The sequence below is a fragment of the Polaromonas vacuolata genome, from assembly GCF_012584515.1.
Taxonomy (GTDB): domain Bacteria; phylum Pseudomonadota; class Gammaproteobacteria; order Burkholderiales; family Burkholderiaceae_C; genus Polaromonas; species Polaromonas vacuolata.
In genome coordinates, this window is sequence record NZ_CP051461.1 from 2,526,664 (window position 1) to 2,757,349 (window position 230,686).

General features: G+C 51.6%; 201 protein-coding genes, 8 tRNA genes and 3 pseudogenes (2 of these 212 running past the window's edge). 77 read left to right on the forward strand and 135 right to left on the reverse strand.

Annotated elements, in window-relative coordinates:
* From secG to HC248_RS11540, 6 genes are all read right to left on the reverse strand, one after another.
* On the reverse strand, nt 1-145 hold the 5' end (the start) of the coding sequence (gene secG, locus HC248_RS11515; RefSeq protein WP_168922598.1) for a preprotein translocase subunit SecG. It extends 275 nt beyond the left edge of the window; only the first 145 of its 420 coding nucleotides appear in the window; its start codon is at nt 143-145; the stop codon falls past the left edge of the window.
* Nucleotides 146-185: 40 nt separating this feature from the next.
* Nucleotides 186-941, reverse strand: a complete 756-nt coding sequence (tpiA, locus tag HC248_RS11520) for a triose-phosphate isomerase (RefSeq protein ID WP_168922599.1) — start codon at nt 939-941, stop codon at nt 186-188.
* A 15-nt stretch (nt 942-956) separates the two neighbouring features.
* On the reverse strand, nt 957-1,943 hold the full coding sequence (locus HC248_RS11525; RefSeq protein WP_168922600.1) for an NAD(P)H-quinone oxidoreductase: 987 nt from the start codon (nt 1,941-1,943) through the stop codon (nt 957-959).
* A gap of 83 nt (nt 1,944-2,026) precedes the next feature.
* The gene (gene pnp, locus HC248_RS11530) at nt 2,027-4,162 is read right to left on the reverse strand and encodes a polyribonucleotide nucleotidyltransferase (protein WP_168922601.1); all 2,136 of its coding nucleotides are present in this window, start codon (nt 4,160-4,162) and stop codon (nt 2,027-2,029) included.
* A gap of 225 nt (nt 4,163-4,387) precedes the next feature.
* Complete coding sequence (rpsO, locus tag HC248_RS11535; RefSeq protein WP_168922602.1) at nt 4,388-4,654, reverse strand: 30S ribosomal protein S15; 267 nt, start codon at nt 4,652-4,654, stop codon at nt 4,388-4,390.
* 128 nt (nt 4,655-4,782) lie between these two features.
* Entirely contained in the window at nt 4,783-5,997 is a 1,215-nt protein-coding gene (locus HC248_RS11540; protein WP_168922603.1) for a pyridoxal phosphate-dependent aminotransferase, read from the reverse strand.
* 89 nt (nt 5,998-6,086) lie between these two features.
* Here HC248_RS11540 and HC248_RS11545 point away from each other — a divergent pair, with 89 nt between their 5' ends.
* Nucleotides 6,087-7,598 (forward strand): NAD(P)H-hydrate dehydratase, encoded by a 1,512-nt coding sequence (locus HC248_RS11545; protein WP_168922604.1) that lies wholly within the window; start codon nt 6,087-6,089, stop codon nt 7,596-7,598.
* A gap of 42 nt (nt 7,599-7,640) precedes the next feature.
* Here HC248_RS11545 and HC248_RS11550 read toward each other — a convergent pair whose 3' ends face one another.
* Both HC248_RS11550 and rnr read right to left on the reverse strand, forming a co-directional pair.
* Complete coding sequence (locus HC248_RS11550; RefSeq protein WP_168922605.1) at nt 7,641-8,201, reverse strand: YggT family protein; 561 nt, start codon at nt 8,199-8,201, stop codon at nt 7,641-7,643.
* Nucleotides 8,202-8,419: 218 nt separating this feature from the next.
* Complete coding sequence (gene rnr / locus HC248_RS11555; protein ID WP_168922606.1) at nt 8,420-10,729, reverse strand: ribonuclease R; 2,310 nt, start codon at nt 10,727-10,729, stop codon at nt 8,420-8,422.
* A 255-nt stretch (nt 10,730-10,984) separates the two neighbouring features.
* Here rnr and HC248_RS11560 point away from each other — a divergent pair.
* Nucleotides 10,985-11,069: transfer RNA gene (locus tag HC248_RS11560), tRNA-Leu, on the forward strand.
* Between the two features lie 302 nt (nt 11,070-11,371).
* Here HC248_RS11560 and rimO read toward each other — a convergent pair.
* From rimO to HC248_RS11585, 5 genes are all read right to left on the reverse strand, one after another.
* A complete protein-coding gene (gene rimO / locus HC248_RS11565; RefSeq protein ID WP_168922607.1) occupies nt 11,372-12,790 on the reverse strand; it encodes a 30S ribosomal protein S12 methylthiotransferase RimO in 1,419 nt (472 codons plus the stop codon).
* Nucleotides 12,791-12,852: 62 nt separating this feature from the next.
* Nucleotides 12,853-13,341: a polyhydroxyalkanoate synthesis repressor PhaR gene (phaR, locus tag HC248_RS11570; protein ID WP_238342817.1), complete on the reverse strand. Its 489-nt coding sequence runs from the start codon at nt 13,339-13,341 to the stop codon at nt 12,853-12,855.
* A 650-nt stretch (nt 13,342-13,991) separates the two neighbouring features.
* Nucleotides 13,992-14,068: transfer RNA gene (locus tag HC248_RS11575), tRNA-Val, on the reverse strand.
* 92 nt (nt 14,069-14,160) lie between these two features.
* Nucleotides 14,161-16,428: a RelA/SpoT family protein gene (locus tag HC248_RS11580; RefSeq protein ID WP_168922609.1), complete on the reverse strand. Its 2,268-nt coding sequence runs from the start codon at nt 16,426-16,428 to the stop codon at nt 14,161-14,163.
* 6 nt (nt 16,429-16,434) lie between these two features.
* A complete protein-coding gene (locus HC248_RS11585) occupies nt 16,435-17,355 on the reverse strand; it encodes an alpha/beta fold hydrolase (protein WP_168922610.1) in 921 nt (306 codons plus the stop codon).
* A gap of 305 nt (nt 17,356-17,660) precedes the next feature.
* Between HC248_RS11585 and HC248_RS11590 the strand changes: the two genes are divergently transcribed.
* The 4 genes from HC248_RS11590 to HC248_RS11605 all read left to right on the forward strand — a co-directional run bounded on the left by HC248_RS11590 (nt 17,661) and on the right by HC248_RS11605 (nt 20,799).
* On the forward strand, nt 17,661-18,443 hold the full coding sequence (locus HC248_RS11590; protein WP_168922611.1) for a 3-hydroxybutyrate dehydrogenase: 783 nt from the start codon (nt 17,661-17,663) through the stop codon (nt 18,441-18,443).
* Between the two features lie 628 nt (nt 18,444-19,071).
* Nucleotides 19,072-19,737, forward strand: a complete 666-nt coding sequence (locus tag HC248_RS11595; RefSeq protein ID WP_168922612.1) for a CsgG/HfaB family protein — start codon at nt 19,072-19,074, stop codon at nt 19,735-19,737.
* Nucleotides 19,738-19,774: 37 nt separating this feature from the next.
* Nucleotides 19,775-20,143, forward strand: a complete 369-nt coding sequence (locus HC248_RS11600) for a DUF4810 domain-containing protein (protein ID WP_168922613.1) — start codon at nt 19,775-19,777, stop codon at nt 20,141-20,143.
* The gene (locus tag HC248_RS11605) at nt 20,140-20,799 is read left to right on the forward strand and encodes a DUF799 domain-containing protein (protein ID WP_168922614.1); all 660 of its coding nucleotides are present in this window, start codon (nt 20,140-20,142) and stop codon (nt 20,797-20,799) included. Before HC248_RS11600 ends, HC248_RS11605 begins: the two co-directional genes overlap by 4 nt.
* A 48-nt stretch (nt 20,800-20,847) precedes the next feature.
* Here HC248_RS11605 and HC248_RS11610 read toward each other — a convergent pair whose 3' ends face one another.
* Together HC248_RS11610 and clpB are read right to left on the reverse strand one after the other, a co-directional pair.
* The gene (locus HC248_RS11610) at nt 20,848-22,314 is read right to left on the reverse strand and encodes a coniferyl aldehyde dehydrogenase (protein WP_168922615.1); all 1,467 of its coding nucleotides are present in this window, start codon (nt 22,312-22,314) and stop codon (nt 20,848-20,850) included.
* A gap of 27 nt (nt 22,315-22,341) precedes the next feature.
* Nucleotides 22,342-24,942 (reverse strand): ATP-dependent chaperone ClpB, encoded by a 2,601-nt coding sequence (clpB, locus tag HC248_RS11615; RefSeq protein WP_168922616.1) that lies wholly within the window; start codon nt 24,940-24,942, stop codon nt 22,342-22,344.
* Nucleotides 24,943-25,107: 165 nt separating this feature from the next.
* Between clpB and HC248_RS11620 the strand changes: the two genes are divergently transcribed.
* Nucleotides 25,108-25,698 (forward strand): hypothetical protein, encoded by a 591-nt coding sequence (locus tag HC248_RS11620; protein ID WP_168922617.1) that lies wholly within the window; start codon nt 25,108-25,110, stop codon nt 25,696-25,698.
* Between the two features lie 37 nt (nt 25,699-25,735).
* Here the strand turns inward: HC248_RS11620 and HC248_RS11625 are convergent, their stop codons facing one another.
* The 3 genes from HC248_RS11625 to HC248_RS11635 are packed head-to-tail and all read right to left on the reverse strand — an operon-like array spanning nt 25,736 to nt 27,770.
* Nucleotides 25,736-26,209 carry a molybdenum cofactor biosynthesis protein MoaE gene (locus HC248_RS11625; protein WP_168922618.1) on the reverse strand — a complete coding sequence of 158 codons (474 nt, stop codon included), beginning with the start codon at nt 26,207-26,209 and terminating at the stop codon, nt 25,736-25,738.
* Nucleotide 26,210: 1 nt separating this feature from the next.
* Nucleotides 26,211-26,462, reverse strand: coding sequence for a MoaD/ThiS family protein (locus HC248_RS11630; RefSeq protein WP_168923809.1), 252 nt, complete (start codon nt 26,460-26,462; stop codon nt 26,211-26,213).
* 27 nt (nt 26,463-26,489) lie between these two features.
* Nucleotides 26,490-27,770 (reverse strand): molybdopterin molybdotransferase MoeA, encoded by a 1,281-nt coding sequence (locus HC248_RS11635; protein ID WP_168922619.1) that lies wholly within the window; start codon nt 27,768-27,770, stop codon nt 26,490-26,492.
* A 390-nt stretch (nt 27,771-28,160) separates the two neighbouring features.
* On the opposite strand from HC248_RS11635, the gene HC248_RS11640 reads away from it, so the two are divergent.
* Entirely contained in the window at nt 28,161-29,822 is a 1,662-nt protein-coding gene (locus HC248_RS11640; RefSeq protein WP_168922620.1) for a sensor histidine kinase, read from the forward strand.
* Nucleotides 29,823-29,840: 18 nt separating this feature from the next.
* On the opposite strand, the gene mobB is transcribed toward HC248_RS11640, so the two are convergent.
* From mobB to HC248_RS11660, 4 genes are read right to left on the reverse strand one after another with little or no spacing between them, the layout of a single operon-like run.
* The gene (gene mobB, locus HC248_RS11645; RefSeq protein WP_168922621.1) at nt 29,841-30,392 is read right to left on the reverse strand and encodes a molybdopterin-guanine dinucleotide biosynthesis protein B; all 552 of its coding nucleotides are present in this window, start codon (nt 30,390-30,392) and stop codon (nt 29,841-29,843) included.
* 39 nt (nt 30,393-30,431) lie between these two features.
* The gene (thrC, locus tag HC248_RS11650; protein ID WP_168922622.1) at nt 30,432-31,856 is read right to left on the reverse strand and encodes a threonine synthase; all 1,425 of its coding nucleotides are present in this window, start codon (nt 31,854-31,856) and stop codon (nt 30,432-30,434) included.
* Nucleotides 31,856-33,193, reverse strand: a complete 1,338-nt coding sequence (locus HC248_RS11655; protein WP_168922623.1) for a homoserine dehydrogenase — start codon at nt 33,191-33,193, stop codon at nt 31,856-31,858. The genes thrC and HC248_RS11655 overlap by 1 nt, the downstream gene beginning before the upstream one ends.
* 30 nt (nt 33,194-33,223) lie before the next feature.
* Complete coding sequence (locus HC248_RS11660; protein WP_168922624.1) at nt 33,224-34,447, reverse strand: pyridoxal phosphate-dependent aminotransferase; 1,224 nt, start codon at nt 34,445-34,447, stop codon at nt 33,224-33,226.
* Nucleotides 34,448-34,622: 175 nt separating this feature from the next.
* Between HC248_RS11660 and HC248_RS11665 the strand changes: the two genes are divergently transcribed.
* The 3 genes from HC248_RS11665 to HC248_RS11675 all read left to right on the forward strand — a co-directional run bounded on the left by HC248_RS11665 (nt 34,623) and on the right by HC248_RS11675 (nt 37,659).
* On the forward strand, nt 34,623-35,015 hold the full coding sequence (locus HC248_RS11665) for an Mth938-like domain-containing protein (RefSeq protein WP_168922625.1): 393 nt from the start codon (nt 34,623-34,625) through the stop codon (nt 35,013-35,015).
* Between the two features lie 257 nt (nt 35,016-35,272).
* Nucleotides 35,273-35,749, forward strand: a complete 477-nt coding sequence (locus HC248_RS11670) for a peroxiredoxin (RefSeq protein ID WP_168922626.1) — start codon at nt 35,273-35,275, stop codon at nt 35,747-35,749.
* A 188-nt stretch (nt 35,750-35,937) separates the two neighbouring features.
* Nucleotides 35,938-37,659: a PhoH family protein gene (locus HC248_RS11675; protein ID WP_168922627.1), complete on the forward strand. Its 1,722-nt coding sequence runs from the start codon at nt 35,938-35,940 to the stop codon at nt 37,657-37,659.
* A 123-nt stretch (nt 37,660-37,782) separates the two neighbouring features.
* Here HC248_RS11675 and HC248_RS11680 read toward each other — a convergent pair whose 3' ends face one another.
* From HC248_RS11680 to HC248_RS11695, 4 genes are all read right to left on the reverse strand, one after another.
* Complete coding sequence (locus tag HC248_RS11680) at nt 37,783-38,763, reverse strand: IS30 family transposase (RefSeq protein WP_168920864.1); 981 nt, start codon at nt 38,761-38,763, stop codon at nt 37,783-37,785.
* Nucleotides 38,764-38,967: 204 nt separating this feature from the next.
* A complete protein-coding gene (locus HC248_RS11685) occupies nt 38,968-39,582 on the reverse strand; it encodes a histidine phosphatase family protein (RefSeq protein WP_168922628.1) in 615 nt (204 codons plus the stop codon).
* A gap of 134 nt (nt 39,583-39,716) precedes the next feature.
* Nucleotides 39,717-40,280 carry an ankyrin repeat domain-containing protein gene (locus tag HC248_RS11690; RefSeq protein WP_168922629.1) on the reverse strand — a complete coding sequence of 188 codons (564 nt, stop codon included), beginning with the start codon at nt 40,278-40,280 and terminating at the stop codon, nt 39,717-39,719.
* Between the two features lie 114 nt (nt 40,281-40,394).
* The gene (locus HC248_RS11695) at nt 40,395-41,960 is read right to left on the reverse strand and encodes a catalase (RefSeq protein WP_168922630.1); all 1,566 of its coding nucleotides are present in this window, start codon (nt 41,958-41,960) and stop codon (nt 40,395-40,397) included.
* Nucleotides 41,961-42,198: 238 nt separating this feature from the next.
* Here HC248_RS11695 and HC248_RS11700 point away from each other — a divergent pair, with 238 nt between their 5' ends.
* Nucleotides 42,199-43,179 (forward strand): IS30 family transposase, encoded by a 981-nt coding sequence (locus HC248_RS11700; protein WP_168920864.1) that lies wholly within the window; start codon nt 42,199-42,201, stop codon nt 43,177-43,179.
* A gap of 113 nt (nt 43,180-43,292) precedes the next feature.
* Here the strand turns inward: HC248_RS11700 and HC248_RS11705 are convergent, their stop codons facing one another.
* From HC248_RS11705 to uvrB, 11 genes are all read right to left on the reverse strand, one after another.
* Complete coding sequence (locus HC248_RS11705; RefSeq protein WP_168922631.1) at nt 43,293-43,871, reverse strand: DUF2889 domain-containing protein; 579 nt, start codon at nt 43,869-43,871, stop codon at nt 43,293-43,295.
* Between the two features lie 243 nt (nt 43,872-44,114).
* Nucleotides 44,115-44,189 (reverse strand) — tRNA-Val (locus HC248_RS11710).
* A gap of 72 nt (nt 44,190-44,261) precedes the next feature.
* Entirely contained in the window at nt 44,262-44,972 is a 711-nt protein-coding gene (gene dnaQ / locus HC248_RS11715) for a DNA polymerase III subunit epsilon (RefSeq protein ID WP_168922632.1), read from the reverse strand.
* A gap of 39 nt (nt 44,973-45,011) precedes the next feature.
* Complete coding sequence (gene fdx, locus HC248_RS11720) at nt 45,012-45,350, reverse strand: ISC system 2Fe-2S type ferredoxin (protein WP_168922633.1); 339 nt, start codon at nt 45,348-45,350, stop codon at nt 45,012-45,014.
* 22 nt (nt 45,351-45,372) lie between these two features.
* A complete protein-coding gene (gene hscA, locus HC248_RS11725; RefSeq protein WP_168922634.1) occupies nt 45,373-47,235 on the reverse strand; it encodes a Fe-S protein assembly chaperone HscA in 1,863 nt (620 codons plus the stop codon).
* Nucleotides 47,236-47,272: 37 nt separating this feature from the next.
* Nucleotides 47,273-47,791, reverse strand: a complete 519-nt coding sequence (hscB, locus tag HC248_RS11730; RefSeq protein ID WP_168923810.1) for a Fe-S protein assembly co-chaperone HscB — start codon at nt 47,789-47,791, stop codon at nt 47,273-47,275.
* Between the two features lie 173 nt (nt 47,792-47,964).
* A complete protein-coding gene (iscA, locus tag HC248_RS11735) occupies nt 47,965-48,288 on the reverse strand; it encodes an iron-sulfur cluster assembly protein IscA (RefSeq protein ID WP_168922635.1) in 324 nt (107 codons plus the stop codon).
* Between the two features lie 36 nt (nt 48,289-48,324).
* The gene (gene iscU, locus HC248_RS11740; protein WP_168922636.1) at nt 48,325-48,723 is read right to left on the reverse strand and encodes a Fe-S cluster assembly scaffold IscU; all 399 of its coding nucleotides are present in this window, start codon (nt 48,721-48,723) and stop codon (nt 48,325-48,327) included.
* Between the two features lie 49 nt (nt 48,724-48,772).
* Nucleotides 48,773-49,990, reverse strand: coding sequence for an IscS subfamily cysteine desulfurase (locus HC248_RS11745; protein ID WP_168922637.1), 1,218 nt, complete (start codon nt 49,988-49,990; stop codon nt 48,773-48,775).
* Nucleotides 49,991-50,084: 94 nt separating this feature from the next.
* Entirely contained in the window at nt 50,085-50,621 is a 537-nt protein-coding gene (gene iscR, locus HC248_RS11750) for a Fe-S cluster assembly transcriptional regulator IscR (RefSeq protein ID WP_168922638.1), read from the reverse strand.
* Between the two features lie 267 nt (nt 50,622-50,888).
* Complete coding sequence (gene uvrB / locus HC248_RS11755) at nt 50,889-52,988, reverse strand: excinuclease ABC subunit UvrB (protein ID WP_168923811.1); 2,100 nt, start codon at nt 52,986-52,988, stop codon at nt 50,889-50,891.
* Nucleotides 52,989-53,178: 190 nt separating this feature from the next.
* Between uvrB and HC248_RS11760 the strand changes: the two genes are divergently transcribed.
* On the forward strand, nt 53,179-54,375 hold the full coding sequence (locus HC248_RS11760; RefSeq protein ID WP_168922639.1) for an amino acid aminotransferase: 1,197 nt from the start codon (nt 53,179-53,181) through the stop codon (nt 54,373-54,375).
* Between the two features lie 17 nt (nt 54,376-54,392).
* Here the strand turns inward: HC248_RS11760 and ygiD are convergent, their stop codons facing one another.
* Complete coding sequence (ygiD, locus tag HC248_RS11765) at nt 54,393-55,247, reverse strand: 4,5-DOPA-extradiol-dioxygenase (RefSeq protein WP_168922640.1); 855 nt, start codon at nt 55,245-55,247, stop codon at nt 54,393-54,395.
* Nucleotides 55,248-55,556: 309 nt separating this feature from the next.
* On the opposite strand from ygiD, the gene HC248_RS11770 reads away from it, so the two are divergent.
* Both HC248_RS11770 and HC248_RS11775 read left to right on the forward strand, forming a co-directional pair.
* Nucleotides 55,557-57,185: a polyhydroxyalkanoate depolymerase gene (locus HC248_RS11770; protein ID WP_168922641.1), complete on the forward strand. Its 1,629-nt coding sequence runs from the start codon at nt 55,557-55,559 to the stop codon at nt 57,183-57,185.
* Nucleotides 57,186-57,306: 121 nt separating this feature from the next.
* Nucleotides 57,307-57,912, forward strand: coding sequence for an RnfABCDGE type electron transport complex subunit B (locus tag HC248_RS11775; protein WP_168922642.1), 606 nt, complete (start codon nt 57,307-57,309; stop codon nt 57,910-57,912).
* A gap of 65 nt (nt 57,913-57,977) precedes the next feature.
* On the opposite strand, the gene cuyA is transcribed toward HC248_RS11775, so the two are convergent.
* From cuyA to scpA, 8 genes are all read right to left on the reverse strand, one after another.
* Nucleotides 57,978-59,015, reverse strand: a complete 1,038-nt coding sequence (cuyA, locus tag HC248_RS11780) for a D-cysteate sulfo-lyase (RefSeq protein ID WP_168922643.1) — start codon at nt 59,013-59,015, stop codon at nt 57,978-57,980.
* A 43-nt stretch (nt 59,016-59,058) separates the two neighbouring features.
* Nucleotides 59,059-59,208, reverse strand: coding sequence for a hypothetical protein (locus HC248_RS11785; protein WP_168922644.1), 150 nt, complete (start codon nt 59,206-59,208; stop codon nt 59,059-59,061).
* A gap of 158 nt (nt 59,209-59,366) precedes the next feature.
* Nucleotides 59,367-59,855: a VOC family protein gene (locus HC248_RS11790; RefSeq protein ID WP_168922645.1), complete on the reverse strand. Its 489-nt coding sequence runs from the start codon at nt 59,853-59,855 to the stop codon at nt 59,367-59,369.
* Nucleotides 59,852-60,130: a cupin domain-containing protein gene (locus tag HC248_RS11795; RefSeq protein WP_168922646.1), complete on the reverse strand. Its 279-nt coding sequence runs from the start codon at nt 60,128-60,130 to the stop codon at nt 59,852-59,854. Before HC248_RS11795 ends, HC248_RS11790 begins: the two co-directional genes overlap by 4 nt.
* A 14-nt stretch (nt 60,131-60,144) precedes the next feature.
* Nucleotides 60,145-62,193, reverse strand: coding sequence for an acetyl-CoA carboxylase biotin carboxylase subunit (locus HC248_RS11800; protein ID WP_168922647.1), 2,049 nt, complete (start codon nt 62,191-62,193; stop codon nt 60,145-60,147).
* Nucleotides 62,194-62,279: 86 nt separating this feature from the next.
* Complete coding sequence (locus HC248_RS11805) at nt 62,280-63,812, reverse strand: acyl-CoA carboxylase subunit beta (protein WP_168922648.1); 1,533 nt, start codon at nt 63,810-63,812, stop codon at nt 62,280-62,282.
* A 42-nt stretch (nt 63,813-63,854) separates the two neighbouring features.
* Nucleotides 63,855-64,880 carry a methylmalonyl Co-A mutase-associated GTPase MeaB gene (gene meaB, locus HC248_RS11810; protein WP_168922649.1) on the reverse strand — a complete coding sequence of 342 codons (1,026 nt, stop codon included), beginning with the start codon at nt 64,878-64,880 and terminating at the stop codon, nt 63,855-63,857.
* A 46-nt stretch (nt 64,881-64,926) separates the two neighbouring features.
* Nucleotides 64,927-67,107 (reverse strand): methylmalonyl-CoA mutase, encoded by a 2,181-nt coding sequence (scpA, locus tag HC248_RS11815; RefSeq protein WP_168922650.1) that lies wholly within the window; start codon nt 67,105-67,107, stop codon nt 64,927-64,929.
* A gap of 253 nt (nt 67,108-67,360) precedes the next feature.
* Between scpA and HC248_RS11820 the strand changes: the two genes are divergently transcribed.
* Nucleotides 67,361-67,996 carry a GntR family transcriptional regulator gene (locus HC248_RS11820; RefSeq protein ID WP_168922651.1) on the forward strand — a complete coding sequence of 212 codons (636 nt, stop codon included), beginning with the start codon at nt 67,361-67,363 and terminating at the stop codon, nt 67,994-67,996.
* 100 nt (nt 67,997-68,096) lie between these two features.
* Here HC248_RS11820 and dusA read toward each other — a convergent pair whose 3' ends face one another.
* Complete coding sequence (gene dusA / locus HC248_RS11825) at nt 68,097-69,119, reverse strand: tRNA dihydrouridine(20/20a) synthase DusA (RefSeq protein ID WP_168922652.1); 1,023 nt, start codon at nt 69,117-69,119, stop codon at nt 68,097-68,099.
* Nucleotides 69,120-69,654: 535 nt separating this feature from the next.
* Between dusA and HC248_RS11830 the strand changes: the two genes are divergently transcribed.
* From HC248_RS11830 to HC248_RS11850, 6 genes are all read left to right on the forward strand, one after another.
* On the forward strand, nt 69,655-70,170 hold the full coding sequence (locus HC248_RS11830; protein ID WP_168922653.1) for a Csu type fimbrial protein: 516 nt from the start codon (nt 69,655-69,657) through the stop codon (nt 70,168-70,170).
* 38 nt (nt 70,171-70,208) lie between these two features.
* On the forward strand, nt 70,209-70,619 hold the full coding sequence (locus HC248_RS11835; protein WP_168922654.1) for a hypothetical protein: 411 nt from the start codon (nt 70,209-70,211) through the stop codon (nt 70,617-70,619).
* A complete protein-coding gene (locus HC248_RS11840; protein ID WP_168922655.1) occupies nt 70,619-71,356 on the forward strand; it encodes a fimbrial biogenesis chaperone in 738 nt (245 codons plus the stop codon). The genes HC248_RS11835 and HC248_RS11840 overlap by 1 nt, the downstream gene beginning before the upstream one ends.
* Before the next feature lie 182 nt (nt 71,357-71,538).
* Nucleotides 71,539-73,671, forward strand: coding sequence for a fimbria/pilus outer membrane usher protein (locus HC248_RS11845; protein ID WP_238342612.1), 2,133 nt, complete (start codon nt 71,539-71,541; stop codon nt 73,669-73,671).
* Complete coding sequence (locus HC248_RS17715; RefSeq protein ID WP_238342613.1) at nt 73,668-73,916, forward strand: FimD/PapC C-terminal domain-containing protein; 249 nt, start codon at nt 73,668-73,670, stop codon at nt 73,914-73,916. The genes HC248_RS11845 and HC248_RS17715 overlap by 4 nt, the downstream gene beginning before the upstream one ends.
* Nucleotides 73,913-74,824, forward strand: coding sequence for a hypothetical protein (locus tag HC248_RS11850; protein ID WP_168922656.1), 912 nt, complete (start codon nt 73,913-73,915; stop codon nt 74,822-74,824). The genes HC248_RS17715 and HC248_RS11850 overlap by 4 nt, the downstream gene beginning before the upstream one ends.
* 115 nt (nt 74,825-74,939) lie before the next feature.
* On the opposite strand, the gene HC248_RS11855 is transcribed toward HC248_RS11850, so the two are convergent.
* Nucleotides 74,940-76,418 carry a SulP family inorganic anion transporter gene (locus HC248_RS11855; RefSeq protein WP_168922657.1) on the reverse strand — a complete coding sequence of 493 codons (1,479 nt, stop codon included), beginning with the start codon at nt 76,416-76,418 and terminating at the stop codon, nt 74,940-74,942.
* A gap of 449 nt (nt 76,419-76,867) precedes the next feature.
* On the opposite strand from HC248_RS11855, the gene HC248_RS11860 reads away from it, so the two are divergent.
* From HC248_RS11860 to HC248_RS11875, 4 genes are all read left to right on the forward strand, one after another.
* Nucleotides 76,868-78,079, forward strand: coding sequence for an acyl-CoA dehydrogenase family protein (locus HC248_RS11860; protein WP_168922658.1), 1,212 nt, complete (start codon nt 76,868-76,870; stop codon nt 78,077-78,079).
* A gap of 67 nt (nt 78,080-78,146) precedes the next feature.
* Nucleotides 78,147-79,976: a M14 family metallopeptidase gene (locus tag HC248_RS11865; RefSeq protein WP_168922659.1), complete on the forward strand. Its 1,830-nt coding sequence runs from the start codon at nt 78,147-78,149 to the stop codon at nt 79,974-79,976.
* 30 nt (nt 79,977-80,006) lie between these two features.
* The gene (locus tag HC248_RS11870; RefSeq protein WP_168922660.1) at nt 80,007-80,639 is read left to right on the forward strand and encodes a 2-hydroxychromene-2-carboxylate isomerase; all 633 of its coding nucleotides are present in this window, start codon (nt 80,007-80,009) and stop codon (nt 80,637-80,639) included.
* A gap of 108 nt (nt 80,640-80,747) precedes the next feature.
* A complete protein-coding gene (locus HC248_RS11875) occupies nt 80,748-81,638 on the forward strand; it encodes a dienelactone hydrolase family protein (RefSeq protein WP_168922661.1) in 891 nt (296 codons plus the stop codon).
* A gap of 59 nt (nt 81,639-81,697) precedes the next feature.
* On the opposite strand, the gene HC248_RS11880 is transcribed toward HC248_RS11875, so the two are convergent.
* The 3 genes from HC248_RS11880 to HC248_RS11890 all read right to left on the reverse strand — a co-directional run bounded on the left by HC248_RS11880 (nt 81,698) and on the right by HC248_RS11890 (nt 82,633).
* Nucleotides 81,698-81,928 carry a DUF3820 family protein gene (locus HC248_RS11880; protein ID WP_168922662.1) on the reverse strand — a complete coding sequence of 77 codons (231 nt, stop codon included), beginning with the start codon at nt 81,926-81,928 and terminating at the stop codon, nt 81,698-81,700.
* A gap of 4 nt (nt 81,929-81,932) precedes the next feature.
* Nucleotides 81,933-82,289: a translation initiation factor Sui1 gene (locus tag HC248_RS11885; protein WP_168922663.1), complete on the reverse strand. Its 357-nt coding sequence runs from the start codon at nt 82,287-82,289 to the stop codon at nt 81,933-81,935.
* 86 nt (nt 82,290-82,375) lie between these two features.
* Nucleotides 82,376-82,633 (reverse strand): hypothetical protein, encoded by a 258-nt coding sequence (locus tag HC248_RS11890; protein ID WP_168922664.1) that lies wholly within the window; start codon nt 82,631-82,633, stop codon nt 82,376-82,378.
* A 127-nt stretch (nt 82,634-82,760) separates the two neighbouring features.
* Between HC248_RS11890 and HC248_RS11895 the strand changes: the two genes are divergently transcribed.
* Nucleotides 82,761-83,366: a 3'-5' exonuclease gene (locus HC248_RS11895; protein ID WP_168922665.1), complete on the forward strand. Its 606-nt coding sequence runs from the start codon at nt 82,761-82,763 to the stop codon at nt 83,364-83,366.
* Nucleotides 83,367-83,395: 29 nt separating this feature from the next.
* On the opposite strand, the gene HC248_RS11900 is transcribed toward HC248_RS11895, so the two are convergent.
* The 4 genes from HC248_RS11900 to HC248_RS11915 form a co-directional block, all read right to left on the reverse strand.
* Nucleotides 83,396-84,037, reverse strand: coding sequence for a glutathione S-transferase family protein (locus tag HC248_RS11900; RefSeq protein ID WP_168922666.1), 642 nt, complete (start codon nt 84,035-84,037; stop codon nt 83,396-83,398).
* Between the two features lie 113 nt (nt 84,038-84,150).
* A complete protein-coding gene (locus tag HC248_RS11905; protein WP_168922667.1) occupies nt 84,151-86,544 on the reverse strand; it encodes a penicillin-binding protein 1A in 2,394 nt (797 codons plus the stop codon).
* A gap of 133 nt (nt 86,545-86,677) precedes the next feature.
* Nucleotides 86,678-87,910 (reverse strand): MFS transporter, encoded by a 1,233-nt coding sequence (locus HC248_RS11910; protein WP_238342614.1) that lies wholly within the window; start codon nt 87,908-87,910, stop codon nt 86,678-86,680.
* A 123-nt stretch (nt 87,911-88,033) separates the two neighbouring features.
* The gene (locus HC248_RS11915; RefSeq protein WP_168922668.1) at nt 88,034-89,248 is read right to left on the reverse strand and encodes an aminotransferase-like domain-containing protein; all 1,215 of its coding nucleotides are present in this window, start codon (nt 89,246-89,248) and stop codon (nt 88,034-88,036) included.
* A 115-nt stretch (nt 89,249-89,363) separates the two neighbouring features.
* Between HC248_RS11915 and nth the strand changes: the two genes are divergently transcribed.
* Nucleotides 89,364-90,002: an endonuclease III gene (nth, locus tag HC248_RS11920; RefSeq protein WP_168922669.1), complete on the forward strand. Its 639-nt coding sequence runs from the start codon at nt 89,364-89,366 to the stop codon at nt 90,000-90,002.
* On the opposite strand, the gene lgt is transcribed toward nth, so the two are convergent.
* Nucleotides 89,999-90,817 carry a prolipoprotein diacylglyceryl transferase gene (gene lgt, locus HC248_RS11925; RefSeq protein WP_168922670.1) on the reverse strand — a complete coding sequence of 273 codons (819 nt, stop codon included), beginning with the start codon at nt 90,815-90,817 and terminating at the stop codon, nt 89,999-90,001. The two genes, nth and lgt, sit on opposite strands and share 4 nt — an antisense overlap.
* Before the next feature lie 112 nt (nt 90,818-90,929).
* Nucleotides 90,930-91,064, reverse strand: coding sequence for a hypothetical protein (locus HC248_RS17845; protein ID WP_272953614.1), 135 nt, complete (start codon nt 91,062-91,064; stop codon nt 90,930-90,932).
* A 97-nt stretch (nt 91,065-91,161) separates the two neighbouring features.
* On the opposite strand from HC248_RS17845, the gene ilvD reads away from it, so the two are divergent.
* The gene (gene ilvD, locus HC248_RS11930) at nt 91,162-92,856 is read left to right on the forward strand and encodes a dihydroxy-acid dehydratase (RefSeq protein WP_168922671.1); all 1,695 of its coding nucleotides are present in this window, start codon (nt 91,162-91,164) and stop codon (nt 92,854-92,856) included.
* A gap of 116 nt (nt 92,857-92,972) precedes the next feature.
* Here the strand turns inward: ilvD and HC248_RS11935 are convergent, their stop codons facing one another.
* Complete coding sequence (locus HC248_RS11935) at nt 92,973-93,215, reverse strand: TIGR04438 family Trp-rich protein (protein WP_168922672.1); 243 nt, start codon at nt 93,213-93,215, stop codon at nt 92,973-92,975.
* A 201-nt stretch (nt 93,216-93,416) separates the two neighbouring features.
* Here HC248_RS11935 and HC248_RS11940 point away from each other — a divergent pair, with 201 nt between their 5' ends.
* The 5 genes from HC248_RS11940 to HC248_RS11960 all read left to right on the forward strand — a co-directional run bounded on the left by HC248_RS11940 (nt 93,417) and on the right by HC248_RS11960 (nt 101,383).
* Nucleotides 93,417-93,731: a c-type cytochrome gene (locus HC248_RS11940; RefSeq protein WP_168922673.1), complete on the forward strand. Its 315-nt coding sequence runs from the start codon at nt 93,417-93,419 to the stop codon at nt 93,729-93,731.
* A 430-nt stretch (nt 93,732-94,161) separates the two neighbouring features.
* Nucleotides 94,162-94,470, forward strand: a complete 309-nt coding sequence (locus tag HC248_RS11945) for a hypothetical protein (protein WP_168922674.1) — start codon at nt 94,162-94,164, stop codon at nt 94,468-94,470.
* A 258-nt stretch (nt 94,471-94,728) separates the two neighbouring features.
* The gene (locus tag HC248_RS11950; RefSeq protein ID WP_272953615.1) at nt 94,729-95,442 is read left to right on the forward strand and encodes an aminotransferase class I/II-fold pyridoxal phosphate-dependent enzyme; all 714 of its coding nucleotides are present in this window, start codon (nt 94,729-94,731) and stop codon (nt 95,440-95,442) included.
* Between the two features lie 279 nt (nt 95,443-95,721).
* Nucleotides 95,722-97,395, forward strand: a complete 1,674-nt coding sequence (locus tag HC248_RS11955) for a ShlB/FhaC/HecB family hemolysin secretion/activation protein (RefSeq protein ID WP_168922676.1) — start codon at nt 95,722-95,724, stop codon at nt 97,393-97,395.
* Between the two features lie 88 nt (nt 97,396-97,483).
* Entirely contained in the window at nt 97,484-101,383 is a 3,900-nt protein-coding gene (locus HC248_RS11960; protein ID WP_168922677.1) for a two-partner secretion domain-containing protein, read from the forward strand.
* A 74-nt stretch (nt 101,384-101,457) separates the two neighbouring features.
* Here HC248_RS11960 and HC248_RS11965 read toward each other — a convergent pair whose 3' ends face one another.
* From HC248_RS11965 to acs, 7 genes are all read right to left on the reverse strand, one after another.
* Nucleotides 101,458-102,021, reverse strand: coding sequence for a hypothetical protein (locus HC248_RS11965; RefSeq protein ID WP_238342615.1), 564 nt, complete (start codon nt 102,019-102,021; stop codon nt 101,458-101,460).
* A gap of 59 nt (nt 102,022-102,080) precedes the next feature.
* Nucleotides 102,081-102,722, reverse strand: a complete 642-nt coding sequence (locus tag HC248_RS11970; RefSeq protein ID WP_168922678.1) for an SCO family protein — start codon at nt 102,720-102,722, stop codon at nt 102,081-102,083.
* A gap of 34 nt (nt 102,723-102,756) precedes the next feature.
* Nucleotides 102,757-103,380 carry a c-type cytochrome gene (locus HC248_RS11975; RefSeq protein ID WP_168922679.1) on the reverse strand — a complete coding sequence of 208 codons (624 nt, stop codon included), beginning with the start codon at nt 103,378-103,380 and terminating at the stop codon, nt 102,757-102,759.
* A 15-nt stretch (nt 103,381-103,395) separates the two neighbouring features.
* On the reverse strand, nt 103,396-104,016 hold the full coding sequence (locus HC248_RS11980; protein WP_168922680.1) for a cbb3-type cytochrome c oxidase subunit II: 621 nt from the start codon (nt 104,014-104,016) through the stop codon (nt 103,396-103,398).
* On the reverse strand, nt 104,009-105,658 hold the full coding sequence (locus HC248_RS11985; RefSeq protein WP_168922681.1) for a cbb3-type cytochrome c oxidase subunit I: 1,650 nt from the start codon (nt 105,656-105,658) through the stop codon (nt 104,009-104,011). The genes HC248_RS11980 and HC248_RS11985 overlap by 8 nt, the downstream gene beginning before the upstream one ends.
* A gap of 245 nt (nt 105,659-105,903) precedes the next feature.
* On the reverse strand, nt 105,904-106,884 hold the full coding sequence (locus HC248_RS11990) for an IS30 family transposase (RefSeq protein WP_168920864.1): 981 nt from the start codon (nt 106,882-106,884) through the stop codon (nt 105,904-105,906).
* Nucleotides 106,885-107,277: 393 nt separating this feature from the next.
* Nucleotides 107,278-109,284, reverse strand: coding sequence for an acetate--CoA ligase (acs, locus tag HC248_RS11995; RefSeq protein ID WP_168922682.1), 2,007 nt, complete (start codon nt 109,282-109,284; stop codon nt 107,278-107,280).
* 198 nt (nt 109,285-109,482) lie between these two features.
* Here acs and HC248_RS12000 point away from each other — a divergent pair, with 198 nt between their 5' ends.
* Nucleotides 109,483-110,085 (forward strand): TIGR00645 family protein, encoded by a 603-nt coding sequence (locus HC248_RS12000; protein ID WP_168922683.1) that lies wholly within the window; start codon nt 109,483-109,485, stop codon nt 110,083-110,085.
* Nucleotides 110,086-110,128: 43 nt separating this feature from the next.
* On the opposite strand, the gene nhaA is transcribed toward HC248_RS12000, so the two are convergent.
* The 3 genes from nhaA to HC248_RS12015 all read right to left on the reverse strand — a co-directional run bounded on the left by nhaA (nt 110,129) and on the right by HC248_RS12015 (nt 114,382).
* Nucleotides 110,129-111,313 (reverse strand): Na+/H+ antiporter NhaA, encoded by a 1,185-nt coding sequence (gene nhaA / locus HC248_RS12005; protein WP_168922684.1) that lies wholly within the window; start codon nt 111,311-111,313, stop codon nt 110,129-110,131.
* A gap of 189 nt (nt 111,314-111,502) precedes the next feature.
* On the reverse strand, nt 111,503-112,903 hold the full coding sequence (gene fumC, locus HC248_RS12010) for a class II fumarate hydratase (protein ID WP_168922685.1): 1,401 nt from the start codon (nt 112,901-112,903) through the stop codon (nt 111,503-111,505).
* Between the two features lie 498 nt (nt 112,904-113,401).
* A complete protein-coding gene (locus tag HC248_RS12015) occupies nt 113,402-114,382 on the reverse strand; it encodes an IS30 family transposase (RefSeq protein ID WP_168920864.1) in 981 nt (326 codons plus the stop codon).
* 124 nt (nt 114,383-114,506) lie between these two features.
* Between HC248_RS12015 and HC248_RS12020 the strand changes: the two genes are divergently transcribed.
* The 3 genes from HC248_RS12020 (at nt 114,507) to murI (ending at nt 118,484) form a co-directional block, all read left to right on the forward strand.
* Nucleotides 114,507-115,772 carry an APC family permease gene (locus HC248_RS12020; protein ID WP_168922686.1) on the forward strand — a complete coding sequence of 422 codons (1,266 nt, stop codon included), beginning with the start codon at nt 114,507-114,509 and terminating at the stop codon, nt 115,770-115,772.
* Between the two features lie 304 nt (nt 115,773-116,076).
* Nucleotides 116,077-117,627 (forward strand): fumarate hydratase, encoded by a 1,551-nt coding sequence (locus HC248_RS12025; protein WP_168922687.1) that lies wholly within the window; start codon nt 116,077-116,079, stop codon nt 117,625-117,627.
* Between the two features lie 17 nt (nt 117,628-117,644).
* A complete protein-coding gene (gene murI, locus HC248_RS12030) occupies nt 117,645-118,484 on the forward strand; it encodes a glutamate racemase (protein WP_337778948.1) in 840 nt (279 codons plus the stop codon).
* Between the two features lie 86 nt (nt 118,485-118,570).
* Here murI and HC248_RS12035 read toward each other — a convergent pair whose 3' ends face one another.
* From HC248_RS12035 to HC248_RS12045, 3 genes are read right to left on the reverse strand one after another with little or no spacing between them, the layout of a single operon-like run.
* Nucleotides 118,571-120,028, reverse strand: coding sequence for an efflux transporter outer membrane subunit (locus tag HC248_RS12035; protein ID WP_168922688.1), 1,458 nt, complete (start codon nt 120,026-120,028; stop codon nt 118,571-118,573).
* A complete protein-coding gene (locus tag HC248_RS12040; RefSeq protein WP_168922689.1) occupies nt 120,021-123,185 on the reverse strand; it encodes an efflux RND transporter permease subunit in 3,165 nt (1,054 codons plus the stop codon). The genes HC248_RS12035 and HC248_RS12040 overlap by 8 nt, the downstream gene beginning before the upstream one ends.
* Nucleotides 123,186-123,197: 12 nt before the next feature.
* Nucleotides 123,198-124,490 (reverse strand): efflux RND transporter periplasmic adaptor subunit, encoded by a 1,293-nt coding sequence (locus tag HC248_RS12045; protein WP_420371985.1) that lies wholly within the window; start codon nt 124,488-124,490, stop codon nt 123,198-123,200.
* A 169-nt stretch (nt 124,491-124,659) separates the two neighbouring features.
* Here HC248_RS12045 and HC248_RS12050 point away from each other — a divergent pair, with 169 nt between their 5' ends.
* Entirely contained in the window at nt 124,660-125,301 is a 642-nt protein-coding gene (locus HC248_RS12050) for a TetR family transcriptional regulator (RefSeq protein ID WP_168922690.1), read from the forward strand.
* Nucleotides 125,302-125,318: 17 nt separating this feature from the next.
* Here the strand turns inward: HC248_RS12050 and HC248_RS12055 are convergent, their stop codons facing one another.
* Nucleotides 125,319-125,957, reverse strand: coding sequence for a DUF6806 family protein (locus HC248_RS12055; RefSeq protein WP_168922691.1), 639 nt, complete (start codon nt 125,955-125,957; stop codon nt 125,319-125,321).
* 853 nt (nt 125,958-126,810) lie between these two features.
* Here HC248_RS12055 and HC248_RS12060 point away from each other — a divergent pair.
* Entirely contained in the window at nt 126,811-127,923 is a 1,113-nt protein-coding gene (locus HC248_RS12060; protein ID WP_238342616.1) for a DUF2325 domain-containing protein, read from the forward strand.
* Nucleotides 127,924-128,290: 367 nt separating this feature from the next.
* Here HC248_RS12060 and HC248_RS12065 read toward each other — a convergent pair whose 3' ends face one another.
* The 27 genes from HC248_RS12065 to HC248_RS12195 form a co-directional block, all read right to left on the reverse strand.
* Nucleotides 128,291-128,485, reverse strand: a complete 195-nt coding sequence (locus HC248_RS12065; RefSeq protein WP_168922692.1) for a hypothetical protein — start codon at nt 128,483-128,485, stop codon at nt 128,291-128,293.
* 449 nt (nt 128,486-128,934) lie between these two features.
* Nucleotides 128,935-129,132: a hypothetical protein gene (locus tag HC248_RS12070; RefSeq protein ID WP_168922693.1), complete on the reverse strand. Its 198-nt coding sequence runs from the start codon at nt 129,130-129,132 to the stop codon at nt 128,935-128,937.
* Nucleotides 129,133-129,513: 381 nt separating this feature from the next.
* On the reverse strand, nt 129,514-132,603 hold the full coding sequence (locus HC248_RS12075; protein ID WP_168922694.1) for a type I restriction endonuclease subunit R: 3,090 nt from the start codon (nt 132,601-132,603) through the stop codon (nt 129,514-129,516).
* A 6-nt stretch (nt 132,604-132,609) separates the two neighbouring features.
* Nucleotides 132,610-134,163, reverse strand: a complete 1,554-nt coding sequence (gene drt4 / locus HC248_RS12080; protein WP_168922695.1) for an antiviral reverse transcriptase Drt4 — start codon at nt 134,161-134,163, stop codon at nt 132,610-132,612.
* A complete protein-coding gene (locus HC248_RS17720) occupies nt 134,160-135,500 on the reverse strand; it encodes a restriction endonuclease subunit S domain-containing protein (protein ID WP_238342617.1) in 1,341 nt (446 codons plus the stop codon). Before HC248_RS17720 ends, drt4 begins: the two co-directional genes overlap by 4 nt.
* A complete protein-coding gene (locus tag HC248_RS12090; RefSeq protein ID WP_168922696.1) occupies nt 135,490-137,046 on the reverse strand; it encodes a class I SAM-dependent DNA methyltransferase in 1,557 nt (518 codons plus the stop codon). Before HC248_RS12090 ends, HC248_RS17720 begins: the two co-directional genes overlap by 11 nt.
* A gap of 401 nt (nt 137,047-137,447) precedes the next feature.
* Nucleotides 137,448-137,714, reverse strand: a complete 267-nt coding sequence (locus tag HC248_RS12095; RefSeq protein WP_168922697.1) for a hypothetical protein — start codon at nt 137,712-137,714, stop codon at nt 137,448-137,450.
* 7 nt (nt 137,715-137,721) lie between these two features.
* Nucleotides 137,722-137,874, reverse strand: coding sequence for a hypothetical protein (locus HC248_RS12100; RefSeq protein WP_168922698.1), 153 nt, complete (start codon nt 137,872-137,874; stop codon nt 137,722-137,724).
* A 233-nt stretch (nt 137,875-138,107) separates the two neighbouring features.
* Nucleotides 138,108-138,410, reverse strand: coding sequence for a hypothetical protein (locus HC248_RS12105; protein ID WP_168922699.1), 303 nt, complete (start codon nt 138,408-138,410; stop codon nt 138,108-138,110).
* Nucleotides 138,407-138,700: a hypothetical protein gene (locus tag HC248_RS12110; RefSeq protein ID WP_168922700.1), complete on the reverse strand. Its 294-nt coding sequence runs from the start codon at nt 138,698-138,700 to the stop codon at nt 138,407-138,409. Before HC248_RS12110 ends, HC248_RS12105 begins: the two co-directional genes overlap by 4 nt.
* Complete coding sequence (locus tag HC248_RS12115; RefSeq protein WP_168922701.1) at nt 138,687-140,576, reverse strand: DUF927 domain-containing protein; 1,890 nt, start codon at nt 140,574-140,576, stop codon at nt 138,687-138,689. Before HC248_RS12115 ends, HC248_RS12110 begins: the two co-directional genes overlap by 14 nt.
* On the reverse strand, nt 140,570-141,484 hold the full coding sequence (locus tag HC248_RS12120; RefSeq protein ID WP_168922702.1) for a toprim domain-containing protein: 915 nt from the start codon (nt 141,482-141,484) through the stop codon (nt 140,570-140,572). Before HC248_RS12120 ends, HC248_RS12115 begins: the two co-directional genes overlap by 7 nt.
* The gene (locus tag HC248_RS12125) at nt 141,477-141,743 is read right to left on the reverse strand and encodes a hypothetical protein (RefSeq protein WP_168922703.1); all 267 of its coding nucleotides are present in this window, start codon (nt 141,741-141,743) and stop codon (nt 141,477-141,479) included. The genes HC248_RS12120 and HC248_RS12125 overlap by 8 nt, the downstream gene beginning before the upstream one ends.
* Nucleotides 141,740-142,063, reverse strand: coding sequence for a hypothetical protein (locus HC248_RS12130; RefSeq protein WP_168922704.1), 324 nt, complete (start codon nt 142,061-142,063; stop codon nt 141,740-141,742). The genes HC248_RS12125 and HC248_RS12130 overlap by 4 nt, the downstream gene beginning before the upstream one ends.
* Nucleotides 142,060-142,545: a hypothetical protein gene (locus tag HC248_RS12135; RefSeq protein ID WP_168922705.1), complete on the reverse strand. Its 486-nt coding sequence runs from the start codon at nt 142,543-142,545 to the stop codon at nt 142,060-142,062. The genes HC248_RS12130 and HC248_RS12135 overlap by 4 nt, the downstream gene beginning before the upstream one ends.
* Before the next feature lie 8 nt (nt 142,546-142,553).
* Nucleotides 142,554-142,856 carry a helix-turn-helix transcriptional regulator gene (locus tag HC248_RS12140; RefSeq protein WP_202882380.1) on the reverse strand — a complete coding sequence of 101 codons (303 nt, stop codon included), beginning with the start codon at nt 142,854-142,856 and terminating at the stop codon, nt 142,554-142,556.
* Nucleotides 142,857-142,975: 119 nt separating this feature from the next.
* Complete coding sequence (locus tag HC248_RS12145) at nt 142,976-143,539, reverse strand: hypothetical protein (RefSeq protein ID WP_168922706.1); 564 nt, start codon at nt 143,537-143,539, stop codon at nt 142,976-142,978.
* A gap of 115 nt (nt 143,540-143,654) precedes the next feature.
* The gene (locus HC248_RS12150) at nt 143,655-144,872 is read right to left on the reverse strand and encodes a tyrosine-type recombinase/integrase (RefSeq protein ID WP_168922707.1); all 1,218 of its coding nucleotides are present in this window, start codon (nt 144,870-144,872) and stop codon (nt 143,655-143,657) included.
* A gap of 176 nt (nt 144,873-145,048) precedes the next feature.
* Nucleotides 145,049-145,141, reverse strand: a tRNA-Leu gene (locus HC248_RS12155).
* Nucleotides 145,142-145,208: 67 nt separating this feature from the next.
* A tRNA-Cys gene (locus HC248_RS12160) sits at nt 145,209-145,282 on the reverse strand.
* Nucleotides 145,283-145,351: 69 nt separating this feature from the next.
* A tRNA-Gly gene (locus tag HC248_RS12165) sits at nt 145,352-145,427 on the reverse strand.
* Nucleotides 145,428-145,663: 236 nt separating this feature from the next.
* Nucleotides 145,664-145,739: transfer RNA gene (locus tag HC248_RS12170), tRNA-Gly, on the reverse strand.
* A 63-nt stretch (nt 145,740-145,802) separates the two neighbouring features.
* Nucleotides 145,803-148,232 (reverse strand): endopeptidase La, encoded by a 2,430-nt coding sequence (gene lon, locus HC248_RS12175; protein ID WP_168922708.1) that lies wholly within the window; start codon nt 148,230-148,232, stop codon nt 145,803-145,805.
* Between the two features lie 183 nt (nt 148,233-148,415).
* A complete protein-coding gene (gene clpX / locus HC248_RS12180) occupies nt 148,416-149,681 on the reverse strand; it encodes an ATP-dependent Clp protease ATP-binding subunit ClpX (protein WP_168922709.1) in 1,266 nt (421 codons plus the stop codon).
* Nucleotides 149,682-149,843: 162 nt separating this feature from the next.
* Nucleotides 149,844-150,497: an ATP-dependent Clp endopeptidase proteolytic subunit ClpP gene (clpP, locus tag HC248_RS12185; protein WP_168922710.1), complete on the reverse strand. Its 654-nt coding sequence runs from the start codon at nt 150,495-150,497 to the stop codon at nt 149,844-149,846.
* Nucleotides 150,498-150,603: 106 nt separating this feature from the next.
* Nucleotides 150,604-151,917, reverse strand: coding sequence for a trigger factor (gene tig / locus HC248_RS12190; protein WP_168922711.1), 1,314 nt, complete (start codon nt 151,915-151,917; stop codon nt 150,604-150,606).
* 88 nt (nt 151,918-152,005) lie between these two features.
* Nucleotides 152,006-152,092: transfer RNA gene (locus tag HC248_RS12195), tRNA-Leu, on the reverse strand.
* A gap of 120 nt (nt 152,093-152,212) precedes the next feature.
* Between HC248_RS12195 and hpnC the strand changes: the two genes are divergently transcribed.
* The 3 genes from hpnC (at nt 152,213) to hpnE (ending at nt 155,337) form a co-directional block, all read left to right on the forward strand.
* On the forward strand, nt 152,213-153,070 hold the full coding sequence (gene hpnC / locus HC248_RS12200; RefSeq protein WP_168922712.1) for a squalene synthase HpnC: 858 nt from the start codon (nt 152,213-152,215) through the stop codon (nt 153,068-153,070).
* Between the two features lie 70 nt (nt 153,071-153,140).
* Entirely contained in the window at nt 153,141-153,983 is an 843-nt protein-coding gene (hpnD, locus tag HC248_RS12205; protein WP_168922713.1) for a presqualene diphosphate synthase HpnD, read from the forward strand.
* 85 nt (nt 153,984-154,068) lie between these two features.
* Nucleotides 154,069-155,337, forward strand: a complete 1,269-nt coding sequence (hpnE, locus tag HC248_RS12210; RefSeq protein WP_168922714.1) for a hydroxysqualene dehydroxylase HpnE — start codon at nt 154,069-154,071, stop codon at nt 155,335-155,337.
* Nucleotides 155,338-155,354: 17 nt separating this feature from the next.
* On the opposite strand, the gene HC248_RS12215 is transcribed toward hpnE, so the two are convergent.
* Nucleotides 155,355-156,053: an HAD-IA family hydrolase gene (locus HC248_RS12215; RefSeq protein ID WP_168922715.1), complete on the reverse strand. Its 699-nt coding sequence runs from the start codon at nt 156,051-156,053 to the stop codon at nt 155,355-155,357.
* A 35-nt stretch (nt 156,054-156,088) separates the two neighbouring features.
* Here HC248_RS12215 and hemH point away from each other — a divergent pair, with 35 nt between their 5' ends.
* Nucleotides 156,089-157,192: a ferrochelatase gene (gene hemH / locus HC248_RS12220; RefSeq protein WP_168922716.1), complete on the forward strand. Its 1,104-nt coding sequence runs from the start codon at nt 156,089-156,091 to the stop codon at nt 157,190-157,192.
* A gap of 46 nt (nt 157,193-157,238) precedes the next feature.
* Here hemH and HC248_RS12225 read toward each other — a convergent pair whose 3' ends face one another.
* From HC248_RS12225 to HC248_RS12250, 6 genes are all read right to left on the reverse strand, one after another.
* Nucleotides 157,239-157,928, reverse strand: a complete 690-nt coding sequence (locus HC248_RS12225) for an ABC transporter ATP-binding protein (protein WP_202882381.1) — start codon at nt 157,926-157,928, stop codon at nt 157,239-157,241.
* 47 nt (nt 157,929-157,975) lie between these two features.
* Nucleotides 157,976-158,737, reverse strand: a complete 762-nt coding sequence (locus HC248_RS12230; protein WP_168922718.1) for an ABC transporter permease — start codon at nt 158,735-158,737, stop codon at nt 157,976-157,978.
* Between the two features lie 83 nt (nt 158,738-158,820).
* Entirely contained in the window at nt 158,821-159,753 is a 933-nt protein-coding gene (locus tag HC248_RS12235; protein WP_202882382.1) for an ABC transporter substrate-binding protein, read from the reverse strand.
* 228 nt (nt 159,754-159,981) lie between these two features.
* A complete protein-coding gene (locus HC248_RS12240) occupies nt 159,982-161,493 on the reverse strand; it encodes a tripartite tricarboxylate transporter permease (protein WP_168922719.1) in 1,512 nt (503 codons plus the stop codon).
* Nucleotides 161,494-161,496: 3 nt separating this feature from the next.
* Complete coding sequence (locus tag HC248_RS12245) at nt 161,497-162,003, reverse strand: tripartite tricarboxylate transporter TctB family protein (RefSeq protein ID WP_168922720.1); 507 nt, start codon at nt 162,001-162,003, stop codon at nt 161,497-161,499.
* Nucleotides 162,004-162,966 carry a Bug family tripartite tricarboxylate transporter substrate binding protein gene (locus HC248_RS12250; protein ID WP_168922721.1) on the reverse strand — a complete coding sequence of 321 codons (963 nt, stop codon included), beginning with the start codon at nt 162,964-162,966 and terminating at the stop codon, nt 162,004-162,006.
* 174 nt (nt 162,967-163,140) lie between these two features.
* On the opposite strand from HC248_RS12250, the gene HC248_RS12255 reads away from it, so the two are divergent.
* The 3 genes from HC248_RS12255 to HC248_RS12265 are packed head-to-tail and all read left to right on the forward strand — an operon-like array spanning nt 163,141 to nt 165,718.
* Entirely contained in the window at nt 163,141-163,836 is a 696-nt protein-coding gene (locus HC248_RS12255; RefSeq protein WP_168922722.1) for a response regulator transcription factor, read from the forward strand.
* Nucleotides 163,837-163,842: 6 nt separating this feature from the next.
* The gene (locus HC248_RS12260) at nt 163,843-165,276 is read left to right on the forward strand and encodes a sensor histidine kinase (RefSeq protein ID WP_168923820.1); all 1,434 of its coding nucleotides are present in this window, start codon (nt 163,843-163,845) and stop codon (nt 165,274-165,276) included.
* A 28-nt stretch (nt 165,277-165,304) separates the two neighbouring features.
* Nucleotides 165,305-165,718, forward strand: coding sequence for an RNA-binding S4 domain-containing protein (locus HC248_RS12265; protein ID WP_168922723.1), 414 nt, complete (start codon nt 165,305-165,307; stop codon nt 165,716-165,718).
* 5 nt (nt 165,719-165,723) lie between these two features.
* Here HC248_RS12265 and HC248_RS12270 read toward each other — a convergent pair whose 3' ends face one another.
* Nucleotides 165,724-166,269, reverse strand: a complete 546-nt coding sequence (locus tag HC248_RS12270; RefSeq protein ID WP_202882383.1) for a DUF1415 domain-containing protein — start codon at nt 166,267-166,269, stop codon at nt 165,724-165,726.
* A gap of 2 nt (nt 166,270-166,271) precedes the next feature.
* Entirely contained in the window at nt 166,272-167,933 is a 1,662-nt protein-coding gene (gene ettA, locus HC248_RS12275) for an energy-dependent translational throttle protein EttA (RefSeq protein ID WP_168922724.1), read from the reverse strand.
* 307 nt (nt 167,934-168,240) lie between these two features.
* Here ettA and HC248_RS12280 point away from each other — a divergent pair, with 307 nt between their 5' ends.
* The 3 genes from HC248_RS12280 to HC248_RS12290 all read left to right on the forward strand — a co-directional run bounded on the left by HC248_RS12280 (nt 168,241) and on the right by HC248_RS12290 (nt 171,028).
* Nucleotides 168,241-170,100: a DEAD/DEAH box helicase gene (locus tag HC248_RS12280; RefSeq protein ID WP_168922725.1), complete on the forward strand. Its 1,860-nt coding sequence runs from the start codon at nt 168,241-168,243 to the stop codon at nt 170,098-170,100.
* A 355-nt stretch (nt 170,101-170,455) separates the two neighbouring features.
* On the forward strand, nt 170,456-170,740 hold the full coding sequence (locus HC248_RS12285) for a CopG family ribbon-helix-helix protein (protein ID WP_168922726.1): 285 nt from the start codon (nt 170,456-170,458) through the stop codon (nt 170,738-170,740).
* 3 nt (nt 170,741-170,743) lie between these two features.
* Nucleotides 170,744-171,028: a type II toxin-antitoxin system RelE/ParE family toxin gene (locus HC248_RS12290; RefSeq protein WP_168922727.1), complete on the forward strand. Its 285-nt coding sequence runs from the start codon at nt 170,744-170,746 to the stop codon at nt 171,026-171,028.
* A gap of 59 nt (nt 171,029-171,087) precedes the next feature.
* On the opposite strand, the gene HC248_RS12295 is transcribed toward HC248_RS12290, so the two are convergent.
* The 6 genes from HC248_RS12295 to HC248_RS12320 all read right to left on the reverse strand — a co-directional run bounded on the left by HC248_RS12295 (nt 171,088) and on the right by HC248_RS12320 (nt 175,961).
* Nucleotides 171,088-171,858, reverse strand: a complete 771-nt coding sequence (locus HC248_RS12295) for a FadR/GntR family transcriptional regulator (protein ID WP_168922728.1) — start codon at nt 171,856-171,858, stop codon at nt 171,088-171,090.
* 14 nt (nt 171,859-171,872) lie between these two features.
* Entirely contained in the window at nt 171,873-172,253 is a 381-nt protein-coding gene (locus tag HC248_RS12300) for a cupin domain-containing protein (protein ID WP_168922729.1), read from the reverse strand.
* Nucleotides 172,254-172,378: 125 nt separating this feature from the next.
* Nucleotides 172,379-173,146, reverse strand: coding sequence for an SDR family NAD(P)-dependent oxidoreductase (locus HC248_RS12305; protein WP_168922730.1), 768 nt, complete (start codon nt 173,144-173,146; stop codon nt 172,379-172,381).
* 2 nt (nt 173,147-173,148) lie between these two features.
* Nucleotides 173,149-174,219 carry an ABC transporter ATP-binding protein gene (locus HC248_RS12310; protein ID WP_168922731.1) on the reverse strand — a complete coding sequence of 357 codons (1,071 nt, stop codon included), beginning with the start codon at nt 174,217-174,219 and terminating at the stop codon, nt 173,149-173,151.
* Between the two features lie 18 nt (nt 174,220-174,237).
* Nucleotides 174,238-175,092 (reverse strand): carbohydrate ABC transporter permease, encoded by an 855-nt coding sequence (locus tag HC248_RS12315; RefSeq protein WP_168922732.1) that lies wholly within the window; start codon nt 175,090-175,092, stop codon nt 174,238-174,240.
* On the reverse strand, nt 175,089-175,961 hold the full coding sequence (locus HC248_RS12320; RefSeq protein ID WP_168922733.1) for a carbohydrate ABC transporter permease: 873 nt from the start codon (nt 175,959-175,961) through the stop codon (nt 175,089-175,091). Before HC248_RS12320 ends, HC248_RS12315 begins: the two co-directional genes overlap by 4 nt.
* On the opposite strand from HC248_RS12320, the gene HC248_RS12325 reads away from it, so the two are divergent.
* The gene (locus HC248_RS12325) at nt 175,960-176,121 is read left to right on the forward strand and encodes a hypothetical protein (RefSeq protein WP_168922734.1); all 162 of its coding nucleotides are present in this window, start codon (nt 175,960-175,962) and stop codon (nt 176,119-176,121) included. The two genes, HC248_RS12320 and HC248_RS12325, sit on opposite strands and share 2 nt — an antisense overlap.
* On the opposite strand, the gene HC248_RS12330 is transcribed toward HC248_RS12325, so the two are convergent.
* Both HC248_RS12330 and HC248_RS12335 read right to left on the reverse strand, forming a co-directional pair.
* A complete protein-coding gene (locus HC248_RS12330; protein ID WP_168922735.1) occupies nt 176,118-177,491 on the reverse strand; it encodes an ABC transporter substrate-binding protein in 1,374 nt (457 codons plus the stop codon). The genes HC248_RS12325 and HC248_RS12330 overlap by 4 nt on opposite strands.
* A gap of 128 nt (nt 177,492-177,619) precedes the next feature.
* Nucleotides 177,620-178,597: a 2-hydroxyacid dehydrogenase gene (locus HC248_RS12335; protein WP_238342618.1), complete on the reverse strand. Its 978-nt coding sequence runs from the start codon at nt 178,595-178,597 to the stop codon at nt 177,620-177,622.
* 86 nt (nt 178,598-178,683) lie between these two features.
* Between HC248_RS12335 and HC248_RS12340 the strand changes: the two genes are divergently transcribed.
* The 7 genes from HC248_RS12340 (at nt 178,684) to gloA (ending at nt 184,594) form a co-directional block, all read left to right on the forward strand.
* Nucleotides 178,684-180,444: an IlvD/Edd family dehydratase gene (locus HC248_RS12340; protein WP_168922737.1), complete on the forward strand. Its 1,761-nt coding sequence runs from the start codon at nt 178,684-178,686 to the stop codon at nt 180,442-180,444.
* Nucleotides 180,444-181,349 (forward strand): 2-dehydro-3-deoxygalactonokinase, encoded by a 906-nt coding sequence (locus HC248_RS12345; RefSeq protein WP_168922738.1) that lies wholly within the window; start codon nt 180,444-180,446, stop codon nt 181,347-181,349. The genes HC248_RS12340 and HC248_RS12345 overlap by 1 nt, the downstream gene beginning before the upstream one ends.
* A gap of 8 nt (nt 181,350-181,357) precedes the next feature.
* Nucleotides 181,358-181,996 carry a 2-dehydro-3-deoxy-6-phosphogalactonate aldolase gene (locus HC248_RS12350; RefSeq protein ID WP_168922739.1) on the forward strand — a complete coding sequence of 213 codons (639 nt, stop codon included), beginning with the start codon at nt 181,358-181,360 and terminating at the stop codon, nt 181,994-181,996.
* A complete protein-coding gene (locus tag HC248_RS12355) occupies nt 181,993-182,781 on the forward strand; it encodes an SDR family NAD(P)-dependent oxidoreductase (protein ID WP_168922740.1) in 789 nt (262 codons plus the stop codon). Before HC248_RS12350 ends, HC248_RS12355 begins: the two co-directional genes overlap by 4 nt.
* A gap of 35 nt (nt 182,782-182,816) precedes the next feature.
* Nucleotides 182,817-183,473 carry a DNA-3-methyladenine glycosylase I gene (locus HC248_RS12360; protein WP_168922741.1) on the forward strand — a complete coding sequence of 219 codons (657 nt, stop codon included), beginning with the start codon at nt 182,817-182,819 and terminating at the stop codon, nt 183,471-183,473.
* A gap of 4 nt (nt 183,474-183,477) precedes the next feature.
* Nucleotides 183,478-184,032, forward strand: a complete 555-nt coding sequence (locus HC248_RS12365; RefSeq protein ID WP_168922742.1) for a PaaI family thioesterase — start codon at nt 183,478-183,480, stop codon at nt 184,030-184,032.
* Between the two features lie 145 nt (nt 184,033-184,177).
* On the forward strand, nt 184,178-184,594 hold the full coding sequence (gene gloA / locus HC248_RS12370) for a lactoylglutathione lyase (RefSeq protein WP_168922743.1): 417 nt from the start codon (nt 184,178-184,180) through the stop codon (nt 184,592-184,594).
* Between the two features lie 137 nt (nt 184,595-184,731).
* On the opposite strand, the gene HC248_RS12375 is transcribed toward gloA, so the two are convergent.
* Both HC248_RS12375 and HC248_RS12380 read right to left on the reverse strand, forming a co-directional pair.
* The gene (locus HC248_RS12375; RefSeq protein ID WP_168922744.1) at nt 184,732-185,370 is read right to left on the reverse strand and encodes a 3-oxoacid CoA-transferase subunit B; all 639 of its coding nucleotides are present in this window, start codon (nt 185,368-185,370) and stop codon (nt 184,732-184,734) included.
* A 3-nt stretch (nt 185,371-185,373) separates the two neighbouring features.
* Nucleotides 185,374-186,081, reverse strand: a complete 708-nt coding sequence (locus HC248_RS12380) for a CoA transferase subunit A (RefSeq protein ID WP_168922745.1) — start codon at nt 186,079-186,081, stop codon at nt 185,374-185,376.
* A 140-nt stretch (nt 186,082-186,221) separates the two neighbouring features.
* Between HC248_RS12380 and HC248_RS12385 the strand changes: the two genes are divergently transcribed.
* The 4 genes and pseudogenes from HC248_RS12385 (at nt 186,222) to HC248_RS17725 (ending at nt 188,677) form a co-directional block, all read left to right on the forward strand.
* Nucleotides 186,222-186,782 carry a LuxR C-terminal-related transcriptional regulator gene (locus HC248_RS12385; protein WP_168922746.1) on the forward strand — a complete coding sequence of 187 codons (561 nt, stop codon included), beginning with the start codon at nt 186,222-186,224 and terminating at the stop codon, nt 186,780-186,782.
* A gap of 101 nt (nt 186,783-186,883) precedes the next feature.
* Nucleotides 186,884-187,498, forward strand: coding sequence for a peroxidase-related enzyme (locus HC248_RS12390; RefSeq protein WP_168922747.1), 615 nt, complete (start codon nt 186,884-186,886; stop codon nt 187,496-187,498).
* A gap of 415 nt (nt 187,499-187,913) precedes the next feature.
* A pseudogene (locus tag HC248_RS12395) lies at nt 187,914-188,529 on the forward strand (glutathione S-transferase family protein); the annotation flags it as partial.
* A complete protein-coding gene (locus HC248_RS17725; RefSeq protein WP_238342844.1) occupies nt 188,507-188,677 on the forward strand; it encodes a hypothetical protein in 171 nt (56 codons plus the stop codon). The pseudogene HC248_RS12395 and the gene HC248_RS17725, both read left to right, overlap by 23 nt.
* A 127-nt stretch (nt 188,678-188,804) precedes the next feature.
* Here HC248_RS17725 and HC248_RS12400 read toward each other — a convergent pair whose 3' ends face one another.
* From HC248_RS12400 to ptsP, 3 genes and pseudogenes are all read right to left on the reverse strand, one after another.
* A complete protein-coding gene (locus HC248_RS12400) occupies nt 188,805-190,610 on the reverse strand; it encodes a PTS fructose-like transporter subunit IIB (RefSeq protein WP_168922748.1) in 1,806 nt (601 codons plus the stop codon).
* Nucleotides 190,611-190,651: 41 nt separating this feature from the next.
* Nucleotides 190,652-191,638, reverse strand: a complete 987-nt coding sequence (gene pfkB, locus HC248_RS12405; protein ID WP_168922749.1) for a 1-phosphofructokinase — start codon at nt 191,636-191,638, stop codon at nt 190,652-190,654.
* A pseudogene (ptsP, locus tag HC248_RS12410) lies at nt 191,635-194,109 on the reverse strand (phosphoenolpyruvate--protein phosphotransferase). The gene pfkB and the pseudogene ptsP overlap by 4 nt, the downstream one beginning before the upstream one ends.
* Nucleotides 194,110-194,291: 182 nt before the next feature.
* Between ptsP and HC248_RS12415 the strand changes: the two are divergent.
* A complete protein-coding gene (locus HC248_RS12415) occupies nt 194,292-195,323 on the forward strand; it encodes a LacI family DNA-binding transcriptional regulator (RefSeq protein WP_238342619.1) in 1,032 nt (343 codons plus the stop codon).
* 150 nt (nt 195,324-195,473) lie between these two features.
* Here HC248_RS12415 and HC248_RS12420 read toward each other — a convergent pair.
* Nucleotides 195,474-196,739 (reverse strand): annotated as a pseudogene (locus tag HC248_RS12420) (NAD(P)/FAD-dependent oxidoreductase); the annotation flags it as partial.
* A gap of 481 nt (nt 196,740-197,220) precedes the next feature.
* On the opposite strand from HC248_RS12420, the gene HC248_RS12425 reads away from it, so the two are divergent.
* The 5 genes from HC248_RS12425 (at nt 197,221) to gcvP (ending at nt 204,680) form a co-directional block, all read left to right on the forward strand.
* Nucleotides 197,221-198,906, forward strand: a complete 1,686-nt coding sequence (locus tag HC248_RS12425; protein ID WP_168922751.1) for an electron transfer flavoprotein-ubiquinone oxidoreductase — start codon at nt 197,221-197,223, stop codon at nt 198,904-198,906.
* Nucleotides 198,907-199,010: 104 nt separating this feature from the next.
* Nucleotides 199,011-200,012: a D-erythronate dehydrogenase gene (gene denD / locus HC248_RS12430; RefSeq protein ID WP_168922752.1), complete on the forward strand. Its 1,002-nt coding sequence runs from the start codon at nt 199,011-199,013 to the stop codon at nt 200,010-200,012.
* 103 nt (nt 200,013-200,115) lie between these two features.
* Nucleotides 200,116-201,264 (forward strand): glycine cleavage system aminomethyltransferase GcvT, encoded by a 1,149-nt coding sequence (gene gcvT, locus HC248_RS12435; protein ID WP_168922753.1) that lies wholly within the window; start codon nt 200,116-200,118, stop codon nt 201,262-201,264.
* Nucleotides 201,265-201,377: 113 nt separating this feature from the next.
* Nucleotides 201,378-201,743, forward strand: a complete 366-nt coding sequence (gcvH, locus tag HC248_RS12440; RefSeq protein ID WP_168922754.1) for a glycine cleavage system protein GcvH — start codon at nt 201,378-201,380, stop codon at nt 201,741-201,743.
* Nucleotides 201,744-201,785: 42 nt separating this feature from the next.
* Complete coding sequence (gcvP, locus tag HC248_RS12445; protein ID WP_168922755.1) at nt 201,786-204,680, forward strand: aminomethyl-transferring glycine dehydrogenase; 2,895 nt, start codon at nt 201,786-201,788, stop codon at nt 204,678-204,680.
* Between the two features lie 130 nt (nt 204,681-204,810).
* Here the strand turns inward: gcvP and HC248_RS12450 are convergent, their stop codons facing one another.
* Nucleotides 204,811-205,371: a universal stress protein gene (locus tag HC248_RS12450; protein ID WP_168922756.1), complete on the reverse strand. Its 561-nt coding sequence runs from the start codon at nt 205,369-205,371 to the stop codon at nt 204,811-204,813.
* Nucleotides 205,372-205,652: 281 nt separating this feature from the next.
* On the opposite strand from HC248_RS12450, the gene HC248_RS12455 reads away from it, so the two are divergent.
* Nucleotides 205,653-206,024 carry a YgiW/YdeI family stress tolerance OB fold protein gene (locus tag HC248_RS12455; RefSeq protein ID WP_238342620.1) on the forward strand — a complete coding sequence of 124 codons (372 nt, stop codon included), beginning with the start codon at nt 205,653-205,655 and terminating at the stop codon, nt 206,022-206,024.
* A gap of 791 nt (nt 206,025-206,815) precedes the next feature.
* Nucleotides 206,816-208,759, forward strand: a complete 1,944-nt coding sequence (locus HC248_RS17730; protein ID WP_238342845.1) for a hypothetical protein — start codon at nt 206,816-206,818, stop codon at nt 208,757-208,759.
* 1,357 nt (nt 208,760-210,116) lie between these two features.
* Here HC248_RS17730 and HC248_RS12465 read toward each other — a convergent pair.
* The gene (locus HC248_RS12465; protein ID WP_168921001.1) at nt 210,117-211,073 is read right to left on the reverse strand and encodes an IS30 family transposase; all 957 of its coding nucleotides are present in this window, start codon (nt 211,071-211,073) and stop codon (nt 210,117-210,119) included.
* Between the two features lie 480 nt (nt 211,074-211,553).
* Here HC248_RS12465 and HC248_RS12470 point away from each other — a divergent pair, with 480 nt between their 5' ends.
* A complete protein-coding gene (locus tag HC248_RS12470) occupies nt 211,554-213,560 on the forward strand; it encodes a hypothetical protein (RefSeq protein WP_168922757.1) in 2,007 nt (668 codons plus the stop codon).
* An 18-nt stretch (nt 213,561-213,578) separates the two neighbouring features.
* Here HC248_RS12470 and arfB read toward each other — a convergent pair whose 3' ends face one another.
* The 7 genes from arfB to HC248_RS12505 all read right to left on the reverse strand — a co-directional run bounded on the left by arfB (nt 213,579) and on the right by HC248_RS12505 (nt 218,902).
* Entirely contained in the window at nt 213,579-213,998 is a 420-nt protein-coding gene (gene arfB / locus HC248_RS12475) for an alternative ribosome rescue aminoacyl-tRNA hydrolase ArfB (protein ID WP_168922758.1), read from the reverse strand.
* 27 nt (nt 213,999-214,025) lie between these two features.
* The gene (gene aroQ / locus HC248_RS12480) at nt 214,026-214,484 is read right to left on the reverse strand and encodes a type II 3-dehydroquinate dehydratase (protein ID WP_168922759.1); all 459 of its coding nucleotides are present in this window, start codon (nt 214,482-214,484) and stop codon (nt 214,026-214,028) included.
* Nucleotides 214,485-214,605: 121 nt separating this feature from the next.
* Nucleotides 214,606-215,703, reverse strand: coding sequence for a chorismate synthase (aroC, locus tag HC248_RS12485; RefSeq protein WP_168922760.1), 1,098 nt, complete (start codon nt 215,701-215,703; stop codon nt 214,606-214,608).
* Between the two features lie 171 nt (nt 215,704-215,874).
* Nucleotides 215,875-216,327: a CBS domain-containing protein gene (locus HC248_RS12490; protein ID WP_168922761.1), complete on the reverse strand. Its 453-nt coding sequence runs from the start codon at nt 216,325-216,327 to the stop codon at nt 215,875-215,877.
* A gap of 280 nt (nt 216,328-216,607) precedes the next feature.
* A complete protein-coding gene (locus HC248_RS12495) occupies nt 216,608-217,096 on the reverse strand; it encodes a hypothetical protein (RefSeq protein WP_168922762.1) in 489 nt (162 codons plus the stop codon).
* A gap of 146 nt (nt 217,097-217,242) precedes the next feature.
* Nucleotides 217,243-217,617 (reverse strand): thioredoxin family protein, encoded by a 375-nt coding sequence (locus HC248_RS12500; RefSeq protein ID WP_168922763.1) that lies wholly within the window; start codon nt 217,615-217,617, stop codon nt 217,243-217,245.
* Nucleotides 217,618-217,690: 73 nt separating this feature from the next.
* Nucleotides 217,691-218,902, reverse strand: coding sequence for a YihY family inner membrane protein (locus tag HC248_RS12505; RefSeq protein WP_238342621.1), 1,212 nt, complete (start codon nt 218,900-218,902; stop codon nt 217,691-217,693).
* 127 nt (nt 218,903-219,029) lie between these two features.
* On the opposite strand from HC248_RS12505, the gene HC248_RS12510 reads away from it, so the two are divergent.
* The 5 genes from HC248_RS12510 to HC248_RS12530 are packed head-to-tail and all read left to right on the forward strand — an operon-like array spanning nt 219,030 to nt 222,849.
* Nucleotides 219,030-219,467: a DUF2069 domain-containing protein gene (locus HC248_RS12510; protein WP_168922765.1), complete on the forward strand. Its 438-nt coding sequence runs from the start codon at nt 219,030-219,032 to the stop codon at nt 219,465-219,467.
* Nucleotides 219,467-220,882 carry an FAD-binding oxidoreductase gene (locus tag HC248_RS12515; RefSeq protein WP_168922766.1) on the forward strand — a complete coding sequence of 472 codons (1,416 nt, stop codon included), beginning with the start codon at nt 219,467-219,469 and terminating at the stop codon, nt 220,880-220,882. The genes HC248_RS12510 and HC248_RS12515 overlap by 1 nt, the downstream gene beginning before the upstream one ends.
* Before the next feature lie 41 nt (nt 220,883-220,923).
* Nucleotides 220,924-221,751, forward strand: a complete 828-nt coding sequence (locus HC248_RS12520) for a thymidylate synthase (protein ID WP_168922767.1) — start codon at nt 220,924-220,926, stop codon at nt 221,749-221,751.
* A gap of 11 nt (nt 221,752-221,762) precedes the next feature.
* Nucleotides 221,763-222,266, forward strand: a complete 504-nt coding sequence (locus HC248_RS12525; RefSeq protein ID WP_168922768.1) for a dihydrofolate reductase — start codon at nt 221,763-221,765, stop codon at nt 222,264-222,266.
* Nucleotide 222,267: 1 nt separating this feature from the next.
* Nucleotides 222,268-222,849 carry a DUF4337 domain-containing protein gene (locus HC248_RS12530; RefSeq protein ID WP_168922769.1) on the forward strand — a complete coding sequence of 194 codons (582 nt, stop codon included), beginning with the start codon at nt 222,268-222,270 and terminating at the stop codon, nt 222,847-222,849.
* Between the two features lie 199 nt (nt 222,850-223,048).
* Here HC248_RS12530 and HC248_RS12535 read toward each other — a convergent pair whose 3' ends face one another.
* From HC248_RS12535 to HC248_RS17850, 4 genes are all read right to left on the reverse strand, one after another.
* Nucleotides 223,049-223,660 (reverse strand): hypothetical protein, encoded by a 612-nt coding sequence (locus HC248_RS12535; RefSeq protein WP_202882384.1) that lies wholly within the window; start codon nt 223,658-223,660, stop codon nt 223,049-223,051.
* On the reverse strand, nt 223,651-224,841 hold the full coding sequence (locus HC248_RS12540; protein WP_168922770.1) for a DUF2827 domain-containing protein: 1,191 nt from the start codon (nt 224,839-224,841) through the stop codon (nt 223,651-223,653). The genes HC248_RS12535 and HC248_RS12540 overlap by 10 nt, the downstream gene beginning before the upstream one ends.
* On the reverse strand, nt 224,838-225,989 hold the full coding sequence (locus tag HC248_RS12545; RefSeq protein ID WP_168922771.1) for a DUF2827 domain-containing protein: 1,152 nt from the start codon (nt 225,987-225,989) through the stop codon (nt 224,838-224,840). The genes HC248_RS12540 and HC248_RS12545 overlap by 4 nt, the downstream gene beginning before the upstream one ends.
* Before the next feature lie 109 nt (nt 225,990-226,098).
* Nucleotides 226,099-226,983 (reverse strand): YadA family autotransporter adhesin, encoded by an 885-nt coding sequence (locus tag HC248_RS17850; RefSeq protein WP_272953616.1) that lies wholly within the window; start codon nt 226,981-226,983, stop codon nt 226,099-226,101.
* Between HC248_RS17850 and HC248_RS12560 the strand changes: the two genes are divergently transcribed.
* Nucleotides 226,946-230,686: the 5' portion of a hypothetical protein gene (locus HC248_RS12560; protein WP_168922772.1), read on the forward strand. 2,790 nt of this gene lie beyond the right edge of the window; the window shows 3,741 of its 6,531 coding nt (coding positions 1-3,741); its start codon is at nt 226,946-226,948; the stop codon falls past the right edge of the window. The two genes, HC248_RS17850 and HC248_RS12560, sit on opposite strands and share 38 nt — an antisense overlap.

Sequence of the window (230,686 nt, forward strand, 5' to 3'; positions counted from 1 at the left end):
TAGCACCAAACAAGCTACCCGAACCACCGCTGCCGAAAGCGGCACCCATGTCAGCACCTTTGCCGTGCTGCATCAGGATTAAACCAATCATGATCAGCGCGGTAAGCATCTGGACAGCCAACACTGTGGTCAATATAACGTTCATTTTTTTCTACTCCTGATTTAAATTCGAACTGCGCTTATTTTTAAGCTGCAGAAATAATGGTTAAAAAGTCTTGTGCCTTGAGTGCCGCGCCGCCTATCAGGCCGCCATCAATGTCAGCTTGGCTTAACAAGCTAGCGGCATTGGCGGCATTCATACTGCCGCCGTACAAAATTTTCACGTGCGTAGGGTTGTTGCTGGCGGCTTTTAGCTGTGCCCGCAAGACCGCATGCACAGCTTGCGCCTGCTCAGGACTGGCTGTCTTGCCCGTTCCTATCGCCCAAACTGGCTCGTAAGCAACAACGATTTCGCTGATGCAATGACCATTCAAATGAATCACTGCCGCCAATTGGCGTTTAACGACTTCTTCTGTGCGACCGGCTTCTCGCTCGGCCAGTGTCTCACCAACACACACTATGGGAGTTAAACCAGCAACCAACGCTGCGCGGGTTTTATTCGCCACTAATTCGTCGCTTTCTAGATGGTATTGGCGACGCTCGGAGTGACCGACGACCACATAGCGGCAGCCAAACTCTTTGAGCATGGCGGCCGAAGTCTCGCCGGTATAAGCACCAGAAACATGTGCAGATAAATCTTGGCCGCCTATTTCCAAGCCGAGCAGGCCAGCGCTTGACGCTTTGATAGCTTGGACTTGCGCAAGATAAGGCGCGGGCACGCACACGGCAACTTCGCAATGTTGTTGTTGGACTAGACCTTGCGCCAACTCATCCAGCAAAGCTGCATTAGCAGCCAAGCTACCGTTCATTTTCCAGTTTCCTGCAATTAATTTTTTCATCATATTTGTCCGAGCAAACTACCAAGTCAGCACGATTTTGCCAATGTGCTGGTTTGACTCCATCAGCACATGCGCTTTAGCCGCTTCAGCGGCAGGAAACTCTGAGTGAATCACCGGCTTAATCGCACCACTGGCCAACAAAGGCCAAATTTTTTCGCGCAACTCGGCCGCAATTGCGGTCTTAAATTCAAGTGAACGAGGACGCAGAGTTGAACCAGTAATATGCAGGCGTTTACGCAGCACCATGCCAGCATTAAATTCAGCTTTAACACCGCCCTGCACCGCAATAATGACTAGCCTGCCATCTTCTGCAAGGCATTCAATTTCACGCGCTACATAGCTGCCAGCAACCATATCCAAAATTACGTCAACACCTTTGCCGTCGGTCAATGACTTAACCTGCTGAACAAAATCTGCATTTTTATAATTAATCGCGTGATCCGCACCGAGTGCAAGACAAGCTTCGCATTTGCTATCGCTACCAGCGGTCACTATGACTTTAGCGCCCAGCGCCTTGGCCATTTGTATGGCAGTCACACCGATGCCGCTGGATCCACCTTGAATGAGTAAAGTTTCACCAGAGCGCAAGGCGCCGCGTTGAAATACGTTGCTAAAAACGGTGAAAAATGTCTCTGGAAGCGATGCCGCTTCAATGTCGCTAAAGCCTTGGGGAATTGGCAGGCATTGACCGACGGGCGCCACACACAGTTCAGCGTAACCGCCGCCAGCGACCAATGCGCAAACGCGGTCACCGAGCTTTAAGCCGGCAGCTGCAATCGCATCCAAGTCACCACTGTCAATCACACCCGCAACTTCAAGTCCGGGTATATCCGAAGCGCCTGCAGGCACAGGGTAATTGCCGGTGCGCTGGAGCACGTCGGGCCGGTTAATGCCGCTGGCGCTGACGCGAATAAGTAGCTCGCCTTTGCCAGGAACCGGAATAGAACGCTCACCCATGCGCAGCACTTCAGGCCCACCAAAAGAGGTAATTTCAATAGCTCGCATAGGAAAAAATTCTTTTTTTAATGTACGCCGCCAACGCCCGACATACGGGCTGTTGGCGGCTGTCAATTCAAGCTCGTTAAAGCTTAAGCGCGGCCTTGCTCGTTACCGTTGCTTTGGTTTTGCGCAGGACGCTCGATCAAAGCTTTCATAGACAATTTAACGCGACCTTTTTCGTCCGTCTCCATGACTTTGACGCGAACGATCTGGCCTTCGGTGAGGTAGTCAGAGACTTTCTCAACCCGTTCATGCGCGATCTGGCTGATGTGCAGCAAACCGTCTTTGCCTGGCAGCAAATTGATCAATGCACCGAAGTCCAAAATCTTGGTGATTGGGCCTTCGTAGATCTTGCCAATTTCAACTTCAGCCGTGATCTCAGCAATGCGGCGCTTGGCCTCATCTGCCTTGGCGCTGTCGTTAGACGCGATAGTGATGGTGCCATCTTCTTCGATGTTAATTTGCGTGCCAGTTTCTTCGGTCAACGCACGGATCACAGCGCCGCCCTTGCCGATCACATCACGGATTTTTTCTGGGTTGATTTTCATCACATACAGACGCGGTGCGAAATCAGAAACTTCTGCCTTGGCTTCGCCCATCGCTTCTTGCATCTTGCCCAGAATGTGCATGCGCGCTTCTTTGGCCTGAGCCAATGCAACTTGCATAATTTCTTTGGTGATGCCCTGGATTTTGATGTCCATTTGCAGCGCGGTAATACCAAAGGTAGAGCCCGCAACTTTAAAGTCCATGTCGCCCAGATGATCTTCATCACCCAAGATGTCTGTCAGCACGGCAAAGCGGCTGCCGTCCTTGATCAGACCCATAGCGATACCGGCTACGTGGGCTTTCATAGGCACGCCAGCGTCCATTAGCGACAAGCAACCACCGCAGACCGAAGCCATTGACGACGAGCCGTTGGATTCAGTGATCTCGCTGACCACACGCATGGTGTAGGGGAAGTCTTCTTTGTTTGGCAGCACTGCAATCAATGCGCGCTTAGCCAAACGGCCGTGACCGATTTCGCGGCGTTTTGGGCTACCCACACGACCGGTCTCGCCAGTGGCGAACGGAGGCATGTTGTAGTGCATCATGAAACGGTCTTCATAGTCACCAGACAGCGCGTCAATACGCTGTGCATCACGCTCGGTGCCTAGCGTGGTCACGACCAACGCTTGGGTTTCACCACGGGTGAACAATGCGGAACCGTGGGTACGTGGCAGCACTGAGTTACGAATTTCAATCGCACGCACGGTGCGTGTGTCACGACCATCGATACGTGGCTCGCCGGCCAGAATTTGGCTACGAACAATCTTCGCTTCGATGTCGAACAACATGCCTTCAACGGTCACGCCGTCAAATGCAGTGCCTTCGGCTTTGAGGGCTGACATCACATCGGCATAAGCCACGCGGCAAGCTTGCGTGCGGGCTTGCTTGCTGCGAATTTGGTAAGCCGCTTCAAGCTTGGCACCAGCGAGTTCGCCGACCTTGGCGATCAAGGTCTCATCCTTAGCCGGAGCCGACCAAGCCCACATTGGTTTACCAGCATCACGCACCAGTTCGTGAATGGCGTTAATTGCGATATTGCCTTGCTCATGGCCGAACACGATGGCGCCCAGCATGATTTCTTCGGACAACTGGCTGGCTTCTGACTCGACCATCAGAACAGCCGCTTCGGTACCTGCAACGACCAGATCCATCTTGGAATCTTTAAGCTGGGTCTTGCCTGGGTTGAGTACGTACTGACCGTCAATATAGGCTACGCGTGCGGCGCCGATTGGGCCGTTAAATGGAATACCAGAAATTGACAAAGCAGCGCTAGAAGCGATCAAGGCAGGAATGTCGCCTTCAACTTCAGGGTTTAGCGAAAGGACGTGGATAACGACCTGAACTTCGTTGTAAAAGCCTTCTGGAAACAGTGGGCGAATAGGACGATCGATGAGGCGGGAGGTCAGTGTTTCGAGCTCGCTTGGACGGCCTTCGCGCTTGAAAAAGCTGCCCGGAATACGGCCGGCAGCATAGGTTTTTTCAAGATAGTCGACAGTCAAAGGGAAGAAATCTTGACCGGCTTTTGCGTCGGTCTTGGCAACCACAGTAGCCAACACAACCGTGCCGTCCATATCAACTAGCACTGCACCGCTAGCTTGACGCGCTATCTCGCCGGTTTCCATGGTGACCTTGTGTTGGCCCCACTGAAAGGATTTACTGACTTTATTAAAAATACTCATGTCTTTGCTCCAATAAGTTCAAGCACTTTAGGCCGTGCGGGATGGCCCCAGAGTTGGCGGCATGAACACAATGCCATTCCAAAAAAACAAGCGAAGGCTTCAAAAATGTGGCTTTGAAGTAAATTATTTTTGTGGAATGACACAGCGAGTGCTCTTTTGCCCTGCTCCGAAGTAAAAAAAGCCTGAGTTAGAAGATCCAACTCAGGCGTTTTTGAAGTTTAACGCTTACTTGCGCAGGCCAAGCTTGGCGATCAATGCGACGTAACGGTCAGCATGACGGGACTTCAGATAGTCCAGCAGCTTACGGCGACGGCTCACCATGCGCAGCAGGCCGCGACGACCGTGGTGGTCTTTGGCATGCGTTTTGAAATGGGGCATCAATTCGTTGATACGGCCGGTCAGCAAAGAGACCTGGACTTCAGGTGAACCTGTGTCGTTAGGCGTGCGCTGGTTCGACAGAACGATTTCTGCCTTGATTGATTTTGCGATCATTGGTTTTCTTTCTTAGGCGCATTGCTGCGACTGTCTTGCGAGCGGTGGCAGCCTTCTCGATATGAGATTTGGCCGCTTCCGTCGTGGTCTGTATGCAGGACTTAACGATTTGTTGAAAATAGTAAAACTTAGCGTACAGCCTTGGAGTATAGCCCAAGCCACTGCTCCAATCTGGCTACGCCTTGCCCCAAGCGCGACAGGTCTTGGCTGGCAAAACACCAACGCAACCAGCCTTGTGCTTCTGGCCGGGGGTTAACCATAAAAGCATTACCGGGCGCCAGCCCCAGACCAGCTTCTACAACCAAACGCTTAGCCGTAGCCAGTGAGTCGCCATACAAGGCTTGATCTTGCAACCTGAAAAAAGCATACATACCGCCATTGGCTGCGGCCACCTCAACGCCGGGCACGGCTTGAAGCAGCGGCACCAAAGTGTCGCGGCAGGCCTGCAAGTGAGCGACTACCCTTGGCGTGATGTCAGCCGTACGGGTAATTGCCTCGACTGCTGCGCGCTGCACAAAAACCGGCGCACAAGAGGTATTGAACTCGACCAGTTTGCCTATCTCTGGCGTCATGCTGGGCGGCATCACCAGCCAGCCCAAGCGCCAACCGGTCATTAAAAAACTCTTAGAAAAACTATGCACCACGACTAAGCGGTCTTCGGGCGCGGCGATGTCGAGAAAACTAGGCGCGCATTGCGCGGCGCAAGCAGCGGTTTTCTCAAAATACAAACGCTCATAAACTTCATCGGCGAGTATCCAAGTGCCGGTACGGCGGCAGTGCGCCAAGATCGTTGCTTGCTCTGCGCGCGTCAAGGTCCAGCCCGTCGGGTTATTCGGCGCATTGAGTATGAGTAGTTTGGTAGCGTCAGTAATGCTGGCGAGCAATTCATCCATATCGAGCTGCCACAGGCCGCCAACAGGGCGCAAGCTCACGCAGGTAACATGACCGCCCATAATCGCTGGCTGAGCGATTAAATTGGGCCAGACGGGTGTCACGGCGACAACTTCATCCCCGGCGTCAATTAAAGCCTGGACCGCCAACATCAGTGCATTAACACCGCCCGAGGTAACCGCGATCCGGTCCATGCTAATAGTCGCAGCACTGGCTGCGCGCAGTCCGGTGGAATAGTCGGCAATCGCTTGACGCAGCTCCGGCATGCCTAGGTTGTGGGCATAAAAAGTCTCACCTTGTTGCAAGGAAGCAATCGCCGCATCACGGATGAATTGCGGCGTGACTTCATCGCTCTCGCCAAACCAGAACTTGAGCACATCATCGCGCCCCATTCCCGCATTGGCGACCTGGCGAATCATGGACTCTTCGAGATTTAAAACGGCTTGGCGCATGCAAACTCCATAAAGGGTGAGACCTTATTGTCACTGACAGTCAATGTCAAGGATGCAGCTGACAACACAAAAAATTGCACAATCAAACCATGCACAGCCCTCACATCTCAAAAAGCTATGCACTGCACGGATCGCAGGCCAGTCACCAAATCGAGCAAGCCGCAGCCAGCGCCCTGCCCCCGCACAGCTTGATGCAGCGCGCCGGTCTGGCGAGTGCCAAGTTGACGCTGGCGCTAGCCCCGCATGCGCGTCAAATTTGGATTGCCTGCGGCCCGGGCAACAATGGCGGCGATGGCTTTGAAGCTGCACTGCATCTGCACCAATGGGGCAAAAATGTTGCGGTCAGTTGGACCGGGCCAGCCCCAAAACGCAGCCTGCCAGCGGACGCGCAGGCCAGTTATGACAAAGCGATAGCCGCTGGGGTACAAATCAGCCATGCGCCACCGCAGAGCTTTGATTTTTGTGTTGACGCCTTGCTCGGTCTGGGTGGCCGGATCGACAGCAGCAGCTCGCTCAGCATCCTCATGCGGGAATGGCTGTTACGCATGCGGGCCGGTACAGCGCCGCTGCTATCGCTTGACTTGCCCAGCGGACTGAACGGTGACAACGGCGTGATGAACCCTTTTTTCAAAACCAAACAACCGACTAAAAATCAAAATAATATTTTTTGCCTAAGCCTACTGACGCTAAAACCAGGCCTGTATACCGGCGACGGGCGAGATGCCGCGGGCCAGATCTGGTTTGATGACCTGGACTGCCTCAACTCAAACCCTTGCGATTCGCCAAGCGCCTGGCTGTTAGGTGCGGACCGCGCAACCACTAGCCGCGACAACACTGTCCACGCCCAACACAAAGGCAGCTTTGGCGACGTAGCCATAGTAGGCGGAGAGTCAAACGATAAAAGCCATATGAGCGGCGCTGCATTACTAGCCGCCCGAGCTGCGCTACATGGCGGCGCTGGCCGGGTCTATGTAGCACTGCTGGCCAACTCAACCCAAGGCATTCAGCTAGACCCCCTGCAGCCCGAGTTGATGTTTCGCAGCCCAGCAAAACTGGACATCGCGCAGCAAACCGTGGTTTGCGGCTGCGGTGGTGGGCAGGCGGTAAAAGCCCATTTACCCCGACTGTTAAGCCATGCCGCCAGACTGATACTGGACGCCGATGCGCTAAATGCAATTGCTACTGACACCGCATTACAAACGCTATTAAAAGAGCGTGCGCTCAACACAACCGTACTGACGCCTCATCCACTCGAAGCGGCTCGGCTAATCGGTTGCAGCACAGCAGAGATACAGGCCGATAGACTCAAGTCAGCACAAACATTGGCCGATCGGTTTAGCTGCGTCGTGGTGTTAAAAGGCTCTGGCAGTGTGATTGCAGCGCCCGGCCAAACACCGCACATCAATGCCAGCGGCAATGCAAGGCTAGCCACAGCCGGCACCGGCGACGTACTCGCCGGTCTGGTGGGCGCACGCTTGGCCAATGGTTTGCCAGCTTTTGAAGCCGCTTGCAGCGCCGTCTTTGCGCATGGCTTGGCAGCAGATCAATGGAGTGGTAACAGCGCTTTAACGGCCTCAGGCTTATTCAAGGTGTTGACTTAAAGCTACTGCAATCAACGCTATTGGCTAACTGTTTTTTTCTGATCAAGACACAATCATCAAGCCAATTTGCAGCAGCACCAGCAAAGCCAAAATCGACAAATCTATGCCGCCCACGGTAGGTATTACCCGGCGCAGCGGTGTGATTAAGGGGTCAATTAAACGTCCCAGCAGTAAATAGGCGGGCGAGCCGGGTTGCACCCAAGACAAAATCGCAAAACCAAACACCAAAATCAACAGCGTTTGCAAAGCCACGCGCAACAGCATCTTGATAGCAAAGCCAAGCAGAGCAAACATAGTCGCCGGCATGGCAATGCCCCCAGCGCCAGTCATCGCCCCAAACAACAATGCCAAAAGCAAACCGTAGACCAGCGCCAGCAAGGCCGCCCCAATCAGACTAGCCCAATCGATGCGCGATTTGGCAATAGCCGCCGGCAAAAAGCGCCGCAGCGGTATCACCAGCCAGTTGGTAATAGCCATGACAAAACTGCCGGGCTGCTCACGCATGCTGATGCGGATCCAATTCATCCAGCCGCGCAATAAGCAAGCGCCTATGAGTAAAAAGAAGCTGGTCTCGAGCAGAAAGACGAAAATGCGCTCTAGCATAGAGATGCAAACCTGAAAAAAAATAACAAAAAATAAACCATCGGCAGACCAAAAAGGCAACCGACAAAAACAATAGGATCAATAAAGTATGGACCTTATTGACCCTAATAGGCGCTCACAGTAATTGACTGCATTTCTTGCTGCTTGGCCCGACCAAGCGAGCTGGTCGGAATCGACACAAGCAACAAGACCTACGTCAACAAGACGCAATCAACAGTTTAGCGCCGCGTTTTTTTACCCGGCTTGCGGCCGACTTTTTCGGTCGACTTACCCGTCGATTTTTTCACCGCTGCCTTGGGCGCTTGAATGGGCGAAGTTGCGGATCGGCTAGCGCTGCGCTCTGAACGTGCGCTGGATTTTTCACCCCTGCCCGCAGACGGAACACCGGCTCGATCTGCGCGTGGTGCGCGTTTACCGCGTTCTTGAGGCGGCTGATCCGCACCATGAGCACCGCCCTTATCGCCGCCTTTATCACGGCCACCGCGTGCGCCTGCAGCGAGTAAATCATCACCCTCATGCAGCAGACGGAAATCAATCTTGCGGCCATCGAGATCAACCCGGCTGACCTGCACCCTGACCCGCGTGCCTATCGCGTAGCGCAGCCCGCTACGCTCGCCGCGCAACTCTTGGCGCGCCTCGTCGAATCGGAAGTACTCACCGCCCAGCTCGGTGATATGCACCAAACCTTCAACATACATCGCGTCAAGGGTGACAAAAATACCAAAACCGGTAGCGGCCGTGACCACACCGCCGAACTCCTCGCCCAAATGCTCACGCATGTATTTGCATTTAAGCCAGGCTTCGACATCGCGGCTAGCTTCGTCTGCGCGTCTCTCGTTGGCGCTGCAATGCAGGCCAGCGGCTTGCCATGCAAGTTCATCACCGCTGAGTTTTTTAGGCTTTTGCTCCGGGTCTTTAACGCGTGAGGAAAGACGCTTAGAGAGCTTGGCTTCAGCCTCGCCCGGCGTTGGCAACACCGGCAACTGGTATTTCTTCTTCGCTAAAACTGCCTTGATGACGCGATGAACCAGTAAATCGGGATAGCGCCGAATCGGGCTAGTAAAGTGGGTATAAGCCTCAAACGCCAAACCGAAATGGCCGTTATTCATAGGCGTGTAAATCGCCTGCTGCATGGAACGCAGCAGCATGGTGTGAATTTGCGGCGCGTCTGGCCTGTCCTTGGTGGCTTGGGCAATTTTCTGAAATTCGCCGGGCGTTGGGTCATCGCTAATCGTCATTCCCAGACCAATGGCCTTGAGGTAATTACGCAGCGCGTCTTTTTTCTCAGGCGACGGGCCCTCGTGCACGCGAAACAAACCGATATGCTTGCTCTGGGCGATAAAGTCAGCAGAGCAAACGTTGGCCGCCAACATGGCCTCTTCAATCAGCTTGTGCGCCACGTTACGAGTGCGCGGCACTATTTTTTCAATGCGGCCGACCTCGTCGCAAACTATCTGCGTTTCGGTGGTTTCAAAATCAACTGCGCCGCGCACGCCGCGCTCTTGCAGCAAGGCTTGGTAGACGTCGTGCAGATTGAGTAAATGCGGCACTAAAGCCTTGCGCTGCGCCGCTTCTGGACCGCGTGTGTTGGCCAAAATAGCGGCAACTTCGGTATAGGTAAAACGCGCATGGCTGAACATCACTGCCGGGTAAAACTGGTAGGCATGAACCTCACCCTTGGCGTTAACCAGCATATCGCAAACCATGCAGACACGCTCAACATTCGGGTTTAGTGAGCACAAGCCGTTAGAGAGTTTCTCGGGCAGCATGGGAATGACGCGGCGCGGAAAATAAACACTGGTCGCTCTATCGTAAGCATCAATATCAATCGCACTTCCGGTCTCAACGTAATGGCTGACATCGGCAATCGCCACCAGCAAACGCCAGCCTTTGCCGCGTCCGACCTTAGCCGGCTCGCAATAAACAGCGTCATCAAAGTCGCGTGCGTCTTCACCGTCAATCGTCACCAACGCAATATCAGTCAAGTCGACTCGACCGTTTTTATCCGTGGGCCTGACTGCGTCTGGCAGCGTCCGAGCCAGTGCAATAGCTGCATCGCTGAAATCGTGTGGCACGCCATATTTGCGCACTGCGATTTCGATTTCCATACCGGGGTCATCAATCTCGCCCAACACTTCCTCGATTCGACCGACAGGCTGACCAAACAGTGCTGGTGGTTCAGTGAGCTTGACCACCACGATTTGACCCGTCTTAGCCAAGCCAGTCGCACCCTTGGGAATGAGCACATCTTGACCGTAACGCTTGTCTTCAGGCGCAACTAACCAGACACCGCTTTCTTGCAGCAATCGGCCAATGATGGGATTTGATGAGCGCTCTAAGATTTCAGTAATGCGCCCCTCAGGACGATTTTTTCGGTCTTGGCGGACTATGCGAACTTTGACGCGGTCTTTGTGCAGTACGGCGCGCATCTCATTTTGCGGCAGATAAATATCTGATTCGCCATCGTCGCGCAGAACAAAACCATGGCCATCGCGATGGCCCGATACCGTGCCTTCGTATTCTGCCAAAAGTGCATTAGAAGCAGTCGAAGCGGCTGCATGTGCGGACGGCGTACCGCCGCTGTGATGAGTTGTTTTGATAAGCGTCTCTCGTAGTGGAGGTTTCTATAAATGGTGTGCGTGAGGTATTTATTAGCTCTACTCTAACGTGAACTATGGCTTTAAGTATGCAGGTGAAATATTTCAGAAATTATGAACTGCCTGGGCAGAAAGAGAGAGAAACAGGGAGAAAGCCATTTTTGTACTGTTAAGATATAGGCTTGTGCCCGGGTGGCGGAATTGGTAGACGCGCACGGTTCAGGTCCGTGTATCGCAAGGTGTGGAGATTCGAGTTCTCTCCCGGGCACCAATATAGCCTCATCATCATTTACCAAGTGATGATAATCAGTAAAAGCCATTGTTTTGCGACAGTGGCTTTTTTGTTGCCCGTATAAAAATTCAGCATAAAAGTAGTCGCCGCGATAAGGGCTTTTACAGTGCAATGAATGCTCAGTCGATCACTGCGCGAATAGATTTAAAAAGTAGATACCAAGCATAAAACCTAGTTTTTTTATATGTATCAGCACCAGCCGACAAGCTTTGCCAGCCAGCACTCACGACTACCTACTCGTCATCAAGGCCAGCGCAACCGGCCTTGATTAGCGCCCTAACTTAAAACGGCACGGCGACCAAATCATGCCCTTGGGTGCCGACAATCCGAGCCTTGGTGAATTCACCGACTTTCAGCGTCTTGCTGATTTTCTCTGGCGGCAGCAACTTAACCACGCCATCTATCTCGGGCGCATCGGCATACGATCTACCCGTGCCGCCTTTACGGCCCAAGGCTGGTGCGTGGTCTACCAACACCTGCATGGTTGCGCCTATACGCTGCTGCAGCTTTTGCACAGACACCGCTTCAGCCACGGCCATAAAGCGCGCGCGCCGCTCTTCGCGTAGCTCTATCGGCAGCATGCCAGGAATATCGTTGGCGGTAGCGCCGGCGACAGCGCTATAGGCAAAGCAGCCGGCTCTGTCGATTTTGGCCTCGCGGATAAAGTCCAGCAAATGCTCAAATTCAGATTCCGTCTCACCCGGAAAACCTGCGATGAAAGTGCTGCGTACAACGATTTGCGGGCAAATTTCGCGCCAGCGCGAAATGCGTTCGAGATTTTTCTCGCCACTCGCCGGACGCTTCATGCGCTTGAGAACATCGGGATGGCTGTGCTGCAGCGGCACATCTAAGTAGGGCAAAATTTGCCCCGTCGCCATTAGCGGCAAGACTTCATCGACGCTTGGGTATGGATAAACATAATGCAAGCGAACCCAAGCGCCATAGGGCGCTGCGATTTCACCGAGCAGTTGCACCAACTCAAGCATGCGCGTTTTGACCGGCTTACCGTCAAAAAAGCCAGTCCGATACTTCACATCTACGCCGTAAGCCGAGGTGTCTTGGCTAATCACTAACAACTCTTTCACGCCGCCTTCGAACAGCGCACGCGCTTCGACTAAGACATCACCAATCGGGCGTGAAACCAAGTCACCACGCATAGAGGGAATAATGCAAAACGTACAGCGGTGGTTGCAGCCTTCGCTAATTTTGAGATAAGCATAGTGGCGCGGCGTGAGCTTAATACCAGCAACACCGAAAGAGTTGGGCACCAAATCAACAAACGGGTCGTGCGGCTTGGGTAAATTCAAATGCACTGCATCCATCACCTCTTGGGTTGCATGCGGGCCGGTCACAGCCAGCACACTTGGATGCATTTGGCGCACTAAATTGCCGCCGTTATCGCCAGCTTTCGCGCCCAGACAACCGGTCACAATAACTTTGCCGTTAGCAGCCAAAGCCTCGCCAATGGTGTCCAAACTCTCACGCACCGCATCGTCGATAAACCCGCAGGTGTTAACGATAACTAGGTCAGCGCCCTCAAATGTCTTAGAGGTTTCATACCCTTCGGCACTGAGTTGTGTGAGGATTAGCTCAGAATCGGTCAAGGCCTTAGGGCAGCCCAGACTCACGAAGCCGACTTTAGGTGCGGCTTTACGGGCTATGACTGGGATGGTTTGTGGGGGGGAAATTACTTCGCTCATCCCTTATTGTCTCAGAGGCTTCGCAGACTCAGGTCAAAACGGGTATTGCAAAGCAAAAAAACTCAACGCTTGAGACCAAATGCAGCGAGCATTTGCGTGCTTTGCTTTTCCATCTGCTCTTGCATTTGCGTGAACACCGTCTTGGACTGCTCAACATAGTTCCCCATCATTCCCTTCATCATGGGAGATTGCGCGTTCATGAACTGAGCCCATTTCTCGGGACTCAAGTCCTTAGATTGCTCGGACATCTTGTCTTGCAAATCCATAAAACCCTGCACATTTTTCTCTAAGTACTCACCCATAAAACCTTGCATGGCGTTGCCATAAAAGCGAATGATGTTGGCCAACACGGCCTCGGTGAACATGGGCGCGCCGCCGGACTCTTCTTCCAAAATAATTTGCAGCAATATGCTGCGCGTCAGGTCTTCATTACTTTTCGCATCCCGCACCACAAACAGCGTATTGGCCATCACCAACTCACGCACTTCAGTCAGAGTGATGTAGCTAGACGCCTTGGTGTCGTAAAGCCTGCGGTTGGGGTACTTTTTAATGACGCGGCTGGCTGCATTTTTTACATCGCTTTTTTCACCTTCAACTCGATTGACTGTGGACTCAGCTTCGCTGGCGGCATTGCCAGAGGGCTTTTTAGTTGACACTGATTGCTCCTGTGAAAGACATATTCGATTGACCGAAATATTGCCAGTAACTCGATACTTGCATTTTAGGAACTTTATAGTTATTCAACCACTTGGGTTAACCCTTTCCGCACTGGCAGAAGGACGACGCCGCACCATTTGAAAAGCTATCTGTTACTGCGCTGTTGGCTGGCAAGGCCAGCATTGCATTGAAGGCTTGGCCTGACACAAACGCTAGAATTTTACGCGATCAAATAAAGACTGCGTTTAGAGACGCAATCTAAGACAGACGCAGCTAAGTGAGTTAGCTGTAAAAACAGGATTGCAAAACAAGAAATGCAGAAGAATTAAAAATTAAATTCATCCACAACAAAGGAATGTTTGCGACTGCAGAGAATGTTTATGATTTCGATATTTGTGATCTGGATATTTGTCAGAGCGAACAGTGAATTCTTTGAATCTACTATGTCTGGATTTATCTGATGATCTCAAATGTTTTTCAGGCTGCTCTACCAAGATTCTAAAACTTGAACCATACAAAAATAGCATGGACATTTATGAACCTATGGTAGGCGCGATTGGACTCGAACCAACGACCCCCACCATGTCAAGGTGGTGCTCTAACCAGCTGAGCTACGCGCCTGAAAAACTGTTTCGAGCCCAAATTATAGCTGGGGAAAACAGCTTATTTGGACTCGCTTGGATTAATTGCATTTTTAATTGCAAAAACATTCTTTAGCGACGACGAGCAGAACGCACATCAGGCACATCAACTACCAATGACAGCACATGCGCGAGTCGGCTCGATTCGGACACTTCAACTGTAAACGTCATCCATGCCATACCGCCGCGTTTATCACCCACAGTCTGAGTCTGCACACCGATCACATTCATTTTCTCTTTATTAAAAACTTCTGAAATGTCACGCAGCAAGCCCTGTCGGTCGACCGCTTGCACCAACACATCGACCGGGTAGACCGCACGGCGAGAGACATTGGAACTGGAACCGCCCTCGGCATGCGCAGCACCGCCCCAAGCCACCTCAATGATTCGCTCAGGACTACCTGCCGCCATATTGCGAAAGTTGCTGCAGTCGCTGCGGTGAATACCTACGCCGCGACCTTTGGTGACAAAGCCCAGTATCTCGTCGGGTGGTGCGGGCTTGCAGCACTTGGCTAACTGCGTGAGTAGTGAGTCCATTCCCACCACCAACACTCCGCCCTTAGGGCTATGGCTGGCCGGTCTGGCTTTTTTAGCCAACACGTAATCGTCTTGCGAGAGCACTGGCTCAGGCGGCCTGAGCATGTTCTCAATGGTTCGCAGCGAGAGCTCGTCTTTGCCGACCATCTCAAACAAATCATCGGCACATTTAAACCCTAGCTGATCGGCCAGATCAACGAGCTTCATCGCCGTTTTACCTTCACGCTGCAAAACTTTTTCAACCGCCTCACGGCCTTTGGCCACGGTCTGCGCCATCTCTAGCGCATTAAACCAAGCGCGTACTTTGGATTTCGCGCGGTGGCTGGTTAAAAAGCACAGCTCTGGATTAAGCCAGTCACGAGAAGGCCCGCCATCCTTAGCACTAATGATTTCAACCGTTTGGCCGTTTTGCAAAGGCGTATTCAAAGGCAACATGACGCCATCGATACGTGCTCCGCGGCAGCGATGGCCTAAATCGGTGTGCACGCTATAAGCAAAATCGACAGCCGTCGCGCCTTGCGGCAACTCAACCACTGCTGCGTCTGGCGTGAGCACGTAAATTCGATCCTCAAACAAACCTTGGTCAGTATTGCGGGCACGCTCTGCAGCCGGGCCGGAAAGCTCTCGCTCCCAAGCCAGTAATTGGCGCAGCACCGCGATTTTTGCGTCGTACTCGCTGCTGGCTGAAACGCCTGCGTAGCCCTTGGTGCCGGCTTCTTTGTAAGCCCAATGAGCAGCCACACCATTTTCAGCATGGTCGTGCATGACTTGAGTGCGAATTTGAATCTCTACTGCTCTGCCGGCTTCATCGCGCACCACCGTGTGCAGAGACTGATAGCCATTTGATTTTGGTTTGGCAATGTAGTCGTCAAACTCACTGTCCACTGGCACAAAGCGCGAATGTACAAAGCTCAGCGCCGCGTAACAACCGTTGATATCGGCCGCAACCACGCGCAGTGCGCGGATATCAAACACCTGCTCAAAGTCCAACGACTTACCACGCATTTTTTTAACAATGCTGTAGATGTGCTTTGGTCGGCCTTGCACCAGCGCGGCAATGCCGTCCTGATTGAGTTCCTTCTCCAGCTGCGAGCGCAAGGACTCCATGAACTGCTCACGCCCAATGCGTTTTTCGTCGAGTAAATGAGCTGTCTCGCGGTAGGTGTCCGGCTCAAGAAAACGAAAGGCTAAGTCTTCCATTTCCCACTTGATCTGCCAGATTCCCAAACGGTTTGCCAGCGGTGCGAAGACATGCAGCGATTCGTAGGCCAGTGAAGGACTGGCCGGCAGCCGACTCGCCGCCAGATAACGCAGCGTTTGCAAGCGCGACGCAAGCCGCAGCATGACCACTCGCAAGTCACGCGAGAAAGCCAGCAACATTTTGCGCACGTTCTCGGTCTGTACTGCCGGGTCACCTAGCAACTGGGTTTTAATATCTGCCGTACGCGCCTGCCGCTGGACATTGACCAGTTTGGTAGTGGCTAATGCCAAGGCTGCATAGTTCTCACCAAAGGCCTTGGTGATGACTTCTTGGGGCTTGTTCAGGTGCTGGCAGGAGTAGACCAAATAAGTAGCCGCTTGCATGGCTTCAGAGCCGCCTATCGTGCGCAAAATCAATGCCACGGCGTCTGCATGCGCGAGTATATTTTCCCCAGTCTCTAAAACTTCTCCCACCAGCAAGGGTTCTGCAAATGCGCGCGCACGCGCCAAGGCTTGCGGCTCTGTCGGCAGGCTGTCCGCCGTAGCGGTGACGATGGAAGCTGTCGAGACTGGAATTTCACCGACTTGAGAAATACTTTTCATGCAGATTCACAAAAGGAATTGACTCACCGCAGCGAGTTGGTTGCTAGCGATCAGCGTAGGCGCATGACCGACGCCAGCGAACTCGACCAAACTGGCTTTTGGGCCGCGCTGTGTCATGGCTAAAGCAGTAGCGGGACTGAGTAAATCCGAGTCCTTGCCGCGCAGCAACAAAGTCGGCACGGCAATGGCGTCATAAAGCGCCCACAACGCCGCTTGACCTTCAAGCGTTGCGGCCTCGGTCGCCTGCTTAAAAGGTAAAGCGATGGCAGGGTCGTAATGCAAACGCAACTCGCCGTGAAGGCTATCTGCCAGCGGCTTAACCATATGCCGCGAGAGCTCTAACCACTGGGCAGTAGTATGCGGACCAAAGCCAGCAGACACCGCCAACATGGCGTCAGCCGCTTCTTGCAAGGACTTGAAAGCACCGGCTTTCCCAAGGTAGGTGCCTATCCGCACAATCGCCTGCCACTCTATGCTGGGGCCTACATCATTGAGCACCAGACGGCGCACGGGCACTGGCAGCGGCAGGCCAGGCTGACCAGCAATGACTAAACCAATCAAGCCGCCCATGCTGGTGCCTACCCAATCGAGTTCGCGTATCGGTGCTTGCAAATGAATCTGCGCCAGCATGGCCAGCATGTCAGCAACATAAAACGGCACTTGATAGCCCATAGGGTCTTGCAGCCAATCGCTTTGTCCGCGCCCGACAACATCAGGACAGACTACGCGAATGGTGTGGCCTTTATCTATTGCCTGTTGGCACAGCGATTGCGCCAGCACATCAAAATCACGCCCCTGACGCGACAGACCATGGGCGCAAACCACCACATGCGCGCTGTCCGCATCGCCCCACTGATGCCAGGCCATACGATGGCCGCCGCTAGCATCTGAGCAAGTCACAAAATTGAGGCTGTAAGCAATGTTCATTAAATGGTCGACCAGTAAGAAAAGAAAAGTTAAATGACAAGCTACAGGTTTTGCCTAGTCGCAAGGCACATAGAAAGCAGCGGCCCGTCAGCTGCGTTGGGTATTGAAGCTATGCGGTTGATCCTAAATCATACGCAAAACCATCTTGCCAACAGGTCAAAAATAATTGCTACTTTGTGGCCTCACAATAGACACGAAGCGCGGGCTTAAAAATGAGTGCAAGTTATGTCAAAGGCTCGCAAGCAAGCTTTTTAATTTGCTCACCACCGGTTTAATCAAACACAACACGCACAGGGAAACATTTCATGCTCAAAGGTAAAACTGCATTAGTCACTGGCTCAACTAGCGGCATAGGCTTAGGAATTGCCAAAGCACTGGCAGCGCAAGGCGCCAACATTGTGATGAATGGCTTTGGCGATGTAGCGGGCCCTAAGGCTGAGATAGAAGCACTGGGCGTAAAAGTTGCGCACCACGGAGCAGACGTTAGCAAACCAGCGGAAATTGAGGCCATGCTGAAATTCGCAGCAGCCGAATTTGGCCAAGTCGATATTTTGGTGAACAACGCTGGCATTCAACATGTGGCGCGAATAGAAAACTTCTCCGTCGAAAAATGGGACGCCATCATTGCGATTAACCTAAGCAGTGCTTTTCACGCCACGCGCTTGGCCCTTCCCGCTATGCAGGCGGCGAATGGCGGCAAGGGCTGGGGTCGCATCATCAATGTTGCCTCTGCACACGGCCTAGTCGCATCGGCAGAAAAATCAGCTTATGTAGCGGCCAAGCATGCCTTAGTCGGCCTAACTAAAGTCACAGCCTTAGAAAACGCCACCAGCGGCGTGACCTGCAACGCTATCTGTCCGGGTTGGGTGCTTACACCCATGGTGCAAAAACAGCTCGACGCTAAAGCCAAAGCTTTGGGCATTAGCAACGAAGAAGCCACGGTTCAACTGCTGCAAGAAAAAGAGCCATCACTGCAATTCACCACACCAGAAGAGCTAGGCGCATTAGCGGTTTTCTTTTGCTCACCTGCGGGCAACAATGTGCGCGGCGTGGCGTGGAATATGGATGGCGGCTGGCTGGCGCAATAATCAATAGTCGGGCAGAAAAACTTCTACTGCCCGAGTTTTGAATTCAACTTTTTAAAATCAAAATACTTTTTCATCCGCTTTGACAGCGGATGAAAACAGCAAGCTTCAACAGCGTATAAAAGCGTAAATCCTTAAGCACAAAATCATGCTTGAGATCAGCTAAACAAAATGCGCGCCATGTTGATCCAACTGTGCAAGTCATGCACAACTTAGATTTAAATCCCATTCGGTAAAACGTCAGCGCCTTCATTTAGGCACATCATGCCCAGCCCAGCCAGGATTGATATATGACGGCGGCTTGGACTTTGGCTTCGGCTTCGGCTTCGGCTTCAACACAGGCTGCGCACGCTCGGTCATTGCGCGACTGCGCCCACAGCATTTTTTACCGCGATTGATAAACCAGATTTATTAAATCTAGCGCACAACATTTAGGCACAAGCAGAAGTTTTGTTAAATTTAAATCAGTCAATAAGTGACTCAAAAATAAACACCTTAGTACATTCGGATTTCGACTAAAGTACTCTCTTTTTAAAGTTCTAAGGACTGCAGAAAGGAGTTGGTTAAAAATAAAATTATTAATAAATCTAGTCGGAAAAGACTGTCAGGACAAATTTCTTAAGGACTCAGCATGAAAAATTACAAACTATTGGCGTGCGTATTCCTAGCCCTTTCCGGATGCGCGCACCAAGAAGAATCTAAAACTATTGCGGTTGAAAAAGTAGCGTCTGCAAACCAAGATTACAGCGGCCCACTGACCGCCATCAGCATTGGAAAATTTGAAAACCGATCAGACTATATGCGCGGCATTTTTTCTGATGCTGTGGATAGACTGGGTAATCAAGCACAAACGGTCTTGCTATCGCACCTTAAACAAAGCAAGCGTTTTAGCGTGATGGACCGCAGCAATATGGCGGAAATTAAAGAAGAATCCGCATTACTCAAAAAATCACAAAACCTAATCGGCGCTAACTTTGTAGTCACCGGAGACATTACAGAATTCGGTCGCAAGCAAGTCGGGGATAAACAACTCTTTGGTTTACTCGGTCGCGGTTCAACCCAAATCGCCTATGCCAAAGCCACATTAAACATCGTCAATGTGCAGACCTCTGAAGTAGTTTTTTCGGCGCAAGGCGCGGGCGAATACAGCTTGTCAGAAAGAGAAGTCATAGGCTTTGGCGGCACAGCCGGATATGACTCAACCCTCAACGGCAAAGTTCTTGACTTGGCAATCCGAGAAGCCGTGCAAAAAATTGTTTCTACGATTGACAGCGGCGCATGGCGTTCACAGCGTTAAAGCGTTGACCACGCAGCAAAAATTCAAGGAACACATCATGATCATTAGTCGCCTTAAAGCCCTAGCCGTTTTAATCAGTAGCATTTTTTTAGTCGCTTGCGTAAGCACTACAGACACGATTTATAAATGGGAAGGCTATCAAAAAAATGTTTACCAACACTTTCGTGGCGACAAAAGCCCTGCTGAACAAACCCAATCCATGCAAGCAGATTTAGAAAAAATCCGCGCCAGTGGCAAAGCCACGCCGCCGGGTTACCAAGCGCACCTAGGCCTCTTGTATGGTCAACAAGGAAATCTTGACCAGTTTGCAGCGCAAATTCAGGCTGAAAAAAATCAGTTTCCTGAGTCCGAAAAATTTATGGATTTTTTACTGCGTAAATTCAAAAAAGATGAGGTGAAACAATGACACTAAAAAAACTTTTTGCTAAAGCCGCCGCCGCACTGTGCATCTTGTCCCTGACTGCTTGTGCAACTCAGACGGTCAAAGACTACAGCGACTTCAAAGAAAACCAGCCGCGCTCAATACTGGTTTTGCCGCCGATAAACGACACGGTTGAAGTAGATGCGTCTAACAGCGTTTTATCGCAGGCCACTTTTCCGTTAGCTGAATCGGGTTACTACGTGATACCCGTGACGCTGATGGTAGAAACATTTAAAGAAAACGGACTCACACAGCCCACCGATATTCAAGCAACACCAGCTGAAAAGCTACACCAAATTTTTGGTGCTGATGCGGCGCTCTACATCAGTATTTCAAAATACGGAACCGTCTATAAAGTCATCGCCAGTGAATCTGTCGTTACCGCGCAAGCAAAGCTCGTAGACTTAAAAACCGGGAAACTGCTCTGGCAAGGCAGCGCAACAGCGTCTAGTGAAGAAGGAAAAAATAATCGCGGCGGCTTGGTGTCTTTGCTAGTTAGCGCGGTGATCAATCAAATCATTGGAACGGTGTCCGAGCAAAGCCACAATGTCGCAGGCATCGCAACCAATCGATTGCTGCATGCAAGTCCGAATGGCGGCATTTTGTATGGCCAGCGCTCACCTTACTTTAGTAAAAAATAAGTTTTTCAGCACTGCAAAAAAGTCATCGACACAAAAGCCTTTTGCGATTTACAACCAGCGTTTGAAGGCTTTAATTAGCCAATCAAAACGCTGACCATAAGGCGGATATAACAATTTCCCGCTGGCCCATCGCGACTGCACCAGCACTGACTTTTGATGACTTAAGCGTTTAAACCCAGCCTCACCGTGGTAGCTGCCCCAGCCGCTGTCACCGACACCGCCAAACGGCAAGTTCAGATGCACCAAATGCATGAGTGTGTCATTGATGCAGACGCCGCCACTCACGGTTTGGGCCAACACCTGGTCCTGCGCTTGTGTATCTTGACCAAACCAATACAGCGCCAGCGGCCTAGCTCTAGCGTTAATGTATTGAATCGCTTCATCCAAGGTGTCGTAAGTCAGAACGGGTAATACTGGGCCGAAAATTTCTTCTGTCAGCAAAGCGCAGTCTGGTGGCGCGTTAAACACCAAAACCGGTGCCATCTGGCTCTGGCCTGTATGACTGGCGTGGCTAGCTTGGCTTGCGTCGTTTGAATATTTTGTAGCCGTCACATCAGTTTGCCCAACCGCCATCGCTTCAAGCCTAGCCCCGCCGGCCTCGGCTTGATGAAGCAAGCCTTTTAAGCGTGCATGGTGACGCTCGCTAATGATGGCAGCGTAGTCAGGATTGCCAAGAATGCGCGGATACATGTCGGCCACAGCCTGCGCAAAAGCTTGAGAGAACGCGGCTTCTTGACCCGCAGGCAACAGCACATAGTCGGGTGCCACACAGGTCTGGCCGGCATTGAGTAATTTGCCATGGACTATCTTGATGGCAGCACTGGTAATGTCGCAGGACAGGTCCACAATACAGGGCGATTTGCCCCCCAACTCAAGCGTAGTTGGCGTGAGATTAGCGGCGGCGTTTTGTGCCACCAAACGCCCGACTGTCGTCGAGCCGGTAAAAAATAAATGGTCGAACGGTAGGCTAGAAAATTCAGCCGCCAACTTCGCATCGCCCAGAAACACAGTCAGCTCTTGGGGCGCAAAATCATTCGCAATTAATTCGGCCAATAAAGCCGATGTAGCGGGCGTGAGTTCACTGGGTTTTAGCATCACGCGGTTGCCCGCCGCCAGCGCGCAAATGACTGGGCCTAGCGAGAGTTGCAAAGGGTAATTCCAAGGTGAAATCACACCCACAACACCTAACGGCTGGCACTGCACAAAACCGCGTGAAGGCTGTAAATACAAAGGCGTTGGCACTTTAACTGGCTTCATCCAAGCGGGTAAATCAGAAAGAGTTTGCGCCAGCATAGCCCGCAACAAAAACAAATCAGCCACCTCTGTGAGCTGTGCAGAGCGCACACCAAAATCAGCCTGCACCGCCAAAGCCAAGGCTTGATCATGGCGCGCCAGCATGGCTTGAATGCGCAGCAAACGCTCACGCCTAAGAGACAAGGGCACGTCGGTTTGCGCACGGCTAGCCGCATGCTGCGCGTTAAACGCTAGTCGCAAAAAAGTGTCGTTAGACGTCATTCGCAGAAATACAGTGTTGGCGTTGGCTTAGGCGGGAACCGCTTCAAAGTAAAAAACACCCGGCGAGCGAATCGGATCGACATCCACCGGTATCGTGCTCTTGGGTGGAAATTTTCCTTCAAGCAGCAGTTTAGACAGTGGGTTTTCAATGCGCTGCTGTATCGCCCGTTTAAGCGGCCGCGCACCGTACACAGGATCGAACCCGACCTTGGCCAATTCTTCAATCGCAGCTTCGCTGACCTCCATGGTCAAGTCCATGCTAAGCAGCCTAGCTTGTAAGACTTTGAGTTGTATACGAGCTATCGATGCAATGTTGCCAGCGTCAAGCGCATGAAAGACCACCGTCTCGTCGATACGATTGAGAAACTCTGGGCGGAAATAATTTTTCAGCTCGTCAAACACCGCATCTTTGACCTCCTCGTAAGGTTTACCAACCATGGACTGAATGATGGGCGAGCCGATATTGCTAGTCATCACAATCACTGTGTTTTTAAAGTCTACTGTGCGACCTTGACCGTCCGTCAAACGGCCATCGTCAAGCACTTGCAGCAGCACATTAAAAACGTCGGGATGGGCTTTTTCTATCTCATCGAGCAGCAACACGCTGTAAGGCTTGCGCCTGACGGCTTCTGTCAAATAACCACCCTCTTCGTAGCCCACATAGCCCGGTGGCGCGCCTATCAAGCGGGCAACGGAATGCTTTTCCATGAATTCACTCATGTCGACACGAATCAAATGGTCTTCGCTGTCAAATAAAAATCCTGCCAAGGCTTTGCACAACTCGGTTTTGCCAACGCCTGTGGGGCCGAGAAACAAAAACGAGCCAGTCGGCCGATTCGGGTCACCCAAGCCTGAGCGTGAACGACGTATCGCATTGGCAACCGCGCCAATAGCCTCTTCTTGACCTATCACGCGATCGTGCAGTTTTACTTCCATGAGCAGTAGTTTGTCGCGCTCTCCTTGCATCAGTTTGGACACCGGAATGCCGGTCGAGCGCGCCACTACTTCAGCGATTTCTTCTGCGCCCACTTGAGTGCGCAGCAGAGTTGGCGCCTGCGTTTCGCCTTTTTTGGACTCGACATCTTGCGCCGCCTTGAGGCGTTTTTCCAGCTCTGGCAGCTTGCCGTATTGCAGCTCTGCAACTTTGTTGAAGTCGCCCTTTCGGGTGAACTCTTCAATCTGAAAACGCATACGGTCAATTTCTTCCATCACGTCTTTAGAGCCTAGCGCTTGGGCTTTTTCAGCCTGCCAGATTTCATCGAGGTCAGAGATTTCTTTTTGTAGCTTGACTATCTCTTCTTCAATCAGTGAAAAGCGTTTTTGCGAGGCCTCGTCCTTTTCACGGCGTACCGCTTCGCGCTCGATTTGGAGTTGGATTAAACGCCGGTCAAGCTTGTCCATTACCTCAGGTTTGGAGTCGCGTTCTATGCTGATTTTGCTGGCCGCTTCGTCGATTAAATCAATCGCTTTATCGGGCAGAAAACGGTCTGTGATGTAGCGGTGGCTTAGCTCTGCGGCAGCCACAATTGCGGGGTCTGTGATCTGCACGCCGTGGTGAGCTTCGTACTTTTCTTTCAGGCCGCGCAAGATCGCAATCGTCGCTTCGACGGTGGGTTCTCCGACCAAAATTTTCTGAAACCGGCGCTCTAAGGCAGCGTCTTTTTCAATGTATTTACGGTATTCGTCTAGCGTAGTCGCGCCCACGCAGTGCAACTCGCCGCGAGCCAACGCAGGCTTTAGCATATTGCCTGCATCCATCGCGCCTTCAGCTTTGCCAGCGCCGACCATGGTGTGTAACTCGTCGATAAACACAATCGTCTGACCTTCATCTTTAGCCAACTCACTGAGCACAGTTTTAAGCCGCTCTTCAAACTCGCCGCGAAATTTCGCGCCGGCCAGTAGTGCGGCCATATCCAAGGACAAAACGCGCTTTCCTTTGAGTGACTCAGGCACTTCGCCAGCGACTATGCGTTGGGCCAGGCCTTCGACAATCGCGGTCTTGCCGACGCCGGGCTCGCCTATCAGTACCGGGTTGTTTTTGGTGCGACGCTGCAGCACTTGAATCGCGCGGCGGATTTCGTCATCACGACCGATGACGGGGTCAAGCTTGCCCATGCGGGCGCGCTCGGTTAAGTCCATGCAATATTTTTTCAAGGCCTCGCGCTGACCTTCGGCATCCGCGCTGTTCACGCCTTGGCCACCGCGCACAGCGTCAATCGCCGCTTCAAGCGATTTTCGGCTCAAGCCATTCTCGCGTGCGAGCTTGCCAATATCGGCTTTGCTGTCAGATAAGGCGAGCAAGAAAAGCTCACCGGCAATGAACTGGTCATTGCGTTTCATGGCCTCTTTTTCAGTCGCTTGCAGCAATTTTGACAATTCTGGGCCGACCTGAACCTGATCTTGACCCTGCACTTGAGCCAGCTTTTTGATGGCTTCATCAGCCATTTTTTGCATGCCGCCTAAATTAACGCCAGCGCGCTCAAGCAAAGCCCGCGGACCATCATCTTGGTGCAGCATGGCCGCCAGCAGATGCACCGGCTCTATGTAGCCATTGTCGTTGGCCAACGCAAGCGATTGCGCATCACCCAAGGCTTCTTGAAATTTAGTGGTGAGTTTGTCTTGTCGCATGCGCAGATCTCCAAAATAAAGAACAAATTGTCATTGTCTACATTTGAGCGCATAAGCCCTTTTTCAATAGCGGACAAAGCAATCCATCAAACCGCCATGGGCAGTGGCAGAATGAAGAATGGAAAAAATGACTGACGGAAACCGGATAAACCTCAAATTCAAAGCATGAAAATTCACCAGTTATCAGTCAAATACTTGAATGAACAAGATCGAATCCTAATGCGTATTAACAGCCGCGAAGGTCAGGAGTGGCAAATGTGGCTAACACGCCGCTTAGCTTTGGGCTTATTGCCTTTATTGGGCAGCAAGGCCCAAGCACAATTGAGTCAGCAAGTGTTACTCCAACAAAAAAGCCAAACGCAAATATCGCAAGATGCATTGGCTCAGCAACGCAAGCATTTAATGGACAGTTTTGAGCAAGAAATTGGCGCTTACGACGCCGACTACACAACGCCGTTTGCTGAGCCGGCAGAAAAACCCCTTGGCGAGAAGCCCTTGCTAATTACCGATGTTGAGCTCGACTTGCTTGATAACGACTTGCTGCACATGCACTTGATTGAAAATATAAATGAGAACAAGCGCGACGTTCAACTCAGCATGGACACACAACTATCGCATGGATTTTTGCGTCTGCTGACACAAGCGGTCCAGACAGCCAGTTGGATGCATGCGCCAGATTTAAATCAGGCAATCTCGCTTGATGAGCAAAACGCAGCACTAACGGGGGATGGCGACAAGCCCAAGTATTTAAATTGAGTCAATGTCTGTCTGCCTATTTATCAATCAGCTAAGTTCAAACATTCGGCAATTCGATTCCCCACTTAGCCAGCGCCGCATCGTCGCTGACGCGGGCATCAACCCAGCGCTCACCGGCTGAAGTTTTCTCTTTCTTCCAAAAGGGTGCCTGGGTTTTAAGGTAGTCCATTAAAAACTCACAAGCGCGAAAACTCTCGCCTCTGTGAGCTGAAGTCACAGCCACCAACACCACCTGATCGAGCGGCTGCAGCAAGCCGATTCGATGGACAACGCGCGCGCCATGAATATCAAAACGCAGCATGGCCGCATCAATCATGTCGTCAATGGATTTTTCAGTCATGCCGGGATAGTGTTCGAGCTCCATGCTGCTTACGCTCAAACCATCATTGCGATCGCGTACAGTACCGACAAAACTGCAGACAGCGCCTATGCGTTTATCACTGGCGCGTAAGGCCAGTAGTTCTTCGGAGACATCGAAATCCGCTTGCCGTATGCTTACCCGGTGTGTCATATCAGCCGCCCGTCACAGGTGGGAAGAATGCCACTTCACAACCAGGTGTGAGTCGAGCCGACGCATCGCACATGACTTGATTGAGCGCCATTCGTACCGACTTTATTTGCGTCAACGCAGCCGCGTGCTTAGCGCTAGAGGCAATCATTTCTTCACGCAAACCGGCTAAATCTAAAGCCTCAGTTTGGCGTTGCTCACTGCCTTGGCCCATGGCTTCGCGTAAGGACGCAAAATATTTGATATTGACTTGCATTGACATGATTTACTTTAAAAAAGTGGTTTAGTGCAGCAGTCCAGCGAGCGGCAAAAACTGCACGCTGTCGCCGGACTTAATGACTTGGCCAGCGGGGTTATCAACCAAGCCATCACCCCAAACTGCTGAAGTCAAAACGCCGGAACTCTGGTTTTCAAACAAGTCCAAGCCTCCCGCAGGGTTGAGGCGGGTGCGTAAAAACTCACGGCGTTTGTCCGCACGCGGCCAATCAAAATCTGCGCGCACGGTGATGGCTTGCGGTGTCACATCGGTAACGCCCAAAAGTCGCAGTAAAAACGGTCGTACCAAAAGTAAAAAAGTAACGTAACTCGAGACCGGATTCCCAGGCAAACCCATCACATGCGCTGGGCCGATTCGGCCATAGGCAAAAGGCTTGCCGGGCTTTATGGCAATTTGCCACAGCGCTAACTGACCCAAGCTTTCTACCGCAGGTTTGATATGGTCTTCTTCGCCAACCGACACGCCGCCGCTGGTGAGTATCAAATCGTGTTGTTGAGCTGCATTTTTAAGCGCTTGAACAGTTGCATCTAATCGGTCTGGCACTATGCCCATATCGGTCACGCTGCAACCCAGGCGCAGCAGCAAGGCACGTAAAAAGAAACGGTTGGAATTGTAAATTGCCCCAGCCGGCATGTCAGCCGGCGCAATTGCACCCGGCATAACTAATTCGTCACCGGTTGAGAACAAGGCTACCCGCACTGGCTTAACCACTTGCAATTGGTCAAACCCAATGCTAGCGGCCAAACCCAATGCCGCTGGCGTTAAGCGCTGACCACGCAGCAATACGCGACTCCCCTTGGCCACGTCTTCACCGCGGCGGCGTATCCATTGTCCAGACTTGGGTTGATTTTGCAGCGTGATTGAAGGCGCATCAGCAGCCGTTGACAGCAACGTGCAGTCCTCCTGCATCACCACCGCATCGGCGCCTTCGGGAATCGGTGCGCCGGTAAAAATACGTGCGGCTGTGAGTGGCGTCAGCACCACGCCGTTGCTGCCAGCCGGTATCCGCTGGCTAACGGGGAAAACTGTTTGCTCGCCGCTCCAATCAGCACTTCTTAGCGCATAACCGTCCATGGAACTGTTGTCGTGCGCCGGCACATCAAGCGCTGCAACCAAGTCTTGCGCTAGCACACGGCCATCGGCATCGAAAGTGGAGACAGTTTCGCTGCCATCGAGCGGCAAGGCATGGGCTAGCAATTCGGTCAAGGCCTGATCTAGCGGTTTAAGCGGTGCACGCGCGCCGGATTTTGCAGTAACTGTGGTGGTGGGCTTGGAATCAATACTCATCGCTTATTGTCGCCATTTTCACGCGCCTTAATAGACCGCATTTGTATAGCCGCTGAGCTAAAAGTTCAATCTCATCTAATTTAAGCGAACGCACAAAGCAGTTGAAAAATAAGGCATTGAAAAATGAAAGGGTGAAAAGACGCATCAAACAACATCTCCACACCGCCTAAGACCCCGCAGTATTTGTGGCTAAAGCCGAGAAAATTTAGTTAATAATATCTCTCGCATCATTAAATTAAAAATCAATCTCTAATTCGTTCAAACCGAACACGCATGGCATTTGCGGCTCTTGCCTCACTCACAAAAAGATACGTATTTCAAACATCAGGCATATTGACTTCTGTTGTCATATCCTGTTTGCTTGGTATTGGATGGCTGATTTTTATCAATATGCAAGTGACTGCCTTAGCGTCCCGTGCGCAGCAAAATTCAATTGAAGTGATGGCTAAATTCAGGGATTTACGCTCTGAATTGAGACAAATACAGTTTGACCAACATAGCTACTCACTCACCGGTCAGCCAAGCACACTAGCAGCTTTTAACGCTGGCGTTAAAAGCATAAAAGAAAAGTTAACAACGCTATGCCAACTCACCGCAGATATACCCTTGCGGCAAGGACGTATGTATGAAATTTCTTCACTGATTGCGATTAATTTACTGGTGTTAGAGACAAATGTAGCCCGTCATGGCACGACTGGTTTGTCAATTAATGACGAACAACTCAACGCAAATGAAAGCGTAAAACTAACAAACCAGATACGCAGTCAAGTCGATCAGGCGCAAGAAGTAGAAGCCCAACTATTGCTGAGTCAAAGCCAAAAAATAAAAGACAAATCTCAAGGCACTAGCCTACTCATCGCATTAGGCCTAGTAGTGGGCAGCTTGGCGCTGATATTAATTTTGTGGATGAGACAGTGGGAACTGCGCCTGAGAGACAAGCGTTACCAAAGCCTGCTCCACTCTACAGACGAGTGTTTTTGTGTCGTAGATATGATTTTCAACACTTCGCAGCAAGCGATTAACTATCATTTTTTAGAGTCCAACCTTGCCTTTAAGCGATTGAAGGGCGTGAGCGATGACCATCATCAGCGCATGCTCGAATTATTGCCAGACAACACAGTGCATTGGTACAAAATTTTTGGTGAGGTAGCTTTGAGCGGTAAACCGCAACGTTTTATCAGCAACACCAAAAACTCAGCACAAAGCTGGTTTAACGTCTATGTTTTTCGACTCGGTGGTGTGGACAGCGTGACTATAGCAATAGGATTTACTGACATGACGCAAAGTCAACTAATCCACCAAAAAGAGCTAGGCTTAAAAAACATCACCGAAGTGGGTGTGCGTCAGCGCAATACCGAACTAGAAACAGCCAACAAAGAATTGGCGTCTTTTTCCTATTCAGTCTCTCACGAGCTGAAGACACCTTTGAACACTTTATCGGGCTTTAGCCATTTACTAGAAACCGCTATTGCTAATAATTCACTAGACAAAGCGGCGCACTACGTGAGTCGTATTCGGCGTTCCGTGGTTCAAATGAGTACGTCAGTGGATGGCCTTTTATCCCTGACTAAACTGCCACAAAAAATACTACAAACATCGACTGTCAACCTGTCAGAAATCTCTAAAAAAATTATGCAGGATTGGTGTGAGCAAGAGCCTCAACGTCAAGTCGAAATCAGTATCCAAGACGACATACAGGTCAGAGGCGACGCCCGCTTACTGCCAATCGTGATTGGAAACTTACTCGGAAATGCATGGAAATTTAGTGCTAAGCAAAAAGTCTCGCGAATACAAATGGGATCCGAGTCCGACTGCAACGGTCAGCCGGTTTACTTTATAAGAGACAACGGCGCAGGCTTTGATATGTCGCATGCGGATAGAATTTTTATCGCCTTTGAACGCTTGCACCTAGCGTCTGATTTTCCGGGTACCGGAATTGGACTGGCAACTGTCAAGCGCATAGTCAAGCTACACGGTGGACGCGTTTGGGCAGAGAGCAAAAAAGACGCGGGCGCAGTTTTTTACTTCACCCTTGAGCCCCAAAACCCGTGACCACGTCTTTGCTGTCTTTTAGCCGGCGAGCCGGTAATCAAAAGAGTATTCAAAGCGCTGGCCATTGCTCACCAAATAGTCAGCAACCGCATCCGCATTGCCCAAGTCAAGCACTGGTCTTTGCGTTGCAACTGGCAGTTTCTCAGGCGCATCTGTGGCAATGGCCACGATGAAATCGTCATCCACATAGAGGGCCGGATGGCCTTCATAGTCGGCCGTCGGTGCGCGCCAAATTTCTATCTTGAGCAGATCGCTTTGCTTAAAACCTTCGACCAATACCCAATCGACGCCCTCATACAATTCGGCCAACAACTGATGCACGGTCATTTGCGCAGGTTTTTCAAACTCGCGCATCAAGGCCATGCGTTTACTGGATGCAACCACCACTTCAAACGCGCCGGCTTGTCGATGCCTGAAGGTATCTTTGCCGGGCTGGTCTACGTCGAAATTATGGTGTGCGTGTTTAACCACTGAGACGCGCAGGCCACGCGCCGTCAGGGCCGGAATAAGTTTTTCAACCAGCGTGGTTTTGCCCGAGCCAGAGTAACCTGCAAAGCCGACGACCTTCATACACAACCTCGAAAGAAAGCGCAGAAAAAAGAGAGCTTTTTATTCTGCATTGTTAACGCTATTGGCGATCAAACGCTTGATCTGTTCTACATCTGGCGCCATCTCCAACACGCGCTTAGGCAATGCCTCAATGCCTTCGAATCTAGCGGGCCGCTCTGGTAGCCGACCTAACGCCTCTTCAATGGTGGCGGCAAACTTAATGGGCAGTGCAGTTTCTAAAACCAGCATGGTCTGGTCTGGCCTTAGGTAATCGCGTGCGACCTTTACGCCGTCGGCAGTGTGCGTATCGATAATATTGTTAAAGCGTTTGTAAACGTCTTGTATCGTGGCTAGGCGATTGGCGTGTGTGCTTTTACCGCTTAAAAATCCGTAGCGCTCTGCGGCTAATTTAAAGACCGGATCCGCGCTCAAATCAAAGCTGCCTTGGGCTGAGAGTTGGTCTTGAAACAGCGCTTTAACTTTAGCGCCATCACGCCCTAGCAGGTCAAACACAAAACGCTCGAAATTCGAAGCCTTGGAAATATCCATGGATGGGCTTGAGGTTTCATGCGTATCACTGCTGGTGCGCACGCGGTAAACGCCGGTGCGGAAAAATTCGTCCAGCACATCATTCTCATTAGTGGCAACGACTAAATTATCAATTGGCAAACCCATCATGCGGGCCACATGGCCGGCGCAGATATTGCCAAAGTTGCCTGATGGCACGGCAAAACTGATTTTTTCCTTACTCGACGCAGTCGCTTGCAAATAACCAGCGAAGTAATAAACCACCTGCGCCATCAGGCGCGCCCAGTTGATGGAGTTGACCGTGCCAATCTTGTATTTGCGTTTGAAATCTAAGTCGTTCGATACGGCTTTGACAATATCTTGGCAATCGTCGAACACACCTTCAATCGCGATGTTGTAGATATTGGCGTCTTGCAGACTAAACATTTGCGCCTGCTGAAAAGGACTCATTCGGCCCTTTGGCGAGGTCATAAACACCCGCACACCTTGTTTGCCGCGCATGGCGTATTCGGCCGCGCTGCCAGTGTCGCCACTGGTCGCGCCTAGGATATTTAATTCTTCACCGCGGCGCGCCAACTCGTACTCAAACAAATTACCCAGTAGCTGCATGGCCATGTCTTTAAAGGCTAGCGTCGGGCCGTTCGAGAGCGCTTGTATCTTTAAACCAGGTTCGAGACCCCGCAGTGGCACTATCTCTAACGTGCCAAAAACTTCTTGTGTGTAAGTCTTGTTGCAGAGGGTTTTGAGGTCGTCAGCTGGAATGTCATCGACATATAGCGAGAGAATTTCAAACGCTAACTCGGCATAAGAAAGGCCGCGCCAAATGTCCAAGGTGGCCGCCTCAACTTGCGGGTAAGTCTCTGGCAGATAAAGGCCACCATCGGGCGCCAAGCCTTCAAGCAGGATTTCGCAAAAGCGTTTGCGTTCAAGATGACCGCGGGTGGAGAGGTATTGCATCAGACCAACTCTTCTTTGCGAATGCGTGTGATGGGCGAGAGCACAGTGGTGAGCTGTTGCATTTGCGCCAGCGCCAAATTCATTTGTGACTCGACGCAGTCGTGGGTGAGAATAATCAAGTCGGTCTGGGTCGCGCCTTCGCCGCCCACTTCGTCGGCTTCGCGTTGCAGTACGGCATCAATGCTGATGTCCAGCTTGGCTAATATGCTGGTCACACTCGCCAGAACACCGGCTTCATCGGCGACATTTAAACGCAGGTAGTAACTGGTCACAACTTGACCCATGTCTAGCACTGGCGTGTTATCAATCGCATCGGGCTGAAAGGCTAAGTAAGGGACGCGCTGAGCGGCGTTGGCGGTGTTCAGGCGTGCAATATCGACTAAGTCGGCGATTACCGCACTGGCGGTCGGCTCACTGCCCGCGCCCTTGCCGTAATAAAGCGTGGTGCCAAGCGCATCGCAGTGCACCATCACTGCATTCATCGCACCTTCGACATTGGCGATCAAACGTTTGGCGGGCACCAGACTAGGGTGAACGCGTAGCTCAATGCCTTTGGCGGTTTTTTTGGTAATGCCCAACAGTTTGATGCGGTAGCCGAGCTGCTCGGCGTAACGAATATCTTGCGCACCGAGCGCGGTGATGCCCTCGATATAGGCTTTTTCAAACTGCACCGGCACGCCAAAAGCAATTGCCGACATCAAAGCGGCCTTGTGCGCAGCGTCTACGCCTTGAATGTCAAATGTTGGATCGGCTTCAGCGTAACCCAAGCGTTGCGCTTCTTTGAGCGCCACGTCGAAATCCAAACCCTTATCACGCATCTCGCTGAGAATGAAATTGGTCGTGCCATTGATGATGCCGGCGACCCACTCAATTCGGTTCGCGCTCAGGCCTTCACGCAAGGCTTTAATAATCGGTATGCCGCCGGCGACTGCGGCTTCAAAAGCCACCATCACGCCTTTGCGCTGAGCAGCAGCAAAAATTTCGGTGCCGTGTACGGCCAGCAAAGCCTTATTCGCCGTGACCACGTGCTTACCGGCTTCAATAGCTTCTAGCACCAGTTGTTTGGCAATACCGTAGCCGCCAATCAGTTCGACGACGACAGCGATGTCAGGGTTGGCAATAATGGCGCGGGCATCAGCGACTACTTGCACGTTTGGGCCGACCAGACTTTTCGCCCGCTCAGTATCTAGGTCAGCAACCATGGTCACTTCAATGCCACAACCGGCACGCCGCATGATTTCACTCTGATTACGCATCAGGACATTAAATACGCCGGTGCCGACAGTGCCCATGCCCAGCAGGCCGACTTGTATGGAGGTTGGATTCGTCAATTTCATATCTGCTTTTGGTTCAAGAGTAAAAATACTTTAGGCGTGGTTTTTGCGATAGTTTTCAAGAAATTTTGCGATCCGGTTTATGGCTTCACGCAAGTCTTGCTCATGCGGCAAAAACACGATTCGAAAATGGTCTGGTGCGGCCCAATTAAAGCCTGTGCCCTGCACTAGCATGACCTTGGTCTCACGCAGCAATTCGAGAAAAAACTGTCTGTCATCCGCAATCGGATAAATCACCGGATCGAGCTTTGGAAACATATACAGCGCAGCGCTGGGCTTGACGCAACTCACACCGGGAATGGCGGTAATCAGCTCATAAGCCAGATCACGCTGAATCCGTAAGCGCCCACCCGGGCCGGTCAAATCGTTAATGCTTTGGTAGCCGCCTAGCGCGGTTTGTATCGCCCATTGGCCGGGCACGTTAGAGCACAGCTTCATGTTGGCCAGCATGTTTAGGCCTTCGATGTAATCTTGCGCTTTGGCTTTTGGGCCAGACACCACCATCCAGCCGGCGCGGTAGCCGCAAGAGCGATAGCTTTTTGACAGGGAATTAAAAGTCAAGGTGAGCACATCACTGGACAGACTCGCCATAGCCGTGTGCTTAACACCGTCATAAAGCACTTTGTCATAGACTTCATCGGCCATGATGACCAAACCATGTTCACGCGCAATTTGCACAATGCCTATGAGCAATTCGTCAGAGTAAAGTGCGCCAGTTGGGTTGTTAGGGTTAATGACGACGATGGCCTTGGTGCGCGGCGTGATCTTGGCGCGGATGTCGGCTAAGTTGGGCATCCAGCCGCTATCTTCATCGCACAAATAATGCACTGGCGTGCCGCCTGACAGACTGCCGCAAGCCGTCCAGAGAGGGTAATCGGGCGCAGGCAGCAGCAGCTCATCGCCGTTATCTAGCAAAGCGTTGGTGGCCATGGTGATTAACTCACTTGCGCCGTTGCCGAGGTAAATATCATCCAGCGTCACATTTTTGATGCCCTGCTTTTGAGTCTCGTGCATGACTGCTTTGCGGGCTGCAAAAATACCCTTGCTGTCCGAGTAACCAGCCGACGCCGGTAAGTTACGGATCATGTCTTGCTGAACTTCTTCAGGTGCATCAAAACCAAACACCGCGAGATTGCCAATATTGAGCTTGATCAGCTTCTGGCCTTCTTCTTCCATCTGCTTAGCGGCGTCCATGATGGGGCCACGTATGTCATACAGCACATTGGCTAATTTGGCGGATTTAGTGATAGCTTTCATGCAAGACCTTCTTCGAAAATGTCAGGGGCTGCCCTTCTCTAGAGACCAACCTTAGTGCCGGCATAACCCCAGAGAGCGAAATTTTTTGGCGAATCTATAATTTGACCACATAAAAGTAGCTTTTCACCCGCACAGCGCAGAGCCCTTTGCTCTGCAAATCAACCTGGCACACAGCATGAAACTCCAACCCGACCATCTCGACGTTCAATCCATTCTTGGCTATGGCCCCGGTTGGGTAGGCCTAGCGCACCTAGGAGTGGCTGAAAAAATCGAGCAAAGCATAGTCATTGGTTCGCGCGGCGAAAAATTCAACTGGGAATGCAAGCGCTTTGAAGACTTGACTGAAGCGCATTTCACACTAGCAGCAGCCAGCAAACCCGAGCTGGTGATTTTCGGCAGTGGGGACCGCATCCGATTCGCGCCTCCAGCCTTTTTGCGCGCACTAATGGCGCAGCGAATAGGCTTTGAGACCATGGATACGCTGGCGGCCTGCCGCACCTACAACATTTTGGCTGGCGAAGGACGGCGAGTCATTGCAGCGCTGTTGATAGAGCCAGCGAGTGATTGATTCAGCCAGTAAATTGTGCCGACAAATGTGACTTTGAAGGTACAGATAAAGGCAACTGAAACGGCTTTAAACGAAGAAGCAAGCTATCGACCTACACGCCAAATTGAGCAAGGCCGTGCTTTAAGAGTAAAATCATGGGTTGCACTTGGCAGCGTTTACCGGATCAGCGCCCGCGCTCATGCGTCGGAAGCTTTAACTACCGGATTTATGCCAAGAGCCACGGCTCATCATAAACATTTTGTCAGGGTCAATTCAGTATGGCAGTAGTCGTTAATAAGCTCCTCCCCGAATTTGAAGCAGTCGCCACTGGCGGCATCAAAGTCTCAAACCAAACCCACATGGGAAAAGTAGTTGTTCTTTACTTCTACCCCAAGGACAATACGCCCGGTTGTACCACCGAAGCGATGCAGTTCAGGGATCACTATCAAGATTTCGTCGATGCAGGCGCCACCTTATTTGGTGTTTCGCGCGACAACATGAAATCACACGATGAATTCAAAACCAAGCTTGAACTGCCGTTCGAGTTGATCGCTGACACCGAAGAAAAAATGTGTCATATGTTCGGTGTGGTCAAGAACAAGATCATGTACGGCAAAAAAGTTAAAGGCATTGAGCGCAGCACCTTTTTAATAGGCGCTGATGGCATGCTTAAAGAAGAGTGGCGCGGCCTAAAAGTGCCAGGTCACGTTGAAGACGTACTGAACGCTGTTAAAGCCCTACAAGAGCCAGCCTAAGCAACGGTAAAACCAAGCAGTTGACAGGCCTTTGTGCAATACGCAGAAAGGCCATGAGGTTTGTGCATAATAAACATATGCTGCATAGTTTTTTGACTGCACCCCTTCCCCAAAGCCGCCCTGCTTATGCAGGGCGGCTTTGTCGTTTCTGCAAGCCGCTTTTTACCTTTTAGAAAGTCTCAAGCACTATGCCACTGCCACCCGCACCAAACAAACGTGCCGCTTTGCTGTCTATCAATGCGATAGACACCACAGCAACCTCACCCGCAAAAATCAACCGAAAGCCTCGTAGCACCGGGCTTGAATCCCAAGTTCCGCCGCAAGAACTTAAAGTCACACGTAGCGCCGTACCAACAATTCTGCCGGCAACAACACAAGCCGAAGTGATGGATGAGAAAGTCGTGACTACAGCGCCAAAGAAAGCGCGCGCCAGACCATCGACACCAGCACTTGAGCAAGCGAGCCAAGCGCCAGTGCATCAACCGCAAGCAGCGGTCAGGCCGCGCAAGACCAGCCACAGTGGTCCGCCCAAGCTGTTCGTGCTTGACACCAATGTGCTGATGCACGACCCGATGTGCTTGTTTCGCTTTGAAGAACACGACATCTTTTTGCCCATGATTGTTCTGGAAGAACTCGACGGTCATAAAAAAGGCATGACTGAGGTGGCACGCAACGCACGTCAGACCAGCCGCACGCTCGATGCACTGGCCGGCGCCAAAGATGCAGATATCACCAAAGGCTTAAAACTCAATACAACTGGCCACCGTGAAGCCGGCGGATGTCTGTTTTTTCAGACCCAACCGCTTGACTACACGCTGCCTATGAGCCTGCCACAGGGCAAGGCAGATAACCAAATACTCGGCGTCGTAGAAGCCCTGCGTAAACAACAGTCGCCACGTGAAGTAGTACTGGTATCCAAAGACATCAACATGCGCGTCAAGGCCAGAGCCTTAGGCCTAGCTACTGATGATTACCAAAACGACAAGACACTTGAAGACGGCGACCTACTCTACGTTGGCTCGCTGGCATTGCCACCTGATTTTTGGACGCGCCAAAGTAAAACCGTAGAGAGCTGGCAGCAAGGCAGCCTAACCTTCTACCGCATTTCTGGGCCGATAGTGAGCAGCATGCTGATCAATCAGTTTGTATTTTTTGAGTCTCCTGGCGAGCCACCGCTGTATGCCAGAGTGATTGAAATTCGTGACAAAACAGCCGTACTCAAGACGCTTAAAGACTACAACCACCTGAAAAATTCAGTCTGGGGCGTGACCAGCCGTAACCGCGAACAGAATTTCGCGCTGAATCTGCTGATGGATCCAGAAGTGGATTTCGTCACCTTAGCTGGCACAGCCGGCACGGGTAAAACGCTGATGGCTCTAGCTGCTGGCTTGACCCAAGTATTGGACGACCGTCGCTACACAGAGATCATCATGACCCGCGCCACCGTGTCAGTTGGCGAAGACATCGGTTTTCTGCCGGGCACGGAAGAAGAAAAAATGGGCCCTTGGATGGGCGCGCTAGACGACAACCTTGAGGTACTAGGGAAAACCGAAGGCGGTGCAGGCGAATGGGGCCGTGCAGCAACCAATGAATTAATACGTTCACGTATTAAAGTCAAAAGCATGAACTTCATGCGCGGACGCACCTTTTTGAACAAATACGTCATCATTGATGAGGCGCAAAACTTAACGCCTAAGCAGATGAAAACTTTGATCACCCGAGCCGGTCCGGGTACAAAAATTATCTGTATGGGAAACCTTGCGCAGATAGACACGCCGTATTTGACTGAGGGCTCATCCGGCATGACTTACGCAGTAGACCGCTTCAAGGGCTGGCCACACGGCGGCCACATCACATTAGCGCGCGGTGAGCGTTCTAGGTTGGCGGACTTTGCAAGCGAAGTACTGTGAGTAGCTGACGTTGAAAATTTAAGCCGCTAGTTAAAAAAAGCAAAAAGGCCGGGTCATATTGATCCGGCCTTTTTTATTAATGACGTTAACTTTTGAGAAAAAGGTATAAAAAAGTTGGCGGATTCAAGCTTGAAGTGCAACCGTATGCTGATAGGACTCTAACTGTTCCATAAAAACCTGATGCGGCGTTCGATACCCTAAACATTTTCTAGGACGATGATTGAGCCTGTGCATCGCTAAAGCAATGTCATCGTCGGTTATGCAATTAAAGCGCATCCCCTTTGGGAAAAACTGGCGAATCAAACCGTTCATATTCTCGTTCGCCCCACGCTCCCACGAGGCGTATGGATGGGCGAAAAAGAAATCTGCACTCAGCGCAGAAGCTATTCGTTCATGCTGGGCAAATTCCTTGCCGTTATCAGTCGTGAGAGTGTGCACGCAATGAGCGAACGGTTTGAGTAAAGTGATTAACGCGTCCCCTACGGCTTGCGCTGTTTTGAATGGCACGTGGAAAATTATTGAATAGCGAGAGACACGCTCATTAATCGTCACTAGTGCTTGCTTCTGCCCGGCACCAATCACCAGATCAGCCTCCCAGTCGCCAAAGCGCGCACGCTCAAGCACGATGTCGGGTCGCAGTTCTATTGAGACCTGGTGAGAGATGGTGCCGCGCCGTTCACGGCCACTGCTGCGTTTTTTTCGCGTCTTCTGGCAACGCAGTGTTTTATGCAAGGTGCCGCCCGCGCGTTTGTCAGCGTAGATGTACTGGTAAATGCTCTCATAGCTAACACCGGGTTGGTGGCTAGCTTCGAGGTGGCCGCTGATTTGCTCGGGGCTCCAAGCCTCAGCCAACTTTTCCTCCACTACAGCCCATGTCGAGTCAGCAACTCTAGGACTATTGGCGCAGGCAAGTCTACGTTCTTGGGCTTTGTCATTTGCCTGCTTAGGGCGATAGCCTCGTAGACCGCGGTTACGACGCAACTCACGGCTGATGCTCGATTTATCACGGTCCATCATTTTTGCAATTTCACTTTGATTGAAGTTTGCTTTGACGAGGATTGCAATCTGGTAACGTTCGTCACGGGTGAGGTGTGTGTAAATCATTCTGGGCAACTTTGACTTGGTAGTCGGGAAGCTTGGATGCTCTCACATCTCACCCACCCGTACGGTTAATTTCAAAGTTGCACTTCAGACTTGAATCCGCGGTTTATAAAACCATCAAAAAAAATCACTAATCACAGAGAGACTCAACAGTTGTCAGCCTAACTATTTCAAAAATATCAGCAGCCCAGTAATCGTCAGAGCGGTTTAAAAAGCGGACATACGTTGAGACAAAACTGGCCTGCCTAGTGCATCTATCTTGACTAGCAACATGGCGCCAGGGGCGAGGTATTCGCCGGTAAACTCAGAAATATTAACTTGGTGCGAAATCAGGATTAATGGCAGATCGCCCTTGGCCAAGAGCCGCTCACGAATCACCGCTTGCAGAGCAGAATTTTGGCTCATACGCGCAGAGCGATCTTCAAAAAAAGAGCCTAGTGAAGCCTCATCAACTACCTCACCCAGCGCCATGCCTGCTCCGGTATCGCGCGTGCGGCACCAAGGACTGCTCAAGACCAGCGCACTCTCAACGCCTTGCGACTTGAGCCAGTGACCAATTTTGACAGCCTGCTGGCGTCCCAGTTTTCCAAGATTGCGCTGCGTGGCGCAGTCCTTTAAGCTGTAGCCCGCTGGATCACCGATACCTGGGGCATCTGCATGACGCAGCATTAATACATATTGTTGGCTCTTTAGTAGTTCGGCAAGTCTTGCGGTATCTGCAAGATCTGCAGCCATAACAGGCCAAACAAAGGCCAGTAAAGAGATGGCCAACAAGGTCTTGATAGCCTTGAAGGCATGTGCTCTACGAAAGGCTAAAAACATTTTATTAAATCGCTCATCAAATCTAATGGTGAAAAAAAATGGCTATGAATTTCAAACCACTCACGACCATGAATAAACCATTAGGTTAATGCTCAAACGAAACCAACTAAAGCCCAAGGCTAATTAACGTTAAGTTAGCGTTGGTTAGCCGCCAAAGAGTTGGGCGTGTTGCCCGCACTATCCGCAGCATTCATGTCTGCGCCTTTGTTTTGCAGTTGCAATAAGATTTCACTGCGATTAAAGAGCGATGCATACATAGCAGCGGTCTGGCCGGCATTGTTGGTTTGATCGACTTGGCAGTTAGCACCCAATAAAGTTTTGGCAATCGACAATTCGCCCTTAAAAATAGCGCCAGTCAACGCGCTGTTACCGCGATTGTCTTTGGCACAAGGATTGGCGCCAGATTTCATTAACAAATCTACAGCAGCAGGCCGTCCGTTGTAGGCCGAGAGAATCAACGCCGAATAGCCTTGCTCAGTACGCGTGTCTAGCGAGTAGCCGCTGTTAATAAACTCCTGCAGCATGGCGGTATTGCCTTGACGTGCAGCGTCGAAAAAATAAGCCTCAAGCGAGCGTTTGATATGGCTCGCATCAGGCGTGGCTTTTGTCTCAGAAGAAGACTCCAGCGGTTGATTTTGGGCTTGCGCTAAAGGCAACAAGGCCAAGGAAAAAATACTGCTTATTAAAAAACGTTTCATGAATACTTTCTACAATAGCCGGCGCCATCAATAATTAAATAGCACCGGCCAGATCAGGAAAAAACTTCCTCGATCAACGTTTAAGCATCCGCATTAAACGCTAATCGCTCAAGCTTATTCGCGAAGTGCTGCGGCTTCACGCGCTACCCGAATCGGATCGGCAGACACTGCAGCACTGATAGAGCGACCATACTCAGGATCAGCTTTCTGGAAGAAGGAAAGCATGGCGTAAAGCGTATCCTGATGCGTTACCTGGCCTAGATCACCGGCGAGATTAGAGATCAGGTTTTTCTTTTCTGTCGCCGTCAAACTACGGTAGTACTCACCGGCTTGGCGAAAGTTCAAGGTCTTGGTGATGCGCGCCTGTTGGGTGCTGCCAACCAAAGGCAAAGCACTGGACTTGAAAGCCTCATCTTGACTAACACCTGACAAGCGGCTTGGTTCATAGTTGATAGAACCAGTACGCATACCAGCGTTCATAGAACCATCTTGGTTATTGCTCACCACTTGGTTACGCGGCCGATTGATAGGCAACTGCAACGCATTTGCGCCTATGCGGTAGCTCTGGGTGTCGGCGTAGGAAAACAGACGACCTTGGAGTAAACGGTCTTCCGACGTTTCGATACCTGGCACAACATTCGATGGTGCGAACGCGCTTTGCTCGGTCTCTTGAAAGATATTGCCAGGATTGCGATTAAGCGTCATGGTGCCTATCTTGCGCTCGGGCAGACCTGGCCAGATTTTGGTCGCATCCAGCGCATCAAAATCAAAACTCGCGAGTTGCTCAGGCTTGAGTACCTGCACAAACAAATCCCACTTCGGAAAGTCACCCTTGTTGATGGCACTAATCAGGTCACGCGTGGCGTGATTGAAATCGGTGGACTGTATCTTGGCAGCTTGCGCACCGGTTAAATTGTGCTCGCCTTGTTGCGACTTCCAGTGAAACTTGACATAGGAATACTGACCCGCTGCATTAATAAACTTATACGCATGCACGCCGTTACCGTCCATGGTGCGGTAGTTTTTAGGTATGCCGTAGTCGGTGTAGAGACGCGTGAGCATGTGCGTAGCTTCAGGCGTTTGCGAGAAAAAATCAAAGAAGCGATTAGGGTCTTGAAGATTCGTATCTGGCGCTGGCTTGAGCGAATGAACCATATCCGGGAACTTCATCGCGTCCCGTATAAAGAACACCGGCAGATTGTTGCCAACTAAATCCCAGTTACCTTCAGTGGTGTAGAACTTGGTCGCAAAGCCACGTGGATCGCGCAAGGTTTCAGGTGAATGACTGCCGTGAATAACAGCCGAAAAGCGAACAAAAACCGGTGTCTGGCTACCCATGGTGAAAACTTTGGCACGGCTCAAATCAGAGATGTCGTCACTGACTGTGAACACGCCGTGGGCGCCAGTTCCACGTGCATGAACCACGCGCTCTGGCACGCGCTCTCGGTCAAACCGTTGGAGCTTTTGCAACAAGTGAGCGTCTTGCAACAATGTTGGGCCGGTTGGACCAGCTGTTTGCGAGTTTTGGTTATCGCCAACTGGCGCGCCGTTGTCGCGGGTCAGGGTAGAAGGCGCTAGCGCAGCGGATGCTGCAGCTGAGACTGAAAGCAGCAACGCTGCGGTAATCACGTTCAGAGAGCGGCTAGAAGCGGCATGTGGCAGAGAACTGTTACTTCGCATTTATTTTCCTTAATAGACAAACTGATTGAAAGTGCCTCAGGTGAACTTAGACACAACAGAATCAACTATAAGGAAAACGAAAGCAAAACGGAATTTGTATTAAATGATAGAAGTGATAGTTAATTGCTATTTAATAGCGCGGATTCAAGTCTGAAGTGCAACTTTGAAATTAACCGTACGGGTGGGTGAGATGTGAGAGCATCCAAGCTTCCCGACTACCAAGTCAAAGTTGCCCAGAATGATTTACACACACCTCACCCGTGACGAACGTTACCAGATTGCAATCCTCGTCAAAGCAAACTTCAATCAAAGTGAAATTGCAAAAATGATGGACCGTGATAAATCGAGCATCAGCCGTGAGTTGCGTCGTAACCGCGGTCTACGAGGCTATCGCCCTAAGCAGGCAAATGACAAAGCCCAAGAACGTAGACTTGCCTGCGCCAATAGTCCTAGAGTTGCTGACTCGACATGGGCTGTAGTGGAGGAAAAGTTGGCTGAGGCTTGGAGCCCCGAGCAAATCAGCGGCCACCTCGAAGCTAGCCACCAACCCGGTGTTAGCTATGAGAGCATTTACCAGTACATCTACGCTGACAAACGCGCGGGCGGCACCTTGCATAAAACACTGCGTTGCCAGAAGACGCGAAAAAAACGCAGCAGTGGCCGTGAACGGCGCGGCACCATCTCTCACCAGGTCTCAATAGAACTGCGACCCGACATCGTGCTTGAGCGTGCGCGCTTTGGCGACTGGGAGGCTGATCTGGTGATTGGTGCCGGGCAGAAGCAAGCACTAGTGACGATTAATGAGCGTGTCTCTCGCTATTCAATAATTTTCCACGTGCCATTCAAAACAGCGCAAGCCGTAGGGGACGCGTTAATCACTTTACTCAAACCGTTCGCTCATTGCGTGCACACTCTCACGACTGATAACGGCAAGGAATTTGCCCAGCATGAACGAATAGCTTCTGCGCTGAGTGCAGATTTCTTTTTCGCCCATCCATACGCCTCGTGGGAGCGTGGGGCGAACGAGAATATGAACGGTTTGATTCGCCAGTTTTTCCCAAAGGGGATGCGCTTTAATTGCATCACCGACGATGACATTGCTTTAGCGATGCACAGGCTCAATCATCGTCCTAGAAAATGTTTAGGGTATCGAACGCCGCATCAGGTTTTTATGGAACAGTTAGAGTCCTATCAGCATACGGTTGCACTTCAAGCTTGAATCCGCCTAGCAATTAATAAAGCTTTTACGAATAAAAGCTGATGAAAAATTACCTTGTGAAAAAGTCTAGCAAAGCAGAAAAAACACGTGATTCAACAGAAAAATAAAGCGGCTCAACTGTTTGAATCTTCTGTCCAGTTGACAAACTGCGGGTAGTGGCGAGAAATAACCGGGCCATTGAAATCCCACGACTTGCACTTTCCCATGTGAAAAGATGGCGTTGCACCCGGTGCCAGCGTATTCGGGCCGCCAAAGCGTATCACCGCTCGGCGTACCGGAATGGTTTGATAGGCCGCAGTCGCAAGGTTGAAAAGCAGTTCACGTATGTGCGTGCAAGACTTAACACCGCCCAGTGTTTCGCTCAGAACCTTATGCCAACCGGGGCCTAGTGTGCAGCCCACCAGCGCTTGCAAGGGGTCTAGAGCCGAAGGGCACTCATTAAACGGTACGCTCGCCATTGATGAGGCTATTGCTCGAATTATCAAATCATCATCGACTGTGACTCGCACATACATGTCGTGCACAGCATCCCCGGCGGCTACGACACCTTTTTCTACGGCCAACGTTGGGTAGTGGCGCGTATCGCGCAAATTCGCATCTATGTCCCAAAGACCGTCTTCGCGTTCAAAGCCATTGAAAGTGACAGCGCGGGTGTGTAGAGGTTTTCTGAGGGCGGGTGAAGGAAGATGCATTGCGGGGAAATCTCCTAATTTATTTTAAAAAATGTCGCTTGCTAAAACTTGGCGTCCGCAAAACATAAATACAAACTTTAACAGCACAGGCTTTGAGAAGAATGCATCGTCAGACAAGGAGTCAAAGAATTCGGCACTACTGCATAAAATCCATAAAAATACGGACGAAAAAAAACCTTGCAACCGAAAAAGAGTGCAAGGGTTTAGTTTGAGTCCGATCTCTGTGAGATAAAACTTAGGGTTTGGTGGAAGATGCAAGTTTCGAACTTGCGACCCTCGCAGTGTGAGTGCGATGCTCTACCCCTGAGCTAATCTTCCTTCTCGGCAGATTTACCCACCAAGCAAGACTTAAATTATATGCTGGATTTCGCTGATTTCCAGCCAAGCGCATTAAGCAGCAGCAGAAACACCCCGCCAAACCGTTTTTCCCTTGCTGGCTTTGTCAATAATGGCCAGTAACTTTTCATGCTCAGCATTTTCTTCTTGATTAGCCAACAACAGTGGCAATTCAAACTGACTCAAATCAACCACAGGCAAAGACTGCCCTGTCTCAGGCCCAGTGCTGAGCTCCATCATCAAACTGTTTTGACCACGTGTGAGATTGATATAGACATCTGCCAGCAACTGCGCGTCTAGCAGCGCACCGTGCATGGTACGGCCAGAGTTGTCGACTTCTAGGCGCTCACACAAGGCATTTAAAGAATTGCGTTTGCCCGGATAAAGCTCCTTGGCCATCATCAAACTATCGGTGACTTTACTCACGCATTGCTTGAGTGGTGGCAGGCCTATCAGTTCGAGTTCTTTATTTAAAAAACCTACATCGAATGGTGCGTTGTGAATAATCAGCTCGGCACCCTGCAGATAGTCCAACAACTCTTTAACAATCGCAGAAAACTTAGGTTTGTCTTTCAGAAAATCATTGCTGATGCCGTGAACCTTGAGCGCGTCCTCATGACTGTCACGGCCGGGGTTGAGATAGAAATGCTTGTCGTTTCCGCTGAGTTTTCTGCCCAGTAATTCAACGCAGCCTATCTCTATGATGCGGTCACCGCTTTCTGCGGACAAACCGGTAGTTTCAGTGTCTAGAACAATTTGACGCATGGCGTGATGATTTAGTCTGTGAAAATCCGGCGTTAAAAATCAATGCAATTCTTTGGCGTGATTGACGGTGTAACGGGGAATTTCCACCGTCACATCGGTCTGCGATAACAAGGCTTGGCAACTCAAGCGCGAATTAGGCTCTAAACCCCAAGCCATGTCGAGCAAGTCTTCTTCACCGTCTTCAATCTCGCCTAAAGATTTAAAGCCTTCTCGGATCACCACATGGCAAGTGCTGCAAGCGCAACTCATCTCGCAAGCATGCTCAATCTTGATGTTGTTCTCAAGCATGGCTTCGCAGATGGAAGTGCCGGCCTTGGCGCTGATTTCAACGCCTTGTGGGCAGTATTCAGGATGGGGCATTATTTTGATGATGGGCATGGGTATTACTTTTAAATCCGAATTAAACGGTTTGAATATTTTTGCCAGCTAAGGCCTTTTGAATGCCACGGTTCATGCGCATGGCTGCGAATGATTCAGTGGCCTTTGCCAAGGCGACAGTAGCGGCCTCGATAGCAGCGGCGTCACCATTGCTACGGGTCTTGGATAAGTCAAGCATGAGGGCGTTAATTTCAGCAAGTTCTTCTGCATTGAGCAGATCTGCATCTTTGTCCAACGCGCTTTGGGTGGCCATTATCATGCGGTCGGCATCGACCTGAGCCTCGGCTAATGAGCGCGATTTCATGTCTTGCTCAGCGGTGGTGAAACTTTCTTGCAACATGCGTGCAATATCTTCATCAGACAATCCGTAAGACGGTTTGACGTCGATGCGCGACTCTACGCCGCTGATTTGTTCTTTCGCTGCCACGCTGAGAAGGCCGTCAGCATCGACAGTAAAGCTCACACGAATACGCGCGGCGCCGGCCGCCATAGGCGGTATGCCGCGCAACTCAAAGCGCGCAAGACTGCGGCAATCAGCTACCAAGTCGCGCTCACCCTGCACCACATGCAGGGCTAAGGCAGTCTGACCATCTTTATAAGTCGTGAAGTCTTGGGCCATGGCTGTGGGTATGGTTTGGTTGCGCGGCACTATGCGCTCAACCAATCCACCCATAGTCTCAATCCCCAGCGACAGAGGTATCACATCTAGCAACAGCAAATCATCACCTACGTGATTGCCAACCAGCTGGTTTGCTGAAATGGCTGCGCCCAAAGCGACGACTTCGTCAGGATTGAGGTTGGTGAGTGGTTCACGTCCAAAGAAACTACCCACTGCTTTACGGACATGCAGCATACGGGTTGAGCCACCAACCATCACCACGCCATCGATTTCTTCACGGCCTAAATTGGCATCGCGCAGCGCTTTACGCACTGCAGTAATCGTGCGTTGTGTGAGGTGAGCAGTAGCGGTTTCAAATACCTCGGCATTCATTTCAAAATTAATTAACGCTTTAGACAGCTGAACGTTAAATGGTGCTGAGCCGCGGCTAGAAAGTGCCTCTTTGCAAATTCGAGCGGTGCGTAGCAGTGCCGCCTTATCGGTAGCAGTCAGTGCGTCTGCTGCCAAACCGGTGCGGGTCAATGCGCTGTCAACCAAAGCGCGGTCATAGTCATCGCCGCCCAGCGCCGAATCGCCGCCGGTTGCAACCACTTCAAAAACACCTTGCGTCAATCGCAAAATAGAAATATCGAAAGTGCCGCCGCCTAAGTCATAGATAGCAAAAACGCCTTCGCTCTGGTTATCCAGTCCATAGGCAATGGCTGCAGCTGTCGGCTCGTTTATCAAACGCAGCACATTAATACCCGCGAGCTGAGCGGCATCTTTAGTAGCCTGACGCTGCGCATCATCAAAGTAAGCCGGTACTGTGATGACAGCACCGAAGACTTCGTCATCAAAACTGTCCTCGGCGCGAAAACGCAGTGTCGCCAAAATCTCAGCACTGACTTGAACCGGGCTTTTATCACCCGCCACAGTTTGCAGTGTGACCATGCCAGGCAAGTCTTTCAAGAGATAAGGCAGATGGGCGCGATTGACTATATCTTCTATGCCGCGGCCCATAAGACGCTTGACAGAAGAGATGGTATTGCGTGGATCTTGCACCTGCTGATCGAGCGCAGCGTAGCCAATTTGCCTACGCTCTTCATCCAGATAGCGCACTACGCTGGGAAGAAGTATTCTGCCCTGCTCGTCTGGCAGACATTCGGCTACGCCGTTACGTACGCTGGCAACCAGCGAATGTGTTGTACCCAGATCTATGCCAACGGCAATACGCCGTTGATGCGGGTCAGGTGACTGACCGGGTTCGGAAATTTGCAGAAGTGCCATGCGTATTTTTAGAAAACTCTTTTAAATAGGGAATAACTCATTGTCCCAGTTGCTCAAGACGAGACTCCAGCTCGGATGCAAATCGCTCAACAAACATAAGGCTTCTCACCTGATTTGCAGCGGCGGGAAAATCATTTTTTTCATCTAGCGTCTGCGCTATTTCAGCCAGCATTTCTCCTCGACGTTGCCTGACTTCGGTCTCAATCGTCTCAACGTCGAGTAAAGAGTCGGCGTCTTCAAGCGCTTCGCGCCACTCCATTTGCTGCATTAAAAAAGCCGTTGGCATGGCGGTATTATTTTCAGCATTGATGGCAGCACCGTTAAGCTCGCAAAGATAGCTAGCCCTTTCAAGCGGATTTTTTAGCCGGCGATAAGCCTCATTAATACGTACCGACCACTGCATGGCAACGCGCTGAGCAGAGCCGCCTTGGGCGGCAAATTTGTCCGGGTGGGTCTGACGCTGAAGCTCTTTCCAACGTGCATCTATTGCGGGGCGATCTTGCGCAAAACGCGGGATTAAACCGAACAGTTCAAAGTCGTTGGAAGTGAGCGAGATCAAAGCTTGCAAAGTGGTGACGATATAAAGAAATGGATAACGCAGTAAAAAGCGTTAGGGAAAAAGTACAGCGATTAAGGAAAACCGGGCGCCTAGCAGCAAAGCTTGGCGCCCGTGGTGTCGGACTGAATTGCTGCGCAGCACTGAAGGTCAGTGAACGCTAAAACCAGACTTTAGACACGAAAGCTCTCACCGCACCCACAGCGATCGCGCTCATTGGGATTGATGAATTTAAAACCTTCGTTAAGGCCTTCGCGAACAAAGTCAAGACGAGTGCCATCAATATAGGCAATACTTTTTGGATCAACCAGTACCTTCACGCCGTTATCTTCAAACACCACATCCTCGGGCGCAATCGAATCGGCATATTCAAGCTTGTAAGCCAAACCAGAGCAACCTGTGGTCTTAACACCCAGCCGCACACCCACACCTTTGCCGCGCTTGGTCATATAGCGGGTTACGTGTCGGGCGGCGGCATCGGTCAGAGTTACGGACATTTGGACTCACTTGAAAATTGTCAAAGAAATCAGGGCTTAGGCGACGACAGCTTGCAAATGTTTTTGCTTGTAGTCATTCACAGCAGCTTTGATGGCGTCTTCAGCCAAAATCGAGCAGTGAATTTTCACCGGCGGTAAGGCCAACTCTTCGGCGATTTGGCTGTTCATGATGCTTGCCGCTTCGTCTAAAGTTTTGCCTTTGACCCATTCGGTCACCAGCGAGCTAGAAGCAATCGCCGAGCCGCAGCCGTAGGTTTTAAAACGTGCGTCTTCAATCACGCCGGTCAAAGGATTGACTTTGATCTGCAGCTTCATAACGTCGCCGCATGCGGGCGCACCCACCATGCCAGTACCAACGCTCTCGTCACCTTTTTCGAAGGAGCCTACATTGCGTGGATTTTCGTAGTGATCTACAACTTTTTCGCTATATGCCATTTTATTTACCTCTTGAATTGTTGAATCTATGGTCGGCGTCAGGTGGCGCTTAGTGCGCGGCCCACTGAATGGAAGAAATATCCACACCGTCCTGGAACATCTCCCAAAGGGGAGACAACTCGCGCAGCTTGGCTACGTTTTCTTTAATGGTTGCGACGGCGTAATCGATTTCTTCTTCGGTACTCCAACGTCCTATCGTCATGCGCAGGCTGCTGTGTGCCAACTCGTCGCTACGGCCCAAGGCGCGCAGCACGTAACTAGGTTCTAGGCTGGCTGATGTGCAAGCAGAACCGCTGGAAACCGCGAGACCTTTAATACCCATGATGAGGGATTCACCTTCAACATAGTTAAAGCTCATGTTGAGGTTGTGCGGAACGCGCTTGTCAGCGTGACCGTTAAGAAACACTTGCTCTACGTCTTTCAGACCGGCGAGCATGCGTTCGTGCAGCGCAAGGATGCGGATGTTTTCATCATGCATCTCTTCTTTTGCAATCCGGTAGGCTTCGCCCATGCCGACGCACTGATGCGTTGGCAAGGTGCCGGAGCGCATACCGCGCTCGTGACCGCCGCCGTGCATTTGTGCTTCTAAGCGGATGCGCGGCTTGCGGCGTACATACAGTGCGCCAATGCCTTTTGGACCATAGGTTTTGTGTGAGGTCAGGCTCATCAAGTCAACCGGCAAACTCGCCAAGTCGATGTCGACGCGACCAGTAGCTTGAGCAGCATCGGAATGAAAGATCACGCCTTTTTCACGGCACAAGTTACCGATGGCAACCATGTCTTGAATCACGCCAATCTCATTATTTACAAACATCACGCTGACAAGAATAGTGTCTGGGCGAATGGCGGCCCTGAGCACTTCAATGTCGAGCAGGCCATCGGCTTGCACATCTAGGTAAGTGCACTCGAAACCTTGACGTTCGAGTTCACGGCAGGTGTCCAAAACAGCTTTGTGCTCAGTCTTCACAGTGATGATGTGCTTGCCACGTGTCTTGTAGAAATTCGCAGCACCCTTGAGCGCTAGGTTATTCGACTCGGTCGCACCGCTAGTCCAGACGATTTCGCGTGGATCAGCGCCAATCAAGGCTGCAATTTGATCGCGGGCGTTTTCGACTGCGGCTTCTGCTTCCCAGCCCCAAGCGTGGCTGCGGGATGCAGGGTTGCCGAAATGTTCGCGCAACCATGGCACCATCGCATCTACAACGCGTGGGTCGCATGGGTTGGTGGAGCTGTAGTCCATGTAGATCGGAAAATGTGGGGTTTCCATATGCTTGCTCTTTAAGTAATTAGCTGGCTAACAGCGGTAACAAAAAATTGAAGTTAGCGTCAACTCGGGTCAACGCAACCTAAGAATGCAGGTTTCACGATTTAGAAAATGCATTACCCAAAGCGAACACCGAATTCGGTGCATTAATACGCATGGGCTTGACCATTGGTGCAGTGAAAATGGCTTTTTTAACCATTGGGGTGTTCTCTATCACTACACCTTTAGCAAGTTGATCATCAACCAACTTTTGTAGAGTCACAGAGTCAAGAAACTCGACCATGCGACTGTTAAGCGACGCCCACAACTCATGGGTCATACAGCGTCCGCCTTCGCCTAAACAGTTTTCTTTACCGCCACATTGGGTTGCGTCAATTGGCTCATCAACAGAAACGATGATGTCAGCAACAGTGATCGCCGAGGCTTTGCGGCCCAAGGTGTAACCGCCGCCTGGGCCACGGGTTGACTCGACCAGCTCGTGACGGCGTAATTTGCCGAACAGCTGTTCAAGGTAAGAAAGAGAAATTTGCTGACGCTGACTGATAGCAGCCAATGTCACTGGGCCATTATTCTGGCGTAGTCCCAAATCAATCATTGCAGTGACCGCAAAGCGGCCTTTAGTCGTGAGACGCATAACGAGGTCCTTTAGTTGGCTTATCTGCCGTTTAGCCCTGAAGTTTTTAACGCTTCAAGGTACTGTTTCCTCCAGCCACCGCGGTCAGTCAACCGTTGATTAATGGGGCTTTATTGTTTTTTGTATTTCCCGACTGAATTCGTCAAGTATACACCAAACAGCTTGGAGGTCACGGTCTGCATACGATTTAGTAGTTTTTTATACTGACCGGTAACTTTATTTTATCCTAATACCTAACTAAATGAGTCAAACATTAAAGATTAATCGTTAAGACAAGATGTTGTCTGACACCGCAGCACCAAAAGCCTGCGCTTTGAGTACCTGTAACTGATCTCTGACCTGCGCAGCTTTTTCAAATTCAAGGTTTTTAGCGTGTTCAATCATTAGTTTTTCGAGCCGCTTGATCTCGCGAGCAATGTCTTTTTCGCTCATGTCTTCGACCATGGCTTTTTGCATTTGTAGTTTTTCGGCTTCTTTACCTGACTTTTCGCTGTAAACACCATCAATCAAATCCTTGATGCGCTTGACCACGCTACGCGGCGTGATGCCGTTTTCAAGGTTAAAAGCGATTTGTTTGTTACGCCTGCGTTCGGTCTCACCCATGGCCATTTTCATCGAGTCGGTGATCCGGTCGGCGTACAAAATTGCGCGGCCATTGAGATTTCGTGCGGCTCTGCCTATGGTCTGAATCAAGCTGCGCTCGGAGCGTAAAAAACCTTCTTTGTCCGCGTCCAAAATCGCTACCAAAGAGACCTCGGGAATGTCTATGCCTTCGCGCAGTAAATTAATGCCGACTAAAACGTCGAACACACCGAGCCGCAAGTCGCGCAGTATTTCGACCCGCTCCACAGTGTCTACGTCGCTGTGCAAATACCTGACTTTGACGCCGTTATCCGTCAGGTAGTCGGTGAGTTGCTCAGCCATACGCTTGGTCAGCGTGGTGATTAATACGCGCTCGTTTTTCTCTGCACGTATGCGAATTTCTTGCAGCACGTCGTCGACTTGATGCGTCGCTGGCCTGACCTCGACCTGTGGATCAACCAACCCAGTTGGCCGCACCACCTGCTCGACTACCTGACCTGCGTGCTCTTTCTCGTAATTGGCGGGTGTGGCAGAGACAAACACTGCTTGGCGCATTTTGCTTTCGAACTCTTCGAACTTCAGCGGTCGGTTATCCAACGCGCTGGGCAGACGAAAGCCATAGTCAACCAGATTGGTTTTACGCGCGCGGTCACCGTTATACATGGCGTTGAGCTGGCCAATCATCACATGTGATTCGTCAAGAAACATCAACGCATCTTTGGGCATGTAGTCGCACAGCGTGGAGGGGGCAGAGCCGGGCACCGCGCCACTCAAGTGCCGGGTGTAATTTTCAATCCCTTTGCAGTGACCGATTTCACTCAGCATTTCCAAGTCAAAACGGGTGCGTTGCTCTATGCGCTGAGCTTCAATTAATTTGCCTTGCGAGATGAATTGCGCGACGCGCTCAGACAGCTCCAACTTAATCGTCTCGACCGCCATCATGACTTTCTCGCGAGGGGTGACGTAATGACTTTTGGGGTAAACCACAAAACGCGGCACTTTTTGCTTGATGCGGCCAGTTAACGGGTCAAACAATTGGATGGTTTCGATCTCATCATCAAACAACTCAATACGCACAGCCAGCTCGGAATGCTCAGCCGGAAACACATCAATCACATCGCCGCGCACACGAAAAGTGCCGCGTGCAAAATCTTGATCATTGCGCGTGTATTGCATGCGAATCAGGCGCGAAATCACGTCGCGCTGGCCCATTTTGTCGGTCTCACGCGCAATGAAACGCATCTGCGTGTAATCCTCAGGCGCGCCTATACCGTAGATAGCACTAACCGTGGCCACGATGATGGTGTCGCGCCGCTCCAGCACGCTCTTGGTAGCAGATAGCCGCATCTGCTCGATATGCTCGTTAATTGCTGAGTCTTTTTCGATGAACAAATCGCGCTGCGGCACATAGGCCTCGGGCTGGTAGTAGTCGTAGTAACTGACGAAATATTCGACTGCATTTTTGGGAAAGAACTCACGAAACTCGCTGTAAAGCTGTGCGGCCAGGGTTTTATTCGGGGCAAAAATAATCGCCGGCCTGCCCATGCGGGCAATTACGTTGGCCATGGTGAAAGTTTTGCCCGAACCGGTTACGCCCAGCAAAGTCTGAAACACCTCGCCGTCGACTATGCCTTCACAAAGTTTTTCAATCGCCGTGGGTTGATCTCCCGCCGGCATATAAGGCTGAAATAATTCGAAGGGCGAGCCCGGAAAGCGCGCAAACGTGCCCTCGATTTGATCCTCTACCTTGGCCTGCGTTTTGGCTGATTTCTTGGTGAGACTCATGATTTCCGACGCTTCTGACATGCCAAACTCCTAATACCGTACTGTGACCCCGCTAAAATCGTGGGCAACCAATCAGCATACGACATTCAGGCGAAAATCGAGATCACACGCGTGCGATGCCCTGTTTTTCGCGCTGACGTTGTATTTGCGACGAGTACAAAATTTCTTTTTTTAATTTTTAAGGATCTTCATGTCAATGTTTACCGCTGTCGAAATGGCACCACGCGACCCCATACTGGGCATTAACGACGCCTTCGCTGCCGACACCAACCCCAGCAAAGTCAACCTAGGCGTTGGCGTTTACTACGACGACAACGGCAAACTGCCGCTTTTAAAGTGCGTGCAAACTGCAGAAGCGCAAATGATGGAAACCCCAAAAGCCAGGGCCTACCTGCCGATGGAAGGCTTTGCAGCTTATGACTCAGCCGTCAAATCCTTGGTTTTTGGCGCTGATAGCGAGCCGGTTACCAGCGGCCGTGTTGTTACAGCCCAAGGCATTGGCGGCACGGGTGGCCTGAAGATTGGTGCTGACTTCTTGAAAAAGCTCACCCCGAACGCAAAAGTCATGATCTCTGACCCAAGCTGGGATAACCACCGCGCACTGTTTGCAGCGGCCGGTTTCGCCACCGAAAGCCATCCTTACTACGACGCCGAAAAACGCGGCGTTAACTTTGACGGCATGCTCGCCTCCCTCAAAGCGGCAACACCCGGCACCATAGTCGTGCTCCACGCTTGCTGCCACAACCCGACTGGCTACGACATCACCCCAGCGCAGTGGGATCAGGTTGTCCAAGCAGTTAAAGACGGCGGATTGACCGCATTTCTTGACATGGCCTACCAAGGCTTTGGCCACGGCATCAAAGAAGACGGCTCAGTGATTGGCAAATTCGTCGCTGCCGGCCTGAACTTTTTGGTCGCCACCTCATTCTCCAAAAGCTTTAGCCTATATGGAGAGCGCGTTGGAGCGTTGTCGGTACTTTGCTCTAGCAAAGAAGAAGCTGGCCGTGTGCTATCCCAAGTCAAGCTGGTGATTCGCACCAACTACAGCAACCCACAAATTCATGGTGCAACAGTAGTCGCCAATGTGCTCAACACACCGGAGTTGCGTGCGCAGTGGGAGCAAGAGTTGACTGAAATGCGCGAGCGCATAAAAGCCATGCGCGCAAAACTGGTTGATGGCCTCAAGGCGGCTGGTGTGAAGCAAGATATGAGCTTTATCACCAACCAAATCGGCATGTTTAGCTACTCAGGCCTGAACAAAGACCAAATGATTCGTCTGCGCAGTGAATTTGGCGTTTATGGCACCGACAGCGGCCGCATGTGCGTTGCAGCCCTGAACAGCAAAAATATTGATTACGTTTGTAAAGCAATCGCGGCGGTGATTTAAGCCTTAGCGTCACCCTTTCAACCCCAGACAACAGAGCGCATTGAAATCGATCCGCCCTGAAAGCTGGTGTTGAAAAAACGCATACGCTCACCGGCTTGCACCGCACCTGCGGCATAGAGCAGCGGCAGAAAATGCTCGTGACTGGGGTGGGCTATTTTGGCGACTTGGCCAAGTTTGAGAAAGTTTTGTAAAGCTTTCAAATTACCCTGCTGTATGTAGTCACCAATGATGTGATCAAACTCCAGCGCCCAATCAAACGCTTGGTGACCGGCAGCACCACGCTGCATCTCACGCAAGTTATGAACAATATTGCCGCTGCCGACAATTAGCACGCCGCGGTCGCGCAGACCCAGCAGCTGTTGGGCCAGCGCGTAATGATCTTCTGGCGGTCGGCTGTAATCCATGCTGAGTTGAATCACAGGCAAATTAGCAGCAGGAAACATAGGCTTTAAAACCGACCAACTACCGTGATCCAAACCCCATTCATGGGTATCAAGGTCTAGCGGCTTAGAGCCGCGTTGGCGTATTAACTGGGCAATGACACGCGCAGCAGCCGCATCACCGGTAGCTGGGTATTGCTCGTCAAACAACTCTTGCGGAAAACCGCCAAAGTCGTGCAGAGTTTTGGGATGTTCCATAGCCGTCAGTCGCCAGCCATCCGTTAGCCAATGCGCAGAAATACACAGCACCAGTTGCGGCATGGGCATGCTCACGCCGAACTCAGCACCCAGCGCTTGCCAGCTACGCCGATACTCGTTGTCGCCAATCGCATTCATGGGGCTGCCGTGGCCAAGAAACAAAACCGGCATACGCTCGGATTTGCGCAGCGAGACGATGCCGTCAAGCAGGGCCATTTGAGTAGAAGAAAACATAATTTGAAATCGCTCGTTTGATATCCCCGGGGTCGCCGGGCGACTTGACTAGATTTACTTTTATCTAATAAATTAGATGCAACGCGTGTAACGTTTATACCCTTGACTGCTCTTTGCTTGGCCAGAACGACGACAATAGAAAATATACTTATTTAAAAGTCAACTGAAATGAGTAAATCTTCTTAAATCAGTTGTTATCACGTTAAATTTGTTGCGATGCAGCACAGTCTGCGCTCGCAATTTTGCTGCAATGCAGCATAATATGTTCACGTATTACTCACTCACCCAAAAAAGTCAAAGGACAGTCAAATGCTCTATCAAGTTTATGAAGCCCAACGCACGCTGATGGAACCGTTTGTTGATTTTGCTCAGGCCGCCTCCAAGCTCTACAGTAATCCGCAATCGCCAATGGCACAAACACCATTGGCCCAACGCATGGCTGCCGCTTACAGCCTGATGTATCGCCTGGGCAAGGATTATGAAAAACCAGCCTTTGATATCCCTACCGTTGACGACAATGGTGTTGGCATCGCGATTCAAGAGCGGGTTGAAATCGATAAGCCGTTTTGCGAACTGCGCCGCTTTAAACGTTTTACCGACAACACAGCCACACTGACCAAACTCAAAGGTCAACCAGCAGTACTCATAGTCGCCCCTCTTTCTGGTCACTACGCAACACTGCTGCGTGACACCGTCAAAACCATGCTCAAAGACCACAAGGTCTATATCACTGACTGGAAAAACGCACGCACAGTGCCACTGACTGAAGGTGAGTTCCATCTCGACGACTACGTCAACTACATACAAGAATTCATACGTCATCTGCAGGCCACCTATGGCAACTGCCATGTGATTAGCGTCTGCCAGCCAACCGTGCCGGTGTTTGCAGCGGTCTCCTTAATGGCTTCACGCGGTGAGACTACGCCGCTATCCATGACCATGATGGGCGGCCCAATCGATGCGCGTAAATCGCCAACGTCGGTGAACAATTTAGCCACGACTAAGAGCTTCGATTGGTTTGAAAACAATGTGATCTACCGTGTGCCAAGCAACTTTGTCGGTGCCGGACGCCGCGTTTATCCAGGCTTTTTACAGCACGCCGGTTTTGTCGCCATGAACCCGGATCGCCACGCCAACAGCCACTTCGACTTCTTCAAAGACTTGATGAAGGGCGATGACACCAACGCAGATATGCACCGTAACTTTTACGACGAATACAACGCCGTTCTAGATATGGACGCTGACTACTACCTCGAAACCATTAAAACTGTATTTCAAGAATACAAGCTGGTTAAGGGAACATGGGATGTGATGTCAGTGGACGGAAAACCTGAACGCGTAGTCCCGGGCGACATCAAGACGACTGCAGTTATGGCTGTTGAAGGCGAACTCGACGATATCTCTGGCGCCGGCCAGACCCGTGTTGCACTAGACATGTGTAGCGGAGTATCTGATACGAAGAAAAAATTCTTTGAAGTCGAAGGTGCAGGCCACTACGGTATTTTCAGCGGTCGCCGCTGGCGCGACCAAGTCTATCCAGAGGTTAAGGCCTTTATCCTAGCGAACAATAAATTGCCAAATACAGTCAAACTAGCGTTTGAAGAAACGGGTGCAGCCACAGCCGCGTCAACAAAACCAGCCATTGCGGCAAGTAAAAAACCAGCCAATGCAGTTTCATCTGTGCCGGCAAAGCCCGCAACAAAAACCACACCAAGCACGGGTAAAGCGCCTCGCTCAAAAGCGGCCACAGTTGCAAAAACCACGGCCACTGCAGTTACTGAAGTGGCCTACAAACCCATGACCAAGTGGGTGACTGAAACTCCAGCCCGCCTGGCTGACAAGAGCCCACCTAAAGCGGCGACACCCAAGTCTTCAAGCAAAACAGCAGCGGCCAAAACCGCCAAAGTTGCGCCGGCTAAAACTACACGCACCAAGTAAAATTTGTCAGGCCGGGCCTTGGTTGCCCGGCGGCAGTCAGCAACGTTAAATTAACGTAAAACCTAGATTCAAACGAATGCTTTTTTAAAGTGAAAGTTCTGTGACCGCCAGCCAGACTGTTATGGCCAAACTGCTGCTTGCAGCCTTACCGCAAACACAATGCGCCCGCTGCGGCTATCCAGATTGCGCCAGCTATGCCAATGCCATTGCGAGCGATGAGGTCGATATCAACCAGTGCCCGCCTGGCGGAGCACAGGGCGTAGCAAGGCTTGGTGCAATCAGCGGCAAAGCCATCAAAACGTTAAATCCAGCCAACGGTAACGAAGGCCCACGCATGATGGCTTTTATCGACGAGGACTGGTGTATTGGCTGCACGCTATGCATCAAGGCCTGTCCAGTCGATGCCATCATAGGCGCGAACAAACTCATGCATACGGTGATAGAAGCCAGTTGCACCGGCTGCGAGCTGTGCTTACCGGTTTGCCCAGTGGACTGTATCAACCTAGAAAACATCACAGGTTTAGACAGCGGCTGGCACGCTTGGTCACCTCAGCAAGCCGACACGGCGCGGGATAGTTACGCATCACACCTCAAACGTCTTGAAAAAAGTGCAATCGACATCGGTGAGCCCGCATCAATCACAGAGCCGTCTCAAGAAGCTGCCCTAGACAAGCGCGCCGTTATTGCCGCTGCACTGGCCAGAGCTAGGCAGCAAAGAAAAAGCTAATAGATAAAAATATTAGCACCAGCAAAAGTCGACACTGAAATCAATACCAGTGTCGATAAACACAATCAGTCCGGCATCTCGGTTAAACCCAGTACTTCAGACTCGTAAGCATGCAGCGAAGGCGCACCACCGGTGTGTATGAACAGTACGTTCTCATCCCGGCCAAGATAGCCTTGACGAGCTAAGCCTATGAGGCCAGCCATGATTTTTCCGGTGTATACCGGATCGAGCAAGATAGCTTCTGTGCGAGCCAACATCTGCACCGCTTCAACCATGGCCTGATTCGGCACGGAATACTTGGGCCGCCACCAGTCGCCAAAAGTGAGCACCGCCTCGCGCGGCACTTGGATATTTAAGCCCAACAGGTCGACGACTGCCTGCGCTTCTTTATGCACCAATGGATCTTGATCTTTTGGATCGCGACTAACACCAATACCAATCAGCGGAATGTGAATGTGGTTACCTAAGAAACCCGCCAACAAACCACCATGCGTGCCTGAGCTGCCGGAGCCAACAACTATCTTGTCGATCTTTACGCCCTGCTCAAAAAATTGCTGCTGTAGTTCTTGCGCACAAGCCACATAGCCGAGACCGCCAATGGCGTTTGAACCACCGCCAGGCACGATATAGCCCTTGCGTCCGAGTGCTAGCAGATCGCTAGCGACCTGTTCCATAGCGGCCAACATATTGCTGCCAGCCGGCACCACGGTAATGGCTTCGACACCCATTAAGCGAAATAAAAAATTATTCCCGCTGGCATCTTCTTTATAACTATTGGGCACGCGCTCTTCGATCACGAAGCGGCATTTCATGCCTTCTTTGATAGCTGCGCTTAAGGTGGCGCGGCAGTGATTCGATTGCGGCGCGCCGCAGGTAATAAGGGTATCTGCGCCTTGAGCCAACGCATCAGCGGCCAAAAATTCCAGCTTACGGGTTTTGTTTCCGCCTGGCGTAAGGCCTAGCATATCGTCTCGTTTAATCCAGACGTTCGGGCCTGAGCCCTCGGGGCAGGTGGCGCGTAGCGCCTGGGTGAAATGAGGTAAATACTCCAATGGCGTAAAGCCTTGGGTATAACGGCGACGGGGGAAGCGGCTTAAATCCATAACAATCATTGTGCCTGACTGCTGGCACGTTTTTGACTCTCGATCAAGCCGCCACTATGCTTTTATAGACCCCACAGCCAATATAAACATTGCCGAGTTTTTGCACGTAAGACATCTTGGTCAAAATCTTGCCCCTGCTCGCGTCTGCGATGTCGTAATCGACCCAATCTGGCCGCAAGTGAGCTTGACTCACAGCGCGGCCTGACGGCATCAGCCAATACACCTTCTACCATCAGGTCAGTGCACTAAGTACCGAAAATTGCGCCAAGCGTGCAGCCTGCTCATCTGTCGAATAGACCGCTCACGGCCAACATCGATCAGATTTTATGGCTCACTAATGGGTCGCGATTTTCAATGCGCAGCAGCCATCAATCCGAAAGCACTAATCACTTCCGCAGGTGCCTGCACCATCTCTATCAAAACGCCCTCGCCTGAAATCGCAAACTCATCGTTGGCTTTAGGATGCAGAAAACAAATATCAAAACCCGCCGCACCTTTGCGAATACCACCGGGAGCAAAGCGCACGCCCTGGGCAGTAAGCCAATCCACAGCTGCCGGCAAATCATCAATCCACAGTCCAACATGGTTGAGCGGCGTCGTGTGAACCGCTGGTTTTTTGTCCGCATCAATCGGCTGCATCAAATCGACTTCGACCTTGAACGGGCCGCTGCCAATCGTGCAAATATCTTCATCAACGTTTTCACGTTCACTGACAAAGTGACTGGTGACTTCTAAACCCAGCATGTCCACCCACAGGCGGCGCAGCTTGTCTTTGGACGGCGCACCTATGGCAATTTGTTGTATGCCCAATACTTTGAAAGGGCGTGCTGTGATGTTCATACGGCTTGTGTCCTGCGACCCGAAAGAAAAGTCACACCATCAGGTCCGGCGCTCTCGTGATGCGGCGTTCCCGCGGCTAGGCGAAAGACATCGCCGACGCTATAAGTAGTGGCAATACCCGCTACTTGAAGCGTAATTTGGCCAGCAATAATCAGCGCTCTGGCGTCAAAATCGTGTTGATGCTCGCCCATCGCGTAGCCGACTGGACGCTCAATGCTGACGGCCGGGGCAAAGTCATCAGCCTCAAGGCCGGCAAAAAATTCTTCTTTAAGCATAGGGATTTTTCCTTTTAAGCAAACTCAACAATTGGTTGATCAACCGTGAGCGATTCGCCCTTGGTCGCCAACACTTTGCCAACCACGCCGTCAGCAATGGCAAACAACACGTTCTCCATTTTCATCGCTTCAATCACCGCAATGCGCTCACCGGCTTGCACTTTTTGACCGACTACCACCGCAACTTCAACCAACAGGCCTGGCATGGGCGAGAGCACATAACGACTCATGTCAGGTGGTGCTTTAAACGGCATGAGTAAATGCAAAGCCGCGGCGCGTGGCGAGAGCACCATGGCATCTAAACGCGTGCCGTCATGCGAGATGCGAATCGCCAGCGGATTACGATCCACACCGCGCTCAACTTGCGCAGTAAACGGCTTGCAATTGACCGTGCCACGAATGCGCGCGCCGCCCAAATGCCAATGGCTGCTGATCTCAAAACTATTCTCTCCAATCTCTATCACGCTAAGCCCAGCCGCATCAGGCAGATCGCGCACGGTCACCGGTTGATGGATGTTTTTACCTTCAGCACCTAATGCCACGACGACGAAGGCCTCGCGCACCAAAACACCATGACCGGGCATTTGACCGCTAATGCCCGCAGCGCGGCTGAGCAAACGGTGGTTAACGTAGGCAGTAAGTGCCAATAAAAACTGTGGGTTGGCATGCTGCACGTCTTCTGCGCGAAAGCCTTTGGCATAGTTCTCAGCGATAAAGCCGGTGTTAAAGTCGCCAGCGACAAATTTGGGATGTGCCAACAGCGCAGCCTGAAAAGGAATGTTGCTAGAGATGCCGCGAATCACAAAACCATTCAGAGCTTCGCGCATTTTGGCAATCGCATCCAAGCGGTTCTTACCGTGCACGATGAGCTTGGCAATCATGGAGTCGTAATGCATGGGAATTTCACCCCCATTTTGCACACCGGTATCAACACGCACACCCATTAACTGCGAAGTGTCAGATGCAAACATAGTTTGTTCTGGCGGCTGAAACAACACCAACCTGCCGGTCGAAGGTAGGAAGTTGCGAAACGGATCTTCGGCATTGATGCGGCATTCCATGGCCCAACCGTTGCGCTGTACATCGGCTTGCGCGAACGGCAATTTTTCACCAGCAGCCACACGAATCATGAGCTCGACCAAATCCAAACCGGTGATGGCTTCGGTCACTGGGTGCTCTACTTGCAGCCGGGTGTTCATCTCAAGAAAGTAAAAGCTTTGGTCTTTACCAACCACAAACTCCACTGTGCCAGCGCTTTGGTAATTGACCGCTTTCGCTAAAGCCACCGCTTGCTCGCCCATGGCTTTGCGGGTGGCTTCGCTGATGAAGGGCGAAGGCGCTTCTTCAATTACTTTTTGGTGACGACGCTGAATCGAGCATTCGCGCTCATTTAGGTAGAGCACATTGCCTTGGCTGTCGCCGATTAATTGAATCTCAATATGACGCGGTTCTTCGACAAATTTTTCGATGAAGACACGGTCATCGCCAAAACTGTTTTTGGCTTCATTACGGCAACTGGTAAAACCTTCAAAAGCTTCTTTGTCATTAAAGGCTACGCGCAAACCTTTGCCGCCACCGCCAGCGCTGGCCTTAATCATCACCGGGTAGCCAATGCCTTGCGCGACCGCTACGGCTTGCTCGGGTGAATCCATCGCCTCGTTCACGCCGGGTATGCAATTAACGCCTGCGGCACCCGCGAGTTTTTTCGATTCAATCTTGTCGCCCATGGCGGCAATTGAATAATGCTTGGGACCAATAAAGACCAAGCCTTCTTCTTCAACTAGCTTTGCAAAGCCGGCGTTTTCACTTAAAAAACCATAGCCGGGATGAATCGCTTGGGCGCCGGTTTGTTTTGCCGCAGCAATGATTTTGTCCGCCCGCAAATAGCTGTCGCGGCTGGCGGCTGGGCCGATGTTAACGGCTTCATCGGCCAGCTCAACATGGCGTGCGTCGCGGTCTGCGTCTGAGAAAACAGCAACTGTCTTAATACCCATTTTGCGCGCCGTGAGTATCACGCGGCAGGCAATCTCGCCGCGGTTGGCGATCAGAATTTTGGTGAACATAGACTTTTAATCCTTAGCTAAATACATCAATACATGAAAACATTAAAAAGCTTGCGTGTTGAGACCTACAAGCCATCACAGCAAAATCACAGCGGAATGTTTCCATGCTTGCGCCACGGGTTTTCAATTTTTTTATCGCGCAGCATATTGAGCGAACGGCAAATACGCTTGCGGGTTTCATGCGGCAAAATCACGTCGTCGATAAAGCCGCGCGCACCGGCCACAAAAGGATTGGCAAAACGCTCTTTGTATTCGGCCTCGCGGGCCGCGAGTTTGACTGGATCATTTTTATCTTCGCGGAAAATAATTTCCACTGCGCCCTTGGCGCCCATCACCGCAATCTCGGCATTCGGCCAAGCAAAGTTCACATCGCCACGCAAATGCTTGGACGCCATCACGTCATACGCACCGCCATACGCTTTGCGTGTGATCACAGTGATTTTTGGCACCGTGCATTCTGCATAGGCGTAAAGCAGTTTGGCGCCGTGTTTGATAATGCCGCCGTATTCTTGGCTGGTGCCGGGCATAAAGCCGGGTACGTCAACAAAAGTGATCACAGGAATATTGAAGCAATCACAAAAGCGCACGAATCGCGCCGCTTTGACAGAGCTCTTAATGTCCAAACAACCGGCCAGCACCAAGGGTTGATTGGCAACTATGCCTACCGTCTGGCCCTCCATGCGGGCAAAGCCTATGACTATGTTTTTTGCATACTCGGGTTGAATTTCAAAAAAGTCGCCGTCATCCACGGTTTTAAGAATTAACTCCTTCATGTCGTAAGGCTTGGTCGCGCTTTCTGGCACTAACGTATCCAGACTTAAATCCATGCGATTGGCCGGGTCTGCGCTAGGGCGCACCGGGGCTTTTTCGCGGTTGTTAAGCGGTAGGTAGTTGTAGAGACGGCGCAGCATCACCAATGCCTCGACATCATTTTCAAAGGCTAAATCCGCCACACCGCTTTTAGTGGTGTGGGTGATAGCGCCGCCTAATTCTTCGGCGCTGACTTCTTCATGGGTGACGGTTTTCACCACCTCTGGGCCGGTCACAAACATGTAAGAGCTGTCTTTGACCATGAAGATAAAGTCGGTCATGGCTGGCGAGTAAACCGCACCACCGGCGCTAGGGCCCATGATCATGCTAATTTGCGGAATCACGCCGCTGGCCATGGCATTGCGCTGAAACACATCCGCATAACCACCGAGTGAAGCAACACCTTCTTGAATACGTGCGCCGCCCGAATCGTTCAGGCCAATGACTGGTGCGCCGACTTTCATGGCTTGGTCCATGACTTTACAAATTTTCTCGGCGTGAGCCTCTGACAGTGCGCCGCCAAAGACAGTGAAGTCTTGGCTAAACACAAACACTAAACGCCCATTAATCATGCCGTAACCGGTGACTACGCCGTCGCCGGGAATCTTGTTTTCAGCCATACCAAAGTCGGTGCAGCGGTGCTCGACAAACATGTCCCACTCTTCGAAAGTACCCTCATCAAGCAACAGCTCTAAGCGTTCGCGCGCTGTGAGTTTGCCCTTGCCATGCTGCGCGTCTATACGCTTTTGACCACCACCCATGCGGGCTGCAGCGCGTTTTTCTTCTAGCTTTTCGAGTATGTCTTGCATGCTGGACTTTCTTTTGTTTTGGCTAATTTTTAGGACTGAAGTCTAAGTTTGGCGACTTTGCGCAGCCAGTAATTGACGCGCGGCGGTGGATGCTGGCAACTGACCACTGGCTACTTGCGCCAACACTTCTGGCAGCAAACGACTAACGGTTGGGTCTTGGCGAAAAGACTGCTTAAGGCCCGCGTCTATTCGCTCCCACATCCACGCTAACGACTGTTTTTTACGCCGCGCTTCAAGCGCGCCGTTGGCAGTTTGCAGCGCGCGAAACTGCGAAACTGCATGCCAAAAATCATCCACGCCTTTGTTTTTAAGCGCGCTTAACTGCATCACTTGGGGATGCCAGTTTTTGTCGTAACTCTCGGCCTGCGCTGCGCCCATGGCGTTGTTAACTAGGCCGAATAAACGCATGGCTGAACTAATTTGCGCTTGCGCTCGCATGGCAGCGTCTGGGTCTATATCGGCTTTGTTAACGAGTACTAAATCGGCTAGCTCCATCACGCCTTTTTTAATCGCTTGCAAGTCATCGCCCGCATTCGGCAGTTGCATCAGCACAAACATGTCGCTCATATTGGCGACTGCGGTTTCGGATTGGCCCACGCCCACCGTCTCGACAATCACCACGTCGTAGCCTGCAGCTTCGCAGACCAGCATGGCTTCGCGGGTTTTTTCGGCGACCCCGCCCAGCGTGCCGCTTGATGGGCTGGGGCGGATGTAGGCGCGCTCATTGACCGAGAGCATTTCCATACGCGTTTTGTCACCCAAAATTGAGCCGCCAGAAACGCTAGACGAAGGGTCAATTGTCAGCACCGCAACGCGCTGACCTTGGGCAATTAAATAAAGCCCCAGCACTTCAATGAAAGTAGATTTACCAACCCCGGGCACGCCGCTAATACCTAAGCGAAAAGCCTTGCCGGTATGCGGCAGCAGCGCGGTAAGTAGTTCATCGCCTTGGGCGCGGTGATCAGTACGAGTCGATTCGAGCAGCGTGATCGACTTGGCAATCGCACGCCGCTGAGCTAGCGGCGTGCCGTTGACCACCGTATTAAAGAGTTCAGATGGGCCCTGCATGATTTTCAAACGGTGCGTATTAGCAGTGCTGAAAAACTTCTCAAGATCACGCTCTGGCCGTCGCTAAAGAGAGTCGTATCTGCTCCAGTACGTCCTTGGCACTAGCCGGTATCGGTGTGCCCGGGCCGTAAATACCTTTGACGCCGGCTTCATAAAGCATGTCGTAATCACGGCGCGGAATCACACCGCCTACAAAGACAATAATTTCTTCTGCGCCCTGCGCCTTGAGCGCCGCAATAATCGCTGGTACCAAGGTTTTGTGGCCAGCAGCGAGTGTGGAAACGCCGACAGCATGCACGTCGTTTTCAATCGCTTGGCGGGCGCATTCTTCTGGGGTTTGGAACAGCGGGCCCATGTCCACGTCGAAGCCTAAATCGGCAAACGCAGTGGCGACGACTTTTGCACCCCGATCGTGACCGTCTTGGCCGAGTTTTGAAATCATCACGCGTGGGCGCCGACCTTCGGCTTCAGCAAAGATATTGATTTCGCTTTTTAACGTTTCCCAGCCTTCGGCTGAATCGTAGGCAGCGGCATAAACACCGCTGACTTTTTGCGTGTCCGCGCGGTGCCGGCCATAGATTGTTTCTAGCGCATCGCTGATCTCACCCACTGTCGCTCGCAGGCGCACCGCTTGAATCGACAAGTCGAGCAAATTGCCGGTGTTTTCTTCGGCGGCCAGCGTGATGGCGGCAAGGGCTTTGGCAACGGCTGCGTTGTCGCGGGTATTTTTGATGCTGTGAAGTCTAGCAATTTGTGAATCGCGCACTGCAACGTTGTCGATGTCGCGGGTTTCAATCGGGTCTTCGGATTGGAGTTTGTATTTATTCACGCCCACAATCACATCCCGACCGCTGTCAATACGGGCTTGTTTTTCGGCCGCTGCAGCTTCAATTTTGAGCTTGGCCCAACCGCTGTCCACGGCTTTGGTCATGCCGCCCATGGCTTCGACTTCTTGAATAATCGCCCAGGCTGCATCAGCCATATCTTGGGTTAATTTTTCCATCATGTAGCTGCCAGCCCAAGGGTCAACAACGGCGGTGATGTGGCTTTCTTCTTGAATGATGAGCTGGGTGTTACGCGCAATCCGTGAGGAGAACTCGGTCGGCAGCGCAATCGCTTCGTCAAAGCTATTCGTGTGCAGACTTTGCGTGCCGCCAAACACAGCCGCCATGGCCTCTATGGTGGTGCGTACTATGTTGTTGTAGGGATCTTGCTCCGTCAGGCTCCAGCCGCTGGTTTGGCAGTGGGTGCGCAGCATCAGGCTCTTGGGATTTTTAGCCTCAAAACCGGTCATGATGCGGCACCACAGCAGGCGCGCGGCGCGCATCTTGGCGACTTCTAAATAAAAGTTCATGCCAATCGCCCAGAAAAAACTCAGGCGTCCGGCAAAGGCGTCTACATCCAAGCCTTTGCCGATTGCGGTTTTGACGTATTCCTTGCCGTCAGCTAGCGTGAAAGCCAACTCCAACGCTTGATTCGCACCGGCTTCTTGCATGTGATAGCCAGAAATTGAAATCGAGTTGAACTTAGGCATGTGCTGCGCCGTGTATTCAATGATGTCGCCAATGATGCGAATGCTCGGTTCAGGCGGGTAGATGTAGGTGTTTCTAACCATGAACTCTTTAAGAATGTCGTTCTGTATGGTGCCGCTTAGCAGCGCCTGACTCACGCCCTGCTCTTCGGCGGCCACTACATAGCCAGCCAAAACTGGCAGCACAGCGCCATTCATGGTCATGGAGACGCTGACTTTGTCCAATGGGATTTGATCAAACAAGATTTTCATGTCTTCAACGCTGTCGATTGCTACGCCGGCCTTGCCGACGTCACCAGTCACGCGCGGATGATCGCTGTCGTAACCTCGATGCGTGGCCAAATCAAAGGCCACTGAAACGCCCTGCCCGCCAGCGGCCAAAGCCTTGCGGTAAAACGCATTCGATTCCTCGGCGGTTGAAAACCCCGCGTACTGACGAATCGTCCACGGCCGCACGGCATACATGGTTGCCTGCGGGCCGCGAATAAAAGGTGCTAAGCCCGGCAAGGTGTTGGTGTGGGGCAAGTCTTTGATGTCTTCAGCGGTATACAAAGGCTTGACGGTAATGCCGTCTGGCGTTTGCCAGTTCAAGGCATTGATGTCGCCGCCGGGTGCTGACTTGGCAGCCAGTCTGGCCCAGTCGTCAAGGCTTTGGGCGGGAAATTCTGGCGTTAAATCTTGATCTATAGGGCGCATGACAGTGGACCGCTTTATTCGTTGTGCATGTTTAAACGCGAGTTGCGGGACTCAGTCAGCCGCAGCAACTCTGGTTCATTGCCCATTCTGCAGCAAGCTCGGCAAGCTAGCGGCGGGCTTGGAAAATGGATTGCAATAACATGAGCCGGAGTTTACATTATTTATAATTATGAATTCAAAATTAAGTTTCATGTAAGATCGCCGCCAATAGCTAGCCATAACGCTGTCATCGCAGAACCTTTAAAAGCAATACATGTCCGCCCTGTCCCTGACCCCTAAAGCGTTGTACGAAGAAGTCGCCGAACGCTTGCGCCAGCGCATCTTTAGCCGTGAGCTAGAACCTGGCAGTTGGATTGACGAGTTAAAACTGGCCGAGTCCTACGGCATTAGCCGAACTCCGCTGCGCGAAGCCCTGAAAGTCTTGGCCACCGAGGGTTTGATCACCATGAAGCTCAGACGCGGCGCTTATGTGACCGAGGTGTCCGAATCCGATTTGAGCGAGGTCTATCACCTGCTCAGCCTGCTAGAGAGCGATGCCGCCGCTGCCGTAGCCAGCCATGCCAGCGAGACTGAATTGATTGAACTCACAGAGCTGCACCGCCAGCTTGAAGCGGCGGCTCACTGTAGAGAAGATTTTTTACTGGCCAACGTGCAGTTTCATGCCCGTCTGTTGGTGATTGCGGGCAACCGCTGGCGCGAGCAAATCGTCAATGATTTGCGCAAAGTCATGAAGCTGCAGCGGCATAACTCGCTGCTTAAAAGTGGACGGATTGAAGAATCCTTAACAGAGCACCGAGCTTTGCTAGAAGCGCTCAAAGCGCGTAATCCCAGCAAGGCCGCGCAGCGCATGCAGGAACATTTTAAAAACGGATTCAAGGCGGCGAGCTAAACACGCAAGGCTAATGCTGCGGTGCATGGGTACCGCTAGGTAGCCGCTTCAAAGCCCAATGCAATCAGAGCCTTAGGCTCTGCGCAAAACTCACCCTCCGCTAAGCAACGTCAGCCAAAGAATCTTCAGTCGCTGGCAGCGCATGCGCTAAAGCCATGACCTCAGACGCAGGTAATCCCTTGAGCTTGTGATCACTCCAGACCTGACGCCAGCGCCGCGAGCCCGCTAAGCCATGACGCAGGCCCAGCATATGGCGCGCAATACTGCTCCAAGGCGTTCCGTGCAGCAAGGCTTCACGCTGCATATAAAGCACCATTTGCTGTTCTATAGACTCACGGGTCAAATCATTTTCTGCCGCGCCAAAAAATTCATGGTCCCAAGAGGCTAACCAAAAAGGCTGGTGATAAGCCTCACGGCCAATCATCACGCCATCGACTTGTTGCAGTTGCTCATGCACTTGAGATGTCGTCGTCAAGCCACCATTAACCGCGATAGTGATATTCGGAAAATCACGCTTGAGCTGGTGCACCAATTCATAGCGCAGCGGTGGTACTTCGCGGTTTTCTTTGGGACTCAAACCTTTGAGCCATGCATTGCGCGCATGGACTATGAAGACTTCACAGCCAGCGCGATTAACCGTGCCCACAAAGTCGCGCACAAACGCATAACTCTCGTTTTTATCTATGCCAATACGGTGCTTAACCGTCACAGGAATATCCACTACGTCGAGCATGGCTTTGACGCCATCGGCCACCAGATCAGGTTCGGCCATCAAGCAAGCACCAAAAGCGCCGCGCTGCACACGCTCACTCGGGCAGCCACAGTTCAGGTTGATTTCCTCATAGCCCCATTGCTGACCGAGCACAGCGCAGCGCGCCAGATCAGCCGACTCGCTGCCGCCTAATTGCAAAGCCAGCGGATGTTCCTCAGCATTAAAGTCCAAATGGCGCGCCACATCGCCATGGATTAAAGCGCCAGTGGTGACCATCTCGGTATAGAGCAGCGCATGACGGCTGAGCAGACGGTGGAAGTAGCGGCAGTGTTTATCACTCCAATCCATCATGGGCGCAACCGATAAGCGCCAGGGATTTGAATTCACGGTATTTTCTTTTAGCGCTGGCATAACTTGTTGAAACTATTCATTCACATTGATATTGAGACTTTTAATCTCTGATTTTTCAATAGTCGTTGTATTAAAAGCGGCATGAATTTCACACCACGCAAAAATACAAGCAATTTGAGATTACAGCACGAGCGCCAAATCACGGTATGACTAGCCCAGAGATAAGCGGCAAAAAGGTTTAAAAGCTGATGCAGACTGCGCGATACGCATTAGCTTGATCGCACCGGATATCAGCAAAGCCTAGTGTTTTCATGCGTCATTTCTCATGCCGCGATTTAGCTGTTGTGTAAAACCAAACCAGATAAATAAGCAACGTTTTATCGCTCCAAAACGTTCAAAAAGCTTTCAATTTTTTCCCCATTAAAAACAAAACGATAAAGATCAAAATAAATAGAAATATTTTGTAAAAAAATCTTTTTATTGGAGTAAAGTCACCAAAAATAAGCAAAAAATAACAAATACTTACATTTAAAGTAGTCGTAATTAATCAGCAGTTTCGGTCGGTTTATTTTTTATATTTAACAGGAGATTCATCATGAAAAAAGTTATTAACAGCACGTTGGGTCTTTTGACTGCAACCATTTTTTTAAACACGCCGTTACAAGCCGCCACAGTTGGCAACAGCTTTAACGTATTGGTCAATCTGACCTCTACCTGCATCATTGACTCCACTACCAACACGCTAAATTTTGGAACCTACACAGCATTTGGCAGTGCTTCTACCTCAACGCCAACAGCCGCCATCAGCTTTAAGTGCACACAAGGCTTTGTCCCTTCTTCCGTAGTGCTTGACACGACTGCTCCACTTGCAATTGCGGCAGCAGCCGGATTAACAACTACTGGCACGGGCGTGATTGCAGGCTTGCGTTACACATTGACAATGGCAGGAGTTGTGAGCACTACGGGTTCTGCCGCCACTACAACTGCAGGTTCGGGCGCTGACATTAAGTCATACACGATATCTGGAAACATGGTGTCTGGTCAGGCGGGCCTTAGCTCCACAGCAACTGTAGCCGCCACGCAAACTCGCACACTGACTCTGACTTTTTGAAGTCTTAATACCTGACAAAGATAGAAACGTCGATCACTATGCGCCCCAAGCTTTTGCTAGGTTTCGCTTTAACGCTGGCGACTGCTAGCTGCTTGGCTGGCAGTGCGAGTAATCTATTAGAGGTCCAGGTCACGCTAAACAACACTTGCATCAGCAGCAGCGCGTTATTCGTTGGCAGTGCAGAAGTTAATGTTCGCTGCTCGGGCAATGTTTTTGTCAATATTGCGCAAATTGGGAACCTTGAGCAGGGAGATAACAGTCCCTCTAGAAGTGACCAATTACTAGCAACTTCAGGTACAGAAGCAACTAGCCGTGCGACTTACCTAGCGCAAACACAAACGCAAGCGAGTAGTTTTTTAGGACAACTCGGCACGCAGAGAGCACTTCACATCGCTAACTCTGCCAGAGGCGAATTTGCTCCCCCGATTGAAATGATGGTAACTTTTTGATGTCAAATTTTTTGCAGCATGTGCGCCTACATCTTTTAAATTGCGCGGTTTTACTAACACTGCTCATGTCTTGGACAGCGTCTAACGCGGGCGTTTTTTCTGTCTCTCCTGTGCGGCTATACATGCTGCCAAAAGACCGCGCTATTGCGATAACGCTGACTAACGAAGGCGATACTGCGGTGGCCTTGCAGGCCGACATCAATACTTGGACTCAAAAGCCCGATGGCACCGACGAGCTGGTACTCACGGAAGATTTAATTTTATCGCCGCCCATCATTAAGCTGCTACCTAAGGCGCGCCAAGTGGTGAGACTTGCCCGGCTAAATCCGGCAGACGCTAGCCGACAACTGACTTACCGCTTAATCATTCGCGAAGTACCAGAAGCTTTGCCTAGCAACGGTATTCAAGTGCCCTTAGTGCTGGCTTTTAGCCTGCCGGTTTTTATCACGCCACCCATTGCGAAATACCAAATGGCCTGCAGTACCGTCAGTGTTAAAAGTTCAGTTTTGGATGTACTTTGCAGCAACACCGGAACGGCTTACACCCAAATACGTGAAGCGGTATTGCTGCGCGGCGAGCAATCCTTAGCCAAGTTTGAAGGCGGCAGTTATGTGTTGCCGGGCTCTAGCAAGAGTTTTGCGCTTAAAAGTGAAAAATCTTTTTCAGCAGGCCCAGCTGAACTAGTCGTTACGTTCGACGACGGTAAAAAGTTGACCACGAATGTCACGTTGCCGTGATCGTTTCAGATGTCAAAAATAACTACCGTACTCCTAACAATAGCGACTGTGTTGGCGTGTGCAGTAACACAGCCCATGCCCAACTGGCTAGTTTTTAGGGTCAAGAAAACAGTCCTGCGTGACGCTGATGAGCATCTAAGTTTTGCGCAATATTCAACTCACCATCACTTTGATTTTTACTGATGCACGGTTTTTTTGCTGCGTTGGCAATTATTTGCTGCGCTCTGTCTGCGCGAGCCCAAAGCACACCACCCCTTAGTGTTGCGCCAGAGGACGACCAGACCAAGGACAACCTCATGCCACTGGACGTATTGATCAACAACACCAAAGGCGGCGTCTGGACGCTGCTAGAGCGCAACGCCAAGCTCTACGCCCCACAAGAGGCTTTTGAGGAGTGGCGCCTGATTCACGCGGCTAACCCGCAAGGCATAGATTACAAAGGGCAGAAGTGGTTTGCCCTGTCCGACATTCCCGGGTTTGAAGCACGGCTTAACTATGCAGAGCAATCGGTCAATTTGGTTTTTTCACCCACCGCTTTCAACGCCACTCGCCTGACACAAGAAGTCGCGTCACGCCCCCCCATCACCGAATCAATACCGGCCTTGTTTGCCAACTACGACCTTAACTACTCCACCGCTCGCAGCAAAAACTTCGGCAGCGCCGCAGTGACCCGAGACCTTGGCGCATTAACTGAATTGGGCGCCTCAGGGCAATGGGGCTTGTTAACGAGTAGCTATGTAGCTCGCAACCTGGTGTCGCAAGACCCGGCACTCAGCGCATCATGGCGCCGCCTTGAAACGACTTACACGCGTAATTTTCTTGACAAAACCAGTACCCTGCGCCTGGGTGACAGCGCCACGCGCGCGGGCATTTCGGGCCGCTCGGTTTACTTTGGCGGTGTGCAGTTCAGTCGTAATTTTTTCTTGCAACCGGGCTTTATCACTCAGCCAGTTCCTATCGTCTCAGGTCTGTCGGCCGGCTCCAGTACGATGGAGCTGTATATAAATAATGCGCTTCGTCAAACGTCGCAAGTACCAGCCGGGCCGTTCAGCATTGACAATTTTCCGTCCCTGACCGGCAGCGGCGAAGCCAGAGTCGTGATACGCGATATTTTGGGCCGCGAGACCGTCATCACCCAGTCCTTTTTCAGCCATGCCAATTTGCTTGAAGAAAAGCTAAACGACTGGAGTTTTGAGCTCGGCGCACTGCGTCAAAATCTAGGCACAAACAATGCCGATTACGGCCCTAAATTTATCTCCGGCCTGTGGCGCAGAGGCTTAACTAAAAGCCTTACCGTCGAAGGCCAAGGCGAGTGGTCTGCGGCGCTGCAGCGTACCGGCCTAGGCGCCACTTACACGCTACCCCTGCAAATGCTGGGACAAACCGCCGTGTCACTAAGTCGCAGCAACTTAGCAGGCAGCGGATACAACTGGCTAGTAAGCGCCGAGCGCAGTAGCTTGCGACATAATTTTTCGGCCAGTGCCCAAAGTGCATCGCGCGGTTACCGGCAACTCGGTTTAGACACCGCAACGTCTTTGCCGCGTCTACAGACCAGTACCAGCTATAGCTATAACAGTGAGGAGCTGGGATCGCTAGGCGTAGGCTATACCGGTTTTTCCAACTATGACCTAGGCAAGCTCAACACCGTCAACCTGAGCTACAGCGTGCGCATTGGTCAGCGCAGCTCACTGACGCTGACAGCGAGCAAACTCAGTGGCATTTCATCCGGTTACTCAGTCGGTGCAGCCTTGTTATTACCGTTTGACAACAAGATCGCAATCTCTTCAGGCGTGAGCAGCCGTAGTGGCGCGACCGAGAGTTATGTCAACGCCAGCCGGGCTTTAAGTGACGAAACCGGCTGGGGCTGGAGAGCCGCGCTAAGCAAGCGAGCCAGTGGTGCGTACAGCGAAGGCGGTGCTCATTACCAAGGCGCAAAAGGACAGTTTTCGGCCGATCTGAGTGGCGACCAAAACCAGCAAAATATGCGTTTAGGTCTAACCGGAGGGGCGGTAATCGCAGATGGGAAATTTTTTATTTCGCGCCGAGTACAAGACAGTTTTGCCATCGTCGAGGTTCCGGGTTACGCCAATGTAGGCGTGGGTTTTCAGGGCAGTTCGCTGACCCGAACTGACGCCAACGGCGTGGCGCTACTGCCCCGCCTGCTGCCTTTTCAGCGCAACAGCGTAAGACTCGACCCAAGCGAGCTACCAATTAGCGCCGAGCTCGATTCAATCGAGCAAGAAGCCGTTCCAGCGCAGCGCAGCGCAGCGCAGTCAAGATTCGCTTTCCCGTACGCGCAGGTCGCGGCGCTTTGATTCGTATCGTGCTGGATGACGGCGAGCCAGCGCCGGCTAGCGCAGAAATTGAGTTGATTGGCGACAGCAAAGAATTTTTTGTGGCGCGGCGCGGTGAGGCATTCATCACCGGCCTGCAGACGACTAATCGCTTGCGGCTGAAGTGGAACGAGACCAGTTGCACGTTTGACGTTGTGCTGCCCGCCGGCAGTCTTGATGACATTCCCCGGCTTGGTCCCTTAGTATGTAGCGGAGTAAAACGATGATTGCTTTTAATACCCTGCGTCTTGCCTTAGCAGCATTGCTGTGCACCTTCGCATTGCAAGCGCAGGCAGCGATTACTTGCACGTTAACGCCTACTTCGGTCAACATAAATTACGTCAACGGTCAAACCAGCAATGCCAATACAAGTGGCTCCATCACGATAAATTGCACACGGCTATCAACGGATGTGAACAGTACCAGTTATTTTGTCAGCATTGATTACGGAAGCCGCACAAAAAATCCCCGGCAAGTCTTTCGTACCGGTGGAGGCACAGGTGCTTCCGACCAATTAAATATCAGTATTTATCAAAGTGGCAGTACGACTAATTGGGCTAACCAAAACAATAACATGGTCAGCGGAACCTTAAATTTTTTCACATCGACCAGCGCAAGCGTGACACTGACCTATGACTTTAGGGTGCCGTCTGGGTTGACCGGTAACACAGCAGGAATTTTCGACGAGATATTTATCACCAGTTTGCAGTTCACCAATAACGGCGCCATTCAGGCAAGCGCTGCGTTTACAACTACCGTGAGCATCACAGCCATGTGCTTCGTAGGCCAAGTAGCCAGTGGAAACACCGCACCAGGTGCAATTTCGCCCTCAAACATGACACTGAACTACACCTCCTTTGCAACTGCTGCGCAATCCACGACCATGACATACACCGTCGACTGCACCAAAACCACGCCTTACAGCATGGACTTATCACCCAGCAGCGGTGTGCTGTTGGGCTTGGCTTATACGGTGCAGTTTGACAACGGTTCGGGGACTAAAACTGGACTGACTGGATCAGGGTTTGCCCAGCCCTACACCGTCACAGCGGCTATAGCCGCCGGCCAAGCCGGCTTGTGTACGACGACCGCTTGTAGCGCGACGCAGGCCACGACGATTACCGTGACCTACTGACGATTTTTTTGTGACTGACGGTAAATAGCAAATTAAAAAATGCTAATGACTCACCGCGTCATTAGATTTAAGTACTGGGCCAGACAGCAGCCATTCCACAGGCGTTTGCGTTGACTCAGTGTGCAGACTTTTGCGGCTCACCGGGCTTGTCATGCACCGCAAACCGGTCGACCAAAGTCGCACTCGCTGTATTCAATCCAATGACTTCCACCTGACGACCTTCACGCTTAAACCGCAGCACTACTTTGTCCAATGCGCCAACTGAAGTGATGTCCCAAAAGTGCGCACGGCTCACATCAATACGCACCAGTTCCAGCGTTTCTTTGTAGTCAAATAAGTTGATGAAATTTTCTGACGACGCAAAAAACACCTGCCCCACCACGTCATAGGTGCGCTGTTTAGCGTCTTCATCTATGCGGCTTTCTATGCGCAGCAATTTGCCGACTTTGTTGGCAAAGAAAATGCCTGACAGCAGCACACCCACTAACACGCCTTTGGCCAAGTCGTGGGTGAACACGGTCACCACCACAGTCGCAATCATCACCACAGAAGAACTCGATGGGTGTTCGCGCAGTTTGCGAAGCGAGTCCCAGCTAAACGTGCCTATGCTGACCATAATCATCACGGCCACCAGTGCAGCCATGGGAATTTGCTTGACCCAAGGACCTAAAAATACAATCAGAATCAGTAAAAACATACCCGCAGAGAAAGTCGACAAACGCCCACGCCCGCCCGATTTCACATTAATCATGGACTGGCCAATCATGGCGCAACCGGCCATACCGCCGATAAAACCAGTTGCGATATTGGCCACACCTTGGCCTATGCATTCACGACTTTTATCACTAGAAGTGTCTGTCAGTTCATCAACAATAGACGCCGTCATGATGGATTCAAGCAAGCCCACCATGGCCAGCGTAGCGGAGTAGGGAAAGATGATTTTGAGGGTCTCAAAAGTCAAGGGAATATCGGGAAACAAAAAGATCGGCAAACTATCGGGCAACTGACCCATATCGCCCACCACACGGATGTCCAGGCCGGCAAACATCGCCACACCGGTCAATACAACAATGCAAACCAGCGGTGAAGGGACAGCTTTGGTGATGTAGGGCAAGCCATAAATAATGCCTAAACCGGCGGCCGTCATGGCGTAGACCACCCAGGTGACATTGGTCAGTTCTGGCAGTTGCGCCAGAAAAATCAAAATCGCCAAGGCATTCACAAAACCCGTCACCACAGAGCGCGAGACAAAACGCATTAAAACGCCTAGCTTGAGTAAGCCCGCACCGATTTGCAGCACACCAGTGAGCAGCGTAGCGGCCAGCAAATACTGTAGGCCGTGGTCTTTAATCAAGGTCACCATGACTAAAGCCATGGCACCAGTGGCGGCAGAAATCATGCCCGGCCTGCCGCCAGCAAAAGCAATCACTACCGCCATGCTGAAAGAGGCGTAAAGCCCGACTTGTGGGTCAACGCCCGCGATGATAGAAAAAGCTATGGCTTCTGGGATAAGGGCTAGGGCCACAACCAGTCCGGCGAGCAAATCGCCACGGATGTTGGACAGCCAGTCCTTGTGGAGAGTAGATAAATTCATAAGGAAAAAATAGATAGCGACGCGCAGCCTGAACTGGCGCCTAAAAGCAAAAAACGAAAAAATCTGACTGGTCAGCGTAGAGCTGTAGAGACCCAAGAATTTGCGCTATTAGCGCTAAGAGCCCACTCAGGGTGGTGTCACAGAAAAGAAATGTCCGCGCGGCATTGCACTACCGGGAAAATCTTCCTCGGTGATTGGCTTTTGCGGCTGAACTTTGTGCATCGCAGCATTTTAGCGCGCCAAGCCAAAAATACAGAATTAGCGTTTATTCGGTGAAATTCTTCAATTCCTTAGCGCTACTTTAGTCAACCGCAGCTCGGCCTGTCACAGGCACGACAAGTCCAACAGCCCAGATTGCACGACATTGGTCTGGCTCACGCACAATCGGCCATTAGGCGAAGCTGTACAAAACCAAAAAAGCTGGACCCAGCCATTTACAGGAGCATATTTTGGATTTTCAACATTCCCCACGCGTCATTAAGCTGCAAGCTGAGCTCACTACATTCATGCAAGAGCATGTCTACCCTAATGAGGCTTTGTTCAAAGAACAGGTCAGCGCCAAGCGCTGGATTTCCCCACCCATACTAGAAACCCTCAAAGCCAAAGCCAAAGCGCAAGGCCTGTGGAATCTGTTTATGCCGGGTTTAGACCATGGCGGAATAGGTCTGAGCAATGTCGAATACGCGCCCCTAGCGGAAATCATGGGCCGTGTATTTTGGGGTGCTGACGTGTTTAACTGCAGCGCGCCCGATACCGGCAATATGGAAGTGTTTGTCCGCTACGCCACGAAGGCACAGCGCGACAAATGGCTGCCACAGCTGTTAGACGGCAAAATTCGCTCGGCTTATTTAATGACCGAGCCGGGCGTCGGTTCTAGCGACGCTACAAATGTCGAGCTGTCGATTCAGAGCGAAGGCGATGAATATGTAATTAACGGCCGCAAATGGTTTGCCACCGGCGCCATGAACGAAGCCTGCAAAATTTTCATCGTCATGGGGAAAACCGATCCCGATAACGCCAGCCGCCACTTACAGCAGTCACAAGTTCTGGTCGAGCGCGACACGCCGGGTATGACGATTGTGCGGCCGCTCAGCACCTTTGGGTATTGGGAAGAGCCTGCCGGTCACGCAGAAATCACGTTCGACAACGTGCGCGTGCCCAAGGCGAATATCTTGCTCGGCGAAGGCCGGGGCTTTGAAATTGCCCAAGGCCGACTTGGCCCGGGACGCATTCACCACTGCATGCGCGTGATTGGCGCGGCCCAGCGCGCACTAGAGTTCGCTTGCAAGCGAGTCGAGACGCGTACAGTATTTGGCAAAAAACTCAGCGAGCAAGGCTCGGTGCGGGAAAGCATTGCTGTGATGGCCTCGAAGGTAGAAATGTGCCGCCTACTCACGCTGCGCGCTGCCGACAAGATGGACAGAGTCGGCAACAAAGAAGCCGCAGACGCAATTGCCATGGCCAAAATCATGGTGCCGCAGCTAGGCTCTGAAGTGTTGGATATGGCGATACAAATGCACGGCGCTGGCGGCTTGACCGAGGACTACTTCATGGCCGAAGCGTTTAACTATGCCCGCTGGTGCCGTCTGGCCGATGGCCCGGATCAAGTCCACATGATGGCTTTGGGTAAGCAAGTGATTCGTGAGTTATCGGCGACGTAAAAACACAAGACCGAATCAATGGGTGGGCAGGGGTGGTTAACATGAGAGCAATCGCACAGGAGCCTACATGAAGACCAGTCCTTCCCAATCATCCCCGCTATTGCCCGCATCACCAGTCCTAACCCAGCCAATCGCAGCTTTAAAAAGCTTTAAAAAATTAAGCTGGCTGCTACCACTGGCCTTGCTCGCTTCCTGCGGCACGACAGTGCCACTGCCAGCTTGGCAAAGCGTCTACCCAGACACCGCGCCAGCGCCGATTAGCCAGCAAGCGCCAGTAGACAACGCACCCATTGCCTCTGCGTCGCCAGTCACCACCGGCACAGTCAGCAGTGCGCTGCCACTGGCACCGGTGAGCCTCGACAGCGCCGGCGTAGCCGCTCGTTTTCCAGACCCATCACGCCGCTACGCCACCCCTGGCTTGCAAGCTAATCGCAGCCAGTGGACAACTCAAAGCGAGATTCACAACTGGCTGAGCGACCAAGCCAGCGCCTCGATTTTGAACCCTGGCATGCAAACTGCCATTCTTACCTTGGGCAATTCTCAGGGCGGCGCACCCATAGAAGCGCTGGTGCTAGCCCGCACCACAGACATCAGCCCAACCGGTCTGGCCGCGAATGGAAAGCCCACAGTGCTACTAGTAGGCCAGCAGCACGGCAATGAGCCAGCTGGCAGCGAAGCTTTGCTAGTGATTGCCCGCGAACTGGCGCAAGGCAGCCTGAGCGGCTTGCTTGAGCAAATCAACGTGGTGATAGTGCCGCGCGCCAATCCAGACGGCGCTGAGCGCGACCAGCGCACTACCAGCAGCGGCATAGATATGAACCGCGACCACTTGTTGCTAAACACACCCGAAGCACAAGCACTAGCCCGATTAAGCCGCGACTACAAACCGGCCGTTGTCGTTGATGCCCATGAATACACCGTGGCTGGCCGCTACTTAGAAAAATTTGGCGCGGTGCAAAAGTACGACGCCTTGCTGCAATATGCGACGACTGCCAATTTGCCGGAGTTTGTAACAAAGGCCGCTGAAGAATGGTTTCGCCAGCCTATGTTGGCCGACTTGCAACGTGCGGGTTTAACCAGCCAGTGGTACTACACCACATCGAATAATCTCGCCGACAAAAAAGTCGCTATGGGTGGTGTGCAACCAGACACTGGCCGCAATGTTAGCGGTCTGAAAAATGCGGTCAGTTTTTTGGTCGAGACCCGCGGCATTGGCCTGGGTCGCCAGCACATACAGCGACGTGTGCACACCCAATTTGTCGCCATCAGCAGCGTGTTAGCCAGCACTGCCCGACGCGCCTCAGACCTCAACATACTGCGCAGCTATGTTGACAAAGACATCAGTCAGCTGGCCTGTCAAAACCAAGCCATCATCACGGCGCAGGCCAGCCCCTCGACGCGTGAATTATTAATGCTAGACCCGATCAGCGGCGCCGACAAAGCGTTGAGCGTTGAGTGGGACAACTCACTTGAGTTGCGCACTACCAAATCACGCGCACGCCCTTGCGGCTATGTACTCTCAGCCGCCTCGTCAGTAGCGGTTGAGCGTCTGCGCTTGCAAGGCGTGAAAGTAGTTCGCGTAGCCGACCAAGCCGCCATGCTGGGCGAGCGTTATCAAGAAACCCAGAGCAGTAACGGCCAACGCCAAGACGTGCGCGGTGCGATCGCAGACGCCCGAGCCATTACACGAGTAGAAGTTAGTTTGAATCCCGGCCTAATAGACGTCGCACGCGGCAGCTATTACGTGCCCTTAAACCAGCCGCTAGCCAACCTAGTCATAGCCGCATTAGAGCCTGACAGCCAGAGCAGCTTTTTTGCCAACCAATTGTTGCCGCAGTTGCAAAGCACGATTCGGGTAACCGCATTGCCACAAGCTAACTTTGAAGAACTCAATTGAACAAAAGAAAAATTTAAAAAAGGAAATACCATGATTGAGTTTTACTTTGACTGTTCCAGCCCTTGGACTTTTATAGCCTTTAAAAACCTGCAACCTATGGCCGAGGAGCTTGGCGTTCAAGTGGAGTGGAAACCGGTGCTGGTGGGCGGCATTTTCAACACCGTCAACCCGGGCGCTTATGCCGCACGGGAGGACATGAATAGTGCAAAAAATCGCTACATTCTTAAAGACGTTCAAGACAACGCACGGGAGTCCGATTTAAAAATAGTTTTCCCACCCAAGGTGTTTCCCGTCAACAGCGTCAAAGCCATGCGAGGCTGCTTGTGGATTGCCCAAGATGCTGATGCCAAGCCGCATTTCTTAGCCTTTGTAGAAGCCGTGTTTAGCGCTTACTTTAGCCGCGAAGAAGATATCTCTAACGATGCGGTATTGACTGACATTTGCCGCGCCTGCGGCATAGACGATGTGGCCTTTCACGCCGGCATCACGCAGCCCGCCATCAAAGCAGCGCTTAAAGCCAATACCGATGAAGCCATCGCCCGTGGCGCTTTCGGTGCGCCGACTATTTTTGTCGGCGATGACATGTATTTTGGCAACGACCGGTTGGCACTGGTGCGCTCGGCGGTTCTCAGATCGCAGGCGGCAGCTCAGACACCGGCTTGAGCTTTTTTCTTGCCACTAGCCCTAGGTTTTATTTCACACAAAATCCGACGACAAGCACCAATTCGTACTTGCCGTTATGCTGGATTTTTGTTTAAAACGGAAACTGCGATGACACTTAAAACCGCTCAAGACTTTGACCAAGAACTGCTGATTTTGTTTGATGCTTATGTGCACGGCACATTAGACCGTCGCGGTTTTTTAGAACGCGCACAAAAGTTTGCGGTTGGTGGCTTGACGGCAAGCATGCTGCTCACCTCACTGAGTCCTAACTTCGCACTAGCCCAGGTTGTGGCAAAGGATGATAAACGCATAGTCACAGAGATAGTGGAGTATCCATCGCCCAATGGTTCAGGCACGGTCAAAGGCTATCTGGCCAAACCCGCCAACATGAAGGGCAAGCTACCAGTGGTTTTAGTCGTTCACGAAAACCGCGGCTTAAACCCCCACATCGAAGACATTGCTCGCCGCATTGCGCTGGACAACTATGTGGCTTTTGCACCCGACGCCTTAACGCCGCTGGGCGGATACCCAGGCGACGAAGACAAAGCCCGCGAACTGTTTGGCAAACTCGATCAGAAAAAAACCAGCGAAGACTTTGTTGCCGCTCATGCATTCATGAAAACCCGCGCCGAGTCGAACGGCAAGATTGGCGTAGTCGGCTTTTGCTATGGCGGCGGTGTGGCCAACATGCTGGCGGTAAGACTGCCAGACCTGCTAGCCGCCGTACCGTTTTACGGCAACCAACCCGCTGCAGCCGATGCAGCAAAAGTCAGAGCGCCACTACTCATGCATTTCGCAGAAGTGGACGAGCGCATCAACGCCTCACGCAGCACCTTTGAGACAGCCCTCAAAGCGGCCGGCAAAAGCTTTACTGCCTATCAATACGCAGGTACACAACACGGTTTTAATAACGACACCACACCACGCTTTGATGAAGCCGCCGCCAAGTTAGCGTGGACACGCACCATGGCTTTTTTCAAGCTTCACCTAATGGCTTAAACCACGCGGCGCACGTCGGCATGACGTCATTCATGCCGACAGGCGCATAGCTAAAAATATCAAATACGGGGTTTGCGCATAGCTTGACGCAAAGGGTCAAGCAAGCCGGATAAACCGTTGTGGTCTATCTCTTGCATCAAGGCCAATAACCGGCCAATTTCACTTTTGGGAAAGCCTTCGCGGGCAAACCAATTGAGATAGTTACCCGGTAAGTCAGCAATCAAGCGGCCTTTGTATTTGCCAAACGGCATTTCGCGTTCTAGCAGCAGTTGCAGATCTTCGGCTTGCATAGGCTCAACCGCCCGCGCGTTTGGGCGCAAAACCTTGCTTTTGCAGCGCCAAGATGACCGCATCGCAATGCTCGCCTTGCACCTCAATCACACCGTCTTTAACCGTGCCGCCGGTGCCGCAAGCCATGCGTAATTGCTTACCCAAAAGCGCCAGCGCGACAGCGTCTAAAGCTAAACCTTTAACCAGCGTGACGCTCTTGCCGCCTCGGCCCTTGGTCTGACGCGAGACACGCACCACACCATCGCCTTTAGGCGCCGCATTGGCTTTGCAAACGCAGGCGGTTTGCGGCTTGCGGCAAACCGGACACATGCGACCAGCATCGGTGGAATAAACGAGGCCGCCTGATGAATTACTTTTCATGGATACAAGTTGATAGATTGAAATAAAGAATTAATTTTGTTGCCGTACCTAAGTCCAAGCCGCCCTAGTTTGTGATTAAAGGCAAATTAATCCGGCACAAACTGCTTTCTAAAAGCCACCTCATCCTCGGCTAATTCGAGCGAGATCACTTGACCCATTTTCATATCGCTGAGCCGGCACGCGGCAAATAAGCTGGACTTGCCGCTCAAGCGGTAGCTGTCCATGTCCACCAACATATAGGGATAAGGCACAAACACCTGATAGGTGAAAAGCATGCGATGCCGGTTACGCGGTGAGGGGAAAAGTTTGTAGTCGGCAGTGGTGATGCCTTGTGCTGATGCCATGATATTTTTCTGTTCGCTAAGAATTCGTCGCCAAAACTGTAAGCCCGGCTATTAAGGCTTTGACGCCCATTACGACCGATAGGGCCAATACGGCCGATAGCGCTATTTTGACCGATACTCAATGCACATGACCGAACACCACAGCACACCCAGCAAAGAAGAAATCGCACTACTAGAAGTCTTTGATCGGCTTGGCCCATCGCAAATCGTATTAGTGTCTAACGCTGCGCAAGCCGAGCTTGCACTCAAAGCCTTAAGCGGTGCGCGCGCACTGGGTTTTGACACCGAATCGAAACCGACTTTTACCAAAAATGAAGTCAGTGACGGCCCGCACATAGTGCAGCTGTCAACCTTGAATCAAGCTTTTATATTTCAACTCACAGACGCCGATTGCAGGCGCGCGGTGGCCAGTTTGTTAGAGTCACCATCGATTGCAAAACCCGGCTTTGGCTTAGGTGACGACAAGCGCCGCATTCTCTCCAAGCTAGGCGTAGAAATGCAAGAAGTGATTGAACTCAACACAGTCTTTCACAACCGCGGTTACCGCAAAGACATGGGCGTACGCGGTGCTGTAGCCGTGCTGTTTAACCAGCGCTTTATCAAGTCCAAAAAGGCCAGCACCTCGAACTGGTCGAATGCCCAGCTGAGTGAAGCCCAACTGGTTTACGCCGCTAACGATGCGTATGCAGCGCTGCGGGTTTACTTGGCCTTGGGTTTGGATAAATCCGAATAAATAAACCGATGAAGTCTAGGTCTTGACGCTTATGCCTTAGTCATGCTGGTGCGACGGTCCGCCATCACCTTGGTTGCCGATGCTCGCTCGCCGATAAGCTTTAGATAAGCCTTGTAATCAACACCGCCAGCCAGCAGCAAGTCTTCACCAAATACGGCTTTAGTCGCCATCCCTACAGTGGGCAAAGTCACAAAGGCAGAGCAGTCAGCCTGACTGAAAGAGTCGCCCACGACAAAGGGTGAAAAACTCGCCAAGCGTTTAAAGCCCGCAATATTTTTAACCAATAATTCGCGTATTGGCAGCAGCCGAGCTTCATCGAGCTTGCCACCAAAAAATGCTTGGCCATAGGTCTCACGCGCGACCGAATCTAAATGCCAGTCGATAAAGGTGGTCAGTTCACGCACTTTGGCGGCGGCAAACGCATCAGCTGGAATCAAGGCTTTTTGTGGGTAAGCCGTTTCTAGGTATTCCAAAATTGCTTGACTCTCGCACAAGCCGCCTTGCTCAGTGCGGATAAAAGGAATCTTGCCCAGCGGTGAAGCGGATAAAACTGCAGCGTCCGTGCTGTAGATGGGCACGTATTCTTCTGCGAAAGGGATGTCTTTTTCTAGTAAGGCCAACTTGACCTTGTTGTAGAAAGTAGAGGTGGGCATGCCGCAAAGGGTAAGCATTTAAAACTCCTGGTAGATCAGATTCGTCACAGAATGGTGAGGCGTCAAAGATTAGTTTAAATGAAAGAATTGCACCGGCAGGCGTGAGGCCACTGCCAATTGCCAGGTCACAGTTAGCGTGAATAATTCTGACTTGGCGACGGCGGCTGTGCCGGCGGTAAGCGCTGCTGCAGCGCGTCTGAGGATAAATTAAACAGATTTCGCAGATATCCCAAGGGATCACTCAGCGGGTTAGGTGTCACCACTGGCCGAGGCAATGTCAGATAGCGAACACCAGGACCGGGTGCAATCATGCCGCTTGCCGCCGCAGTGATGGCGTCTAAAGGCTGTGCGTTATCTCCAATCGCCGGGCTGCGCTGCTCTTCACTCAGGCCGCGCTCACCCAATGCAGGGTCACCCGAACTATCGAGTTGCGGTGCAGAAAAACGCGCAGTTGAATCGATTAACTTAGCCCTAAAAGCTTGACGAAAAAACTCTCCCACCATAGGCAAAGCGCTGTGCGCGCCCTGCCCCCAACCGGAGCCCATGGTCACGCGGTTGTCGTTAAACCCCACCCAAGCGCCGGCCACTAGTTGCGGCTGCATCAAGATAAACCAGCCGTCGGTATTCGATTGCGTCGTACCGGTTTTACCGGCAACGTCGGCCTCAATACCAAAACGACTGCGTATAGCAGTACCCGTGCCTTGGTTGATAACGCCGCGCATCACGTCCAGCAAAGTCTGCGCGACCGCTACGGGCAAAGCCTGCTCAGCCGGCTTGGGCTCAAAACTCTCTAGCACTCGGCCTTTGCGGTCTTCTACCTGTAGCACCAGCAAGGGCTCAATATACTTACCTTCGTTGGCCAGCGTGCCGTAGGCTGAGACCATTTCTTTAAGCGTGACCGGGCTAGTACCCAAAGCCAGAGAAGGCACTTCATCGAGCTTGCTCTGACGCACACCCATGGCGCGCGCCAAGGTTGCCACATGGGCAGGCCCTACCGACTGCATGACTTGCGCAGTAATCACATTTTTGGAATACATCAAGCCTTGGCGCAGACTCATGGGCAAACCGCTCGGGCCACCACCGTCGCTGGGTCGCCAAAAGCTGCCGTCACTCAAGGTGATTTCTAATCCCAAGTCCATCAAGCGATCCGAAGCTTGGGCGCCGTTCTCAAACGCAGCCGCATAGACAAAGGGTTTAAAGGTCGAACCCGGCTGACGCTTGGCTTGTTGCACATGATCGAACTGGTCATCGCCATAGTTACGGCTACCAACCCACGCCATGATGTGGCCGTTACGCGGGTCTAGCGCCATAAAACCAGCTTGCAAACGAGTTTTATCTTTTTGTAATTCCAGCATAAAAGCCGGATTGGCTAACAAATTTGCCAGCGCCAACTCTGGCGTCTGGCCAGCCGCCCGTTCGGCTTTGTATTCACTTGAGGCGCGCACATAGTCCAACACCAAACTACGTCGCTCGCCACTGCCGGCCTTGGCGCGCCAGCTTGGCGACCATTCAGCATCGGCATTTTTTTGCAGTTGATCGCCCTGCTGCATCACCGCACGGTTGGCCATGGCTTGCAGGCGCGAATCTATGCTGGTGCGCAGCACCAAGCCATCGGCGTAAATGTTGTAGTCGTTGCGGTCGGCCCATTCGATTAGCCAGCGCTTGAGTTGCTGCGCGACATGGGCGGCCGGGCCGGTGGCTTCGCTTTGGCGTTCGAACTCAATTTTGAGCGGCATTTTTTTCAGCTTCTCAAACTGGGCTTCTTTCAGCGTGCCGCTTTTGACCATCTGGGCCAACACGATATTGCGTCTGGCCAGTGCGCGCTCTGGGTTGAGCACGGGGTTGTAGTAGCTGGTGCCCTTGAGCATGCCCACCAGCGTGGCGCTTTCCAACAGGTTGAGTGTGCTAGCAGATTTATCAAAATAAGTGCGCGCAGCCATCTCTATGCCAAAGGCGTTGTAGAGAAAAGGCACGGTGTTGAAATAGGTCTCTAAGATCTCGTCCTTGGAGTAAACCGCCTCTATCTTGAAAGCCGTGATGGCTTCTTTGATTTTTCGCGTGATGCTCAGGGAGCGGCCAATCTCCTCGGGGTAGAGATTACGCGCAAGCTGCTGCGTAATAGTGGAGCCACCTTGGCGGTCACCGGTGAGGGTTTGCAGCATAGCCGAAGCCGTGCGCTTGAAATCGATGCCGTGGTGTTCGTAAAACCGGCGGTCTTCAGTAGCGATCAAAGCATTCACCGCATTCGGCGAGATGTCAGCTAACTTGACCCAGCCGCGGTTAACCCGCTGAAAGGCTGCCAACTCTTGACCGTCAGCCGACATCACCAACGACGGTGTGGCTATCTTGGCCTTGGCCAAATCGGAAGTACTAGGGGTGAAAGGAATCAGAATTAGTACGTAAAGTAGCAATAGCGCTGGCACCAAGGCTACGCAGTAAAAAACATCGCGCCGTACTGGATGACGAATGCGTCCTGGCAAGGAGGCGGCAAAAACTTTGAGGCGGAGGAGTATCTTGTTCAACATTAGCAGCGAGTCTAGGGCAATAAAAAATGGGAGCGTGTAGGACGGCAGTGCTCAAATAAGCCATGAGCAAGCGATAAAGGGCGTTAAAGCGCCGACAGGGGTGAAGTGTAGAGGCCTTGAGGCGACCGGATGCTCAGACTCTAAACCCACCAGCGAGTTTGCGGCGTAAAGCCCAGGCAAAGAAAATGCCTTCCAGCGCCATCATCAAGCCGCCTAGCGCAACCACTGCGCCCGTACCCATCAAGCCAATCAAGCTAGCCGCCAGCACCACGCCAATCGATTGGCCCAAAAACAAAAAGGACGCAAACAGAGACACGGCAGTGCCGCGCGCAGCCGGCGCCATCTGCGTCGCATTGGCTTGGATAGTGTTGTGAAACATGAAAAAACCAAAGCCAGCGAATAAGCTCGCTGGCACAGCGGGCAGCCAATGCGGCGTAAACGCCAGCACCAACGTGCAAAACCCAACGATAAAGCCGCCAATCAAGACCAAGCCTTGCTGACCAAAGCGGTGAATCAAATGCCGCGCCAGCAACATATAAAGCACGCCACCCAAGCCAAACAAACCAACAATGACACCCGACCATGTCAGCGACAGTCCAAGTGAAAGATGTAAGTGCGATGCCCAAATCGCCAACACGCCAAAGCCAACCGCGCCTTCGACCAGCGCCATTAACAAAATCACGCGCGACCAAGGCCCGGAGATAATTTGCCACGCTTGAGCCAGGAAACCAAGGCGTGAACTTGCGCTGTGAAGCAGCGGCTCAGCAGGCCTAGCTGGCTGCAAACGCAAGTCCCTAAACATCAACAAACCCACTAAGGCAAACAAAACCGCCATAAAGCCAAAGGCCGAACGCCAGCCCAACGCATCGGTGAGCATGCCGCCCACCAACTGTCCACCCACCAAACCCAGCGTGCTACCGAGTCCCGTGCGGGTAAGCATTTCTTGCAACTCCTCGGTCGGCACATTGTCACCAACCCAAGCCATGGCCATAGGAATGAGCGCCGCTGCGCCCAGCGCCATCAGCACACGGGCTAGCAAGAGCGCATCCAAACTAGTGGCACTGAGCGCCAGCAGGCAAGCCAAGCTACAACCCATGCTGGCAAAAGTCACCACGCGAAATTTGCCCAAACGGTCGCCCAGCGGGCCGTAAAAAAGCTGAGCCAAACCATAGGTCACCGCAAACACCGAAACCACTTGCGCGGCCTGGCTCAAACTGACAGCAAACACACGGGAGAGCTCGGGCAGCATCGCATCACACACCCGCTGCGCCGACATGCTGGCAAAACAGCCAAAAGACAGCAGCAAAATAGTGCGCCTTGTAGCTGCAGACAGTTGGGGGGAGTTTGGAGTTTTAGAAGTCGTCACACAGAGGTTTAGGCTATGCGCCCAGCACTACAACATTGAGGCGATCACTACTGCTTTAGCAGTGTCTTAAGCCTAAAAGATAAAACATAGGAGTAGCCATTTGAGCGACTCGTATTGACTAAATTAAAGCGCACGCGCCAGTCGGCTCACACCCTCTTCTATTTTTGCCACATCCGCAGTCGCAAAGCTCAAACGAAACGTCGCCAAATCTGGATTGGCTGCATAAAACGGTGCACCCGGTACAAAGGCCACCAACTCGGTGATGGCTTTTTTGGCAAACGCACCGGCGTCAACCGTCTTGCCGCCCGCGCCTGTCAGCCTAGCCCAGAAAAATAAGCCACCCTCGGGCTGAGTAAACGCAACCGCATCGCCCAACTCACGCGTTATCGCCGCGCCCATGACGGCCGCCCGTTCCGCATACACCGTGCGCACGTTTTGCAGTGTCGCAGGCATACGACCAGCCTTGAGATATTGCGCCGCAGTAGCTTGTGCAAAAGTGCTGGTGTGGGCATCACTAAACTGTTTGCACATGGTGGCGTTGGCCAGCAACTGTGGCGGCGCAACCATCCATCCAATACGTAAGCCGGGGGACAACACCTTGCTTAGTGAGCCGCAGTAAACCAAAAATTCGCGGCTGCCGGGCACACTTGCGCTCAATGCCAGCAAAGACGGCGGCGGTGCAGCGCCAAAATACAAGTCACCGTAAGGATCATCTTCGACGATGAGAGTGCGGTATTTCAGCGCCAATTCCAGCACTTTTTGACGCCGCGCCAAACTCAGCAAAGCGCCGCTGGGATTGCCAAAAGTTGGGATCAAGTAGACGAACTTGGGTTTGTGCTCAGCAATGAGTAGCTCAAGCGCCTCGGTATCCACACCATTGGCATCGACTGGCGCGCTAATCAGCTCAGCGCCATAAAGCCGAAAGCACTGAATCGTGGCCAAGAAAGTTGGGCCTTCGACAATCACTTTATCGCCGGGCGAGATCATGGTTTTACCCAGTAAATCAAGACCTTGCTGACTACCGGTGGTCACTATCAGTTCCTCAGGTCTGAGGTTCACAGCCGCGCCGATGTGACTGTCTGGCTTGCTAGACATAAAGGCACAAAGCTGTTCACGCAGTGGGTTGTAGCCCTCAGTCGCGCCATATTGCAGCGCACCGGCGGCTTCTTCATTGAGTGCCTTGCTGCTGGCTTGCTTTATGCCTTCGACATCGAACATGGCCGGATCTGGAAAGCCGCCTGCAAAACTAATAATGCCTGGCGTACCCAGCAATTTGAACAACTCACGAATAGCAGAGGTTTCAACGTTTTTAAGACGATCAGCAAAGACAAGAGACATGGCAAGTATTTCAAAGTTGGTTCTTAGGGATCGTTCTATCGTAGCGCCTGTCGCTAGAGTGCGCCCAGCTAGGCCTGCTTGCGGTCAAGCTTAGTAAAAACTCTAAACTCGGGGCATGAATAAAGTAGCCATTAACGACTTTTTTGCGACCCTCAAAGCCGCCAACCCTATGCCGGTCACGGAGCTTGAATACACCAGTGTGTTCGAGCTGTTGACGGCGGTTTTACTCTCAGCACAAGCGACCGATGTGAGCGTTAACAAAGCCACACGCAAGTTGTTTGTCGTCGCCAACACGCCGCAAAAAATCTTTGACTTAGGTCTTCTTGGCCTAGAGAGCTACATCAAGACTATTGGTCTTTATCACAGCAAAGCCAAGCATTTATTAGAAACTTGCAAGATGCTTATCGAGCAACATGGCAGTGTGGTTCCAAGGCTCAGGCAAGAGCTAGAAGCCCTGCCAGGCGTGGGCCGCAAGACCGCCAACGTGGTGCTCAACTCTGCTTTTGGTGAAGCCACTATGGCGGTGGACACGCATATTTTTCGGGTCAGTAACCGGACTGGCTTGGCCGTTGGAAAAACACCGTTAGCGGTCGAGCTCAAACTGCTAAAACGAATACCTAAAGCGTATTTGATTGACGCCCACCACTGGATGATTCTGCATGGCCGCTATGTCTGCATGGCGCGCCAACCCAGATGCTGGGAATGCGGCGTAGCAAACTTTTGCGACTACAAAGCCAAAACACTTCAAGATTAATTAACCAAAGCGCTGCGCTTACCGGCCCAAACCCAGAGCGCTGCACCGGCTACCACCATGGGTATGCAAAGCCACTGACCCATGCTCAGGCCGAGGGCGAGAATACCCAAGAAATTATCTGGCTCCCGAAAGTACTCAGCCACAAAGCGCAGCAAACCATAGCCGACTAAAAACGCGCCAGACACTTGCCCCATCTTGCGCGGCTTGCGTGCATACAGCCAAAGCAGAACAAACAGCAGCAAGCCTTCAAGCAAGAACTGATAAATTTGTGACGGGTGACGTGGCTGCAAAGAACCGCTGTTTTTAAACACCATGCCCCAAGGCAAGTCGGGTGAGCTAAAACGGCCCCACAACTCACCATTAATAAAGTTACCCACCCGTCCTGCGGCCAAGCCCGTCGGCACGCAAGGCGCAATAAAATCCATCACTTGCAGCCACGGCCGCTGACGACTGCGCGCAAACCACCACTGCGACACCAGCACACCGAGCAAGCCGCCATGAAAACTCATGCCGCCCTGCCAAACCGCAAAAATCTCTAATGGATGGCTGATGTAGTAACCCGGTTTATAAAACAAACAGTAGCCGATTCGCCCCCCCAGCACCACGCCCATCACGCCCAAAAACAAAATGTCCTCGACATCGCGCCGGCTCCAAGCACCAACGCCGGTGATGCTGGCAAAAGGCTGATGGCGCAAGCGCAACGTCGCGAGAAAAAAGAACAAGCTAAAGGCAGCAAGATAGGTCAGGCCGTACCAGTGAATGGCCAGCGGTCCGATTTGCAGCGCGATTGGATTGATTTCGGGGTAGATAAGCATGGGCGTATTTTGCACTGTACGGGCCCGATAGATCGGGCAAGCCACGACAATCTTAGTAACGGCGGGCGTGGCTTACCGGTTTTGGCGTTGGTATGGGAGCCAGAAAGCTGCGCTATGCTAAGGTCTTGCCAAGCCGCTCAATCGATTGGTCAATCCCCAGCTGACAAGCACCCTGCCCGGCGCCAGAGAAAATGTCTGGCCTTAGCAATTCATGCATGACCTCTACCCACACAATGGGCCAGCTCACGCAGACCCCAACAGCTTGAAATTGACGCATTAAATGGTTGGGCGCTCACTTTTAAAAAAGCCTGACGTTTTTCTCAACACTACCTGAAAAGACACCCATGGAAATCAAAAAAATAGTCCTTAACCCGCGCAGCAGAAACATCACCGAAGGCAAGGCCCGCGCGCCGAATCGTTCTATGTACTACGCCATGGGCTACGAAGAAGCTGACTTCGTCAAACCCATGATTGGCGTGGCCAATGGACACAGCACCATTACCCCGTGCAACAGCGGCCTGCAAAAACTAGCTGATGCGGCGATTGATGCAATCGAAGAAGCCGGCGGCAATGCTCAAGTGTTTGGCACACCCACCATCTCCGACGGCATGGCCATGGGCACCGAAGGCATGAAGTACTCGCTAGTGAGCCGCGAAGTCATTTCAGACTGCATAGAAACCTGTGTGCAAGGCCAGTGGATGGACGGCGTGTTAGTTGTCGGCGGTTGCGACAAAAACATGCCCGGCGGCTTGATGGGTATTTTGCGCGCCAATGTGCCGGCGATTTATGTTTACGGCGGCACCATCATGCCCGGTCATTACAAAGGCAAAGACCTCAATATCGTGAGCGTGTTTGAAGCCGTTGGCGAGAATGCTGCCGGCCGCATGAGCGACGAAGACTTGCTGCAAATCGAGCGCCGCGCCATCCCCGGCACCGGTAGCTGCGGCGGCATGTATACCGCCAACACCATGTCTAGCGCATTTGAAGCTTTGGGTATTTCGTTGCCTTTTTCCAGCACCATGGCCAACCCGCATGACGAAAAACTTAACTCGGCCAAAGAGTCAGCCCGGGTATTGGTTCAAGCCATTCGCAAAGACATCAAGCCACGCGACATCGTGACCAAAGAGGCAATTGAAAACGCCGTCGCCGTCATCATGGCCACTGGCGGATCAACCAATGCAGTGCTGCACTTTTTGGCGATTGCCCACACCGCGGGCGTGGACTGGTCGATTGATGATTTCGAACGTATTCGCGTCAAAACGCCAGTGCTGTGTGACCTTAAGCCGTCCGGCAAATACCTCGCCGTCGATTTGCATAAAGCTGGCGGTATTCCGCAAGTCATGAAGATGCTGTTAGTTGCCGGACTGTTGCACGGCGACTGTCTAACCATCAGTGGTCAAACCGTAGCTGAAGTACTTAAAGATATTCCTGACGCACCACGCGCTGACCAAGACGTGATTCGTCCCATCGACAAACCCATGTACGCCCAAGGCCACTTGGCGATTCTTAAAGGCAACCTTTCACCTGAAGGCTGTGTCGCTAAAATCACCGGCCTGAAAAACCCAGTCATGACTGGCCCAGCGCGGGTTTTTAATGACGAACAATCCGCTTTAGCCGCCATTCTTGCCGGCAAAATTGTTGCTGGCGATGTGATGGTGCTGCGCTATCTAGGCCCTAAAGGCGGCCCCGGCATGCCGGAAATGCTGGCCCCAACTGGCGCATTGATTGGTGCGGGTTTGGGCGAGAGCGTAGGCTTAATCACAGACGGCCGTTTTTCTGGCGGCACTTGGGGCATGGTAGTTGGCCATGTGGCACCAGAAGCGGCAGCTGGCGGCAATATCGCCTTTATCGAAGAAGACGATTCCATCACCATTGATGCGCGCAAATTACTGCTGCAACTAAACGTCAGCGATGAAGTGTTGGCGAAAAGAAAAGTTGGCTGGACCGCACCAGCGCCGCGCTATACGCGTGGAGTTCAGGCCAAGTTCGCCTTTAATGCCTCTAGCGCCAGCAAAGGCGCGGTGCTTGACGACTATTGATAGTCATCGATGTAATCCACACATCAGGCCAACACAAAGCCTGAAATAAAAAAAAGCCCTTGGCAAACTATTACGCAATAGTTTGCCAAGGGCTTTTTTTATATTGCCTGCATGAATTACTTTTTAGGTTTTGAACCCATTCCCAAGGATTGCGACAATTTGTCGTTTCGCTTTTGTTTGCGCAGCTCTATTTTTTTGACTACTGAGCGCTTCGTGTAGCCCGACCAATCCGCCCAAGCCCACCACAATACCGCTAATAGAAAAGGCAGCAACACAAGCCACCAGCTCCAGCTAACAACCGGGGCAAAGGCTAGCGATTTCATCAGTAGTAAAAAAATACCCAAGAGTAGGAAATACATATATTTCTCCTTAAGGTTGTTTAAAACTAAAGCTTGAGTAAATATTCAAAAGTCCACACTGCCAACCAGTAAGACACGCCATCTTTACAGCAAAAATTAGAAGTCTCAGTACAATCTTATTCCTAAGACTAGAAAAAACCATCCACAAAAATGTGGCGTTTTCTCAAACTCATCACCAGAGTTCTTTTGTAAGGAGTCACCATGAAACGAATTCTCTTAATCACAGCCCTTGTCACCACTGGCGTGACCGCATCTCTTCCAGCAATGGCCGACATGGCATTGGCATCAGCCAAAAACTGCATGGCTTGCCACGCAGTAGACAAAAAATTAGTCGGTCCCTCATACAAAAGCGTGGCTGAAAAATATGCTGGCCAAGCTGGCGCTGCGGATATGTTGGCACTAAAAATCATGAAAGGCGGCGCTGGTGTTTGGGGGCCAATACCCATGCCAGCGAACGCGCAGGTCAATCCTGAAGAAGCCAAAAAACTCGCCACTTGGGTGCTAAACCAAAAATGAAAATTTAGTTTTTTCGATTCAAACAGCCCGTTATCGACGGGCTTTTTTATTGCCGGTATTTATTTGCTGCTTGTACTGCACAGATAGCTCATAAAGATAAAAATTATTTGAGAGAAAAGTAGAAGAATTTTTACCACATGAATAAAAGCTTGAACAGATAAAAGAATTTATCTAGAAAATTTAGAATTTGGACACAAAAAAATAAGGCATGCCGATCAAAATGAAATGAAATGAAATGAAATGAAAAAAAATATTTTTATTCAAGGTTAACTATGCATAACCTTTTTCAGCTTGCTTCAGAACTACCAAAATAAACGCAAAAGCTTGTAACCAATTCAAAATTGATAACGCAAAAAATTACGACGAGAAATTTATAAAAAATTAATGAATAAAATTATTTAAATACTTATATTTTTTTATAAAGTAAAAAATGAAAACACAAACTGTTCTTGGAAAGCGAATAAAAGATAGAAATTTTGCAGCTGCCTATACAAATATTGCACAAGGTAGAAAATCAGGTATTTCACATTTATGCGCCGACAATCAAGCATCGTTCTTGCCACATATTTATATGAATGAAAAAGATATAGTTTCTTTTGACGTAGCCGATTATCTAGGTTTAAGCAGTCACCCGGCACTTCGTGCAGGAGCGCATAAAGCGATAGATGACTTTGGCATCCAATTAGCCTCGTCTAGGGTATACCTGTCATCACCGCTCTACCAAAAATTAGAAAATTAATTAGAGAAAATAATTTCAATTACAACCGTCATAACAGCAACGGTCACACTAGGTCATCAATCGACTATTCCAACAGTTATCCAATCCGGAGATCTAGCCATATTTGACCAAATGGTTCACTCCAGTGTTTCATTTCTACAAGCTCAATTAATCCGTAATGGGGTGGAGGTTGAGGTTGTGATGCACAACAACTTACTAGCATTAGATGTCCTTTTAGAAAAAAACAAAGCGTAGCGGTGTTGGTATCTTGCCGATGGCATGTATTCCATGTTTGGCGACTTTTCGCCTTTGCCGGCATTAGTGCTGATGTTAGAAAAATATCCAAAATTGCATCTGTACTTAGATGATGCACATGGAATGAGTTGGACCGATCCTCGTGGAACAGGTTATGTTTTTCAATATATAGCGAATCATCCAAGGGTAGTTTTTTGTATTTCGCAGGCAAAAGGCTTTGGCGCTGGCGGTGGTGTATTTTTAATTGCTGACCCAAAAATGCGTGACCTTGTTAGAACCCTGGGTCAGACAATGATTTTTTCTGGACCCATTCAAATTCCAGTTTTAGGTGCTGCGATAGCATTTGCTAATTTACATTTATCGGGAGAGGTTGAGCTACTACAAAAAGACTTATCTGCCAAACTTGAATTGGCGGAAATAAAATGTCGGGAATATGGCCTGCCTTTAGTGTCGAAGGGATTAATACCAATATTTTTTATTGGTATTGGTACTACTCCTTTAGCGATAGCTGTTTGTAAACAGCTCAAAGATGCTAATTTTCTAGTCAACGTTGCCGCCTATCCTGCTGTACCACCCGGAAGGTCTGGTTTACGCATCAGCATTAATGCTTCACATACAGCAGCAGAAATAACTAACCTTTTCGACAATATTGGGCAGTTACTACCCAAATATTTAAAAGCAGAAAATTCCAGTATGGCCAAAGTTGCAAGTGACTTTGGATGTGCGAATTTAGGATGAAATTATCTGTCAATGCTTAATATGCATACTTATATATTTGGCCATTAATCCGTCATTAACGGACTTTTTTATTCTCACTACTGGCTAAACCAAACCACTGCTGGCGTCTTTTATAGCTGCTTGCACGTATCGAATTTTCGTTCATGACCCAACACTGACAACAACTTAAAAATATACGTTTCTCTAACAAACTTGCTTTCGTCAAGCTTTCAAATAAAAAGTGTTGATAGTTAATATGTATTAATTAAATACACAATAAATTTTTTGAAAGTAGCAACTATGCGATCAACGATCTCGATGGCGCTTATCTTGACAAGCCTTTCGCCGGCTTTCGCTCAACAAGCGCCCAGTGCCGATAGCGAGTTGCAACAAATACAAAATCAAACGCCATCCCAGCCGTTAAAACAAGACAAAGAAATTAAAATCGAAAAAGACGAGCCGCCGTCAGTGTTGGCCGATGAGGGTATCAAAATAAACGTCACGCAATTAAAAATTAACGGCACTGATTTTTTTAGCGAAGCGCAATTGCTAGCCACTACAGGTTTTATACCCAACACTGAGATGAGTCTGACTGAGCTGCGCGCCATGGCAAGCAAGATCACAGAATTTTTACGCAGCCAAGGCGAGTTCTTGGCACAGACTTATCTGCCGCCGCAAAACATAGAAAATGGCGTAGTGCAAATGACGGCGCTCTTAGGCCAATACGGTCAGTTCACACTCAACAACCATTCCCGCCTGAGCGACGCCACTGCCAACGGCATACTCAATGGCTTATCAACTGGCGAGAAGATTTCTGCCGCACCACTGGAAAGGTATTTGCTGCTGCTCTCAGACCTGCCGGGCGTGAGCATCAAGTCAGTATTAACACCTGGCGCATCAGTGGGGACTTCGGACTTAGTACTCGACATTGACAACACCCAAAGGGTTAATGGCAGCGTTGGCGCAAACAATCATGGCAATGTCTACAGCGGTAAAAATCGCCTAGATGCGAGCATCAATATCAACGAGCCCGCTGGCCTTGGCGATGTCGCTACCCTGCATGTACTGAGTTCTGGAAGCGGTCTGAACTATGCACGAGCGGCCTATCAAATTCAGTTCGGTCAAGCCAGAGTAGGCGTCGCTTACTCGGGTTTGGAGTACCAGTTGGGCAAGGAATTTGAAACTGCAAAACTCAGCGGCAATGCGCAGATTGCTAGTCTTTACGGCAGCTACCCTTTGATTCGCTCACGCAAACAAAATCTATCAGCCCAATTAGCCTACGACAGCAAGCGCTTTGAAGATAAGCAAAACGCTACTACGCCCGGCACAAGAGATGAGAAAAAAGCGCAAGTCATTATGGCCAGTGTGACAGGCGACTATAACGATGGTGCTGAGGGTTTTTTAAGAGGCAACTATGTCGTCACTTATACGCGCGGCAATATCGATTTAAACACCGCTAGCGTCCTCGCTAATGACGCGATCAGCGCGCAGCGCAATGGCCACTTTAGCAAGCTGAACTACAGCTTGACGCATCAGCAAAATATAGCAAGCTCTGTTTCCTTGTACGCGAGTCTCAGCGGACAACTGGCATCGAAAAATCTTGATGGTTCAGAAAAAATGAGTCTTGGTGGTGCCAACAGTGTGCGCGCTTACCCGTCTGGCGAGGCGAATGCAGATCAAGGTTATGCGCTTACCTTAGAAGCACGAAAGCAACTCGCGCTAGGCAGTATAAAAAATATGCAACTGATTGGATTTATCGATACCGGCAGCGTCAGTATTAATAAAAATCCGTGGCCAGCAGTGACCACACCAAACCATAAAACACTTAGCGGTACGGGCATAGGACTTAACTGGGTTAGCAACAACAACTTAGTGATTAAAGCCTATTACGCCGTGAAGATTGGCAACACAGCGGCGACCTCGGCACCGGATGCGTCTGGGCGTTTTTGGCTTCAAGCTAGTTTTTACTTTTAAGTTTGTGCGATGAAAAGTCAGTAGTTCAATTGTATTTAGAGCATCTTTATTTTTGATTTCTTTATTTTCTTAAGTTTTGGAGAAAATCGTGAATCACATTTACCGATCTATTTGGAATGCAACTGTAGGCACTTATGTAGCGGCTAGCGAAGTCAGTAAAAGTGCGGGTAAAAAAAACCGATTTAAGCGAGTCGGCTTTGCGCTCAAAGCTGGCGTTGCCATTACGTTGAGCGCATGGGTAAGTGCTGCGCTGGCACTGCCTGCGCTAAGCAATGATCAAGGCAATTTGCAAGTCCAGGTGCAAGGCAATGCGCAAACAGTCGGTTCAACTGTCATCACACAATCAAACAATACTTTGTCAATTACACAGAAGAGCCAAAACATCGCGCTGAACTGGTTGAGGTTTAACATCAATGCCGGCGAGACCGTCGCCTTTAACCAAACTGGACCCAGCTCAGTTGCACTCAATCGGGTAATACTCTCAGAGCCCTCTAACATTCTGGGCAATCTAACGGCTAATGGAAAAGTCTTTCTCATCAATCCCGCAGGCATTGTGTTTGTCTCGGGTGCAACGGTTAATGTAGGCGGCTTGGTAGCGTCTACGCGCGACATCACGGACAGCAACTTTGCATCGGGACAAATGATTTTTTCAGGCGCTAGCAGTGCAAGCGTGAGCAATAACGGCAGCATCACGGCGAACAGCGGCTATGTCGCACTACTAGGAGCGAGGGTAGAAAATACTGGCACGATTACTGCCAATAGTGGCACTGTTGTTCTAGCCGCAGGCAATCAAATGACGCTTGATATTGCTAGAGACAAACTTTTAGGTGTGAACATTAGCGAAGCTGCAGTTAACGCCATGGTGCAAAACGGTGGTCAAATAATTGCCGATGGCGGTCAGGTTTTACTCAGCGCTCAAGCGGCTAACGATTTACTCAGCAGTGCGGTCAACAACACTGGCTTAATTCAAGCACAAACGCTTTCAAGCTCAAGTGGCAGTATCAAGCTACTGGCTGGCAAACAAAACGGTAGTGTGAATGTAGGCGGCATTTTGGATGCGAGCTCGTTAATAGCTAAAAGTGGTGGTTATATTGAGACTAGCGCAGCGCGCGTTCAGGTTGACAGCAAAGCCGTGCTAAACACATTAGCACAAATCGATAGCACCGGAGGCTGGCTAATTAAGACTACCGATTTCACCATCGACAATCAAGTCACGCCGTCTGCTGGTCGCGGCATGAGCGCGACAATATTACAAAATAATTTAGCCACAACCAATATTGAAATCGCTGCGTTTTCAAATTCAAACAACACTGAGACAAGCAATATCAATGTCAATGCCAATCTGTCGTGGAATGCCAATAAATTAACCCTTACCGCACAAAGAGACGTAAATATCAATGCTGTGATGACAGCTAACATTACTGCATCGCTAGCCATGAAGACGGCCAGCACAGACAGAATTGACGGAACAGATGGTCATGACGACGGCATTGGGACGGTTAACGTGGCGCTGGGTAAAAGCGGCTTTTTAGGCCGGGTCGATTTGAACGACTCAAGCACGTTGAGCATCAATGTTTTCGATCACACCATTGTTAGAAACCAATCAGAATTACAAAGCATCAATACGAATTTAAACCGACATTACGCGCTGGGAGATGACGTTTCATTAATCGGGTTTTTTAGCCCTGTAGGGACGCCTACAAATCCCTTTACAGGTTTTTTTGAAGGCCTTGGTCACAAGGTTAACAACCTAGGATTAAATCCAACGATAACTAATCGCGTTGGATTTTTCCGTAACACATTGAACGCCAAAATTAGAAATATCGGCCTTGAGAATGTCGATGTAGCAGGTAGTATCAATGTAGGTGCACTGGTGGGCTTTAACGACAGCACAGACATCAACAACAGCTACGCCAAGGGTTCTGTGACGGGAACTGTGCTGAGCATTGGTGGCTTAGTCGGTTACAACAAATCAGGAAACATAAGCGGCAGCTTTTCTGACATCGTCGTGACAAGTAGTGACAATGCAAACCTCACGGGCGGTCTGGTGGGTTTTAACGAAGGCAATATCAGCCGCAGTTTCGCGCTGGGTCCAGTGAGCGCTGGATTGCATAGCGCCAACACCGGTGGCCTGACGGGCTATAACGCAGGCAACATTACCAACAGCTTCGCCGCAGGCGCGGTAAAAACTAAAGACACTAGCCGTTACACGGGTGGTCTAGCGGGTAGTAATGTGGGCACGATTGATAGCAGCTACGCCGCAGGCGCGGTAACGACTGGCAACTCTAGCAGCAACACCGGTGGTCTGACGGGCTACAACAGAGACAGCGGCAATATAAACAACAGTTACGCCACGGGCACTGTGACAGCGGGAAACGCTAGCAGCAACACCGGCGGTCTTGTCGGCAATAACGAGAACATGATCAGTAGCAGTTACGCAAATAACATGGTGAACACTGGCGAGAACAGCAGCAACATCGGCGGTTTAACTGGCGGCAATTCCTCTGCCAGCACTATCAGCAATAGTTACTCTTTAAGCAGCGTGACAGTTGGCGATGCAAGCTACTACTACGGCGGCTTGATTGGCAATAATGAAAGTAGCGGCAACACCGTCAATTCCTTCTACAACATTGACACAGCCAATCTTTCCAACATCAGCATTGGCGGCATCTACAACCTTCAGTTTCAGGACTGGATGAGTTCAAGCAGGCGCGGCTTAGCGATTGCCAATTACTTTAATGTCAACAGCAACGGCAGCTACCCAATCGGCAGTTTGCAAAACCTCAAAGATCTGCTCGGGTTTGCCAGTGCGGCTGGCACTGGCTACAAATTTGTACTCACTGCTGATTTAGATTTAGCGCCGCTGCCCAACTACACCATACCGGTGTTTGCTGCCGCTCAGCTCGACGGCGCTGGGCACACGCTTGGCAATCTGCACATTAGCGATGTCAGTCGCAATTCGGGCATAGGCTTTGTTGGCAAACTCTCAGCCCTAAGCAGTATCAGCAATCTAGGTCTGGTTGACCTTGACATCTCTACCCAATCCGCTTTGCCGGGCAGCAACTATGTAGGCGGTATGGTGGGGGACAACTACGGCAGCATCAGCACCAGTTTCGTGACGGGTAAAGTCTCGGGCACAAACTACGTCGGTGGCTTGGTGGGCTATAACCGCGGCAACGGCGGCACGATTGAAAATAGCTACTCAAGCGCAACCGTCGATGGAGATTCTTCTGTAGGCGCACTGACCGGCGGCAACGCTGCAACTGGCGTAATAAAAACCAGCTACGCAGCCGGTTTGGTCACGGGCAATCAATCGGTGGGTGGATTGATTGGCGAACAAATCATTGACCCAATTAATGCAGCGCAGTTAGACAACAATTTTTACGATGCCAGCGTCAACGCAGCGCTTGTCGGGATAGGCAACGGCGCTGACAGCCCTGGCAGCGTAATCGGTCTGAGTGCGACTGAGATACGAAAGCAGGCAAGCTTTAACGCCGTAGGTGTGCAGGCTTCAAATTGGGACTTCGTCAATACCTGGCTGATAAATGAGGGCCAGACTCGCCCAGTGCTGCGCAGCTTCCAAAAGCCAGTGGTGGTGGCGCCTTTGCCACCGGATGTATTACCACCTGCTCAATTGCCACCAGAGCAATCTCCACCCACCACAGCGACGCAGCAACTACCCCTACCTGCTGAATTACCCACACTGGCTGTCGTATTGCCCACACCGCCGTTGCCAATGACACCAGCAGGGCCTTCGCCACTGCCACTGCCACTGCCACCCATTACAACCGCAATATTATCGGCTATGCCCTCGGCAGAAGACAGCATCTCGGCGAGTCTTGACGTTTTAATACCGGGAATCAAAGTGATTGAAAAAACAAGCCGATGCAGTATCAACTGCAGTGATTTAAGCGTGACTCAAACTGGCATTTCATTGCCAAAAGAAGCATTGGAAAACTTACAAACCCCATCACCAATCGAGAAATAAGGTCGCGATTTACACGCGACTGCGGCCAATAATTTTTTCAAGCAATCGAAACCTTAGTCAACTATCGGGCAGACTTATTCGTCTTGCCGGATCAGCGCAGCTTCTTCCCGGAGCATCATTAACTGCACCAAACGCGTCAGCCAGACAATCGCAACCACGGCCGCAATCCAGACCAGCGCTTGTCCAAGCAAGGCCTGATCGTCAAGCAAATAAGCATTGCACACACGCACTGGCGAGCTCTCGAACAAATAACCCACCACCGCCATCATGGGCAGCACATTACCCAGGAAAAAGCCTTGTAGCAAAAGACCCGCCGACCGCCAGGAAAGCGCCAGGGCTGCGCCGCAAAACAGCAAAGCCGCGTATTTGCCAACCTCAATACGCCAGTCATTCAATGCCATATCTAGCAAGCGTGGAATCATCAACAAAGCCAGCAGCAAAGCTGTGATGAAAAGCCCACTCATGCCGTAGCGGTTCCAGCTATTGATGCGCTCAACCCAGCGCGTAGAAAGAGAAAAAGTCATGCCAAAACCAACCGCAGCCAGTAGCGGAAACTGCAGCAACATATGCCGCGTCATACTAGCTTCAAGATAGTCTTGGGCGACTAGCAACAGCAGCAAAGCTATCAAACTAATCAAGAAACTAGACCGGCGGCTTATGTGTAGGCGGCTTAATTTTGGCAGTCGCAAGCGCTGCATCACGGCGTAATCCTCGCGGCCAGATAGCGCGCGTAATCAAGTGCCAGTTGCTGCTCGGCATAGTCAAAAATACGCATCAAATTGCCCTTCTCATCGATGAGCAACAGCGCTGCATTGTGCTCAAACTCACCGCGATCGTCTGCCACCACCACGACTTCAAATGCGTCTAATAAGCGCTGATTTTCTAATGCATTAGCGACGCGTGCAAAACGCCAAAGTGAAGTCTCGGCATTCATACGCGCCGCATAGGCTTTAAGAATTTTCGGATTGTCATGCTCGCCATCAAAGCTAATCGACAGCAGTTTGACATGCTGGTCTTGACCACTGTTAAGACTCGCTTGCTGCAATTGCGCCTGCATTTGTTGATAGACAGAGCCTAGGCTTAAGCAAACCGTTTGGCAGCGCGTGTAGACAAAGTCCAGCAGCGTGATGGACTTGCCATCGGCCAAATAATGGGACAGTAATTGGGGTCTTAAACCCGGACCGTCCAGCATCACCGCTGGACTGGCTACGGGGTTTAGTGCAACTTCAAGGCGGCGTGCGCCTTCTGCCGTCCAGACTTGGTAGTCATGCGTGAGCCAACTCGAAGCGGCCCACGCGGCCAACGCCATCACGGCGCTAATGAATGCGGTTTTAAACATCAAACGCGCAGTCTGCGTGGCCGTTTTGGCGGGCTCAAGAGGCCTTTGCCGACGTCAAAGTTTTGAGTTCTTCACCGCCTTTAAAGGGTGTGGTGCGGCTGTCTGCTTTGCGCTCAGTCTCGAACATTTCGGGTGTCAGTGCTGGCGCTTTGTTCGACCATTCACTACGAATATAAGTCGTGACTGCGGCCAGTTCGGCGTCGCCAAGCTGCTTAAATGCCGGCATCGCGCCGTTATAAGTATTGCCCATCACCACCAACTCGCCCGACACGCCATGCAGCAAAATATTCGCCAGTGTGCGGGTATCACCGACTACCCACTCAGAGCCATCGAGCGGCGGAAATACACCGGCCAAACCTTTGCCATTCGCTTGGTGACAGGCTGCGCAGTTGACGCTAAAAACTTGCTTGCCATTCACCACAGCACCGGGCGCTGCGGCCAGTGCCGGTCTGAGATCGGCTAATGTGCGGCGGTCGCCCATCTCGGCATCACCAAAGGGTTCAGATAAGAGTATGTAGGCCACGCCGGAGAGTGCAACAGTCAAGGTGATCAAGCCGACCAAGGCCGGAATAGGCCGCTGACGCTCGGAGGGGTCATTCGTTTCACGCTGCTGCGAAGACTGCTTATCCAGTTTTTTTGAGTCAGGAATTTTCTGCATTTTTCAGTCTCCCAATCAAGGCGTGGAGGTGGACGTTGGCGTTGGCAAAGCCGGTAGTACCGGATAAGTGTGGTCGAGCGAGAGCAGATAACGCACCAGATCTAACGCATCCGGCGTAGGCACCACCACCATACCCACGTTAGGCCCGTAGGCTGGCGGCAAGGTCAGAGGCTTTTCGCCTTCGGCCTCAGCTTCTTTGGCACTTTTCACATTAAACAAATACGGGTAAGACGGCATGATGGAGCCTGGCGTGTAAGCCCGCGGCTGATACAAATGACCCAAATGCCAATCTTTGCTGGGTTGGCGCGCGGCGATATTAAACAAATCCGGGCCAGTACGCATGCTGCCGAGCAAGTGCGGCTTGTCATAGGTGTAGTCGCCCGGCACCGAGGCCCGGCCCCAGCCACGTAGACCGTCAGGGCCGAACTTACTGTCGCGCGGCTGCTGGCTATGGCAGTAAACACAGCCGTTGGAAATGTAGACAGCACGGCCACGCAGCTCAGCGCTGGTGTAGGGCGAAAGACCAGGCGGCGGCTTGATGTCACGCACCTCCATATACGGCAGCACGACCAAAGTAGCGGTTGCCACCGCCAGCGCCACCATGGCGCCAGAGACCAGCTTGAGTTCGTTATCCATTGGCCAGCTCTCGTTTATTGATCTGCATGAAAAGAGCAGCACCGGTGCGAGTTGGGCCAAAGCGTAGCGCCATCGCTAAGAAATGACCGACGAAGACGAGGTGAGCCAACACCATCAAACTGCCGCCCACCGAACGCCACTTGAGGTAAGGCAATGTCACGGTGACCGAATCCATAAACGGTCGCGTTGCGTCCAGCATGGCCAACCCCTGCAGCCAGCCGCCGATAGACAAACCGACAAAGTAAATCGACACACCAATGGCGGAAAGCCAAAAATGCAGACTGATCAAGCGCGGATAAGGCCATTCCCAATTAAGCACACGCGGCATCATGAAATAGATCGCACCAAACAACACCATGGTCACAAAAGCATAAGCACCCAAGTGCGCATGAGCGACGGTGAAATGGGTGAAGTGAGTTACTTGGTTGATGCTGCGCAGTGCCTCTAAAGTGCCCTGAACCGATGACAGAAAATACATAAAACCGCCAAACATCATGAAGCGCAGCGTCGGCGAGTAACGCGCCAAATGCATACGACCTTTCATCGTAGCGCCCATGTTGATGCTAAAAGCCACGACGGGAATAATCATCATGATGCTTTGAACAATAGACAAAGTCGTCAACCAACCCGGCACCGGCCCGCCAATCAAGTGGTGACCGCCGACCTGACCGTAGAAAAACGCCAGCGTCCAAAACCCGAGTATGGACAGGTTGTAAGAGCGTACCGGTCGACCAATAATTTTGGGCAAAAAGTAGTAAATCGCGCCCACGCTAACCGGCGTAAACCACAGCCCCAGCACGTTGTGGCCATACCACCAGTTAGTCGTAGCTTGCTGCACACCGGTATGAACGCCGGGTAATTTAGCGACTAAAAACAGCAGCGCAATCCAGAGTAGCGCCGCCACCATATACCAAACACTGACGTATAAATGCTCGACCTTGCGGTTCACCAGCGTGAACAACACCGGCAGTATCACCAGCACAAAGCCGACAAAAATCAAGATAGCGATTTGCCATGGGATTTCTAAATACTCCATGCCATCGGTCCAGCCGGCAGAAATTGCACCTATGCCGGCGGCAATGCCCATGTTGATCAATGTGCCGCCCAGCATGGCCCAAATAGCGCCATGCAAATGCGTTTTGAGTAAGCGCGGCAGCAGCCACAGCATCATGCCCAGCGCGGCATTGGTAATCCAGCCGTATAAAACCGCGTTTAAGTGCGCCGAGCGCAGACGACCAAAGGTCAGCCAAGCTTGGTCGGTCAGCCAGTCAGGCTGATGCAGTTTGATAGAAGATGTCAAGCCCGCAAAAGAGCCGAGCAGCAACCAAAAGCAGGCAAAAGCGATGAAGGCAAAAACCGGAAAGGCGCTGGACTGATCCGAGATGATGCGGCTTTGCAGTTCTGCCGCGTCTGCTGTGTGAAGCTTTTCATCGCCCTCTACCGCCGCGAGCTGCATGGTTTTTTTATCCGCTTCAGTCAAAGACGGATCATCAATACGGCCCACCTCGCCACGCGCGAAAATCATGGACGCCGCTGCGGGGTTTTCCACCAGCAAGCCCCTGCGGGATGACCAGATGAAAATGAACAAACCTATCAGCGAGAGTAAAAACGCGCCGAGTAGGCTAAGGATTGCGCTATCCATTAGGCACCGCCTTTCAGTCTGTTTATGGCTAGTGAGCCGTTAAAACGGGCGATCAATAGCGGCTCAAAAAAACGGCAATTGAAGATGAATTTATTTTTAGTTTGCATAGGACTCCTGAGCCTGTAAACACAGCGGCACTTTTTGTAAGCGAGAGTATCTACCACTCGACTCAAGGATTGCAACGAGCTCAAAAAACTCAAGCTCAAAATTAAAACAACAAAATTAATCCTTCTTGATTGGCGGATTCAAGCTTGAAGTGCAACCGTATGCTGATAGGACTCTAACTGTTCCATAAAAACCTGATGCGGCGTTCGATACCCTAAACATTTTCTAGGACGATGATTGAGCCTGTGCATCGCTAAAGCAATGTCATCGTCGGTTATGCAATTAAAGCGCATCCCCTTTGGGAAAAACTGGCGAATCAAACCGTTCATATTCTCGTTCGCCCCACGCTCCCACGAGGCGTATGGATGGGCGAAAAAGAAATCTGCACTCAGCGCAGAAGCTATTCGTTCATGCTGGGCAAATTCCTTGCCGTTATCAGTCGTGAGAGTGTGCACGCAATGAGCGAACGGTTTGAGTAAAGTGATTAACGCGTCCCCTACGGCTTGCGCTGTTTTGAATGGCACGTGGAAAATTATTGAATAGCGAGAGACACGCTCATTAATCGTCACTAGTGCTTGCTTCTGCCCGGCACCAATCACCAGATCAGCCTCCCAGTCGCCAAAGCGCGCACGCTCAAGCACGATGTCGGGTCGCAGTTCTATTGAGACCTGGTGAGAGATGGTGCCGCGCCGTTCACGGCCACTGCTGCGTTTTTTTCGCGTCTTCTGGCAACGCAGTGTTTTATGCAAGGTGCCGCCCGCGCGTTTGTCAGCGTAGATGTACTGGTAAATGCTCTCATAGCTAACACCGGGTTGGTGGCTAGCTTCGAGGTGGCCGCTGATTTGCTCGGGGCTCCAAGCCTCAGCCAACTTTTCCTCCACTACAGCCCATGTCGAGTCAGCAACTCTAGGACTATTGGCGCAGGCAAGTCTACGTTCTTGGGCTTTGTCATTTGCCTGCTTAGGGCGATAGCCTCGTAGACCGCGGTTACGACGCAACTCACGGCTGATGCTCGATTTATCACGGTCCATCATTTTTGCAATTTCACTTTGATTGAAGTTTGCTTTGACGAGGATTGCAATCTGGTAACGTTCGTCACGGGTGAGGTGTGTGTAAATCATTCTGGGCAACTTTGACTTGGTAGTCGGGAAGCTTGGATGCTCTCACATCTCACCCACCCGTACGGTTAATTTCAAAGTTGCACTTCAGACTTGAATCCGCGATTCAAAAAAACCCATACCTAAAAGGGCAAATTTAATCAGATCGACGGGGCTTTTCAGCGCATCTGCCAACTACCCAAAGGGTATTCACAGCATCGGTTTGAAGGCCAAAAAACGGGTTTAATTTAGACTTCAAATAAAAACATTTTATTTCAAATAATAACATTTATTAACAAAAAAAACCCCCCGCCTAGATGCAAATTAAAAATTGCACCTAAGCGGGGTTTGACGTGATAAAAATCGTTAGTTAGCTAACGACTAACATTCAGTCGTCCGCTATAAAGCCGCAAAGCCCTATAAATTCTCAGCGAGCTGGTCGAGAATTGCTGGATTCTCCAGCGTCGAGGTGTCTTGCGTGATGGCCTCGCCCTTGGCCACGCCGCGCAATAAGCGGCGCATGATTTTGCCGCTGCGCGTTTTCGGCAAATTGTCGCCAAACCGAATGTCTTTTGGCTTGGCAATTGGGCCAATTTGTTTACCCACCCAGTCACGTAATTCCTTGGCAATCGCTTTACCCTCATCGCCCACAGGTCGTGAACGTTTAAGTACCACAAAAGCGACTATGGCCTCACCGGTCAAGTCATCCGGCCGGCCGACAACAGCAGCTTCAGCCACCAGTGGGTGTGCCACCAATGCAGACTCAATTTCCATGGTGCCCATGCGGTGACCGGACACGTTGAGCACGTCATCGATACGACCGGTAATACGGAAGTAACCGTTGTCTTCATTGCGCACCGCGCCGTCACCGGCGAGGTAAATCGTGCCGCCCATTTCTTCCGGGAAGTAGCTCTTTTTAAAGCGCTCGGGGTCGTTCCAGATATTGCGAATCATCGATGGCCATGGGCGCTTAATCACCAACAAACCGCCTGCGCCGTTGGGCAAGTCGTGGCCAGTCTCGTCCACAATTGCGGCCATGATGCCAGGCAGTGGCAAGGTGCAGCTACCAGGCACCAACGCAGTCGCACCCGGCAGGGGTGTGATCATGTGGCCGCCGGTTTCGGTCTGCCAAAAAGTGTCGACTACCGGGCAGCGCTCGCCGCCAATGTTTTTGTAATACCACATCCAAGCTTCTGGATTAATCGGCTCACCGACCGAGCCGAGTATGCGCAGGCTACTCAAATCCGAACGGTCTGGATGAACTGCAGCATCGGCGTCAGCGGCTTTAATCAGTGAGCGTATGGCGGTGGGTGCGGTGTAGAAGATAGAGACCTTGTGGCGCTCAATCATTTGCCAAAAACGGCCGGCGTTTGGATAGGTGGGAATACCTTCAAAAATAACTTGCGTCGCACCTGCTGCCAATGGGCCGTAAGCGACGTAGGTGTGGCCGGTAATCCAGCCTATGTCAGCCGTGCACCAGAACACGTCTGAAGGTTGCAAATCAAACGTCCAGTCCATGGTCAGCTTGGCCCACAGCAAATAGCCGGCCGTGCTGTGCTGAACGCCTTTTGGCGTGCCGGTTGATCCCGAGGTGTAGAGCACAAACAGCGGATGCTCTGCGCCCACAAACACGGGCTCGCAAACCGGCGCGGCCTTGGCGGTGACTTCATGCATAAAGCTGTCACGGCCAGCGACCATGTTGCAGGCGGTTGGTGTGCGTTGGTAGACGATGACGTTTTTGACCGACTCACAGCCGCCCAGCGCAATACCTTCGTCGACGATGGCTTTGAGCGGTAATTCTTTGCCGCCACGCAGTTGGTAATTGGCGGTGATGACGGCCACGGCGCTGGCGTCTTTAATGCGCTCTTGCAAGCTCTTGGCAGAAAAGCCGCCGAACACCACGGAATGTGTCGCGCCGATTCGGGCGCAAGCCTGCATGGCAACCACGCCTTCTACCGTCATAGGCATATAGATGACGACACGGTCACCCTTTTGAACACCCATGTCTTTTAAAGCACTGGCGAACTGGCTAACCTTAGCGTGCAAGGCTTTATAGGTGATGTGACTTACCTTGCCGTCATCGCTCTCAAAAATGATGGCGTTTTTATTCTCGACGGGTGTGCCGAGGTGACGGTCTAGGCAGTTAAAAGATGCGTTCAGTTCGCCATCGGCAAACCAAGTATAGAAAGGCGGGTTGGTCTCATCGAGGACTTGCTCGAAAGGTTTTTTCCAACTCAGATTGGCGCGCGCCAGATCGGCCCAGAAACCTTCAAAATCACGCTCTGCATGAGCGCACATGGCGTTATAGGCTGGCATGCCAGAAATGCGTGCGGCGCTGACGGTCGCGGCGCTGGGTGGGAACACGCGGTTTTCGACCAGCAAAGATTCTATGTTGGTCGAGTTGGCGCTGCTTGGATGGCTCATGGGTGTTGTCTCCTGATTGTTATTAAAACCGCTGTTGAACAGAAGTTACACAGATGCTCGGCATTAACTCTTAATGTCTGCGCTAGCACTTACAAACCACTGACTGCCGCTAGACTTACAAAACCTCGAAATCGGCTTGTTAGTTTACGGCTCACTTACACTTAGTCAGTCTAACCTTCGTCACTCACACCCAATTTCATGTCAGAAAAAATACCCCTCAAAGATCCTTCCATGCGACTTTTACCGCGCATCATATTTGCCAGCCGCTGGCTGCAAGTGCCTTTATACCTAGGCTTAATCGCCGCACAGGCAGTTTATGTCGTGCACTTTTTGGTGGAGTTGGCACATTTGATTGAGGCGGCCTTTGGCAACCAGACGGCGCTGCAAGCTTTAGTCACCAGCATTGGCTACAAAACCAACGTGCCAGTAACGACGCTTAATGAGACTGTCATCATGCTGGTGGTTCTAGCATTAATTGACGTGGTGATGATTTCAAACCTATTGATCATGGTGATCGTCGGCGGTTATGAGACCTTTGTCAGTCGCATGGACCTTGAAGGCCACCGCGACCAGCCCGAGTGGTTAAGCCATGTCAACGCCTCAGTGCTTAAAGTCAAGCTGGCCACGGCCATTATTGGCATTAGCTCAATTCACCTACTTAAGACATTCATCAACGCAGACAACTACACCGACCGAGTGTTGATTGCGCAGACGGTTATTCACATCGCCTTTTTGCTCTCGGCGATGGCGATTGCATACACCGACAAAATCATGTCTAGCGTTCAGCACAACAAGCACTAAACGCTACCGACTTAAGTGCTTATCCTGCTAAATACTTAAATATTTAAGCACTGGTCTTGTTGCTACGCAGCAAGATCAGCGTGCCAGAAACACCCGACAGGATGGAGCCACACAGCACGCCAAGTTTGACCTGGGTTTCATAGTCTGGGCCTAGGCCATTAAAAGCCAGACCGCCAATGAAAAGACTCATGGTAAAACCCACACCGCACAGCAAACACACGCCGAAAAACTGCGCTTGACTAGCGCCAGTCGGCAAGCTAGCACCACCAAACCGCATCAGCAGCCAAGACGCACCAAACACACCTATCGCCTTACCCAACAGCAGACCGGCAGCGATACCTAAAGGTATGCTTTGCAGCAGCGTAGCCGGTGTCACACCGGCGAGCGACACGCCGGCATTGGCAAATGCAAACATAGGCAAGATAGTGAACGCGACCCAAGGGTGGAGAACTTTTTCAGCAGTTTTAAGCGGCGAGCCACCGCGACCATCCGAGATAGGAATCATCAACGCAGTGGCGACACCGGCTAGCGTTGCGTGAATGCCAGACTTGTAGACAAACAGCCAAATCACCAAACCAACCATGACGTAAGGGCCAATCGCCATAACGCGTGCGCGGTTCAAGCCGAACAGTAAAAGCAAGCCGCCAGCAGCGCCTAAGAGTGCGGTGACTGAGAGCTGTTCGGTATAGAAAAACGCAATGATGAGGATGGCACCCAAGTCATCAATGACAGCCACAGCAGTCAGAAAAATCTTTAACGACACTGGCACCCGGCTACCCAACAGCATCACGATACCAAGCGCAAAAGCGATGTCGGTGGCAGCCGGTATGGCCCAGCCGCGCATCGCGTCGCCTTGGCCAAAATTGATAGCTGCATAAATTAAGGCCGGCACCAACATTCCGCCCAATGCGGCGCCAGCGGGCAACAGCGCTTGACTGCGCGTGGCGAGTTGGCCGTCCAGCACTTCGCGCTTGATCTCAAGGCCGATGATGAAAAAGAAAACCGCCATCCACAAATCATTGACCCAGTGCAGCAAAGTTTTAGACAGCACCAGCCAATCGCCGCCTATACGCAACTCACCGGAGAAATTAAGAAACTTGACGTACCACTCAGACAAAGGTGAATTACTCACCAGCATGGCCAGCACGGCGGCGACGGCTAGCACTATGCCGCCACCCGTCGAGGAGTGGATGAAGTGCAAAATCCGGCGGTTAAGTTGTTCAAGCATGCGCGAAAAAATCCCCATAAAACAAACTGTAAAGACATCAGCATAACCTGCTGAAGCATTCAGAAAATCACACTTTCTTACAGTTACTGGTTAATTAAATAGCAATTTTTTGATCTGAAAAAATAGCCTACGCAAAGCCATCACGAAAATTTAACGTAGCGAAGCGCAAGCCAGTCATTAAACATTTGATTACCGCCCCACCATGTCCTTGGCCACCACCCACAGATCGAATTGCTCGCCCGTCAAATAACCAGATGCAATCGCCGCATCGCGCAAAGAACGGCCTTCTTTATGCGCTTTTTTAGCGATAGCAGCGGATTTGTCATAGCCAATATGGGTGTTAAGCGCTGTCACCAGCATTAGCGAGTTTTCAAGCAATTGCGCAATACGTTCTCGATTGGCCTCAATCCCGATTGCGCAGTTATCGTTAAAGCTACGCATGCCATCGGCCAAGAGACGCACGCTTTGCAAAAAGTTGTGCGCCATCATGGGCCGAAAAACATTCAGCTCAAAGTTACCTGATGCACCGCCAAAGTTAATCGCCACATCGTTGCCAAACACTTGGCAGGCCAGCATAGTCACGGCTTCGCTTTGGGTTGGATTAACTTTGCCGGGCATGATGGATGAGCCCGGCTCGTTCTCGGGAATACTCAACTCGCCAATGCCGCTGCGCGGACCACTGGCAAGCCAGCGCACATCGTTGGCCAGCTTCATCATGCTGGCGGCCAAAGTTTTAAGCGCGCCGTGCGCATGCACTAGGGCGTCGACCGATGCCAGTGCTTCGAATTTATTCGGGGCAGTCACAAACGGCAAACCAGTTAGCTCAGCCAACTCAGCCGCCACCAGCGCGGCAAAACCTTTGGGCGCATTCAAACCAGTACCGACTGCAGTGCCGCCCAAAGCCAACTCATAAAGATGCGGCAAGGCAGCACGTACATGCGCCGCGCCATGCGTTAGCTGCGCGACATAGCCAGAAAACTCTTGACCCAAGGTGAGCGGCGTAGCGTCTTGCAAATGGGTGCGGCCAATTTTTACGATGGCATCGAAATCAGTCGCTTTTTGCGCCAAGGTCGCGCGTAATTTTTCTATCGCTGGCAGTAAGTGATGGGTGAGCGCCAAAACTGCCGAGACATGCATGGCAGTGGGAAACACATCGTTAGACGACTGGCTGCGATTCACATCATCGTTGGGATGCACCAGCCGGCCTTCGCCGCGCACACCGCCCAACATCTCGCTGGCACGATTGGCCAACACTTCGTTGAGATTCATATTCGTCTGCGTGCCAGAACCAGTCTGCCAAACCACCAGCGGAAATTCATCCGCATGCAAACCCGCAAGCACCTCATCGGCCGCCGCCACAATCGCATGCGTTTTGGCGGCATCTTGCAAACCCAGCGCATGGTTGACCTTGGCGCAAGAGCGCTTAATTTGAGCCAATGCCAAAATAATTTCATGTGGTTGGCGCTCGCCAGAAATATCAAAATTTTGCAGCGAACGCTGAGTTTGCGCACCCCAAAGTTTGTCGTCCCGCACCTCAATCGGGCCAAAGGTATCGCGCTCGATACGAACACTTGGATTGCTGCTTGTCATGGTGGCTTTCTGCGCTTGATGAAAGGCTTCAGTATGACGGCAGATCAAGCGGGCGTTAACTGCGCATAAGCAAGACCTTTTCCAACAAGAATCCGAGCATTCAGTTGATATATTCTCAAGCTTTGAAAACTTATGTGGTAAAAATTGAGCAGTAACTTAAGGCAAGGCAAATATTGACTGTATGAAGAACAAACTGCTTAACCCATAAACTACTCTGACCTAACGTCCTAGCGTCCTAGCGTCCTAGCGTCCTAGCGTTTTACGAATCATAAGAAAATGTGATGAAAGAAATTTTTTGATGTACTTAAATGACAACTTAAAGTTATCAAAAATATATTTCGTAAGTTTTCAAAACCTGACAACAGCCTCTCAATACCCTTGCTGCAGCACAGGAAAAAGTCATATTAAGTGCAGTTCATTCCACCCCTGACTGTCAAAATATTCATACAGATGCCGTAGTGAAATATTTGATTTTTTAATTCAATAGACTAGGCGGATTCAAGCTTGAAGTGCAACCGTATGCTGATAGGACTCTAACTGTTCCATAAAAACCTGATGCGGCGTTCGATACCCTAAACATTTTCTAGGACGATGATTGAGCCTGTGCATCGCTAAAGCAATGTCATCGTCGGTGATGCAATTAAAGCGCATCCCCTTTGGGAAAAACTGGCGAATCAAACCGTTCATATTCTCGTTCGCCCCACGCTCCCACGAGGCGTATGGATGGGCGAAAAAGAAATCTGCACTCAGCGCAGAAGCTATTCGTTCATGCTGGGCAAATTCCTTGCCGTTATCAGTCGTGAGAGTGTGCACGCAATGAGCGAACGGTTTGAGTAAAGTGATTAACGCGTCCCCTACGGCTTGCGCTGTTTTGAATGGCACGTGGAAAATTATTGAATAGCGAGAGACACGCTCATTAATCGTCACTAGTGCTTGCTTCTGCCCGGCACCAATCACCAGATCAGCCTCCCAGTCGCCAAAGCGCGCACGCTCAAGCACGATGTCGGGTCGCAGTTCTATTGAGACCTGGTGAGAGATGGTGCCGCGCCGTTCACGGCCACTGCTGCGTTTTTTTCGCGTCTTCTGGCAACGCAGTGTTTTATGCAAGGTGCCGCCCGCGCGTTTGTCAGCGTAGATGTACTGGTAAATGCTCTCATAGCTAACACCGGGTTGGTGGCTAGCTTCGAGGTGGCCGCTGATTTGCTCGGGGCTCCAAGCCTCAGCCAACTTTTCCTCCACTACAGCCCATGTCGAGTCAGCAACTCTAGGACTATTGGCGCAGGCAAGTCTACGTTCTTGGGCTTTGTCATTTGCCTGCTTAGGGCGATAGCCTCGTAGACCGCGGTTACGACGCAACTCACGGCTGATGCTCGATTTATCACGGTCCATCATTTTTGCAATTTCACTTTGATTGAAGTTTGCTTTGACGAGGATTGCAATCTGGTAACGTTCGTCACGGGTGAGGTGTGTGTAAATCATTCTGGGCAACTTTGACTTGGTAGTCGGGAAGCTTGGATGCTCTCACATCTCACCCACCCGTACGGTTAATTTCAAAGTTGCACTTCAGACTTGAATCCGCGCTATGAAAAATATTGGAAAAAATATGATTAAAAAGGCACCAAAAAAAGTCGGTCTTATCGTTGCCACCGCCATGTCAATCACCATAGTCGTAGGCGCTGGTCTTTTAGCGCTACCGGGATTGAGTTATTCATTGGCCGGTCGACTTGGCTATTTACCTTGGATTATTGTGGCCTTGGTGATGCTGCCTTTATTAGAAATTTTTTCTTTTTTTGCTAAAAATAATCCGAGTGCCGGTGGCGTTGTCGCATATGTACGGACAAGTCTTGGCGATAGATTTGGGGCAATGTCTGAAGTCATAGTGTTAGGAACTTTTACGCTAGGCATACCCGCCATAGCGCTAATTGGTTCGGGCTATCTACAACAAATATTTCCTAATGCCAGTTTGAGTCAAACCAGCATAGGCGTGATTAGCCTAGCCTATCTTGCTGGCTTGATTGGTCTGCGTATTTCAGGGGCAATACAAACTGCAATAGCAGCGCTAATTGTGGTGGGGCTGCTTGGCATTGGAGCTGGCTACCTGCTCACAGCGGCTCAGCCTAGAGCCGCGCTACTCAGTGCCGATGTCATCACGCAAGACTGGCATGGCGTTGCAGCAGCTATTCCAGTGGTTTTGTTTGCATTTTCTGGCTGGGAGATGACAGCGTTTTTAGCCGAAGACATGGAAGACCCAAAACGTGTCATGCCGATTTCGATCTGGGCGAGCTTTGTCATTGTGACCTTGATGTACATTTTTATCGCATGGATAGTGGCGACTTATGCGAATTCAGACGAAGGCTGGACAACCGCACCTTTTGTGTATTTAGCAAGAGGCTGGTTAGGTAATATCGGTGCTGATATTGTGGCAATAATTGCGGTTTTCTTGGTTTTAGCCAACGTCATCGCTGCATTTTTTTCAGCATCACGGGGTATTTTTTCAGCCGGGCGCGATGGCTTATTGCCGCGTCTTATAGGCACGCTAGATAAAAGGCAGCAACCCTTTATGGCAATGACCTGCACTTACTCACTTTTTATCAGCGTTATCTTATTGATGTCGTTTACTAAAATAAGCGTCGCGACTTTGCTGCAATTAGCCGGTCAAAACTTTTTTGTCCTTTATCTATTTGCAGCACTCGGCTACACCAAGCTTCACGCCAAAAAAGCGCAAAAATGGATTGGCTATCTAGGCGTTGCTTCCGTGCTGGCCATGATGAGTCTTTTTAGCATTCCGGGGCTGGTTTACTGCGTGCTATTAGCCAGCATTGGCTGGTGGCTATCTTGCCCACAAGCGTTTACAAACAAAGCCGATTAATTAAGCGGCAAACACCAGCGTTTCAAGCTGCACGGAGTCAAGCTTAAGGTTGCTGCCAGCAGGATTTTTCTGCGGCTACTGAATTGAGAAAAATTGACGCCTAAAATATGACTACTGTTTGGGCCCCAAGCAGTAGCCGCAGAGCGAACACCCCACCTGACTACAGCGCTGCTTTTTTTCAGCAAACGCAGCATCGGTCCGTGTTGACTTGAGCTGGCTAATTCTGCATTGCCTGAGCAATGCTGCATGGCAGTCGCGACTTATTCTTTCTATGAACTTTATTGTTTAAAAACAAGTACTCAAAATGACAACCATCAAGCAATCGGATCTCATCGAATCCATCTCTGCGGCCTTGCAATACATCAGTTACTACCACCCCGCTGACTATATTGCCCACCTGGCACGCGCTTATGAGCGCGAGCAAAGCCCGGCGGCTAAGGATGCGATTGCGCAGATATTGACCAATAGCAAAATGAGCGCTACCGGTCACCGTCCGATCTGCCAAGACACCGGCATCGTCAATGTGTTCCTCAAAATCGGTATGGATGTGCGCTGGGAAGGCTTTACCGGCAGCGTTGACGACGCGATTAACGAAGGCGTGCGCCAAGGCTATAACCACCCCGACAACCGCCTGCGCGCGTCGATAGTGGCCGATCCGCAATTCGAGCGTAAAAATACCGGTGACAACACACCGGCCGTGATCTTCACCGAACTGGTGACCGGCAACACAGTCGATATCACCGTCGCAGCCAAAGGCGGCGGCAGCGAAAACAAAAGCAAGCTGGCCATGCTCAACCCGGGCGACTCCATCGTTGATTGGGTGCTTAAAACCGTGCCCACCATGGGCGCTGGCTGGTGCCCACCCGGCATGCTGGGAATCGGCATTGGCGGCACAGCAGAAAAGGCCGTGCTGATGGCCAAGCAAAGCCTGATGGAAGACTTGGATATGTACGAGTTGCAGGCCAAGTCTGCCAGCGGTGCAGCCTTGACCAAGGTCGAGGCGCTGCGCTTGGAGCTGTTTGAAAAAGTCAACGCGCTGGGCATTGGCGCGCAAGGCTTGGGCGGCTTGACCACGGTGCTGGACATCAAAATCAATATGTACCCAACCCATGCGGCGGGCAAACCGGTGGCCATGATTCCAAACTGCGCGGCAACTCGCCATGCGCACTTTGTGATGGACGGTAGCGGCCCGGTCTACCTCGATCCACCATCGCTGGATTTGTGGCCAAAAGTTGACTGGACGCCAGACTACAAAAAAAGCCGCAAGGTAGACCTGAACACGCTGACTAAAGATGAAGTGGCAAGCTGGAAATCTGGCGAAACCTTGCTGTTAAGCGGCAAGATGCTGACTGGCCGCGATGCCGCGCATAAGCGCATTGCCGATATGCTGGCCAAGGGCGAAAAGCTGCCGGTAGACTTTGCCAATCGGGTGATTTACTACGTCGGCCCAGTTGACCCTATGCGCGACGAAGCCGTCGGCCCAGCTGGCCCGACCACCGCCACGCGCATGGATGGCTTTACCGAAATGATGCTGGCCCAAACTGGCTTGATCTCCATGATTGGCAAAGCTGAGCGTGGCCCGGTCGCGATTGAAGCCATTAAAAAGCACAAAAGCGCCTACCTAATGGCTGTTGGCGGCGCCGCTTATCTGGTCTCAAAAGCAATTAAGCATGCCGTTGTGGTGGGCTTTGCAGATCTGGGTATGGAAGCGATTTACGAGTTTGATGTGGTCGACATGCCAGTCACCGTCGCTGTCGACGCAGGCGGCACCAGCGCCCATATCACTGGGCCGGCTGAGTGGCAAAAGAGAATTGCCACTGGCGAGTTCAAATCGATTCCTGTGACCAGCGTCTAAAGTCGGGCAGCAAAGCCGTGACGTTGCAGTTGCCCAGCAGCACGATTGGCGTTTTTGACAGCGGCATAGGTGGACTTAGCGTTCTGGCTGCGCTGCGTGCGGAGTTGCCGGCGCATGACTTTGTCTATGCTGCCGACAGTGCGCACTCACCTTATGGCGAACGCGATACAGCATATGTATTGGAGCGCTCAAGAAAGCTAGTTAACTGGCTCTACCAGCAGCGCATCAGCATACTGGTGTTAGCTTGCAATACCGCTACAGCCGCGGCAATAGAGCAGCTGCGCGCAGAGTTTCCACAGCTGCCTATGGTGGGTGTAGAGCCAGCTTTAAAGCCCGCCTGCTTGGTCAGTAAAACCGGTCACGTCGGCGTGCTGGCGACCCGCAGCACTTTGGCAAGTCGCCGCTTTCAAGCGTTGTTAGCAGCGCAGGTTGGTAGCGCCCATTTCACACTACAAGCTTGTGATGGGTTGGCTGATGCGATAGAGCAAAGCGCCATCAGCGGCGACACAACGCAAACCTTGGCGCTGTGCCAAAAATACACCAGCATGATGGGCACATTCGGCGACCACGATGAGGCCATAGACACACTGGTACTCGGTTGTACCCACTACCCTTTTGTCAGCGATCAGTTGCAACAACTGCTCGGGAGCGGGGTGCAATTGTTGTCAAATGGCGCAGCTGTAGCGCGTCAGGCACGGCGTTTGCTGACGGCGTCAATGCCAACTTCTTCGCAAGCAGAAACCACATCTAAACTGGGCAATATACGGCTGGTGAGCACTGGTCAAGCGCAAACGCTGCAAGCTGCCGCCAACCGTTGGTTGGGGCTTGAAGCGGTGGTCGAGGTGCTGGCTATTTAAATGGCAAGCGAGACTCTCAATCTAAGAAAATCAAGCCGCTGCTACCCCCACTTAAATAACAGGGTTCAGCAGCGAAGATCTAATTTTTAAGGCGCAGTATTAAGAGCGGCTTCTTTCCAGCCACCACCCAGCGTTTTGTACAAAGTAACTTGTCCCTGCAACTGCGCCAGTCTTGCCAACACAGCGGCTTGGCGCGCTGTAAACAAGGAGCGCTGCGCGTCTAGAAGTTCTAATTGGTTGGACACACCATTTTGATAACGCAAATCAGCTAGGCGAAAACGAATCGTCTCCGCATCGGCCTGAGCCTGCTGGGCACGCGATTGCTCGCCCAGAGTTGCGCGTCCTGCCAGTGCATCGGCAACTTCTCGAAACGCCACTTGAATTGCTTTTTCATACTGCGCCACGGCTGTGTCGCGCTGCACTCTAGCACCATCCAGACCGGCTTGATTGCGGCCCGCATCGAAAATTGGTAAGACCAATTGTGGCGCCAACGTCCAGCCATAAGAGCCGCTTTGGAACAAGTTGCCTAGGTGCGAACTCGCACTGCCAGCGCTGGTCGTGAGCGAGATACGTGGGAAAAATGCCGCCCGCGCAGCGCCAATATTGGCGTTAGACGCCAGCAGCAACTGCTCAGCTTGGCGCACATCAGGTCGGCGTGCCAGCAAGTCCGATGGCAGGCCAGACGGCACGTCTTGCAGCAGCGGCATAGTCGCTAAACCTGAGCCTGTTGCCAGGCGCGGCATTAGCTCTGGCGTCAATGATTGGCCCAATAACAAAGTCAGCGTATTTTGATCGACGGCGCGTTGGCGCAACTGTTGAGCCAGCGACACGCGTGTCACTTCAGTCAAAGACTCGGCCAAACGCAAATCGAGCTCAGAGCTCACACCATTGTCAAAACGCAGCTGACTCAGCTTTAAAGAGTCTTGCCGAGTGGCCAGTGTTTGCTGGGTGATAGCTAGCAATTCTTCATCCGCCAGCAAGGCCAGATATGTATTGGCAACGCTGGCGATCAAGCTGATTTGAATCGTCTTGCGGCCTTCTTGGGTCGCCAAAAACTGAGCCAGCGCAGCTTCTTTTAAGCTTGCAACGCGACCAAAAAAGTCTAGCTCGTAAGCCGTGACAGCCAAGCCCGCTGTGTAGCTGCTGCTAATGCTGCCATTGCCGTTGATATTCGGCTGGCGCAGGCCACTGACTGAGGCATTCACACTAGGCAGCTGGTCTGCGCTACGAATTTGAAACTGCGCTCTTGCGCTCTCGATATTGAGCACGGCCACGCGCAAGTCGCGGTTGTTATTCAAGGCCGTAGTGATCAATTGCTTGAGCTTGGGATCGCTGAAAAAATCCTGCCACTCCAAATCTGCGGCGGGCACTGCCGAAAGCTCGCCGGTTGCCGAGGTGTTAGCCGGCAGCACTGGCCAGTCCACTGCCACTGGGGCTGCAGGCCGGTTGTAGACCGGAATCATGGAGCAGCCGGCCAAGGCCAACGCAGCGCAAAGTGCGGTGACTGCCGAAAGCGCGCTGCGCGGAGTTGCTGACTTAGTCATGCTTTTTTTCCTCAATTTTTGGCGCTGTTTCAGCATCATTTTTAGCAGTCGCTTGCGGCTTCTTTTTGCCTTTGAAAAGGCTGCGAATCACGACAAAGAAAATAGGCACGAAGAACACCGCTAACGCAGTCCCGGTGAGCATGCCGCCAACCACTGCAGTGCCGATGGCGCGCTGGCTAGCCGAGCTTGCGCCCGAGGCCAAAACCAGTGGCATCACGCCCAGCATAAACGCCAGCGAGGTCATCAAAATTGGCCTAAAGCGCATGCGTGCAGCGGTCAAAGCAGACTCGACCACGCCCTTGCCTTGGGCTTGTAACTCCTTAGCAAACTCGATAATCAAAATCGCGTTTTTCGCCGACAAACCGATGATGGTGACCAAGCCCACCTGAAAGTAAACGTCGTTGGAATAGCCACGCATCAAGGTGCCCAGAAGTACACCTAAAACGCCAAGTGGCACAACCATGATCACGGACAAGGGGATAGTCCAGCTTTCATACAGCGCAGCTAGGCACAAGAACACCGCAAGAATGGCGAATACATAAAGAATCGTGGCTTGCGAGCCCGCCGCCTTTTCTTCACGCGACTGACCGGCCCACTCATAACCAAAGCCAGCAGGCAGTTGGGTAGCGAGTTTTTCCATCTCTAGAATTGCAGCGCCGGTACTAAAGCCCGGTGCCACACTGCCGCTAATTCGCATCGCGGGATAGCCGTTAAAGCGCACGGTTTGCTGCGGACCTTTTACCCAGCGCGTGCTGGCAAAAGCCGATAGCGGAACGGGCTGACCCTTGGCATTGGCGGCATTGAGTTTGAGTAAGTCATCAGACTGCATGCGGAAAGGCGCATCTGCCTGAACAATCACGCGTTGCAAACGGCCTTGATTCGGAAAGTCATTGATAAAGCTCGAACCCAGCGCAGTCGACAGTGTTGCATTGATGGCATCAAAACCCACGCCTAGCGCATTGGCCTTATTGCGGTCTATATCCAGCTGCAACTGAGGCGCGTCTTCCAAACCTTCTGGCCTGACTTGCGCCAGTATTGGGCTCTTAGCAGCGAGGCCTAGCAGCTGTCCACGCGCTGCCAACAAGGCATCGTGACCCAAACCGGCGCGGTCTTGCAGCCTAAAGGTAAAGCCAATGGCATTGCCTAACTCAGGGATGGGAGGCGGGCTAAGCGGGAGAATAAACGCATCCCGAATACCGGACAAAGCACCCATGGCTCGCCCAGCAATACCTTCGGCTGTTTGCCCTTCGCCACTGCGCTCAGACCAATCTTTGAGCGTGACAAAGGCCAACGCCGCGTTCTGACCTCGGCCAGAAAAACTAAAGCCCAGCACGCCCACCATGCTTTTAACTTCAGGTTGCTTAAGCATGTAGTCTTCGACCTGCTCCACCACAGCCGTGGTGCGCTCTTGCGTCGCACCCGGCGGCAACTGAATATTTACCAGCAAAGTACCTTGGTCTTCTGCCGGCAAAAAGGAAGTTGGCAAACGCACATAGATCACGCCCACCACCGCAATAATCGCAGCCCAAATGACTAAGTAGCGACTTGCGCGTTTGAGCAAACGCGCAACTATGCTTTCATAGCCCTTGGCAGTGCTGTCGAACTTGCGGTTAAACCAGCCGAAGAAACCTTTTTTCTCCATGTGGTGACCGGCTTTTACTGGCTTGAGCAAGGTGGCGCACAGCGCGGGTGTGAGCGACAGCGCCATAAAGGCTGAAAAACCAATCGCAGCGACCATCACGGCGGAGAACTGGCGGTAAATATTGCCAATTGAGCCGGCGAAAAAGGCCAGCGGCACGAAGACTGAAATCAAAACCACGGTCACACCAATAATGGCGCCCGAGATCTGACCCATGGCTTTGCGCGTGGCGTCTAGTGGCGAGAGCCCCTCCTCGCTCATGATGCGTTCGACGTTTTCGACCACCACAATCGCATCATCGACGACGATACCAATCACCAGCACCATGCCAAACATGGTCAGCACATTGATCGAAAAACCCAGCGCTAACAAGGTCGCAAAAGTGCCCAATAACGCTATAGGTACGACCAGAGTTGGGATGATGGTGTAGCGAATGTTCTGCAAGAACAAATACATCACCAAGAACACCAAAATAACGGCTTCGATCAAAGTCGTCGTTACCTGAGTGATGGACAGACGCACGAAGTTTGAACTGTCGTAAGGAATGGCGTATTTCACACCAGATGGAAAGTAAGGTGTGAGCTCGTCCATCTTGTCGCGTACCGCTTTTGCGGTGGCTATTGCGTTGCCGCCTGGCGCTAACTGCACGCCAACAGCGGTCGCGGGCTGACCGTTGAGTCTTGCAGAAGTGGTGTAGTTTTGCGCACCCAGTTCGATGCGGGCAACGTCTTTTAACCGTACGGTTGAGCCATCAGTATTAGCGCGCAGCACAATCTGACCGAATTGCTCGACATTTGACAGCTGACCATTGACCACTACCGTGGCGGCAATGCCCTGACCGGGCACTATGGGTAAATCACCAATAGTGCCGGAAGCGACCTGCGCATTTTGTTGCCTTATCGCAGTATTGACGTCGCTTGATGACAAGCCAAAACCGTTTAACTTAGCCGGGTCTATCCAAATACGCATAGCGCGTTCAGTACCAAACAACTGAGCTTGGCCAACGCCTGCGACACGTTGAATTTCGGGCAACACATTGCGCGAAGCGTAGTCACCTAATCCGATTGGATCTAGCGCAGGGTCATCAGAAGACAGCAGCACGAACATCAAGTAGTTTGAGTTGGCCTTGTCAACCAAAACGCCTTGCTGCGAGACTACCGACGGCAGGCGCGGCGTTGCCCGCGAGAGCCGGTTTTGTACGTCGACCTGAGCCAGATCGGGGTTGGTACCCGGCTCAAAACTCAAGGTGATGTTGCCAGTGCCGTTAGCTTGAGCGACTGACTCCATATAAATCAGACCGGGCGAGCCATTCATCTCGCGCTCGATCACGCTGATCACACTTTCTTCGAGTACTTTAGCGGAAGCACCCGGGTAACTCGCCGTCACCACAATCGATGGCGGCGCGACTCTCGGATACTGTGAAATCGGCAGCTGGGTGACAGCAAGACTGCCCAACACGATGATGAAGATTGCAAGTACCCATGCAAAGATGGGTCTGTCAATAAAAAACTTTGCCATGCGTCTAGCTCCTTACTTCGCGCTTGCGGCGGCAGATGCGGCGGCGGGTGCGGCGGCGGGTGCGGCAGATGCGGCGCCAACCGGTGCTGCGGCGGCAGGCGCTAAAGCCTTCTCACCAGTCGCAGATAAAGGTTTGAATGGCACGGCCTTGACAGTCGCGCCGGGGCGGAGTTTTTGAAACCCGTCAACCATGACTTGTTCGCCATTTTTCAAACCGTCCAGCACTACCCAACGACCATTTTGGGAGTCGCCAAGCTTGATGTTACGTGGAGAAACCTTGCCACTCGCATCCACAATCATGACCGTATCACCGGCTCCAGAGCGCATCACCGCCTGCTGCGGCAGGGTCACTGCATTGATTGCTTGCGCTTGCTCTAGGCGTACCCGCACATACAGTCCTGGCAACAATATGCCCTTTGGATTGGGTACCTCGGCACGCAAGGTGATCTGGCCGCTGGTCTGGTCAACACTTAAATCAGAAAACAGTAAGCGACCGGGCAATGGATAAACGCTGCCGTCTTCAAGCACTACGCGAATACTGGCCGCTTCCGTGCCACTGGCTTGTTTGAGTTGGCCACTGGCCAGCGATTTGCGCAGTTGCATCACATCGGCAGCCGATTGCGTGAAGTTCACATACATGGGGTTGGTCTGCTGAATCACCGCCAACTGGGTCGCTTCACCTTGACCGACGAGAGCACCTTCGGTCACCAAGGTGCGGCCGATACGACCCGATATCGGGGCAGTCACATTGGTATAAGCCAGATTGATGCTGGCAGTCTGCACGTTAGCCTTGGCGACGGCGACGTCTGCTTGGGCGACTTTTTGCGCCGCAACCGCAGTCGCATATTCCTGCTTACTCACTGCATTGGCTTGGACCAGAGGCTTATAGCGTTCGGCTAGGCTGCTAGCTTGAGCTTCATTGGCCTCGGCACGTGTTTGACCGGCTTTAGCGCTGGCGAGCAGCGCAGCGAAAGGAGCGGAATCTATGCTGAAAAGGGCTTGACCAGACGTCACATCGCTACCTTCGCGAAACAAGCGTTTTTGCAAAATACCCGCGGCTCTGGCCCTGACTTGAGCAATCCGTGAGGCCTCAAGACGGCCTGGCAATTCGGTGGTCAAGCGTACATCGCCCTGGGCAACCGTGATCACACCCACTTCAGCCGGAGGTGGTGCTGCAGGCGCACTGCCGCCAGACTTGCCGCAGGCCGCAAGCAATACAGTAGAAAGCGCCAATGCCAGCAGATGCGGCTGAAAAACTGACTTGGGGAGAATCGATAATAGCGAGGTCATACGTTGTGCGGGCATACGTCTTCCTTAAAAATAAGCGCTGCTAAAAATAGGTGGGGGAAAATAGAACCGATCAGATCAACATAGCGTGAAGCGAGTCTGATGGATTTAAATCAACGCTGGATTTTACATACATTGATGAATGTAAAATCATTGTCGCTAGTAATTACCCTAGGAAAGAACCGCTTTGGCACGTAGGACAAAAGAAGAAGCCCTTGAAACCAGATTCAGCCTGCTCGATGCGGCTGAATTATTATTCCAGCGCCAAGGTGTTTCACGCACATCACTCAAAGACATCGCCAGCGAGGCTGGCACTAGCCGGGGCGCAATTTACTGGCACTTTAAAGATAAGGCCGATCTTTTTAACGCCATGATGGAACGCGTCACCTTGCCGCTAGAGCAGGTGTTTGAAAACTTAGACCAAAACGCTCAAGAAGATACTTTGACGCATCTCAGGCAGGTGATGGAAGGAACTTTGCTTCTTATCACCAACGATAAGCGTACTCGGCGTGTGCTGGAGGTGGCCACCCACAAGGTCGAATATGTAGACGAGTTGCAATCCGTTCGCCTACGGCATCTGGCCGTGCGCAATATTTTCTTGGGTGAAATGGAAAAGGGTTTAAAGCAGGCAGCAGCAGAGCAATCTCTAATCATGCCTTTGACAAACGCTGAGGCCGCTCAAGGCCTGCACGCTTTGACAGATGGATTAATACAAAATTGGCTGCTGGACCCACAGGTTTTCGAGCTAGCCGAAAAGGGCACTCGGTTGATTGACGTTTATTTAGCAGGCTTAGGTTTTAGCCTCAAACCACTTAGCCGCCCAGCTTGAAAAGCTGACAAACTTTATTAATGCAAATGCCTAGGTTTGCGTCCGCCGCCGTGTCCTGATCCACCCTGCGAGCCGCCTAAGCCTCTGGGTGGTTTACCCAATTGCATGGAGCTGACCAATGCATCAAAACGCTCGGTAAACAGTTTGTCGACTGCTGCAACCACATCGCCCAACTCCGAGGCGTCGAAGTGCCGTTCCATTAAACCAATCATGTCTTGCACCAGTAAATCGCGCTGTACCTGCATGATGGCCGCTGGCGTAGGGCCGACGAAGTACATGGCGAAGTCGTCCCGCGCTTCTTGGTTGTGGTCGTCTTCCTCATCGTCATCATCAAAGTCGGAATCGTAAAACGTCACTTCGATGGGCGCGCCGTCTTGAGCCAGCTCGTTGAGCGCCATGCACATTTCATCAAGCGCCTGACGAAAATCTTCATCGCCGGGCACAGTCCAGCAAATCATCAAAACGTGTTGAGCTGCGTCAAAACGGATGCCGGGCTCTTCTTCGTAACTGCTTTCTGCCGCCGCTGCAAGCGACTTGGAGCCGTTGTATTTCCACAGTGGCTTAAGAGCCTCCTGCAGCTGTTCAAACGTGACTTCCTCGCGCAGCGGGACTTCGCCATGCACATGGATTTCGAAGGGGGTGTTGTAACTAGCCATCAAACGATCTTAACCCCAGAGTGGGTACCTAAACACCAAATAAAAGTCCTTTTGCATGCCCTGCACTTGATGCGAAGTCGATAGTAAAGCGCTAGGCCTGTCGTGCCTGAAGATTCGGTGTCTAAGTCACTTTGACAATGAACTTTTATCACTGTGTTTTGATTTTTCTAATTTATTTTTTTGTATTCGTACTGCTACGCCTGAACACCTAGTAGCCAGTATGTTTACTGCCGAAAAATAATAAAAATTATGTGTTTGGCAACTTTTTTTTAGCCTCAGCGCACAGTGGAAAAACCGTCAAAGTCAGCATTTGCACTCAATTGAGAATGATTCGTATTTGCGTATAGAATAAATACTCGATGAAACGGATCGCCAATCTAAGACCGCTCTTACTGAACTCATTCTCCGAATTAACCAGCCCATTCATGAATTTTTGCAAAAAAAATGGATAAGTCTTAAATAGTGACTGACTTGAGCACATTGACTGTGCTGCATTAGGGCTAGTCATCTTTACGGGCTTATTCACACCAAATAGAGCGACGCTGACCAGCAGGAGATTCAACAGCCTGATCAACACACCTTAAACGGATAAGACCAAAGTTCATCTTTATTTTCACAACGCCAAATGGCAGGAGTCAACACCATGTGCGAGCACGATGCAGAAAATTTCAACGTCATAAATATCCACAATGACAGTTGTGAGGTAACAGTAAGCAGCACGCAATCGACCGGTTCCCGACGACGACGACTTTGGGACTTGCCGCATCAATGCCATTGTTCTGTCGTAGGTGTTTGTTTGCCGTTGGACGCGTTAAAGCGACTCATAAACAAGGCTTTATATCAGCACAAAGTTTTGGCAGACGACTATGAGTTGCATCTTGGTGCAGTGGCTGAATGCACGCAACGCAACCGCTTGTCTGAGCTAATGCAGACCGAGTTAGATTCACGCTACATCCCTGAAATTCAATTATTCAAAGCAGCCAAGACTACCAATGCAGTGGCGCAATTGTGGGCGTCTACAGCAAATACAAGCAATGTGGCGGGTGCATTTTGGGCGGCGTTAACCCACCCACGTTGTGATGATGTTTTGCAAGAAGTCTTATGCCGCGACATGCACATGCTGCAGCACCAAGTGGGCGCTAGCGCGCGGATTGAAATCGAAAAATTTAATGCACTTCTAAACGAAAACGCGATCCTGGCCAGAGAACTCGCAAAAGTTCAAGCGCGTAGTACGCGGCTGTTAGCAGAAAAATCCAGAGAGGCCGAACGCCTGCAGCTTGAGCTCATGCAAATGCGCGCTGAACTGGCGGGTAAAGACTGCCGCATCGTTTTTTTATCTGAAAATTTAATCAAGCTCAAATCGGCCACACCCGACTTTGATGCGGGCGAGCGCTTGCAAAAAATAGTAGCACAAAAAAAGGTCCGTCAATCAGAGCTGGAAAAACAAAATCTTGAATTACGCCAAAAACTACGCACTACAACCAAGTCTTTGGAGACCTTTCAACAAGTTGTAGCCCATGCAGCAAGAACCCAGCTGGCACAACAAACAGAGATACACGCAGCACCCATCACACTGCATTTAAATCACAAAACTGTGTTGTGTGTGGGCGGGCGTAGCGGCAGCATTGCCAACTATAGAGATGTGATTGAGAAGGTTGGCGGGCGCTTCGCCCATCATGACGGTGGTATTGAAGATCGATCGAATATTTTGGATGCCAGCTTAGCCGCAGCAGACTTGGTTATTTGCCAAACTGGCTGCATTAGCCACAACGCTTATTGGAAAGTAAAAGACTTTTGCAAACGCACCGGAAAACGCTGCGTATTTGTTGAAAACCCAAGTGTTTCGTCACTGACCAGAGGCTTAGAACAAATCACCACAAACGATCTGAACACAAATTCCCTCAAACATGAGGTGTTAGTCAGCAGCAACGAAAAAATACAGTCCGTCATTGTTTCTAACTCTTAAACACCAGCAGTCGTTTGTGACAAAAGGTGGACAAAAAAAATCCGCCTAGCTGAACGCTAAGCGGATTTAATAAATTTAAAATACTGATTGTCAGGTGGGCGAAACCGGAACCGCATTTCATCTTGTAACCCTTATAAAGCCTAGGTTTTTTGTTTTCCACTTCATAAAGTACCAACATAAGTACCAACAAAAATAAATCTGTCTCTATAAATGGACAGTTTGACGTAACCAGCGCCAAAGACAGGAAAACAGACCAGGCCTAGTTTTTCGCCATCACCGCAAATAGCGCAGGTCTTCAAACGACTTGATCGCCAAAGTATTGGTTAACAGCCAGAGGGATAAACACCACGCGTTTGTGAGCGTGAATTTATCTAATTAGCTTGGCAAGTTCTTGGCAAGTTTTGGCCAGTACTTCAACGCCAGCTTGAGAAATTCCGACGATAGGCGCGGGCTTGAAATTGAAGTCCTGACCTGTAAAACGCTTGCAGTCAGGTGCGCTGCTCACTTCGCGCGCGTATGGACTCGGAAAATTCATGGTGAGCGTGCGTGGCGTGTTATCCATCTACACACAGTTATGCAGGCGGTTTGCTGGTTGCTGGCTTGTGATCGGCTAGTCATGTACTGAGCCAAGAAACCGGCGCAGTCAATCCCCTTGCAGGCCGTTCGAGACGTGGCATTTGCACCCCGCCATGACCGCGCCTAAAAACTCACTCGCAGTGGCGTGCGCGAGTTGGCATGAAGATAGCCCTAATTCTGGGGACATCTATTTGTTAGCAGGTGCGTGCGCAACGTTGCATAAATAGATGAAGCGCAAAGCCGCCGTATCTTTCCTCGCAGGCGCGTGCGTAATGTGGCATGGGTCGCGTTTCAAACGCGAGCAAGACGAGTACCTCGCAGTCGCGTGCGCAACATGAAATACTGAACTGAAAAATCAGCGTAGTTAATGCCAACTCGCAAGAGTGTGCTTAGGTCTGCACGTCAACGCAACTTTACGTACACCCTTCAGGTCGCTTAGCGGCTTTTGGTTACTGGTGATTTCTCATCCTTTGCAGCCTTGGTATGGCCTAGCCCATTCCCACCAAAATAGACCAAGGAAAAATTTCCTGCGCCTCCCAAGACCTGCATCACCATCTTCAAAAAGTCAGAGTGCATCAATTCGGCTTTTTTGATTTCATTTTGATTAATCTGAGCGGGTGATTTTTTGTCCACGTGGGATAACAGTCGGTTTCCAGCTCTGGTGCGCGCCAGACTTTCGCGCCCCCCCTGCGCTCCTAAAAAAATAGATCATTTCGCGGTTGCGCCAATAAAGGCTTACGACCGGTTCGTCTTAAACGTGTTGGATAGTTTCAGCCGCCCCCCCCCCCCCCGATTGCATTTCTACCAATACGACCCCCGGTTTGTTTTTCGCGGTTGCAAGCAAAGTGGGCAATGATCGGTTTTACACTTATATGCGCTAAGACTTTTGCGCCCCCCCCACTCTTTTATAGCAAGCGCCATTTATTTACCGTCTATGACCGCCTGTTGCCGCCTGTTGCCGCCTGTTGCCACCGACATTCGATTTCAAGTACCAATTAGTGGCTAGCTCATGCTTTACGCGGACCAATTTTCTCCTAACGCTTGCGCTTGCTGTAGTACCAGTTCCACTGCCGCATCCTGCAGGTCTGGCGGATATTTGTATTTGCGCAGTATGCGTTTGACCATTAAGCGTAATTTTGCGCGCACGCTATCGCGTTCTGACCAATCTACGCTTAGGTTTTGACGCAGGTTTTCGGTTAGTTCATGAGCGATTTTTTTTAGCGTTTCATCGGTCAGTTCACGCACTGCTGATTCGTTGGTTGCTAGGGCATCGTAGAAAAGAACTTCGTCTTCGCTCAGACCCAAAGTTTCTCCACGCGTAGCGGCTTCGCGGAATTTTTTTGCCATCTCTATTAACTCTTCCATCACCTGTGCGGTTTCTATGGATCGGTTCTGGTAACGGGCAATCACGCTGGCCAGCATTTCTGAGAACTTGCGGTTTTGTACCACATTGCTGGCAAATTTGCTTTTGATCTCACCTTCTAAAAGTCGCTCTAATAATTCCACCGCCAGATTCTTTTCTGGCAGGTTACTCACCTGGGCTAAAAACTCATCATCTAACAGGCCGATATTGGGTTTGTCTAAGCCTACTGCATCAAAGATATCCACCACGCTATCCGACACCACGGCTTGACTGATGATTTGTCGAATGGCTAGTTCACGTTGTTCGTCAGTACGTCTGCCGGCAGTAGCTTCTCGCTTGGTCAGCAGCACTTTGACCCCTTGCAGAAAAGCCACTTCCTCGCGCACCGCCTTGGCTTCGTCGAGCGTGCAGCACAGCGTAAAAGCTTTACTCATGGCTAGCGCTACATCTGCAAAGCGCCTTTTGCCTTCCTTAATCCCTAAAACGTGGTTGGCTGCGCCTGCGTGTGTTTTGTGGCCACCGCTCATAAAGTCGCTGTAATCAAACCCGTGCAGCATGGCGCGCAGCACGTCTATTTTCTCCATCAGCAAACTAAAGGCTTCATGTACGTCTACGGTTGGTCGGCCTTTGCCTTTGCTGTTTGTGTATTCCTTTACCGCCGCCTTAAGCTCACTACCAATGCCGATATAGTCCACCACCAAGCCACCTTGCTTGTCCTTGAAGACCCGGTTCACACGGGCAATAGCTTGCATCAGGTTGTGGCCCTTCATGGGTTTGTCCACGTAAAGGGTGTGCACGCAGGGGGCGTCAAAACCGGTGAGCCACATGTCTCGAACAATCACCAAACGCAGCGGATCTACTGGGTCTTTAAATCGTTTTTCTAAACGTTTTTTAACCTGCGCGTTGTAGACGTGAGGGCGCAGCAGTGCCTTGTCACTGGCCGAGCCTGTCATCACGATTTTGATGGCACCAAGTTCTGGGTCTGCGTCGTGCCAGTCCGGGCGCAACTTGACGATCTCGTTGTACAGATGCACACAGATGTCGCGGCTCATTGCCACCACCATTGCCTTGCCGGTTTGCGCGCTATTACGGGCTTCAAAATGGGCTACCAAATCAGCCGCGACGCTGGCTATTCGGGGCTCGGCGCCGACTACTTTTTCTAGCGCTGCCCAGCGGCTTTTGAGCTTGGCTTGGGCGCTGTCCTCTTCGTCTTCAGCGAGTTCGTCAACCTCATCGTCTAGCAAGGGCATATCTGCATCTTTTAACCGCAGCTTGGCTAGGCGCGATTCAAAATAAATAGGCACGGTCGCACCGTCTTTTTGTGCTTGCTGCATGTCGTAGACATGGATGTAGTCACCAAATACAGCCCGGGTATCACGGTCTTCGCTAGACACAGGCGTGCCCGTGAAAGCCACAAAAGTAGCGTTTGGTAAGGCGTCGCGCAAATGCTGGGCGTAGCCGACTTGATAGCTTTCTTGACCGGGCTTGCCTTTGAGTTTGGCTTCAAAGCCGTACTGTGTGCGGTGCGCCTCATCAGCGATAACGACTATGTTGCTGCGCTCAGACAGCACCGGGAAAAAGTCCTCGTCCTCGCCCGGCATAAACTTTTGAATCGTGGCAAAAACAATGCCGCCAGAGGGCCGATTGCCCAGCTTGCTGCGCAGGTCTTGCCGGGTAGTCGCTTGCACCGGCTGTTCGCGCAGCAGGTCTTGCGCCAAGCTGAACACGCCAAACAACTGACCGTCCAAATCATTGCGATCGGTGATGACGACTATGGTTGGGTTCTCCATCACCGGCTCTTGCATGACCCGGGCCGCAAAGCACGTCATAGTAATGCTTTTACCGCTGCCCTGGGTGTGCCAGACCACGCCGCCTTTGTGCGAACCGCCGGGGCTGGAGGCTTTGATGACTTGCACGATGGCCATGCGCACCGCATGAAACTGGTGATAGCCCGCAATCTTTTTGATGATGCCGCCGTCGTCCTCAAACAGCACAAAATAACGCAGATAGTCCAGCAGGTAGTGCGGCGCCAGTACACCGCGCACAAGCGTTTGCAGATCATCAAATTCACCCAGCGGGTCAAGGGCTACGCCATCAATCGTGCGCCACGCCATAAAGCGCTCAGGGTCAGCGCTCAAACTGCCCAGCAGTGCCTCGGTGCCGTCCGAGATGACTAGCAACTCGTTGGTCTGGAACACCTCAGGTATTTGCTCTTTGTAGGTCTGAATCTGATCGTAGGCTTTCCAGATATCGGCCTTTTCATCCGCCGGATTTTTTAGCTCAATCAAAACTAAAGGCAAACCGTTAACAAACAAGATGATGTCCGGTCGGCGTGTGTGGCGCGGGCCTTTGATGCTGAACTGGTTCACCGCCAGCCATTCGTTGTGCTCAGGCGTCGTCCAGTCGATTAGGCGTACAAAGTCGCCCCGTGTTTCAGCGTCTTTCTGGTACTGAACCGGCACACCGGTCACCAGCAGGCGGTGAAAGTATTGGTTTGCGGTCAGCAGAGCCGGAATACCCAAATCCATCACCTGCTTAAACGCCTCTTCGCGGGCGGCATCGGGAATGCTGGGGTTTAGGCGGTTGATGGCCTCGCGCAGCCGAAAAGGCAAGATCACCTGACGGTAGCTGTTGCGCTCAGGCGTGGGGCTGTCGTGAGCGATGTCAGGGCCGTAGCGATGGCTATAACCCACATCTTGCAGCCAAGCTAGGGCTTCTTGTTCGAGTTGGTCTTCGGTCATTCCAAGTCACTCATCAGAAGCCACTGCGGTTACCGCATCGGTCTGAGATTCGTCTACTTTTGGGCGCAAAAGATTCACATCATGAGCTTTCATGACCTCAAAGACGCCATCTTCATAAGGGTTGTCTAGTTTTCCATCGTGAAACAGTTGGTAGAGCAATACCCAGTAGCTGTCCAACTCGTAAAGGTCTTTGCTATCCAATGTGTCACAAAACCCTATGACTTTGTCTTGGTGTTGCCCCGTCCAATATAACGTGAGAAGAGTGAATGCGTCACGTGTTCCAACCACTTTGGTTGCAACTTCGTCTTCTATCTGCGCGTTGTGATATCCAAGGAAGTAAAGCGCCCAGCACATGCCATCCGAGCGTCCGACACGCGCATTCTCAAGAACAATAGCATTAAGTTTGTGAGTTTCTTCACCAAAGAAAAATGAAGTACCGGTAAATTGGATTGCATTGTCTTTCAAAAGCCCTTCAAGGAATGGCAACAGCACCGGCTGCTGAAATGCCAAAGTAAGCAAATAGTTGAGCACTTCACCATGAGCAAGCCCCGGTAGCGGCTTACCCAACAGTGCCTTGGCTGCAAACTTCAATACACTGCCGTCTGGGTTGGCCGAGTTGAGGCTTACTGCAAAGTCAAGAAACTGAAAGGCTTGATATGCAGACACAGTCTCCGTATTCGGTAAGCGATGATTCAACTCCACAACCCAAGCATCACTGAGCGGCTGAGGTAACCGAAGCACCATTGTCTTCTTAATGTTCAGTTGGAACTTGTATTTGGCGATTTCGGCTTCAAGCAAACGGACAAATTCCGCCGCACGTTCCTCTGTTTCGCAGTGGCACGTGTAGTCGTCTATGAATCGGGTGTAGCTAAACCCATTCTTGCGGAGTGCTTCGTCGATGCGCGCCAGAATAATCTCTGCCAAAACATTTGATGTTCCTGGGCCGATGGCAATACCCTGTGTTTCGTCCCGTCGGCATGCACGAAGATTTTTATCAATTTGGTTGTACCAGACATTCTTAGCCATCTTGTTTTTCTTGGCCTCCTCATGACCGACAAGCGCCCAAGGCACAGCATGAGAGTAGATACTCGGAAAGCAGTTTGCAATATCCGTGCTCACGCGGTACAGCTTCCCAAAAGCGTGCGACAAATGTCGATTCGACTTTTCAACTGTGTTGCTGTAACCGTTCATGATAATCAGTCGTCCATCCGAATATTGCTGTGGTTTGATTTGACTGTTTGGGTTGTCAACGATGTAGTCGAATTTTTCCCAATGCTCGTGCAGTGAAAGGCATAACTTTGCATACGGTAGGGGATGTGGCATTGCCAAAATTCGACAAACACTGTTGAACCGAGTTAGTTTGTATTCGACATGGTCGTAACCAGAATAGCCTGTGACTTTGCTCGTGCGAAACTCTAACGTCCCAAGTGCTCGCGCAACCGTTGGACTGAATGCCACTGTCGAAAAGATGGGTGGCATTTCCTCGTGAGCCTCCCTCTGCGTTGGAAGATAGTTATGCCCCAGCAAGGCTGTCAGCGCGAAATCTTTGTCGATGCTCACACTATGACCGCCGTATGCTCGGATACATCAGGATGCAAATGCAACTGACCCGAGATTAGGCGCGGGAGCAGGGTTTCGCGGAGGGTAACTAAAGATTGAGCTTGTAGGCTGTTTTGAATGAGTATTGCAACGATTGGTTCAAGCACTGAATTTGCCGCGTTAAGAACAGCGGCAGTGGAAATACATACCTTTGCAGCCGTTAAATGACCGCGTTGTATATGCCCCATAGTAGTTGCTTTGCTTGCTGCGGTTTGCCGAAAATCGGCCAAGTGGTGACGCGTCCAGAAAAAGTAGAACCATTTTGGGAACGCCTCAGACGTGACTTTAAATAAGTGCTGATTTAAAGCACCTTCACCTCCGCACCAGATCTCCACCTCAAGGCTACCAGACCAGGAAAACAGCACATCACCGTTTTTGACAACGTATTCAGGCTTAATGTTTCGAGATGCTTGGTCTGATCCAACTGAATTGCCTTTGCGAAGTTGTGCAATTTTGATAATGGGTAAGTCGCTATGGCCGGTAGGTGGGAACTTTTGGAGAGCAAGGCCGTTTAAGAAGGCTGCGATAGTGTCCAGTGATTGCACTCGCCATCCCTTTGGAACCGACCCCAACGCCGACTCCTCCAACCCATCTGGAAACAGCGCCGCCGTGGCCTCGTCCATACCTTGGGGCGCGCGGCCTTGCATCTTGGCACGCACGGGGTCGAAATCGACAAACCACGACTTGAATAGCGCTTGGGCGATGGCTTCTAGCGTGGCGTTGGTTTCGCGTAGGAGGGTGATGCGGTTTGTCAAAGCCTCTGAAATGCCAGAAATCCATTTGATCTCCGCGTCCGTTGGCAACGGTATGGGTAGCTTTCGTATGTCTTTGAGATTTAGAGTCTTCTGAACAGTAGTGTTCAACACTGCATCAATGAGGTGCCGACCAGCAGTGCTTTCCAAAACCGTCTTCAAGTAAGTACGAAGGCTGATGTCTTGTAGCCGGATAACGGCAATCGCCCGAGCTGGATTCCAGCCAACCATCTCAGGCGTAACCACGATGCATTCGCCAGGATTGCCGACAAGTGTAATGAGCAATTCATCGCCAACCAACTTTGTGCGCCGATGCTCTTCATCAGTAGCAGCCGAAATGCAATAAGTTGGGCGCAACGCAACGCCATCTTTTATGTCACCAACCTTGAGCAGCGGTGTCCCCCCTGGAGTGTCTGGACCGGGGTACATGACGCCAACAGCAATTCCCTTGGCATCTCGAAAGAAAGACTCAAGTGGCGCGATCGTCCAATCGGCGGGCAATTGGCCACCAGCATGTTCCCAGAGCTTTTGTAGCTCAGAACTCATACCCCAGCCCCCCCAGCTTCTGCCGAATCAACTGGTCCAGCTCGGCTCCCTTTGTCATCTGCTCACCCAGCTTCTCGGTGAGCTGCTGCATCTTGGTGGCAAAGTCTTCGTCGTTGTCCTCTACCTCTTCGGCACCCACATAGCGCCCCGGAGTAAGCACATGGCCGTGTTGGGCGATTTCGGCCAGTGGCACGCTGCGGCAAAAGCCTGCTATGTCTGCATAGTCACCGGCATCAGCTTCGCCGCGCCAAGCGGCGACTACTTCGGCAATGCGATCAATGACAGCGTCAGTCAATTCGCTCTGCACCCGGCTAATCATGCTGGCTTGCTTGCGGGCGTCTATGAACAGTACTTGGCCTTTTCGTTCTGCCGGCTTTTGTCTGCACAAAAACCATAGACAGGCGGGAATTTGGGTGTTGAAAAATAACTGGCCAGGCAGAGCGACCATGACTTCTATGACGTCAGCTTCGACCATAGAGGCACGGATTTGCCCTTCGCTGTTTTGGCTACTCGACATAGAACCGTTGGCCAGCACAATGCCGGCGCGGCCCGTGGGTTTGAGGTGGTGCAGCATGTGTTGCAACCACGCATAGTTGGCATTGCCCTGCGGCGGGTCGCCATGCACCCAGCGTGGGTCGCCGGTCAGACTCCCGTGCCACCAGTCGCTGATATTGAAGGGCGGGTTGGCCAGAATAAAGTCAGCCCGCAGATCCGGGTGCTGGTTGCGGGTAAAGGTGTCGCCCGGTTCGCGGCCTAGGTTGAAGTCAATGCCGCGAATGGCTAGGTTCATGGCGGCTAGGCGCCAAGTCGTGGGGTTGGCTTCTTGCCCGTAAATCGACACATTGCCGAGCTTTCCGCCGTGGGCTTCGATAAAGCGTTCTGACTGGACAAACATGCCGCCCGAGCCGCAGCAGGGGTCGTAGACCTTGCCGGTGTGCGGCGCCAAAATGGCGACCAAGGTTTTGACTATGCTGGCTGGGGTGTAGAACTGCCCGCCGCGCTTGCCTTCGGCACTGGCAAACATACCCAGAAAATACTCATACACCTGCCCCAAAATATCGCGGGCGGTGCTGGGGTTGTCGCCAAACCCTATGGTCGATACCAAGTCAACCAATTCACCCAGCTTGCCGTCAGGCAGTTGGGCGCGGGCGTAACGCTTGTCCAAAATGCCTTTGAGCTTGGGGTTTTCTTGTTCAATAAGCGTCAGGGCTTCGTCAATGCGTTTGCCAATGTCTGGCTGCTTGGCGGCGGCACGCAGAGCTTCCCATCGGGCGGATTCGGGTACCCAAAAGGCGTTGACTTCTTTGTAGTAGTCACGGTCTTCTAGCTCGGCGTCTATGTCGCCGGGTTGGGCATCGTGAAAGAAGTAGTCATCCGCTGGGTTGGTGAGACGGCTTGTTAACTCAGCCCGGCGGGCAGCAAAGGTGTCGGAAATGTATTTGACGAAAATCAAGCCGAGCACTAAATGCTTGTATTCGGCGGCGTCCATATTGGTACGAAGCTTGTCCGCAGTCGCCCAGAGTGTTTTTTTAATGTCGTCCAGCATGCTTTGGCGTCATCCCTAATCATTGGTTTGTGTTTGCTAGAGATTATTAACCATTGAGTTGTATCTCATGTGGTGGCTGTACATACAAATAAAACAAACTACTCGTTCTTAAAGTGGTCCTATCCAAATGAATGAACAGCAGAGTCCTCTAAAGATTGGCGATACAGATTTTCAAAGTTAAATGGACTTAGCTATTGCCGCCGACCACAAACTGAGCCACTTATGGAGGCTGTGCCGCTTCATAACTGAGCCAAGTGTTTGACTAGTTTTGCCTGATTTTTAGGCAGGAGCAAACAAGGTGATCACCATGAAAATGTTGGACAAGATACGGCGCATGCATGTGCGCGACAAGATGTCGGTGCTCTCTTTAGCAAAGCGCACGGGGCCTTAACACAATAAATTTACTTTAATGCTTTTGAGAACTTTGACGTCATGCCTGCCAGCGAATGGCTGACCTGGGCGTCATGTTTCGCACGCGGGCTCGCGAAGGTTGCCCTGTTCATCCCTTTAGGCTTGCCGCCATTGCCATTAAGAATCCCCAGCGCTTGCGGATAGAGTCCGCCCGACTGCCTATCGGCCCGGTCGTGCGACTGCTCGCGTCGCGTGTTGTACGCCAGCTTGCGGCAATGCCTGCACGCATACACACCGCCGCCATACAGAACCGCCATTCGCCGCCTATAGCCCCGCGTCGGGCATAGCCACCAGACACGCTGACCGCCTAAGTTGCAAGGTGTGAGCAAGCCCCACAGAGTAGCTCACGTCTTCCCACTCGCCGCCGTGTTGCCGCTGTCGATAGTTAAGGGTCACGTTGCCAACGCCTGCGTGCATATTGATGTTGCCTAAAGTCTGGCCATTGCGACTCCACGACCAACTACTGACGCGCCCTAACGCCAGTTTTCCGGCTCAGTTTATCTTGCGTATGTCCAACTCTCTGTAGTCACCCGTACAGTGCTTGCTCATGCTGTCCGTCCTTTTAATAAATCGAAATCAATTGGCAACTTTGATTAATCCTGATTGTTTTCATGTTTTCTTTAGCGCTGTCACTACGGCTATTGCACTGGTCAATGGGCGCTGTTTGAATAGTCACTCCACAACGCCGCGCCGACACCGCAGCGCAGTCCATAGCCAGCCGCACGGCCAGCGGCAATACAGGCCGCGCATTTGAAGTGGTGCGCTTGGTAGGCTTGGTCGAGTTCGCGCCAGTCGATCTGATCGGCTTGTATAGCCAGTGCAGCAGGTTCGCTGACCACGTCGTCTAGCTGGTCGGTCAGTACGTTTGCGCGGGCATTGTTTATAAGCGGCACTGAAAGGGTGACAGGCTCCCGCTTTTGTAGGTATTGCATGACTGATCTGAGGCCCATCACACGCCTCCCGCCTTTAAGCCCAAACATTTGCATTGAACATTGTTCAAACAGGACGTTTCAGACGTATCAGGCGTGCAAGCCGCATGGGCATTGGGTTTGCGCTGATACGGCATGTTTTTCCAAGCCGTATCAGCCGTATCAGGGACGGCCTTTGACCTGCTTAGTGATACGTCTGATACGTCTGCCGAATTAGTGCCGTAGCAGCCCAAACCCGCATAAACACTGGCTTGCACGGCTGATACGGCTGATACGTCCCTTTTAACAATACCAGTAGGTTTAGCGCTGATCATTTTCAGCCCCTAGTGTCTTGTTGGTGTGGACTGTGTAGAGTTTCAGACCTCGACCACCAATGCGCATGAACCGTGCTCGCTCACCATTAGCGCCCGGTGCGTCGATCATTCCAGCGTCTTGCAGGGTGTCCAGCGCCCGTGTGAAGTCAAACCCTTTAAGTGCTTCGCGCAAGCCGCTTGACGTGAACAGGTAACTACGGCCATTGCCAGCAATACGCCACCAGCCTGCCCGGTTGTGCACCATAGGCGAGTGCTGTTCATCGCCGTTATCAACATCAGAAAAACGGCTGTCACCGTGGCGTTCTATAAAACTGTTCACGACATCGGCAATTTGCTCGCCTTCGGAATTGCCTTGGGATACGCCGCCGCGCAAGGACTGCCAAGCGGCAAAGCCCACCGCCGCCGCTTTAATGGCTTCGCCTACCGTCCATCCTGTCACCCCGTAGCTGGTTGCTAACTCACCGGCCAGCGCCAAGACTGCAAAGCGTGTTGCAGCTCGTTTGCTCTGACCCTCACCGCCTAGCGCTTGAAATTCTGGCTTTGCCTTGATCTCATCCAAAGCGTCACTAAAACTGTCGTCGTGGTCACGCGTGAGCTTTTCCAAAAAGGTTCGGCCTGCGTGTCCGTAGTGGGTTGCTGCCTCGCGCTTTAGAGCATCAGAAAATGCCGTGCCGCTGTCGAACTGGTGCAAGGTGTCCCAAGCGCCATAGGTGCGCTGTGCTGGCACGTCTAGCAGCCTGACTGATTGGCCAGCTTTAACCCGGTGCCCGCCCTCGGTCATAGTCGTGGCAATTGAGCGCTCACCGGTAGACAGCACGCTACTGCGCCACCGCATCACAGCGCGTGCCGAACCTGTGCGGCCAGCGCGTTGCTTACCCCGGCCATTGCCCAGCATGTAGACGACTTCACCTACTGCGCGTGGATCGCACTCTGAGATTTCATCGAGCGCCAGCAGCGAGTCGTTAAATAAAGCGGCTGCGCCTTCTAGCCCGTTGCTAGTTGTTCTCCAACTGCGTTTGAAGTTAGGCCCACCCCAGACACTACAGGCCGATTCAATAGCGGTTGTCTTACCGGTCGAGCTGTCGCCGATCAAGTGAATGCCGCCGCTTTCTGCATTACAGCGCGCCAGCACCGGCCCGGCAAAGGCGGCAGACAAAGCCAACACCAGCAGCGGATTACCAACGGCCAGCGCAGCAGTACCGGCCTGCCACCCGGCCAGCGTTCCTGCAGTGGTGTATTCCTCTGCGCCGCGCTCGCCCGACTGATAGGCGAAGCCGTCTTTCTTGGGGCCAATAACAATGTCTGGCAAAACGAATGCTTTAAATTCGGTGTTTGCCCAACCTGTTTGCAGCACGCATTGAATCCGCCGCTTGGGTGCCTTGTCCTGCAAGTACTCAGCGAGCGTGTACCTAGCGCGTGGGTCAATCTCGACACCCATGCCTAAAAGCTCGCCGCGCAAGTCGCTACAGTCACCGCGAAGCATGTTCATGGGCATAGCCCAAGTCGTCCACTTACCCTGCGTGGACTTGATGCGTAGCAAGCGCCCGTAGTTGCCGTCTTGGGCGTCAGTGGTCACAGCGTCAATGTGAAGTGGACTACAGACCCATTCTTGGGTCGGTGTTGCTGGTGTATCGCCCCTGCCTTGCTTCATACCAAAGAGCCACACACCGGGCCGGTATTTGCAGTCGACAACCTCGATCCAATCGTCAAGGACAACGAATTTAGGTCTGTCTTTTTCGCTAGGTATGAGGCTTGACGTCGGTTTTGTCGCCACTGTATCCCCGTTGGATTTAGCCGCTTTTACAGCCAAACTCTCATGCGTAGGCGCCGTGCCTTCTACGTCATCTGTAGTCCTAGAATTTGTCAATGTCAGCATACGAACCCCTCAGTCTCAGAAAAACACTCGCGCACTGCGGCCAGTCCAGCCAATGCGGCTAGGTCGTTAAAGTCGGTTGCCTTCGGTGGTCTGTCGCCCGGAAATTGCGGGCTAATGGTGAAGCCGCCAACGGACAGCGCTGCCGACTTAGCAGCAGTCGTACCGGGGTTGCCCTCTGTGCGCCAGTCATCATCAGCCGCAAGAATGATGACTAGGTCGGGATACTTTTTATGCAGCGCCATTGCCACCCTTCCAAGATTGCCAGAGTTAAAAGCCACTGCCACCGCCTGCCCTGTAGCCTCATGAATGCTGGCAGCAGTAGCGAAGCCTTCGCAGACGATCAGCAGGCCCGCAGGTTTGCCAATCGAGTGATAACAGCCGCTAACCCTGCCGTCCTTGTAAAAGCGTTTATCGCCGTCCTCACCAATGCTTTGCAGGCTGTGCAAAGTGCCTGCCGTGTCGCGCATGGGCACTAGCAACTTGCCCTCGAAGATTCGCAGGGCATAAGGTCGAATGCCTTTAGCCACTAAGTAGGGGTAATTGGCCGGGGCTGGCCAAGCCTGCGCCCATTGCAGAGCTGCCGATTCGCTGGCTTGCTGGTGACGCTGCACTAAGTCGGCATCACGCTGCGCCCGCATAGCTTGTACCCGGCTTCGGTGGGCGTCTTGCTCTACTTGAGTCATATCGGTGGTGGTCTTGCTGCACCAGCTAGAAACCAGCCCTGAGCGCCAATCGCCGAACGATCCAGCCGCCACACAGTCAAGGTAAAGCACGTACCAGCCCGACTCATCACCGCGCTTGCCGTTGGTGCTAAACCGGTGGATAGCGCCGTCCTCGTGGATCACGTCAGGGGCATCAAGGCCAGTAGCCGCTATGGCCTGCCGGAATTGATCAACTAGGTTATTCATGATTAATCCCCAATTGCCGCGCAAAGCCTTGCAGCTCGGCGAAGTCTTTGCAGTAGCGTGTCATGCCGTATTTGCAAACTGTGAAGTCGCCGCTTTCGCCTTTAATGACAGCGTGGCCAGCCAATGCAAAGTAGGCCGTCAGGTTGGCGAGTAGCTTGTTTTTAGCCCCTACAGTGGGACAATTGGCAAGGGTTGTATTTGTGTCTAGGCCGTTGGTGTTGGTAGCGCCAGCGGCCTTTTTTATTTGCTTGTTGCTCATGCCTTCACCTCCTGCAAGTGAGTCGCCAGCGCATAAGCCCGATCGGTGATTTCCCCTGCCAATGCCGAAAGTTCAAAGGCAACATTGCTTAAGACGCTGCCTAATTCGTCATCCTGAGTCGTCCAGCTTTTAGACCCCGGCACTGACTCCAAAATAACAGCCGCCATTTCAGGACGGTAAAGCGTTGCGCACTCAATCCCCTCAAGGACGCGTCTGGCTTCGGATGCGAATGCCGCCAATTTAATGACGTTCATCAGGTGGTGCAATTTCAAACCGTCTTCATCGGCTTGATCTCGAATTGCTTTAGTGGTGGCGTTCATGCTGCACCGCCGATCTGTGCATCAGCGCAAGCTTGTTTGAGCATGGTCAGAGCGCGACTAGCGCGGCCTGTCGCTGCAAATAATGCTTTGCTGGTGCTGGGTTGCCGAATATGAAACAGCGCCGTACTAAGGGCGTTTTCAATGGCTTGTTGACGTGCGATTTTGTCCGCTGTGGACGTGGTGGGGGTGTTGACCTTGGTCATGGCTTCGGCTCCTTTACGAGACTGAAAACCACACGCCGCCTTTTCAAGAGCAACGGGTGGACGGGATGTTGAAAACATGGATAAAGCCATGCGGTCAGCCTTACGGACTAACCCATCCCGCCCGTAAACCAAAGAATTAGGACGTGAAAAAACCTCGCTATCGGGGAGGTTGCCCGCTTTATCTAGGATGTTTTCAAGCATCGGCCCCAGCAGTTCCGGGGTTGGTTGAAATGTAGCACAGCTTTTGCGCTGTGTCGTCGTTGGTGTGTTTTGAAACATGACCATGCTCACACCGTTAAGGCGTTAAGCCAGCCGCGCACGTCGCCAACTCGCCATGCGGTCACACGGGTACTTAGCTTTAAAGGCCGGGGAAATGTTCCCGCCGCCACCTTGCGCCAGAGCGTAGGGCCGCTAAACGGCAAGGGTGCAGGAACACCCGGGCGCTTTGGGCTTTGCACTAGCTGCGCCTCACGGATTAGCGCCGTGTCGGGCATTAGATCGAATGATGGAATAACGGCCCACGGCTTTTGCGTAATGGCCGGGGTGACTATGGAAACGGGCTTTTGTTTAGCCTTGGTGGTTTGTGACATTGACTGCCCTCATGTGAATGAAGGTTTGAATGTCGCGGCGATTGATAGATATATTTACCGTTAGCTGGCTAGCCGTTACGTGTAGCTGGCCAGCCGTTACGTGTAGCTGGCCAGCCGTATCAATCTGGCGTGCGCCGCGTCCTCAGTGCATCGTAAATAAAACGCTCCGGATTTTTGGAAACACAAGCTAAGTGATCGGGTATCTGTGCCGATAACTTGCGTGCAATACCAGCGTGATGATCTCGCATAGATGCAGCCATTGAAAACACCCACAACTTTAATTCTCGCGTTTTCCTGTGCCGGACTTCTTGGCCTGCAAGCCCTTGACGTGAAAGCTTAATTCGATTGTTCTCTTCACTTTCTACTATATTTGTAGCCACACCAAGAACAAAACCCATTTCAAAATTCGCTAGGATTAATAATTCATATCCGTCTGGATAACCTATCTTCTCAGCAGTAAATACGAAAGCTGACGCCTTACAAATAGCTGTAAATGCCGCATCTGAAATATCGTCGACATTTTCCACATCAGAAAAAATTTCTTTATCTAAATTTAATTTTTTTGAAATCTCTTTTATGCCAATCTCTACCAATGTTTCGAACGATAGCGAAACATCATAGATACAATCATCTAGCAACTTTTGGCTATAGCTGAGCGCAAGTAAAAAATTATCTCGCTGCATTTTTCCCCCTAGCCCCTGAAATAAGGTGCCAGTCCAACCCGTCAGGGGGTAACGGGTTTTTGCTGTCGGTAATTAGTCGACGGCTAGGACTGGCTAAAAGTGTTGTCTGTTTTGCTTAAGCCGTTTTTAACTGGATGACGTCAGCGCCAGCGCGCAGCTTGTCGAGGTAGTTGGCCCACCGCTGCATCATCTTGCGGCGTGCCGGTAGATGCGCTGTGCGGTTGTAGGCGCGCCCATTGGCATCCTTCACCGCGTGGGCTAATTGATGCTCGATCAAATCCACACGCTCACTCATCACCTCGTCCATGATCGTCCTAGCCATGGCCCGGAATCCGTGGGCGCTGTGCACTTCTTGCGCGTATCCCATGTTTCTAAGCGCCGCATTAATGGTGTTCTCACTCATTGGCCGTTCACCTGTGCGTAGACCCGGAAAAACAAACTTACCGTGACCGCTTAAGGTGTTTACGTTCAGCAAAATCTCCACCGCCTGAACGGACAATGGGACAAGGTGGTCGACCTTCATTTTCATTTTGACGCCGGGTATGCGCCACTCAGCCGTCTCTAAATTAATCTCTGCCCATTCGGCCTTACGCAATTCGCCGGGCCTTACAAACACCAACGGTAATAGCTTGAGCGCTGCTACGGTGTAGGGGTGCCCTTGGTATTCAAAAATAGATCGCAGTAGATCACCGGCTTGCTTAGGCTCGGTGATCGCAGCAAAGTGACCGGCTTTGTGCTGGGTGAGTGCGCCCTTAAGGTCTTGCGTAATGTCGCGATCTGCACTACCTGTTGCAACTGCATACCTAAAAACTTGACCGCATATTTGTTTGACACGCTGCACGCTGTCCAGCGCGCCCCGGGCTTCCATCTTGCGCAGAGCTGTCAGTACGTCACGGGGGCCAATGGTCGAGATAGGCATCGACCCAATGAACGGAATAACGTCTTTTTCAAGCCAAGTTGTCACTTTGCCGTGGGTGCTAGCCATACGTTCATCAGCAGTCTTTTCAAGCCATTCACGCGCTACCAGCTCGAAGGTGTTGGCAAGCGCCGCGGCCTTGGCCAGCTTGTCAGCTTTTTTAGCTTCACCCGGGTCTGTACCTTCGGCCAGCAATTCACGGGCTTTTTCACGCCGCTGCCGTGCCTTTAGAAGTGAGACTTCAGGGTAAGTTCCTAGCGCTAGCGTTTTCTGTTTGCCGTCGAACCGGTATGCTATGCGCCAGTATTTGCCAGCCTCTTTGACAAGGAGGTAAAGCCCTCCGCCATCAGTGTGCTTCTCGCCCGTAGGTGCACCATTTGATTTAGCGTTCTTAACAAACGTGTCTGTCAGTGCCATGAATTACCCTTTTGTTGGTATCTCGTTTGTTGGTATTTCAAAGTACCAACAAAAGTACCAACAAATTGTTGGTATGTCATGTTACCCCGTGAGGTTACTTGAGGCAAAGAAAAACCCGCTGTAGCTATGAACTAAGCGGGTTTTGAGGACTTATGAGACTTACTGAAGCTATGGGGTGGTGCCCGAAACCGGAATCGAACCGGTACGCCCGCTATTCACGAAGCGGCGGATTTTAAGTCCGCTGTGTCTACCTATTCCACCATTCGGGCCATACGACTATTGTGAAACAAAAAAGCCCCAAAAAAAGGGGCCTAAACAAGATTTACGCTTTCAACTTGGAGGCGCGGCCCGGAGTCGAACCGGGCTAGACGGATTTGCAATCCGTTACATAACCGCTTTGTTACCGCGCCATGTTCTAAATCTAAATTGTTATACGTTCCATGAAAAAGGACAGCACTTTTGGTGCTGCCCTTTAAGTATGGAGCGGGAGAAGAGTCTCGAACTCTCGACCTCAACCTTGGCAAGGTTGCGCTCTACCAACTGAGCTACTCCCGCATAATATCTAAATTCTAACCTTAAAAACTCAGGCAAAAATCAGAACCAGAAAACATTTTTTAGACTTGCGAAACAAAAATAAGGTTTATGAAACTTAGATCACAACCAAAAATTATTACAGCTAATTTGATTTTATTTTCTTATAAACCCGAAAGCTTAAAGATGAATTTAATCAAACATGCTTGAATCGCAAATCCAAAAATAGAAGCAGCAAATAAATGCTGCATTCTTAAATTTGGAGCGGGAGAAGAGTCTCGAACTCTCGACCTCAACCTTGGCAAGGTTGCGCTCTACCAACTGAGCTACTCCCGCGTTTCAAGCTTCTTATTATATGCCGTAATTAATGCCTGTTTGAAATTCTATGAAATAAGTCAGTTAATGTTTAACTGCGCCTGTCAATGCAGCCGGGGCAAGCGCCAGCGCGGCAGCAGCGGCTATGGCCAAGTCTTCGTCCGTCAGTGGCACTGGTAAGCGCTCAAGAGCAACCTTGAGCACTTGGTCAATCCATTTAACAGGAATGATCTCCAAACCGTTTTTGACGTTGTCTGGGATCTCTTGCAAGTCCTTGGCGTTATCGGCTGGAATCAAGACCGTCTTAATGCCGCCGCGCAATGCTGCCAGCAGTTTTTCTTTCAGGCCGCCAATTGCAGTAACCTCGCCGCGCAGAGTGATCTCGCCAGTCATAGCAACATCGCCGCGCACCGGTATGCCGGTCATAGCAGAGACAAAAGCGGTTGTCATCGCAGCACCGGCACTAGGTCCATCTTTAGGCGTAGCGCCGTCAGGTACGTGAATATGGATGTCGCGCTTTTCAAACATCTCATCTTTGATGCCCAACATCTGCGAGCGGCTGCGCACCACTGTACGTGCAGCTTCGACAGATTCTTTCATCACATCGCCTAACGAGCCGGTTCGTGTAATCACGCCCTTACCCGTCATCATGGCGGCTTCGATCGTTAACAAGTCACCGCCAACTTCAGTCCAGGCTAGGCCCACGACTTGACCGACCTGATTTTTCTGTTCGGCACGGCCGTAATCGTATTTACGCACGCCCAAAAATTCATTTAAGTTGTCAGGCGTGACAATCACCTGTTCGGTGGTTTTCTTCAGTTGTACGGCTTTAACTACCTTGCGGCAAATCTTAGAGAGTTCACGCTCTAGCGAACGCACGCCGGCTTCGCGGGTGTAGTAGCGAACGATGTCGCGCACAGCTTGCTCTTGCATCTGCATCTCTTCAGGTTTGACGCCATTATTTTTGACCTGCTTGGGCAATAAATAAGTCATGGCGATGTTAGTTTTTTCATCCTCGGTATAACCCGACAGGCGAATAACTTCCATACGATCCAACAAAGCTGGCGGAATGTTCATGGAGTTTGACGTTGCCACAAACATCACATCGCTCAGATCAAAATCGACCTCAACGTAGTGATCGTTAAAAGTGTGGTTTTGTTCCGGATCCAGCACTTCAAGCAAAGCACTCGAAGGGTCACCGCGAAAGTCAGTACCTAGCTTGTCTATCTCGTCGAGCAGAAACAGCGGATTACGCGTTCCGGCCTTAGCCAAACTCTGTAAAACCTTGCCTGGCAATGCGCCAATATAGGTACGACGATGGCCGCGAATTTCAGCCTCGTCGCGCATACCACCTAGTGCCATGCGTACGTACTTACGGCCAGTCGCTTTAGCAATCGATTGACCTAATGATGTTTTGCCAACACCGGGAGGGCCGACCAAACACAAAATAGGCGCTTTGAGTTTGTCGACACGCTGCTGAACTGCGAGGTATTCAACAATACGGTCTTTGACTTTCTCAAGGCCGTAATGGTCTTCGTTCAATACACTTTCGGCCTTCGCTAAATCATGCTTAATCTTGGTTTTTTTACCCCAAGGTAAGCCTATGAGCACATCGAGATAGCTGCGAACGACTGTAGCTTCGGCCGACATCGGAGACATTAATTTAAGTTTTTTGAGCTCGACTTCAGCTTTTTTACGCGCTTCCACTGGCATCTTGGCGAGCTTGATTTTCTTTTCCAAGTCCTCTATATCGGCACCCTCTTCGCCCTCGCCAAGCTCTTTTTGAATCGCTTTAACTTGCTCGTTAAGGTAGAAGTCGCGCTGATTTTTTTCCATCTGTCGCTTTACGCGTCCACGGATTTTTTTGTCAACATTTAAGATGTCAACCTCACGCTCTAATTGTTCGTAGAGATTTTCAAGTCGCTCTTTAACCATGCCCAAATCTAAAATGACTTGTTTGGCATCGTGCTTTAAGGGTAAATGTGCAGCAATCGTGTCGGCCAAACGACCGGCGTCATCAATGCTTGAAATTGAAGTGAGAATTTCTGGTGGAATTTTTTTGTTCAGTTTGACGTAGTGGTCAAACTGCTGCATTACAGCGCGACGCAAGGCCTCGATTTCGCTACTCTTATCAGCCGCGATCACAGCCGCTTCGACTGGCGTGACATTGGCACTGAAGTGCTGCTCGCCATCAACAATTTTATTGACCTTGGCGCGCTGCTGGCCTTCAACCAATACTTTTACCGTGCCATCAGGCAACTTGAGCAACTGCAAAATTGTTGCCACGCAACCCATCTCGAACATATCCTCAACCGAGGGTTCGTCTTTAGCTGCAGCTTTTTGGGCCACCAACATAATTCGGCGCTCCGACTCCATAGCGGACTCGAGCGCCTTAATGCTTTTCGGGCGACCAACAAAAAGAGGAATCACCATATGCGGGAACACCACCACATCGCGCAAAGGCAGAAGTGGCAGGTCGATAGCAACGGGTGGTAATGAAGTTTGACCGGACATATAAACCTTTAGATAGGCTGGAGTCCGATCCCAGGCAGTCCCGGGATCGGGCTCTACACAAAAAAATTTCTAAAATAGCAAAAAAATTCAGCAGATTTTTTTAAATAGAACTCTTGAGATGGGGCGTATCAGTGACTTTTCAATGCACTGATTTCACGCCTTTATCCCGAGTAATTATTTTGCTTACGCTTTTTTAGCTGCTTCGTGGTAGACCAACAGCGGCGCTTTGTTGTCATCAATAGTTGACTCATCAACCACCACTTTTTCAACATTGGTGGTGCTGGGCAAATCGAACATAGTGTCGATCAGCGAAGCTTCCAAAATCGACCGCAGTCCTCGTGCGCCAGTCTTGCGGGCCAAAGCCTTGCGAGCAATCGCTGTCAGCGCGGAAGGACGAATCTCTAAATCAACACCCTCCATAGACAGCAACTTACTGAACTGCTTGACCACCGCATTTTTAGGCTCAGTCAGAATTTTCACCAAAGCTTCTTCGCTCAACTCGGCCAACGTAGCAATTACCGGCATACGACCAACCAGCTCGGGGATAAGACCGAACTTGATCAAATCTTCTGGCTCTACGTCTTTAAAAGACTCGGTCAAACTGCGAGTTTTCTTACTTTTTACCGATGCGCCAAAGCCAATGCCAGAGGTCTCAGTTCGGCTTTCGATCACTTTTTCCAGACCCGAAAACGCACCGCCGCAAATAAACAAAATGTTGGTCGTATCAACCTGCAAAAAGTCTTGGTTCGGATGCTTGCGCCCACCCTGTGGCGGCACCGAAGCCATAGTGCCTTCAATCAGTTTAAGCAAGGCCTGCTGAACGCCTTCACCGGATACGTCACGAGTAATTGATGGATTATCGGATTTACGAGATATTTTGTCAATTTCATCAATATAGACAATTCCCTGCTGGGCTCGCTCAACTTCGTAATTACAGCTTTGCAGCAACTTTTGAATAATGTTTTCGACGTCTTCGCCCACATAACCGGCTTCTGTCAGGGTAGTCGCATCGGCCATCACAAAAGGTACGTTTAGCGTGCGCGCCAGCGTCTGGGCCAACAAGGTTTTGCCAGAGCCGGTTGGACCTATCAGCAAAATATTACTTTTAGTCAACTCAACGTCGTCTTTTTTGGCTTTTTCCTTGTGACGCAAACGCTTGTAGTGGTTGTAGACCGCAACAGCGAGTGTGCGCTTGGCAGGCTCTTGGCCAATGACATAGCCGTCCAGCGTGGACTTAATCTCAGCTGGTGTGGGCAAGTCGCTTGGCGTCTCGCCTGCGATAGCGCCGGCTGGAAGCTCATCGCGGATGATTTCATTGCACAGGTCTATGCACTCATCACAAACAAACACCGAAGGGCCTGCGATGAGCTTTTTGACCTCGTGCTGGCTTTTACCGCAAAACGAGCAGTACAAAGTCTTTTCGGTAGAGGTGCCTTTTTTTTCGGCCATTAGAGAAACACCTTTTGAAGTGGCAAACAAAGAAACTAGAGCTAATGATAACCAAATAAAAAAAGGCGTTTTCTGTTGAAGAAAACGCCCTTTATGCCGGTTTTTAGGCAATTACAGAGTAAATACCCTGATTAGCGAATTGCGAATTCGCCTTGTTCAAGCTCAGGGACGCTTGGAAATCACGGCATCAACAACGCCGTAAGCCTTGGCTTCATCCGCAAACATAAAGTAGTCGCGCTCGGTGTCGCGTTCGATTTTCTCTATTGTCTGACCGGTGTTTTCCGCCAGGATACGGTTGAGTTGATCGCGAGTTTTGAGAATGTCACGGGCATGAATTTCAATATCCGTGGCTTGGCCTTGTGCACCGCCCGATGGCTGGTGAATCATCACGCGCGAATTAGGTAGCGTGAAACGCTTACCTTTTGTACCCGCTGCCAACAAGAAAGCACCCATGCTAGCGGCCATACCTATGCACAAGGTAGAGACATCTGGCTTGATGAATTTCATGGTGTCATAAATCGCCATGCCGGCCGTTACCGAGCCGCCGGGTGAATTAATGTAGAAAGAAATGTCTTTGTCTGGATTTTCGCTCTCGAGGAACAAGAGCTGAGCCACCACCAAATTGGCAGTTTGGTCATTCACCGGGCCAACCAGAAAAATCACACGCTCTTTAAGTAGGCGGGAATAAATGTCGTATGAACGCTCACCGCGGCCAGACTGCTCAATCACCATGGGCACCATGCCCAAACCCTGGGTTTCCATGGCGCTGGCCTGATGGCCACGCTGAACGCCGCCATAAATACTGTTTCGTATCATCAAGTTTTCTCCAAAGATATTTGTACTGTTAAAAAAAATATGGGGCTTGTGCCGTGGACTTCAAGCCAGGCGCAAACCCCAATTTATTTAAAAACGAAAGACCGTGTTAGTTCTGGGCCATCAACTCGTCAAACGAGATGGATTTGTCGCTGACCTTGACTTTACCGAGCACAAAATCGGTGACATTGTTTTCAATCACAACCGCTTCGACTTCAGCCATGCGGTTGTTGTCGCTCAGGTACCAGCGAACCACGTCTTGTGGTTTTTCATAGCTGGCAGCAAGCTCTTCAATGTGCGCTTTGAGTTGCTCAGGCTTGGCTTGCAGTTCATTCGAGCGAACCAGTTCAGCCACCACCAAACCTAAACGCACACGCTTTTCAGCTTGTGGGCGAAAGATTTCTTCTGGAATTGGTGCTTTGTCAGCGTCCTTGACACCGCGTTGCTTGAGGTCGGCGCGTGCGCCTTCGATCATGCGCTCGAGCTCAGACTGTACGCTTGAATTAGGCAGGTCGAGTTCAGCGTTGGCAACCAACACGTCCATGACAGCGTTTTTGTTACGTGCTAGCAGGCGGAACTTAACTTCGCGATCCAGATTTTTCTTGATGTCAGCGCGCAAGGCTTCAACCGTACCGTCAACTATACCTAGCGACTTTGCCAAGGCTTCGTTAACTTCTGGAAGGTGAGCCGCTTCGACTTTCTTAACGGTTACTAAGAAATCAGCTTGCTTGCCAGCCACATCTTTACCGTGGTAGTCGGCAGGGAAGTTCAGGGGGAAAGTTTTACTTTCGCCGCTAGACATACCGCGCACAGCGTCTTCAAATTCTTTCAACATCTGGCCTTCGCCAACCAAGAATTGATAGGCTTCAGCTTTGCCGCCAACAAACGGCTCGCCGTCCATCTTGCCTTCGAAATCTATGGTTGCGCGGTCGCCGTCTTGCGCTGGCGCATCGGCTGCGCGCTGGGCGAACGTGCGGCGCTGTTTGCGCAGAATGTCTATGGTTTTATCAATTGCAGCGTCGCTGACGTCAGCGGTGAGCTTTTCGATAGAGGCGCTGGCGAGGTCACCAATTTTGACTTCAGGGAAAACTTCAAACACAGCATCAAACAGCATTTCGCCTTCTGGTGAAGTGCCTTCTTTTTCGCTGATGCGCGGCTGGCCGGCAACGCGAAGCTTGGCTTCGTTGGCGGCAGTCGAGAAAGCTTCACCGACCTTGTCGTTCATGACTTCGTAATGAACCGAGTAGCCGTAACGCTGGGTCACCACTGTCATTGGGACTTTGCCGGGACGAAAACCATCCATTTTCACCGTGCGAGCGAGCTTTTTCAAGCGTGCATCGACTTCGGACTTGATGGTATTGACCGGCAGCGACAAGGTAATTTTGCGTTCTAGCTTTTCGAGAGTCTCAACGGTCACGGCCATGGTGGTTTCCTAAATGTCTAATTGTGTATTGCAGCCGATGACTGCACATGCAGTCGTGGTGCATAAGGGTCTATCGGTAAATTCAAGGTGGTGCGCGGGGCCGGACTCGAACCGGCACGTTGTTGCCAACGTCAGGACCTAAACCTGGTGCGTCTACCAATTTCGCCACCCGCGCAGTAAAAAACATAGCAACAGATTTTTTTCAAATCTAGTTACCGTGAATTGGTCAGCCAGCTATTTTAGCCCGGAACTGAGGCAAGAATTTTTTGTTCATGCAGAAGCGACAATTCAAATCATGAATAAAGTGCGTCAACCAGACTTAAACCAGGCCATTCACGGCGTGGAACATTACGAAAACTTTCCTGTTGCTTCATTGCTGTGCCCCGCTCATTTGCGACCAGCGATACGCGCAATCTATGGTTTTGCGCGCACCGCCGACGATATCGCTGACGAGGGAAATGCCAGCCCCGAGCAGCGCCTGGCGCAATTGACCGCCTATCGCGAGGACTTAATGGCCTGCGCCGCTAACCAACCTTTTTCTGAGCAGTGGATAAATATTTTCACCCCCCTCGCGACCGTCATAAATAAATTTTCATTACCACTGTCGCTGCTACTCGATCTGCTCAGTGCTTTTGAGCAAGATGTAGTCAAAACCCGTTATGCCGATCAAGCTGAATTACTCGATTACTGCCGCCGCTCGGCGAATCCCGTTGGCCGTCTGCTACTGCATCTCTACGGCGTAACCGATGCCCTGAGCTTGAGCCAAAGTGATTGCATTTGCAGTGCTCTGCAATTGATTAATTTTTGGCAAGATCTAAGCCAAGACATACCGCGCGGCCGCATTTACCTGCCTAAAGACAGCTGGGACAGCCACGGCGTAGACCAAGAGCAGTTGCTGGCGCTAGCGGTAACATCCGCTAGCACTCAGCTGGTGGCGGCCAATCTTGCTTGGGCCACGGACTTAATGCGGCGCGGTGCGCCACTGGTCAAAAGTGTTCCCGGGCGCGCCGGTTGGGAACTCAGACTGGTAGTTCAGGGCGGGTTGCGTATTGCTGAAAAAATTCAACAAATAAACTACGCCACACTCAAACATCGGCCAAAACTAAAAACTAAAGATGGTCTTTTACTGGTCTGGCGAGCGCTTTTAATGTGAGGCCAATGATTACCCCTCAAAGCCGCTGCGATGCCGCTCCAGCCCCTGAAGGCATGCAACAATCTGGCGCATGACACCAGAGCAGTACGTCCAAGAAAAAGCCGCCGCTTCAGGCAGTAGCTTTTACTACGCCTTTTTATTTCTACCCAAGGATAGACGCGCAGCCATCACCGCGTTTTACGCCTTTTGCCGTGAAATCGACGATGTTGTTGACGAAGTAACCGATCCTAGCGTTGCGGCCAGCAAACTCGCTTGGTGGCAAAAAGAAGTCAGCCAAGCTTTTGCCGGCCAGCCCAGCCATCCGGTGATGAAGGCTTTGATGCCGCTGACTAACAGCTACAAGATAGAGCCCCGCCATCTGCTGGCCGTGATTGAAGGCTGTCAAATGGATTTAGAGCAAAACCGTTATCTAGACTTCCCCAACCTGCAGCGCTACTGCCATTTGGTGGCCGGCATAGTTGGCGAAGTCGCGGCGCGCATCTTCGGCCAAACAGATGAGGCCACCACGGCTTATGCGCACAAGCTTGGGCTGGCGTTTCAGCTGACCAACATCATTCGTGACGTAGGTGAGGATTCCCTGCGCGGGCGCATATATCTGCCGGTCAACGAGCTACAACAATTCGATGTCAAAGCGCATGAAATTCTCAAGCGCGAATATTCCGACCGCTTTACCGCCCTCATGCGCTTTCAAACCGAGCGCGCACTAGGCCTTTACGACGAAGCGCTGGCCATGCTGCCTAGCGTAGACAAGCGGGCGCAAAAACCGGGTCTGATGATGGCCAGTATTTACCGCAGTTTGCTGCGCGAGATCGCGGCCGATAACTACCAAGTCTTGCATCAGCGGGTAAGCCTGACACCGCTGCGCAAATTTTGGCTGGCTTGGAAGACACAAGCCTTTGGGCGGGTTGTCTAAACATTTTGCCGTCTGCACGTCTAGAAGCAATCAATCAGCAAAACCTAATGCCAACTAAGTCTCAGGACAAACTCGCCCACCAGCCATGAAAGTCGCCGTCATAGGCGCTGGCTGGGCCGGCTGCGCCGCAGCAGTCGAGGCTTTGCGACTTGGCCATGAGGTCACGCTTTACGAATCTACACGCATCGCTGGCGGCAGAGCTAGGCGCTTAGCGCAGGGTGATCATCACTTAGACAACGGCCAACATATTTTGATTGGCGCTTACAGTGAGTGCCTAAAACTGATGGCTGACTTAGGCGTAGATCTCAATACCGGGCTGAAGCGGCTACCACTGGCATTGCAATTTCCCGACGGCAGCGGCCTAAAACTTGCGCACTGGCCAGCACCATTGGATGCGTTGGCCGGCATTGCCTGCGCTGGTGGCTGGTCTTGGGGCGATAAGTTTGCGCTACTCAAAATTTGTATAGCTTGGCGACTGAGCCGCTTTAGCTGCGCGCCAGAAACCTCGGTGGCACAACTTTGCAAAGCACTACCTAAGAATGTTTTAAACACTTTGATAGAGCCGCTATGCATCTCAGCGCTCAACACACCGATGGAGCGAGCCAGCGGCCAAGTTTTTTTGCGTGTTTTACACGACGCGCTTTTTAGCAGCAGCGGCGGCTCGAATCTTTTGCTGCCGCTTAAAGACCTCAGCGCACTGTTACCCGAGCCAGCCTTAGCGTGGCTAACTCAACATGGCGCGTCAGTGCAGATGGCCAGCCGAGTGCAGCAAATTAGCCAGACCAAAAATGGCTGGCAAGTTCAGACAGAAGGCTCTGCGCCTATGGATGTGGACGCCATCATCTTGGCCTGCCCTGCGCTAGAAGCGGCGCGGCTGGTTGATGGTTGCGACCCAAGCCATTCGCTGTGGATAGAGCATGTCAAGAACTTGAGCTATGAGCCCATCACCACCGTCTACGGCATGGCCAGCGGCACGCGACTAACTGAGCCCATGCTGGCTCTGCCTTCAAGCAGTCAATATCCGGCGCAGTTTGTGTTTGACCGCGGCCAACTCGGCGGGCCTGCCGGTCTGTTGGCGTTTGTCATTAGCGCCAGCAATGGCGACAGCAAAACATTGACGCAACAAGTCCTTGCCCAAGCCGTCCAGCAGCTAGGTTTAACGACATTTGAGCCAATAAAAACCATCATAGAAAAGCGTGCGACTTTTGCCTGCACACCAGACTTGATACGGCCAGCGATGCAAATAGGACCAGGTTTACTAGCCTGCGGCGACTATATTGCAGGGCCTTACCCAGCGACATTGGAAGGCGCAGTGCGTTCCGGCTTGGCGGCGGCGCGCGCTATCAGCCGCTAGCCAAAAAATTTAAAGTCTTAAGCCGCCGCCATCAAAACACATAAGGCGTTGAGCTCAACCACGCTGAGATGCGGCTGCTGCGCATGGACCCAGTCCTTGCCTTCGCGGTTAACCCACACCGTCTGCATACCGCAGTCGAGCGCGCCCAAGACGTCCATCAACGCGTCATCGCCGATATGCAAAACACGCGCTGCATCAACACCCGCAGCCTCTGCAGCGGCATGAAAAATACGCGCATCGGGCTTGGCCACGCCAAACTGCTGGGCGCTAATACTGGCATGAAAATACTGACCTAAGCCGATACGCTCGATATCGGCATTGCCGTTTGACAGCGCCACTACCGGATAGCGTGCGGCCAAAAAAACCAGTGCCGGCAAGGCGTCGGCAAACAAATCAACTCGGTTTCGACCGGCAAAAAAAATGTCAAACGCCGGTTCAGCTAGGGCAGTATTTTCAGCCGACCGTTCTAGCGCTAAGCGAATAGTTTCGCGGCGCTGCGCGCTTAAATTGTGGGTGAGCTCAGGTCGGGAGCGATTGATATGTTCGCGCATGGCGGCGCGCTCATTGGTATCGGCAAACAAAACAGCGGTTGCGGGTGCGTGTTCACGCAGCCAGTTGTCGAGTGCGATCTCAGCGCGTTCTATAGCCGGCCAAACCGGCCACAAGGTGTCGTCGAGATCAATGGAGATGGCTTGAATGGATTTAAAGTTGAGCATATAAAGGGGGAACCAAGGTTAAGCGAGAATACCCTATGTCATTTGCCACCGAACCCACCTTCACCCACGGCCAAGCGCCGAAAACCCATTCTGGCACCGCCATCTTGCTGTGCAACTTAGGCACACCAGACGCGCCCACAGCCTCCTCGGTGCGCCGCTATCTGGCGGAGTTTCTAGGCGATGCACGGGTAGTGGAAATCCCTCGCATCCTATGGATGATTATTTTGCACGGCATTATTTTGCGCATACGACCAGCCAAGTCCGCCGCCAAATACGCCAGCATCTGGACAGCAGAAGGCTCACCACTCAAGGTTTGGACCTCCAAACAAGCAAAAATGCTAGGTGAGGAATTGACCGAAAAAGGTTACGCCGTCGATGTGCGCTACGCCATGCGCTACGGCTCGCCCTCAATTGCATCCCGTCTCGATGAACTCAAGGCCGACGGCGTGACCCGGGTGTTGATTCTGCCCGCCTATCCGCAGTACAGCGGTACTACCACCGCCAGCGTGTTTGATGCGGTCTACACCTGGGCGGCAAAGATTCGTCGAATTCCTGAATTGCGCTTTATCAATCATTACCACGACAACACTGGTTATATTTCAGCATTGGCTGCTCGCGTGCGCGAGCACTGGCGCACCAACGGCAAGGCCGAAGTTTTGGTGATGAGCTTTCACGGTGTGCCAGAGCGCACCTTGCAACAAGGCGACACCTATCACTGCGAATGCCACAAGACAGCGCGCCTACTGGCTGAAAATTTAGGCCTGGACAAGAGCGACTATAAAGTCACATTCCAGTCGCGCTTTGGCCGGGCCAAATGGCTGCAGCCGTATACCGAGCCAAGCTTGATCGCCATGGGCAAGGCCGGTATTAAGCGGGTTGATCTGATGTGCCCGGGCTTTACTGGCGATTGCTTAGAAACACTGGAAGAAATCAACATGGAAGCGCGCCACGCTTTTATAGAAGCTGGCGGCGAAACGTTTGGCTATATTGATTGCCTTAACGACAGCCCGGCTTGGGGCAGCGCAATGGCAGACCTGAGCATTAGCCACATGGGCGGCTGGCCTTGCGAAGCTAAACCAGACGCCAAAGAGTTAGCCGCTTCGCGCGCTGCCGCTCTGGCAATAGGCGCAACGCAATAAAAGTTAAAAGTTAAAAGTTAAAAGTTAAAAGTTAAATAAGCCTGAATCAGTCAGCACTAGACCGGCCTTCCAGCAAGCCGGGGTGCTGAGTTAATAACTGCGCATGTAAATGTTGCACCACGGCGTCTTCGATATGCCGTGGGTGCGGCAAATCAACCCTCACATCCAAAATAACTTTGGCTGGATTGCTAGATAAAAAAAGCAACCTGTCAGCCACGCAAATCGCTTCACGCAAACTGTGCGTGACAAACAAAACCGTAGGTTTTGTGCGCTGCCATAGCGCATACAACACAGCTCTTAACTGCTCGGCAGTCGGCGCATCAAGCGACTGAAATGCCTCGTCCATCAGCAATAAATCCGGCTCAATAATAAAAGCCCGCAGCAACGCAACCCGACGCTGCATGCCGCCAGAGAGTTGGCCGGGAAACATGGCACCGCAGTCAGCCAAACCGACTTGGGTTAGCAAGTCCTCAATACGTAAGACGTTCTGACTCAGCTTGCCGAGCACCAATTGAAGATTTTGCGTAACCGTCAGCCAAGGCATAAGACGCGGCTCTTGAAACATAAAACCAAGACGATGCGGCGGCATGCGCTCGCCGCGAAAGCTGATCTGGCCCTCAAAATCCAAATCCAATCCAGCAATCATATTGAGCAAGCTAGTTTTACCCGCACCAGACGGGCCGACGATGGCGACAAACTCACCCGGTTGCGCCGTAAAAGCTAGACTCTTAATCACGCAGCGCCCACCTGAATGGACCTTGCTTGAAACAGCAACATTAAGTGTCATACGCGCCACCGATTCAAATGTTTTTCCAGTGGTCTGAGCAGCGACTCTTCAACAAAAAAGATCACCAAAGCAAAAGCCAGCGTGTAGGCCAAAATGCCAGCGATATCGAAAAAATGAAAGAAACTACCAATCTGAAAACCTACCCCATTACTGCGGCCAAGCAATTCCACCACCAACACAATTTTCCAAATCAAGGCTAAACCATTGCGGGCAGAGCCAAACAAATAAGGCGTGAGTTGGGGCAGATAGACTTTAAAAAAACGATCGCGCCGACTTAAGCGGTAGACACTGGCCACTTGCAGCAAGCTTTTATCCACAGCACGCGCGCCCTCGCGCAGGCTGACTGCGACCATGGGTATTTTGTTGACTATCACCGCAATCAGCGCGGCGGTCTCAGATAAGCCAAACCAGATGTAGCACAAGATGATGATGACCAAGGCGGGTATGTTTAGCCCGAGAATCAAAATCACATCGAGCAAGCGATCCCAAGATCGTGACCAGCCCATCAAAATGCCTAAGGCCACGCCTATCAACATGGCCACACTAAAGCTGATGGCGACGCGGCGCAAGGTCATCGCCAGATGAAACAACAAGTCACCCTCGCGCAATTCTTGCCACAGTGTGGTCAGCACAGCGCTAGGTGGCGGCAGGGTTTGGCTCTCGAAAAAAACTGCCGCTGCCTGCCAGATACAAACCAAAATCAAGACAGGCAAAATCCGCGCCCAGCGCGACATGGGCGAAGCTAAATCAGCGGGCATACCGGACTTGGGTTTAGCGAAAAACAAGGACTTCAATGCAGGCGTTAGAAAACATTAAAAAAAGTTGAAAACGTTAAGAGAAGTTAAGAAGCACTGCAAGCGGGCAAGGAAAAGCCGGGCCAAAAAGTACCGGCAGATAAAGCTTTAGACCGGCCGACCATTTTCGCGCCGCCTGTCTCAGCTAACACCTTAAACGTTGCCGCCACTGCAGACCGCGTATCCGCGTCAGCGCAAACGGGAATACCGCGGCGATACTGCGTCTGTAAGGCCTTGAAAACGGCTTCATTTTCAGCCCGCATTATTGGCCTTAATGGCTCCCATTCGCCATCCTTACCCAGCAAAGCTTTGGCCTCAAAAGACGCGGCTAAAAAATTCTTCACCACCGCACTATTGGCTTGCGCCCAGTCCTCGCGAAAAACCCAACCTATCAGCGGTATGGGTTTGTTAATACCCAAGCCTTTGAGCATTTCTGGCACCTCAATCAGCGGGTGCATGCCGCTGGTTTCTAGCCGCGCCGCATAATGCCAAAAGTTCAGCGCCACATCGACCTGCCCGCTTAGCGCCAAGGCATTGAGCAAGGGCGGAGCTACATAGCTGGGTTGAGAAACCTGCGTCAAATCCATACCAAAATTACGCTGCGCATGCGCCCGCAGCAGTAACCAAGTCTTGTCAAAAGGGCCGCCTGCAATACCGAGTTTTTTGCCCTTTAAATCAGCCAAGGTTTTAATGCTGCTGGTGTCTTTAACCATCACCGAGCCGACTGCATTGGAATACGGTGCGAAGCTGTAAAGGTTTGAGGCAGCACGTTGTCGCGAGACCCAAATCCAGTCCGAGACAATCATGTCAACTGCCCCGCCTTGCAGTGCAATGGTTGAGGCATCGGGCGAAGCCAACGGCACGATTTGCAAATCTATGCCGCGTTTTTTAGCCAGTTCGTGGCGCTTCATCACATCGAGCTCCCAGCCGACAGTGCCAAACTGCAGCACACCGACTCGAATCGGTATCAAGCTGGGCATTACTGCTACTGGCTGCGCGTGGGTTAGCCCAGCGAAAAATAGCAACAGCGCGGTCAACAAAAAAGAAGGGAATTTTGAAAAACGGGAAATTAGGCGACAAATAAACATTGAACTCATCATAGCGAGGCAAAGGTATCCGCTCAGCTATGACGCTGGGGGTGGCAATTTAAAACTAAGATTTAAGCCAACCTAGGCGCTCTTAACCGTCCGCGCCACCCAGCTCAAGCGTCATGTACTGCCTATTGAAGTTACCTGTCGCCGCGCCGACCAATACTTAAACACACGCGGTAACAGCATCACCGATAGCACCACCAACACCAGCGCCAGAGACATAGGCCGCTGCAAAAAGATCAGCGCACTGCCCTCGCCGATTGACATAGCGTTGCGCAATTGGGCCTCGGCCAAGGGGCCCAAAATCATACCGACTACTACTGGCGCGGTCGGAAAATCAAAGCGCCGCATCACCACGCCCAACACGCCAATGCCGTACAGCAAATACAAATCAAAAGTGCTTTGACGCATGCTGTAAGCGCCAACGGTGGCGAAAATTAAGATGCCTGAATAAAGATAGTGCTTAGGAATTTTTAGCAACTTCACCCACAAACCCACCATAGGCAGATTGAGAATGAGCAGCATCACATTGCCGATGTAGAGCGAAGCGATCAAAGCCCAAACCAGCGCCGAGGACGAGGTAAACAACTGCGGCCCCGGCTGAATCCCGTAGTTTTGAAAAGCACCTAGCAAAATAGCCGTGGTGTTAGAGGTCGGAATACCCAAGGTTAAAAGCGGTATTAATGCCGTGGTCACGGTGGCGTTATTGGCGGCCTCTGGGCCAGCAACCCCTTCAATAGCGCCTTGGTTACCGAACTCGGTATTGTCTTTGGCGAGTTTTTTCTCTGCCGCATAGCTCAGAAATGTCGGTATCTCAGTGCCACCAGCCGGTATGCAACCAAAAGGCACGCCTATGGCCGTGCCACGCAGCCAAGCCGGCCAAGAACGACGCCAGTCTTTAGCCGTCATGTGGACACGGCTCATGGCGTTCTGACTGTCTTTAGCTTTGCCCTCAAACAATACCGCGTGCAGCACCTCGGCCACCGCAAACAGACCCACTGCTACCAGCACGATATCAATGCCGTCCAGCAATTCCAGCACGCCGCCGGTGTAACGCGCTTGACCGGTGATTTGGTCCAGCCCGACTAGGCCAGCAGCCAAACCAATAAACAGCGCGGTTAAGCCGCGCAGCACGCTTTTACCGAGTACTGCGCTGACGGTGGTGAAAGCCAGCAGCATCAGCATGAAGTACTCAGGCGGCCCGAGCTTGACGGCGAACTCGGCCACCACCGGCGCGAACAAGGTGACCAGCACAGTGCCTATGGTGCCGGCGACAAAAGAGCCTATCGCCGCAGTTGCCAGTGCCGCTCCGGCGCGGCCACTTTTGGCCATTTTGTTGCCCTCCATGGCGGTGACCATGCTAGCGGTCTCCCCCGGCGTGTTGAGCAAAATAGACGTCGTCGAGCCACCATACATAGCGCCGTAGTAAATACCGGCGAAAAAAATCATTGAAGCCGTCGCCTCAACCTTGACGGTGATGGGCAGCAGCATGGCGACAGCCACCGCCGGCCCAATGCCGGGCAGCACACCGACCGCAGTGCCCAGCGCGCAACCGACAAAACACCACATCAGGTTCACCGGCGTAGCGGCAGTGATGAATCCCTGCATTAAAAGATTAAAAATTTCCATGCTTTAAATCCAACCGCTAGAAGTCAGGCCAGGCAAACTAATCGCCAAAAATTTAGTGAACATCCAAAACACCGGTGCAGAAATCGCCGCGCCAATAGCCGCGTCTTTCAGCCAGCTCGCCAAGCTTTTGTCCCGCATCTCAGTGGCGCCGCGTAAGCCGCGCACGGCCAGCACAAAGCACAAGGTGCAGCTCAAGATAAAACCAATGCGGTTAATCAATACCGCGTTGATCAACATGCCCGCCGTGATCCAGATAAAGCCGGGCCAATAAGGCCGATCTTGACCCACAGGCAGTTCCATCGAGCGAAAGCCGCCCGAGAGCGACTCCCAGACAATAAAGACGCCGCAGCCAAGCAATGCAGCCGCCATAAACCACGGCAAAAAGTTGGGACCCACGCCGCCGTAGCCAGACGCAGAAGAAATATCCACCGCACCCCAAGCCAGCCCCAGCGCAATTAACAGCACGCCAGCGCCCACCAGCGTCTGGAAGAAAGTCGCGCTTTTGGCCATTTAAATCATCCCGGCTTTAGTCATGGTGTCGCGCAAATTAGCAAAGTCTTGCTCGACAAATTTATCAAATGCCGGGCCGCTGAGCACGGCCGGTGTCCAGCCAAATTTGACCAATGATTCTTGCCACGTCTTGGACTTAAGCGCCTGCAAAACCAGCGCCGTGAGCGCTTCACGCTGCTCTGACGTAATACCGGGTGCACCGTAAACACCGCGCCAATTACCAATCACCACATCAATACCCAACTCCTTGAGGGTCGGGGCGGCCAAGCCCGGCAGGCGTTCTTCAGAGGTCACGCACAGTGGCCGCATTTTGCCGGCGCTGATGAACTCGGCAAACTCGCTGTAACCGCTGCCACCAATCGTGACATTGCCGCCCAGCACTGCTGCAGTCGCCTCGCCGCCGCCGCGAAAAGCCACATAGTTTATTTTTGCAGGATCAACACCAACCTGACGGGCAATCATGGCCGCAGCAATATGCTCGGTAGAACCGCGTGAGCCGCCGCCCCACTTGACACTACCGGGGTCTTTTTTAAGCTGTGCAATGACTTCTTGCATGCTTTTAAACGGAGAATTAGCCGGCAACACAAACACGTTGTACTCGCTGTAGACGCGCGCAATCGGCGTGACTTGCGACAAGTTGACCGGTGGCTTACCGGTGATGATGCCGCCCAGCATTACCGCGCCCATCACCATCAAGGCATTGCCGTCGCCCTTGTTGGCATTGATGAACTGGGCCAAGCCCAACACACCAGCGGCGCCGCCCTTGTTGTCATAGCTCACCGTAGCAGCAGCACCCGAGTCGAGCATCGCTTTGCCCAAAGTGCGGCCAGTCAAATCCCAGCCGCCGCCCGGGTTGGCTGGGATCATCATCTTGATATTGGCAGCGGCCGCTTGAGCCGAAAAAGGCATGGCTCCAACAGCAGCAAGAGCGGCCATGGATTTGAGAAAGGTACTGCGGCGCATATCGGTCTCCTTGGAGTAATTGGTTTGGCTATCTTGCGGCAGCTGGCTGTCAAACAGCTGTCGTTAAACACTAGGGAAAGCGCTGATGGCAAAACCAAAAAGCCAACTAAAAAGTGCTGTGCACAGCAGTCTGAGAAAAACGTCTGGCTGCCCTGCCCTATCATCGGGACAACTATGAAACTGCTGTTAATCGAAGACGATGCCTCCATGCAAACCGCACTCAAGCGCGCACTAAGCCGGCGCGAAATTGATGTCACCTTATGCAGCGACGGTCTTTTAGCGCTTGAGCAATGGCTTAACAGCCAAGCCGATGTGGTGGTGCTCGATTTGAGTCTGCCCGGTCAAGACGGTCTGCAACTGTTAAGCCAAGCGCGCGGCCGCGGTTTAACTACACCTGTATTGATACTGACGGCACGCGGCACAGTCGGCGACCGGGTGATGGGTTTGAACTTGGGTGCAGACGACTACCTAGCCAAACCTTTTGACCTTGACGAGCTAGAAGCAAGACTGCGCGCTTTGCACAGACGGCGCACAAAAAATGAAGTATCAGCCGTTAATTTAGACACCAACCCTGAGCAATATTCAGTCGGTGAACTTCGCTACGACCAAGCCAGCGGCGCTATTTACCACCTGGGCTTGGCGCTCGAGCTAACGCCGCGTGAGCTCACGCTGCTGCAAACTTTAATGCTCAGACCCGGCCATGCGGTAGCCAAAGAAAAACTCTTTGAGTTGGTGTTTCCAGGCGCTATCGATGTGCAATACGAAGCGGTCGAAGTGGTGGTTTACCGGCTGCGTAAAAAACTCATTGGCAAAAAAGTTAACTTGATGACGCTGCGCGGTTTGGGCTATTTACTCAAAGCGGAAAGCTAAACCTTGATGCGTCTGCGCCAACCCGTGCTGTCCCTGCGCCGCCGTTTGCTATTGGGTATTTTGCTGCCGCTTTGCCTGCTGGTTGTCGTCAACACCTACAGCCTGTATATCCAAGCCTATAGCGCTATCAACACGGCTTATGACCGCAGCCTTTTGGCGTCGGCTAAAACCATAGGCGAGGAAATGGATGTTGAAGGCTTTGATGAGTTATCAAGGCTGCGCGTGACCGTGCCCTATGCCGCACTCGAAGCCTTTGAGGCCGACAACCACAGTCAGATTTTCTACCGCGTCTCTAGCCTCAACGGCGAGATGATTTCTGGCTTTGCCGAGTTACCTTTTTGGCGCGGCCAAATAGCTAGCAAGCCGCCCTATGCAGCCTTGGTTAATTTTTACGATACGGTGTTTCGTGGCCAGCCGGTGCGCGTCGCGGTGTTGCTGCAGCCCGTCGTCAGTCAACAAGGCCGCGGCATGGCCGTCATCCAAGTGGCCGAAACACTGGAGCTACGCCAAACACTGGCGCAAAAAATTCTGACCGACACAGTTTGGCGGCAACTCTTACTAGTGCTTGTAATAGCCTTGGTGGTAGTGCTGGTGGTGCAACTGGCGACCCGGCCAATACGCGCCTTAAGTGCTGAACTTCAAGCCCGGCCAGAAGGCGAATTAAGTCCCCTCAATGCACCCAACGCACCGCGTGAATTATTGCCCTTGGTGGACGCGACTAATGCGGTGATGGCCAGAATGCACAGCTTGCTAGAACATCAAAAACGCTTTATTCGCGATGCTGCACACGAGCTTAGAACGCCGTTAGCCGTACTCAAAGTACAAGTACAGTCAGCCCTGCGCGGAGACCTCACACCGATGTCCGCATTACTCGAAATCAGTCAAACAGTAGACCGAGCAACCCAGCTTGCGAATCAAATGTTGGCCTTAGCCAGAGTCGAAGAATTGCGCCAACAACCCGCGACCACATTTGTCGATTGGGCTGCAGTACTGCGTTCGACGGCGCTGGACTTGTCGCCATTAATCGCTGAAAAAAATTTGGATTTCGAAATTCGCACTAGACCCAGCATGATTGGCGCGCACGAATGGATGTTGAGTGAATTAGCACAAAACTTACTGCACAACGCGATAAAACATTGCCCTCATAACGGCAACCTGAGCGTGACATTAAGCCATGACGCCAATCATGCGCAGCTGTGCATTAGCGACAGCGGCACGGGCATCACGAACGAGCTCGCCGAGCGGCTGTATCAACCTTTTTCTGCCGGCGACCTGAAACACGGCTCCGGTCTGGGACTAGCCATATGTCACGAAATCGTTCAAGCTCTAAGCGGCTCAATAACACTTAAAAACCGGATGTTAAATGGTCATATTCAAGGACTAGACGCTGGTGTCAATTTACCGTTAAAAAGTAATCCACAAGCCAAAAATAAAATTTAATCTTTTTACCTGGAGATCACTGAAAAAAATGGAAAAATTACGCATAGATAAGTGGCTATGGGCGGCCCGCTTTTACAAGACGCGATCATTAGCTGCCGAAGAAATCGGTAAAGGCCGAGTGCAAATAAATGGCGTAGAAGCCAAGTCATCGCGTGAAGTCAAAGCTGGCGACGAGGTGTCACTGCGCCAAGGACCCTTGACTCGCACCGTCGAGGTGATGGGCATTAGCAACCAGCGCGGTGGTGCACCCGTCGCGCAACTACTTTATAAAGAAAGCGAAGAAAGCCTTGCCCGCAAAGCGTTGGCGGCAGAGCAAGGCCGGCTCGGCCAAGAGCCGGCTACAACGCTTGAGCATGGCCGACCCACCAAACGCGACCGACGCGATATTGAAAAAGCCCAAGGCCAAGGATGGGACAGTCGCTGGAGCGCTTCTGCTGATTAAAACAATTAGAGACCTAAGGCTTTCCAGCCTTCGGGCCCTAGTTTTTCAAGCGTGGCGATATTTTGTTCAAAGATGGCTTCAGCCTGCGGGAAAGATGCAACCGCACGCTCAACACTTTCTTCGCGCAGCAAGTGCAGAATAGAAAACGGTGCGCGGTTACTGAAGTTGCCCATGTCATCGGGCTCAGTGCCGTCGAACTGAAAGCCTGGATGAAAGCTCGCCAGTTGCACCACGCCAGATAAGTCATGCTCGTCGATCACATCTTCAGCAATTTCCAGAAAATCGTTAAAGTCTAAAAAGTCTTGAAACAAACTTGGATGAATTAACAAGGTAGTGTCAATTTGCTCTGCTGGTGTGGCCACCAGCAGATCGAGCTCGCGGTCTAGCTCTTCGAGCAAGTCATCCGCATGGCGGGCATGACTGACCACCAGCCTGACTTGGTTCTTCACATAAACCGCTTTGGCAAAGGGGCACAGATTCAAACCAATCACGGCCGCTTCCAGCCAGTGACGGGTCTGGCTCAGAACTTCGTCGTCGCTCAAGCCAGCCATATTTACTTCAGTGCCTTAAAGCGCATACGCTTAGGTTTAGAGCCTTCTTCACCCAAACGCTTTTTCTTATCGGCTTCGTATTCTTGGTAGTTACCGTCAAAAAATGTCCACTGGCTATCGCCTTCGGCAGCAAGAATATGGGTCGCAATACGGTCAAGAAACCAACGGTCGTGGCTAATGACCATGACTGAGCCGGCGAACTCCAACAGTGCATCTTCTAGCGCGCGCAAGGTCTCAACGTCCAAGTCGTTAGACGGCTCATCGAGCATCAACACATTGCCGCCAGCAATCAAGGTTTTGGCTAAATGCAGCCGACCGCGCTCACCACCGGACAAGGTACCGACACGCTTTTGCTGGTCACCACCGTTGAAGTTAAAACGGCCCGCATACGCGCGGCTTGGCATCTGAAATTTGCCGACATTGAGAATGTCGAGTCCGCCTGAGATGTCTTCCCAAACGGTTTTTTCATTTTGCAAATCGTCGCGGTTCTGGTCCACAAAAGCCATGCGTACGGTAGAACCCTTAACCACTTCACCGCTGTCGGGCAATTCCTTGCCTGCAATCAGTTTGAACAGCGTGGACTTACCCGCGCCGTTAGGGCCAATGATGCCGACGATGGCGCCGGCTGGAATCGTGAAACTCAAATTGTCAATTAATAGGCGGTCGCCAAAAGACTTGCTGACGTCTTTGAACTCAATGACTTGCGCACCCAAGCGTTCGGCGACGGGGATGAAAATCTCATTGGTTTCTACGCGTTTTTGGTATTCAAAATCGCTCAATTCCTCAAACCGTGCCAGACGCGATTTGCTCTTGGCTTGACGCGCTTTAGGGTTTTGGCGTGACCATTCCAATTCCTTCTTCAAGGCCTTGGCGCGGGCTTCTTCGCCCTTTTGTTCGGTTGCCAGACGCTCGCCCTTTTGTTCTAGCCAGCTGCTGTAGTTGCCCTTCCATGGAATGCCATGGCCACGGTCGAGCTCTAAAATCCATTCGGCTGCGTTGTCGAGGAAATAGCGATCGTGGGTAATCGCCACCACTGTGCCGGAAAAGCGCTGCAAGAACTGCTCAAGCCAGTCCACCGATTCAGCGTCCAAGTGATTGGTTGGCTCATCAAGCAGCAGCATGTCTGGCTTGGAAAGCAGCATGCGGCAAAGCGCAACACGGCGCTTTTCACCACCGGAGAGCACTCCGATTTTGGCATCCCAAGCCGGCAGACGAAGCGCATCAGCGGCGATCTCAAGCTGGTGCTCCGAGTCGCTGCCGCTGGTGGCAATAATGGCTTCCAAGCGCGCTTGCTCGGCAGCTAGCGCATCGAAGTCAGCGTCTTCCTCGCCATAGGCGGTGTAGACAGCTTCTAGCAAACCTTTGGCGGCAAAGACTTCGCCCATGGCTTCTTCAACGCTTTCGCGCACCGTGTGCTCGTCATTAAGCTTAGGCTCTTGCGGCAGGTAGCCGATGTTCAGACCCGGCATTGGTGTGGCTTCGCCTTCAATTTCCTTGTCCAGTCCGGCCATGATCTTGAGCAAGGTGGACTTGCCCGAACCGTTCACGCCCAGCATGCCAATCTTGGCGCCGGGGAAAAAGCTCAGTGACACGTCCTTGAGGATGTGGCGCTTAGGCGGCACAATCTTGCCGACCTTGTTCATGCTAAATACGTACTGGGCCATAACAACCTATCTCTTAAAAAAATAAAACTAAAGAAAAGCGCAGCCGCGCGGAACACACACCGTTAAGGCATGAATTGGAGGCGCGTTATTTACTGCAACCCTACCATTATCGTTCCGTGAGACAATACGTTTGTCTGAAGGCTCCAGTTGCCCCGGACATTTGGGCAACTCAAGGCTAGACCAAACAAATCTATCCAACGAGTCCTCAGCCCGACTTCCTGAACCCATCTGCCTACACTGGCGGGTTGCTTAAAAAACTTGAGCACCCTACAGGCCGATTCTTTAAGCATCCCAGCGGTGCAAAAAAATGACATTTGAAAATCTGAATCTGGCTCCGGCCATTCTTAAAGCTGTGCTTGAGCAGGGCTACGACACACCGACACCTATTCAAGCCCAAGCCATTCCGGCCGTGCTCGCAGGTGGTGACTTACTCGGTGGCGCACAGACCGGCACCGGTAAAACCGCAGCCTTCACGTTGCCTTTGCTGCAGCGCCTGTCCACCGAGCCACGCCTGACCAATCGCCGCGGTGTTAACGCCGTGCGCGCACTGATCATGACGCCAACCCGCGAACTCGCGGCGCAGGTCGAAGAAAGCGTTCGCACCTACGGCAAATACACAGACCTGACCTCTATGGTGATGTTTGGCGGTGTTGGCATGGGCGCACAAATAGAAAAACTGCGCCGCGGCGTTGACATCTTGGTGGCCACACCAGGCCGTCTGCTAGACCACGCCAGCCAAGGTACTTTGGACCTGAGCCAGGTGCAAATTTTGGTACTCGACGAAGCCGACCGTATGTTGGACATGGGCTTTATCCATGACATCAAAAAAGTGCTGGCCTTGGTGCCAAAGCAAAAACAAGTGCTGCTGTTTAGCGCCACTTTTAGCGACGAGATTCGTGACTTGGCCAACGGCTTGCTACGCGACCCAGCTCACATTCAGGTCACACCGCGCAACACCACAGTGCAGCGCATCACGCAAACCATTCACCCAGTCGGACGCAGCAAGAAAAAAGCCTTGCTGACCCACATCATTAACGAGCACAACTGGAGCCAGGTTCTGGTCTTCACGCGGACCAAGTTTGGCGCCAACAATGTGGCCGAGCACTTGACCAAAAACGGCATCGAAGCCATGGCGCTGCATGGCAACAAAAGCCAGACTGCACGCACGCAAGCGCTGCAAGGCTTTAAAGACGGCACGATTCGCGCGCTGGTTGCAACCGACATTGCCGCACGCGGTATTGATATCGACGAGTTGCCACATGTCGTGAACTATGAAATCCCTAACGTCAGCGAAGACTACGTGCACCGTATTGGCCGTACAGGGCGCGCCGGTAACAGCGGTGAAGCCGTCAGCTTGGTCTGTATGGACGAAGAAGGCTTTATGCAAGACATCGAGCGTTTCACTAAACAAAACATCGATAAAGTCGTGGTCCCCGGTTTTGAAGCCGATCCAGACGAGCGCGCAGAGCCGCTGGCCATGGGTCGTCAAACCATCTGGGGTGGACTCGGCAAACCGCCTAGCCGGGATGTGATGCAAGCCGCGGCAAAAGCTGCGCGCAGCGAAATGATGCAGCGTATCCGTGACACCAAAGGCGCACAGCCTGCGCGTGGCGCGGGCAATGGCGGCGGCGGTCGTAATGCAGGCAGTCCTGGCGGTCGAAGCGGCGGTGGAAACGCTGGTAACACTGGTAACACTGGTAACACTGGTAATGGCGGTGGCGGCTACAGCAATAATGGCGGTGGTAATGGCGGTAACGGCGGCGGCAGCAATGGTGGTAACGGTTATGGCCGTGGTCCACGTACGCCAAACCCAGGTCAGCCACGCATGAATTCTGGCTACGGCCAGCCTTCAGGCCAGCAGCGTCAAGCCCATGCACCGCGCCCTGCGCGTGAAGACCAGCAGCCACGCATGGACCCGCGCAACAACGAGCCGCGTCATGACAGCCGTAACAACTTTGACGACCAACAACCGTCTAGCCACGCATCGTCGGGCTTCCCTTCATCCGGCCAGCCGTCAGGCAACCGCAACAACTTCCGCGGCGCTCGTCCTGCGGGCGGCGGTGGTGGTGGTGGTGGTCGCGGCGGTAACAATGGCGGCGGTAATGGTGGTGGCAATGGCGGCCCACGTCGCAGCAATGGCGGCGGTTCAGGCCCATACGGCAGATAAAAAAAATAGCCAGATAAAACAGGGTGACCTGTTTTAGAAGAATCAAAAAAAGCCGCTTCCGAAGTTACTTCGGAGGCGGTTTTTTTATATCTAGCTGGTCAAAAAGATTGGCTAATTGAAGTCTTGATATGCCTCAGCCAAGATCGCCTCAAAGGCAAAACAAGATAAAAAACGCATGACAACTTGCTGCGTATTACTTTCGCCAATCATTTCTAAGTCTGGCGCGCAGACGCAGACACAATTTGAGTACGTCCAAATCGAAACAAGAACAGATGAGAATGGTCTAAAAGTAGCATTCAACGGCGTCAGGCTCTCGTGCTACATTGCACTAATCCTGTAACACAAGGAAATAGACATGAACCAAGCAACTTTTACTTTCAGAGTCGATGAAGGGCTAAAAGACGAGTTTTCCATAGCCGCAAAATCTCGCGATCGCACCGGTGCACAGCTTTTGCGCGACTACATGCGCGACTTTGTTAGACAACAGCAAGAGGACAGCGAACATGACGCATTCATCCGGCGCGAAGTACAAATCGGACTAAACGCGGCTAATGCCGGTGATGTGGTTTCAGCACAGGAAATCGAATCACAAGCAGCACAGTGGCGCGCACAAATGCAACGCAAGCTATCCGGCGTCTGAGTTGTGGAACTCGTTTGGACGCGGCCAGCACAGGCAGACCGAAAAACGATTCGCGAATTTATAGCAACCAGCAACCCAAGCGCCGCACTTAAGATCGACAAACTTTTATCCGACAGATCAACGAGTCTGATTAATCACCCTGGCTTAGGACGACTCGGCAGACTACAGGGCACGCGCGAGCTTGTAGTGCATAACAACTACATACTAATTTATGACGTAGTCAACGATCTCATTCGAGTACTGCGCGTGTTGCACGCAGCTAGGCAGTGGCCACCGATAAAAGATTGATTTAATTAGCGTCAGCAATAAAGCCAATATTGATGATGGTTTGAGTGAACTGCAAAGCCTCAGACATCAGCTTTCACAGCAACCTTCACCCCAGCCCTAAGCTGCTTAGCCGGCAAACCTAGTTTTGGCAAACTGCGCTTGGTAGCGAGTACCAGCTCTATGTCTTCTCTTGCACCATCTATCAATACCAAAATAGCTTTTTCAGCTTTTAAGGGCTTGCGCGCGAGCACTGCATCTAGCACTGCGCGATGCAGCGGCAAAGACCGCGTTGGGCCATCTTTGCGACTGGTAGAGATCTCAAAACTAGTGCGTAGCAAAGCGCCCAAAACTTTACTCATTTGAATAATCATGCGATTGTGAGAGGCAATTAAAAGGCCTTGGTGAAAGCGCAAATCAAAGGTTACATAGTCGCCGCCAAACTTGACGGCATGCTCCATGCCTTCATAGGCCTGCGTAATACAGAGCAACTCTTGCGGCGTGGCGCGCTCAGCCGCTAGGCGCACAGCGGCGGGTTCAACGACGCGGCGCAGCTCTTGCAAATCACGTAAAAACTCGGGCGTAAAACCGGTCTTGGACTGCCAAGATACGACGTCTGGATCAAACCAATTCCACTCACTTTCGGGCAGCACCCGGGTACCCACTTTAGGCCCGGTGGTAATCAAGCCCTTGGCAATCAATGACTTAACAGCTTCGCGAATAACTGTTCGACTGACACCGAGTTCTTCGCACAGCAAGGGCTCTGGTGGCAATGATTGGCCGGCATGATAACGCCCGTCAATGATGGCTTGACCAAGAAAATCAACCGTGTTGCCGTGAACATTTTTGATCATAGGTTTTATCCGTTTTATCGCACAAACAAAGTCACCAAAGGGTCTGCGCCGCGCTGGCAGCTCCAGTGTCCGTGCACGCCAGCATCAAACACTGCACCTTCTGGCAAGGTATCAGCAGAATAGAAATGCTGGCCCGGCGTGAAAACGCGGGAACTCCCATCCGCTAAACCTATTTCCATCTCACCGCCCAAAATAAAAACCCATTGCGCATGCGGTGAGCAGTGCGTCTGGCTACGAAAACCCACCGGACTGTGGCGCAGTTGCATGCCTGCTGAAGGCGTTAATTCAGACAGCATGGATTGCGGTGATCCGAGTGGCAAGGCAATCGATTCCTCGCGAAATTGGGCCCGGCCGTCAACGTCTGTATAAAGAACTATTTGTTTGAAAACACTCACCTTGCGCTCCGCTTCAAAAATAATTTGACAAGAAAACCGTCACAAAAAAACACGGTATTTAGACGCTATTTTAAAGGCCTCACCAAATGTACCCAAAGCCCCCGCAAAACCAAGGCTGAAAACGGCTACAAGCTCGCCGTCATACCGCCGTCAACAAACAAAATATGGCCGTTGACAAAACTCGCTGCATCGCTAGAGAGAAACACCGCCGCACCCGAGAGTTCCGCCACATCGCCCCAACGTCGGCTAGGTGTACGGCCAATCAACCAATCATTAAAAACCGGGTCATTCACCAGTTTTTCAGTCAACTCAGTTTTAAAGTAACCCGGTGCCAAACCATTGCATTGCAAACCCAGCGGCCCCCAGTCCACCGCCATACCCTTGGTTAGCATTTTGGCCGCGCCCTTGCTGGCCATATAGGGCGCAGTGCCGGGCCGACCCAACTCACTTTGCACCGAGCAGATATTGATGATCTTGCCGCGACCGCGTGGAATCATTTTTCGCGCCACGGCTTGGCCGACAAAAAACATGCTGTCTAAATTAGTCCGCATGATCTCGTGCCAATGCTCAACTTCAAAGTCTTGCAACGGCACTCGCCGCGTCATGCCAGCGTTGTTCACCAAAATATCAATCGCGCCTAATTCGTTTTCAATCTCATCAACTGCGAGTTGCACGGCGTGACTTTGCGTGACATCGAAAGCGCGAGTACTCACGCTCAAACCCTCGCTACGCAATTGAATGGCGGCTTTTTCTAGCTTGTCTAAATTGCGACCGTTAAGAATTAAGCGCGCGCCAGAGTGGCCAAGGCCGCGCGCTAGCGCAAAGCCAATGCCGCCGGAAGAGCCGGTAATCAAGGCCTGACGGCCGTCGAGTCTGAATGAGGGTGCGTTCATGCTTAGTCCAAACGAGCGGTAGTCTTGCCATCAAACACGTGGGTTTTAGCGCCATCGATTTCGAGAAAAATTTGGTCTTGTGGTTTAGCGTCGGTGCGGCCATGCAACACGACGACAAAGCGCGCATCGCCCACTTCAATGAGTAATTCAGTTTCAGCACCAGTGGGCTCCACCACTATGACTGTGGCCGGTATACCTTGCGCATTAAGCGACACCGTGATGTCGCTTGGCCGCACACCGAAATGCACTATCTGGCCATGCTCGCCTTGCGTTAAATTTGCTACCGTCCACTGCTGGCCATGCGACTGAACCCAAATACGGCCATCGGCTTTATGCAGCACACCTTCAATCACATTCATAGAGGGCGAGCCAATAAATTGCGCGACGAATAAATTTCCCGGTCGGTCAAACAGTTCTAGCGGCGTGCCAATTTGCTCAACGATGCCGTCGTGCATCACCACAATCCTGTCTGCCATGGTCATGGCTTCTATCTGATCGTGGGTGACATATACCGTGGTGGTCTTGAGGCGGTAGTGCAAATCCTTAATCTCGGCGCGCATGGCAACCCGCAATTTAGCGTCAAGATTGGACAACGGCTCATCAAATAAAAATACCTTGGGGTCGCGCACAATCGCTCTACCCATGGCGACGCGCTGACGCTGACCGCCAGAGAGTTCTCGCGGAAAGCGTTCAAGCAGCGGATCGAGATTGAGAATGCGCGCTGCATCGCCCACGCGCTTATCCGTCAAGGCTTTATCAGCCTTGCGCAATTTCAAACTAAAAGCCATGTTGTCGCGCACTGTCATGTGGGGGTAGAGCGCATAGCTCTGGAACACCATGGCGATGTCGCGATCTTTAGAATCCAAGTCGTTAATTAATTTGTCATCGATGGCGATTTCGCCGCCGCTGATTTCTTCAAGACCGGCCAACATGCGCAGCAGCGTCGACTTGCCGCATCCAGAAGGCCCGACCAAAACGACGAACTCACCGTCAGCGATGTCAAAAGAAATGCCGTGAATAATCTTGGTTTTTCCATACGATTTTTCGATATTGCGAAATGAAACAGATGCCATGAAGTACTCGCTTTCGAATCAGCTTTTGACAGCGCCAGCGGTCAAGCCGGACACCATATAACGTTTAAAGGTGTAGTAAATCGCCGCTGGAGGCAGGGCGTAAATCAGTCCGGTCGCCATGAGTAGTTCCCAAGGTGAATCGTCAGCCGACAAAAAGCTGCCCAGAGCCACGCCTAAAGTGACGCTCTTGTCATTCGATAACAATAAAAAAGCGTAGAGGTATTCATTCCAAGCCAGCAGTAGCGAGTAAGTGCCCACCGCAACTAAGGACGGCACCATAAGCGGTAAGTAAACCAGCCGAAACAATTGCAAAGGGGAAGCGCCATCCATCATGGCAGCCTCGTCAAGCTCATAAGGCAGTTTGTCTGACGCCTGCTTGAGCACCCAAATACAGTAAGGCGTGGCAATAGTCACCATGGCCAAAATCAAAGCCCACTGACTGCCCAACATGCCGTAGTTACCCATGGTTTTATACATGGGCACAGCCAGAAAAGCAGCCGGAATAAAGTAAGTCAGCAAGGCCAAATTCATCACTGTGCGGCCACCGCGCACCTTGAGCCGGCTAATTGCAAAAGCCGCTGCAGTGGCGATGAATAGCGTGATCACGCCAACCGCGACCGCAATAAAAAGTGAGTTCCACATCTGCAACCAGAAGTGATTGAGGTAGTGATGTTTTTGCATGAACACGACCTCAAAATTATCCAGCGTTGGCGACTTTGGCCAGATGCGGCCTGAGGTCGCGGTGTCGCGCGGTGAGATCGCAAACAAGAACAAATGGTAGAGCGGAATCATTGTCCAGATCAGCAGCGGTATGCCAATCAAGAGCAACTTAGCTTCCGTTGTGACGGCCTTAAGGGTGATAGATTTTTTCATTTCGACAACCGTTTCATCATGAAATACATCAGCGGCGCAATCAAAGGTACGGCTACCACGATAGACGCCATCGCCAGATCGACTTGGTCAAGCCGCAAATAACGAATACCCAGTGTTGCCAACACATGCGTCAAATCGGCTGGGCCGCCACCGGTTAGCAGGTAAACACTGTTGAAATCACCCAGTGTCCAAATCATGGACAAAATAGTCGAGGTGAGATAAATGGTGCGCATCGATGGCCAAGTAATGAACTTGAATTTTTGCCAGTTAGACGCGCCGTCAACCGATGCGGCTTCATATTGCTCGGCCGGAATCGACATACGTGCGGCAACCAAAATCAACGTCCAAAACGGCAGCGATTTCCAGATGTGCATCAGCATGGCAAAGATCAAAGCCAGCGTCGGATCGTTCAGCCAGTTCGGTCCATCTAAGCCGGTCAGGTTGTAAATCATGGTGTTGATCACGCCCCACTCGGGGTTGAGCATGAAACGCACCGACAAAATCGTCGGTATCGAGGGCACGGCCCACGGCAGGATAAACAGCAGCGAGAGCCATTTAATCCAAGCGCGTTTTTGCACAAAAAAACCAGATAAAAGCAGTGCCACCGCCATTTTTATATTGATGGCGACGAGCAGAAAAATAATCGTGTTGATCAGACTGCGGAAAAAAATCGGATCTTCAAACAAGGCCTCGTAACTCGCCGGATGGCGCGCCAACCAAAGACCGTAGCCGACCGGATAAACCACAAAAATCAGAAACAACAATAGATAAGGCACGACCAATACCAGACCCCAGAACTCCCAGGATGTCATGGCTTTTTTGGCACGCACAAGAGGTGCGGCTGGCGCAGAAATGGTGAGAGTACTCATGACATCATGTGGTTTGGAGAAAGATCAAAAGTCTCCGCTCAAGCTGCCCGACATTGCGTTGGGCAGCTTGGGAGTCGTGAAAAAACTAGCGATTTATTTACCACTACCAGCGCTCAAACTGGCGCAAGAAGTGACGCACAAACTATCGCTATGGGCTTAACCCGCGACCGCTTTGATACGGGCAATCATTTCGTCAACTGCCTTATCAACCGGCACTTTTTCACTCACCACACGGTTCATGGCTTTGGCCCAAACGTTCTCATTATTGAGAATTGTGAATTTGTAGTTCTTGGTGAACTCAAACGGTACGGTACCGGCCGCGTACTGCGCATGCACGGCTTTGCGGTGAACGTCTTCCATCCAAAACGGGCTAGCTTGTCCGACCTTGGTGACCGGGAACCAACGGCCTAATGAGCCTTCAACATAGGGCGTGAGGTTGATCTCGTTCATGAAGAACTGCACAAACTCTTTAGCCCTTGGCTTGTTTTTAGAATCAGTGAACACCACGCCAGTTTTGATCGCCGTGCGGTAAATCATTTTGCTGCCATCGGGTTTGCTTGGAAAACCTGCGGTTGCAATCTGCTCGTAATAAGCCTTTTTACCTTTTGCACGGTCTTCAGCGCTTAAAGAAGTGTTGTTCGCATCATCCAACCACTTAGCGGCGATAGAGATCGTCGCGTTGTGCGTCATGATGGTTGTGCGGTTGTGAAACGCGACATTGTTGTCCGGGTCTTTCCAACTCGTCGACGACGGTGGTGTGCAACCATTGATGTAAGGCGCGGTGTAGTCTTTTAGCGCTGAGATTAAACCGGCTCTAACCTTAGGATCATCGACTGTGAGTTTGCCATTGGCGTCAACCATCTTGACGTTGTAAGCATCCGCAAAAGTCAGGAAAGAATAAAAGGAATCCGATGAATCTACGCCCATGGGCTGACCGATACCAAAGGTGCGGTTGCCGCTGGCTTTGCGATGCGCCGGCTGAGCCTTGTTGCACCAAAATGACCAATACTCGTTCCAAGTTTTGGGAATGTCGGATTCCTTCAAACCCGCCTCAGTCAACATGTCACGCCAGTACTGAATGTGCATGGTCTGCTGCTTCATAGGGAAGGAGTAGTAAGCACGCTTTTTAGTCACGTCGTTATAGAGATAAGTGGTCTCTAATGTGTTGGGCGTGAAGTTAGCCTTGAGAGGCACCAACACATCGCTCAAGTCTTCCAATTTTCCTTCATACGCCCATTTAGCCGCGACTTGAAAATCAAAGGTATCGCCATATGCCACGTCAGGTGGATTTTTTGAATCCAGCGCTGCAACGGTTTTTGGAATCATGTCCTGTATCGGGTACTGGGACAGCTCGACTTTGACGTTTGTTTTGGCTTCAAACTTTTTAATCACGTCATAAAGCGCAGCGTCTTCGGCCTTGTAAAAACCTTTGACCCACCAGACGGTGAGTTTTTCTTGTGCGCTGACTTGTCCAGCGACTAACAAGCCTGCGGCGAGCATCGCAGCGGTGAGAATTGTCTTGGGATTCATAATTTTTTGTCTCCTTAACAGATTGATTGGCTAGTGCAAAAAAACCGATGCCACGCAAACTAATGGCCTGCTTATCATATGATGATTGAATCTTTTATTCTTCTAAGGAAAACCCGCATTTTTTTAAGTTAAAGCATCTCAGGAATTGCACTTAAAAGTGGAGAACCCAGATAGTGAGCGCCTAAATTAGCCACGGCTAAATCAGCCATTGCCTGCCGCGTTTGAATCGTTGCGCTAGCCATATGCGGGGTAAGCACTACGTTATCCATTAACAGCAAGGCGGCAAGCGGTCGGGGTTCAGCCTCAAACACATCTAAGCCAGCACCGGCAATTACGCCGTTTTCAAGCGCAGAAACTAAGGCTGCCTCGTCGACCACTGAGCCGCGCGCCACGTTAATCAAATAGCCTTCTGAACCCAATGCGGCAAGCACCTCGGCGTTGACCAAATGCTGGGTTGCAGAGCCACCCGGCGTGATGAGAATTAAAAAATCAACCGCCTTGGCCAGATGCAACGTGTCGGGAAAATACGCATAAGAAAGGTTAGATTTTTGGCTGCGTGCGGTGTAGGCAATCGACATACCAAAAGCCGCAGCGCGGTTAGCAATGGCTTGACCGATGCGGCCCAAACCGACTATGCCCAAACGCGCACCCGAGACCTTGCGCGCCAGCGGCATAGCACCTTCTTTGGCCCAACGGCCGGCACGCACATACTGGTCGGCTTGCGGAATGCGCCTAGCCACAGACAGCATCAGACCGATGGCTAAGTCAGCGACTTCGTCATTCAAAACGCCGGGTGTATGCGTGACCGCAATCTTGCGCTGCAGCGCAGACTCAACATCGACACCGTCGTAGCCCACACCCATGATGGAGATAATTTCTAGCGCGGGCAAACGCGCTAACAGCGCGTCGGGTACTTTGGACTCACCACCGCCGACGATGGCGGTTATTGAGCCGGCTATTTTGTCAAACGCCGCTGTGTCGGTTTCATGCAAACGTTCATGCACGTCATAGTGTTCCTGCAATGGCGCGAGAAAAAAAGGCGCCAGCTTTGAGACCGCCAGCAGTTGCGGGCGGGGCCGCGATGAGGGTAGCAACGAGGATGTCAAATCAACTCCTAAAGTCATGGTTTTCACTAAGCTTAAAAGTTCAATGGTATGACCATAATACGTTTGATTATTTAAGGATTTTCCCTATGCAGAACAAAAGCAGTCAAGACGAGAACAAAAAGCCTAAGAAAAGGCCCGAAGAACTGCGCAGCCAGCAGTGGTTTGGTCGGCAAGACCGCGATGGCTTTGCCTACCGCAGCTGGGTTAAAGGCAAGGGCATTCCGCACGACCAGTTTGATGGCCGACCCGTGATTGGCATCTGCAATACGTTCTCTGAACTCACGCCCTGCAACAGCCATTTCCGCACGATTGCCGAACAGGTAAAAATTGGTGTGTATGAAGCCGGTGGCTTTCCACTGGAGTTTCCGGTGATGTCGCTAGGCGAAACCCTGCTGCGCCCCACCGCCATGCTTTATCGCAACTTGGCCAGCATGGATGTTGAAGAAAGTATTCGCGGCAATCCGCTGGATGGCGTGGTGCTGCTTATGGGTTGCGACAAGACCACGCCGGCGCTGGTGATGGGTGCGTCCAGCGTGGATTTACCCACGATTGGCGTCAGCGGTGGCCCTATGCTGAGCGGCAAATGGCGCGGCCAAGAACTAGGCTCGGGCACCGGTGTGTGGAGTATGAGTGAGCAAGTCAGAGCCGGCACCTTAAAGTTGGCCGATTTTTTTGAAGCCGAAAGCTGTATGCACCGCAGCCACGGCCACTGCATGACCATGGGCACGGCTTCAACCATGGCCAGCATGGTCGAAGCACTGGGCATAGGTCTGCCGGGTAATGCCGCCTACCCAGCGGTTGACGGCAGACGCAATGTGCTGGCGCGTCTGGCCGGTCGCCGCGCGGTTGAGATGGTGCATGAAGACCTGACGCTGTCAAAAATACTCACTCGCGCGGCCTTTGAAAACGCGATTAAAACCTTGGCCGCGATTGGTGGCTCGACCAATGCGGTGATTCATTTGATCGCGATTGCCGGCAGAATTGGCGTGAAACTCACGATTGATGACTTTGACCGACTCGCCAGTGAATTGCCTTGCTTGGTCAATCTGCAACCGTCTGGCAAATACTTGATGGAAGACTTTTGCTACGCCGGCGGCTTGCCAGTGGTGATGAAAGAAATTGCTAGCCACTTAGACTTGGACGCGATTACCGCAAACGGTTTAACCATAGGCCAAAACATTGCGGACGCAGAAAACTTCAACACCGAAGTCATCATGCCGCTGGCCACTCCGTTTAAAGACAAGGCCGGCATCGCCGTGTTGCGCGGCAACCTGTCACCCCGCGGCGCTGTGATCAAGCCCAGTGCAGCGACACCCAAACTCATGGTTCACACCGGCCGTGCCGTGGTGTTTGAAACGATTGAAGACTTTCACGCACGGATTGACGATGAGGACTTGGACATAGACGAGAACTGCGTCATGGTGCTTAAAAATTGCGGCCCCAAGGGTTACCCCGGCATGGCCGAAGTCGGCAACATGCCGCTACCACCCAAAGTGTTGCGCAAAGGCATTACCGACATGGTGCGTATCAGCGACGCCCGCATGAGCGGCACAGCCTACGGCACGGTTGTGCTGCACACCGCGCCGGAAGCGGCTGCCGGCGGGCCGCTAGCCTTGGTGCAAAACGGCGACATGATTGAGCTTGACGTGCCCAAACGACTGCTGCATTTGCATGTCAGCGACGAAGAATTAGCGCGCCGTATGACACTCTGGACAGCGCCAGAGCCCGCCATGGGCTCGGGTTATTCCAAGCTTTATATCGACCATGTATTGCAAGCTGATGAGGGCGTTGACATGGACTTTTTGGTCGGCAAACGCGGCTCTGCCGTGCCGCGCGACAACCATTGATGCAGCCGCTGCTAGGCCTAGACTGGGGCACGACCTCGCTGCGCGGTGCGCGGCTAGGCGAGCGGGGGCAAGTTTTAGAAGAAAGAAGTTTTCCCCGCGGTATTCTCAGCGTCGCGCCTGGCCAATTTGCCGCTGTCTTTGAGAGCTTATTTGGCGACTGGATGACGGCCGATAGCTTGTGCTTAATCTCAGGCATGGCCGGCAGTCAGCAAGGCTGGCTGCAAGCGCCTTACTGCGCTTGTCCGGCCGGTTTTGCCGAACTAACCACAAAACTAGCTTGGATAGCACCGGGCCGGATTGCCATAGTGCCCGGCCTAAGCATTGAAGTGGACGGCGTGCCCGACGTGATGCGCGGCGAAGAAACCCAAGTCTTTGGCGCCTTAAAACTACTCGCTCTTGATAGCGCACGCCTAGTGCTGCCGGGCACGCACAGCAAATGGGTCAGCGTCCAAAACGGCCGCATCACGCAATTTTCAAGTTCTATGACGGGCGAGGTTTACGCATTGCTACGCCAGCATTCGATTCTCGCGCGCAGCATGGTAGAGCCCGAGTCAGATCGAAACAATGGGCCCGCTTTTGAGCGCGGCGTGCATCAAGCACTGACTGGCAAAGGACTGCTACACACCGCCTTTAGCGCACGCACGCTGGCCTTGTTCGAGCGCATAGATCAAGCTGCCCTGCCGTCTTATTTATCTGGCTTGGTGATAGGTGAAGAAATCAAAATGCAGGGTTTGTCGGCCGGTGACGCGCTGGTGTTAATCGGCGCGCCTCTGCTTTGCGCGCTGTACAAAACCGCACTGCAATTAGTTGGCGTTAGCGTGACGCAGGTTGGCAATCAAGCGACATGGGCTGGCCTGCACGCTCTGGCCCAAACGCTACAAACGCAGGCCGCAAAAAACAAATAAACCTTCGTATGACCAACTCGCAAAAATTCGCCCTCGCCCTGCAAACCCTGCCGCTTATTGCCATATTGCGCAGCATCACCCCAAGCGATGCAGTTGCCGTTTGTCAAACACTGGTGCGTAAAAACTGGCCTTTAATTGAAGTGCCTCTGAACTCACCGCAAGCACTCAGCAGCATAGCCGCCATGGTCAGCGCCTGCCCAAGCGCTGTGATTGGGGCCGGCACTGTGCTCACGCCAGCTGATGTGCGCAATGTGCATGCAGCCGGTGGCCAACTAATCGTTGCGCCCAACTTCAACCCAGAAGTGGTCAAACAAGCCGTGGACTTAGGTCTGATTTGCCTGCCCGGCGTGATGACCCCCAGCGAAGCCTTTGCAGCATTGGCCGCAGGTGCTACAGGTCTGAAAATATTCCCGGCTGAGATGGTTTCGCCAACCGTAGTCAAAGCCTTGCGCGCCGTGTTACCCGCCGAGACCTTGGTGCTGCCAGTAGGCGGTATCACAGCTGCCAATATGCAAGACTGGCTAAGTGCTGGCGCCAACGGATTTGGCATAGGTTCTGCGCTGTATAAACCCGGCAGTAGTGCTGAGAATGTGGGCGACAGTGCGGCGCATTTCATCCAAGCTTTCGCTGCTAGGATAAAAGCATGAGTAAAACCACACCTGCAAAAATTTCGTTTGGTCTGGCTGGCAAGGTCTGTTTAGTCACGGGCGGCGCGCAAGGCATTGGCGAAGCCTGCTTGCGCCGCTTTGCCCAAGAAGATGCAAAACTAGTCATTGCAGATATCGATGACACGCGCGGCACAGCGCTGGCCCAAGAGCTGGGCGGACTGTTTGTGCACTGTGATGTGGGCGACAAAACCCAAGTCGATGCCTTAGTCGCCAGCGCCATCGCAGAGTTTGGCCGGATTGATATTTTGGTCAACAACGCCGGTATTTTTAAGGCCGCAGATTTTCTCGATATCAGCGAAGCCGACTTTGACGCCGTGCTGCGCATCAACCTCAAAGGCGCATTTTTAGTCGGTCAAGCAGTCGCACGCGCCATGGTGCAAGCCGGCACTCAGGGCAGTATTGTGAACATGAGTTCAGTCAACGGCGTACTCGCCATTCCCACAATCGCCAGCTACAACGTGAGCAAAGGCGGCATCAACCAATTAACGCGTGTGATGGCCTTGTCGCTAGTCAGCAAAGGCATTCGCGTCAACGCAGTCGCACCCGGCACGATAGCCACTGAACTGGCCGCCAAGGCGGTGCTCACCAGTGACGAGGCCAAAGCCAAAATCATGAGCCGCACGCCCATGGGCCGTCTCGGTAGTCCGTCTGAAATCGCCGACACCGTGGCCTATTTAGCCAGCGATGCGGCAAGCTACATCACCGGTGAAATTGTGGTGGTTGACGGCGGGCGCATGACGCTTAACTACACCATGGCGACATAAGCCAATCACAAAGAAAAATTGAAAATTAAAGCCTTATGCTCGCGCCTGAAGTAGCCGGACTTTTTATCGACGACGCTGCAAGCACACGCTGCACTTGGTGCGCAGCCTCGCCTTTTTACCGTCACTACCACGACACGGAATGGGGTTTCCCGGTTGCCGACGAGCGCCGCTTGTTTGAAAAAATCTGTCTCGAAGGTTTTCAAGCCGGTCTTAGCTGGCTCACCATTTTGAATAAGCGCGAGAATTTTCGCGCAGCCTTTGCCAACTTTGAGGCGGAAAAATTAGCCCAATTTGATCAAGCCGACACGCGCCGCCTTATGCTTGACGCGGGCATAGTGCGGCATGCGGGAAAAATCGCATCCAGCATTAATAACGCCAAACGCGTGTTAGAGCTGCGGCGCGAATTCGGCGCATTAGCCGCCTACGTCTGGCAACAAGAACCCGATGCAGCCCAAAGACCGGCGCAACTGAGTTTTGAAGCCTTCAAAACAATGACCAGTACTGCCGCTTCAATCGCGCTCTCCAAAGACCTCAAAAAGCGCGGCTGGACTTTTGTCGGGCCGACCACGCTCTACGCTTTTATGCAGGCCATGGGCCTCGTCAACGATCACCTAGAAGGCTGTAACAGCCGCGAAAAAGCATTGGCCGCGCGCCGCGCTTTCACACCCCCACTTCTTTATTCAAAGACCTAAACCCATGAAAAATATCACCCCAGAAGAAATCCAAATTCAGTGGCAAGCAGAGTACGACGTTGTGCGCGAACGAATGCTGGCCAATGGCGGTCATGCCGGCATTGCGCAGCCAGAACAAACCGAAGGACTCAGCGGTTTAGAAATAATGCAAGCCATGATGGACGGCCAAATTCCTTATTCGCACATTGCTGACACCATGGATTTCTCGTTGATAGAAATCACAGTCGGCAAAGCCGTGTTTCAGGGCCGACCACAGCTTAAACACTACAACCCACTCGGCACAGTGCATGGCGGCTGGTATGCCACGCTGCTCGATTCAGCACTTGGATGCTGCATACACTCCACCTTGCCGGCTGGTCGCGCCTACACCACTGCGGAACTGAGCGTTAACATCGTTCGCGCCGCATCTCATAAAAGTGGCCCACTGCGCGCTACTGGCACGATTATTCACAGCGGCCGGCAATTGGCTACCGCGCAGGCCAGTATCAATGGTGCCGATGGCAAACTCTATGCGCATGCAACCACGACTTGTTTGGTGTTTGAGGCGCGCAAGATTTAAGTTGCGCTTGATGAAAACCAGAGAAAAATTAGCCTGCACTTTTCTCTTTAATCATAAGTATGCATACGAATATGAATGCAACTCGGTCACAAAACTAGAGCTAAGGTATTGCGCAAGGCCATACTAATTTGCGCATAATCAATAAATGCGTTTACTTCACACCATGCTTCGCGTTGGCAATCTCCAGCGCTCTATTGATTTTTATACCAAAGTGTTAGGCATGAAACTGCTTCGCACGTCTGAGAATCCCGACTACAAATACACGCTGGCTTTTGTCGGCTACGAAGGCAATCCGGCTCAAGCCGAGATTGAACTGACCTTTAACTGGGACACCGACAAGTACGAGCTAGGCACTGCCTACGGCCACATCGCGCTGGGCGTGCCAGATGCCTATGCCTCTTGCGAAGCGATTAAGCTCGCTGGCGGCCAAGTCACGCGTGAAGCCGGGCCTGTCAAAGGCGGCACATCAGTGATTGCTTTTGTGACTGACCCAGACGGCTACAAGATTGAACTCATACAGCGCAAAGAAGACGGCGCTGGTACCGGTTTAAGCCAAGCTTAAAAAACTTTAAAAACAAAAAAAAGGCTAAATTTTCTTCAGTGAAAATTTAGCCTTTAGTTTTTCAATCAGTGCCGCGCCTGCGGTTTGACTGATGGTTAAAGTGCCCGCAGAAAAAATTTCTGCAAGCAGTAACAATCTCAAATCAATTTAACGCCAGTCTTAGACTGCAGCAACTCCAGCGTCACTCCGGTCGCAAGCTCCACTACTTTTAAGCCTTCAGGTGTGACATCCATCACAGCCAAGTCGGTGATGATGCGGTTAACCACGGCCAAACCGGTGAGCGGCAATGTGCACTCGGGCAGAATCTTCATGTCCTCGGTGCCGTCTTTCTTTTTAGCCACATGCTCCATGAGAATGATCACGCGCTTAACGCCGGCAACCAAATCCATAGCACCGCCCATGCCTTTGACCATCTTGCCCGGAATCATCCAGTTGGCCAGATCGCCCTTTTCACTCACCTGCATGGCGCCCAAGATGGACAGATTAATTTTGCCGCCACGAATCATCGCAAAGCTATCGTGACTGCCAAAAATTGCTGAACCCTTAATCGTCGTCACGGTCTGTTTGCCAGCGTTAATCAAGTCAGCATCAACTTTGTCTGCAGTCGGAAAAGGGCCAATGCCCAACATGCCGTTTTCTGATTGCAGCCAGACTTCGATGTCAGGGCTTACATGGTTGGCCACTAGCGTGGGAATACCTATTCCGAGGTTGACGTAAAAGCCGTCTTGCAATTCCTGCGCAGCACGCGCAGCCATTTGGTCTTGTGTCCAGGCCATGATTTAAGCTCCTGCCGTTTCGGTGATAGTTCGTTTTTCGATGCGCTTTTCGGGTGTCGGATTGCACACAATGCGGTGCACATAAACGCCGGGTAGGTGAACTTGATCTGGCTCCATAGCGCCGAGTTCAACCATTTCTTCGACTTCAACAATACAGAGTTTTCCGGCCATCGCGACGGCGGGATTGAAGTTGCGTGCAGTCAAGCGAAACTGCAGGTTTCCGGATGGATCGGCGCGCCACGCTTTAACTAACGAGACCTCTGGCAAAAGCGAGCGCTCCATGACATAAGTCTCACCGTCAAATTCGCGTAATTCCTTGCCTTCTGCCACCAATGTACCGACACCGGTCTTGGTGAAAAAAGCTGGAATACCAGAGCCGCCAGCGCGCAGCTTTTCAGCCAAAGTGCCTTGTGGTGTGAATTCGAGTTCTAATTCACCAGCCAAAAACTGGCGCTCGAATTCCTTGTTCTCACCCACGTAACTGGCAATCATTTTTTTGATTTGACGGGATTCAAGTAGTTTGCCCAGACCAAAGCCATCAACACCAGCATTGTTAGAAATCACGGTGAGGTTTTGCACCTCGCTATCGCGCAAGGCATCAATTAACGCCTCGGGAATGCCGCACAAACCGAAGCCGCCTACGGCAATCAGTTGTCCGTCGCTGACCACGCCTTTAAGGGCTGCGGCGGCAGAGGGAAAAAGTTTCTTCACAATAATCTCCTTGTTTTGGATAAGCTGAGTTGCTGCGATACGATACTACGCATTGTTATAGGTAGTAATCCGTAACGGGTTTGCCCGATAGGCAAACCTTCAGTAAAAGCGCATAGAACATAGAACAGCCGAGTAAAAAAGTGGCCTCAGAAATAAACTATCAAACCGCTTTCGACTTAGCGCCAGTGGGCCTGGTATTGTCGAGAAACCGAAACATAGTCGACTGCAATCAACATCTGTGCGAAATGTTTGGCGCAACCCGGGAAGAACTTTGTGGCCAGTCTTTTTTAGTGCTCTACCCCAGTGTCGATGAATACGAACGCATTGGCGTGCGTATGTTGCCAATTCTCAATACCTGCGGCCTTTACTCTGACGACCGCATAATGAAGCGGGTAGGCGGAAATCTCAAAGACGATATCTTTTGGTGCCATGTCACTGGCAGAGCACTGAACCGCAAACTGCCGCATGAATCCGGCATTTGGACTTTTGAAGACCTCAGCGCACGCCGGCCCGTGACCGCCGACCTAACCCCCAGAGAGCGCGAAGTGGCGGCGCATTTAATGGGCGGGCTAACCTCTAAAGAAATTGGCCGAGCGCTAATAATCAGCCACCGCACTGTAGAGATTTACCGCGCCAGACTGATGCGTAAATACAGAGCGTCAACCACCGCTGATTTAGTCAGCAAACTCATGGCCGGTTGAATCTTGGTGAAAACCTGCAACTGTGAAGTACTCACGCGTTGCTCAAATCAATTTCCAGCTACGCTCAAGCACTCAACCTAACACCAACACTAGGACAGACCATGCAGCCCAGCACGCCCGCACGCTACCCCCATCCAGAGCTAAGAGACTTGCCCGACGACATCCGGCAAAAATTGTTAGCAGTGCAAGAAAAAGCCGGGTTTGTGCCAAACGTTTTTTTAAGTCTGGCGCGCCGGCCAGCTGAGTGGCGGGCTTTTTTTGCCTACCACGACGCCATCATGCTCAAAGACGAGGGCTCTAACCCAACCGGCTCACTAACCAAAGGCGAGCGCGAAATGATAGTCACCGTCACCAGCGCCGCCAACCAGTGTCTTTACTGCGTCGTCGCCCACGGCGCGTTACTCCGCATCTACGAAAAAAAGCCACTGCTAGCCGATCAAGTTGCAGTCAATTACCGCAAGGCCGATATCTCGGCGCGAGAGCGCGCCATGCTGGACTTTGCGATGAAGATTTGTCTGCGCTCAGCAGAAATTGAAGACGCAGATTTCGCCGCGCTAGCAACCCACGGTTTAGACGACGAAGACGCTTGGGACATCGCCGCCATTACTGCGTTTTTTGGCTTATCTAACCGCATGGCGAGTTTTAGCGGCATGCAGCCCAATCCGGAGTTTTATTTAATGGGGCGAGTGGCCAGGCCGGCGCGGGTAGCGTCTTGAGAACATATTCAAATAGGTCTAAGCCAAGCAGTAATCAATCGATGAATGCACTGCCGGTTTGCGTGATCTAGTGATCCAGCAGATTGGTAGCAAGTTCAATCACAGAGCGCTCCAACTACGACGGGTAATCGCACGATTCACAGCATCAGTCGATACGATTTTTTTGGCTTTATCCAACATGGCTTTGAGATCTGTCACTAAGCAAGTGGCTGCGACTAAAAGAAACTAATCGGACTGAGTTTCGACAAATTGCAATTACACCCGCTCTGGTGTCTGAGGTTAAAAACTTGGCTGCTGCCACTAAAAAAAAACAGATCACATTGGCTGAAAGGGTTATTGATAAGGGAACTTGCACTGGCACTGGCACTGGCTCTGACTCTGGCTCTGAGTTGAAAAAGTTAAGCCCACAACTCACATAAGAAACCCAACGATTAAGTTTTATTACCACCCGACTCCGAACCCCGCCAAAATCGCTCTGCTTCTGGAAGAAGCCGGTGTGCCATACGAGCTGGTTCCAGTTGATACGCATAAGGGTGATCAGTAGCTGTCAGCGTTTCTCGCCATCAATCCGAATGCCAAAACGCCGGCCTTAGTCGACGGTGATGCAGTTGTTTTTGATAGCAATGCCATCTTGCTTTATTTGACTGAAAAACCGGTGCCTATCTGCCCGAGAACACGCCTGCGCAGCGCGCTCAGATGCTGTCGTGGTTGATGTTGGTAGCCACCGGCATTGACCCTTGTCGTGGCCAAGCTGTGTACTTTCAACACTTTGCGCCTGAGCCTGAGCCTAAGGCTTACGCCGTAAACCGCTACGACTTCTAGGCGCAGCGCCATTGGCGCATTGATTCAAGCGCAACTTGCCAAGCACCGCTACATGCTGGGTGAGACCTACACCATTGTCGATATGGCGGTTTGGGGCTAGGCACGTGCCATACCGTTTATTTTGGGCGCTAAAGCGTGGGCAATATGGCCTAACGTCAAGCGGCTGCTTGACGAGAATACAAGCACGTGCCGCGCTGGACCGACGAGATCGCGGCGCGCCCAGCCGTTATGCGCGACCGAAAGGTCAACCGCGCCTTTGGTGAGTTATCAAGTCAACTGCATGAACGCCACGTCGCCAGCGACTTTGAGACAAAAACGCAAGACAAGCTAAACCCTGGGGCTGCGGATAAGTCGTAATCAAACCCAAAGCCTAGCCCATATCAGGCTAGGCTTGGATCATGCCTTTGACCGATTCTCACGCGCAACTAAGTACGCTCGACAGACACCGGATTGGAAGACAATTAGTGGCGAAATCACGCAAAAATCAACTGGCAACTGGCGTTGCCAGAGGCCGTTTTAGCGCACCCAAGGCCAGCGCGCTGACCAAGGTCCCCGCCACAATAGCCAACAGATAAACACCTAAGTGGGTCACGGCATTCGGAATTGGAAGCACAAACACGCCGCCGTGCGGCACGCGTAATTCAGCGCCTACCAGCATAGACAGCGCACCGGCCAAGGCCGAGCCCAGCATTAGTGCGGGGATCACCCGCAGCGGGTCTTTTGCGGCAAACGGAATCGCGCCTTCGGTGATGAAGGAAATACCCAGCACAGCAGTGGCTTTACCGGCTTGACGCTCATCTGCGGTGAAACGGTTCTTAAAAATCACCGTGGCCAAAGCCAGCGCCAAAGGCGGCGTCATTCCGGCAGCCATGACGGCCGCCATGGGCGCAAACACCTCGCTGGCAATCAGGCCAGTGGCAAAAGCATAAGCCGCTTTATTGACCGGGCCACCCATATCAAAAGCCATCATGGAGCCCAGCAGCAAACCTAAAAAGACAGCGTTCGTGCCTTGCAGCCCTTTCAGCCAGCCGGTGATGGCCGCGAGCAAGATGGAGACCGGCTCACCGACCACGTAATACATCAGCAAGCCGACGATGGTGGTGCCCAGTAACGGCAAAATCAGCACCGGTTTAAGGCCATCCAGATTGCGGCCTAGCTGAATTTTCTCGTTGAGAAACTTAACCGTATAACCAGCTAAAAAACCAGCTGCAATACCGCCGATAAAACCTGCGCCCGTAGAGGCGGCAATCATGCCGCCAATCATGCCCGGTGCCAAGCCGGGACGGTCAGCAATCGAATGCGCGATAAAGCCCGCCAAAATCGGCACGATCAGAGCGAAGCCGCTCTTGGCACCAATCGTGAACAGCGTCCAGCCAAGCGTGCCTTTGTTGGCATCTTCATAAACGTAAATACCCCCCAACGCAAAACCCAAAGCGATTAGAAGACCGCCGGCCACCACAAAGGGAATCATGAAAGACACGCCAGTCATCAAGTGCTTGTAAGCACCGGTGCGGTTAGCGCTTTGCTGGGTCTTGGCAGCTTTTACCTGATCGGTATAAGCCTCATCACTGGCCGTAGTGCTGGCCGCAGTGCTGGCCGGAGCGGCAACTTTGGCCTCTGCCATTGCAGTACGCACCACTAAAGCGCCGTCTTTGATAGCGGCTTTGGTGTGGGTTTCATAAATACGTTTGCCGGCAAAGCGGCTCATGTCTACATTGGTATCGGCAGCAATCAGCACAATCTCAGCATTCGCCACATCGGCTTCGGTGAGCGTATTTTGCGTGCCTACCGAGCCCTGCGTTTCAACCTTGATAGTCAGTGCGTTGGCCTTGGCGCCAGTCTCCAGACCTTCGGCGGCCATAAAGGTGTGGGCGATGCCGGTAGGGCAAGAGGTGATGGCGACAATTTGCGGCAGGGACGGGCCACGCGCGGGCGCAGCGCCGGCGACGGACGTTTTTGTTAATGATGCTGACGATGCAGCCGGGCGCGCCTCGGCAAGCGCTTGGCTAAGCACCGCTTGGGCGTCACGGATAGCCGTCTCTGTGCCCACTTGCAGCAGTTTCTTGCCAGCAAAGCGGTCGGTATTGATGGCTGTATTGGCAGCAATAATCACCGCGTCAGCGGCGGCAATATCGGCCGCACTCAAGCTGTTACGGCTACCTGCCGCGCCTTGTGTTTCCACCTTTAGGCTATGCCCAGCGCGCTCAGCAGCTTGTTGCAAGGCCTCGGCGGCCATGATGGTGTGAGCGATACCGGTCGGGCAGGCGGTCACGGCGACAATTTTTGACATGGGAGTTTCCTTTTAGCGCGGGGTATAGGGGAACGAGTGGCTCAGCCGATTGAGCTGAGGTGAACCATTTGGGCCAGCGCCCGCACCGTCTCGGGTGAAGGCATATGAGGGCCTAGGCGGGTCAGCTTGGCGGCTGAGAACGCCGTCGCTAGGCAAGCACATTCGGAGAGTGCCAGCCCCTCAATTTGGGCCGCCACAATGCCAGCCACCATGGCGTCGCCAGCGCCCACGCTGCTGATGAGCTCGGTGGGAATAGCGTGCGCCAACAGCGCTTGCTGCCGATTGACAAACAAAGCGCCCTCGCCGCCCATAGAAACAATCACCATGCCCGGTGCGTTGGGCCGGGCCAGTAGTTCGCGTGCTGCGGCCACCACTGAGTCGGTGCCACTCAAGCTGCGCCCTATCAGCTCGCTAAGTTCAGCAAGGTTGGGTTTGATGATGTCAGGCCCAGCGCCTAAGCCGGCGGCCATTGCAGCACCACTAGCGTCCAGCAGTACATGGCCGCCTAGGCTGTGCACATGATGGATCAAACCGGCATAAGTATTAGCCGGCCAGTCTGGCGGCAAACTGCCGGATGTCACCACCCAGCTACCGGCGCTAACTAGCTGGCTAATTGTCGTGCGCAGTTGCTCAAGCAAGGCTTTTATTGCGTCCGGCGTCAGGCTTGGGCCGGGCATATTGATGTCGGTGGTGGTGCCGCTGCTTAAGTCCACCAGCTTGGTGTTGATACGGGTTAAGCCGCCCAGGTAGACGCAGTGGTTGTCTATGCCTTTGGCGTTAAAAAGGGCCTCGAATTGGGCCGCGTTAGCCAGGCCGATTTGACCGGTGACAGCGCTGTGAACACCAAAATCGGCCAAGCAAGACGCCACATTAATGCCCTTGCCGCCCACATCTATCTGCATACGTAAAGCCCGATTCACTTCACCCACCCGCAAGTGATCTAGCTCTAAGGTGTGGTCTAGCGCCGGATTCAAGGCCACGGCCAGCACACGCGGCGGTTTGTCAAGAAAGTTTGAATGCGGTTTCATAGCGCTCTGACTTCGTCGGCACTGCCGGCAGTCAGCGCACGCTGCGCCAACAGTTGCATGTCTGCATACGATTGGCCACGCAAAGCAGCCTTGACTGCGGCCACATCTTGCGCGCTCATAGACAGCTCATCGACACCCAAGCCCATGAGTATCTGTGCGCCTAGCGGATCACCGGCTAGGCCGCCACACACGCCAACCCAAGTGCCGTGTTTTTTAGCCGCCGCCACGGTACGGGCAATCAAGTCCAGCACGGCCGGATGCAAGCTATCAGCCTGCGCGGCTAGTTCAGGGTGCTGCCGGTCAATGGCCAATGTGTATTGGGTTAAGTCGTTGGTGCCGACTGAGAAAAAGTCGACCAGTGGCGCAAACTTTTCCGCCATCAAGGCCACGGCGGGTACCTCGACCATGATGCCAATTTTGAGTTCTGGGCCGTTGACCTGAGCCCGGGCATGTTCGCAGTGTTGGCGCAGCGCCTCGATCTCGCTGGTGTGGGTAACCATAGGAAACATGATGCGGATGGGGCCGTGCGCCGCAGCGCGGTACAGCGCGCGCAGCTGGGTGTAGAGCAAGTCCTGACGGTTTAGCAAGAGGCGCGCACCACGCACGCCAAGAAAAGGGTTTTCTTCTGCGGGCAGGTTTAAGTAAGCCACTTTTTTATCACCGCCAATGTCTAGCGCGCGGATGATCAAAGTGCGCCCGCCCATGACCTCGGTCATCTCACGATAGACGCGGTACTGCTCTTCTTCGTCTGGGGCGCTATTGCGCTCCAAAAATAAGAACTCGGAGCGCATCAGTCCTACGCCTTCGGCACCGGCTTCTATGGCAAAACTAGCCTGCTTTGCATTGGCCACGTTGGCTGCGATTTCAATCCTGTGACCGTCGGTGGACGTAGCCGGCAGATAGCGGCTCTCGCGCAGGGCGTTGCGGGTGGCGAGTTGACGGGTAATCACCACAGCAGCCGCCGCCTGATCAGCTGGAGACACCGCCAGATAAAGCGCGCCCATACCGCCATCGATGACGGCTAGTTGCCCTTCTGGCGCAGCCAGCAAAGCGCTGCCAGCGGCAACCACAGCAGGTAGACCCAAGGTGCGCGCCAAAATGGCGGTGTGTGAAGTCGGCCCGCCGCTGCTAATGGCCAGCCCAACCACAAACTGCATATCGAGTTGCAAAGTGTCCGACGGGGTTAAGTCGTCCGCCACCAAAATGCTGGCTTGAGTCAGCACTTGGCTATGCCGCTTTATGCCCAACAGGTGGGCCAACACCCGCTCACCCACATCACGCAAATCAAGTGCGCGGGCAGCCAGTAGCGGGTCAGCCACGGCTTGAAGCTTTTCCACACGCGCTTGCAAAGCGTGTTGTCAAGCCCACGCCGCACCGCGGCCGCGCAAGATAGTGGCCATGGCCTCGTGCAGCAGTTGGTCGTCAGCAATTAACTCACGTTGCGCGGCGAAAATAGCCGCCTCGGCGGCGCCTAAACGGGAGCTGGTTTGGACTTCCAAGGTTTGCAGTTGCGCGGTGATGGCCAGCAGTGCGGCTTCTAAGGCCTCGCCATCGGCGACTACATCACCCGGGCTGTCCGGCACGTCAAACTGGTGGCTGACATGCCGTACCAGCTTGCCGACGGCAAGACCGGGGCTGGCGCCAATACCGTAAATGGCTTGTGATTTACCTTCTGGCAACCATTCTGGCGTGCTGCGGCGGGCGACTAAGGCGTTGCGGCGGGCGCGCTCAGCGTCGGCTTTTTCTTCCGCCGACAAACTGCGCACCAAGTCCAGCAGCGCATCAACTGCGCGGCGGGAATCCGGGCCACTGGCGGCCAGACGCAAGCTGTCGCCGCGCGTAGCGCCTAGCGACAACAAGCTCGTCAAGGCCTTGGCATCCGCAAACTCCTGCGCCTTGTAGACCCGGATGTCGCAGGCAAAGCGCTTGGCGGTTTCAACCCAACGGGTGGCGGGACGGGCATGCAGACCATTGGGATAGTCGAGTATCCAATCGCTGTGGGCGCTGCTTTGCCATTCTGGCAGGTCAATAGCGGCGGCTTGCGCGGATTCGTTGGCCAAGGTGCGCACCATCAGTTGCGGGTCATCGGTGTGGATTAAGTTTTCAATACCTTGGGCTTGCATCAAGCGGGTCAGGCGGCGCAGCAACACGATGTGCTCATCTGACTTAGCGGCAATCGCCACGACCAGTTGTGCTTGGTCACCGTCTTTCCAGTCGACACCGTCTCTAAACTGCACCACCGCCACACCGGTGTGGTGGATCTGATGGCGGTCTTCCACCATGCCGTGCGGTATCGCCACGCCCGCGCCTAAAAAGGTGTTGGCTACTGCTTCGCGTTTGAGCATGCTTTCTATGTAGCCGGGCGCAATGTAACCCGCATCCACCAACAGTTGACCAGCTAGGCGTACGGCTTCGGTTTTGCTGCTGGCCTGAGCATTCAGTCTTACGCAGTCAGTCGTTATGGTTTCCATCCGTGTGTCCTTGCTAGTGGCTAGCGTGCTGATAGGTGATGTCAATATTTATGTAATCGTTTACATTTTGATTGTCTATTAAATTTCAGTATTAAAAAGACCTTTTATCACTGAACTACCTAGGTTTTACCCTGTGTTTAGGATTTAAAACATCTAAACACATCGGAATTTACAGCGTAGTAATGCACAATAAATGGAATCGATTACATAAATTTAGGGTTGTGATGGTCAAGATTGTGGATGTGGCAAAACAGGCAGGCGTTTCAACTGCCACGGTGTCTAGGGTGATTTCGGGACAACCCGGTGTCAGCGACGACGCGCGTGCGCGGGTTGATGCTGCGGTCAAAGCACTGGGCTATAGGCCAGACTTGGCGGCGCGGCGACTGCGCTCTGGCCGCACCGACACCTTGGGCCTTATCGTGTCGGACATCCGCAACCCGTTTTTTACTGAGATCAGTCATGCAGTTGAGGAACTAGCCTACCAAAATCGCATGCGGGTGTTTTTGTGCAATGCAGATGAAGATCCAGAAAAAGAAGCTTTTTACTTGGCCATGATGCGGGACGAAAACGTCAGCGGTGTCATCTTGTCACCCACGCTGGCCCTGCTTAAAAACCTGCGTCCAACAAACTACCCGTTTCCGCTGGTGCTGGTGGACCGCTGCGAGCGAGACACCCAAGTCGACGCGGTGGTACTGGACAACTTCGACGCCAGTTACCGCCTGACCGAACACTTGATTGCAGAAGGTTATCAACGGATTATTTTTCTTTATGGCTCGATCGGCTCTACCGGGCCGCAGCGGCACCAAGGTTATCTCGCCGCCATGGCTGCAGCTGGACTGGCAACTCAGGCCGAAGCGATTGCGCCGCGCAGCGAACGCGCTTACGCAGTTGCAGAGCATTTGCTGCAAGGCGAATCACCACCGGATGCGCTGCTAGCTAGCAGCGGCCTGATCTTGCAAGGCATTGTCGAGGCGGTCAAAGCCGCTGGCGTGCCCGTGCCGGTGGCCTGCGCAGTCGCTGGTTTTGACGACTTACCGTGGACCCGCTTGGTCACGCCAGACATCACCGTGATACGCCAACCGACACACGAAATTGGTCAAACCGCGATCAATCTATTGATCGAAAGAGTGGCACAGCCAGAGCGTGCGGTGCGCCAAGTCGTGCTGCGGGGTGAACTGCTGCTGCGCGGCTCAACTCAGCGCAACACAAAGTAGTTCTTCCGCCTTGGCCACATGAGGCCTAACGATTGAGTCGGCCAGCGGTCTAAGTTTTAATCATGATCGTAAAAGGTTTGCCCAAGACCTCGGCAGTGACAACGCCTAAGACGGCTGCGATAGCGCTAGTTTGCCGGTCTGACTATCGACTTAGCGGGTCAGCTCTGGACGAGCCAGCCACTCGCGGCCTTTGAGCATGCCTTGCCAGTAAAGTGGCGGCAGGACTTTTTCTTTAAGGAGCCAAGCCAGCGTAGACGGCTGCGTACCGTCAATCAACCACTTGGGGAAACTAGGCGCTAGCTTGCCGCCATAAGTGAATTCAGCCAACACGATTTTGCCGCGCTCTACCGTCAGCGGACACGATCCATAGCCGTCATAAGCCGCGTCACTGCCGTTCGCAGTCCGGGTGACGAGCAGATTGTGTGCCACTACCGGTGCTTGCTTGCGCACCGCAGCCGCCGTTTTGGCGTTGCTGGTATTGACCACGTCGCCGAGTGCAAAAACGTTGGGATATTTCTTGCTGCGTAGCGATGCGGCATCGACATCGACCCAGCCGGCAGCGTCTGCCAATGGACTGATACGTATGAAGTCAGGTGCGGTTTGCGGCGGCACAGCATGCAGCATGTCAAAGTCACGCGTGACTAGGGTTTTTTCTCCCGCCGCATTGCGCGTGGCGAAAGTCGCTTTCTGAGCCGGCCCATCAACCGCCACCAAGCTCTCGCCAAAATTAAGATTGATGCCGTAGGTAGAGATGTATTCCATCAGCGCCGGAACGTAAGCGGCGACACCAAAAAGCACAGCGCCAGCGTTGCAAAAATCAATCTCTATGTTTTTGAGCACGCCTTGGCGACGCCAATGGTCGGCGGATAAATACATCGCCTTTTGCGGCGCGCCCGCACACTTAATCGGCATGGGTGGCTGGGAAAAAATGGCTCTGCCACCGCGCAAGCTTTGTACCAACTCCCAGGTGTAGGGCGCTAAATCGTAGCGGTAGTTGGACGTTACGCCGTTACAGCCCAGTGTGTCAGTCAAGCCTTCGATGCCAAGCCAATCGAGTTTGAGACCGGGACATACAACAAGTTGCTGGTAAGTCACCACACGGCAGCTATCAAGAATGACAGCATTGCGTTCAGGCTCGAACGCCGCGACAGCCGACTTAATCCAGTGAACGCCGCGTGGCAGCACGCTGCCCATCGTGCGGGCTGTTGAGGCGGCATCAAAAATGCCAGCGCCCACCATGGTCCAGCCGGGTTGGTAGTAGTGAGCTTCGGCGGGATCAATGATGGCAATGTCTAAATCGGGATCGCGAGCGAGCAAGCTAGACGCCACTGATATGCCAGCAGCGCCTGCGCCCACAATCACAACGGCATGCGAAGCGTAGGCCATTTCGACCGGCGCCTTGCGGCCAATGCTGGCCTGCACTGTGACGCCAAGCTCATCAACGCCGATTGAGGAAGTGAGCGATAAGTCAGCGCTAAGGGATTTGGTTTCCATCGATTTGTTTCTTTTATTTGGGTGTAACAAGGTCCAGCCTTTACGGCTTAACCAACGTAAGTCTTGAACGAACAAGCCCTGAATCGATACACCAAAGCACTGGGCTTGGATCGGTTGGGGCATTTAATTGAGTCATGCTTTTTAGTCCAGTTAGTAGCGTCTCACCCAGACGCAACTAAGGCGTTTGGCAAACGCTATGCCAAGTAGCACACAGGCCTCTAAGCAAAGGCGACACAAACGATTAGGCCTGAACAATCACTCATGTCAAACTCTTAGGCTCTTGGACAATAAAACACTTGTAGCGTACAAGTTTTAAACCATTAATTAACCGCAGGAAACCACCCGCGTGCGAACATGGACAATCTCCACTGAGATTTAATTTTCTTATCAGCGAGTCCCTCAGATGAACACCTCAGAAATTCTTGCCAAATTCGGCCCCCGTGAAGCCATGGAATACGACATTGTCGTAGTCGGAGGCGGCCCCGGCGGGTTAGCCGCTGCCATCAAACTGAAACAACTGGCCAACGAAAATGGCAAGGAATTATCGGTAGTAGTGCTAGAAAAAGGCTCAGAGCCAGGCGCCCACATCCTGTCAGGCGCAGTGATGGACCCAAAAGCCATGACCGAGCTATTTCCCGATTGGAAAGCGCTAGGCGCGCCGCTCAATCAGCCGGTCACCAGCGATAAAGTGCTGTTTTTGAGCGAGACCGGCGCCATCAAAACCCCCGGTTTTTTAGTCCCCGACTGCATGCACAACGATGGCAACTTCGTCGTCAGCTTGGGCAATGTGAGTCGTTGGATGGCGCAGCAAGCCGAAAACCTAGGCGTAGAAATATTCCCAGGCTTTGCCGCTGCCGAAGTGCTTTACAACGATGACGGCTCAGTCAAAGGCGTGGCCACCGGCAATATGGGCATTGGTAAGGACGGTGAGCCCAGCAGCAGCTTTCAGTTGGGTATGGAAATACACGGTAAATACACCGTGTTCGCCGAAGGTTCACGCGGCCACTTGGGTCGCCAACTGATTGCCAAATTCAAGCTCGACGAAGGCAAAGACCCACAAGCCTATGCGCTGGGTATCAAAGAATTGTGGGAAATAGACCCAGCCAAACACCAGCCCGGCTTAGTCGTTCACACCGCCGGCTGGCCTATGGACAACGCTACCTATGGCGGCGGATTTTTATACCACCTTGAAGGCAATCTGGTCACACTAGGACTGGTCACCGGCTTGGACTACAGCAACCCCTATCTGAGCCCGTTTGAAGAAATGCAGCGTTGGAAAACCCATCCCTCCATCAAGCAATACCTAGAAGGCGGCAAACGCGTGAGCTATGGCGCGCGGGCGATTACCGCTGGCGGCGCGCTGAGTCTGCCAAAGACAGTGTTTCCGGGTGGCGCGCTGATTGGCTGCGAAGCCGGCTACCTCAACGCCAGCCGCATCAAGGGCAGTCACGCGGCGATTAAAACCGGCATGCTAGCCGCAGAAGCGGCTTTCGAAGCCGTTGGCGCTGGCCGCCAGCATGACGAACTCAGCGCTTACCCAGAGGCTTACGCCAAAAGCTGGTTGGCCCAAGAACTAGACATGTCACGCAACTTCAAGGCGTGGTTTAAAAAAGGCCTATATGTTGGCACGCTGATGACCGGCATAGAGCAGTGGCTGCTGCCAAAGCTGGGCATTAAAAGCCCGCCTTGGACGCTGCATCGCACCCAAGCCGACCACAGCATGCTTAAACCGGCGGCGCAGTGCACGCCGATTGTCTACCCCAAGCCAGACAACAAAATCACTTTTGACCGACTGACCTCGGTGTTTGTCTCCAACACCAACCACGAAGAACATCAGCCAGCGCATTTGACCCTAAAAGACGCCAGCGTTCCCGTGAACGTCAATTTAGCGATTTATGACGGCCCCGAAAGCCGCTACTGCCCGGCCGGTGTTTATGAGTATGTGAAAAACCCCGACAACAGCGACCGGCTGCAAATTAACGCCCAGAACTGCGTGCATTGCAAAACCTGCGACATCAAAGACCCAACCCAAAACATAGTCTGGGTCACACCCGAGGGCGGCGGCGGCCCGAACTACAGCGGGATGTAGACTGAGGGCTTCATGGCACGGGGGAAAGAGTTGTTCAACTCACTCCACAAGCTCTTCTGAGCAAACCCGTGCTGCTGAAGTCACTACAACTACAAGGGGACACTTTGAACATAGTCATCACCGGCGGCGCCGGCTTTTTGGGTGCGCGCCTAGCGCGTGAATTACTCGCACTCGGCCAAGTCAGTCTGGCCGGCGCAGCGCCGCAAACTATTGCTTGCATCAGCTTGGTAGACCGCGCCAGCCCACCTGCCGATCTAGCGGCTGACACACGCATACGCAGCGTGGTGGGCGACCTCAATGATTTACTCGCCAGCAATAGCGCACAAGGCCCTGTGGTGCGCGAACAAGACGCCGTGGTGTTTCACCTCGCCGCCGCTGTTAGCGGCGAATGTGAGGCCAATTTCGACCTCGGCATGCGCAGCAACGTAGACGCCACCCGCGCCTTACTAGAAGCCTGCCGAGCACTCAAAACCTGCCCTACCGTGGTATTCGCCAGCTCCTTGGCCGTGTTTGGCAATTCAGCTGCGCAGCCGCTGCCAGAAGTGATTGATGACCACACCTTGCCAACCCCACAAAGCAGCTACGGTATACAAAAATTCATCGGCGAGCAAATGGTGGCTGACTACGGCCGCAAGGGTTTTATTCGCGCGCGTAATTTGCGCTTGATGACGGTTAGCGTGCGGCCGGGCAAACCGAACGGCGCAGCCTCTAGTTTTCTCAGCGGCATGATTCGCGAACCACTCGCTGGCCTTAGCGGCGCCTGCCCGGTCGCAGCAGAAACCCCAGTCGCACTGTCTTCGCCAGAACGCACTATTGAAGGTTTGGTATGCGCGCTACAAGCGAGTGACGAGAAATGGGGTGCGCGCACGGCGATGAATTTGCCAGCGCTGAGCACTAGCGCCGGTGAGATGGCCAAAGCCTTAGAGCGCTTGGCCGGCGCTAGCACGGCCGCCAAAATTGACTGGACGCCAGACCCAGCGATTATAAAAATCGTCACCAGCTGGCCGTCGAAAATAGACGCCGGTCGGGCTCGCGCACTCGGCCTGCTACCGGACACCGATTTCGACAGCATAGTCGCCGCATACATGCGCGAGAACCCGGGCTAAAAAATAATCTGAAGCAGGGCTTAGACTGATTTGACTTGATCTAACAGCACTGTTTTGCACGACTGAGCAAAGCTTTTTTCATAGCCGTCAAAAGGAGAAACTCATGCTAGACAACGCTAGCGACAGCACGCTTTTCACCACCTCGCTCAATACCCTGCACCTAGAACTGGGCGCGCGCATGGTGGCGTTTGCGGGCTATTCGATGCCGGTGCAATACCCGGCTGGCTTGATCGCCGAACACCTGCATACCCGGCTGGCAGCAAGCTTATTTGATGTCTCTCACATGGGGCAAATGCGGCTTGAGGGCCAAGATGCCGCCGCGGCATTAGAGAGCCTAATGCCAGTCGATGTCATAGGTTTAGCCGCCGGCAAACAGCGCTACGGCCTGCTGCTTGATGAGGCTGGCGGCATTCTTGACGACTTGATGTTTGTCAATCGCAATTTGGCCGATGGCGGCGACATCTTCATCATCGTCAACGGCGCCTGCAAGGCCGCTGACTTGGCGCATATTGAACGACACATTGGCACGCGCTGTGCAGTTATCCCCATGCCCGACAGAGCGCTACTGGCCTTACAAGGCCCGCTGGCCGCAACCGCTTTAGGGCGCTTGGCACCCGGTGTTGAAAAGTTAGTTTTTATGACCGGCGGGCGCTTTGAAATTGCCGGCTGTGATTGCTATTTAACCCGCAGCGGCTACACCGGCGAAGATGGTTTTGAAATCTCGGTACCGGCCGATCAAGCCATGACCTTAGCCAGGGCGCTGCTGGCGCAAAGCGAAGTCAAACCCGCAGGACTGGGCGCGCGTAACTCGCTGCGACTAGAAGCCGGTCTTTGCCTATACGGCAATGACATAGACACAAGCACCACACCCATCCAAGCCCAGCTCAATTGGGCAATTCAAAAAGTACGCCGCAGCGGTGGCGCGCGGGCTGGTGGCTTTCCGGGCGCTGAACGAATCCTCGCCGAGCTCGACGAGCCCAGTCGTTTGAGCCGGCAACGCGTTGGCTTGATCGCTTTAGAACGCATCCCCGTGCGCGAGCACAGCGCCCTGCACGCAATCGACGGCACGTTGCTAGGCGAAGTCAGCAGCGGCCTGCTCTCGCCGAGTCTGAATCAAGCACTCGCCATGGGCTATGTCACACCCAGCCACGCAGCGCTAGGCACGCGAATCCAAGCCAGGGTGCGCGGCAAGCCAGTACCCATGCAAGTTTGTGCCTTGCCCTTTATTGCCAACCGTTACTTTCGCGGTTGATGATCCCCAAGCATCAACAGCTAACATCTTTACTATTATTTTTTTCAATTTTCACTTTTCACTTTTTACCTTTTACCTTTTACCTTTTACCTTTTACCTTTTAGGCAAACCACATGATTAAGTACACCGAAGACCACGAATGGCTAAAAATAGACGGCGACATCGCCACTGTCGGCATCACCGTGCATGCACAAGATGCGCTGGGCGATGTGGTGTTTGTTGACCTGCCCGCAGTCGGCACAGTCTTTACGCAAAAAGAAACCGCTGGCGTGGTCGAGTCGGTCAAAGCCGCGGCCGATGTTTACATGCCAGCCGACGGTGAAATCATAGAAGTCAACGCCGCACTCAAGGACGATCCCTCACTGGCTAACAGCGACCCGCTGGGCACAGGTTGGTTTTTCAAAATCAAACTTTCCGCGCCCGCTCAGCTCGATGCGTTAATGGATGAGACAAGCTACGCCGCATTTGCCAACACCTGAAAACGCCTATCAACCGACAATTAAAAAAGAGATTTTTTAACTATGCCAATGCCATCGATCCAACCGCTAGGCGCACTAGAGAACTCCAACGAATTCATAGCCCGCCACATCGGCATCACGCCAGCAGACCAAGCGCAAATGTTGGCCATAGTGGGCGCGAATTCTCAGCGTGAGTTGATCGATGACATCGTGCCAAAAAGCATTGCACGCAGCAGCCCCATGCAAATTCCAGCACCGGTCACAGAGGCCGCAGCGCTGCGTCAACTACGGGCAATTGCGGGTAAAAATCAAGTCTTTAAGAGCTTTATCGGTCAGGGCTATTACGGCACTTTCACGCCCGGCGTGATCTTGAGAAATATTCTTGAAAATCCGGCTTGGTATACCGCCTACACGCCGTATCAGGCTGAGATTTCGCAAGGCCGCCTGGAAGCCTTGCTCAACTTTCAGACCATGGTATGTGACTTGACCGGCATGCCAATTGCCAACGCCTCCATGCTTGATGAGGCAACCGCTGCGGCCGAAGCCATGACACTGGCAAAGCGCAGCGTTAAAAGTAAAAGCAATGTGTTTTTAATCGCTGGCGACTGTCACCCACAAACCATTGAAGTGATACAGACGCGCGCTAAACCACTGGGCATCACGGTCAAAGTCAGTACCGCAGTCGCGACCTTGCCCTACCTGATGGCGCAGGGCGACTATTTCGGTGTGCTGGCCCAATACCCAGCGACCACCGGCAGCATCCACGACTTACGCCCACTCGCCGGCCAAGCCCATGCCGACGGTGCAGCGCTATGCGTAGCGGCTGACCTGTTGGCCCTAACCTTGCTTGAGCCGCCCGGTCACTGGGATGCCGACATCGTGCTGGGCAGTAGTCAGCGCTTTGGTATGCCCATGGGCAATGGTGGCCCGCATGCGGCTTTCTTGGCTTGTCGTGAGGAGTTCAAACGCTCACTGCCGGGCCGACTTGTCGGTGTCAGCATAGACAGCCACGGCAACCCGGCTTTACGGCTGGCGCTGCAAACCCGCGAGCAACATATACGGCGCGAAAAAGCCACCTCCAACATCTGCACCGCGCAGGTATTGCCCGCCGTCATCGCCAGCATGTATGCGCTTTATCACGGACCTGAAGGTTTAAAGCGGATTGCCGAAAGGGTTGCCACTTACACCGCGATTTTTGTGCTCGGCCTCAAGCAACTGGGTTACACGATTAGCAACACCGGTGCGTTTGACTCAGTCACTGTCAAAACCGGTGAAGCCAGCAAAGCCATCGCCGAACGCGCCCGGCTCTCGGGCTGCAATCTGCGCTTTCGCCTCAAGCACCACTTAGGGGTGAGTTTGGACGAGACCACTAGCCGCAGCGATATAGAACTGCTGTGGTCCTTTTTTGCCCTAGACGGCCAAAGCTTGCCGGTAGTTAGCGCCTTTGAGGACGGGGTAGAAACCTTGATCCCCAAAGAGCTGCGCCGCAGCAGCGCATTTTTAAGCCACCCGGTCTTTAACAGCCACCACTCAGAGACCGCCATGCTGCGCTACATACGCAAGCTCAGCGACAAAGACTTGGCTTTAGACCGCAGCATGATTCCGCTGGGCAGTTGCACCATGAAGCTCAACGCCACCAGCGAGATGCTGGCCGTGACTTGGCCCGCATTTGCCAACATCCATCCGTTTGCCCCAGCCTCGCAATTACGCGGCTATGCAGAACTAGACCAACAACTGCGCGACTGGCTGTGTGAGGCCACCGGCTACGCAGGTATTAGCTTGCAACCCAACGCGGGCTCACAGGGCGAGTACGCCGGCTTGCTGGTGATTCGCGCTTGGCTTGAGGCCAACGGCCAAGCACAGCGCAATATTTGCCTGATTCCCTCATCGGCCCACGGCACCAACCCAGCCAGTGCGCAAATGGCCGGCATGACAGTCGTTGTGACCGCCTGCGACAAGCAAGGCAATGTGGACATGGCAGACCTCAAAGCCAAGTGCGAAGCGCACAGCGAAAAATTAGCTTGCATGATGATTACCTACCCCAGCACGCACGGCGTGTTCGAGACCGAGGTCAAACAACTATGCGAATTGGTGCATTCTCACGGCGGCCGGGTTTATGTCGACGGCGCGAATATGAATGCCTTAATAGGTCTGGCCGCGCCGGGCGAATTTGGCGGTGATGTCAGCCACCTTAATTTGCACAAAACTTTTTGCATCCCACACGGCGGCGGCGGACCAGGCGTAGGCCCGGTCTGCGTAGTCGATGATCTCGTCCCCTATCTGCCCGGACATGCCACTGCAGGTTTGCCAGGCAAAAGCATTGGTGCCATCTCTGCAGCACCACTGGGCAATGCCGCCGTCTTGCCAATTAGCTGGATGTATTGCCGCATGATGGGGCCAGACGGTCTTAAGCAAGCCAGCGAAGTCGCCATACTCAGCGCCAACTACATCAGCGTCCGCCTCAAAGACCATTACCCAACCCTTTATGCCAGCAGCAACGGCCGGGTTGCACACGAATGCATTCTTGACCTGCGCCCGCTAAAAGACAGCAGCGGCGTGACCGCCGAAGATGTTGCCAAACGCCTAATGGACTATGGATTTCACGCACCCACACTGAGTTTTCCAGTACCCGGCACGTTGATGATTGAGCCCACCGAAAGCGAAAACCTAGCCGAGATTGATCGCTTTATAGAAGCCATGATTTCAATCCGCCAAGAGATAAGAAAAATAGAAAATGGCGCTTGGCCGCAAGACAACAACCCACTAAAATATGCGCCGCACACCGCTGCCAGTTTGCTGGGCGAGCAATGGGCAAGGCCTTATTCACGCGAAATAGCCGCCTTTCCTTTGGCCGAATTAAAACAAACCAAGTACTGGCCAACGGTAGGACGCGTCGACAACGTATGGGGCGACCGCAACTTGTTTTGCAGTTGCATACCAGTGGCTAATTACGCTTGAGCAAATCTGCAACGCAAGTGCCAAGTCAACGTAAAACATAAAAAAATACGAGTAATTGCAGCGCAGAACGCCCAACAGTTCCAGTAGGAAAATTCAGCGATAAGCAGTGCAATTAATAAAAACAACCGGCTTAAAGAGTATCTTTAAAACGAACCAACAGCACTGGTGGCTTGCTATGTCTGGCTACCCTTTGAGCTACGCTACCTAAGGCAAAGCGGTTCAATCCGCTGCGGCCATGCGTTCCCATGACGATCAGGTCGCAGCATTTTTTCACACTATCCAAAGTCTCAGTAGATTTTCTACAAACTACTGAAGAAACCTTTAATCGTTTTTTTACAGAGCCGTTTTCGTTGGGCTTGGCGAGCGAATAGCCATCGGCAACTTCAAGAATCACATCCTCAACGCGCCGGCCGGATACTTCACGCAGCAAAGTCTCTGCGGTTAACCCAAACGATTCTGCCGCATGCTTGGCCTTGAGCAGCAAATTCATACCCAATTGCTGCAAGCTCTGAAACATTTCTTCATAGTTCACGACCGAGGTCATTTCAGTGAGCATGGCATAGTCATCGACTACATGCAGAAAAATCAAATGGGCTTTTTCTTTTTGATCAATAGCCAGCTCAATAGCTTGACTTAGCCCACGCTCAGATGTGGGACTGCCGTCGAGAGGCACAAGTATTCGGCGATACATAAAGCATTTCCTTGCAAAAGAGGAATGACAAAGACCCCTAATGGGGATGCAAAAACATCCAGCACTTTATCCGCCACTGATGAAACTGGAGTTGCGTTAAATCAAGCCACAAACGTTTGATATAAAAGGGTGTTGGCCTACGCCGCAAGCTGAGTAAGCCAGATATCATATTAAAGATTGAAAATTTTCCCTGATCTATATGCCAGCTCTTGGATACCAAGCCGACGCATTTAGTAGATTGACAGAAATTATTTAACACCCACCACAACCAGAAATAAATTATGCATCCTCTGCCAAAAACCCTGCATTCACGCCTCTTTGCAATGCTCTTGCTGAGCATGCTGGCCACGCCTTCTTTTGCCCAATACACCGGACCTGTAGACGCCAGCATTGCCACCAGCGTCAAAGCTATTCTCGACAAACCAGTCGATGACCAAAACGTGATTCTTAAGGGCAAACTTATCAAACAGATATCGCTAGAGAAATATATTTTCTCCGACGGAATAAACCAGATCACAGCAGACATAGACAAAGATGATTTTCCACTCGCGCCTATCAACGAAAACACCTTGATTGAAATACGTGGTGAAGTCAAAAAAGATTTACTCGGCGCACCAGAAATTGATGTGGATACAGTTCGCGTTTTGAAATAAATTGATCTAATCTGATCTTGACTTAAAGCTGACTTACACCTATTTCAAACGCTCTGAGCTTGTGACTTTTTTTCTAATTCAAAAGAACACACTCGCCATAGCGGTTAAAAGCGCTAGTTGCGCTTCAGACTTGAATCCGCCCAAGATGGTACTTGCATCATTTGGCGAATAAAAAGCCACTCACTCCGCCAATCAAAGCCGCGCAAACACTGCGCAAACAGCACCTAGCTAAGCCGCGCGAACAACTCAATTCGCTCAATCCACAGCAGCTAAAAAATCACCCTCTCTGGGCGGGGTGCGCTCGTGGAAAAACAGCTGTAGGGCAAAACGACTGCCTGTATGGCAGTCGGAATACAAGCTTGTAAAAACTGAATGAATAAAATTTGATGCAGAGATTTGGCAGACGTCAAACCTAAGAGCGTCATTCACTCATAGTCATAGTCATAGTCACAGTCACAGTTCGTGACAGCGCCAGCTAGGCGCCATCTAAAGCCTTGCATTTTTCGAGTATTCGCAACGTACATCACAGCTTCTTACCCTTGGTGGTGCAAAGCATTTCTAAGCCGATGCGTGTCAATACGTTGGCAAAAAAACCCAATAGCAGCCACGCCCATCACGCCGGCAAACGATTTTCTCCAGCACCAGAGAAAACTCATCACACATCTAGTTGCAAGCGAAACAGTAGCAACAAAAAAAGTACTGACAAGTAGTTAAAAAATATTTACTAAAAATACAACTTGTATAACAATGCAACCAAATAGCCTGAGTAATAAATTACTAAAGGGGGATTTATGCCGAGCGGAATTGGACAGCAATCACAACCGACAACGCCATCACCATCGAGAACGCCGACGCAATCGAGAAGCGGCTCCTCGGCTGAAAACAAAGGTTCACCCATAACAACGCCGCAAGAAGAAACTCCTGTAGGGCAAATAAAAGTTAGCACAGGACTGAGTGACCAGTCACTCGAGTTAACCATCACTCCAGAGGGAAAAATCAGGCAAAGAGGACAGGATAGTGGATCGAAAAATCAAAGCACAAAAACAAATACGCCAACACAAAATCCTGAAAAGCGGCGAAGCTCATACTGCGAAAAATTTACCAATAGTCTAAGCTTGGCAATACCAACATTAATCAGGACTTTCATCAATGTTGGCATAACGGGTAGCATTGGTCTTGCCGCCAAAGCCGGCCTTATTTCATCCATGATCAGGACTGAAGACAAACCCAGTCAAGCGCTTGTTGTAGCAGCTGGCTCAACATTTTTTGCAGCCTCCGCAATTTGTATGGCGCCACGGCTAGGCAAACTGTTGATTCCAAGAGACAGCACACGCTGCGCAGAATTAGTACGCGGCGCATTGGGTTATTCGCCTTGGTTGATTATGGGAGCGCAAGTATTAACCGCTACTCAAATGCCAAACTTAAGTCCGCCTGCAATCGCATTAGCAGGAGTGGTTGTCCAACGAATTATGAGTAATGTCTTGCGCGATATAAACACTCAATTTAGCACAGGCATTGTGCCGCGCTATGAAATTATTGATGACAAAGGGCATGTCTTACACGATGAAAAAATTCAAAATAGTATTAATAAACAACGAACAATGATAGCGACGGTTTTTTATTTCGCCATATCAGCGGCTTTTGTTTCCTATCAAAAAAATGAAAGCCTTAACAAAGCATTTGGAACTGATGGAAAAGAATATTACGAAGGTGGAAAAAAGAACTTCGAAGGAATATTCATGGCCGGCATGCCAAGCGTATTTCTGCGAGCTTTAGCAGAATCAGTAGACGATGTTGGTTCTTTGATCGCCGCAGCATTAACCGCCAGACACCACAATCTAGAAATAAAAAATACTCCTATTGATACAAAATTAGTTATAGGTAATTTTGCAAATTATAAAAAAACATTGAACAATGCAATGGATGCGGCAAGCATGCGCACATTAATGGGTTCGCTTGTCATGAGTGCGAGCAACACCATGGCATGGAATAAAGAAAAGATGTCAGAAGACACGATTAAATGGCTCAACATCACTGCGCAGGCGCTAACAGAATGTAGGGGATATTTAGTAGAACTTCGTCAAAATGAACGCAATAAATTTATCAGAGAAAACCCTTTAGGAAATGATTTCCTACTCCTTAAACGCGCTCAAGCATTAACGCCTAAACAGATCCAAGAAATGTCTGCACAAGTACTAAAACAGGCTGAGAAAAATGACGAGATAACTATTGATACGTTCCGCAACCCAACAGACGCGTCAGGTGGAAGATTCCACGTTGACATAAAGTTAAAAGAAAGTGATTTCATTTCATCTTCACCTGCTAAGAAACAAAACCAAACCGCGATTAATTCTGGCAATAATTCCGTTCAAATTCATGCTGGGCAGGTCACTGATAATAAGAATGTGAATATGTATTCTGCTACTCCTTCACCTGCACCTGCACCTGCACCTGCATCTGCGTCTGCGTCTGCGTCTGCGCATGACTCTGCTACTGCTCCTGTTCCTGTTCCTGTTTCTGCTCCTGCTCCTGCTCCTGCTCTTTCTTATCCTGCTCCTGCTCCTGCTCCTGTTCCTGTTCCTGCTCCTGCTCCTGCTCCTGCTCCTGCTCCTGCTCCTGCTCCTGCTCCTGCTCCTGAGATTCCGACCACATCAGAGTCAAAGCATAGCCCTCCTCCTGCTCTTTCTTCTCTTGAACCTACGCCTGAATCTACGCCTCAACATAAAAAAACTTAATATGGGTAAGTGGTGTCAAGTCACTAAAAAACGATTCTTGATCACGCATTTAAAGCACAACAATTCAGATTTTCAAAGATGAGTGAACTTAAGCAACCAATGCTTGAGTGCCTTCAGATGCGATTTCAACAAACCTCTATGAGTTCAAAGACAGCCTGCTTACCCAGTGCGAATTATTACTAAAACCCGCACTATTATTAACGCGACCTTGATTGCAGCGCCTACCTGCATCAAGAACAAAGACAACGCCGTTGATCCCGAAATGCACTCCAGCTAAAAGCGCAAGTAAAAGCACTTCGTTATAAACACACATATTCAAGTCAACGCAGAGTTGGAATTGGTGCACTCCGTACGCCGAACTTTAGGCCATGTCAGCGACATTTAAAAGCCAACACTCTGCTGCATGGTAAAGAAATACTGACCTTTGGTGATGCCGGTTAACAAGGCGTAAAAAGCGAGTAGATGCCGAAGATGATGTCACTTGGCGGTTCGCCATCAAGCCGTAAATGCGCCTAGCCTTGAGCAAAAAAGACGATAACTATGCACTGATTGATCCAGCGGAAAAACTAAGGGCTAGTGCGAGGGATAAGGTATAGAACCCGTTCCGGGTCTTTAAGCGTCAGTTTGAATTTACGTAGGCACACTAGCGTGACTTGCAAAAGAACACGACTCAGCTCTTCACGCTGTTAGCGCTATCCAATCTGTGTGTGCTTAGTAGCGAAATGGTTGAGGCCAGGGTTGCGTACTTGCGCAAACAGGAGAAACGTTTTGCCCGGCGTTTATGCAAGCCCAGCACGCATTAAAGACAAGTCAAATTGCGGGCGGCTGCGCGTGAAATATCACTGTTTGAAAATTACGAACCCGCTACTCGATATGCCGGGGAACTATTAAGTCCATGCCTAGGGTAAACACTAGCTTCAAATAATTGACAAAATATAATTAAAATTAATTGTTACTTTATGAGACATAAAAAATAAACTTATTTGGAAAATTTATAAGTGGATTAATAAGTTACTGGACTGAACAGACAACTGAAAGCACAGACAAACGATCGTGAAAAACATCTACGTTATTAAGCAACAAGCCTAAACAAGTACTAGAAAAAAATTAATTTTTAAGAGCGTTTAATTCATATTACCAACACATTAATAAAACAGTTTCATGTTTATTCATGTATTGATTTCAGGACAATGATTAATTTTTAAGCGTCTAATTTTTTAATCATGTAGCGAGCTTAGTTACTCATAAATTTTCAATAAAAGTATTCACGTTAGTTATTACTGTTATCGATAATTTATTTTTATCCATGTCAGATGTTTATTAATGGGCGGATTCAAGCTTGAAGTGCAACAGCGTGTTAGTTGGACTTTAACTCTTCCATAAAAACCTGATGCGGTGTTCGATACCCCAAACATTTTCTAGGACGATGATTGAGCCTGTGCATCGCTAAAGCAATGTCATCGTCGGTGATGCAATTAAAGCGCATCCCCTTTGGGAAAAACTGGCGAATCAAACCGTTCATATTCTCGTTTGCCCCACGCTCCCACGAGGCGTATGGATGGGCGAAAAAGAAATCTGCACTCAGCGCAGAAGCTATTCGTTCATGCTGAGAAAATTCCTTGCCGTTATCTGTCGTGAGTGTGTGCACGCAATGAGCGAATGGTTTAAGTAAAGTGATTAACGCGTCCCCTACGGCTTGCGCTGTTTTGAATGGCACGTGGAAAATTATTGAATACCGAGAGACACGCTCGTTAATCGTCACTAGGGCTTGCTTCTGCCCGGCACCAATCACCAGATCAGCCTCCCAGTCGCCAAAGCGCGCACGCTCAAGCACGATGGCGGGTCGCAGTTCTATTGAGACCTGGCGAGAGATGGTGCCGCGCCGTTCACGGCCGCTGCTGCGTTTTTTTCGCGTCTTCTGGCAACGCAGTGTTTTATGCAAGCTGCCGCCCGCGCGTTTGTCAGCGTAGATGTACTGGTAAATGCTCTCATAGCTAACACCGGGTTGGCATCGAGCTTCGAGGTGGCCGCTGATTTGTTCGGGGCTCCAAGCCTCAGCCAACTTTTCCTCCACTACAGCCCATGTCGAGTCAGCAACTCTAGGACTGTTGGCGCAGGCAAGTCTACGTTCTTGGGCTTTGTCATTTGCCTGCTTAGGGCGATAGCCTCGTAGACCGCGGTTACGACGCAACTCACGGCTGATGCTCGATTTATCACGGTCCATCATTTTTGCAATTTCACTTTGATTGAAGTTTGCTTTGGCGAGGATTGCAATCTGGTAACGTTCGTCACGGGTGAGGTGTGTGTAAATCATTCTGGGCAACTTTGACTTGGTGGTCGGGAAGCTTGGATGCTCTCACATCTCACCCACCCGTCCGGTTAGTTTCAAAGTTGCACTTCAGACTTGAATCCGCGATGTGCTGCAACTCGGTTATTTTTAAGTTAGATATTTGACGGTAAAAATAATTAATATAGCTCAGGTTAAATAAGTAAAAATAAAATCTAATAATCATAGATTTTTTTTACTTATTTTTTCTTATTAAACGTGAGATCACAAAAATGAATATTTAGAATTATTAAACATAGAACAAAAAATTTTTATTTCTTCACCTGTAATTTTTTGATTTTTTGATTTTTTGATTTTTTGATTTTTTGATTTTTTGATTTTTTGATTTTTTGATTTTTTGATTTTTTGATTTTTTGATTTTTTGATTTTTTGATTTTTTGATTAAATTATTTTTAACTGCTATGCATCAGATGAAAGTTAACAAGTTTCAAAAAAAAGGAAACATTTATGAATCCAATATCAGGTTCATCAACTCCAGAGAGAAAACATTCGAATCAAACTCAAACATCGACGCCTCCAGAGAGCCTTAAAGACAGACACGAATCGAGAAATGATGGTTATGGTATAGATGTCAGTGATCTGGTAAGACCGGGTCTCTCACCGACACTTAAACTTGATTCGTCAGTATCCAACGGCCTCACAGATAATAAACATTATTCTCAGTCGAGAAAAATTAGCGAAAGTCTAAATCTTAGTGATAGCGAGGTCGATAAACTTTACAGTGAATATAACAAGGATACCGAGCACAAACCTCGTGATTCCTGTTGCAAACATATTCATATAGGCGCTGTTGTCGGCGGCTTCACATCGCTGAGAACCTTTTTTATTGTCTCCGTCTCCAATACTTTAGGAAAGCTCGCGAACATTGGCTCGACCATTGCTTGGCATCGCAGCACCAACGATGTACAGAAAGCATTAATTGGTTTAGGTTGCATTGCGGTCGTTGCGGGTACGGCCATAAAAATAAATAACGGACTAGCTGTTTTAACAACCCCGTGCGCCAAACTACCCAAATTATTAAATAATATCCTAGGCTATTCGCCATCAATAACATTGTGCATATTGGTAATGAGGCACCTTGATGCAACGACGAAGAGCCTTACGCCTAGTGCAGTTATGTTCATGGGCGTCGATAGGATTTTGAGCTGCGTTTCACGCGACTTTTTGACTATGCTTACTCGCGGTGCCGTTCCAAGTTTAGCGCTCATAGATATTGAAACATCGAAGGCGTTGCTTCCCGAATCAACAGAACGTCAAAATATTAACCGTTCAAAAGCAACACAAGCCGCTATTGTTTATGGTCTGATTGTGCTGGCATATTTTCTTGTAAAAAATTCAACAAACTATAATGAGTTGCTTGGCACTGACGGTAAAGATACTAATAAAAGCGGTAATTTAAAAAGTTTTGAAAATATGTTTCTTGCAGCCGGACCAACTTTAGTGCTTCGAACAATTGTTGAAATGCTCGATGACGTGAATGGCGGAATCGCCTTAGCGTGGGCCACATATAAAGAAAAAGGAGTTACGCTCACGCGAATGCCAGTAGACATGGAGAAGATGAAAGAAAATTTCAATAATATAGCGAATACCCTTCACCAAACTTTTGACTTCAGCTCACTTCGAATATTAAATAGTATGGTTGCGCTGGGGCTTGAAACATTAATACCCACATCAGATAATTCACGTATTTACAAGTCGATACTTCAAGCAATATGGGGCGGCTGGACAGAATTTAGGCCAAACCTTGTGGAGAATTATCAAAAAGGTGAATTGAAGAAGGACATAACCGCTTTAAACCAAGAGTGGAGAGCTAGGGAGCTGACCAAAGGTTCAACAGATAAAGAGCTCACTACTATTGAGAGAAACGTGAAGTTGAAAACTGCAGAGCAGCGCAGTCGAAGAAGTGAGCTCAAATCTTATCCGACTGACTTAGGTGCAGGCTCATCCATTCCATACTTAGCAACAATGCCTGCAAGTGTGCCTGAAACCCCAGTTAAAAAAACTGGTGATGAACAAACGGAATCCGAAGGGGCTGTCGTTCAAAAATTAGACGAGCTTGCTAAAGCCCAAGCCGAAAGTCATAGGATTTTAGAAAGTTTAATATTAAACAGCCCAAGCCCAAGCGTCAGTTCTCAAGGCAGTCCAGATAATAAAAATATAGCGCGAGACGAGTTAAATTCCTCGATGTTTAAAACGACTGCTTCAGAAAGCGCTTTAATTTTAAAGCGTCAAAGCATCGAAGAACAGGTTATTCAAACTCTTATAAAAATGGTACCAAACACCATCTTTAAAATAGGTAATACTGACTATCAATTCAAATCGTACGACCAATCAACGGGCGTGATAACAGCTAGAAATGCGAATTTTAAAAGAGAAACTACTCGTGACCAAGTCAGTGTCAGACTCGCATCAAACAGGCAAAATATAATGCGTTTAAAAATAGATAATTCTTAAAGGTACTTCGCCCCATAGCTAATCCCCTCCCGCCCCCGGTTTCCCACGCGAAGACTTAATTTCAGAACGCTGACTTTTACCCGCTAAGCGCCTTTGTTTAGAACCATATGTTGGCTTTGTTGCCCGCCTTGTCTTGGCGGGCACCGCAATACTGTCTATGACTTCTTGCAGCCGGGCCAGTGCATCGCTGCGGTTCATCTCTTGGGTTCTGTGTTGCTGGGCTTTTAAAACCAACACACCTTCTTGCGTGATGCGGCTGTCGCGCAAACAAAGTAGTCGCTCTTTGATTTCATCTGGCAAGGATGAGGCCAAGATATCAAAGCGCAAATGAATCGCGCTAGAAACTTTGTTGACATTTTGCCCGCCAGCGCCTTGCGCGCGAATGGCGCTGATGTCTACCTCGCGTTCATCGACTGGGTATTTTGGCGTGGTACTCATGTCATGAATGCAGATAGCCGGTCTAGGCTATAGCGCTGCTTTGTCCATATCGGCCAGCGCTTGAATCGCCAGCGCATAACCACTGACACCAAAACCTGCCATCACCGCTTTGGCGACTGGTGAAATATACGAGTGATGGCGAAAACTCTCACGCGCATGCACGTTGCTGATGTGCAGCTCTATAACCCGCACGCCTGCGCCCTTAATCGCGTCGTGCAGGGCTACGCTAGTATGGGTGTAAGCGCCGGCATTGAGCACCACACCCGCCAAAGTGCCAGCGGCTTGGGCCAGACCGGCTTCGTGGATGGCGTCTATGAGAACACCTTCATGATTGCTTTGGCGAAAGTCAAGTAGCAAGCCTTGCGCCTGACAGGCGTGACTGCAAAGTGCCTTGACATCCTCTAGGGTTTGCGAGCCGTAGACGGCTGGCTCACGCGAGCCTAATAAGTTGAGGTTGGGGCCGTTGAGAATCAGAGCTGTTTTCATCTTCAATCTTTCAAAAACGCTGTGGGCCTTGCGCGCACTTTGGCGGGCTCAATTGAGTTTGCAGTCCATCGCCGGCTTTTGGTGTGGTCGATTTTTTCTTTACTTTGTCTAGGCTTTTTGCCTAGCTGCGTTGGCGTGCAATGTCTGGCGTTGCCACTTGGACATCCGCGTTTTGTGCGCGTTGGCGCAAGGCATGTTCCATCACCACCAAGGCCAGCATGGCCTCGGCAATTGGCGTGGCGCGTATGCCCACACACGGGTCGTGTCTGCCCTTGGTAATCACTTCAGACGGCTGGCCGCTGGTGTCTATGGACTGGCGCGGCGAGATGATGGAGCTGGTCGGCTTAATCGCAATCGAGACTTCAAGATCTTGACCCGTGCTGATACCGCCCAACACACCGCCGGCGTTATTGGACATGAATCCGGTCGGCAGCAAGCCGTCACCGTGGGTAGTGCCGCGCTGGCTGACGCTGGCAAAGCCGGCGCCAATTTCTACGCCTTTGACGGCGTTAATGCCCATCATGGCAAAAGCTATGTCGGCATCTAACTTGTCAAACAGTGGCTCGCCCAGACCGACCGGCACACCTGAGGCCATGACGCGAATGCGCGCGCCGCAAGAGTCGCCGGCTTTGCGCAAGGCATCCATAAAGTCTTCGAGCACAGAAACATCGGCCATGGGCGCAAAAAACGGGTTATTGGCGACATGATCCCAGGACTCAAAGGGAATTTGCACATCGCCGATTTGAGTCATACAGCCGCGAAACGTGGTGCCGTATTTCTCAAACAACCACTTCTTGGCTACCGCACCCGCTGCCACCATGGGCGCGGTTAAACGCGCCGAAGAGCGGCCACCGCCGCGTGGGTCGCGCAGGCCGTATTTATGTAGATAGGTGTAGTCGGCGTGACCGGGTCTGAAGGTCTCGAGAATATTGCCGTAGTCTTTACTGCGCTGATCGGTATTTTTAATTAACAGGCAGATCGGTGTGCCGGTGGTTTTGCCTTGGTAGACACCAGAGACAATTTCGACCGCGTCGGGCTCGTTGCGCTGGGTCACGTGGCGGCTGGTGCCGGGTCTGCGCCGGTCCAAATCGGCCTGTATGTCGGCCTCACACAGCAGCATGCCGGGCGGGCAGCCGTCAATCACGCAGCCGATGGCTGGACCGTGGGATTCACCAAAGTTGGTGACTGCGAATAAATTTCCTAGTGTGCTGCCTGCCATATACAGTGAGTTTACCTGCAGTCGCAGGCGGTTTTACGCAGCGCTGTAGTAGGCCGTATTAAAGACTCGATTGAAGTTCGAATACAGCGATCAGCCACTGGTTAAATATTGCTGATTACGCGGGCTTTTGTCACCCGCAACTGCCTCAGCAGGGCGAGCGTTTATGGCGAATCAGTCTCTGGCTTCTTCCTCTGCCGGCCAGTCTCGGATATAGGCTTTGAGCATCTTATTTTCAAAATTTTGACTGTCCACCACGGCTTTGGCAACGTCGTAAAAGCTAATCACGCCCATGAGCATTTTTTGATTCATCACCGGCATATAGCGCGCATGGCGCTCTAGCATCATGCGGCGTACCTCGTCTAACTCGGTCTCAGAGGTGCAGGTCAAAGGTGCGTCGTCCATGGCCTTACGCACTAAGGTGTTACCGATCACACCGCCGTTGCTGACGGTGCAGATGATTACCTCGCGGAAAGTGAGCATGCCAACCAAGTCACCATGCTCCATGACAACTAGCGAGCCGATATCTTTTTCTGCCATGATGCTGGCCGCTTTGGCTAGCGGCTCATCCGCCTGAACCGTGTATAACGTGCTGCCTTTTACGCGCAGTATGTCTGCAACTTTCATGGCGGTACTCCTTTGAAACCTGTGTATGTTGTTCGATAACAATTTTTTCGCGCCGCAAATTAAAAACCGAAGGCGAACGAGAAAAAAGTAAAAGCTGTCGAATACAAATATAGCGCACATTAATACGCTCAAATGTAAGCATGAACCCGAACTGAACATGATCGGTCTTTAGATCGACAACATAGTTTTCAATCTGTGAACTGCTGGCTATTACCCCGGTGAGACGATAGAAAAGACTAGACAAAGGCTTTAATAAAGCACTACATAACGCTGATTTTTTTTAGCGTTTGATGGGGCCGAGTTTTGAAGTTGCATGAGACTCGTCCTTGGCAACCACCACACTAACAGGTGAAACCACAGCACCCACCGCGTCAGGGCTGGTCAGTGTTTCGTCGCTGCTAGGTGCTGGCTTGCCAGCAACGTTGGCTTCATCCTTGGCTAACAAAAAACGCTGGGGATCAAGAACTTCCCCCGCACGACTGGCTTGGTGCTTGAGCTCAGCGCGTTGCAGGGCTGCCGCCTGCTCAAGTTCAGCTTGTAGAAATCCAGCCTCTAGGTGCTCAATCAGCTGCGACTCACATTCCCTTTGATAGTTAATAAGTTCGTGCATAAAAGCACCCACTTGCAGCTCCTGCAAGTTGCGTTGATTTTGGGGGGATTGCGCAGCCGTTCGTGATGCGCCATTCGGCGCTTTGATTGCTGCGTTCTCAGTCGCAGTTAAAGGCAACCTAGCCGTTCGGTTAAGGTCTGGGTTTTTGTCTATAGACATTCAGCGTCTCCGTTCAAGCCAAGCACTCAACACGCAAAAATTTTTATCTAAATTTTGGTGCGCAATGCTAGTAAATCTAGTGCAGCAATCACCAGCCCATCACATCAGTGGCTTGGCCTTGAGCAGAGTTCCTTTTACTACCTACCTTAGAGCCAGAGCGAAGGCGTCTTAGGCAAGGCGGCCATTAAGGCCCGCGTGTCAGCCGTATGCGGCGAGCGCTTGGTCTGCGCATCATGGGATTGCAGCAAGCGTGACAAGGTCGATGCTTGCGGCACTAAGCTGCCTAAAAATAGCAGGCCATGTGCGTCGGCTATCAGCAAGGTGGGGAATGTTTCTATGTCCATATCCCCCAGCAGATCAGCGTGGTCTTCAATATCTACCCAGCCAAAGCGGCAGTCAGAATGCTGACCCACCAGCGACTCGAAAATAGTGCGATAGTCGCGACACACGCCGCACCAGTCGGCACACAGACAAACTACCCAAACGCTGGCGGGTGAACTGGCTTGCAAATTACTAGACATTCTTTTTATCAACACCGCATAAAAATAAAAAATTCATTCAAGCCATTAAAAAGATTTAAAGCCAACAAAACGATTAAAGCGCTTGCCTGAGTTGAAGCGCATCCCAGCCAGCTCGCGTCCACAATGGCAGCGTGGAATCAGCTTTATCCAGTAGCAACTGCTGCATCAGTGGCGCTAGCGCAGTCTTGTCGGGGTCAGCGAGGAGTAAATAACGCGAGTCTTGCTCGGTGTCGTCAACCAACTGACCGATCCAGCCTAGCTCTACCAAGACCGCCAACACCGGCTCTATTTGTAGCGCATCGACTTGCAACTGCCGAGCCAAAGACGACAGCGTCAATCCGTGACTGGGCTGGCTGCGCTCGGCATAGAGTTGCTGAAGCACCTCAATCGACATCTGAAATTGCCAGCCATTGCCATTGCCGCGTCTGGACACACCGGCCAGCAAGCTGGGCAGGTAGGCGGCGATAACAGCACCCATCAGCACAATCACCCAAGCCACGTAAATCCAGACCAGCAAGATAGGCAGCGTCGCAAAAGCGCCGTAGATCAGCGAGTAAGTCGGCACCGACCCCAGATAAACACTGAGTATTTTTTTGGCCAGCTCTAATACCGCCGCAGCAAATATGCCGCCCGACAGCGCATGCGCCCACTTAACATGGGTATTGGGCACATAGCGATATAGCGCGGCCAAAGACCCAGAGACCAAAATAAACTGAAACACATCGAGCAAAAACCGCAGGCTAAACGGCAAGTCGCCCACCAAACCACTGGACGCGGACACCACAAACGAGGTCACCGCCAAGCTAGCGCCCATCACCAAGGGTCCGAGCGTAATAGCCGCCCAGTAAATCAACACCCGCTGGGTTAAGGGTCTGGGCTTTTTCACACGCCAAATATTGTTAAGCGTGTGGTCAATGGTGAGTATCAAAGCCAGTGCAGTCGCCAGCAAAATCGCCAAGCCGGCCACGCCTAGCTTGCTGGCTTGGCGGCTGAACTGGGTCAGGTAGCCCAGCACTTGGCGCGCAATGTTCTCAGGTATTAGGCTTTGAATTAGCCAGCCTTGGAGCACGCCTTGAAGCTTGGAGAACATGGGAAAGGCGGTAAAAATCGCCAAAGCCACGGTAAAAAAAGGCACTAACGCCAGTGAGGTGGTGAAAGTCAAACTGCCGGCAGTCAGACCCATACGGTCTTCGCGAAAGCGGTCGCGCAGCGTCGAGACGGTGTCGCGCCACGGAAAGCGGGCGAGCTTGCGGCAAAAGGCTTGCAGGGATTGCTGGAATGTCATCCCCGGTATCATGCCTTAGACGCGAGCAGTTTTTACTCAAGCAGTCTTTCCAGCCGCAGCGACTTGTCCATCATGACCGCAACGCCTTTTCGCTTTGCCTTTTCTCCTTTTCCACATCCTTGAGCGAATGAACAAAACCACGCAAATCGACGCTACCCGCTATTTAGCTGCTGGCTCCATGATGGCCTTGATCGCACTAGGCCTGGCTTGGGAATTGTGGCTGGCACCGGTGCGCCCGGGCGGCTCGCTGCTGGCGTTAAAAGTGCTGCCGCTATGTCTACCGCTGGCCGGCATACTCAAAAATCGTATGTATACCTATCGGTGGATGAGCTTGCTGGTCTGGCTTTACTTTATCGAAGGCGCAACCCGCGCTTGGAGCGACAAAGCCCCTGGCAACTATTTGGCCATGCTGGAAGTTTTTTTATGCCTGCTGCTATTTGCCGCCTGCGCTTTTCATGTCCGGCTACGGCTCAATCACGCCAAAGCCCAAGCGCTAGTCCAAGCACAAGCTGACGCTGAGCGGCAAGACGCCAGCCATACTCTTAACCCAAGGTCAGACTCTTAATGAATACCTCACTACTCCAAGAATTAAGCGCTATCTGCGGTCAAACCCATGTGCTGTCCGAAGGCGACCTGACCGCCTATGAACAAGACTGGCGCAAACGCTCGCGCGGCAAAGCGCTGGCAGTGGTGCGGCCGTCGAGCACCGAGCAAGTTGCCGCCATCGTCAAAGCCTGTGCCAAAGCCGGCGTCAGCTTGGTCGCCCAAGGCGGCAACACTGGTCTGGTCGGCGGCTCAACCCCAGACGGCTCTGGTCTGCAAGTGGTGCTGAGCTTGCAGCGCATGAATGCGGTGCGCAGCTTAGATCCAGCCAACCTGACCATGACGGTAGAAGCCGGTTGCATTTTGCAGACCTTGCAAGAAACCGCAGAAAAAGCCGGCTTTTTATTCCCCCTGAGTTTGGCCGCGCAAGGCAGTTGCACCATAGGCGGCAATCTAGCGACCAACGCCGGCGGCACCCAAGTCGTACGCTACGGCAATGCGCGTGAGCTTTGCTTAGGCCTTGAAGTGGTCACCGCACAAGGTGATATTTGGCAAGGTTTGAGCGGGCTGCGCAAAGACAACACGGGCTACGATTTGCGCGACTTATTCATCGGCAGTGAAGGCACTTTGGGCATCATCACTGCGGCAACCATCAAACTCTATCCACAGCCAGCGGCTCGGCTAACCGCTTGGGCCGCCGTGCCGTCAATGGAGGAAGCCGTCAAATTGCTGGGCTTGGCGCACCAACATTTGGGTGCGGGGTTGACGGGTTTTGAAGTCATGGGCCAGTTCGCGCTCAGCTTAGTCGCCAAGCATTACAAACAGCAACGCGTGCCGCTTTATGAAGACACGGCTTTTTGCGTGTTGTTAGAAAACTCCGACCATGAGAGCGAATCGCATGCGCGCGAGCAATTCGAAAAACTGCTAGAAACTGCACTCGAACAAGGCTGCGTAACCGATGCAGTAGTGGCAGAAAATATTGCCCAAGCCCATCAGCTCTGGCATGTCAGAGAGAGCATTCCGCTGGCCCAAGCCGATGAGGGGCTCAACATCAAGCATGACATTTCGATAGCGGTATCTTTGATCCCTAAGTTTGTTGCCGAGACCGACGCCCTGCTTGCACAAGCCATCCCCGGCGTGCGGCTGGTTAACTTCGGCCATTTGGGTGACGGCAATTTGCATTACAACGTGCAAGCGCCAGAGGGCAGCGATGGCGTCGCGTTTTTGCGCGACAAAGAAGAAGAAGTCAACACCATAGTCTATGACTCGGTGGCACGTTTTGAGGGTTCGATTTCAGCCGAGCACGGCGTCGGTAGCCTCAAGCTAGAAAAGTTAGAAAAACATAAATCTCCAGTAGCACTGGCCATGATGCGCAGCATCAAACAAGCGCTAGACCCACAAGGCATCATGAACCCTGGCCGAGTCTTCAAGACATAATTTAAGCCCCTGCTCTGCTCTGCCCCAACTGTGATTCATACATGACAACGCCAACTTACTCTCAATACGAAGACTTCATGCGCCACGTCGCCAGCCAAGGCGTGAACAAAGCCGACCGCACTGGCACTGGCACCCAAAGCGTTTTTGGTCACCAGATGCGGTTTGATTTAAACCAAGGCTTCCCGCTGGTGACGACTAAAAAAGTTCACCTCAAATCCATAGTCCACGAACTGCTGTGGTTTTTGCAGGGCTCTAGCGACAACAACTGGCTTAAAGAGCGTGGCGTGAGTATTTGGAACGAATGGGCTAAAGAAGACGGCGACTTAGGCCCAGTCTACGGCGTTCAGTGGCGTAGCTGGCCGACGCCGGACGGCGGCCATATAGACCAGATCAGCGAAGTCATACACACGCTAAAAACCAATCCAGATTCGCGCCGCATTATTGTCAGCGCATGGAATGTGGCCGATCTCTCAAAAATGGCGCTCATGCCGTGTCATGCGTTTTTTCAGTTTTATGTCGCGCCCGGTGAAGACGGCAAGCCCGGCAAACTCAGCTGTCAGCTGTATCAGCGCAGCGCAGATATTTTTCTCGGTGTGCCGTTTAATATTGCCAGTTACGCTCTGCTCACACACATGGTGGCGCAGCAATGTGACCTTGATGTGGGCGACTTCATCTGGACTGGCGGCGACTGCCATATCTACAGCAATCACCAGGAACAAGTCGCGCTGCAACTGAGTCGCCAGCCCCTGCCTTACCCCACACTGCATATCAAACGCCAGCCGCCCTCGCTGTTCGATTACCAGTTTGAAGACTTTGAGTTTCTCAACTACCAACACCATCCGGCCATCAAAGCACCGGTCGCGGTTTAACTTTTTTAACGATGACGCTGAATCTTATTTTTGCCCGCGCGGCCAATGGCGTAATTGGTAAAGACAATGCCCTGCCTTGGCATTTGCCAGAAGACATGGCGCATTTCAAACGCCTGACACAAGGCTGCACCGTGCTGATGGGCAGAAAAACTTGGGATTCACTACCGCCGAAATTCAGACCGCTGCCCGGGCGGCGCAATATCGTCATCACGCGGCAAGCGACTTGGCTTGCCGACGGCGCAGTCACCGCCAACTCACTTGAACACGCACTCAGTCTGTGCGCCAGCGATGAATCGGTATGGGTTATTGGCGGCGCAGAAATTTATGCCCAAGCCGAGCCACTGGCCAACCGCATGGAAGTGACCGTACTGGCACAAGACTATGCAGGCGACGCCTACGCCCCAACGGTTGGCCCAGACTGGGTAACAACTGAGCGCCAAGAAAATTTATCCACCAACGGTATTCGCTTTAGTTTCATCACCTACATTAGGTCAAACAAACTTTTGGGGAAATGATATGTCTGATGATGGATTTCACGTACACGGTCCACACGACCACGAGTTAGAGCATGCTGCTCAAGGCGGCCATGAAAGCGGCGGCATGGTCGCCCAAATTGCGGTGATCACAGCCATCATCGCCACCGTAGGCGCCTTGTTTTCTTATATGGGTGGCAACACCCAAGCGACTGCAGGATTACTTAAAAATGATGCGGCGATTAAAAAAACCGAAGCCTCAAATCAGTGGAATTACTACCAATCCAAAAGCACCAAACAGTCTTTGTCCGAGTTCGCGCGCGACCTTGCGCCCGAGGATAAAAAACATATCTATATCGCCAAGATAGAACGTTACGACAAAGAAAAAGCTGACATTAAGTTAGTCGCCGAAAAACTCGAAGCAGAGTCAACCAGTTTTAACGCAGCATCTGAAGAACAAATGCACCAGCACCACCGCTGGGCACAAGCCACTACCGTGCTGCAAATTTCGATAGCGCTGGCAGCGATTGCCTTGCTGACACGTAAAAAATGGTTAGAGTACGGCATGTTTGGTTTAGCCGGTGCGGGTCTGGTGGTTGGTGCTTTGGCGGCGCTGCATATTTAAACGACAAGACCACTCAATAGAGACCACAACAGCCTGTGGTCTCTATTGCAGGCGAGTTTTCCGCTATTGCTTGAGTAGCTTGCAAGTAATAAAAAAACATTGTTTAAGCCGCAGTGAAATACATTCAAACAATTGTTAAGAGCTTGCTCTGAATTCGCTAAGTCGTGATTTGCAGAGCCAGTCAACTTAAGTTCCTTTTTCAAGGACTCTTGACTTTGAGCACTGAATCTTTCCAGTCGAATTCAACGTGTCGCCGAATGATTAAGCAGCCCGGCGGAGAATCTATCAAACTGACAGATGCGCCTTTATCTCGTGCGTCAACGTAGACTGTAAAAGTAGCTAACAACCGAGTCGCTTTATAGCCTGTCAATTCTTGTTGGGCAATACTCTGGCAAGAAAACGGCGCCATAGAAATGCGTTCTGCCGCCACTGAACAACCACCATTGCTATCGGGAACCGCCATCAAGGAAAAAGCCAGTGATGCATTTTTATGCTCCACACCACTGAGTGAAAAGAAAGCACCTGAATCAGGACTTTTTCGGTCCCAATCGAGCAGTACATCGTTGCCCGTGCTGCCGCTGACAATCATTGAAGACAAACGAGAAATAGCGGGCAAGCAACGCCGTACACCCACATTGGTTGCGGCTGCTGTAAGTGCATCTTGAGGAAGACTTGGTTCCAGCGCTTTAGGCGGCTGAGGTGGTGCAGCGAAAACTAAAGTGACAAAGCTATACGCAAAAACACCCAGCACTAAGGCCGTCGCAGCTTCACGCATGTGAGAAAAAAAATTTAAACCTGGTGTCAGCTGCATAGTTTTTCGGCGCGGTAAAGATCGACCAGCGCAGCATTGTAGAGACGGATATTGTCCTCATACTCGGGGTTTAATGTTTGCAAAAAAGCTTGCGCCTTTTGGCGGTAATTGGATAAATCTGCATCATGCTGGGCATACGCTTGCAGTGTTGCCAAGCCACCTTGTTCACAGTCGAAGTCAGGATAGAAGTATCCACAGTCAGCGATAAAGGTGGAGTTATGGATCAATGGATAGCCTCCATGCAATACCTCGTAATACAGATAATTTTGTCCATTTTCCCATTGGTGCGACACCACTGCATCAACCTGTGCCGACAGACATTGGTAGACGGGAAAGCGACCTTCAAAGGTAGCCAGTCCATGTTTAACAATATCTAAGCTGTTTGCAAAACCCACAAAGCTGGTCTGATCTTTTAGATTTAGTGTGTTGTAGACCTGTAATTGCGCAATAAAACGTGGATTGGCTCTGTGCGCCAAATCAATCAGCAGCATTGCCAAATGGCTGGTTTTGACCATGCAAATATTCGGCTCAAAAATACCCAAGCGCCATTTTTTGCGCCCCGGCTTATAGCCAAAACTCTGAGCATCAGGTAATTTTCTGGCGGCTTTATCTAGTACAACCGAGCTCCACAAATGCGGCATAAGTCGTACCGGTGCGCGCATAGCACTGCCAAAATAATGTGCACAAGTCATCGCATATTCCGGTAAGGTCCAGACTTCATCGTAGGGCGTACCCGCCATCAACAAGCCGTGGGGTTTATCGAAAATCATCCGCTCAATATCGATCACGTAGTCATTGCCGACGCGCATAGTCACTATTTTTCCACCGCGTTCACGAAAGCTTATGGCCCAATTACGATCGAGTTGAGCGCTCATCTCTATCATGACGTCGAGCTCATTAGCGGCCGTGAGCATATCAATAATAGGTACCGGTGAGTCCTTCATGAATCGCTGTGCATCGTTAATATCCCCATCACCGCCGCCGCAGACCAAATAGGTTTTACCTACGTTAGGCGCACGCAGCAGCAGTATCACCAAAAATAGACAGTTTTGATAAATCCCGTTTTCCCACAAGGACTGCTCACCTTTACGGACAAATATAGAGACGCCTACGCGCAAGCTGTCAACACACGGCTGACTTGCGTTGTGCGCCGTCTTGTTTGAAGTGTTTGAATCATTCATGTGAGCAACCCCTGAGTTGTTCCGCTATGAAAAAGATGGAGCAAACGCCTCGCATAATTTTGCAGATTGTCATGTGCAAAAGGATTAACAGCTGCAATTACTTTAGCGGCTTGACTTCGGTAATGATCGAGTTGACTGTCATGCCCACTAGCGGCTAGCAATAACTGCTTAGCACCTTCAAGCGTATTGAAGTCAGGGTAGTAGTAACCAGCATCCCGCAGCCAAGGCGAATTGTGAATCAGCGGATAGTCCCCATACAGCGCATCTAAGTAGCTGTAGTTCTGATCGTTCTGCCATTGATGCGCCACCACAGCATCAGCATGCTGCACCATATAGCCAGCAAAATCATGACGGCCTTGGAACACCGCCTTGTGCTGCTTAACCAGATCAAGTGAGTTAGCTAGGTAGAGCATGGTGGGATGGTCTTTGAAATGCAGGGTATTGAGAACATGCATGACATCAATATGCGTGGGGCTAGCGCGGAAAGCCTCATCGCACACCAGCATCGGAATACTGGCGCATTTGACGACCGAAATATTCGGCTCAAAAATTGCCACGCGCAAACCTGGCATGCGCCCTTGCGCATTGGGTATCCGCTTACGGTAGCCAAATGAATAGCCTTTTTTTTCTACTTCAGTGACGCGTTGAATCAGAAATTGTGGCGACCAAATATACGGAACTTCATAGACAGGGCATCGATGCAAGGCCCTTAGCATGGGTGCGAACGCTATGAAATCTTTGGGTAAAACCCAAATCTCATCGCAACGTTCAGCCCGACTGAAGAATCCTGATTTTTCAAATACGTTGGGTTCGACGAGATTGGTGTAGGGCTGACCCGCGCAATACCAGACAATTTTTTTTCCTTTAGCTCTTAAATAATCTAGCCAAGCAACATTCAGAGCGCCTGACATTTCGATGGCCAAATCAATATGATCGGTAGCTTCACGAGCAGTCATCATTTTTAGACCTAAGGCATCCAAGTCCACCTGTGGCGGCATAGTGCTTTGATCGCCGGTGTTCAGCAAGATGACTGATTGAACAAACGGTAACTTCAAAAAAGACTGGGCTAGAAAAATAACGTTCTGTCCCAGACCGTTACTCCAAATATTTTGTTCGGTCTGTGTGATGACTGAAATACCAATACGCATTTTTTTATTTTTTCAAAAAACTAAAAACACCGACCACTCAACTGGGCCACTTAGCAAGATCCGGTTTGATGCTGCTAAATTTTTATTAAAAATACTCAATGGTGTTTGCTTAACGCCACCTCCAACTGGTACCAACATTAAGACTCCATTCGTTTCGAGTCGTCGCAACACCCAAGCCCCAAGCGCTTTGACCATCCTTGTTTAACGCCTTAAAGTTAATCCCCAAAGCAGAGTAACCGCGGTAATTACCTATACCTATACCCAATGCTTTTTCACCCCTATCCAGATTAGGCATATAGTTGCCAGCCATCGCCATACTCATGGCAATACCTGAATAAGCGATACGCGCAACATCAATAGTTTGCTGTTGCACCCCCCTTAATTGGGAAACATTCACACCATCTGTCGGCTGAATACCTGCCGCGACATTGGTAATACGTCTTTCGTTATTGACCGAACCGACGGAGACCGTATTAGCTTGCTCCGCAACTGAATAGGCTCCCAGTGCTACGGATCGGTTACCAGTTGCTTGGGCGCTGGCACCAAGTGCAACAGAGTCGTTCCCCGAAGCCAATGAGTTCGCACCGACGGCTGTAGCAGGGTCAGCAATTGCGCGGGCTTGAAAACCAATCGCAACAGAACCTTCAAATGTTGCCGTTGAGCGAAAGCCAATTGCGGTAGTGTTGGCATCTTGGGCAAGTGAATGCGAACCATATGCCGTAGAACCATGAGCCAGAGTTGTCACCGTCGCTCCATTAACGCCCACACTCGTTCCAGCGTTGGCACACAAACCAGTAACTGTAGTGTCAACTCCGTTCGCTGCAGAGCAACCTTCAGGAACGGGAACATTCTTAAAATCTGTATTGTTAAAGGTAGCACCTTGCGTTTGAAGCATACCGCTCGTCACTCCGCCAGCAGTCGAAGCAATCAGCGAACCTCCATTGGCAATTGCGGTGATGGCACTCGCGACTAAAGGTGCCAAGGCAGTAGACAAAGTACTGACGCCGGTGGACAGCGAACTAATACTCGTCGAAGTTGAGGTCGACAACGAACTTACAGCGCTGTTAGTCGTGCTCAGACCGGAGGACAGTAAACTGACATTACTGGTGACAGTATTCAAACCAGTGGACAGTAAACTGACATTACTGGTGACAGTATTCAAACCAGTGGACAGTAAACTGACATTAGACTTGACAGAGTCTAAGCCGTTCGATAACGAATTCACAGCGCTGTTAGTTGTATTCAAGTCTGTCGATAGCGTGCTCACGTCAGTAGACAAAGCACTAATGCTCTCTGAGGTAGCAGTCGATAACGAATTCACAGTGCTGTTAGTCGTATTCAAGTCGGTAGACAAAGCGCTAATGCTTTCCGAGGTAGCGGTCGATAACGAATTCACCGTGCTGTTAGTCGTATTCAAGTCAGTCGATAGCGTGCTCACATCAGTAGACAAAGCGCTAATGCTTTCCGAGGTAGCGGTCGATAACGAATTCACCGTGCTGTTAGTCGTATTCAAGTCTGTCGATAGCGTGCTCACATCAGTAGACAAAGCGCTAATGCTTTCCGAGGTAGCGGTCGATAACGAATTCACCGTGCTGTTAGTCGTATTCAAGTCTGTCGATAACGTGCTCACATCAGTAGACAAAGCACTAATGCTCTCTGAGGTAGCGGTCGATAACGAATTCACAACGCTGTTAGTCGTATTCAAGTCGGTAGACAAAGCGCTAATACTCTCTGAGGTAGCAGTCGATAAGGAATTCACAACGCTGTTAGTCGTATTCAAGTCTGTCGATAGCGTGCTCACATCAGTAGACAAAGCGCTAATGCTTTCCGAGGTAGCGGTCGATAACGAATTCACCGTGCTGTTAGTCGTATTCAAGTCTGTCGATAACGTGCTCACGTCAGTAGACAAAGCACTAATGCTTTCCGAGGTAGCGGTCGATAACGAATTCACCGTGCTGTTAGTCGTATTCAAGTCAGTCGATAGCGTGCTCACATCAGTAGACAAAGCGCTAATGCTTTCCGAGGTAGCGGTCGATAACGAATTCACCGTGCTGTTAGTCGTATTCAAGTCTGTCGATAACGTGCTCACATCAGTAGACAAAGCACTAATGCTCTCTGAGGTAGCGGTCGATAACGAATTCACAACGCTGTTAGTCGTATTCAAGTCGGTAGACAAAGCGCTAATACTCTCAGAGGTAGCAGTCGATAACGAATTCACAACGCTGTTAGTCGTATTCAAGTCGGTAGACAAAGCGCTAATGCTTTCCGAGGTAGCGGTCGATAACGAATTCACAACGCTGTTAGTCGTATTCAAGTCTGTCGATAACGTGCTCACGTCAGTAGACAAAGCGCTAATGCTTTCCGAGGTAGCGGTCGATAACGAATTCACAACGTTGTTAGTCGTATTCAAGTCTGTCGATAGCGTGCTCACATCAGTAGACAAAGCGCTAATGCTTTCCGAGGTAGCGGTCGATAACGAATTCACCGTGCTGTTAGTCGTATTCAAGTCTGTCGATAACGTGCTCACGTCAGTAGACAAAGCACTAATGCTTTCCGAGGTAGCGGTCGATAACGAATTCACCGTGCTGTTAGTCGTATTCAAGTCTGTCGATAACGTGCTCACGTCAGTAGACAAAGCACTAATGCTTTCCGAGGTAGCGGTCGATAACGAATTCACCGTGCTGTTAGTCGTATTCAAGTCAGTCGATAGCGTGCTCACATCAGTAGACAAAGCGCTAATGCTTTCCGAGGTAGCGGTCGATAACGAATTCACCGTGCTGTTAGTCGTATTCAAGTCAGTCGATAGCGTGCTCACATCAGTAGACAAAGCGCTAATGCTTTCCGAGGTAGCGGTCGATAACGAATTCACCGTGCTGTTAGTCGTATTCAAGTCTGTCGATAGCGTGCTCACATCAGTAGACAAAGCGCTAATGCTTTCCGAGGTAGCGGTCGATAACGAATTCACCGTGCTGTTAGTCGTATTCAAGTCTGTCGATAACGTGCTCACATCAGTAGACAAAGCACTAATGCTCTCTGAGGTAGCGGTCGATAACGAATTCACAACGCTGTTAGTCGTATTCAAGTCGGTAGACAAAGCGCTAATACTCTCTGAGGTAGCAGTCGATAAGGAATTCACAACGCTGTTAGTCGTATTCAAGTCTGTCGATAGCGTGCTCACATCAGTAGACAAAGCGCTAATGCTTTCCGAGGTAGCGGTCGATAACGAATTCACCGTGCTGTTAGTCGTATTCAAGTCTGTCGATAACGTGCTCACGTCAGTAGACAAAGCACTAATGCTTTCCGAGGTAGCGGTCGATAACGAATTCACCGTGCTGTTAGTCGTATTCAAGTCTGTCGATAACGTGCTCACGTCAGTAGACAAAGCACTAATGCTTTCCGAGGTAGCGGTCGATAACGAATTCACCGTGCTGTTAGTCGTATTCAAGTCAGTCGATAGCGTGCTCACATCAGTAGACAAAGCGCTAATGCTTTCCGAGGTAGCGGTCGATAACGAATTCACCGTGCTGTTAGTCGTATTCAAGTCAGTCGATAGCGTGCTCACATCAGTAGACAAAGCGCTAATGCTTTCCGAGGTAGCGGTCGATAACGAATTCACCGTGCTGTTAGTCGTATTCAAGTCAGTCGATAGCGTGCTCACATCAGTAGACAAAGCGCTAATGCTTTCCGAGGTAGCGGTCGATAACGAATTCACCGTGCTGTTAGTCGTATTCAAGTCTGTCGATAACGTGCTCACATCAGTAGACAAAGCACTAATGCTCTCTGAGGTAGCGGTCGATAACGAATTCACAACGCTGTTAGTCGTATTCAAGTCGGTAGACAAAGCGCTAATACTCTCTGAGGTAGCAGTCGATAAGGAATTCACAACGCTGTTAGTCGTATTCAAGTCTGTCGATAGCGTGCTCACATCAGTAGACAAAGCGCTAATGCTTTCCGAGGTAGCGGTCGATAACGAATTCACCGTGCTGTTAGTCGTATTCAAGTCTGTCGATAACGTGCTCACGTCAGTAGACAAAGCACTAATGCTTTCCGAGGTAGCGGTCGATAACGAATTCACCGTGCTGTTAGTCGTATTCAAGTCAGTCGATAGCGTGCTCACATCAGTAGACAAAGCGCTAATGCTTTCCGAGGTAGCGGTCGATAACGAATTCACCGTGCTGTTAGTCGTATTCAAGTCTGTCGATAACGTGCTCACATCAGTAGACAAAGCACTAATGCTCTCTGAGGTAGCGGTCGATAACGAATTCACAACGCTGTTAGTCGTATTCAAGTCGGTAGACAAAGCGCTAATACTCTCTGAGGTAGCGGTCGATAACGAATTCACAACGCTGTTAGTCGTATTCAAGTCGGTAGACAAAGCGCTAATGCTTTCCGAGGTAGCGGTCGATAACGAATTCACAACGCTGTTAGTCGTATTCAAGTCGGTAGACAAAGCGCTAATACTCTCTGAGGTAGCAGTCGATAAGGAATTCACAACGCTGTTAGTCGTATTCAAGTCTGTCGATAGCGTGCTCACATCAGTAGACAAAGCGCTAATGCTTTCCGAGGTAGCGGTCGATAACGAATTCACCGTGCTGTTAGTCGTATTCAAGTCAGTCGATAGCGTGCTCACATCAGTAGACAAAGCGCTAATGCTTTCCGAGGTAGCGGTCGATAACGAATTCACCGTGCTGTTAGTC

What these genes read in the sequence shown, in the direction of transcription:
- tpiA (WP_168922599.1), bottom strand. Translation starts at nt 941, where the DNA reads ATGATGAAAAAATTAATTGCAGGAAACTGGAAAATGAACGGTAGCTTG.
- HC248_RS11525 (WP_168922600.1), bottom strand. Translation starts at nt 1,943, where the DNA reads ATGCGAGCTATTGAAATTACCTCTTTTGGTGGGCCTGAAGTGCTGCGC.
- pnp (WP_168922601.1), bottom strand. Translation starts at nt 4,162, where the DNA reads ATGAGTATTTTTAATAAAGTCAGTAAATCCTTTCAGTGGGGCCAACAC.
- rpsO (WP_168922602.1), bottom strand. Translation starts at nt 4,654, where the DNA reads ATGATCGCAAAATCAATCAAGGCAGAAATCGTTCTGTCGAACCAGCGC.
- HC248_RS11540 (WP_168922603.1), bottom strand. Translation starts at nt 5,997, where the DNA reads ATGCGCCAAGCCGTTTTAAATCTCGAAGAGTCCATGATTCGCCAGGTC.
- HC248_RS11545 (WP_168922604.1), top strand. Translation starts at nt 6,087, where the DNA reads ATGCACAGCCCTCACATCTCAAAAAGCTATGCACTGCACGGATCGCAG.
- HC248_RS11550 (WP_168922605.1), bottom strand. Translation starts at nt 8,201, where the DNA reads ATGCTAGAGCGCATTTTCGTCTTTCTGCTCGAGACCAGCTTCTTTTTA.
- rimO (WP_168922607.1), bottom strand. Translation starts at nt 12,790, where the DNA reads ATGAGCGAAGTAATTTCCCCCCCACAAACCATCCCAGTCATAGCCCGT.
- HC248_RS11580 (WP_168922609.1), bottom strand. Translation starts at nt 16,428, where the DNA reads ATGAAAAGTATTTCTCAAGTCGGTGAAATTCCAGTCTCGACAGCTTCC.
- HC248_RS11585 (WP_168922610.1), bottom strand. Translation starts at nt 17,355, where the DNA reads ATGAACATTGCTTACAGCCTCAATTTTGTGACTTGCTCAGATGCTAGC.
- HC248_RS11590 (WP_168922611.1), top strand. Translation starts at nt 17,661, where the DNA reads ATGCTCAAAGGTAAAACTGCATTAGTCACTGGCTCAACTAGCGGCATA.
- HC248_RS11595 (WP_168922612.1), top strand. Translation starts at nt 19,072, where the DNA reads ATGAAAAATTACAAACTATTGGCGTGCGTATTCCTAGCCCTTTCCGGA.
- HC248_RS11600 (WP_168922613.1), top strand. Translation starts at nt 19,775, where the DNA reads ATGATCATTAGTCGCCTTAAAGCCCTAGCCGTTTTAATCAGTAGCATT.
- HC248_RS11605 (WP_168922614.1), top strand. Translation starts at nt 20,140, where the DNA reads ATGACACTAAAAAAACTTTTTGCTAAAGCCGCCGCCGCACTGTGCATC.
- HC248_RS11610 (WP_168922615.1), bottom strand. Translation starts at nt 22,314, where the DNA reads ATGACGTCTAACGACACTTTTTTGCGACTAGCGTTTAACGCGCAGCAT.
- clpB (WP_168922616.1), bottom strand. Translation starts at nt 24,942, where the DNA reads ATGCGACAAGACAAACTCACCACTAAATTTCAAGAAGCCTTGGGTGAT.
- HC248_RS11620 (WP_168922617.1), top strand. Translation starts at nt 25,108, where the DNA reads ATGAAAATTCACCAGTTATCAGTCAAATACTTGAATGAACAAGATCGA.
- HC248_RS11625 (WP_168922618.1), bottom strand. Translation starts at nt 26,209, where the DNA reads ATGACACACCGGGTAAGCATACGGCAAGCGGATTTCGATGTCTCCGAA.
- HC248_RS11630 (WP_168923809.1), bottom strand. Translation starts at nt 26,462, where the DNA reads ATGCAAGTCAATATCAAATATTTTGCGTCCTTACGCGAAGCCATGGGC.
- HC248_RS11635 (WP_168922619.1), bottom strand. Translation starts at nt 27,770, where the DNA reads ATGAGTATTGATTCCAAGCCCACCACCACAGTTACTGCAAAATCCGGC.
- HC248_RS11640 (WP_168922620.1), top strand. Translation starts at nt 28,161, where the DNA reads ATGCAAGTGACTGCCTTAGCGTCCCGTGCGCAGCAAAATTCAATTGAA.
- mobB (WP_168922621.1), bottom strand. Translation starts at nt 30,392, where the DNA reads ATGAAGGTCGTCGGCTTTGCAGGTTACTCTGGCTCGGGCAAAACCACG.
- thrC (WP_168922622.1), bottom strand. Translation starts at nt 31,856, where the DNA reads ATGCAATACCTCTCCACCCGCGGTCATCTTGAACGCAAACGCTTTTGC.
- HC248_RS11655 (WP_168922623.1), bottom strand. Translation starts at nt 33,193, where the DNA reads ATGAAATTGACGAATCCAACCTCCATACAAGTCGGCCTGCTGGGCATG.
- HC248_RS11660 (WP_168922624.1), bottom strand. Translation starts at nt 34,447, where the DNA reads ATGAAAGCTATCACTAAATCCGCCAAATTAGCCAATGTGCTGTATGAC.
- HC248_RS11665 (WP_168922625.1), top strand. Translation starts at nt 34,623, where the DNA reads ATGAAACTCCAACCCGACCATCTCGACGTTCAATCCATTCTTGGCTAT.
- HC248_RS11670 (WP_168922626.1), top strand. Translation starts at nt 35,273, where the DNA reads ATGGCAGTAGTCGTTAATAAGCTCCTCCCCGAATTTGAAGCAGTCGCC.
- HC248_RS11675 (WP_168922627.1), top strand. Translation starts at nt 35,938, where the DNA reads ATGCCACTGCCACCCGCACCAAACAAACGTGCCGCTTTGCTGTCTATC.
- HC248_RS11680 (WP_168920864.1), bottom strand. Translation starts at nt 38,763, where the DNA reads ATGATTTACACACACCTCACCCGTGACGAACGTTACCAGATTGCAATC.
- HC248_RS11685 (WP_168922628.1), bottom strand. Translation starts at nt 39,582, where the DNA reads ATGTTTTTAGCCTTTCGTAGAGCACATGCCTTCAAGGCTATCAAGACC.
- HC248_RS11690 (WP_168922629.1), bottom strand. Translation starts at nt 40,280, where the DNA reads ATGAAACGTTTTTTAATAAGCAGTATTTTTTCCTTGGCCTTGTTGCCT.
- HC248_RS11695 (WP_168922630.1), bottom strand. Translation starts at nt 41,960, where the DNA reads ATGCGAAGTAACAGTTCTCTGCCACATGCCGCTTCTAGCCGCTCTCTG.
- HC248_RS11700 (WP_168920864.1), top strand. Translation starts at nt 42,199, where the DNA reads ATGATTTACACACACCTCACCCGTGACGAACGTTACCAGATTGCAATC.
- HC248_RS11705 (WP_168922631.1), bottom strand. Translation starts at nt 43,871, where the DNA reads ATGCATCTTCCTTCACCCGCCCTCAGAAAACCTCTACACACCCGCGCT.
- dnaQ (WP_168922632.1), bottom strand. Translation starts at nt 44,972, where the DNA reads ATGCGTCAAATTGTTCTAGACACTGAAACTACCGGTTTGTCCGCAGAA.
- fdx (WP_168922633.1), bottom strand. Translation starts at nt 45,350, where the DNA reads ATGCCCATCATCAAAATAATGCCCCATCCTGAATACTGCCCACAAGGC.
- hscA (WP_168922634.1), bottom strand. Translation starts at nt 47,235, where the DNA reads ATGGCACTTCTGCAAATTTCCGAACCCGGTCAGTCACCTGACCCGCAT.
- iscA (WP_168922635.1), bottom strand. Translation starts at nt 48,288, where the DNA reads ATGTCCGTAACTCTGACCGATGCCGCCGCCCGACACGTAACCCGCTAT.
- iscU (WP_168922636.1), bottom strand. Translation starts at nt 48,723, where the DNA reads ATGGCATATAGCGAAAAAGTTGTAGATCACTACGAAAATCCACGCAAT.
- HC248_RS11745 (WP_168922637.1), bottom strand. Translation starts at nt 49,990, where the DNA reads ATGGAAACCCCACATTTTCCGATCTACATGGACTACAGCTCCACCAAC.
- iscR (WP_168922638.1), bottom strand. Translation starts at nt 50,621, where the DNA reads ATGCGTCTCACGACTAAAGGCCGCTTTGCGGTCACTGCAATGATTGAT.
- uvrB (WP_168923811.1), bottom strand. Translation starts at nt 52,988, where the DNA reads ATGAGTCTCACCAAGAAATCAGCCAAAACGCAGGCCAAGGTAGAGGAT.
- HC248_RS11760 (WP_168922639.1), top strand. Translation starts at nt 53,179, where the DNA reads ATGTCAATGTTTACCGCTGTCGAAATGGCACCACGCGACCCCATACTG.
- ygiD (WP_168922640.1), bottom strand. Translation starts at nt 55,247, where the DNA reads ATGTTTTCTTCTACTCAAATGGCCCTGCTTGACGGCATCGTCTCGCTG.
- HC248_RS11770 (WP_168922641.1), top strand. Translation starts at nt 55,557, where the DNA reads ATGCTCTATCAAGTTTATGAAGCCCAACGCACGCTGATGGAACCGTTT.
- HC248_RS11775 (WP_168922642.1), top strand. Translation starts at nt 57,307, where the DNA reads ATGGCCAAACTGCTGCTTGCAGCCTTACCGCAAACACAATGCGCCCGC.
- cuyA (WP_168922643.1), bottom strand. Translation starts at nt 59,015, where the DNA reads ATGGATTTAAGCCGCTTCCCCCGTCGCCGTTATACCCAAGGCTTTACG.
- HC248_RS11790 (WP_168922645.1), bottom strand. Translation starts at nt 59,855, where the DNA reads ATGAACATCACAGCACGCCCTTTCAAAGTATTGGGCATACAACAAATT.
- HC248_RS11795 (WP_168922646.1), bottom strand. Translation starts at nt 60,130, where the DNA reads ATGCTTAAAGAAGAATTTTTTGCCGGCCTTGAGGCTGATGACTTTGCC.
- HC248_RS11800 (WP_168922647.1), bottom strand. Translation starts at nt 62,193, where the DNA reads ATGTTCACCAAAATTCTGATCGCCAACCGCGGCGAGATTGCCTGCCGC.
- HC248_RS11805 (WP_168922648.1), bottom strand. Translation starts at nt 63,812, where the DNA reads ATGCAAGACATACTCGAAAAGCTAGAAGAAAAACGCGCTGCAGCCCGC.
- meaB (WP_168922649.1), bottom strand. Translation starts at nt 64,880, where the DNA reads ATGCAGGGCCCATCTGAACTCTTTAATACGGTGGTCAACGGCACGCCG.
- scpA (WP_168922650.1), bottom strand. Translation starts at nt 67,107, where the DNA reads ATGCGCCCTATAGATCAAGATTTAACGCCAGAATTTCCCGCCCAAAGC.
- HC248_RS11820 (WP_168922651.1), top strand. Translation starts at nt 67,361, where the DNA reads ATGTCCGCCCTGTCCCTGACCCCTAAAGCGTTGTACGAAGAAGTCGCC.
- dusA (WP_168922652.1), bottom strand. Translation starts at nt 69,119, where the DNA reads ATGCCAGCGCTAAAAGAAAATACCGTGAATTCAAATCCCTGGCGCTTA.
- HC248_RS11830 (WP_168922653.1), top strand. Translation starts at nt 69,655, where the DNA reads ATGAAAAAAGTTATTAACAGCACGTTGGGTCTTTTGACTGCAACCATT.
- HC248_RS11835 (WP_168922654.1), top strand. Translation starts at nt 70,209, where the DNA reads ATGCGCCCCAAGCTTTTGCTAGGTTTCGCTTTAACGCTGGCGACTGCT.
- HC248_RS11840 (WP_168922655.1), top strand. Translation starts at nt 70,619, where the DNA reads ATGTCAAATTTTTTGCAGCATGTGCGCCTACATCTTTTAAATTGCGCG.
- HC248_RS11845 (WP_238342612.1), top strand. Translation starts at nt 71,539, where the DNA reads ATGCACGGTTTTTTTGCTGCGTTGGCAATTATTTGCTGCGCTCTGTCT.
- HC248_RS11850 (WP_168922656.1), top strand. Translation starts at nt 73,913, where the DNA reads ATGATTGCTTTTAATACCCTGCGTCTTGCCTTAGCAGCATTGCTGTGC.
- HC248_RS11855 (WP_168922657.1), bottom strand. Translation starts at nt 76,418, where the DNA reads ATGAATTTATCTACTCTCCACAAGGACTGGCTGTCCAACATCCGTGGC.
- HC248_RS11865 (WP_168922659.1), top strand. Translation starts at nt 78,147, where the DNA reads ATGAAGACCAGTCCTTCCCAATCATCCCCGCTATTGCCCGCATCACCA.
- HC248_RS11870 (WP_168922660.1), top strand. Translation starts at nt 80,007, where the DNA reads ATGATTGAGTTTTACTTTGACTGTTCCAGCCCTTGGACTTTTATAGCC.
- HC248_RS11875 (WP_168922661.1), top strand. Translation starts at nt 80,748, where the DNA reads ATGACACTTAAAACCGCTCAAGACTTTGACCAAGAACTGCTGATTTTG.
- HC248_RS11880 (WP_168922662.1), bottom strand. Translation starts at nt 81,928, where the DNA reads ATGCAAGCCGAAGATCTGCAACTGCTGCTAGAACGCGAAATGCCGTTT.
- HC248_RS11885 (WP_168922663.1), bottom strand. Translation starts at nt 82,289, where the DNA reads ATGAAAAGTAATTCATCAGGCGGCCTCGTTTATTCCACCGATGCTGGT.
- HC248_RS11890 (WP_168922664.1), bottom strand. Translation starts at nt 82,633, where the DNA reads ATGGCATCAGCACAAGGCATCACCACTGCCGACTACAAACTTTTCCCC.
- HC248_RS11895 (WP_168922665.1), top strand. Translation starts at nt 82,761, where the DNA reads ATGACCGAACACCACAGCACACCCAGCAAAGAAGAAATCGCACTACTA.
- HC248_RS11900 (WP_168922666.1), bottom strand. Translation starts at nt 84,037, where the DNA reads ATGCTTACCCTTTGCGGCATGCCCACCTCTACTTTCTACAACAAGGTC.
- HC248_RS11905 (WP_168922667.1), bottom strand. Translation starts at nt 86,544, where the DNA reads ATGTTGAACAAGATACTCCTCCGCCTCAAAGTTTTTGCCGCCTCCTTG.
- HC248_RS11915 (WP_168922668.1), bottom strand. Translation starts at nt 89,248, where the DNA reads ATGTCTCTTGTCTTTGCTGATCGTCTTAAAAACGTTGAAACCTCTGCT.
- nth (WP_168922669.1), top strand. Translation starts at nt 89,364, where the DNA reads ATGAATAAAGTAGCCATTAACGACTTTTTTGCGACCCTCAAAGCCGCC.
- lgt (WP_168922670.1), bottom strand. Translation starts at nt 90,817, where the DNA reads ATGCTTATCTACCCCGAAATCAATCCAATCGCGCTGCAAATCGGACCG.
- ilvD (WP_168922671.1), top strand. Translation starts at nt 91,162, where the DNA reads ATGGAAATCAAAAAAATAGTCCTTAACCCGCGCAGCAGAAACATCACC.
- HC248_RS11935 (WP_168922672.1), bottom strand. Translation starts at nt 93,215, where the DNA reads ATGTATTTCCTACTCTTGGGTATTTTTTTACTACTGATGAAATCGCTA.
- HC248_RS11940 (WP_168922673.1), top strand. Translation starts at nt 93,417, where the DNA reads ATGAAACGAATTCTCTTAATCACAGCCCTTGTCACCACTGGCGTGACC.
- HC248_RS11945 (WP_168922674.1), top strand. Translation starts at nt 94,162, where the DNA reads ATGAAAACACAAACTGTTCTTGGAAAGCGAATAAAAGATAGAAATTTT.
- HC248_RS11950 (WP_272953615.1), top strand. Translation starts at nt 94,729, where the DNA reads ATGTATTCCATGTTTGGCGACTTTTCGCCTTTGCCGGCATTAGTGCTG.
- HC248_RS11955 (WP_168922676.1), top strand. Translation starts at nt 95,722, where the DNA reads ATGCGATCAACGATCTCGATGGCGCTTATCTTGACAAGCCTTTCGCCG.
- HC248_RS11970 (WP_168922678.1), bottom strand. Translation starts at nt 102,722, where the DNA reads ATGTTTAAAACCGCATTCATTAGCGCCGTGATGGCGTTGGCCGCGTGG.
- HC248_RS11975 (WP_168922679.1), bottom strand. Translation starts at nt 103,380, where the DNA reads ATGCAGAAAATTCCTGACTCAAAAAAACTGGATAAGCAGTCTTCGCAG.
- HC248_RS11980 (WP_168922680.1), bottom strand. Translation starts at nt 104,016, where the DNA reads ATGGATAACGAACTCAAGCTGGTCTCTGGCGCCATGGTGGCGCTGGCG.
- HC248_RS11985 (WP_168922681.1), bottom strand. Translation starts at nt 105,658, where the DNA reads ATGGATAGCGCAATCCTTAGCCTACTCGGCGCGTTTTTACTCTCGCTG.
- HC248_RS11990 (WP_168920864.1), bottom strand. Translation starts at nt 106,884, where the DNA reads ATGATTTACACACACCTCACCCGTGACGAACGTTACCAGATTGCAATC.
- acs (WP_168922682.1), bottom strand. Translation starts at nt 109,284, where the DNA reads ATGAGCCATCCAAGCAGCGCCAACTCGACCAACATAGAATCTTTGCTG.
- HC248_RS12000 (WP_168922683.1), top strand. Translation starts at nt 109,483, where the DNA reads ATGTCAGAAAAAATACCCCTCAAAGATCCTTCCATGCGACTTTTACCG.
- nhaA (WP_168922684.1), bottom strand. Translation starts at nt 111,313, where the DNA reads ATGCTTGAACAACTTAACCGCCGGATTTTGCACTTCATCCACTCCTCG.
- fumC (WP_168922685.1), bottom strand. Translation starts at nt 112,903, where the DNA reads ATGACAAGCAGCAATCCAAGTGTTCGTATCGAGCGCGATACCTTTGGC.
- HC248_RS12015 (WP_168920864.1), bottom strand. Translation starts at nt 114,382, where the DNA reads ATGATTTACACACACCTCACCCGTGACGAACGTTACCAGATTGCAATC.
- HC248_RS12020 (WP_168922686.1), top strand. Translation starts at nt 114,507, where the DNA reads ATGATTAAAAAGGCACCAAAAAAAGTCGGTCTTATCGTTGCCACCGCC.
- HC248_RS12025 (WP_168922687.1), top strand. Translation starts at nt 116,077, where the DNA reads ATGACAACCATCAAGCAATCGGATCTCATCGAATCCATCTCTGCGGCC.
- HC248_RS12035 (WP_168922688.1), bottom strand. Translation starts at nt 120,028, where the DNA reads ATGACTAAGTCAGCAACTCCGCGCAGCGCGCTTTCGGCAGTCACCGCA.
- HC248_RS12040 (WP_168922689.1), bottom strand. Translation starts at nt 123,185, where the DNA reads ATGGCAAAGTTTTTTATTGACAGACCCATCTTTGCATGGGTACTTGCA.
- HC248_RS12045 (WP_420371985.1), bottom strand. Translation starts at nt 124,490, where the DNA reads ATGCCCGCACAACGTATGACCTCGCTATTATCGATTCTCCCCAAGTCA.
- HC248_RS12055 (WP_168922691.1), bottom strand. Translation starts at nt 125,957, where the DNA reads ATGGCTAGTTACAACACCCCCTTCGAAATCCATGTGCATGGCGAAGTC.
- HC248_RS12065 (WP_168922692.1), bottom strand. Translation starts at nt 128,485, where the DNA reads ATGGATAACACGCCACGCACGCTCACCATGAATTTTCCGAGTCCATAC.
- HC248_RS12075 (WP_168922694.1), bottom strand. Translation starts at nt 132,603, where the DNA reads ATGACCGAAGACCAACTCGAACAAGAAGCCCTAGCTTGGCTGCAAGAT.
- HC248_RS17720 (WP_238342617.1), bottom strand. Translation starts at nt 135,500, where the DNA reads ATGAGTTCTGAGCTACAAAAGCTCTGGGAACATGCTGGTGGCCAATTG.
- HC248_RS12090 (WP_168922696.1), bottom strand. Translation starts at nt 137,046, where the DNA reads ATGCTGGACGACATTAAAAAAACACTCTGGGCGACTGCGGACAAGCTT.
- HC248_RS12095 (WP_168922697.1), bottom strand. Translation starts at nt 137,714, where the DNA reads ATGGCGGTTCTGTATGGCGGCGGTGTGTATGCGTGCAGGCATTGCCGC.
- HC248_RS12100 (WP_168922698.1), bottom strand. Translation starts at nt 137,874, where the DNA reads ATGCACGCAGGCGTTGGCAACGTGACCCTTAACTATCGACAGCGGCAA.
- HC248_RS12110 (WP_168922700.1), bottom strand. Translation starts at nt 138,700, where the DNA reads ATGATCAGCGCTAAACCTACTGGTATTGTTAAAAGGGACGTATCAGCC.
- HC248_RS12115 (WP_168922701.1), bottom strand. Translation starts at nt 140,576, where the DNA reads ATGCTGACATTGACAAATTCTAGGACTACAGATGACGTAGAAGGCACG.
- HC248_RS12120 (WP_168922702.1), bottom strand. Translation starts at nt 141,484, where the DNA reads ATGAATAACCTAGTTGATCAATTCCGGCAGGCCATAGCGGCTACTGGC.
- HC248_RS12125 (WP_168922703.1), bottom strand. Translation starts at nt 141,743, where the DNA reads ATGAGCAACAAGCAAATAAAAAAGGCCGCTGGCGCTACCAACACCAAC.
- HC248_RS12130 (WP_168922704.1), bottom strand. Translation starts at nt 142,063, where the DNA reads ATGAACGCCACCACTAAAGCAATTCGAGATCAAGCCGATGAAGACGGT.
- HC248_RS12135 (WP_168922705.1), bottom strand. Translation starts at nt 142,545, where the DNA reads ATGTTTCAAAACACACCAACGACGACACAGCGCAAAAGCTGTGCTACA.
- HC248_RS12140 (WP_202882380.1), bottom strand. Translation starts at nt 142,856, where the DNA reads ATGTCACAAACCACCAAGGCTAAACAAAAGCCCGTTTCCATAGTCACC.
- HC248_RS12145 (WP_168922706.1), bottom strand. Translation starts at nt 143,539, where the DNA reads ATGCAGCGAGATAATTTTTTACTTGCGCTCAGCTATAGCCAAAAGTTG.
- HC248_RS12150 (WP_168922707.1), bottom strand. Translation starts at nt 144,872, where the DNA reads ATGGCACTGACAGACACGTTTGTTAAGAACGCTAAATCAAATGGTGCA.
- lon (WP_168922708.1), bottom strand. Translation starts at nt 148,232, where the DNA reads ATGTCCGGTCAAACTTCATTACCACCCGTTGCTATCGACCTGCCACTT.
- clpX (WP_168922709.1), bottom strand. Translation starts at nt 149,681, where the DNA reads ATGGCCGAAAAAAAAGGCACCTCTACCGAAAAGACTTTGTACTGCTCG.
- clpP (WP_168922710.1), bottom strand. Translation starts at nt 150,497, where the DNA reads ATGATACGAAACAGTATTTATGGCGGCGTTCAGCGTGGCCATCAGGCC.
- tig (WP_168922711.1), bottom strand. Translation starts at nt 151,917, where the DNA reads ATGGCCGTGACCGTTGAGACTCTCGAAAAGCTAGAACGCAAAATTACC.
- hpnC (WP_168922712.1), top strand. Translation starts at nt 152,213, where the DNA reads ATGAATAAAGTGCGTCAACCAGACTTAAACCAGGCCATTCACGGCGTG.
- hpnD (WP_168922713.1), top strand. Translation starts at nt 153,141, where the DNA reads ATGACACCAGAGCAGTACGTCCAAGAAAAAGCCGCCGCTTCAGGCAGT.
- hpnE (WP_168922714.1), top strand. Translation starts at nt 154,069, where the DNA reads ATGAAAGTCGCCGTCATAGGCGCTGGCTGGGCCGGCTGCGCCGCAGCA.
- HC248_RS12215 (WP_168922715.1), bottom strand. Translation starts at nt 156,053, where the DNA reads ATGCTCAACTTTAAATCCATTCAAGCCATCTCCATTGATCTCGACGAC.
- hemH (WP_168922716.1), top strand. Translation starts at nt 156,089, where the DNA reads ATGTCATTTGCCACCGAACCCACCTTCACCCACGGCCAAGCGCCGAAA.
- HC248_RS12230 (WP_168922718.1), bottom strand. Translation starts at nt 158,737, where the DNA reads ATGCCCGCTGATTTAGCTTCGCCCATGTCGCGCTGGGCGCGGATTTTG.
- HC248_RS12235 (WP_202882382.1), bottom strand. Translation starts at nt 159,753, where the DNA reads ATGCCCAGCTTGATACCGATTCGAGTCGGTGTGCTGCAGTTTGGCACT.
- HC248_RS12240 (WP_168922719.1), bottom strand. Translation starts at nt 161,493, where the DNA reads ATGGAAATTTTTAATCTTTTAATGCAGGGATTCATCACTGCCGCTACG.
- HC248_RS12245 (WP_168922720.1), bottom strand. Translation starts at nt 162,003, where the DNA reads ATGGCCAAAAGCGCGACTTTCTTCCAGACGCTGGTGGGCGCTGGCGTG.
- HC248_RS12250 (WP_168922721.1), bottom strand. Translation starts at nt 162,966, where the DNA reads ATGCGCCGCAGTACCTTTCTCAAATCCATGGCCGCTCTTGCTGCTGTT.
- HC248_RS12255 (WP_168922722.1), top strand. Translation starts at nt 163,141, where the DNA reads ATGAAACTGCTGTTAATCGAAGACGATGCCTCCATGCAAACCGCACTC.
- HC248_RS12260 (WP_168923820.1), top strand. Translation starts at nt 163,843, where the DNA reads ATGCGTCTGCGCCAACCCGTGCTGTCCCTGCGCCGCCGTTTGCTATTG.
- HC248_RS12265 (WP_168922723.1), top strand. Translation starts at nt 165,305, where the DNA reads ATGGAAAAATTACGCATAGATAAGTGGCTATGGGCGGCCCGCTTTTAC.
- HC248_RS12270 (WP_202882383.1), bottom strand. Translation starts at nt 166,269, where the DNA reads ATGGCTGGCTTGAGCGACGACGAAGTTCTGAGCCAGACCCGTCACTGG.
- ettA (WP_168922724.1), bottom strand. Translation starts at nt 167,933, where the DNA reads ATGGCCCAGTACGTATTTAGCATGAACAAGGTCGGCAAGATTGTGCCG.
- HC248_RS12280 (WP_168922725.1), top strand. Translation starts at nt 168,241, where the DNA reads ATGACATTTGAAAATCTGAATCTGGCTCCGGCCATTCTTAAAGCTGTG.
- HC248_RS12285 (WP_168922726.1), top strand. Translation starts at nt 170,456, where the DNA reads ATGAACCAAGCAACTTTTACTTTCAGAGTCGATGAAGGGCTAAAAGAC.
- HC248_RS12295 (WP_168922728.1), bottom strand. Translation starts at nt 171,858, where the DNA reads ATGATCAAAAATGTTCACGGCAACACGGTTGATTTTCTTGGTCAAGCC.
- HC248_RS12305 (WP_168922730.1), bottom strand. Translation starts at nt 173,146, where the DNA reads ATGAACGCACCCTCATTCAGACTCGACGGCCGTCAGGCCTTGATTACC.
- HC248_RS12310 (WP_168922731.1), bottom strand. Translation starts at nt 174,219, where the DNA reads ATGGCATCTGTTTCATTTCGCAATATCGAAAAATCGTATGGAAAAACC.
- HC248_RS12315 (WP_168922732.1), bottom strand. Translation starts at nt 175,092, where the DNA reads ATGAAAAAATCTATCACCCTTAAGGCCGTCACAACGGAAGCTAAGTTG.
- HC248_RS12325 (WP_168922734.1), top strand. Translation starts at nt 175,960, where the DNA reads ATGACATCATGTGGTTTGGAGAAAGATCAAAAGTCTCCGCTCAAGCTG.
- HC248_RS12320 (WP_168922733.1), bottom strand. Translation starts at nt 175,961, where the DNA reads ATGAGTACTCTCACCATTTCTGCGCCAGCCGCACCTCTTGTGCGTGCC.
- HC248_RS12330 (WP_168922735.1), bottom strand. Translation starts at nt 177,491, where the DNA reads ATGAATCCCAAGACAATTCTCACCGCTGCGATGCTCGCCGCAGGCTTG.
- HC248_RS12340 (WP_168922737.1), top strand. Translation starts at nt 178,684, where the DNA reads ATGCAGAACAAAAGCAGTCAAGACGAGAACAAAAAGCCTAAGAAAAGG.
- HC248_RS12345 (WP_168922738.1), top strand. Translation starts at nt 180,444, where the DNA reads ATGCAGCCGCTGCTAGGCCTAGACTGGGGCACGACCTCGCTGCGCGGT.
- HC248_RS12350 (WP_168922739.1), top strand. Translation starts at nt 181,358, where the DNA reads ATGACCAACTCGCAAAAATTCGCCCTCGCCCTGCAAACCCTGCCGCTT.
- HC248_RS12355 (WP_168922740.1), top strand. Translation starts at nt 181,993, where the DNA reads ATGAGTAAAACCACACCTGCAAAAATTTCGTTTGGTCTGGCTGGCAAG.
- HC248_RS12360 (WP_168922741.1), top strand. Translation starts at nt 182,817, where the DNA reads ATGCTCGCGCCTGAAGTAGCCGGACTTTTTATCGACGACGCTGCAAGC.
- HC248_RS12365 (WP_168922742.1), top strand. Translation starts at nt 183,478, where the DNA reads ATGAAAAATATCACCCCAGAAGAAATCCAAATTCAGTGGCAAGCAGAG.
- gloA (WP_168922743.1), top strand. Translation starts at nt 184,178, where the DNA reads ATGCGTTTACTTCACACCATGCTTCGCGTTGGCAATCTCCAGCGCTCT.
- HC248_RS12375 (WP_168922744.1), bottom strand. Translation starts at nt 185,370, where the DNA reads ATGGCCTGGACACAAGACCAAATGGCTGCGCGTGCTGCGCAGGAATTG.
- HC248_RS12390 (WP_168922747.1), top strand. Translation starts at nt 186,884, where the DNA reads ATGCAGCCCAGCACGCCCGCACGCTACCCCCATCCAGAGCTAAGAGAC.
- HC248_RS12400 (WP_168922748.1), bottom strand. Translation starts at nt 190,610, where the DNA reads ATGTCAAAAATTGTCGCCGTGACCGCCTGCCCGACCGGTATCGCTCAC.
- pfkB (WP_168922749.1), bottom strand. Translation starts at nt 191,638, where the DNA reads ATGAAACCGCATTCAAACTTTCTTGACAAACCGCCGCGTGTGCTGGCC.
- HC248_RS12415 (WP_238342619.1), top strand. Translation starts at nt 194,292, where the DNA reads ATGCACAATAAATGGAATCGATTACATAAATTTAGGGTTGTGATGGTC.
- HC248_RS12425 (WP_168922751.1), top strand. Translation starts at nt 197,221, where the DNA reads ATGAACACCTCAGAAATTCTTGCCAAATTCGGCCCCCGTGAAGCCATG.
- gcvT (WP_168922753.1), top strand. Translation starts at nt 200,116, where the DNA reads ATGCTAGACAACGCTAGCGACAGCACGCTTTTCACCACCTCGCTCAAT.
- gcvH (WP_168922754.1), top strand. Translation starts at nt 201,378, where the DNA reads ATGATTAAGTACACCGAAGACCACGAATGGCTAAAAATAGACGGCGAC.
- gcvP (WP_168922755.1), top strand. Translation starts at nt 201,786, where the DNA reads ATGCCAATGCCATCGATCCAACCGCTAGGCGCACTAGAGAACTCCAAC.
- HC248_RS12450 (WP_168922756.1), bottom strand. Translation starts at nt 205,371, where the DNA reads ATGTATCGCCGAATACTTGTGCCTCTCGACGGCAGTCCCACATCTGAG.
- HC248_RS12455 (WP_238342620.1), top strand. Translation starts at nt 205,653, where the DNA reads ATGCATCCTCTGCCAAAAACCCTGCATTCACGCCTCTTTGCAATGCTC.
- HC248_RS17730 (WP_238342845.1), top strand. Translation starts at nt 206,816, where the DNA reads ATGCCGAGCGGAATTGGACAGCAATCACAACCGACAACGCCATCACCA.
- HC248_RS12465 (WP_168921001.1), bottom strand. Translation starts at nt 211,073, where the DNA reads ATGATTTACACACACCTCACCCGTGACGAACGTTACCAGATTGCAATC.
- HC248_RS12470 (WP_168922757.1), top strand. Translation starts at nt 211,554, where the DNA reads ATGAATCCAATATCAGGTTCATCAACTCCAGAGAGAAAACATTCGAAT.
- arfB (WP_168922758.1), bottom strand. Translation starts at nt 213,998, where the DNA reads ATGAGTACCACGCCAAAATACCCAGTCGATGAACGCGAGGTAGACATC.
- aroQ (WP_168922759.1), bottom strand. Translation starts at nt 214,484, where the DNA reads ATGAAAACAGCTCTGATTCTCAACGGCCCCAACCTCAACTTATTAGGC.
- aroC (WP_168922760.1), bottom strand. Translation starts at nt 215,703, where the DNA reads ATGGCAGGCAGCACACTAGGAAATTTATTCGCAGTCACCAACTTTGGT.
- HC248_RS12490 (WP_168922761.1), bottom strand. Translation starts at nt 216,327, where the DNA reads ATGAAAGTTGCAGACATACTGCGCGTAAAAGGCAGCACGTTATACACG.
- HC248_RS12495 (WP_168922762.1), bottom strand. Translation starts at nt 217,096, where the DNA reads ATGTCTATAGACAAAAACCCAGACCTTAACCGAACGGCTAGGTTGCCT.
- HC248_RS12500 (WP_168922763.1), bottom strand. Translation starts at nt 217,617, where the DNA reads ATGTCTAGTAATTTGCAAGCCAGTTCACCCGCCAGCGTTTGGGTAGTT.
- HC248_RS12505 (WP_238342621.1), bottom strand. Translation starts at nt 218,902, where the DNA reads ATGACATTCCAGCAATCCCTGCAAGCCTTTTGCCGCAAGCTCGCCCGC.
- HC248_RS12510 (WP_168922765.1), top strand. Translation starts at nt 219,030, where the DNA reads ATGAACAAAACCACGCAAATCGACGCTACCCGCTATTTAGCTGCTGGC.
- HC248_RS12515 (WP_168922766.1), top strand. Translation starts at nt 219,467, where the DNA reads ATGAATACCTCACTACTCCAAGAATTAAGCGCTATCTGCGGTCAAACC.
- HC248_RS12520 (WP_168922767.1), top strand. Translation starts at nt 220,924, where the DNA reads ATGACAACGCCAACTTACTCTCAATACGAAGACTTCATGCGCCACGTC.
- HC248_RS12525 (WP_168922768.1), top strand. Translation starts at nt 221,763, where the DNA reads ATGACGCTGAATCTTATTTTTGCCCGCGCGGCCAATGGCGTAATTGGT.
- HC248_RS12530 (WP_168922769.1), top strand. Translation starts at nt 222,268, where the DNA reads ATGTCTGATGATGGATTTCACGTACACGGTCCACACGACCACGAGTTA.
- HC248_RS12535 (WP_202882384.1), bottom strand. Translation starts at nt 223,660, where the DNA reads ATGCAGCTGACACCAGGTTTAAATTTTTTTTCTCACATGCGTGAAGCT.
- HC248_RS12540 (WP_168922770.1), bottom strand. Translation starts at nt 224,841, where the DNA reads ATGAATGATTCAAACACTTCAAACAAGACGGCGCACAACGCAAGTCAG.
- HC248_RS12545 (WP_168922771.1), bottom strand. Translation starts at nt 225,989, where the DNA reads ATGCGTATTGGTATTTCAGTCATCACACAGACCGAACAAAATATTTGG.